The sequence below is a fragment of the Nocardioides aromaticivorans genome (assembly GCF_013408525.1).
Lineage (GTDB): Bacteria > Actinomycetota > Actinomycetes > Propionibacteriales > Nocardioidaceae > Nocardioides > Nocardioides aromaticivorans.
The window spans coordinates 1,869,665-2,095,067 of the sequence record NZ_JACBZM010000001.1; the positions used below are offsets into that span (position 1 = coordinate 1,869,665).

The following is a 225,403-nucleotide window of genomic DNA, read 5'->3' on the forward strand; positions in this document are numbered from 1 at the left end:
CGCGGTCGGCGACAAGGTGGCGGCCGGCGACACGGTCGCGACGATCGAGGCGATGAAGATGGAGGCCTCCATCACCGCACCGGTCGGCGGCGTGGTGAAGCGGCTCGCGATCAGCGGCACGCAGCCCGTCGAGGGTGGCGACCTGGTGCTCGAGCTCGGCTGAGCTCTCGCACGCGGGGCTCTTGGTGAGCCACGCAACTACCGGAATCGTCGCCACAACGGCCGTTTCCCGACAATTCTGGTAGGTGCGTGGCAGATCCGACCGGCCCGTGCCGGGATTGGGCGCGGCCGGACACGGATAGGCTCACCGCCATGGGCGAGGTCTTCGCAGGGCGCTACGAGCTGCTCGACCCCATTGCCGCGGGCGGCATGGGGACGGTGTGGCGGGTGCTCGACCGGACCGCCGGCGACGTCAAGGCGGCCAAGATGCTGCGCCAGACGGATGCCGCGATGCTGCTGCGGTTCGTGCGCGAGCAGTCGGTGCGGATCGACCACACCCACGTGGTGACGCCCCAGTCGTGGGCAGGTGTCGACGACCGGGTGCTCTTCACGATGCCGCTGGTGCGCGGCGGGTCGGTGTCGGGGCTGATGAAGCGCAACGGCGGGACCCTGCCGCCGCGCTGGATCGCGGTGCTGACCGACCAGACGCTCCAGGCGCTCGAGGCCGTCCACCTCGCCGGCATCGTGCACCGCGACATCAAGCCGGGCAACCTGCTCCTCGAGCCCACCGGCGCGGGGAGGCCGCACCTGCGGCTGACCGACTTCGGCATCGCGGTGCCGAGTGACGAGCCGCGACTGACGCACGTCGCGATGGTGATCGGGACGCCCGGCTACATGCCGCCGGAGCAGTACCACGGCGCGGATCCCGACCCGAGCGCCGACATCTACGCCCTCGGCATCGTCGTGCTGGAGATGCTCACCGGGAAGCGGCCCTCCAGCGAGGGCGCGCCCGACCCGGTCGACGTCGGGCCGCTGCGCAACGGCAACCCCGAGCACGACGCGGTCCTCGACATCGTGGCCGCCGCGACGTCGTACGACCCGGGGCAGCGGCCGAGCGCGACCGCGCTGCTGGGCCACCCGGCGCTGCGCTCGCTGGTCGCGCGCTGGGCCGACCCGGCGCTGGCCGACGACCTCGTCGTGCCGGACGAGTACCCCGCGACGCCGGACATCTCGGCCACCAACCTGCCGACCGCGCCGCATCCGCCGCCGCCCCCGAGCCACGCGTCGTCCGCGCCGCGTCCGCCGACGTCGACGCTGCCCCCGCCGCCGCCCACCGCCCCCCTCGTCACGCCCACGCGCCCCGACGTGCCGGCGCCGCACCGGAGCGGGGCGCGAACGCCCGTCGACGCGTTCGTGCTGCTCGGCGTCGGGATCGTCGGGCTGCTGGTCGCGCTGTTCCTGCTGTTCGGCTGACGGTCGACCGTGCGGGTCAGCGGCGGGCGCGCAGGCGGACCAGCCCCGCGCCCAGGCACAGCACGCTGACCGCGGCCAGGCCCAGGCCTGCCCAGCGGCGGGTGCTGAACCAGCCGTCGCCGGAGACCGGGTTGCCCGACGCGACGGCCGAGAAGGTGTCCTCGGCGACGAGGAAGGGCTCGTCCGGCGAGTAGCCCTCGATCTGCGCGCCCTCGTCGGGAGACGTGACGACGCCCGGGTACGACGGCTTCCCGGACGGCTCCCCCGTCACGGCGACGGTCAGCTCGACCGGTACGTCGAGCGGGTCGAGGTCGGCGGTGGGGTCGACCGGGCCGACCGACACGGCGATCCAGTAGTCGCCAGGTACGACGGGCAGCTCGTCGTCGTAGCGGTTGCGGTACTGCAGGGGGTTGCTCCCGGCGACGATGTCGACCGGCTCGTCGACCTGGTAGGACCCGTCGGCGCTCTGGTCGCTCGCGGCCTCGTCGGTCAGGGCGTAGACCTCGCGGCGGGGGTCGACCAGGCGCACCCGGACCGGCACCCCGGAGTAGCGGCCCTCGAAGTCGGCCTCGTCGGCCTGGTCGGCGGTGACCCGGGCGACGACCTGCTGGCCCCAGTCGACCCCGACCCGCCACAGCTGCTCGGAGCCCTGCGGGAGGGTCGTGGACACGGTGACGCCGTCGGCGGAGGAGTCCAGCTCCGGCGCCTCGTCGAACGACGTCGCGCCCGCGAGGTCCTCGGCGTCGCCCGCGTCCGGGACGTCGAAGCTGACCGCCTCCGGCGTCTCGGGCAGCGAGAGCGGGTCGCTGACCCCGGCCTCCTCGACGACCTTGATCGCGACCGGCATCTCCTGCGTGACACTGCTCGAGCCGCGGCTGACCTCGATCTCGAGGGTCGCGGCCGTCAGGCACGGCGGGCGGTCGGTGGAGTCGGCGGCCGTCTGGCCGATGCTCACGGCGGTGCCGAGCACCGACTGCGGGATGCCGTAGGTGATCGAGTCGTCGTCGCTCGCGCAGGAGGTGAGGTTGCCGTCCTCGTCGACGTAGCCGACGTCGACCTTCAGCGCGTCGGAGTCGGCGCTCGGCGGCGAGCCGATGACGCCGATGTGGACCGTGCTGTCGCGGATCCGGCGGTCGTAGGTGAAGTGGTGGACGTTCTGGGCCTCGGAGCCGCCGAGCGTGTCGGACCACAGCCCCGGCCCCAGCGTCGTGGGCTCGGCCGGGTTGGTGCTGCCCGTGCCGCCCTCCAGCGCCTCACCCCCGACGTCGACCCGGTCGGGAGCGGCGCCCGCCGCGGCGGCGTACCCGGTCGTGACGGTGAGCCAGGCCAGGCAGCAGGCGCCGGCCAGGAGATGGCGGGCGGCGGGGACGGGTCGGCGCACGAGCCGAGCCTATCCGCGCGACGCCCTCCCGAATCCACGCAACCCGGCCTCCGACGACCGCGTCAGGGGTAGAGCGCGGTCGCCCCGCCCCACAGCGCGCCCGGGTTCAGCCGGGTGGGGAAGCGGTCGAGCATGGCGTTGAAGAAGCCGAGGGCGGTCGTCTCCTCGGCCAGGAGCGTCCTCGCCGCCAGGAGGTACTCCCTCGTCTCGCGCACCGTCCGCTCCGCGTCGTCGTCGAGGCCCTTGTCCTTGTGGCCGGCCACGACGAGCCGCGGGCGCAACGACTCGACGGTGTCGATCGCGTCCAGCCACGCGCCGATGCCGTCGCCCTGCGCCTCCCGGAGGAACTGGTGCACGCCGTTGTAGATCACGTCGCCGGCGACGACCAGGTCCAGGTCCGGGACGTGGAGCACGCTGGTGTCGTCGGTGTCGGTGTGTCCGACGTCGACCACGGTGAGCAGGTGACCCTCGAGCCCGATCGTGCCGCCGGCCACCTCCGTCGCCACGACGTCGGTCGCCGGGATCTGGCCGGGGAAGAGCGCATCCCAGAAGAACTCGCGGATCGCGAGGTTGCGGTGCATCTGCTCGATCGTCCCGGCGGTCGCCACCACCTCGGCGCCGAACCGCTCGGCGAGCTCGGCGGAGCCGAACCAGTGGTCCCCGTGGCCGTGGGTCACGAAGATGTGGGTCAGGTTCTTCCCGGTGGACTCGACCCAGTCGCCGACGGCCGCGGTCTGGGCGATCGTCATCGGCGGGTCGACGAGGACGGCGTCCCGGTCGCCCGAGACCAGGGTGATCGAGAGTGGCGAGAACATGCGTTTGTCGCCGTTCGGCACGAGGTCGGTGACGTCCTGGGGCACGGGGTCGGCGATGAAGACGTCGTAGGACAGCTTGTCGAACATGGGTTGCTCCGTCGGTCGAGGGGCGGGTGGGTCAGCGGAGGAGGAGGCAGGTCGTGGATGCGTGGGCGACGACCCGCCCGTCGCCGTCGAGGACCCTCGCCTCGGCGGTGGCGGTACGACGCCCGATCGTGACGACCTCCGCCCGGCAGCGGAGCAGGCCGCTGTCGAGGTTGGCGGCCCGGGTGAACCTGATGTTCAGGTCGAGGGAGGTGTAGCCGACCCCGGCCGGGAGCTTCGTGTGGACGGCGCAGCCGAGGGCCGAGTCGGCGAGGCCGGCGATCATCCCGCCGTGGACGGAGCCGATCGGGTTGTAGTGCCACTCCTCGGGCTGCATCTCGAACTCCGCCCAGCCGTCGCCGACGGCGACGGGGAGGACGTTGGTCGTGGCACCGGCCGGGACGACGGGCAGCTCGCCACTGCCGATCAGGTTGAGGAAGTCCAGTCCGGCCAGGCCGGCCGCGGCATCGGCGAAGACCTTGGGGTCCTCCCAGGCGTAGGTGCGCTCCCGGCTCATGCGTCGCTCCGCGCGAGCTGGGGGTAGAGCACCTCGACCGGGGCGGCCAGGCCCGCCTTCACCTGGCGGCTGAGCTCGTCGGCGAGGATCTCGTGGCTGCCGGCCTCGAGGCCGTCGTACGCCGAGCGGACCACGTCGGCCGGATCGAGCTTGGGAGCGTCCACACCACGGGTCATGGGGGTGTCGGCGTACCCCAGGTGGAGGCCGGCGACGTGCACGCCGTCGGCGGCGAGCTTGATGCGCTGGGTGTTGGTGGCCTGCCAGAGCGCGGCCTTCGTGGCCGAGTAGGCGTCGCCGATGCCGAGCCAGCTCAGGACGGACAGCACGTTGAGCAGCGTTCCGCCGGACGACCTCAGGGCCGGGGTGAAGGCGTTGGTGACCTCGAGCGCTCCCCAGAAGTTCACCTCGAACAGCTCGCGCGCAGCGGACAGGTCGCCGAGGACGCTGGACCCGTTGGACGCCCCGGCGTTGTTGATCACGACCGTCACGTCACGGGCGATGTCGGCCGCGACCGCGACGGACTCCGGCGAGGTGACGTCGAGGACCAGCGGCGTGATGCGGTCGTCGCCCCACTCGCGTGGGTTGCGGGCCGCGGCGTACACCTTGGCGGCACCGCGCTCGAGCGCCTGGTGGACGAAGTGGGTGCCGAGGCCGCCGTTGGCTCCGGTGACGAGCACGACGGCTCCGTTGAGGGTGGGCATGTCAGTTCCTTTCGGGGACGAGGGGTGTGGCGGGGGCAGTGGGCTGCTGGTGGCGGACGAAGAGCGCCGCCAGCACGGCGATGGCGAGCAGGACGAAGCCGCCGACCAGGAGCCCTCCGTGGAGTGCCGTGGTGAAGGCGTCGGGCACGGCGCCCGGGAGCAGGGCCAGGGCGTTCGCGTCGGCGTGCGGCGCCTGGCCGTGGCTGATGCTCGTGGCGACCGCGTCGGCGGTGGCGTGCGGGACGCCCCTGTCGTCGAGGCTCTCGGCGAGGATGGACGGGAAGCGGCTGGTGGCGATCGTCCCGAGGACGGCGGGACCGAGCATGGAGCCGAGCTGGCGGAAGAGGTTCACGGTCGCCGATGCCATGCCGGCCTGCAGCGGGCCCACGCTGTTGACGGCCGCCGCGGTCGACGGGGCGATGAGCAGCGCACTTCCGACGCCGGCCAGCAGCAGTCCGGGCCACATGTGCGCATATCCGGTGTCCGCACCGTTCCACAGCAGGGACAGCGCGCCGGCACCCATGAGCAGCAGGCCGGCCGTCAGCGTCACCGTGAACCCGATGGTCCGGACGATCCGGGCACCGAAGGCGCTGAGCACGACGTAGCTGAGCATCATCGGCATCAGCCGGACGCCGGCGCCGAGCGGGTCGTACCCGGCGACCCGCTGGAGGTGCAGCACGCTGAGCAGCGCGATCCCGACGAAGCCGAACATCGCCGCTGCGCCCACCAGCATCACGGTGGTGAAGGACGCGCTCCGGAACAGGCCCAGGTCGAGCATCGGGTCGTGGTGGGTGGACTCCACGCGCAGGAACAGGACGCCGGCCACCGCGGTCACGACATAGGCCACGACGATGCGGGGCTCTCCGTAGCCGCTCGCTCCGCCCTCGATGACCGCGTACGTCGCCGCCGCCACCGTGACCGTGCCCAGGACGACACCGAGCGGGTCCAGCTGGCGCGAGGGGTGCTTGCTCTCGCCGAGCACCAGGAGCGCGAGGCCTCCGGCGACGACGCCGAGGAGCACGTTGGTCAGGTAGACGCTGTGCCAGGAGAACTCACGGAGCAGCGCGCCGGCGACCAGCGGTCCGATGGCCAGCCCGAGGCCGGCGCAGCTGGCCCAGATGCTGATCGCGCCGGTGCGCTCGTGGGGGTCGTGGAAGCTGGTGCTGACGATCGCCAGGCCCGAGGGCAGGATCGCTGCCGCGCCGACGCCCATGACCGCCTGCGCGGTGATCAGGACGCCGGAGCTGTCGGCCAGGAACGCCAGCAGGCTCCCGCCGGTGAAGATCGCGACGCCCGAGACGTAGGTGAGACGACGCCCGTAGAGCTCGGCGAAGGTCCCGGCCGACATCACCAGGCTCACGAGCGCGAGCGCGAAGGCGCTGGTGACCCACACCAGCGAGCTGCCCGGGACGTGGAGGTCGTCCTGGATCGACGCGAGCGCTCCGATCGTGGAGGAGGCGTTGACGAAGGTCATCATCACGCCGATGCAGACGACGAACAGGCTGGGCCACCTGTTCCGGACGAGCGGCGTCGCCGCCGTACCACGATCCTGACTAATGGAAACCATAGCCAGACCATACATGCTGACTTGCAAGAGGCAAAGCCAGAAGTAGAATCGAGTCATGGATCACGACGGCAGCGCGGCTGGACCGACCGACGTCCTCGAGCGCCTGGGCGCGTTCTCCGAGCGCGACGAGTGGCCCGCGAAGGGCTGGTGCCGGATCGAGCGCTCCCTCGAGGTCATCGGCACCCGCTCGGCGATGCTGGTGATCCGCGAGCTGTTCTACGGCGGGACCAGGTTCGAGGAGCTCGTCCGCCGGACCGGGCTCAGCGAGGCGGTCGTCGCGGGACGGCTCAAGCAGCTGTTCGCCGACGGGATCGTCGACCGCAGGCCCTACCGCGAGGCCGGCAAGCGCACCCGCGACGAGTACGTCCTCACCGAGCGCGGGCGCGGGATCTTCCCGATCATCGTCGCCATGGTGCAGTGGGGCGAGGGGCTGCGCGACGACCACCGGACCGGGGTCGAGCTGGTCCACCGCGACTGCGGTACGCCGCTGTCCGTCACGGTGACGTGCGAGAAGGGCCACGAGGTCCCGGTGGACCGGGCGGCCGTCCGGCTCAAGGACGAGGAGTACGCGCTCGCCGGCCGACGCCGGCTCGAGGGCTGACCACCGGAGCGCAGCGGCGCAGATTCACGCCGACCCACCCCAACCGGACCCGGCTCCCGGGCGTCCTCCCTGCGCAGGCCGCAGTCAGCGGTCGACGAGAGAGGATCGACCCATGCCCGTCATCGCGTCTCGGGGGCCGACGGAGGAGGAGTTCGTCGAGCTCGTCCATGCCGCCTGGCCGGCGCTCTACCGGACCGCGGTCCTGCTCGTGCGCGAGCACGCCCTGGCCGAGGACCTCGTCCAGACGGCACTGGCGAGGACCTACAGCAACTGGCACCGGATCCGCGACGTGGGCGCGGCGCACGGCTACGCCCGGCGGGCACTCGTCACCCAGACCACCAGCTGGTACCGGCGCCGCTCCACCCGCAACGAGCGACCCACCGCGACCCTGCCCGAGCGGCCGGCGCAGGGCGACACCGTCAGCACCGTCGGCGAGCGCGTCGACGTCGCCGCGGCACTCGCCCAGCTCTCGCCGCGGCAGCGTGCGGTCGTCGTCCTCCGCTTCTACGACGACCTGTCGGTCCAGGAGACCGCCGACGCGCTCGGCGTGGCCCCCGGCACCGTGAAGAGCCAGACCTCGGTCGCGCTCACCAGGCTGCGCACCCTGCTCGGCGACATCGAGCTCGCCGCCACCGCTCCGGGAGGACCCCATGCCTGAGCTCTCCGACCTGTTGCACCGCTCCGTCGACGACGTCGACGTGCCGCACCCCCACGTCGCCGGCATCGCCGCCCGGGGCCGCGCCCTGCGCACCCGTCGCCGCGTCGCGACGGTCGCCGCCGCGACGGTCGTGCTCGGCGTGATCGGGGGCGGGGTCGCCCTCGTCGACCCCTTCGCCGGGAAGCCGCGCAGCAACCACTCCGTCACGAACGAGGGCAAGGACGACGCGGACGAGCTCCCGACGGCGTACGAGTCGTGGGCGACCTGGTCCGCGACGGACCACGAGGTCACCGTGGGTGGCATCCCCGTCACCGTGCCCGGCCAGGTCGTCCGGCTCTCCCAGACCACGGCCGGCGTGGTCGTCAAGAGCATCGTCGGCGAGGCCGGGCGCTTCACCCTCGTCCGTCCGGACGGCAGCACGCGACGGTTGTCCATCCCGGACGGGACGCCGACCGTCGACGGAGACATCGCAGCGCCGCGCGTCGCCTGGGTCTCCAGCCGGGCGGACGAGCTCGTCCTGCACGTCTGGGACGTCGTGACCGACAGCGAGGTGGGCCAGGTCGCCCTGCCGTCGCCCGGGTCGACCCTGGCGTCGGGCGGCGAGATCCTCGAACCGGCGCTGCTGGACGGCGACGCGGCGTACTTCTCGACGGCCGACCACGTCGCCCACCGCGTCGAGTGGCGCTCCGGGAAGGTCACCGACCTCCCCCGGCTGCCGATGTCGGTGCGCTCCGGCGTGGGCATCGCCAGGAACGACGACGGGCAGTGGGTCGTCGTCGACGCTGTCACCGGGGAGGTCCGCCGGTCCGTCGAGGGCGACTTCAGCGTGGTCACGGTCTCGCCCGACGGCCGGTGGCTGTTCCTCGGGGGCACCGACGGGCAGTACGTCGAGCCGACCGCCGGCGGCGACCGCGTCCCCCTCGACCGGCTGTCCATCTCCGCGGGCTGGTCCCAGGACGGCGCGCTCATCGGCCAGGACGGCAGCTCGCCGTGGGTGCGCCGCTGCCTCACCTCGGGGATCTGCGCCACGCAGCGCGCCCGCCGGGGCGACGACTCCGTGGACACCGTGCTGGCACCGGACTTCCTCAACGCCGGCTGAGGCGAGCGCCGGGCGGCAGGGCGGCAGCACGCGAAGGGCCCCGGCCCGGGGATCACCCGGGCCGGGGCCCTCGTGTCACGCCGTACCGGGTCGGGTCAGGCGTCGTCCTCGTCCTCGGCCGGCTGCGCCTGGTCGGCGTCCGGACCGTCGGCGAGGATGCCGTAGAGGCTGCGGCGCGCCTCGACGAGCACGTCGACCGCCGCGCGCCGCTGGCCCTCGGAGCCTGCGGTCACGATCTGCCACACGGCGCCCATCACCTGGCCGATCTCGGCCTTGATGTCGGCGCTGCCCGGCTGGCCGCCGTCGCCGGTGGCCTCGGCCTCCTTGCGGCGGTCGAAGGGCACCCACACGGCGGCGAGCTCGTCGGCGTGCTCCTCGCACCAGGCCGCGCCCTTGGTCGTCAGCCGCATGCCGCGGCGGCCGGCCTCGTCGTTCTCGACGAGCTCCTCGTCGAGCAGCTGCTGCACGGTCGGGTAGACCGAGCCGGGGCTCGGCTTCCACACGCCGCCGCTGCGCTCGGTGATCTGCTGGATCACCTGGTAGCCGTTCGGCGACTCCTCGCGCTCGTTGGCCGCGCGGAGCACGTCGAGGATGGCCGAGCGGACGTCGCCGCGGCGTACCCGCGGACCACGGCCCGGCTCGGGGCGACCCTGGCCGAAGAGGCCGACCAGCCACGGCGGCGGACCGCCGTGCCCGGCGTGACCGCCGAAGCCGTGGCGTCCGCCGCGGCCGGGCTCGCCCCAGCCGCCGCCCCAGGCACCCCAGGGCCCGGGGCCGAAGTCGCCGCGGTTGCGGCGCTGGAATCCGCGCAGCTCCGGGTTGCCCCAGGGGCCGCAGTCGTCAGGTCCGAAATTCTTGTGGCGTCCCATGATGGGACCTCCTTCGTCTGTCGGGGCCTCGTGGGCCCGCTTGCGAGTTCGGGATATCGCGCAAACAGTTCGTGTTGGTATCGCGATATATCGCAAGCGTACGCGTAAGCGTTGGCCGACACAAGGGGGTGGCCGACGACTTCTAGCGCGCCAGCCAGGCGGCGTACGCGTCGAACGCGAACGGCCGGCCGAGGAAGTCGGCGACGAGGTCGGCGGCGTCGCCCTCCCCGCCACGGGCGAGCACGGCGTCGCGGTAGCGGTGGGCCACCTCCGGCGCGAACAGGTCCGACTCGTCGAAGGCGCTGAACATGTCCTTCGCGATCACCAGCGACCACATGTAGGTGTAGTAGGCCGAGCTGTAGCCGCCGAGGTGGCCGAAGCTGGCGAACATGTGGGTGCCGGGGAGGTACGGGAGGGCGGCGTACCGGGCCTGGAGCTCGACCATCCGCTCGGTCAGGTCGGGCACCTCCGCGCCGGCCCGGTCGGCGTGGAACCAGTACGACATGGCGGCGTAGAACATCTGGGTGCGCGCGTAGATGCCCTTGCCGTAGTCGTCGGCGGCGCGCATCGCGGCGACCAGCTCGGCGGAGATCGGCTCGCCCGACGCGTCGCTGGCGAAGGTGCGCAGCACGTCGGCGTGCCACGCCCACTCCTCGAGCATCTGGCTGGGCGCCTCGACGAAGTCCCACTCGGTCGCGACACCGGCGAAGCGGAACCAGTCGCCGTGGCCGGCGAGCACGTGGTGGAGCAGGTGGCCGAACTCGTGGAAGAGCGTCACGACGTGGTCGTGCTCCATCAGGCCGCGGGAGAAGTTGCAGACCAGCACGCCCTCGGGCAGCTGCTCGCCGGCGACGCCGTCGGTCAGCGTGAACTGCGCGGCGTGCTTGTACTTGCCCTCGCGCGGGTGGAGGTCGAGGTAGATCCGGCCGATCACGCGGCCGGCCTGCTCGACCTCGTAGGCGGTGACCTCCTCGTGCCAGACGGGGACGTCGACGGGTCGGTAGGCAAGGTCGAAGAGCCGGCCGGTCACCTCGAGCAGGCCCTGGCGGACCTTGCCGAAGTCGAAGTAGGTGCGCACGCGCTGGGCGTCGACGTCGTACTCCTCGGAGCGGACCAGCTCGGCGTAGTACTGGAAGTCGAAGCCGGGGACCTCGGTCGCGTCGGGGAAGTCGCGGCGGTAGCGCGCCAGCAGCTGGGCGAGGTCGCGCCGCATCGGCTCCTCGGCGGCCGTGGCGATCCGGTCGATGAACTCCGGGATGGCCGGGCCCGTGCCGATCATCTTCACGTCGGCGTCGTACGACGGCCAGTCGGCGTAGCCGACCGTGGTGGCCAGCTCGTGGCGCAGCGCGAAGAGCTCGGTCAGCAGTGCCTCGGTCGTGGGCCAGCCCCGCTCGAGGAAGGCGATCGTGAGGTCGCGGCGGACGCCCTGGTCGTGCGCGAACATCCGCACCGGCACCGAGTCGGGGTAGTCGGTGCTGACGGTGACCAGGCCCTCGTCGTCGGCGGGGTGCGCCTCGAGCCAGTCGGCGGGCATGCCGGCGAGCTGCTCGGGGCGCACGCGGACCGTGCGCACGTCGTCGCGGGTGACCCGGCTGAACTCCTGGTCGAGCTCGGTGATCCGCTCGCGGATCGCGGAGATCCGCTCCCGCGTCGCCTCGTCCTTGTCCACGCCGGAGCGGCGGAAGTCGGCCCGCACCTTGGCGAGGAGCCGCACGGCGAGCGGGTCGTGGGCGACCGACGAGTCGTCGATGGCCGCGAAGACGTCGTACAGCTCGCGGTCGAGGCTCCACTGCGTGCCCAGCTTCGACGCCTCCTGCTCGGCGGCGTCGGCCAGGTCGCGCGCCGACTCGAGCGGGTGCACGTTGCCCAGCAGCGAGCCGAAGGCCGCGACATTGCCGAGGTGGCCGGCGGCCCGGTCCCACTGCCGGAGTACGGCGACCGGGTCGGCCGGCGGCGCGGTCCGGAGCCCGTCGACGAGCTCGGTCGCGCGGGCGAGCTCGGACGCCGAGCGCTCCCGGATCCAGTCGGGCCAGAGGTCGGGCGCGGTCGGGAGCGCGAGGGGAGCCGGCGTCATGGCGAGATCCTACGAGCGCCGCCCCCGCGTCGGCGCGGGTCCGGCGTGGAGTTCCCGTGGAGCGATGTGGAAAACCGTGGAGGAGCGGAGGACTTCGTGGAGGAATCGCGTCGATCTCCTGTGGCCCTCGCCTTGGAAGAGTTCTGGCCATCGGGAAACACCCCGCCACAGACCAGGCAACACACCCAGGAGAAGTCAGTCATGCAGATGTCCAAGAAGGTCCTCCTCCCGCTCGCCACGATGGCCGCCGCCGGCGCCATCGCCGTGGGATCGGGTGCGACGTTCACCTCGCAGTCCAACAACACCGTCAGCGCGGTCACCTCCGGCACGCTGTCGCAGAGCAACTCCAAGGACGGCGGCGCTGTCTTCAACCTGACGAACATGAAGCCGGGCGACACGCTCAACGGCTCGCTCACGCTCACCAACACCGGCAGCCTGCCGGCCACCTTCAGCCTCACCGAGACGGCGTCGACCAACGGCTTCACGGGCGACAACCTCAGCCTGGTGATCACCAACACGACCACCGGCACCCCCGTCTACAACGGCACCTTCGGCGGTCTCGTCGACGGCACGAAGAACGACCTCGGCGTCGTCCAGCCCGGCGTGGCGACCACCTACAAGTTCACCGTGAAGCTCGCCACCACCACGCCGAACGCCGACCAGGGCAAGACCGCCTCGGCGTCGTACCAGTGGGACTCGATCCAGCTCAACGGCGAGACCACCAACCAGTGACCCCGCGCTGAGCAACGTCCTGCCACGAGAACCGGCCCGAGACCACGGAGATGAGCACCATGACCGCACAACGCCACCCCCGGCTCAGTCGCGCGACCGGCCTGCTCGGCAATCTCCTTCTCGTGGTCGTGACGTTGCTCGGCGCGGCCTACGTCCTGCCGTCACTGCTGGGTCACGAGCGCTACGTGATCACCGGCGGGTCGATGTCCGGGACGTACGAGAAGGGCTCGATCGTCTTCGAGAAGCCCGTCGCGGCGGCGGACCTGGAGGTGGGGGACGTGATCACCTACCAGCCGCCGGCGTCGTCCGGGGTGACCACGCTGGTCACCCACCGGATCATCGCGATCGGCCGCTCGCCCGAGGGTGAGCAGGTCCTGCGCACGAAGGGCGACGCCAACCCGGACCCCGACCCGTGGCTGTTCTCGCTCACCTCCGACACGCAGCCCGTGGTGAGCTTCGGCGTCCCGCACGCGGGCTGGATCCTCATCGCGCTGGCCGATCCTCAGGTCCGACTCCTCGTCATCGGACTCCCGGCAGGGCTCGTCGCCCTGCTCAGCCTCGGCCAGCTGGTCGCCGCCGTACGCACTCGTCCCGATCCCGCACTGGGGGGTGGACCGGGCGGGGTGCGCACGGCCTGACGAGCTGCGGCTGTCTCCTGGCGTGGGGCCGGGAGGCAGCCGCTGTCGTCTTCCCGCACCTCCCACAAGTGCGTTCCTATTTGTGGAGCGCCCGTGGAGATCGCGTCGACCCGTCGTGGTCCGCCTCTCCCTACCGTTGAAGCATCCCCGAACACCTCCGTCAGCACCCACGCCAGGAAGGACCGACCATGCGCCGCACGCCCGCGATCCTGATCCTCGGGATCCTCGTCGTGGCGCTGGCCTCCCGCTTCTCCAGCGGGTTCTCGGACGCGACCTTCACCAGCTCCAGCGCCTCCTCCGGCACCGTCGAGGCCGCGCAGGACTGGACCGCCCCGGCGGTCACCCTGGCCAACCCCGGTACGCCGCTGCAGGGCACGGTGACCCTGTCGGCGACGGCGACCGACGCCGAGTCCGGCATCGCGTCGGTGACCCTGCAGTACCTCGCCCCCGGGGCGTCCACCTGGACCACGGTCTGCACCGACACTACGGCGCCGTACTCCTGCGCGTGGGCGACCGGCTCGCTCGCGGACGGCAGCTACGACCTGCGGGCCCGCGCCGTGAACGGCGCGGGCTACACCAGCCTCTCCGACAGCGTGCGGACCACGGTCGCGAACAACGTCGTCGTTGTCCTCGCCGACCCCGGCGACGTCGTCCGCGGCAATGTCGCGATGGGCGCGACCGTCTACAACGGCGGCGCGCTGCCGTGGCTCGTCACCATCCAGTACGCCACGGCGGGGAGCACGAGCTGGAAGACGCTCTGCTCCGGCCTGTCCGCCCCGTTCGGCTGCACCTGGAGCACGACGTCCTTCGCCAACGACTCCTTCGACCTCCGCGCCGTCGCCACGTCCGGCACCACCACGGTCACCTCGGCCGTCGTCAGCGACGTGCTCGTCGACAACCTGGCCCCGACGGTCACGATGACCGACCCCGGCAGCCCGCTCAGCGGCTCGGTCACCTTCGCCGCGAGCGCCACCGACGCGGGCTCCGGCGTCCAGCAGGTCGTGCTGCAGCACCTCCGCAACGGCACCAGCACCTGGCAGACGCTCTGCACGATCACCGCCGAGCCGTTCAGCTGCCGCGTCGCGACGACCACGCTCACCGACGGCACCTACTCGTTCCGGGCCGTCGCGACCGACGTCGCCGGCAACACCGCGACCTCGGCCGGCGTGACCGGCCGCGTCGTCGACAACACCGTCTCGTCGATCTCCGTGGACGACCCGGGCGCGTACCTCTCCGGCACGGTCACGGTGACCGCGCAGGCCAACTCCACCGCGGGTGTCGCCTCGGTGCGCATCCAGCGCGCCGCGACCGGCACGAGCACGTGGACCGACCTCTGCACGAGCACCACGGCGCCGTACTCCTGCGCGTGGGACACGCGCACGGTCGCCAACGGCAGCTACGACCTGCGGGCGATCGTCGTCGACGGCCGCGGCGCCGCCTCCACCTCGGCGGTCGTCAGCGCCCGCAAGGTCGACAACAGCACCCTGCGTGCCGTCGACGTCCAGGCCTCCAACGGCGACGGCACCCTCGGGCGACTCGACGCCGGCGACACGATCACCCTGACCTACAGCGAGTCCGTCGCCCCGGCGAGCATCACCGCCGGCTGGACCGGCGCCGCCCTGCCGGTCAGCCTGCGCCTGCGCGACGGCAACCTGGTCGGCGGCGGCAACCGGACCGACGTGCTCGACGTGCTGCGCAACGGCAACGCCGTCCAGCTCGGTTCGATCGGCCTGCGCGACGACTACGTCAAGGCCCGCAAGACGGCGACCTTCAACGCGACCATGACCGCATCCACCGTCACCGTCGACGGGGTCGGCCGCACGGTGGTCACGATCGTCGTCGGGACGCTCGCGTCGGGCGGCGGCCTGCGCACGTCGTCGGTGGCGCCGACGATGGTGTGGACCCCGTCCACCGCCGCGACCTCGCTCGGTGGGGGCGCCTGCGCCGCGACGCCGGTGACGGAGTCCGGACCAGCGGACAGGGACCTCTGATGAACCACACCCGCGGCTGGCGGACGGCGACCATCCTCATGACCCTGCTCGGCCTGTGCCAGGTGTGGTGGGCCGGCGGGATCGGTGACCGTACGTCGGTCAGTGCCGCGATCCTCGCGCCGCTGAGCCTGCTGTCGGCGCTGGCGCTGTCCCGCGTGAACGCGCTGGAGACCAGGCTCCCGGTCGTGGTCGTCACCGGCGCGCAGCTGTGCCTGACCGTGCTGGCCCTGACGATCGGGCTCCCGGGCCAGGTCCGGCACGACATCGACGCGAGGGCCGGGATCGTCCTGGCGGTGGCGATGGGCATCCTCGTCGCCATCGAGGTCGACCGGCGCGAGCGTGCCCGGTCCGCCTGGGCCGGTCCGGCCCCCTATGCTCGGTGAGGTGCCCGTGCGCCTGCTGATCGTCGAGGACGACGACGCCATCGCCGCGCCCCTGCTCCGCGCCGTGCAGCGCGAGGGCTACGACGTCGAGCGGGTCGCCGCGGGGCATGCCGCGATCGACGCGGTGGCCGCGGGCGGTGTCGACCTGGTGCTCCTCGACCTCGGCCTGCCCGACATGGACGGACTCGACGTGTGCCGACAGCTCCGGTCCCAGGGCTACGAGGGCGGCATCGTCATCCTCACGGCCCGGGCCGGCGAGCTGGACCGGGTGGTCGGCCTCGACGTCGGGGCCGACGACTACCTCGCCAAGCCCTTCAGCCTGTCCGAGCTGCTCGCGAGGGTGCGTGCCCTGCTGCGCCGCTCGCACCGGCCGGCCGTCGTCGAGGCGGCGCCCGAGGTCGCACCGGCGGCAGCGCCGTCGGCGGCCGGGCCCGCCGCGCCGGCTGTCCCGGACTTCCGGCTGGACCGTGCAGCGCGCCGCGTGTGGGCCGGCGACGAGGAGCTGGCGCTGACCGCCAAGGAGTTCGACGTCCTCGCGCTGCTCGAGCAGCACCGCGGGGCGGTCGTCAGCCGGGAGACCCTGATGGCCGAGGTCTGGGACGAGAACTGGTTCGGCTCCACCAAGACCCTCGACGCGACCATCGGCCGGCTGCGCCAGAAGCTGCAGGACAGCGACGCCCCCATCGCCCTGGGCACCGTCCGGGGCGTCGGCTTCCGGCTCGAGGACACCCCGCGCGATGCGTGAGCGGCTGGTCATCGCCTTCGTCGGACTGACCCTCGCCGTCATCGGGCTCTACGGCGTGCCCCGTGCCTACTTCCTCGCCGACCTGGTCCGCGACCAGGAGCGGGCCACCCTCGACGGCACCTCGACCGCTCTCGCCGGCCTGGTCGAGGAGCGACGTGATGCCGGCGGCGAGGTCGACGCGGCGCTGCTCGAGCACGGCCTCGCCGGCGCCGACCGGGTCGAGTACCGCCCCGCCGACGGTGCCGAGGTCGCCGTCGGCGACTCCGTCGACGGCGAGGGCGGGATCATCGTCACCAAGCCCCTCCCGGACGGAGGCTCGCTGCGGCTGAGCGTGTCCGGCGAGACCATCAGCTCGAGCGTCCGCGACGCGATCACCCCGCTCGTGCTGCTGGGCCTGGTCCTCGCCGTCGGGTCGGCGGTGCTGGGCTTCGCGATCGCGCGCCGGATGTCGCGCCCCTTCCAGGAGCTCGCGGGCCTGTCGCGGGAGCTGGGCCGCGGGCACTTCGACCTCGACGTGCCGTCGTACGCGGTCCCGGAGGCCGAGGAGATCGGGGCCTCCCTCCGTGGCGCGGCGGCCCAGCTCGACGACCTGGTACGCCGCGAGCGCGAGTTCGCGGCCAACGCCTCGCACCAGCTGCGCACGCCCGTCACGGCGCTGCGACTCGGGCTCGAGGACCTGACGCTGTGGCCCGAGACGGCGCCCGAGGTCCGGGAGGAGCTGGAGCGCGGGATCGCCGAGCTGGACCGCCTCAACGCCGCCGTCGACGAGCTGCTCGACCTGGCCCGTGGGCGCCGCATCGACGCGCACGAAGTCATCGACCTGGTCGCGCTGGCCACCGCCGGCGTCGAGCGGTGGGAGCGACGGCTGGCCTCCACGGGACGGACGATCACCTTCCAGCAGGAGGGGCGGCGGTCCCGGACGCGCGTGCCCAGGGGGCCGGTGGAGCAGGTGCTCGACGTCCTCCTCGACAACGCCCGCAAGCACGGTGCCGGCACCATCGGCGTCGAGGTCCGCGACGCCGGAACGCACCTGGAGCTGGTGGTCGGCGACGAGGGCACCCGGGCGCTGGGGACCGACGTGTTCCACCGCGGAGTGAGCACCGGGTCCGCGGGGTCCGAGGGGATCGGGCTCGCCGTCGCGTCCGAGCTCGCCGACGTCTGCGGCGGCCACCTGTCGATCGACACCGCCTCGGCCACCACGCGGTTCGTGCTGTGGCTGCCGCCCCGCGACCGGGTCACGGCGCCAGCTGGTCCCGCTTCCGGGTGAGGTACGCGCGCTCGGCGGTGTTGTCGCACACGGCCAGCGCGGCGTCGTACGCCTCGCGGCTCTCGGCCGAGCGACCGAGCCGGCGCAGCAGCTCGGCCCGGGTCGCGTGCCAGGCGTGGTAGGTCTCCAGGGGCAGCCGGTCGACGATCGCCAGCGCCACCTCGGGCCCGTCGAGCTCCGCGATCGCGACGGCCCGGTTGAGCGCGACGATCGGCGACGGGTCGATCCGCGAGAGCTGGTCGTAGAGGGCCGCGATCTGGGCCCAGTCGGTCGCCGCGCCCGTCGGGGCGTCGGTGTGGACGGCGTTGATGGCCGCGAGGATCTGGTAGCGACCGGGCCGGTTGGCGGCGAGGCAGGCGCGGACCAGGTCCTGGCCCTCGGCGATCAGCGCGCGGTCCCAGCCGCCTCGGTCCTGCTCCTCCAGGGTGACCAGCTCGTCGCCGCGCACCCGCGCCGCACGGCGCGACTCGGTCAGCAGCAGCAGTGCCAGCAGGCCGGTGGCCTCGAGCTCGTCGGGCATCAGGTCGTGCAGCGTGCGGGCGAGCCGGATCGCCTCACCGGTCAGGTCCGCCCGGATCGGGTCGCCGTCGCCGGTGGAGAGGTAGCCCTCGTTGAAGATCAGCAGCAGGACGGCGAGCACCGCGCCCACCCGGGCGGGCAGGTCCTCGGCCTCGGGGACCTTGTAGGGGATGTTGGCGCCCTTGATCTTGGCCTTGGCGCGGGTGATCCGCTGGGCCATCGTCGTCTCCTGGACGAGGAAGGCGGCCGCGATCTCGGCGACCGTGAGCCCGCCGAGCAGGCGCAGGGTCATCGCGATCCGGGCCTCCGGCGCGAGTGCAGGGTGGCAACAGGTGAAGATGAGCCGCAGCCGGTCGTCGGTGATCGCGCCGGTCGGCTCGTGCGGGGTGTCGTCGTACAGCATGGCAGCGGCCTCGTGCTTGGTCTCGCGCACCTTCTCGCGACGGAGCTTGTCGATGGCCCGGTTGCCGGCGGTGGTGGTGAGCCAGCCGCCGGGGTTGGGCGGGACGCCCGCCTCGGGCCACTTCTCGAGCGCGGCGACCAGGGCCTCCCCCGCCGCCTCCTCGGCGATGTCGATGTCACCGAAGCGGCGGACGAGGGAGGCGATCAGCCGGCCGTACTCCTCGCGGAAGATCCGCTCGACCGCGGTCCGGGCGGACGTCGCGTCAGGGTCTCGTGACGGTCGCTGCGCGACCTCCTCGACCACCGGGCGGTCCGTCACGCGTCGGCCGGGGGCTCGGGCGCGAACGGCCGCACCTCGACCTTGCCCTGGCAGGCCCGCGAGCCCTCGGTGGCGTACTGCAGCGCCGTCGCGTCGTCGGGGACGTCGATGATCCAGAAGCCGCCGATGTGCTCCTTGGTCTCGAGGTAGGGGCCGTCGGTGATGACCGGCGCGTCGCCGGACGCATCGACGACGCTCGCGCTGCCGACGCCCTCGAGGCCGCCGGCGAAGACCCAGACGTTGTCGGCCTGGAGCTTCTGGTTGAACTGGTCGACGGCCGCGAACATCTCCTGGGCCTGCTCGGGGGTGATCGCGGCGTAGTCGGCCTCGTTGCCGTGCACGGCCAGCAGGTACTGCGTCATGGCTCTTCTCCTCGGTCGGTTCGGGTGTCCGGGGCGGCCCCGATGACCGCCTCACATCTCCACCACGAAGGGACTTGCACCGATACGACAGCCTGCCACGGGATTTCCCGTCGCGGCTTCCGGATTCCCCCTAGGAGAGCCGCTCCGTCAGGTGCACCTCGACGGTGTCGCCCTCCTGCTTGCCGCTCTCGACGCGCAGCGCGGTCGTCACGGGCAGCTTGTGGTTGCCGTCGCCGAGCGCCATGAACGAGGTCTCGAACGGCGTCCCGTCGATCGTGCCGCGGACCTTGACCCGGCCGCGCGTCCCGAAGCGCTCGGCCGACTCGGGCCAGACCACATAGGTCCAGCCGCCCTTGGCGTCGCTCCTGCGGAGCGTCTCGGTGAAGGTGATGTCGAGCGGTCCGACCGCGCTCGTCCCGGCGTCCTGGTGTCCAGTGCTCATGACCGTGTCGACCGTCCGATCCGCGCTGATTCATCGACCCGGATTCATCGAGACGTCCGACCACTCCGTAGCCTGACCCGGTGAGCCTCCGCGGGATCCTGGCCGACACCCGGCCGCTGAAGAACCCGCACTTCCGGCGGCTGTGGACGGCCAACATCATCACGGTCGTCGGCGCGCAGCTGACGGTCGTCGCCGTGCCGGCCCAGATCTACGCCGACACCGGCTCGTCGGCGTATGTCGGCCTGACCGGCATCTTCGGCCTCGTGCCACTCGTCGTCTTCGGCCTGTGGGGCGGTGCGCTGGCCGACCACTTCGACCGCCGCACGATCATGATGGTCACCACGACCGGGCTGATCGGGACCGCGGCCCTGTTCTGGCTGCAGGCCGCCCTCGACGTCGGCAACGTGTGGCTGCTGCTCAGCCTGTTCGCCGTGCAGCAGGGCTTCTTCGCGGTCAACCAGCCGACCCGGTCGGCGATCCTGCCGCGGCTCCTCGACGCCGAGGTGCTCCCGGCCGCGAACTCGCTCAACATGACCGTGATGCAGGCCGGCGCCATCGGCGGCCCGCTCATCGCCGGCATCCTCATCCCGTTCACCGGCTTCTCGTGGCTCTACCTCGCGGACGCCGTCTGCCTGCTCGCGACGCTGTGGGCCGTCGTACGACTGCCGCGCCTGCCCGTCGAGGGCGTGGTCAGCGGGACGCCCGGGCTGCGCTCGGTCGTCGAGGGGATCACCTACCTGCGGACCCAGCCGGTGCTGATGATGTCCTTCGTCGTCGACATCATCGCGATGGTCTTCGGCATGCCGCGCGCGCTCTTCCCCGAGATCGCCCACGAGAGCTTCCTCGGTCCCGAGGAGGGCGGCCTCGCGTTCGCGCTGCTCTTCGCCGGCATCCCCGCCGGCGCCGTGCTCGGCGGTGTCTTCTCCGGCTGGGTCTCGCGGATCTCCGCCCAGGGCAGGGCCGTCGTGTGGTGCATCGTGGTCTGGGGCCTGGCGATGGTCGGCTTCGGCCTGGCCGTCCTCTGCGCTGACTCGATGCCCGGCTCCACGCGGCTGTGGCTCGTGGTGGCCGTCCTGATGCTCGTGGTCGGCGGCGCCGCGGACATGGCCTCGGCGGCGTTCCGCACCTCGATGCTCCAGAGCGCGGCGGCCGACGAGGTCCGCGGCCGCCTGCAGGGCATCTTCATCGTCGTCGTCGCCGGGGGTCCGCGGATCGCCGACGTGGCGCACGGCGCCTCCGCCGCCATGGTGGGTACGGCGACCGCGGCAGCCGGTGGCGGGGTGCTGGTCGTCGTCCTGGTGGTCGTGGCGGCGCTGGCGGTGCCGTCGTTCGTCCGCTACCGGGTGACGGCGATGCCTGCCGCGCGAATTGATTGACATCAATCAATTTCCCGCGGCCGCCACACTGGAGCGGTGAGCCTGCTCGACACGGACCTCCCGATCATCGCGGCGCCGATGGCCGGTGGGCCCACCACCGTCGCCCTGGCCACGGCGGTCACCGACGCCGGCGGCTTCTCCTTCCTGCCGGCCGGCTACCTGACCGCGGCGGCGTTCGAGTCGCTGCTCGGTGAGGCGCGGGCCGCCGGCCGCCCGTTCGGGGTGAACCTCTTCGTCCCCCAGCCCGGTGCCATCGACCCGGCCGCGTACGCCGCCTACCGCACCGCGCTCGCCGACGAGGCGGCCGCGCTCGGCGTCGACCTGCCCAGCGAGCCCCGGCACGACGACGACGCGTGGGGCGAGAAGGTCGACCTGCTCGTGGCCGACCCGGTCCCGCTGGTGTCGCTGACCTTCGGCCTCCCGGCGGCGGCCGACATCCGCCGCCTGCAGGCCGCGGGCTCACGGGTCCTGGCGACGGTCACGACCCCCGACGAGGCGCGGGCCGCCGAGGAGGCGGGGGTCGACGGCCTCGTCGTCCAGGGACCTGCCGCCGGCGGGCACAGCGGCACCTTCGACCCGCGGCGCCCGATCCGCGACGAGGCGACGGGCGACGTCGTGCGCTCCGTCCGCGCGACGAGTCCGCTGCCGGTCCTCGCGGGCGGCGGCGTCGACGGACCGGCTGCGGTCCACGCGCTGCTGGCGGCCGGCGCCGAGGCGGTCGCCGTCGGCACGCTGCTGCTCCGGGCCGAAGAGGCCGGGACGTCGGCCACGCACCGCGCCACCCTCGCCGACCCGGCGTTCGCCACGACGGTGGTGACCCACGCGTTCACGGGCCGGCCGGCACGGGCGCTGCGCAACGGCTTCGTCGATCGGCACGGCACCACGGCGCCGTACGGCTATCCGGAGCTGCACCACCTGACCCGCGACCTGCGGCGGGCGGCCGCCGCGGCCGGCGACCCGCACCGACTGCACCTGTGGGCCGGCACCGGCCACCGGTCGGCGGTCGCGGCCCCGGCCGCGGAGATCGTCCGGGGCCTGGTGTGAGCCGGGCTCAGCCCAGGAGTCCCCGTACGTAGGCCGCCTGGCCGACGTGCTGCGTGCAGTCGTTGACGACGCTGACCAGCCGCACGCCGAGCGTGACCGGCGGGTCCCAGCGCTCGTCGACGACACGGTCCAGGTCGTCGGCACCGAGCGACGCGAAGTAGGCGAGCGAGCGCTCGTGCGTCGCGCGGTGGTAGTCGGCCAGCAGGTCGGCCGACGCCCGGACCTGCGCGACCTGCGCGGAGGTCTGCCCGTAGCCGATGTCGCCGGTCTCGAACGGCAGGCCGAACCGGGCGTCGTACCCCTGGGCGGTCCAGACCTGCTCGCTGCCGGCGACGCCGGCGACGTGGTCGTCCTGGACACGGGTGAGGTGCCACACCAGCCAGGCGATGGTGTTGGCGTCGGGGCCGGGGCGCTCGGCGAGCAGGTCGTCGGAGGCGCCGTCGAGGACGGCCTCGACGCTCTCCAGCACGCGGCCGAGGGAGTCGATGAGGAGATCGGCAGGGCTCATGCCCCGACGGTACGACGCCGCGCCGACTGTCGGCGACCACCGCTAGCGTGCACTGGCATGACCGATGCCGAGGCCGTACGACGGGTGGTGCTGCCGCTCCCCCGCGCGGTCGAGCGCCAGACCGGCGGGTTGTGGAAGCACTACATCGGCCAGATCGTCTTCCTGGCGTTCTCGAAGGACGAGCAGGCGATGGGCTTCGGCTTCCCGAAGGAGCAGCGCGACGACCTCGTGGCCTCGGCCCCCGACACCTTCTTCCTGCCGCGGCCGCAGGACCTGCGGTTCAACTGGGTGTGCGCGCGGCTGGGCCCGCTCGACGGCGACGAGATGCGCGAGCTGGTCACCGACGCGTGGCGGATGTGCGTCCCGAGGATGCTGCACGACCTGCCCGACCTGCCCGAGCCCACCGCCAGGGCGTGGAGCCTGATCGACGCGCGCGACTTCTCCGGCGCCCATCCGCTCCTCCATCCCTATCTGCACTGGCACGACAAGGAGCTCGTGCTGCGCGGGCGGACCAAGGTGCTCGCCCACCTGCGCCAGCACCCGCGACCACGCCCGCCCGACCGCGTCGAGGTCCGCGACGGGCAGGTCTACCGCTGGGTGCGCGACTGACCCACGGCGACCACGGGCGCGACGAAGCGCTCCACGAGCCGCCGCTCCTCCGCCTCGTCACCCCCCGGCACGGTGAGCAGCGAGACGATCACCCGCACCAGCCACCGCGCGGCGTCGGGGTCGGCCGCCATGGTGAGCCCGAGCGCCTCGACCACCTCCGAGCCCTGCGCGAGGTCGGCGGTGTGGGCGGCGTCCGGGTCGCCGAACCATGCGAGCAGCGCGGGATTCGCGCGCACGTGTCGCAGCGCGGCGAGCACCCCCTCGGTCAACGGGTCCGCTCCGCGGCGCGCGCCGGCGAGGTCGGTGGCGACGAGGGCGCCGACCCGCACCGCCTCGCGCTGCACGAAGGCGAGCTGGAGCGAGGGCCGGTCGGGGAAGTAGCGGTAGAGCGTCGCCCGCGAACAGCCCGCAGCTGCGGCGATCTGGGCCATCGACACCGCGTCCACGCCCCGGCCGGCGAACAGCCGGCCCGCCGCGTCGAGGATCCGCTCGACCGCGGGGGTGCGCCGGTCGACCCAGCTCACGGGAGCACCGTCATCGGCAGGGCCAGCGGGCGTCGTACATAGGGACCGGGGGCCCACGTGATCGCGTCCTCGTCGACCGCGAAGTCGGGGATCCGCCGGACCAGCTCCTCCAGCGTCACCTGGATCTGCAGTCGCGCCGCGGCCGCGCCGAGGCAGTGGTGGTGGCCCTGGCCGAAGCTGAGGATCTGGCTGGGCGCGCGGCGGACGTCGAGCTCGTCGGCGTCGGGACCGTAGCGGCGGGGGTCGCGGTTGCCGGCGCCGTAGAGGAGGAGCACCTTGCGCCCCGCGGGTACGACGACCCCGTGCAGCTCGACGTTACGGGTCGTGGTGCGGGCCAGGCCCTGCACGGGCGAGGTGAGCCGCAGGAACTCCTCGACCGCGTCCGCCACCAGGCCCGGGTCGCCCGCCAGCAGCGCCCGCTGGTCGGGCCGCTGCGCGAGCAGCTGGACGGCGCCGCCGAGCGCGCCGGTCGAGGTGTCGTTGCCGCCGGCCACCATCGTGAACACGAACGCGAGGATCTCCAGCAGGTCGACGTCGGCCCGGACCAGCTGGGAGACCGTGTCCTCCCCCGGCTCGACCCGACGTCGCTCGACCAGCTCGGAGAAGTAGCCCATCAGCTCCATCGTCGCGTCCGCCGCGGAGGCGGCCGCGGCCACGCCCTCGGCGGCGACGTTGGCGGCGACGATCGCGCTGCTCCAGTCGTCGAAGCGCGGCTGGTCCTCGACGGGGACGCCCAGGTAGTGGCCGACCACCAGGCTCGGCAACGGCTTGAACAGCTCGGCGACCACGTCGCCACCGCCCTCGTCGCGCAGTCGCTCGAACCGCTCGACGGCGAACGCCCGGACGACCGGCTCGAGCTCGCGCACCTGCCGGGGCGTGAACCCCCGGGCGACCAGCTTGCGGAAGGTGGTGTGGACCGGCGGGTCGGTCATCACGAACGGCGGGTTGTCGGCCAGGCCGATCCGCTCGAGCTCGTCGTACTCGACGGTCAGGCCGTGGTTGCTGGAGAAGGTCGCGACGTCGACGGCCGCGGCGAGCACGTCGGCGTGCCGCGAGAGCACGTAGTGGTCGTGCTGCGGCCGGCCCTCGGGGACGACGTGGTGGACCGGGTCGTGCTCACGCAGGGCGGCGTACGACGGCCACGGCTCGCGCCACGCCGCACCGCCTCCGGGGCGGTAGGCGACAGGTGCAGACAGATCGGCTGACATGTCACTAGAATGAGACAGGTCAGCCAATCTGTCCAGTGCCTCAGGCGAGGAGCGCCTCCGGCACCGAGGCCTCGGGGACCCGGCGCTCGGCATCGGTCAGCCAGGCGAGCTGCTCGAGCCGCTCGAGGATGGTGTGCAACAGGTCGGCGGTCGTCGGGTCGGCCGCGTCGACCGCGTCGTGCACCTCGCGCACGGTGCCGGTCACGGCGTAGATCGAGGCGACGATCGCGTCGATGACAGCACCGGTCACCACCTCGCCACGCGGGAACGCCGGCAGGCTGGACTGGGCGGCGGTCCGGGCCGAGGTGCCGTCCGGGACGACGTACAGGGCGCGCATCCGCTCGGCGACGGCGTCGGTGAACTCCCGGGCGGCGTCGACGATCTCGTCGAGCTGCAGGTGGAGGTCGCGGAAGTTCGGGCCGACCGCGTTCCAGTGCGCCTGCTTGCCCTGCAGGGCGAGGTCGTTGAGGTCGACGAGGACCTGCTGGAGGTGCCCGGCGAGCTGCTCGTCGGCACGGAAGGCGGGGTGCGAGACGTGGCGCTCGGTGCGGTGCTGGGTCGCGGTGGTCGTCATGGGTGGTGCTCCCTTTCGCTCGTTCGCTCGTTGCGGTTCCTCCACCCTGCCACGCTTTCTTGAATGATTCCAGAAAAGCAAGCCTTGCCTTCGCCGCGATGAATCCGGTTGTCGGCGGTGGTCCCTAGGGTCGAGAGCACCTGGGGACGGCACGACGAGGAGACACGCAGAGCGATGGGCGAACCGATGATCAGCGCGACCGGACTGGTCAAGCGCTACAAGGACGTCGAGGCCCTGGCCGGTCTCGACCTGGCGGTGCCGGAGGGCAAGGTGCTGGCGCTCCTGGGGCCCAACGGCGCCGGGAAGACGACGGCGGTGCGCTGCCTGACCACCCTGCTGAAGCCCGAGGCCGGCAGCGCCCGGGTGGCCGGCATCGACGTGATCGCCGACCCGGCGGCCGCGAAGGCGAAGATCGGCCTCTCCGGTCAGTACGCCGCCGTCGACGAGCACCTGACGGCGTCGGAGAACCTCGTCATGATCGGCCGGCTCTACCACCTCGGCCGCCAGGTCGCCCGGACCCGGGCCCAGGAGCTGCTCGAGCGCTTCGACCTGACCGAGTTCGCCAACCGGCCGACCAAGACCTACTCGGGCGGCCAGCGCCGGCGCCTGGACCTCGCCTGCGCGCTGGTCGCCGCGCCGCCGGTCATCGTGCTCGACGAGCCGACGACCGGCCTCGACGTCCGCAGCCGCCAGCTGATGTGGGACGTCATCCGCGAGCTGGTCAGCGACGGCGCCACCCTGCTGCTCACGACGCAGTACCTCGAGGAGGCGGACGTGCTCGCCGACGACATCGTGGTCATCGACCACGGGCGCGAGATCGCCCACGGCACCGCCGACGAGCTCAAGGCCCAGACCGGCGGCCAGCGGATCGAGGTCGTCCTCGCGAGCAGCGCCGACACCGAGGCGGCGGTCCGGGTGCTCAACGAGGTCGCCGTCGGCGAGGTGCAGGTCTCCGACGGTGGCCGCGAGCTGAAGGCCGCGGCCGGCGAGGAGGCCGCCAGCGACCTGCGGCGCGTGCTCGAGGCCTTCGAGCGAGAAGCAGTCAAGGTGCTCGACGTCGGCCTGCGCCGGCCGACCCTCGACGACGTCTTCCTGTCCCTGACCGGCCACGAGAGCACGGAGGAAGACCAGTGAGCAGCGCAGTGCAGGCCCTCGGCGACGGCTGGGTCGTCGCCCAGCGCAACCTGATCAAGATCGTGCGGGTGCCGGAGATCCTGGTCTTCGTCCTGCTCAGCCCGATCATGTTCGTGCTGCTGTTCGCCTACGTCTTCGGCGGCGCGATCGACACTCCCGGCGTCAACTACCGCGAGTGGCTGATCGCCGGCATCTTCGGCCAGACCATCGTGTTCGGCGCGACGTTCACCGGCGCCGGCCTCGCCGAGGACATGCAGAAGGGCATCATCGACCGGTTCCGGTCGCTGCCCATGTCGCCCTCGGCGGTGCTGGTGGGCCGGACGTCCTCAGACGTGGTCTACAACGTGCTGTCGCTCATCATCATGGCGCTGACCGGGCTCCTCGTCGGCTGGCGGATCCGCGAGGGCGCCCTCGACGCGCTCGCCGGCTTCGCGCTGCTGCTGGTGTTCGGCTACGCGATCAGCTGGGTGATGGCCTGGGTCGGCCTCATGGTCCCGAGCGTGGAGGTCATCAACAACGCCTCCTTCATGGTGATCATGCCGCTGACCTTCATCTCGAACGCGTTCGTGCCGACGTCCTCGTTCAACAGCGTGCTGAAGCCGGTGGTGGAGTGGAACCCGGTCTCCGCGGTCACCCAGGCCAGCCGCGACCTGTTCGGCAACACCGGCGTCGGCCCGGGCTCCGACGCCTGGTCGCTGCAGCACCCGGTCGCCTACACGCTGATCTGGGTGGTCGGCATCATCGTGGTGTTCGCGCCGCTGTCCGTGCGGCAGTACCGATTGACCACCAGCAAGTAGGCGGCGACGCCCGGTCGCCGACTAGGGGTGGGCGACCCGGGCGGCGTGGAGGCGCGCGTGCGCGATCGCGTCGGGCGTGCGCGCGAAGAGGTGGCGCTCGTGAGCGAGCCGCTCGTGGACGCCGGTCCAGGTGGTCCGGGTCTCGCGATGCCCTCGCCACGAAGCGGTCCCACGGGCGCGATGACGGTCGTGCTCGTTGACCTGAAAACATCTTCAAGTCGTCAACTGGTACGACGACCCGGTGGCGCCCGCCGACCCGTCGTACCGGACTCAATGGCTGCGAACGGCGCGCATCCACAGCCACTGGGTCCGGTACGACGGGCGGCGGAGCCGCTCAGGCGTGACACCGAGGGCGTGGCTGCGCGCCCGTCCGGGATGAGCAACGATTACTCAGATCGAGACGGACTCGCGGTCGCCGTCGAGCAGCACCGGGAGGGCCTCGACGCCGTACACGGCGGAGAGCTTGCGGAAGTCGAGGTCCTTGATGTCGGCGGCCATGGCGAGGTTCGGGAACCGCTCGGCCAGCATCCGCAGCGCGGTGCGCAGCTCCATCCGCGCGAGCTCGGCGCCGACGCAGCGGTGCATGCCCCAGCCGAACGCGAGGTGGCGGGTGGGCTCGCGGGAGGGGTCGAAGGTGCCGAGGTCGTCGCCGAGGGAGGGGTCGCGGTTGGCGGCGAGGAGCGAGACGCCGACGGCGTCGCCCTCCTTGATCAGCATGCCGCCGACCTCGACGTCCTGCTTGGCGAAGCGGAGGAAGGCGAGCTGGACGACGCACAAGTGGCGCAGCAGCTCCTCGATGACCTGGTTGACCTGCTCGCCGTCGCCGGAGCGCAGCATCTCGCCGGCCTTCGGGGTGGTCGCGATCAGGTAGGCGCCGAGCGCCAGCATCGACGCGGAGGTCTCGTAGCCGCCGAGGAAGACGCCGTCGGCGATGCCGCCGAGGGTCACGTCGTCGAGCTCGTCGCCGTGCTCCTTCAGCAGCGCGCCGATCAGGCCGTCGCCGGGGTTCTCGCGCTGCTCGCGCACCGCGTTGATGAGGAACTCGCGGGTGTGCGCGGCCGCGCCGAAGGCGCCGGCACCGCCCCCGGAGAGGTCGAAGCGCGCGACACCGAGCTCGAGGAAGCGGGCGCGGTCGTCGACCGGGAGGCCCAGCAGGTCGCAGATGACGTCGAAGGGTACGGCGAAGGCGAACTCCTCGACCATGTCAACGGCCCTGCCGTCGCGACCCGCCGCCTCCATCGCGTCGAGGCGCTGCTCCACGATGGCGTCGATCCCCGGCTGCAGGCGGGCGAGCCGGCGCATCGTGAACTCGGGCGTGAGGTAGCGGCGCAGGGCGGTGTGCAGCGGCGGGTCGGTCATGCCGAGGCCGCCGATCTGCTCCTCGTCGGAGCGGCCCTCCTGCGACACGAACTGCCCGAGGTCATTGGACCACACCTCGGCGCCGCCGGCGAGCACCTCGCGGGACTCCTCGTAGCCGCTGACCAGCCAGACGGACTTCCCGAACAGCTCGGCCAGCTTCTTCACCGGCGCCTCGCCCTGCACCTTCATCATCTCCGGCAGCGGGTCGAGGCCGTCCCGCTTCAGCGGGAGCGTGACCGACTCCGGCAGGAAGCGGAGCTTGCGCAGGTCGATGCCGTTGCGCATGGTCCGGTTGAGCAGCCAGATGCCCACCCGCTGCTTCACCGGGCCGAGCACGGGGTCGAGCACGGGGCCGACCGCGCTGATGAGAGGGAACCGCATGGCGCCATTCCACCAGACGAGAGCCCTTGGCATATCCATGACGACCCTGATCCCCACCCTGAGATGTGTCACACCCGGTTAACCGAACCGCCTCCCCGGCCCCGCTAGCCTGAGGCGGTGCCTGACACAGCAGTGGACTGGGACCTGTACGACGCCGTGCTCTTCGACCTGGACGGGGTGGTGACCCCGACGGCCGACGTGCACAAGCACGCCTGGGAGGCGATGTTCACGGCCTTCCTGACGGCACGGTCGGCCGCGGACGGGGTCGCCTACGCGCCGTACACGGAGCAGGACTACTTCGACTTCGTCGACGGCAAGCCCCGCTACGACGGCGTGCGCGACTTCCTCGCCTCGCGCGGGATCACGCTGCCGGAGGGCGAGCCGGACGACCCGCCGACCGCGCAGACCGTGTGCGGGCTGGGCAACCGCAAGAACGACGCGTTCAACCAGATCCTCGCCTCCGAGGGCGTCACGGCCTACCCGGGCTCGGTGGCGCTGCTCCAGCAGCTGCACCAGCGGGGCAAGCCGATGGCGGTGGTCTCGTCGTCGCGCAACGCACCGGCGGTGCTGGCCGCGGCCGGCCTCACCGACTACTTCGGGCTGATCATGCACGGCGGCCTGGCCGAGGAGCTGGGCCTGCCGGGCAAGCCGGCCCCGGACACGTTCACCCACGCGGCGAAGGAGCTGGGCGCGACCAACGCGCGGTCCGTCGTACTCGAGGACGCGATCAACGGCGTCGCCGCGGGGCACGCCGGGGCCTTCGGCCTGGTGATCGGCGTCGACCGCGGCGCCGGCGTGGAGGCGCTGACGGCCGCGGGCGCGGACGTCGTCGTGCAGGACCTCGACGAGCTGGTCGCCGACGAGCCGGCGACCGATGAAGGAGCAGGCGCATGAACGCACCCGAGGGCCCCTCGCACAAGGCGCCGCCGGCCGACGACCCGCTCGACCGCACCCGCTTCCCCGTCGACGAGTGGCGCCTCGTCGAGACCCGCTTCGACGCCTCCGACCTCGGCACGACCGAGTCGCTGTTCACCGTCGGCAACGGCTACCTCGGCCTGCGCGGCAACTACTCCGAGAGCCGCGACGCGCACCTGGACGGCACGTTCATCAACGGCTTCCACGAGACCTGGCCGATCTCGCACGCCGAGGAGGCCTACGGCTTCGCCCGGATCGGGCAGACGATCGTCAACGTGCCGGACCCCAAGGTGATCCGGCTGTACGTCGACGACGAGCCCCTGCAGGTGTCGGTGGCCGACCTCATCGAGTACGAGCGCGCGCTCGACTTCCGCACGGGCGTCCTCACCCGCGAGCTCGTGTGGCGCACGCCGGGCGGCAAGCGGGTCCGGATCCGCAGCACCCGGATGGTGCCGCTGGAGCAGCGCCACCTCGCGGTGCTCACCTTCGAGGTCACCCTGCTCGACCAGCGTGCGTCGCTCTCGATCTCCTCGCAGCTGATCAACCGGCAGGACCAGGAGCAGGAGGCCGCGGGCGGAGCCGGTGGCGAGGGGGCCGGGGCGGGCGCCGACCCCCGCAAGGCGGAGATGTTCGAGCGGCGGGTGCTGGTGCCGCGGATCCACGGCGCGGACGCCGAGACCGGCCGGATCAAGCTCGGCTACCGGACGGCCGAGAGCGGCATGACGCTCGGCGTGGTCGCGGACCACCGGCTGGAGACCGAGGCGTCGTACTCGATGGAGGTGCACTCCGAGGACGACATGGCCAAGGTGATCTACCGCATCGCGGCCGAGCCCGGCGTCCCGGTGCGGCTCACCAAGCTGGTCTCCTTCCACACCGCGCAGAAGGTCCCGCCGCGCGAGCTGATCGACCGCTGCGAGCGGACCCTGGACCGCACCCACGAGGAGGGCGTCGAGCACCAGTACGACGCCCAGGCGGCCTGGCTGGCCGACTTCTGGGCCCGCGCCGACGTCGAGGTGCCGGGCCAGCCGGCGCTGCAGCAGGCGATCCGGTGGAACCTCTTCTCGATCCTGCAGGCGTCGGCCCGCGCGGAGGGCCAGGGCATCGCGGCGAAGGGGGTGAGCGGCTCGGGCTACGGCGGCCACTACTTCTGGGACACCGAGATCTACGTGATGCCGTTCCTGACCTACACGATGCCGTGGGCCGCGCGGAACGCGCTGCGCTTCCGCTACACGCTGCTGGGCAACGCGCGGCACCGGGCCCGTGAGCTGTCGCAGAAGGGCGCGCTCTTCCCCTGGCGCACCATCAACGGCCACGAGGCGTCGGCCTACTACGCCGCGGGCACCGCCCAGTACCACATCGACGCGGACATCGCGTACGCCCTGAGCCAGTACGTCGGGGCCACCGGCGACGAGGAGTTCCTCGCCCGCGAGGCCGTCGACATCTTCGTGGAGACCGCGCGGCTGTGGGCCGACATCGGCTTCTGGCGCGACGAGAGCAGGCGCACCTTCCACATCCACGGCGTCACCGGGCCCGACGAGTACACGACGGTCGTCAACGACAACCTGTACACGAACGTGCTCGCGCGCTTCAACCTCCGCCGGGCCGCCCGGGCCGTGTGGGAGCTGCAGCGCGACGACCCGGCGGCCTACGAGGCGCTGGTCCGTCGTACGGGGCTGACGGAGGACGAGCCGGAGGAGTGGGCCGAGTGCGCCCAGGGGATGTCCATCCCGTACGACGAGTTCCTCGGCATCCACCCGCAGGACGCGCACTTCCTCGAACGCGAGATGTGGGACCTGGAGAACACCCCGCTCGACAAGCGGCCGCTGCTGCTCAACTACCACCCGCTGGTGATCTACCGCTTCCAGGTGCTCAAGCAGGCCGACGTGGTGCTCGCGCTCTTCCTGCAGGGCGAGGAGTTCACGCCCGAGCAGAAGAAGGCCGACTTCGACTACTACGACCCGATCACCACCGGCGACTCCACGCTCTCGGCGGTCGTGCAGTCGATCATGGCCGCCGAGGTGGGCTACCAGGACCTCGCGCTGCGCTACTTCGTCTCGGCGCTCTTCGTCGACCTCGCCGACCGCCACAACAACACCGCCGACGGCGTCCACGTCGCCTCGACCGGCGGTGTGTGGAGCGCGCTGGTGGCCGGCTTCGGCGGCTTCCGCGACATCGGCTCCGGGGCCGGCGACCAGCAGTGGCAGGTCGACCCGCGCCTTCCCGAGGGCTGGTCCTCGCTGACCTACCGGGTCACCCTGCACGGCACCCGGGTGCGGATCACCGTCCGCCCCGAGGAGCTCGAGCTGTACGTCGAGCAGGGCTCCGGTCCGGTCACGCTGTCCGTGCGCGGCGAGCTGGTCAAGGTCGGGGCCGGTGCGCCGGTGACCGTCCCGCTCGCGCACCAGGGCCCGCGCCTGGCCGGCGAGCCGCCGTACCCGGCGGGGATCCAGCGGGCCGACGGCACGGTGATCTCGGCGATCGTGCCGAGCGGGGAGTGATAGTCCACATCTCGGAATAGTTCGTCTCATTTTGTGGACACCTGTGGTTGACTGGTGCGGTGACGACGACCGACGCCCCGCCGACCCGGACGGTCACCCCCGCCCGCCGCTGGGCCATGCTCGCGGTCGGTACGACGGCCCAGGCGTCGTCCGCGGCGATGGTGGTCGCGCCGTCCTTCCTCATCCCGGAGCTGCACCGCCCGGTGGCCGAGGGCGGGCACGGGATGTCGCTCGCCGAGGCCGGCCTGGTCGCGTCGGCCGCGATGGCCGGCATGATGGCGACGCTCGTGCTCTGGGGCCTGGTGGTGGACCGGCGCGGCGAGCGGTTCGCGCTGCTGACCGGCCTGGTCATCGCCGCCCTCGGCGGCGGGATCGCCACGACGACCGGTGACCCGTGGCCGATGGCGGCCGCCCTCTGCGTGGCGGGCGTCGGCGCCGCCGCGACCAACTCGGCATCGGGGCGGGTCGTCGTCGGCTGGTTCCCGCCGGAGCGACGCGGACTGGCGATGGGCATCCGGCAGACCGGCCAGCCGCTGGGCGTCGGGCTCGCCGCGGCGACCGTCGCCGTCATCGCCCACCACCACGGGATCGGACCGGCGCTGTGGGTGCCGACGGCCGCGACCGCCGTCAGCGCCGTGCTGGTGGCACTCGTGGTCCTCGACCCGCCACGACCGCCTCGCGCGGAGGCCGGGACGGTCGCCAACCCCTACCGGCGCGACGGCTTCCTCGCCCGGGTGCACGGTGCGTCCGTGCTGCTCGTCGTACCGCAGTTCCTCGTGTGGACCTTCGGCCTGACCTGGCTGGTCGAGGACCTCGACTGGTCCCCCGGTGTCGCCGGGCTCGTCGTCGCCGGGACGCAGGTCGCCGGCGCCGCGGCGCGGATCGGCGCGGGCTGGGCCTCCGACCGGGTCGGCAGCCGGATGCGCCCGATGCGCGCGGTCGCGGTGGTCGCCGCCGCGACGATGGCCCTGCTCGGCCTCGCCGCCGCGGCCGCCGACGGCTCGGGCGCGGTGACGGCCGTGGCTGTCGTGCTGCTCGTGGTCGCCTCCGCGGTCACGGTCGCCGACAACGGCCTGGCCTTCACCGCGGTCGCCGAGCGGGCCGGACCGTTCTGGTCCGGCCGCGCCCTCGGTCTGCAGAACACCGCCCAGCACGTCGCCGCCGTCGCGGTCCCGCCACTGGCCGGGCTCGCGATCACGGCCTGGAGCTACGGCGCGACCTTCGCGCTGGCGGCGGCCTTCCCCCTGCTGGCCGTCGCGGTGGTGCCGGTGCAGGGCGAGCGCGGGGTCAGCTGACCTCTGGTCATTCGATAATGGTGCTAGTACGATTAGCACCATGTTCTGGGCCATCGACCACACCTCCCCCCAGCGCCTGCAGGACCAGGTGGCGGCGTCGGTCGTGCGCGGCCTGCGCACCGGGGAGCTGTCGGTCGGCGAGCAGCTGCCGCCGGCGGCCGAGCTGGCCGGCGCGCTGTCGGTGGACCGCAACACCGTGCTGGCGGCGTACCGACAGCTCCGCGACGCCGGCATCCTCGAGTTCCGGCGTGGGCGCGGCGCCCGCATCGCCACCGACGCCGAGGCCGGGCCCGGCGACCTCACCCCGGTCCGCGACGCCGTCCGGGCGACCGTCGACCTCGCCCGGCGCTACGGGCTGGACCCGTCCGACGTCATCACCCTCGTGAAGGAGCTGTCATGACCACGACCGCCTACACCGGGCGCGCGACCAACTGGACCATGGTCGCCGTCAGCGGACTCCTGCTGGTGCCGCTCATCGGCCTCGCCTCCTCCGACGTCGACCGCGCCTTCGTCCTCGTCGTCGGCCTCGCCCTGCTCGGCGTCCTGGCCGAGGTCGTGACCGCGTCCGACGTCCGCGTCGCCTGCGGGACGCAGGGCGTGAGCGTCCATTGGGGCGCCCTCGGCTGGCCGCGGGCGAGCTACCCGCTCGACCAGATCGAGGACGTGTCGGTCGTGCACGTGCCGTGGTGGGCGGTCAGCTTCGGCTTCTGGTGGACGCCGTGGCGGACCGTCTGCACCGTCCGCAGCGGCCCGGCACTGCGCCTGCGGCTCCGCAACGGCCGGCGGGTCACCATCACCGTCCCCGACCCCGCCGCGGCGGCAACGGCCCTGCGCTCCGTCAGCTGAGCTCGTAGTCGACGACCACCGGCGCGTGGTCGCTGATCCGCTGGCCGAGGTGGTGGCGGTCGACCTCGTAGGCCCGCGCCGCCCGTGCGAGCCCCGGCGTGGCCAGGTGGTAGTCGATGCGCCAGCCCCGGTCCTCGTCGTACGCACGGCCCAGCCAGCTCCACCACGAGTAGGGGCCGGGCGCGTCGCCGTGCAGCCGGCGGACCACGTCGACCAGGGTCCGCGGGGTGAGCTGCTGGCCGAGCCACTCCCGCTCCTCGGGCAGGAAGCCCTCGACCTGGTTGCTGCGCTTGTACGCCGCGACGTCGTGGCGCTGGTGGGCCACGTTGAGGTCGCCGGTCAGCAGGAACTCCCGCCCCTGCGCCGCCGCGGCCTTGCGCGAGGCCGCGAGGTGGCGCGCGAAGCCCGCCATGAACGCCATCTTCCGCGCGTACTTCGCGCCCCCGTCGGGCGCCTCGCGCATCCGCTTCGAGTCCTGCAGGTGGGCCGGCAGCCCGCCCTTGGGGAGGTAGAGGCTCGCCACCGTCAGCGGCACGTCGGCGAGGTCGACCTCGATGTAGCGCCCCTCGGTCGCGTGCTTGCGCAGCGCTCGTGGCAGCGGCGAGGCCGGGTCGGGCACCGACCAGGTCCGTACGGCGGCGGCGGGCTCGCGGGTGAGCACGGCGACCCCGTTGCGGCCGGCGAGCTCACCGGCGTCGTAGGCGGCGTGGTAGTCGCCGAACGCGCCCTCGGGCAGGGCGTCGACCGGGCAGCGCACCTCCTGCAGGGTGACCACGTCGCAGCCCCGGGTCGCCAGCCAGTCGTCGAAGCCGCGGCGGTGGGCGGCGCGGATGCCGTTGATGTTGGCGGTGGCGATGCGGAACGGGCGAGGCACCGGAGGATGTTAGGTGGTGCGGGCCCTCCACCGGGCCAGCAGGTCGGCCTCGCGCTCGCGGGTGATGCCGCCGATCCGGGCCGCCGGGTCGGACTCCAGCCAGGCGCGGGTGTCCCGGGCCGTCTCGGCGACGGACCGGACGACGAGCCCGGCGTCGAGGGCCGGGCGGGCGTCGTGGGCCAGCATGCCGTCGTACTCGGGTCGGGGGAGCCAGACCGGGATGCTGCCGGGCCCGGTCCACGGCTCGACGCCCTCGGCCTCGAGGAAGGCGTCGGGCAGCCAGGTCACGGTCGCCTCCGGGGCGACCTCGCCCACCAGGTCGGCGAAGGGCATCGCCGGACCGACCGCGTCGAGGGTGCCGGTGGTGCGGCGCTCGGCGAGGGTGACGATCCACGCGGCCAGGTCGCGCACGTCGATCACCTGCACCAGCGACGCCGGGTCGCCGGGGCCGACGAGCTCACCGGTGTCGCCGGCGCGGCGGCCCCAGTAAGCGAAGCGTCCGCTCGGGTCGCCCGGACCGACGATCAGCCCCGGCCGTACGACGACCGCGGAGACCGCCGCGTCCAGGACCAGCTGCTCGCAGGCGACCTTCAGCCCGCCGTAGGCGTCGGGCTCGTCGGCCAGGTCGACGTCGTCGGGGACCGGGTCCTCCAACCGCCCGGCGCCGGGGCCGGCCGGGTCGGCGTCGTCGGCGTAGACGGAGATGGTCGAGACGAAGACCCAGTGCGGATCGGAGGGGGGCGAGGCGGCGAGCGCCGCCAGGGCCCGCCGCACGTGGGACGGCTGGCGGGCGACGTCGACCACGGCGTCGTACGGGCCGCCTTCGGTGAGTGCGGCGGGGGCGTCCTGGTCCCGGTCCCACCGCACGAGCGTGGCTCCGGGTGGGACCGTGCCCGACTGGCCGCGGCTGGCGCAGACCACCTCGTGCCCGCGCCGCACGGCGTCGGCCGCGACCGCGCGCGAGAGGAACTGGGTGCCGCCGAGGACGAGGAGCCGCATGCTCAGAGGTACTGCGTCGGGTCGAACTCGTCGATCGGGATGATCCGGACCCGCGGCAGGCGCTCGTTGAACGCGTGCACGTCGTACTCGATGTCGAAGAACTCCATGCCCCGCGCGGTGAGCTCGGCGAAGCCCGCGTTGCGGAACTCCGCGAAGCCCATCAGGCCCAGGCGGCGCCCGTCGAGCAGGTCCTCCATGTGGTCGACGAAGTCGCCGTCGTTGCTGACCAGGACGACATCGCCCTCGCGCTTCTTCAGCTCCGCGAGGGTCTTCTGGATGGCGATGTCGACGACCTTCTGGCCGGGACCGCCGGAGAGCGGGATCGGCCGGAAGCCGATCGCCAGCAGCGCCTGCACGAAGGACATCGGCAGCTCGGAGTTGGCCGCCAGGAAGAACAGGCCGTTGGTGTCCTGGCCCCAGCGCCGCTCGACGAACTGCAGCAGCCGCTCCCAGCGCGGACGCTCCTCGGGCCGCGGGCGACGGCCGAGGATCGAGGTCCCCAGCGTCGCGTCGATGTTCTCCCCGTCGATGAGGACGTGGGTCATGCGCGCGGTCTCGGCCATGCCCTGACCCTAGCCGTCGGCGCGCCGAAGGACAGCGTGGAAGGCTGGGCGCATGGGCACCCGTCTGGTCGCATTCGCCGCGTGCGCGTTGCTGGCGAGCGGGTGCGGCGACGGCACGCCGAAGACCGGTACGCCGACGACGACCCCGACGACGGCCGCCACCCCCACCACCCCGACGCACGAGCCCGCGCCCCGGCGCGGCATCGATGCCTCCCACCACCAGGGCCCGATCGACTGGCCCCGCGTGGCGGAGGCCGGCATCTCCTTCGCCTACCTGAAGGCCACCGAGGGCACGACGTTCACCGACCCGCGCTTCGCCGAGCACCGGCGCGCGGCGACCCGGGCCGGGGTCGACGTGGCCGGCTACCACTACTTCCAGCTGTGCTCGGACGGCGCCGCGCAGGCGGAGCACTTCCTCGACGTACTCGGGACGCCGGGCGACCTGCCAGCCGCCCTCGACCTCGAGCTCGCCGGCAGTTGCGCCGACCCGCCACCGGCCGCGACCCTGCTCGCCGAGGTCCGCGCCTTCCTCGCCGTCGTCGACCGCCGCACGGGCACGCGGACGCTGGTCTACCTCTACCCCGACTTCGAGGAGCGCTTCGGCTTCGCCGACGACCTCGCCGGCCACCCGCAGTGGGTGCGCCGCCTCGGCGAGAAGGAGCCGCGGCGGCCCTGGGCCGTGTGGCAGTACGACGACGCCGGCGCGGTGCCGGGCGTCGCCGGCCGGGTCGACCTGGACCTGGCCGGGGAATCTCTCACCACGAAGGGACGTTGAGGGGACATGTCCACCATCGACCTCACCGCAGGCAACTTCCAGGAGACGGTCCTCGACAACGAGATCGTGTTCGTCGACTTCTGGGCGTCGTGGTGCGGCCCGTGTCGCAACTTCGCGCCGATCTACGAGGCCGCCGCCGAGAAGCACGGCGACCTGGTCTTCGGCTCGGTCAACACCGAGGAGGAGCAGCAGCTCGCCTCGGCCGCGCGCGTGACCTCGATCCCGACGCTGATGGCCTTCAAGAAGGGCCAGCTCGTGTTCTCCCAGGCCGGCGCCCTCCCCGCGAACGCCCTCGAGCAGGTCGTCGCCGCGGTGCGCGACTTCGACGTCGAGGCGGCCGCGCAGCAGTCCGATGGCTGACCAGGCTGACCAGGCTGACCGGGCGGGCCAGGCGCTGCAGCTCGGCCTCGACACCTTCGGCGACGTCACCCTCGACGCGACCACGGGCGAGCGGGTCCCGCACCCGCAGGTGATCCGCAACCTCGTCGAGGAGGCGGTGCTGGCCGACCAGGTCGGGGTCGACGCCTTCGGCATCGGCGAGCACCACCGCGACGACTTCTCGGTGTCCGCCCCCGAGATGGTGCTGGCCGCGATCGCGCCGCGCACCGAGCGGATCCTGCTCGGGACCGCGGTCACCGTGCTCAGCTCGGACGACCCGGTGCGCGTCTACGAGCGCTTCGCGACCCTGGACGCCGTCTCCGGCGGCCGCGCCGAGATCACCCTCGGCCGCGGGTCGTTCACCGAGTCCTTCCCGCTCTTCGGCTACGACCTCGCCGACTACGACCGCCTCTTCGCCGAGAAGCTCGACCTCTGGGCGGCGCTCCAGGGCGAGGGCACCGTCACCTGGGACGCAGGCGAGCTGAGGGCGCCGCTGCGCAACGCCCGCGTCTTCCCGACGACCGCCCGCGGCGCGATCCCCACGTGGATCGGCGTGGGCGGCTCTCCCGAGTCCGTCGTGCGCACCGCGCGCTACGGCTTCCCTCTGATGCTCGCGATCATCGGCGGCGACCCGGCCCGCTTCGCCCCGTACACGGACCTCTTCCGGCGCGCGCTGAGCGAGCTCGGGCAGCCGGACCTCCCGATCGGCGTGCACTCCCCCGGCTTCGTCGCCGACACCGACGACGAGGCGCGCGAGCTGCTCTACCCGCACTTCAAGGCCGGCCGCGACCGGATCGGCGCCGAGCGTGGGTGGGGTCCGGTGACCCGCGAGCAGTACGACGCCGAGGTCGACAACGGCTCGCTCTACGTCGGCTCGCCGGAGACCGTGGCCCGCAAGATCGCCGCGACGACGCGGGCGCTGGGCATCCAGCGCTTCGACCTGAAGTACAGCAACGGGTCGATGCCGCACCCCCTGCTGCTGCGCAGCGTCGAGCTCTACGGCACGCAGGTGATCCCGCGGGTGCGCGAGCTGCTCGCGCAGGAGCCCGTCACGGCCTGACGGGGCGCGCCAGCCCCTGCACGATCGCGAGGAACTGCGCGACCAGCACGTCGACCAGCCGGTCGCGGTCGGCGGCGATGTCGCCGCGCAGCACCGCGCCGATCGCCTGCGCGACCCCGCCGATGAGGAACTGCGCGGTCAGCCGCAGCTCGACCGGCAGGTCGTCGGCCGCGGCGCCGGGGTCGCCGCTGGACGCGGTCGCGGCGACCATCCCGGCGAACCGGCTGCTCTCCTCGAGCACCCGGGGCCCGAGCACCGGTGAGGTGACCGAGTCGATGAGCACGACCCGCCCTTTGCGCGGGTCGTCGAGGAACAGGTCGACCATCTCGCCGAGGACCGCCCGCACGCGGGCGGCGGGATCGTCGGCGGCGGCCGCCAGCGCGGCGATCGCCCGTTCGGCCGCCTCGGCGGCGACGGCGTCGAAGACCGCGACCTGCAGGGCCTCGATGCCCTCGAAGCTCTCGTAGAAGTAGCGCGCGGCCAGGCCCGACGCCTCCGCGACGCCCCGCACCGTGGTCGCCGCGATGCCGCGCTCCCCCATCAGGTCGAGCCCGGCGGCGACCAGCCGCGCGCGACGCTCCGCGGTCCGCTCGGAGGCGTCCTGGCCGCCGTACCTCCTCGCCTGCTCGGTCATGGGCACCATCTTGACACAGCCGTTGACAGATGGGTCTGATGGTATCTGTCAACGCACGTTGACCGATTCCGAGGAGCCGTCATGACCGTCGCCCCCTGGCACCCGTCCCAGCCACACCACGCGCTGGCCGCCGACGTCCGCTGGTGGATGGGGACGCCGGCCGCCTTCGCGCTCTACGGGCGGCTGGCCCTCGACCAGGTCGCCTACCGCGAGGTCGCCGCCGCCGTCGACGCGAGCGGCCGGTTCGCCGAGAACTTCACCGACCGCGGGATCCGCAGCGGGCTGTGGGGACCGTTGCTGCTCTTCGGCGACGACGCGGACCGCCGGGCCACGGCCGACCGGCTCAAGGACCTGCACGGCCAGGTGCGGGGGCGTGGCAGGGGCGCGTTCGAGGGCGAGCGCTACAGCGCGCTCAATCCCGACCTGTGGCGATGGGTCGGCACGACCAGCATGCTCATCTTCCACACCGGCTACGTCACGACGTACGGCGCCCGGTTGAGCGAGGAGGAGAAGGACGTCGTCTACGCGACGGTCCTGCACCTCACCGACTTCGACCTGCCGAGCGAGCGGGCCCAGGTCCCGGCCACCCGCGCCGAGGCCGAGGCCTACTACGACGAGGTCGCGGACACCGTGCTCGCCGACAACGAGTTCCTCCGGTGGGCGAACCGCGCCTTCGACGACCTGCCCGTGCCGACGCTGGTCGGCCCGCGCTGGCTGCACCGGCTGGCCACGCCGGCGTGGCGGGTGCTCACGCCGGTGCTCGGCCGGCCCGCGAAGGTGTGTGCGGAGAAGGCGGCACACCCGCGGATGCGCGAGCTGCTCGGCGTGCGGTGGACGTGGCGCCGCGAGCGCGAGTTCCGCCTGTACGCGGGCCTGCTCCGGACCGCACGCCGCGTCCTGCCGAAGTGGCTGCTGCTCGACCCGCTCGCCTACAACCGCCTCAACTACGAGCGGATCAGGGCGTTCTACACGGCGACCCAGCTGACGTCGTTCGCCCCGCCGCAGTAGCGCTTGCCTGCGGCGGGGCGAACACCCGGCGGTCGGCCATCCCTGGCACCGGCCGGGCCGTCAGGCGCCCCTCGTGCTCCCGTCGGACAGACACGGCGAGGGGCACCCGACCATGGTCAGGCGGAGTGGGGACGCCTCACCATGACCAATCCGGCGCCCAGGAGGACCAGGAGCGCCCCGAGCGGCGGCAGGAGTCCCGAAGGGCCACCGGTGTTGGGGAGGGGCTCGTCCTCGCGGATGCCGCCCTCCTCGCAGTCGTCGGCGGTCGTCGGGGTCGCCTCCGTGTCGTCGCATTCCTCGACGGGGGTGCACAGCTCACCGTTCTCGTCCACGGCGTCCGGGTTGGTCGCAGCGTCGTCGCAGGGCTCCTCGATGATGCCACCGGCACACTCCACGTCGACGCTGAAGTCGTCAGCGGTCTGGCCGGGCTCGGCCACCGCGAACACGGTGTACTCCTTGCCGTCCAGGATGAAGGTGAAGGGCAGCGTGCCGAGGAAGCCGTTGGCGTTCGCGAGAAGCTCGTCGATGATCTCGATGACGACGCCGTCGGCCTTCGCCTCCAGACGGGCGTTCTCGATGGGCAGCTCCGGGTCGATGGTCGTGACACAGGCGGCCAGCGCGCCCACCTCCGGGCACTCCTCGCCGGAGTCGGCCGGCAGCTCGAAGGTCAGCGTCGACTCACCACCCGGGAACTCGTAGCCCGGCTTGGCGGTCAGCACGACGTCGCCGTCGACGACCTCGACCGAGTACTCGTCGGTCCCGGGAACCTCCGGGAAGGCGATGTTGTCCGGGCCGCACGGGTCGACCGGCTCGACCGACGGAGGAGTGATCTCGGCCAGCGGGCAGTTGACGAGCTCCTCGTCGCCCGGCTGCTCGTTGCCGACGGCATAGCGGATCGCGACCGAGTCCTGCGCGTCCGGGAAGACCCACGGGAAGGTCACCCCGTCCCAGCCCTTGTTGAACAGGGTCGCGTCGCTGACCACGATGATGTGGTCCGGCACGCCCGGCGGGGTCCCGACGTACTTGCAGACCACGACCTTCTTCCCGTCGACCGGGCACTCCTCGCCCGAGTCGACCGGCGCCGCCAGCTCGTACGTCGCCGACGGCCCCTCGAAGGCCCAACCGTCCTTGGCGGTCAGCGTGACGCTGCCGTCCTCGTTGACCGTCACCGTGTACTCGTCGGTCTCCGCAATGGCCGGGTACGCCGCGTTGTCCGGACCACACGGGTCGTCCGGCTCCACGTCCGGCGGGGTGGCGATGCAGGGCTCACCCGAGTCGGCCGGCAGCTCGAGGGTGAGGGTGGACTCTCCGCCCGGGAACTCGTAGCCCGGCTTGGCGGTCAGCACGACGTCACCGTCGACGACCTCGACCGTGTACTCGTCGGTCTCGGGAACCTCCGGGAACGCGATGTTGTCCGGGCCGCACGGATCGACCGGCTCGATCGTCGGAGGAGTGATCTGGGCGAGCGGGCAGTTGACGAGCTCCTCGTCGCCCGGCTGCTCGTTGCCGACGGCGTAGCGGATCGCGACGGAGTCCTGGGCGTCGGCGAACGTCCACGGGAAGGTCACCCCGTCCCAGTCCTTGATGGCGTTCTTGCTGACCACGATGATGTGGTCCGGCACGCCCGGCGGGGTGCCGACGTACTTGCAGACCACGACCTTCTTCTCGTCGTCGTCCTTGGCGGCCGCGATCCGGCGCGACCGGATCTGCTGGGCACCGTCCTCGGCGCCGTCACCCGCGGGAACCGCGTCGGCCGGGACGTCCTGCGGAGCGGGAGCGTCGGCGGGCTGGTCGTCCTGCGCGGGCGCCGGGTCGGGAGCGGGCTCGGGCTCGGGGGCGGGCTCCGGCTCCGGCGCGGGCTCCGGCGCGGGCTCGGGCTCGGGAGCCGGCTTCGGCTCCGGCGCGGGCTTCGGCTCAGGTGCCGGCTCGGGCGCGGGCGCCGGGGTGTCCTCCTGGACGGCGGACGGCGCGTCCGCCCCGTCCGCGTCGTCGGCGAAACCGGGAGAGGTGAAGGCGGAGACCGCCAGCAGTGCGGCAGCCGGGATCGTCAGTGCGGCGCGGCCTGCGAGGCCGGTGCGTCGGGCCTGGGCCCGGCGGAAGAGGCGGCGCGAATGCCGCGAAGAGGTGTTCATCTCGTTGTCCCCATGTAGGTCTTCGGCCGCGCCCCCCGCACGACCGTCAGCAGTTTCCGGACCACGGGACCGGCCGAGAACCGGCGAGGGAGTGCTGGACGGAGGCTCACGATCAAGACCGCGAGTCCCCGTCCGGCACCCCCCACTGCTGGCTTCGTCCCCACCCGCCGCCAGACCCGTTTCGAGGCTAGGCACACCGGGCAGCCACCGGAATGGGAATCGATGGAATCCATCGCTTCCGATAGCCGTCGCGCGACGTCGCGAAAACGTGGTTCGCCCCGCCGCAGTAGCTTGCTGCGACGGGGCGAACACCCGACCGTGTGGCCGTCCGTGGCCCGACCGGGCTGATGGTCAGGCGGAGTGGGGACGCCTGACCATGACCAGACCTGCACCCACGAGCACCAGGAGGGCGCCGAGCGGGAGGAGGATCCCCGCGGGACCGCCGGTGTTCGGCAGGGCGTCGGGGTCGTCCGTGTCGACGATGCCGCCGGTCTCGCCGCCGTCGGGGTTGCACGGCTCACCGTTGGCGTCGACCGCGTCCGGGTTGGTCGCGGCGTCGAGGCAGTCCTCGTCGACGACCTCGCCGCCGGCGCACTGCGTCTCCACGCTGAAGTCGTCAGCGGTCTGACCGGGCTCGGCCACCGCGAACACGGTGTACTCCTTGCCGTCCAGGATGAACGTGAAGGGCAGCGTGCCGAGGAAGCCGTTCGCCTCCGCCAGCAGCTCGTCGACGATCTCGATGACGACGCCGTCGGCCTTCGCCGCCAGACGGGCGTTCTCGATGGGCAGCTCCGGGTCGATGGTCGTGACACAGGCGGCCAGCGCGCCCACCTCCGGGCACTCCTCGCCGGAGTCGGCCGGCAGCTCGAAGGTCAGCGTCGACTCACCACCCGGGAACTCGTAGCCCGGCTTGGCCGTCAGCACGACGTCGCCGTCGACGACCTCGACCGAGTACTCGTCGGTCCCGGGAACCTCCGGGAAGGCGATGTTGTCCGGGCCGCACGGGTCGACCGGCTCGACCGACGGAGGAGTGATCTCGGCCAGCGGGCAGTTGACGAGCTCCTCGTCGCCCGGCTGCTCGTTGCCGACGGCATAGCGGATCGCGACCGAGTCCTGCGCGTCCGGGAAGACCCACGGGAAGGTCACCCCGTCCCAGCCCTTGTTGAACAGGGTCGCGTCGCTGACCACGATGATGTGGTCCGGCACGCCCGGCGGGGTCCCGACGTACTTGCAGACCACGACCTTCTTCCCGTCGACCGGGCACTCCTCGCCCGAGTCGACCGGCGCCGCCAGCTCGTACGTCGCCGACGGCCCCTCGAAGGCCCAACCGTCCTTGGCGGTGAGCGTGACGCTGCCGTCGTCGTTGACCGTCACCGTGTACTCGTCGGTCTCCACGATGGCCGGGTACGCCGCGTTGTCCGGACCACACGGGTCGTCCGGCTCCACGTCCGGCGGGGTGGCGATGCAGGGCTCACCCGAGTCGGCGGGCAGCTCGAGGGTCAGGGTGGACTCTCCGCCCGGGAACTCGTAGCCCGGCTTGGCGGTCAGCACGACGTCACCGTCGACGACCTCGACCGTGTACTCGTCGGTCTCGGGAACCTCCGGGAACGCGATGTTGTCCGGGCCGCACGGATCGACCGGCTCGATCGTCGGAGGAGTGATCTGGGCGAGCGGGCAGTTGACGAGCTCCTCGTCGCCCGGCTGCTCGTTGCCGACGGCGTAGCGGATCGCGACGGAGTCCTGGGCGTCGGCGAACGTCCACGGGAAGGTCACCCCGTCCCAGTCCTTGATGGCGTTCTTGCTGACCACGATGATGTGGTGCGGCACGCCCGGCGGGGTGCCGACGTACTTGCAGACCACGACCTTCTTCTCGTCGTCGTCCTTGGCGGCCGCGATCCGGCGCGACCGGATCTGCTGGGCGCCGTCCTCGGCGCCGTCACCCGCGGGAACCGCGTCGGCCGGGACGTCCTGCGGAGCAGGAGCGTCGGCGGGCTGGTCGTCCTGCGCGGGCGCCGGGTCGGGAGCGGGCTCGGCCTCGGGCTCGGGGGCGGGCTCCGGCTCCGGCGCGGGCTTCGGCTCGGGAGCCGGCTTCGGCTCCGGGGCCGGCTCGGGCTCCGGCGCGGGAGCGGGCGACTCGACCTCGGCGGAGGGAGTGCCGTTGCCGCCGTCCGCGTCGTCGGCGTAGCCCGGCGCCGCGAAGGCCGACACGGCGACGAGCGCGGCGACCGGGACGGTCAGGGCAGCGCGTTGCCAGAGGGTGCGGCGGGCAGGCCGCAGTGACTGCTTCATTTCGTTGTCCCCATGTGTGTGTTCGGTCGCACCCACTGCACGACCGAGGGAGCTTCGGAGCGGGCATGGCCGAAAACCACGAAGGGAGCGCGGCGCCGGGCCCGCGTCCTGCGACGCCCTGCGTTGCACTCCCCTACCGACCGCGCCCCACGCGCAACCGGTCCCGCACACCAACCTAGGGATCTTTACCCAGCGGATCCGCTGAACTGCGGAGATTTTACTCAGGCCGATGCCCGCGGCCGGGCGATGTTGCGCCCGTCACACTTTTCGTGCAGGACGACAAAGAGCCGCCCCGACTCTGTTCGACGGCACGAGCGGGCACCCCTGCGCCGTGACGAGACTTCCCGTGTCGAACCAACCAGCACCCCGACCTGGGACGGAGCCACCAGCGATGAGCGACCTGATGCAGCTTGTGCCGATCTTCACCTTCATGCTGATCCCGGTGTGGATCCCGCTCGTCGCGGCTGCGTTCGGGATGGTGTCGGACGCGATCAAGGCGCCGGCGAAGGCCGTCACGCACCACGGCGCGGCGCGTCCCGCCCCTCGCCACGCGGGCGTCAGCCCCGTCGGTCCTCGGGTCCTCGCGGAAGGAACTGCTCGGTGAGCATCGGCCACGCGTGGTCGATGAGCTCCTCCATGTCGAGGTAGGTCGCCCGCTTCACGTAGGGCTTGGCCAACTCGGTGTCGATCACCTTGAGCACGAAGCGGCGCAGCTCGGCGTCCAAGCCGGTCATCTTCCGCAGGATCGCCCCGCGCCGGGTGTCGGTCTTCAGCTCGAGCCCGATCTGGTTCTCACTCGGCGTGAGCAGCTCGAGGCGGAGCTTCAACGGGTCCTCGGTGTGCACCACCAGGACCAGCGGGATCACGACCTCGGCGTTGAAGTTCAGCTTGTCCAGCGGCAGGTCGAGCTGGAAGACCACGCTGATCGGCAGGTCGATCGCGTAGGTCAGCAGCTCGGCCGGCACCTCCTCGCCCGACGTCGGGCCGAAGGTGCCGGTGAAGCTCACGCTGGCGAAGGCCCGGCCCGGGCCCGCACCGATCGGCCCGAGCGAGATCTGGTCGCCCAGGACCGCGTCGATCGTGCGCAGGATCCGCTCCTTGTGGAGCACGCGGCGTACCCAGTGCACACCGAAGCGCTCGTACGACGCCGGTCCGGTCGCCTCCGGCTCCAGCTCCTGCAGCTCCGGGTCCGGCAGCTCCGCCACCGCATCCACCCCCGCCAGTGCGTCGACCACGGCTCCCCCTTGCTCGTTGTCACACCGCCCGGAGCCGGAAAGCCCCGTCAGCACTGACGATTCTCCTACATCCTGCCGCAGCGCGGGCGGCTGCCCATGGTTCCGGGCGCCCGGACCTGCCGGTGGGGGCGCAGGCCGGCCGCGTGTCGCCCGGGTCACACCGGCTTGGCGCGCCGCGTCGGCTGTGCGTACATTCCGACCCGAGCCAGTCACACCCCCGAGGTGAGGGAATCCGGTGAGAATCCGGAACTGTCGCGCAGCGGTGAGGGCGACGGACGAGGCACGCAGCCACTGGACCGAAGGGTCTGGGAAGGCGTCTCGTCCGATTGACCCCGAGTCCGAAGACCTGCTGGCTCGCCGTGGTCCCACCGAGCTTCGCGATTGAGCTCCCGACACTGAGCAGGTCCCACCCGTGCACCACCTCGATGCCGTCGAGCGACGCTCCGACGCGCGCCGCCTGCCCGTGCCCGTGCTGCTCGTCGTGCTGGTGCCCTCGGCCGGGGCGACCTTGCTCCTGTCGACCGCCCACGGAGCCGAGCCGCTGCCCCTCCACGTCGTCGTGGACGCGCTCCGCGTCCGGTTCGCCGGGGCGCCCGTGGACCCGGCGTACGACGCGATCGTCTGGGACATCCGGCTGCCCCGGACCATCCTCGCGTTCGTGGTCGGCGCCGGGCTCGCCCTCGCAGGCGCGGGGATCCAGACCCTCGTGCGCAACCCGCTCGCCGACCCCTACCTGCTCGGTGTGTCGTCGGGAGCGAGCGTCGGTGCGACGGCCGTGCTGACGATGGGCGTCCTCGCCGGCGCCGGACTGTGGGCCCTGTCCCTCGGCGCGCTGCTCGGCGCGCTCGCCGCCTCGGTGCTGGTGTTCGCCGTCGCGATGCTCCAGGGGGGCCTGACGCCGCTGCGGCTCGTGCTCACCGGGACGGTGCTGTCGGCGGCGTTCTCCTCACTCGCGAGCTTCATGGTCTTCCGCAGCGCCGAGCCGCAGACGGCGCAGTCCGTGCTGTTCTGGCTCCTGGGCTCGGTGTCCGGCGCCACCTGGGGCCAGCTGTGGCTGCCCGTGGCCGCGGTCGTCGCGGCCTTCGTCGTGCTGATGGCCGCCAGCGGATGGCTGGACGCCCTCGCCGTCGGACCCGACACCGCAGCGGCGCTCGGCGTGCCCGTGCGGGAGCTGCGCGTCGGCCTGTTCGTGCTGCTGTCGGTGCTGGTCGGCGTGCTCGTCGCGGTGGCCGGCGGGATCGGCTTCGTGGGCCTGGTCGTCCCCCACCTCGCCCGCCTGCTCGTCGGCCCGCGGCACCGCGCCGCGCTCCCGGTCGCGGTGCTGCTCGGCGGGGTGTTCCTGATGTGGGTGGACGTCGTCTCCCGCGTGGCCGTCCGCCCGACCGAGATCCCGCTCAGCGTCGTCACCGGACTGATCGGCGCGCCGGTGTTCCTCATCCTGCTGGGGCGCCGCAGCTACCGCTTCGGAGGAGAGTCGTGACCACGACCGGGCCGGCCCTGGCCACCCGGGACCTGGCCTGCGGCATCGGCCGCCGAACCGTGCTGACCGGCATCGACCTGGAGGTACGACGCGGTGAGGTCCTCGGCCTGATCGGGGCCAACGGGACGGGCAAGTCCACCTTGTTGCGGGTTCTCGCCGGGGTGCGGGCGCCGACGGCCGGCGAGGTCCGGCTCGGCGATGAGCCGCTGGCGTCGTACTCGGCGAGGGACCGGGCGCGGCGGATCGCCTTCGTCGCCCAGGAGGAGGCAGCCCCCTCCGACCTGCTCGTGGGGGAGCTCGTCGCCTTGGGCCGGCTGCCGCACGCGCGGTCCTGGGGCGGCGTCGACGACACGTCGCGCACCGCCGTCGACGAGGCGCTGCGGCTGGTCGGCCTGGAGCGTGCCGCCCGGGTGCCGCTCGACCAGCTCTCCGGGGGCGAGCGACGCCGGGCCGTCTTGGCGCGTGGCCTCGCCCAGCAGGCTCCGCTGCTGCTCCTCGACGAACCCACCAACCACCTCGACATCCGCCACCAGCTCGCCGTGATGAGGCTGGTCCGGCGGCTGAGCCGCGAGCACGGGCGGGCGGTCGTCCTCGCCCTCCACGACCTGGACCTCGCCGCCACCTTCTGCGACCGGATCGCAGTGCTCCACGACGGCACGCTCCTCGCGTGCGGCACCCCCGACGACGTCCTCACCCCGGACGTGCTCCACGACGCCTTCGGCGTCCTGGCCACCCGCGTGACCCACCCGCTGACCGGCCGGACGCACCTGCTGTTCAGCCACGACGAGAGAGAGACCCACCCGTGATGCCCCAGCCCCCGCGCGGCCGGTACCGCCGCTGCGTCGTCCTCGCCACCACCGCCGCCCTGGCCCTGACCGCCTGCTCGGCCGGCGCCGACGGCGGCGCCGCGGACGGCGACCGGGCCACGGTCGAGAACTGCGCCCGGCAGGTCGACTTCCCCACGCCGGCGCAGCGGATGTTCGTCAACGACTCCAACCTGATCTCGATGGTCCTGGCGCTCGGCGCGCAGGACCAGGTCGCCGCCGTGTCCAGCATCGGCCGCGACGAGGCGGTCCTCACCGAGCACTACGGCGACGTCGTCGCCGATCTCCACCAGGTCTCCGACGACTACCCGAGCCTGGAGACGGTCGTGGCGGCGCGGCCCGACGTGATGGTCGCCGGCTGGAACTACGGGTACGACGAGACGAAGCAGCTCACGCCCGACTCCCTCGCCCAGCGCGACATCGCGGCCTACGTCCTCACGGAGTCCTGCCGCCAGGCCGACGGCGCCGCCCGCGGCATCGTCGACCCCTGGACCGCGCTCCGCGCCGACCTGACCAACCTCGGCACGATCACGGGCCACGAAGACCGGGCCGCCGCGGTGGTCGCCGACCTGGACGAGCGGCTCGATGCCCTCGCCGCCGCGCCGGCACCCGCGAGCGAGCCCGTCCTCTTCGTCTTCGACAGTGGGGAGAAGGCCGTCTTCACCTCCGGCGCGTTCGGCGCCCCGCAGGCGATCATCGAGGCGGCCGGCGGCGCGAACGCCACCGCCGACGTCCGGGACACCTGGGTCGAGGTCTCGTGGGAGAAGCTCGCGTCCTCGCGACCGGACGCGTTCGTCTTCGTCGACTACCCCGGCCAGACCTTCGAGCAGAAGGTCGCGGTGCTGAGGGCGAACCCGGCCACCCGTGACCTGCCGGCCGTCAGGGAGGGACGCTTCCTCAACCTCCCGTACGCGATGTGGACCAGCGGTCCGCTGAACGTCGATGCGGCCGAGGACGTGCGGACGGCCCTGGAGAAGTGGGGGCTCACACCCGCGCGCTGAGCGGGCGGCCACCAGCGGCAGGGGTGACCCATCCGACACCGCGGCGGAGGAGGTCGGCGCGCGAGCGCATGTGAGGATGGGGGCTTCCCGACGACAGGAGCCCCCCGGATGACCGAGGCCGTGGCCGTGCGGTACCCGACGCCCACCCTCGTCCGGACCGCCGACGGCACCGCCAAGGGACTCCTCGTCCTCCTGCTGGTGCTCGCGGTCGTCGACCCCGACGGGAGCCACCTGCGCGACAAGGCGGCCGAGGCGCGCGCGATCGGCTACCCGCTGGTGTCCTTCACCGTGCCGGCGATCTGGCTGCTCTTCTGGAAGGACCGTGCGTCCTTCCCGTGGCTGGCCGACCTGCTGGTGACGCTCACCTGCTTCACGGACATCCTCGGCAACCGGATGGACCTCTACGACACCGTCGTCTGGTTCGACGACCTCATGCACTTCGCCAACACCGGCCTGATCGCGGCGGCCGTCATCCTGCTGACGCTGCACCGCAGCGCACCGCTGTACCGGGTCGTCGAGCGGGCGCTGGCGGTCGGAGCCACCGCGGCGATCGCCTGGGAGATCGCCGAGTTCTTCGCCTTCATCAGCGGCGGCGCCGAGCACGCGTTCGCGTACGAGGACACCCTGGGCGACCTCGGACTCGGCGTCCTCGGCTCGGTCACCGCGGCGCTCGTCATCCACCGGCTCTGGCAGCGCGGCCAGCTCCGGGAGGCGGCGCCGCAGCTCGACGACCGCCACCTCGTCTGACGGCGGACCGTCAGGAGTCGGCCACGACCGGCACGCCCAGCTCCTGCGCGACCGCGGTGATCGCCTGGGCGAGCGCGACGTCGGCGTCGGTCACGGTGCCGGTGTCGTGGGTGCCGAGCCGGATCCCGACCTCGGGATAGCTCAAGGTCAGGTCCGGGTGGTGGTTCGCCTCCTCGGCGAGCCGGCCGATCTCGTTGACCAGCGCGAGGCCGGTCACGAAGTCACCGGTCCGGAACCGGACGACCGCCTGGTCGCCCTCGACCCGCCACTCCCCGAGCCCCGCGGCTGCGGTGAACTCATCGGCGGTCACGGTCTGGTAGCTGCGTGCCATGGTCCGACAGTACGCCGCAGCGACCCTCACCCCGCGTGCACGTGCGGCCGCTTGCGCGGATCGGGCTCGGCCCGCCGGATCACCTCGCGGGTGAGCGGGGCGACCTCGCCGGTGCCGAAGAGCAGGAAGCGCGCCATCTGCGCGACCGGGCTGCCCTCGGTCCACTCGAAGTACATGTGCGGCCGGACGCCGGTGCGCCCGCGCAGGTCGAGCAGCAGGGCGGCGAGGGCGTTGGGGATGGTCGCGGCGTGCACCGTGAGCACCCGGAACTCCTTGTGCGCGACCGAGCCCTGCACCACGATCCGGCTCTCGAAGTCGGAGTAGTCCTCGACCACGACCTCCACGAAGACCAGGTCGCCGCCGTGGTCGAGCTCGTGCGCCTCCACGATCTGGCGGACCTTCGCGCGGTAGGCGCCGGCGTCGTGGTGCTGCGGGTCGTGCGCGACCAGCCGGAGGGTACGACGGGCGCAGTCGCGGACGAAGGCGTCCGCCTTGGCGTCGTACTCGATCTCGGTGGTGCGCAGCTCCAGCGACCGGGTCATCCGGGAGAGCAGCGACACGAGGACGATCGCGGCGATGAAGCAGGCGCCGATCTTCACGCCGTCGGGGCGCTCCTTGACGTTGTCGAGGGTCGTGTAGGTGAACACGACGGCGATGAGGGTGAACGCGATCGTCCAGCCGCGCTGGCGGGCCTTGCGGGCCGCGAGGGCCACGGCGACGCTCGCCGAGGTCATCAGGACCAGGACGCCGGTGGCGTAGGCGCCGCCCTGCGCGTCGACGTCGGCGTCGAAGATCCAGGTGATCACGAAGGCGGTCACGGTGAGGATGCAGACCAGTGGGCGCACCGCGCCGGCCCACTCCGGCGACATGCCGTAGCGCGGCAGGTAGCGCGGGATCAGGTTGAGCATGCCGGCCATCGCCGAGGCGCCGGCGAACCACAGGATGAGGATCGTGGAGACGTCGTACGCGGTGCCGAAGGTGTCGCCGAGGTAGAGGTGGGCGAGATAGGCCAGCGCGCGGCCGTTGGCCTCGCCGCCGTCCTCGAACGCCTCGGCCGGGATCAGCAGGGTGGTCACCAGGCTCGAGCAGATCAGGAAGACGCTCATGACGACGGCCGCGGTGGTCAGCAGGCGCTTGGTGTCGCGGATCCGTACGGCGGGGCGAACCGGGTCGTCGTCCGGCGCTCCGCGCACATGCCCCATCACCGCCACACCCGTCTCGAAGCCGGACATGCCGAGGGCGAGCTTCGGGAACAGGGTCAGCGAGACCGCGATCATCAGGGCGATGTTGCCGTGCTCGGCGGTGAGCGCCGAGGTCCAGTCGGTGACGACGTGGCCGTGCTCGAGCACGTGCACCGCGCTGACCGCGATCACCACGACGTTGAGGGCCAGGTAGGCGCCGACGAGGGCGACGGCGAGGCCGATCGCCTCCTTGAAGCCCTTGAGGAAGACCGCGCCGAGCAGGGCGATCAGGCCCATCGTGATCCAGAGCTCCTGGCCGTGCAGGGCGGCCGGGACGTGCGGGTTCTCGACGACGTGGGCGCTCGCGTCGGCGGCCGACAGCGTGATCGTGATGATGAAGTCGGTCAGCGCGAAGCCGAGCAGCGCCAGCACGAACAGCTTGCCGCGCCACAGCGGCAGCAGCCGCTCCAGCATCGCGATCGAGCCCTGCCCGTGGGGGCTCTCCTGCGCCACCCGCCGGTAGACCGGCAGCGCCCCGAAGAGGGTCAGCAGCACCAGCACGATCGTCGCCAGCGGGCTGAGCAGCCCGGCCGCGAGGAAGGCGATGCCCGGCTGGTAGCCGAGGGTGGAGAAGTAGTCGACGCCGGTCAGGCACATCACCTGCCACCACGGGCGGGTCTGCTCGTGGTCGTGGGCGGTATCGCTGTCGGCGGGTTGGTCCGCTGCCGGTACCGGGTCGGCGGCAGGGGTCGTGGACGTGGTCACGGCACCATGCAACGCCCGGATCAGCGCGCACGGCCCCGCCCTAACGGGATCCTGACAGGTGCGTGGATCGCGTCAGGATCCCGTCAGGACCGGCCGGTGCCATGAGGAGGCGGGCTTCACTGGACGGGTGAGCACGCACGCCCGGCCCGACGTCCACCCCACCGTGCTGGACCAGCCGGGCGCACGCTGCGGGATCGCCGGCGGCACGCTGTTCGTCGCCTCGGCGATCTGCACCGCCGTACCCCTGCAGGGGTGGTCGGGCGTGGCCGCACTCCTGGTCCTCACGGCCGCGTGGTGCCGCTTCCTGCCGCTGTCCCACGGCCTGTTCCTGGCCGTGGCGGGCTGGGCCTTCGCGACCGGCTTCGTCGTCAATGCCGGCGGCCAGCTCACCTTCGCGCCGGCCGACCTCGCCCGGCTCGCCGTGTACGCCGCCACCGCGTTCCTCGTCGCAGGAGCACAATGAGCGACATGAGCAGGCAGCGCCGGGTCGGCGGACTCGTCGTCGCCGTGCTGGCGCCGCTGCTCCTGGTGCCGGTGCTGGTGCCGCTGCGCGATCAGGTCAACCTCGCCAGCGACGTCGCCCTCTTCCTCGTCGTCGTGGTGGCCTCGGCCCTGGTCGGCGGTCCCGGGCCGGCCGTCGTCGCCGCGGTGCTCGGCGCGACCCTGCTGAACTTCTGGTTCACGCCGCCCTTCCACACCTTCGCCATCGACGACGCCAACAACGTGGTGGCCCTGATCGCCTTCGTGGTCGTGGCCGTGATGGTCGGCTGGGTCGTCGACCTCGCCGCCCGCAGGGCCGAGGCCGCCGCGGCGGCCGCCGGCATCGAGGCCGCCGACCGGGTCCGGGCCGCGCTGCTCACCGCCGTCGGCCACGACCTGCGCACCCCGCTGGCGGCCGCGAAGGCGTCGGTGTCCGGGCTGCGCAGCACCGACGTGTCGGTGTCGCCGCAGGACCACGACGACCTCCTCGCCACGGCCGACGACGCGCTGGACCGGCTCGCCGCACTGGTGGGCAACCTGCTCGACATGAGCCGCCTGCAGGCCGGGGCGATGCCGGTCCGGCTGCGGCCGGTGGCCCTGGGCGACGTGCTGGCGAGCGCCCTCGACGACCTGGGCGTCGCGCCCCGGGGCGTCGTGGTCGACGTACCCGACGACCTGCCGGCCGTCGTCACCGACCCGGGCCTGCTCGAGCGGGTGCTCGTCAACCTGGTGGCGAACGCCCAGCGGTTCAGCCCGGCCGGTCGCCCACCCCTGGTGCGGGCGGCCGTCGCCGGGGACGGGTCGACCGTGGTGGTGGAGGTCGTCGACCGCGGGCCCGGCATCGCGGCGGAGGACGCCGAACGGGTCTTCCAGCCCTTCCAGCGGCTCGGCGACACCGACAACTCCACCGGCATCGGCCTCGGCCTCGCGGTCGCCCGCGGCCTCACCGACGCCGTCGACGGTGACCTGGTCCCCGGCCGGACCGCAGGCGGCGGGCTCACGATGACCCTGTCCCTCCCGGCCGAGCCGCGCACCGGGGAGTCCTCGTGACCCGGGTGCTCGTGGTCGACGACGAGCCCCAGATCGTGCGCGCCCTGGGCATCAACCTGCGGGCGCGCGGCTGGGACGTGGTGACCGCCGGCGACGGGGTCGAGGCCCTCGACGTCGCGGAGCACGCCGACCCCGACGTCGTCGTCCTCGACCTCGGCCTGCCCGACCTCGACGGGGTCGACGTGATCACCCGGCTGCGCCGGCGCTCCAGCGTCCCGGTCCTGGTGCTGTCCGGGCGCAGCGACAGCATCGACAAGGTCGACGCCCTCGACGCCGGCGCCGACGACTACGTCACCAAGCCGTTCGGCATGGACGAGCTGATGGCCCGGCTGCGGGCGCTGGTACGCCGCGGCCAGGCCGAGGAGACCACGCCGGAGCAGGACCGGGTCGCCTTCGGCCGCGTCGTCGTCGACCTCGCCGCCACCCGGGTCACCGTCGACGGCGAGGAGGTCCGGCTCACCCCCACCGAGTGGCACCTGCTGGACGTCTTCGTCCGCAACCCCGGCCGCCTGATCAGCCAGCGCCAGCTGCTCAGCGAGGTCTGGGGACCGGGCTACGAGAACGCCCACGGCAACCTCCGCCTCTACATGGCCCAGCTGCGCCGCAAGCTCGAGCCCGAGCCGTCGCGGCCCGTGCACTTCCGCAACGAGCCGGGGATGGGGTACCGGTTCGAGCCCTGAGGGGTGCTGCCCGGTGGGTGGTCGTGTGCCTGAGGCAGCGGAAACCCGCTGCGTGGGGCACACGACCCGGCACGGCCGGCCGCGGCTGTGGACAACCGGATCGGGAGGTTCGGGCCCGCAGGAGCGGCGGGCAGGTCGCCTTGCATGCGTCCCGATGTCCACGAGCTCGCCGCCCGGCAGTGCGGCCTGCTCGCCCGCCGACAGCTGACCTCCCTCGGCATGTCCTGGAACGCGGTCGACCGCCAGGTCCGCGCCGGACGGTGGGCGGAGTGCTCCCCCCGCGTGGTGTGTACGACGACGGGTGCCCTCACGGTCGACCAGCAACGCTGGCTCGGGGTGCTGCACGCCGGTCCCCGCAGCGTCCTCGGCGGCCTGACCGCGGGTGCCCGTTGCGGCCTTCGTGGCTGGGAGCGTGCCGAGGTCACGGTCCTCGTCGACGACGAGCTGGCCTTCGAGCCCGTGTCGGGCATCGCGTTCTTCCGGTCGCGGCGACCCTTCGACCTGCTCACCGATCCGCGCCCCGGCATCCCCTGCGCCCGACTCGAGCCGGCGATCCTCCTGTGGGCGGGCTACGACGCGCCCCTGCGGGCCGCGCACGGCGTACTCGCAGCTACTGTCCAGCAGCGCCTGACGACCGCGGCCCGGCTGAGCGCGTGGGTCGAGCAGCTCCGTCCACTGCGGCGTGCCGCGGGCTTCCGGTCGATGCTGCGCGACGTCGAGGGCGGCGTCCACTCGGGGGCGGAGCGGGACGTGGCGCGCCTGTGCCGGCGCTTCGACCTGCCCTTCCCCGACCGACAGACGATCCGGGTCGACACCTCCGGGCGGCGCCGGTGGACCGACTGCGAGTGGCGGCTGCCCGGCGGTCGGATCCTCGTCCTGGAGGTCGACGGCGCTTTCCACATGGAGGTCACCCAGTGGACCGCCGACCTCCGCCGGGACCGTCGACTGACCGCACCGGACCGGATGGTGGTGCGGGCGTCGGCGTACGAGCTCCGGCACGAGCCGGCCGAGGTGGCCGCGGACCTCGTCGCCCTCGGTGTCCGCCCGCTCCGCGGGGAGTCGTGTGCCTGAGGCAGCGGAATCCCGCTGCGTGGGGCACACGACTCCCGGCCGGCACCCGGCTGCGAGGATGCGCGCGTGGGCGAGGTCTTCGAGTGCGAGATCCAGGCGCGGCTGCGCGACGTCAACCTCGGCGGGCACGTCGACAACGTCGAGGCGCTGCGGGTGCTGGACGAGGCGCGGCTGCTGTTCTTCCGGCACGCGCCCCTGGCCGGCGGGTCCGCGGGCGACCGGCCGGGGCTGTTCCGCGAGGTGCCGTCGGGGATCGTCGAGCTGGTCGGGTCGCAGCGCATCGACTACCACGCCGAGATGAGGTTCGTGGCCTTCCAGCCGTTCGTGGTGCGGATGTGGGTGGGCCACGTCGGCCGCTCGTCGATGTCGGTGTCCTACGAGCTGCGCGTCGCGCCCGACCAGCCGCCGGCGATCGTCGCCGAGAGCTCGGTGGTCTTCTGGGACCCTGCCGCCGGGTCGTCGTGGGCGATCTCGGACGAGGTGCGGGCCACCCTGGCGTCGTACACGGGGGCGCCGGTGGCGCTCAGGGAGCGACCCGGCCGCTGACCTCGTCGTCGGGGGTGGGGGCGAGCAGCCAGGCCAGGGTGACGCCGGCCAGCGCCAGCCCCAGGGACACGATCCCGACGACCGCTGCGTCGAAGGCGGCGCTCTCGAACGGGCGGTCCAGCCCGGCGAGGAAGGTGCCGACGGAGAGCAGCGCCGCGGCGCCGACCGCCGCGGGGAGCGTGACGGCCGGGAGCCGGCGGGGGCGCGGGGCATCGGCGAGCACCGGACGTCGTACGACGGCGAGGAGGGCCAGTCCCACGACCGTGATCCCGACGACGCCGCTGACGTGCTGCGCCCACTGCTCGCCCCGGAGCGGGCCGTGGAAGGTGTGCAGCCACTCGATGTTGCGCACGCCCCAGCGCCCGCGGTGGGTGAAGGCGTCCCACACGACGTGGGTCACCGAGCCGAGGACCGCGGCGAGCGGCGCGAGCAGCCAGGCCTTCGCACCGATGCGCGCGCGGCCCGGCAGCCGGTCGCGGACCCGGGCCGGGGCGGTGTCGACGATCGCGTCACGGCCCCAACGGTCCCAGCCGAGCAGCAGCACGAGGGTCAGCGCCAGGTCGACGGTGAGGATCCCGGCGAGGCTGTGGGTGTAGCCGTAGAGGCCCCACGACTGCGAGAAGACCGGCAGGTCGGGCGCCATCGAGCCGATGACCATCGCCGAGAGCGGTAGCCCGAGGCCGCGCAGCGGCAGGACCGCGGCCGGGTGGGCGATGGTGACGGGCACCCGGACAGGCTAGGCATTGCGGCCTCAGCCGCGGCACTAGGGTGACGGGCATGAGGCTCGGGATCGTGGTGCTGTCGGCCGTGCTGCTGCTGAGCGGCTGCTCCGACGACGGAGGCAGTGACGGCGACGAGGGGCGGGGCGGAGGTTCGCCCGCCGGCGCGGTCGACACCCGCGCGATCGAACTGCCGGCCGAGCTCGCCGGCCTGCGCGACCGCAGCGACGTCATCGAGGACCAGGCCGGCGCGGAGCGCGCCGAGACGGACCGGGAGAACGCCGAGAAGTCCGTGGCGCTGACGAAGGAGTGGTACGACCGGGCCTACGACGGCGCCGGCTTCGGCATGCGGACCTACGCCGACGACGAGCTCGAGCTCCTGCCGACCGTCATCGCGGTGCGGGCACCGGCCCCCGGCCTGACCAGCGGTCCGGTCGCCGACCCCGAGGTGCTGGGGATCGAGGCGGGCCCGAGCGTGCCCCGGCACGTCGAGTCCGACGGGGTCGAGTGCGTGGAGTTCTCGACCGTCACCGTCCCGGCCGGCCAGGAGGTCGACCCGGACAGTGTCGTCACCGGGCTCTGCTCGGCCACCGACGGCACGAACACCGTCTTCGTCCACGGCATCACCGGCGGTCGCGAGGGCCAGGAGCGGGCGATGGAGCTCGCCCGGGCAGCACTCGCCGCGATCGACTGACCCGGTCGCGCCGCCCCCTCACCGGCCCGCGATCCGCAGCGACGCGGTGAGCTCCTGCCCGGGCTCGATGCCCTCGAGTCCGGCCTGGCGTCGTACGGCCACCTTGAGCGGCACCAGGTAGCGACCGTCCTTGGGGAAGAGCGCGGTGGTGAAGTCGGTGTCGCCGATCCGCATCTCGACCGCGACCTGGCCCCAGTACTCCAGCCCGCGCGCGGCCTCCTTGATGTCGTCGCTGTCGTCCTCGGGCACGGCCAGGAACCAGTACGGCGCCGGGCCGCGCCACTCGACGACGGTGCCGGTGAAGGTCAGGTCCACGGCACGAGGGAAGCACCCCCCGGCGACAACCGGTCGGCACACCGGTCAGCGCACCGGCGAGCGCACCGGTCAGCGCAGCAGGGCGGCGATGTCGTCGTACCCGCGCCGCTCTGCGTGCTGCAGCGGCGTGACCCCGTCCTGGTCCCCGATGGTGCGGTCGGCCCCGGCGGCGAGCAGGATCCGGACGATCTCGACGTAGTCGTCGCTGCCGTCGCCGAGGATGATCGCCTCCAGCATCGCGGTCCAGCCGAGGTCGTTGACGTGGTCGATGTCGACGTCGGTCCGGACGACGCGGCGGATGTAGTCGACGTGGCCGCGCTCGCCGGCGGGGATGGGCGACAGGCCGCCGTAGCGGTTCCTGATCGTCAGGTCGGGGTGGGCCGGGAGCAGCGCCTCGAGCATCGCGACGCTGCCGGTCACACCGGTCACCAGCCACGGGGTGTCGTGGCGGTCGTCGAGGGCGTCCGGGTCCGCGCCCATCGCGACGAGCAGCTCCGCGACGGCGACGCGGTCGAAGGTGCTGGCCAGCAGCAGCGCCGTACGACGACGGGCGTCGCGGGCCTCGATGTCGGCTCCGGCGCGCAGGGCGACCGCCACGGCATCGGCGTCGCCGCGCTCGGCGGCCCGCAGCAGCGCGCCGTCGGGGTCGGCGGGGGCGTCGGCGGTGGTCACGGTCCTCAGGATCCTCTCCAGTCCGTCGTACCCGCGCTCGCGGGCCATCTGCAGCGGGGTCAGGCCGGCCGACGGCGAGACCTTGTCGAGCTGGACGCCGCCGGCGGCGAGGACGCGCAGCGTGGTGGCGTAGGCCGGCGTGTCCTCGCCGAGCCAGACCGCCTCGTGGATGGCCTGGTAGCCGATCCGGTTGACGTGGTCGCGCTGGATGCCAGCGCGCAGCAGCTCGCCGACCACCAGGCCGTGGCCGCGCTCGGCGGCGCGGATCAGGCCGGTGCCGTTCCAGCTGTCCTTGTCGTCCACCTTCGCCCCGTGGCGCAGCGCGAGCCGCAGCAGCTCGAGGTGGCCCTCGCTGGTCGCGACCAGGTAGGCGGACTGCTCGGTGCTGTCCTTGGCGTTGACGTCGGCGCCCTGCCGGACCAGCCGGCGGGCGGTCCCCACGTCGTTCGCCCACGCGGCGTCACGCAGCTGCTGGTCGAGCGCGGCCTGCTGCTCCGTCGTGAGCCCGGGGGTCGTGCCGGCCGCCTCCGCCCGGGCCGTGCCGGGGTCTCGTGACGGTTGCTGCGCAACCTCCTCGACCACCGGCCGCTCGCCGCCACCCCCGCAGGCGCCCAGGAGGAGCGCGAGCGGGAGGGCGGCCAGGACGGCGCGGTTCATCGCGTCGGGTCCGTGACGACCTCGTACGGGCCCGACGCGACGGCCTCGTCGAACTTGCTGTCGACGTACAGGATCCGGCCGCGCAGCGTCTTCGCCGTGGTCAGCACGCGGTCGGCCGACGAGGGCTCCTGGCCGAGGGTGACCAGGCGGCTGCCGTCGGCGGAGACCCGCAGCGTGGCGACCATCCGGCTGAAGTTGCGTACGACGGTGAGCCGGTTGCCCCGGCGGACCAGGCCGTCGGCGTTGACCAGGTCGGTGTCGGTCGCGATCTCGCTGGCCTCGCCGGTGCGGGAGTCGAAGCGCCACATCCGGCCGACATTGCCCTGCGCGACGACGAACGCGCTGCGGTCGGCGGAGAGCACGATGCCGCCCAGGTTGAAGCCGGCCGAGCGGGTGATGGTGCCGGTGGCGTCGGCCCACAGGGTCGCCTCCCAGCCGTCCTCGCCCTCGGCGACGCGGAAGACCTGCGGGTCGTTGGAGTTGGTGAAGTACGCCGCCCCGTCGCGGCCGATCGCCACGTCGTTGAGGAAGGCGTCGGCGGTGCCGGGCACGCGGAGCGCGGCGAGCAGGGCGCCCTCCTTGTCGTAGACCCAGAGGTCGGGGCGACCGGTGCCGATGCCGTTGGGGCCGCCGGCGACGTACACATTGCCCTCGTGGTCCACGGTGATGCCGCGGGCGGTGAAGCGGCCGTCGGTGCCGTCGCCCTCCAACCACTCCTCGGTCTGCGCGGACTGCACCGAGCCGCGGTGGATCTCGCCGCCGGTGACCTCGCTGACGTAGAACAGGCCGCGACGCTCGTCGGCGCCGATGCCCTCGAACTTCGAGCCGACCGGGCTGGCGGCGTCGCCCTGCAGGAGGTACGACGCCGGGCGGCCGCCCTCGTCGGCGGACGCGGGGGTGGCGGTCGCGGCGAGGCCGAGCGTGGTGGCGGCGGTGGCGAGGAGCAGGGAGCTGGGGATGAGGTGGTTGCGCTTCATGTCTCCACCTTGCGCCGGTCGGGCCGTCCGGCACGTCGGGCAGGTGGGTAGCCCTCGATAGCCAATTGGATGATGCCGCCGGCCACCCCGCATCCCTAGTGTCGTGCGTCGGAAGTTGTTGGTCGGTTGGCGTGCTCAGCGTGCGTGCATCGCAAGGCGCCGGCGCGAAGCCATACCGGGTCGTCTCGCGAGCGTCGGCAACGCCGCGAGGTGCGTGCGATGGGTGCGCGAAGCGCTCAAGAACTTCCGAGGCGCGACACTAGGGTGAGGAGGTCATGTCTGTCCTCAGCTCCGTCGCGCGCCGTCCGGGTGAGCACGGCATCCTCGCCCCGGCCGCGCGGCTGGACCGCTGGCTGCTCGCCGTGCTCGTGGTGCTGCTCGTGACCTGCGCCGTCCGGTACGCCGAGCGCCACGGCCTCGACGCCCGGGGCTTCGCCGTGCTGGCCGGGGCCCTCGTGCTCGGCCTGGCCTACGCGACCCGCGGGCTGGTGCGGGGCACCAGCTGGTGGCCGACCGCGTGGGTGACCGGCATGGTCGTGCTGTGGGGCGCGCTGACCGCGGTCGCGCCGTCCTTCGCGTGGTGCGCGGTGCCGGTCGCGTTCGCCGTGCTGCAGGTGCTGCCGTTCGCGTGGGCGGTGGGCTGCGTGGTCGCGATGACCGTGCTGCTGACCGCCGCCTGGCAACGCATCACCGACGGCTTCGACCCGGTGCAGGTCGCCGGCCCGATCGGCGTCGCCCTCGTCACCGTCCTCGCCTACCGCGCCCTCGACCTGGAGACCCGTGCCCGGCAGGCCCTCGTCGACCAGCTCGTCGAGGCGCAGGCCGAGCTCGCCGAGGAGCAGCACCGCACCGGTGCCCTCGCCGAGCGGACCCGCCTCTCGCGCGAGATCCACGACTCCGTCGGGCAGGGCCTCTCCAGCATCAACCTGCTCCTGCAGGCCGCCGAGCAGGCGTGGGCCGCGCAGCCGGAGACCGCGCGCGGGCACGTCCGCACCGCCGCCGCCACCGCCCGCGACGGCCTCGACGAGGTACGCCGCGTGGTGCGCGACCTGGCCCCCGCGGAGCTCACCGACGACGCCGACACCGCTGCCCTGGCCGCGGCACTCGAGCGCGCCGCCGCCGAGTCGACGCTCGCGACGGCCGGCCTCGACGTCGCCGTCCGCGTGCACGGCATCCCCGTCCCGGTGCCACCCGACGTCGCCGCCGCCCTCGTGCGCACCGCCCGCGGCGCCCTCGCCAACGTCCGCGAGCACGCCGCCGCCGACCGGGTCGCGCTCACGCTGACCTACCAGCTGGACGAGGTGGTCCTCGACGTCCGCGACGACGGACGCGGCTTCGACCCGGCGCTGGTGCGCCCGTCCGACACCCGTGGCCGCGGGCTCGCCGGCATCCGTGAGCGCGCCGCGGGGCTCGGCGGGCGCACCGAGGTGGAGAGTGCTCCCGGGGAGGGCACGACCGTCTCGGTCAGCTTCCCGCTGCGAGCCCAGCCAGAGGAGGGACCGTGATCCGGATCGTGCTGGTCGACGACCACCCCGTGGTCCGGGCCGGGCTGCGGGCGCTCGTCGACGGCCAGGAGGACCTCTCCGTGGTCGGTGAGGCCGACGGGCTCGACGCGGCCCTCGCCGTGGTCGCGGCGGACCGGCCGGACGTCGTACTCATGGACCTGAGCCTGGGCGCAGGTGAGGCCGGGGGCGCGCAGGTGACCGCGGCGGTCCGCGCGCTGCCGGAGCCACCCGAGGTGCTGGTGCTGACGACCTACGACACCGAGTCCGACATCCTGCGGGCGCTGGAGGCCGGCGCGCGGGGCTACCTCCTCAAGGACGCCCCGCCGGACGAGCTCTTCGCCGGGATCCGCGCCACCGCGCGCGGCGAGACCGTGCTGGCCCCGTCGGTCGCGGCCACGCTGGTGCGGCGTACGACGCCGGGCGCGACCACGATCACCGAGCGCGAGGTCGAGGTGCTCGAGCTGCTGTCGCGCGGCCTGGGCAACAAGGAGATGGCGCGCGAGCTGTTCGTCTCCGAGGCGACGGTGAAGTCCCACCTGTCGCACATCTACACCAAGCTCGGGGTCGACACCCGGGCCGGCGCGGTCGCGGCCGCGATCGAGCAACGCATCATCCGACCCGTGGGAGGTTGAGGACATGCCCATCAACGACGACGACCGACGACACCTGGCGCGCTGCGTGGAGCTCGCGTCCCACGCCGTCGACATCGGCGACGAGCCGTTCGGCTCCGTGCTGGTCGACAGGGACGGCCTCGTGCTCTTCGAGGACCACAACCGCGTCAGCGGCGGCGACGGGACCCGCCACCCCGAGCTCGCGATCGCCCTGTGGGCGGCGGCCAACGTGCCCGTCGCGGACCGGCCGGCCCTGACCGTCTACACCTCCGGCGAGCACTGCGCGATGTGCTCGGCCGCGCACGCGTGGGCCGGCCTGGGCCGGATCGTCTTCGCGACCTCGACCCCGCAGCTGCTCGGCTGGCTGGAGGAGCTCGGCGTGCCGGGCGGCCCGGTCACCCCGCTGCGGATCACCGAGGTGGCCCCGGGCATCCCCGTCGACGGCCCCGTCGAGGAGTTCGCCGGCGCGGTGCGTGCGCTGCACGAGCGCTACCACCGCCGCTGATCCGTCGTACCGGACCCAGTGGTCGTGATCTCGGGCAGAAGCCAGCCACTGAGTCCGGTACGACGGGCAGCAGGATCGGACGTGGCCGCCATACTCGCGCCATGGCCGATCGACGGGGCGGGACGCCCACGCCACCCACCGACTCCGAGGTCGTCAACGAGCGCTGGGACGGCGAGGACCTGTCCGGTCGCACCTTCACCCGGGTCGCCTTCGTCGACGTCGACCTGACCGAGGCGACCGCGGCCGGCGCGACCTTCGACGAGTGCACCTTCCGCGACTGCGACCTCAACGCGACCCGGTTCACCGACTCCGGCTTCCTCAACTGCACCTTCACGAAGTCGTCCTTCTTCGGGGCGCGCTTCGAGGGCTGCAAGCTGGTGGGCTCGATGTTCGACCGGTGCCGGTTCGGGTCGTTCGAGGTCGTGGGCGGCAGCTGGCACCTGGTCGGACTGCCGGGCGCCGACCTCCGTCGTACCGTCTTCCGCCGGGTCGACCTGCGCGAGGCGGACCTCACCGGCGCGCGGCTCAACGACGCCACGCTCCACCACGTCGACCTCGCCGGAGCCTGGCTGCACCAGGCCGACCTCTCCGGCGCGGACCTGCGCGGGTCCGACCTGAGCGCCGTCGACCCGGTCGCCCACCAGCTCCGCAAGGCGGTCGTCGACCTGGACCAGGCCGTCGCGCTGGTGCGGGCGCTGGGCCTGAAGGTCGAGGAGGACGCGCCGCTCGACCCGTGACGGGCGGTCAGGTCCAGTCGAAGGTCAGCAGCGCGAGCTGCTCCACCGGCTCGTGGAAGAGCAGGATCCCGTCCGCGCCGGCCGTCCGGTAGTGCCAGCCCGGCACCTCGGCGACCAGCTGGAACCGGCGACCCGCGGGACTCAGCGGGAAGGCACCCTCCTCGTCGTCGGTGAACTCCACGGGGAACTCGTCGAAGGCCCAGTTCCCCGCGCCCGCGATGCCCCCGACCTGCTCGAGCACGGGCACCGGGTCGGTGTTGCCCCAGGCGGGCGCGCCGGACTCGTCGAGGCGGACGAGGGTCCCGTGCTCGTCGTACCACGCACGGGTCGCGGCCCAGGACCGCTGCTGCTCGTCACGGTGGGCGACGAGCCGGTCGAAGTCGTGCGGCTCCATCGGGGCGCTGTCGGCGTCGTACGACAGGGCGAAGTACCGCTCGTCGCCGAGGAAGCGCATCCGGTCGCCCTCCATCCTGAAGGGCAGCCAGTTCTCCCGGAGCATGCCGGTCGGGTCGGCCCGCGCGGCGACGGCGGCCGTGCGCCAGCCGATGACCACCTCGTCCGGCTCGATCGGGCTCACCAGGTGGGTCCAGCCCGACAGGGCAGGGTCGACGAGGGACAGGTCGACGGAGACGAGCGGGTGCAGGTGGTCGGCCAGCCACAGCTGGTCCTCGACGAAGACGTCGGCAGGTGGCGGGAACATCCGGAGTCCAGGGGAGTCCGGGCCCAGGTTCGTCAGTGGCTGGGGGGCGCTCATGGTGCCAGCGTGTCAGCCCTTCTCGACCGCTGCGAGGACCTTGTCCAACTTCGCCTTCAGGTCCGGCACCTCGTCGAGCAGCACCAGCTTGTCGTTGAGGTCGCCGAGCAGGGTCTGCACCTGGCCGAGCACGTCACGCGTCTCGGCGAGCGTGGCGTCGACGGTCGTGAGCTTGCCGTCCACATTGGTCAGGGTGCCCTCGACGGTGCTCAGCGTCCCGCCGACCGTGCCGAGCGTGGTGTCGACATTGGTCAGCGCGACCTCGGCGTTCTTCAGCACCTTGTCGGCGCGCTTGAGGACGTCGGCGACGGGGTTCAGGCCCACGGTTTTCTCCTTCGGTACGACGACGGTGTCGATCGGTGTCGGAGGCACACCTTGTCAGGCCGCACCCCCGAGGCGGTGGAACTTCACGCCAGTCGGCCCAGGACGCTCTCGGATTCGATCAGGCCGGCATCGCTCGGCGCCTCGCCCTTCCCGAAGACCTTGTCGTGCTGCTTGGCCCGCCAGGCCAGGTGCGCCTCGGCCGGCCTGTCGTAGCCGTAGCGCTCGCGTGCCTGCTCCGGCGTGAGGACCTCGCGGTTGGTGGGCGGGACCCCGAGGAAGACCGGCGCGACGACCGGGACCGTGCTGGGCGAGAGCAGCCCGAGGATCCGCAGCTGCAGCCGCTTGCTGAAGGTCAGCAGCGCGAAGGTGACCTTGAGGACCGGCAGCACGGCGAGGTCGACGGCGCGCGACTGGTGCAGGTCGCCCATCTCCCGCATCCAGCGCGGCAGGGTCGCGATCACGCCGGCCCGGAAGAACCTCCCCACCACCCACTGGCCGGGCCGCAGGAGCCACGGCACGCGAACGAGCTGGTCGACGTCCATCAGGTGCTTCATCGCCCGCTGCGCGATCGGTGAGCCGGACATCACCGGCCGCATCCGCTCGTAGTAGGCGTGCAGCTCGGCACGGTTGCGCGGGACGTCGGCGGGGTCGCAGGTCTGCAGCTCGGCGGCCACCGCGCACTCGGCCCAGTACTGCGCCTCCTCGGCGGCGGTGAGCCGGCCGGGGCCGTACATCTCGTAGGCCTTGAGCACCGAGTGCCAGCCGGTGACCAGGATCCACAGCTGCGAGTCGGGGTCGTTGGCGTCGTACTGCCCGCCGCCGTAGGGCTCGGTGCCGATCGCCTTGCTGTGCACCTTCACGAGCACGTCGGCGGCCCGCGAGGTGGTGCGGCTGTCGCCGAAGGCGACGAGCGCGAAGTAGCGGATCGTCCGGTCGTAGCGGGTCTTGGGGCGCCGGTAGATGTCCTGGGTCCGGTCCACCGACGCGACCAGGTTGGGGTCGAGCTCCTCGACGACGACGGCGCGGCTGAAGCCGATCGTCAGCGAGGTCGGGTAGCCCCAGACCCGCCACGCGACGGAGTCGGGTCCGAAGAAGCCGTAGTCCTCGGCAGGGGTGATCTCGGAGCGCTTGGTCATCGCCATGGCGGCCATATTGCTACAGTTGTGTAGTAATTGGAAGACCCCAGGACGACCTAGGGTGGGGACGTGACCCAGCAGACCCGGAAGCGGCGCCCGTACGCCGCCCGCATGCCGATCGAGGAGCGTCGTACCCAGCTCCTCGACGCGGCGCTGCGCGTCATCGACCGCGACGGGTACGACGGCGTCTCGATCGACGCGATCGCCAAGGAGGCCGGGGTCACCCGGCCGGTCGTCTACGGCGCCTTCGACGGCCTCGGCCCGCTCCTCACCGCGCTCCTGGACCGCCAGCAGCAGCGCGCGATCACCCAGCTCTTCGCCGCGCTCCCGACCGAGACCGCCACCGACGCGGTCGCCGTCGTCGACCTCTCCGGGCCGCGGCTGCACCAGATGCTCCTCGATGACCCGGTGACCTGGCGGGCGATCCTGCAGTCGCCGGCCAACGTCCCCGAGGTCGTCCGTGCCCGCATCGAGGCCGACCGCCAACAGGTCCGCACCATCATCGAGGGCCTGGTCACCGGCGTCCTGGGCCCGAAGGTCGACGCACCGGTGATGGCGCACGGGATCATCGCCCTGCTGGAGCACTTCGGCCGCCTCGTCCTCGACGACCCCGAGGAGTACGACGCCGCCCGGCTCACCGCGGCCGCCAGGGCGCTCGCGGCATCATGGACGCCGTGACCGGTCGCACCGTCCGCCTGGCCGCCCCCGCCGACGCCGGCGTGGTGGGCCGGCTGCTGTTCGACTTCAACTCCGAGTTCGAGGCGCCGTCGCCGTCGGCCGACGAGCTCGCCCGCCGCTTCACCGCCCTGCTGGCCCGTGAGGACGTGCTCGTCGTGCTGGCCGAGGACGGCGAGGCCGCCACCGGCTTCGGCTACCTCACCCTCCGGCCGACCCCGTACGGCGACGGGCCGCTCGCCCAGCTGGAGGAGCTGTACGTCGTACCCGACCTCCGCGACGAGGGCATCGGCACGGCGATCCTCACCCGGGCGGTCGACGAGGTGCTCGCCAGGGACGCGATCGAGGTGCACATCAACGTCGACGAGGTCGACGTGGACACCCGGCGCTTCTACGAGCGCCACGGCTTCGTCAACATCGAGCCCGGCACGGACTATCGGATGCTCTGCTACCTGCGCGAGCTGTGACGGCGCCCCCGATGGAGATCCGCACCGCGTCGGCCGGCGAGGCAGCCGCGCTGTCGGCGCTGGCCCTGCGGTCGAAGGCCCACTGGGGCTACGACGCCGCCTTCCTCGACGCCTGCCGCGCCGAGCTCACGCTCCGCGAGGACGAGCTGGCGGAGCGTCGTACCCTCGTCGCCGAGCTCGACGGCGCGCTGGCCGGGTTCGGGACCCTCGAGGGCGACCCGCCCTCCGGCGAGCTCGGGATGCTCTTCGTCGAGCCGGCCGCGATCGGGCGCGGTGTGGGCGGCGCGCTGCTCGCGGACCTGATCGGCCGGGCCCGCGGCCTGGGCTTCACCCGGTTGGCGATCGACGCCGACCCGAACGCGGAGGCCTTCTACCTCGCGCACGGCGCGGTCCGGGTCGGCGAGGTGGCGTCGGGCTCGTGGCCCGGCCGGGTGCTGCCCCAGCTGGAGCTGGCGGTCACTCCAGGTTGACGTCGGCGAAGATCAGGACCGGCCAGGCGATCACCTCTCCGACGTACGACGCGGTCGCGTCGAGGCCGTGCAGCTTGCTGAGGTGCTGGCGGTGGGCGTCGGCCCAGAAGACGCCGACGACGAGATAAGGCAGGGCGAGCCAGACCCCGAGGATGATCAGGTCGCGGACCCACGACCGCTGCTCGAGCGCGTTCTCCGTTGCCGTCATGACGTCACGGTAGGCGAGTCCGAGCGCAATTACTACACTTGTGCATTAATTGCGTGGCGTCGATGTCGGCGGTCCCGGGCAGGGTGGCCCCATGACCACCTCCCCCGTCACCGAGCTCCTGTCCGTCTGCATCGACACCTCCGACGCGGCCCGGCTCGCGCAGTTCTACGCCGACCTCACCGGCGGCGAGGTCACCGGCGTCTACCCCGAGTACGGCTACGCCTCGGCCTCCGTCCTCGGCTCGACGCTCAACTTCCAGACCGTCGAGGGCTACTCCGCGCCCCAGTGGCCCGGCCAGGAGCGCCCGCAGCAGTTCCACCTCGACTTCCGGGTGCCCGACCTCGACACGGCGCTCGCCCACGCGACCTCCCTCGGCGCGACGGTCGCCGACAGCCAGCCGGAGGGGGTGACCTGGCGGGTCATGCTCGACCCCGACGGCCACCCGTTCTGCCTGTGCCCGCCGCAGGAGCAGTGAGGGCTCAGCCTCGGCGGTAGGTCAGGTGCGTGACGTGCGGCGTGTGCCGCACGGACACCGGCACCAGCCCGGTCCGGGGCACGCCGTCGAAGAGCCGCGAGCCGTCGTGGCCGTCCGCGGCGGACAGGCCCGACACGTGCGGCACGACGTGCCAGCGCAGCTCGTCGAGCTGGCCGGTCGCCATCACGGCGTTGATCGTGGAGGCGCCGCCGGCGATCGCCACGTTGCGGTCGCCGGCGGCCTCGCGTGCGCGGTCCAGCGCGACGTCGAGGCCCTCGGTGACGAAGTGGAAGGTCGTGCCGCCCTCCATCGGGAGCGGGTCGCGCTCGTGGTGGGTCAGCACGAAGACTGGTGCGTGGTACGGCGGGTCCTCGCCCCACCAGCCGTGCCAGGCCAAATCCCAGGTACCCCGGCCGGGGCTGAACATGTTGCGCCCCATCACGAAGGCGCCCGCGTCGACGATCGCGTCCACCTCGGCCTGGTTGTCGTCGCCGTGGTCGAACATCCACCCGTGCAGCGGCCCCTCGTCGAAGTCGCCGAAGGGGCGCTCCAGGCGCTGCCCCGGGCCGGCCCCGAAGCCGTCGGTCGTGGTGGAGATGTCAGCGGTCACGATGCCCATGCCGGACTGACCGCCGGTGCCCCGAAAACTCATCGTGGCCGTCCGCGGGACCGTGGGAGGATCGGGCCGTGCTGGGCATCACCGACCTGTCGACGTACCTCGTCGGCCTGATCCTGATCATCCTGCTGCCGGGCCCGAACTCCCTCTACGTCCTCTCCGTCGCCGCACGGCGCGGGGTCCGCGACGGCTACCGCGCGGCAGCCGGTGTGTGGACCGGCGATGCCGTGCTGATGACCCTCTCCGCCGCGGGCGTGGCCTCGCTGCTGCAGGCCAACGACCTGGCGTTCTCGATCGTGAAGTGGGTCGGCGCCGGCTATCTCGGCTACCTCGCCTTCACCATGCTGCGCGGCGCCCTGCTGATGTGGCGGGCCCGCGCGCGGGCGGTGCAGGCGGTCAAGGACGGGGCGCCGCCGCCGGTGCCGAACGAGCGTCCCTACCGGCGCGCGCTGGTCATCAGCCTGCTCAACCCGAAGGCGATCCTCTTCTTCGTCGCCTTCTTCGTGCAGTTCGTCGACCCCGCCTACGACAAGCCGGCGCTGTCGTTCCTCGCCCTCGGGACGCTCGCGCAGGTCGCGAGCGTCGCCTACCTGTCGGCGCTGATCTTCGGCGGCACCCGTCTCGCGGACGCCTTCCGGCGCCGCCGGGCGCTCTCCGCAGCCGGCACCTCCGCGGTCGGCGCCATCTTCCTGGGCTTCGCGGTCAAGCTCTCGCTCGCACACGCCTGAGCAGGCGCCGGGTCACCACGAGACCTCGTCGCAGGCCGTCGAGCGGTGGCCCTCCACCTGCAGCGTGGCGTGCTCGATCTGGTGCTGCTCGCGCAGCACGGCCTGCCCGGCGCGCAGCGCGACCGTCGCGTCGGCTCCCTCGCTCAGCACGAGGTGGGCCGTGGCGACGTTCATCCCGGAGGTGAGCGTCCAGACGTGGAGGTCGTGGACGTCGCACACCCCGTCCACCGACGCCAGGGACGCGGTCACGGCCTCGATCTCCATGCCGGCCGGCACGTGCTGGCCGAGCACGGCGAGCACCTCGCGCCCGAGCACCACGGCCCGGACCGCGACGAAGCCGCCGATCAGGAACGCGACGACCGTGTCCCACACGCCGTTGCCGGTCGCGAGGATCAGGCCGCCCGCGGCGAGGACGCCGACGCTCCCGGCGGTGTCGGCGACGACCTCGAGATAGGCACCCTTGACGTTGAGCGAGTCCTTCGCGCCCGCGCGCAGGAGCAGCAGCGCGGCGACGTTGACGAGCAGGCCGAGCAGGCCGACGACGAGCATCGGGCCGGTCTCGACGTCGACGTCCTCGCCCATCCGGCCGATCGCCTCGACCACGACGTAGACGGCGACGCCGAGCATCATCAGGGCCGCCAGGCCGGAGGCGAAGACCTCGGCCCGGTAGGACCCATAGGTACGACGCCCGGTGCTGTCCTCCCGGGTCGCGATCTTGGTGGCGACGAGCGCCGCCCCCAGCGCGACGACGTCGGCCGCCATGTGGCCCGCGTCGGAGATCAGCGCGAGTGAGCCGCTGACGATGCCGACGACGAGCTCGACGACGAAGAAGGCCGCGATGATCGCGAACGAGATGGCGAGCCGCCAGCGGTGGCGCCCGCCGGCGTGCCCGGTCGTCGTACCGCCGGCGTGGCCGTGCCCGTGACCGACGCCCATCACCACTCCTCGTCGCCGTGCAGGGCGGCGGGACCGAAGTTCGCCGACAGGACGACGGCCTCGCCCGTGGCCTCCAGCAGCCGCTCGGCCGCGCGCAGGACGTCCGCGGTGGCCGCGGGGTGGGCGAGGGAGAACATCGACGCCCGTCCGCTGGGCCGGGAGACGACGAGGCCGCAGTCGCGCAGGCAGGCGAGGTGCTTGGACACCGTGGACTGCGCCAGCCCGAGGTGGTCGGTCAGGTCGACGACGCGGTGCTCGCCCAGCGCGAGGTGCTGCAGGATCGCGAGCCGGTTGGGATCGCTGAGGCCGTGCAGCAGGCAGGCCGCCGCGACCAGCGCCTCCACCTCCGACGAGGCCTCCACCTGATTCATCGCCATACGGCGATGTAATCACCGTTCGGCGACGCCGGTCAAGGCGACGCCCGGCCGCCGGGAACGTAAAGTTCTCCGACTTCCCGCGTCCGGTCGGCGGATCCTCGTCTACGGTCGACGCAGGGAGGAGCCCACCTCGGGCACAGTGCGGGGCCCCGTGGAGAGGGAGAGCGGACGCGACCGGTGGTCGCCTCCGCTGACGAGGCGGGACAAGTGGTGGTGCGGGTCGACGGCGGTGGCACGCCGCCCGGTGGCATGCCCTCGGGTGCGTCCGAGCAGGAGGCGCAGCGACTGCGCCTGATCCTCGAGGCCACGCCGAGCGCGATGCTCATGGTGGACCGGACGGGCCATGTCGTGCTGGTCAACGCCCAGGCGGAGAACCTGTTCGGCATCGGTCGGGCTCGGCTGCTGGAGATGGAGGTCGAGGACCTCATCCCGCGGCGCTCCCGGGCGGCCCACCACACCTACCGGACGCGCTATCTCGCGAACCCTGCCGCTCGTCCCATGGGTGCCGGACGCGACCTCTACGGGCTGCGGGGGGACGGGACGGAGGTCCCGATCGAGATCGGCCTCAACCCGATCCGGATCGGCAACGAGTCGTTCGTGCTCGCCTCCGTGATCGACATCAGCGAGCGCCTTGCGACCCAGGCGGCGCTGGAGACCATCGGCCGGGACTCGCTGCGCCGCACCATCCTCGCCAGCATGCCCTGCAGCGTGGTGGCCACCGACCTGGCGGGCCGCATCCTCGCCGCGAACCCCGCAACCGAGGTGCTGCTGGGATATCCGGAGGCGGAGCTCGTGGGGGCGCCGCTGAGTCGCCTCTACGCCGGGGACGGCCAGCGGGAACCCGGCGACCGCGTGCTCGACCTGCCCGCCGTGGCCACCGGCGAGGAACGGGAGCTCACCTATCGCCGCCGCGACGGCTCCGAGGTCCCCGTGGGCGAGGTCATCAGCCCGGTCACCGACGACGACGGCGTCCTCACCGGCTACCTCGCCGTCGGCTTCGACATCACCAAGCGGGTCGAGGACAGGGCGCGCGTCGCGTACCTCGCGAGCCACGACTCCCTGACCGGACTGCCCAACCGGGCCACGCTGACCCGCCACCTCGAGGACGCGATCCGGGAGGCCGAGCGCAAGCAGGAGCGCGTCGCCCTGCTCCTCCTCGACGTCGACCACTTCAAACGGGTCAACGACTCCCTCGGCCACCACGTCGGCGACCGCCTGCTGCTGGGGCTGGCCGACCGCCTGCGGCGTACGGTCCAGGACCGCGACCTCGTCGCCCGGCTCGGAGGCGACGAGTTCGTCGTGGTGATCTGCGGGCTGACCCGCATCGAGGAGGTCAGCGCCCGGGTCGAGCGGCTGGCCGCCGCCCTCCCGGGGTCGGTGAGCGTCGACAACCGCGAGGTCCTGGCGACCGCCAGCATCGGCTGCGCGGTCTTCCCCGACCACGGCCGCACCCCGGCCCACATGCTCAAGCACGCCGACATCGCGATGTACCGCGCCAAGGCGGCCGGGCGCAACAACCTGCGTTGGTACGACGCCTCGATGGGCGCCGACGGCAGCGACAAGCTGGTCCTGTCCACCGCCCTGCAGCAGGCGCTCGACCGGGACGGCGAGCTGTCGGTGGCCTACCAGCCGCAGGTGGACCTCGCGACGGGGGCGCTGCTCGGCTTCGAGGCGCTCGCCCGCTGGACCTCGCCCGCACTGGGCGTCGTACCCCCCGACCGGTTCATCCCGGTGGCAGAGGACTCTGGCCTCATCGCGCACCTCGGGGCGCAGGTGCTGCGGCAGGCGTGCCGCGACGCGGTGACCTTGCGCGAGGAGCTCGGGCTGCCGCTGCGGATGGCCGTGAACGTCTCGCCCCGGCAGTTCGCGCGCAGCACCTGGCTCGACGAGGTGGACGCGGCGCTGTCGGAGTCCGGCCTCGACCCCGCGGCCCTCGAGCTCGAGATCACCGAGGGAACCCTGATGGACGACGACAACGACGTCCGGCTGGTCCTCCACGAGCTCAAGAGCATCGGCACGCGGATCGTCGTCGACGACTTCGGCCAGGGCTACTCGAGCCTTGCCTACCTGACCCGCTTCCCGCTCGACAAGCTCAAGATCGACCGCGAGTTCGTCCGTCGCATCGCTGCGACCCACGCGGACGCCGCCGTCATCGACGCCATCCTCGCCATGTCCCACGCGCTGGGGATGCGGGTGTCCGCCGAGGGCGTCGAGACCCTCGAGCAGGTGGAGTACCTCCGGGCCCGCGGCTGCGACGAGGCCCAGGGCTTCTACTACGGCGAGGGCGCTCCCCTCGTCGACGTCGCGAACCGGACCAGCCGCCTAGTCCCGAGTGCTCACCCATCGACCGCCGGAGCCGAAGGAAGAACGTGACCGAAGCTGTCCTGTACGACGCCGAGACCGGCCTGCCGGGGAGGCCCCTGCTCATCGACCGGCTCCGCATGGCGCTGCGGGGTGCCGAGCGCACCGGCCACGAGGTGGGCCTGGTGCTCGTCGACATCGAGGCGGTGGAGGACCCCGAGGGTCCGGTCGACGCCGCCGACCTGGCCGGAGTGCTCAAGGAGGTCGGGGAGCGGCTCAGCTCGTGCGTGCGCGGTGTCGACTCGGTCGGCCGCCTCGGACCGACCACGTTCGCCCTCGTCCTGCAGGGCGAGGTGGGGGAGGAAGGCCTGAGGGTGCTGGCCCACCGCGTCCTCTTCGAGCTCAGCCCTCCGGTCGTCATCCGCCTCCGGCAGTTCTTCGTGCTGGCCAGGCTGGGCGGCACCATCGCGCGTCCCCGGGTCGACGACCCCGGCACCATGCTGCAGCGGACACGCCAGGCGCTCGCCACGGCCCAGGAGCCCGACGGGGAGCTCTTCGTGCTCCACCTCCCGTAGGGCTAGTCTCGGGCCTCGTGCTGATGCGACCGGCGGAGCTCGAGGCGATCCGCAAGGGCGAGGTCGACCTCGCGTTCCGCCGTTGGGACCGGCCGCGGGTGAAGGTCGGCACCCGGCTGCGCACGGCCGTGGGCCTGGTCGAGGTGGTCAGCGTCGAGCAGACCTCCCTGTCGGCGCTGCGGGCCGAGGACGCACGTCGTGCGGGCGCCGCCTCGCTCGGCGCCCTCAAGGACGCGCTCGCCCAGCGCGCCGAGCGCCCGGTCTTCCGCGTCGGCCTGCGCTACGCCGGCACCGACCCGCGCGAGACCCTGCGCGACGCGCTCCCCGACGCCGACGAGGTCCGCACCATCCTGGCCGGCCTCGACCGCCTCGACGCGGCGTCGCCGATCGGACCGTGGACGCGGACGACGCTGCGGATCATCGACCGCAACCCGGAGGTCCGTGCGCCCGAGCTGGCCGCCGAGCTGGACCGCCCGACCGCGGAGTTCAAGCGCGACGTCCGCAAGCTCAAGGAGCGCGGGCTGACCGAGTCGCTCGCGATCGGCTACCGGCTCTCGCCCCGGGGCGAGGTCGTGCTGGACCACGAGGACGGGCCGCGCGAGCGGGCGCCGCGGCGCGAGGGCCACCCGCTGCCGCGGACCATCGGCGCGCCGGCGACGCGGGCGCTGCGGGCCGTCGACGTACACACCCTCGAGGCGGTCAGCGGCTGGACCCGCCGCGACCTCGCCGCCCTGCACGGTGTCGGCCCGATCGCGCTCGACCGGCTCGAGGCGGCGCTGGCACAGCTGGGCCTGTCGTTCGCCTGAGGAGCCTGAGCAGCGGCGGCGGCGGGACCGCGTGACGTCCGGGACGTCATACGAAGCGGTCGCCCGGACGGCCCCTTCGCATGACGTCCGGCGACCCACCTCCGTGGCGGCCGGCGGACGTCATGCGAAGCGCGCGTGATGGCGCTCGATTCGTATGACGTCCCGGCGACACCACGGGCAGGGGCGCCGGCCGCTGGTCACCCCCGCGACGGTCCGGCCTCGACACAGGCGCCGACCGGCGCGGCCGGACCGGCCGGGTGGTCGTCGAGCGCGCCCGTCGCCCGGGACCGGCCGAGGTTCCACTCCAGCCAGTTGTCGCCGCCGGTCTCCCGTCCGCCGAGCGCGCAACGGCGCTCGTCGCCGGTGAGCTCGGTGAGCACCGGGACCGCGTCGTCGGAGAGCCCGGCGAGGTAGGTCCAGTCCACACGACCGGTCTCGGCGTACCGGTCGAGGTTGTGGCGGGCGATCCACGCGTCGGGGTTGGCGAGGGCCAGGCCGAGGAGGGCGACGGCCCCGCTGACCAGGGCGAAGCGCGGCAGCCAGCCGGAGCGCAGCGCCACACCGCTCACCAGCACCGCGAGCACGAGCAGCCCGAGCCAGCCCTCGAAGACGTCGACGAGCAGTCGCAGCCGGGTGAAGCCGTAGGCCTCCTGGTAGACCTGCATCCGGTGCAGCGCCGACGCCACGACCACCAGCGTCTCGACGCACAGCACGCCGAGGGCGAGCCGCAGCCAGAGCCGGTCGGACGCGGTCTCGCGCGACGCCTTGCGCCCGGCCGCCCAGATGACGAGCAGGGTCAGCGCGGTCGCGATGGTCAGCTGGGCGAAGCCCTCGTGGACGTACTCCGCATAGGTGAGTCCCGTCGTACGACGGAGGTAGTCGTGCCCGCCGAAGGCCACGGTCGCCTGCGCCGCGAAGAAGACCGCGAACACCCCGACGACGAAGCCGACCGGGACGAGCCACTCGTAGCGGCGCGCCACCGCACTGGTGCGGGAGCCCTCGCCGTCGACGCGCGGCGGGTTGAGCGCGAGGTACGCCGCCGCGAGGACCGTGCCCGCGACCGCGACGGAGACGAACGCCCGCAGCGCGAAGGTCTCGCGGGCCAGGTCGGGGACGACCGCGTCGAACCACTCCGCCACGAGCGCGTCGGCCGAGGCGAAGAGCGCACCGAAGACGACCAGGCCGCCGAGCGACCAGAGCGCCGTGCGCACCATCGCCATGCCGTGGCCCAGGCCGGGGAGCGCGGTCAGGGTGCGGCCCAGCCAGGGCAGGCCGCGCAGGCCGGCGAGCGGCCACATCAGCCCGGCGACGAGGAAGCCGCCGAGGCTGCGGCCGCGCGTCACGCCGCACACGCACAGCGCCGCACCGGCCAGCAGGCAGGGCACCACGATCCACTCCGCGTCGCGCAGCAGCGTCGTACCGGCGAGCAGGACGCAGAGGCCCGCGCACGCCAGCGTGAACGGGTCGCGCCGGTCCCGGCTCGCGGCCAGTACGACGCCGCCGGCGGCGAGGAGGACGAGGAAGGTGCCCAGGCCGAGGGCGCGGTCGGGCAGCAGCATCCCGCCCAGCACCCCGACGCCGAGGGCCCCGGCCAGGAGGCCGACCCGGGCGGGCACGTCGTCGGGCCAGAAGCCGACGAGCAGGTCGTCGGCGACCGGCGGGGCCGCCGCCGGGGCGGGGACGGGTGCGGGGACGACGGGCGGGGGTGCGGGCACGGCCTGCTCCTGGCTGCGTTCGGAGGTGGGGGGACGGGACGAAGGACGGGGCGAGGGCTCGAGGGGCAGGTCGACGACGACCCGTGCTCCCCCGGCTCCCGGGCCGGGATCGGCGAAGCCGATGGCACCGCCGTGCAGGTCGCTCACCCAGCGGGCGATGGCCAGGCCGAGGCCGGTCCCACCCCCGCCGGACGTGTCGCCGAGGGTGCCGAAGGGCTCGAAGACCCGCTCGCGGTCGGCCGGGTCGACGCCCGGCCCCGCGTCGCGGACCTCCACCCGGTAGCGGTCACCGCGGCGGGTCACGTCGATGGCGACCGTGCCGCCGGCCGGGCTGTGCCGGGAGGCGTTGTCGAGGAGGTTGGCGACCAGCTGGTGCAGCCGGGCGGGGTCGGCGGTGACCACCAGCGCCGGGGGCTCGACGCGGACGTCGTACCGGACGTCGCGCCCCGACGTGCGGGCCTCCGCGACCGCGGCGTCGATCAGCCCGGCCACGGCCACCGGCCGCGGAGCGAGCGGCGCCTTCCCGGCGTCGACCCGCGCCAGGTCGAGCAGGTCGTCGACGAGTCCGCTCATCCGCTCGGCCTGGGCGAGCGCCGTCCCGAGGGCCGCGGGGTCCTGCGGCGCGACCCCGTCGACGACGTTCTCCAGCACGGCTCGCAGGCCGGCGAGCGGGGTGCGCAGCTCGTGGCTGACGTTGGCGACCAGCTCACGGCGCTGCCGGTCCACCCCGGCCAGGTCGCGCGCCATCGTGTTGAAGGCGCGGGCGAGCTGGCCGACCTCGTCGCGCGACGTCTCGGCGATCCGGACGTCGTAGTCACCCCGCGCCATCTGCCGGGCGGCGCGCGTCATCTGGCGCAGCGGCGAGGTCATCCCCACCGCGAGCAGCTGGGTCAGCGCGAGCGCGAGGCCGATGGTGACCGGGATCCCCAGCCAGACCGGCACTCCTCCCGCGTTGCCCAGCGAGGCGACGACCGCCGCGACCGTCGAGCTGATGGCCACCAGCAGGCCGAGCTTGACCTTCAGCGAGGCGACCCGCGCCAGGGGCTCACTGCTCACGGTGCGGTCCCCGGCGCGTCCGTCTCGAGCGCGTAGCCCACGCCGTGGGCCGTGCGTACGACGCCCGGGCCGACCTTCGCGCGCAGCCCCTTCACGTGGCTGTCGACCGTGCGGGTGCCGGTCGCGCCGTCCCAGCCCCACACCTCGGCGAGCAGCTTCTCGCGGGTCACCACGGCACCGGGGGCGGCGGCGAGGCAGACCAGCAGGTCGAGCTCGGTCGGCGTCAGGTGCACCTCGGTCTCACCCCGCCAGACCCGCCGGGCCGGGACGTCGACCCGCAGGTCGCCGACCTGCAGCACTTCGCCGCGCGCGAGCGCCGCGGCCCGGTCGACACGGCGCAGCAGCGCGGAGACCCGGGCGACCAGCTCGCGCATCCGGAACGGCTTGATCAGGTAGTCGTCCGCGCCGACGCCGAGCCCGACGAGCAGGTCGGACTCCTCGGCGCGCGCCGTCAGCATCAGCACGGGCACCGGCCGGTCGACCTGGATCCGCCGGCAGACCTCGTGTCCGTCGAAGCCGGGCAGCATCACGTCGAGGACGACCGCGTCGGGGCGGTGCTCCGCGCACGCCGCGACCGCGCCCGGTCCGTCCCAGGCGCGCGCGACGTCGTACCCCTCGGCGACGAAGCGGTCGGACACGGCCTGGTTGATGACCGGGTCGTCCTCGACCACGAGGAGGCGGCGGCGTGCGCCGGCGAGGGGCCCGTTGCTCATGGTTCGAGGCTACGAGCGCCGGCCGCCGGGTTGTGGGGACGACGTGTGGAGGTTCTGTGCGGATCGCCCGGGGGCGCGCCGGACTCAGCCGGCGAGCAGCACCGGCATCAGCTCGACCACCTGGGCGCGCAGCTCGTCGAGCACGCCCTCGCGCCCGCAGAGGTAGGCCAGCAGCGCCTGCTGGAAGAGGCCGTCCAGCAGCCCGTAGGCCACCGACGGCAGCATCGCGGGCTCACGCCCGGCGAGCTCGGCGTAGGTGCTCACGACCCGCCAGATCATGTCCTCGAGGGTCTTGTCGATCTGCAGCACGGCCTCGCGCAGGGACTCCTCGAACATGCTCTGCGAGCGCAGGTCGTACCAGAGCCGGTGCATCGGCGCTTCCTCGACGATCGTCTCGACGAGCTTGTCGGCGAAGCCGGTGACCAGCTCGTCGGCGGTGGTCGCGTCGGCCACCACGCCGTCGTACCGGTGCACGCAGGTGGCCTTGTACTGCCGCACGCAGTAGACGATCAGCTCGAGCTTGTCGTGGAAGTAGTAGTGGACGACGCCGTGGGAGAACTCCGAGTTGTTCGCGATCTCGCGCAGGCTGGCGCGGGCGTAGCCGAGCTCGCCGAGGGTCCGCAGGGCGGAGTCGGCCAGTGCGCGGCGGCGCTCGTCGTGCTTGTCAGCAGGCGTACGACGAGCCGTGGCAGTCGTCATGGGGCCCGAGGCTACCGGCTCGGCGGCCCTTTGTGACCGGGTGACAAACAAAAATCTTGACGTTTGTCCAGAAAAGTCTTGACGACTGTCAAGGAGGAGGAGTTGTGTGGCCCACGTCACCCCCTGACACCCACGGGACACCCACCGACGAAGGAGTCGCACCCCATGACTGACCTCGAACTCGCCGGCCGCAAGGCGCTCGTCACCGGCGGCGCCCAGGGCCTGGGCAAGAAGTTCGCCGAGTACCTCACCGCCGCGGGCGCGACCGTCGTGGTCGCCGACCTGCAGGACGAGAAGGGCAAGGAGGTGGCCGAGTCCATCGGCGGCACCTTCGTCCACCTCGACGTCACCGACGACGCGTCGTGGGAGGCCGCGGTCGCCCAGGCGGTCAGCGAGGTCGGCGGGCTCGACATCCTCGTCAACAACGCCGGCATCGAGATCGCCAGCCTCTTCATCAACCTGGACCCCGACGTCGCGCGCCGGATCTTCGACGTCAACGTCGTCGGCACCTCCCTCGGCATCAAGCACGCCTTCCGGACCATGGGCCCCGGCGGCGCCGCGGGCAACGGCGGCTCGGTCATCAACGTCGCCTCGGTCGCCGCCCACATCGCCTTCCCGGCCCTGTCGCAGTACTCCGCCTCCAAGTCGGCCGTCGACCGGATCACCCGGATCGCCGCGATGGAGGCCGGCAAGCTCGGCCTCGGCGTCCGGGTCAACTGCGTCGCCCCCGGCCTGATCCCCAACGAGATGGGCGCGGGCCTGGCCAACGAGCTCACCGCCATGGGCCTCTTCGAGTCGGCCGAGGCCGCCGTCGGCCAGGTCGTCGAGCTCACGCCGTCGGGCGGGCTGGCCACCGAGGGGGACATCGCCGAGGCCGTCGTCTTCCTCGCCTCCGACCGCTCGAAGTTCATCAACGGCGTCGACCTGTCGGTCGACGGCGGCATGGGAATGTGAAGGAGACCCACCCATGAGCACCAAGCCCGTCATCGTCTACGGCGCCTCCGGCTACACCGGCCGCCTCATCTGCGAGTACCTCCGCGAGTTCGGCGTCCCCTTCGTGGCCGCCGGCCGCGACGAGGGCAAGCTCAAGGCCTCGATGGAGGCCCACGTCCCCGGCATCGAGACCGCGGACTACGAGATCGTCCAGGTCGACCACACCGTCGAGGCGCTCACCGAGCTCTTCCGCGGCGCGTCGGTCGTGTGCAACACGGTCGGCCCGTTCAGCAAGTACGGACCCGAGGTGGTCGAGGCCTGCCTCGCCGCCGGCACCCACTACCTCGACACCACCGGTGAGCAGGACTGGCTGGTCACCTGCGACGAGAAGTACGGCGCCGACTTCGCCGCCGCCGGCCTCCTCCTCTCCCCCGGCATCGCGCAGATGTACACGACCGGCGAGATCGCCGCGGAGCTGTGCCTGGAGAAGCCGGGCCTGGACACCCTCGACATCGCGGTGTTCTGGGGGGGATCCCCCACGATCGCCTCCACGCAGACCATCCTGGTCAACGCCGCGACGTCGAGGGCCCACTACCTGCAGCAGAACCAGTACGTCGAGTTCGACCCCACGCAGGGGCTCGTCTCGCTCGTCGTACCGGGGCAGCACGAGCTGGCGCTGTCGCTGCCGTGGGGCGGCACGTCCCACCCGGTCTGGTACCGCAAGGACCCGCGGGTCGCGAACTGCAAGGCACAGGGCGGCGTCTTCAACGCGGCGCTGATGAACGGCGTCCCGCAGATCGTGGCCGGCGCGCTCGAGGCGACCAAGGACATGAACGAGGAGGAGCGCGACCAGGCGCTCACCGCCACCGCGGCGCAGGTGATGAACCAGATGCCGCCGCGCGAGAACCCGCGGCTCAACAAGTCGCTCGACTCCGTGCACGCCTCGGGCCCGCTCGGCCGCGCGCACTGCGTCATCCACGGCAACCAGAACTACAAGCAGACCGGGCTCCTGCAGGCCTACGCGGCGTACTCGCTCCTGCAGCAGCCGCCGCTGCGGGTCGGGTTCGCCTCGGGCTGCAAGGCGTTCGGCCACCGCGAGCTGCTGGGCCAGCTGCGGGCGTTCGGCCTGGTCTCCGAGCCGGTCCTCACCGTGGAGGGCTGAGCCCGACATGACCAGACTGGTCGACTACCTGGACAAGGGGGCGTCGCTGGGGGGCGACGCGCCTTGCCTGGTCTGCGACGGGCGGACGTGGACGTACGACGAGGTGCGGGACCTCGCCGGACAGGTCGCGTCCGCCCTCGCAGGGCGGGGCGTCCGGCCCGGCGACAAGGTCGCCATCCTGTCCTCGAACGACCCGGTGGCCTTCACCTGCGTCTTCGGGATCAGCCGGGCCGGCGCCGTCTGGTGCCCGATCAACCCGCGCAACGAGGCCGACGAGAACCGCGAGCTGCTCGACCTCTTCGACTGCTCGGTGCTGATCTTCAAGGCCGCGTACGCCGACCTGGTGGACCGGATCCGCGGCGACCTGCCGAAGGTCACCACGCTGGTCTGCCTCGACGCCGACGTGGACTGGGCGCTGGGCTGGGAGGAGTTCCTGGCCACCCCGGTGGTCGAGGAGGTTGCGCAGCAACCGTCACGAGACCCCCGGGCCGAGGACGACCTCGCCCTCATCGTCGGCACCGGCGGCACCACCGGCCGGCCCAAGGGCGTGATGCTCACCGGCGCCAACATCGAGACGATGACGGCGCTGACCCTCATCGGCTACCCGTGGCCCGACCGGCCGGCGCGGCCGACGTACCTCGCCCTGGCGCCGCTCACCCACGCGGCGGGCGTGCTCTGCTTCCCCGTGCTGACCCAGGGCGGCTCGATCGTCGTCATGCGGCAGCCGGACGTGGCGGGCTTCCTGGCCAACGTGGCGGAGCACCGGGTGACGCACACCTTCCTGCCGCCGACGCTGATCTACATGGTGCTCGACCACCCGGACCTGGAGAGAACGGACCTGAGCAGCCTCCAGTGCTTCTGGTACGGCGCCGCGCCCATGTCGGCGAAGCGGCTGGAGGAGGCGCTCACCCGCATCGGTCCGGTGATGGCGCAGCTCTTCGGCCAGACCGAGGCACCGATGATGATCTCCACGATGGCGCCGGCGGACCACTTCCGCGCCGACGGGAGCATCGCCCACGAACGGCTGTCATCGGCGGGGCGTCCTGCACCGCTGGTGACGGTCTCCATCATGGACGGCGACGGCCGCGCCCTGCCCCAGGGCGAGCGCGGCGAGATCGTCGTGCGCAGCTCGCTGGTGATGCGCGGCTACTACAGGAACCCGGAGGCGACGGCCGAGGCGTCGGCGCACGGCTGGCACCACACCGGCGACATCGGGTTCCTCGACGAGGAGGGCTTCCTCCACATCGTCGACCGCGCGAAGGACATGGTGATCACCGGCGGGTTCAACGTCTACTCCACCGAGGTCGAGCAGGCCCTGATGGCGCACCCCGCCGTCGCGGACTGCGCGGTCGTCGGCCTGCCCGACGAGAAGTGGGGCGAGCGCCTCACCGCCGTGCTGCAGCTGCGGCCCGGCCAGTCCGTCGAGGTCGGCGAGGTGCAGGCGTTCGTCAAGGAGCGGATCGGGAGCGTGAAGACACCGAAGCAGGTCGAGGTCTGGCCGGACCTGCCGCGGTCGAAGGTCGGCAAGGTGCTGAAGACGGAGGTGAAGGCACAGCTGGCCGGCGCGGGGGCCTAGGAGAGGACCCCACCTAGACTCGGGAGCGATGTCGTCCCCCTCGCTCCCGAGTCGCCTCCCCGGCCTCGGCGCCCGCCTCCTGGTGACGGTCGCCGCGCTGGCCGGGCTGTTCGCGATGCACGGGCTGGCCGACCACCAGATGCCGTCGGCGCCCATCGCGGCCGCCGCCACGGCGGCGACGGACCACGGCGGGCACCACGAGCCCGAGCCGGGCATCCCGGCCTCGCACGGCGCCGCCGAGCTCTGCCTAGCCCTGCTGGGCCTGGCCTTCGTGCTGGTCGTGGCGCTCACGCGCGGGGGCGTGCTCCTCCGCCCGTCCCGCGGTACGACGACCCGCTGGAGCGCGCTCGCCCCGCGCGCCCGCTTCCGCGACCCACCCGACCTGTTCGGTCTCTCCGTCCAGCGCTGCTGAGCGACGGGTGCCACCCGGGCGACGTCCGTCGTCCGGCGGCCCACGCCTGCCCACCAGCACGAGAGCACCCGGAAGAGAGACCGATGAACGACAGCACCCTTCGACGTACCGCCGCCGCGATCACCGCGACGGCCCTCGCCCTGGCCCTCACGGCCTGCGGCTCCGATGACGGCGGCCACGACGGCCACGGCTCCGACGCGAGCGCCGTCCAGACCGCCCGCAACGGCGACGAGTTCAACCAGGCCGACGTGGACTTCGCGACCGCGATGATCCCGCACCACGCGCAGGCCGTGCAGATGGCGAACCTCGCCGCCGACCGGCCGCTGCCGGACGAGCTGCGCACCCTGGTCGACGGCGTCCACACCACGCAGGTCGCGGAGGTGGAGACGATGGTGACCTGGCTGACCGACTGGGGCGAGGAGATCCCCGAGACCTCGATGGACCACGTCAACGGCGGCCACGGCGACGACATGGACGACATGAGCGACATGGACCACGGCGACGAGATGCCCGGGATGATGTCGGCCGAGGAGATGACCGAGCTCGCGCAGGCCTCCGACGCGGACTTCCCCGAGCTCTGGATGAGGATGATGGTCGAGCACCACGAGGGCGCGATCGAGATGGCCGAGACCGAGCAGGACGACGGCCACTTCCCGGACGCCGTCGACCTCGCCGGCGCGATCATCGAGGCCCAGCGCGCGGAGATCGCGACGATGCAGGACCTGCTCGCGGACTGATCAGCCCGTCGTACCGGACCCATTGGCTGCGATCTCGGCCAGTTCCGAGCCATTGGGTCCGGTACGACCTGCAGGGGGTGGGCCTTCCGCACGGCGTCGGCAGAGCACCGGGTCAGTGTCGGCGGACCTGCCCGGCGCTGACCCCGAAGCGCCGGCGGAACGACTGCGAGAAGTACGACGCCGAGGTGAACCCGCAGCGCGCCGCGACGTCGACGGTCCGCTCGCCGCGGCCCGTGGCGAGCAGGGCGTGGGCCAGGTCGAGCCGTCGCGCGAGGATCTGCCGCGGGACGCTCGTCCCGGCGTCGGCGAAGACGCGCGAGAGGTGGCGCTCGCTGATGCCGACGCCCGCGGCGACGTCCGCCGCGCACAGCTGCGGGTCGGTCAGGTGGTCGTCGATGAAGGAGCGCGCGGCGACGCGGTGGGCGAGCGTGGGCGATGACCGGTCACCGGTCGCCAGCACCGACACCAGCTCGAGGACCGCGCTCTCGTCGGCGGCCACCGGCACCTCCGCGGCGACGGCGCGGCCGACCAGCCGGACCAGCGCCCGGGCGTAGGGATCCGCGTCCTGGCCACCGGCGTCGACCACGACCGGGCCGGCCAGCGACGTGAACCCCGTCGTCTCGGCGAAGGCGGCCCGCGGCACCTTCACCGCGAGCTCCTCGAGGCCGTGGCCGAAGCCGCGGACCAGCGGGCGGTCGACGTCGCAGAGCAGCAGCTGTCCCGGCCGTACGACGAACCGCCGGCCGTCGTGCTCGACGAGGGCCTCGCCGCGCAGGGCGGCGTACGCGACGATCGCGTCGGCCGGCCGCTCGGCCACCATCGCGGCGTCGCGGGAGACGGCGTGCGGGGTGCCCGTGACCAGGGCGAGGTGCACCCGGTCCACCTGCAGGTTGACCTCGCGGGCGTGGAACGGGCCGTCCGGCAGGGAGCAGGCCAGCTCGACGAGGAGGTCGGCGTTGTGCTGCTCCCAGTCCGCGACGCGGGTGCGCCCCTCGTCGTCGTCGACGACGAAGGTGCGGAGCTCGGACACCGCCCTCATGCATGAATGATGACACGTCAACCACTTGCGCGGAAGAGGTGCGCATTTCCGCCATCGACCGCCGCGACTGTGGCGGCCGCCACACCCCGCGGTTCATCGTCGGGCCATGGCTGAATTCAACGACGGGATCGACGAGACCGCGCTGCCGGCCGTCGAGGACGTGGTCGAGACCGACGTGCTCGTCGTCGGCTCCGGACCGGGCGGGGCCTCCGCGGCCCTGTTCCTGAGCTCGCTGGGTGTCGCGAACATCATGATCACCAAGTACCGCTGGACCGCGAACACCCCGCGCGCCCACATCACCAACCAGCGGGCGATGGAGATCTTCCGCGACCTCGGCATCGAGGACCAGGTGCTCGCGGACGCCACGCCCCACGAGCTGTGCGGCGACACCGTGTTCTGCACCAGCATCGCCGGCGAGGAGATCGGCCGGATCCGCACGTGGGGCACGCGGCCCGACCGCGAGGCCGACTACCAGCTCGCGTCGCCGTGCCTGACCGTCGACATCCCGCAGACCTATCTCGAGCCGATCCTGGTCAGGAACGCCACCGAGCGCGGCACCCAGGCCCGCTTCTCCACCGAGTACCTCTCCCACGTGCAGGACGGCGACAAGGTCGACGTCCGCGTGCGCGACCGGCTCACCGGGCACGAGTACACGATCCGCTGCCGTTACCTGATCGGCGCCGACGGCGCCCGGTCGCGGGTCGCGGCCGACATCGACCTGCCCTACGAGGGCGCCATGGACATCGCGGGGTCCATGAACATCACCTTCAAGGCCGACATCAGCGCGTACGTCGACCACCGGCCCTCCGTCCTCTACTGGGTGATCCAGCCGGGCTCCAACGTCGGCGGGATCGGCACCGGGCTGGTCCGGATGGTCCGGCCCTGGGACGAGTGGCTGATCGTCTGGGGCTACGACATCAACGACGAGCCGCCGCACCTCGACGACGCCGAGGCCGCCCGGATCGTGCGGGACCTGCTCGGCATGCCCGACCTCGAGCCGGAGATCACCGGCCACTCGCTGTGGGGCGTCAACGAGATGTACGCGACCCACCTCCAGGCGGGCCGGGTCTTCTGCGTCGGCGACGCCGTGCACCGCCACCCGCCGAGCAACGGCCTCGGCTCCAACACCTCGGTCCAGGACTCCTACAACCTCGCCTGGAAGATCGCGGCGGTGCTGGACGGGCACGCGGACCCCTCGCTCCTGGAGAGCTACTCCGAGGAGCGCGCCCCGGTCGCGAAGCGGATCGTCCTGCGGGCGAACCAGAGCGCCCGGGAGTTCTCGGAGATCTTCGACGCGCTCGGCATCACCGGCATGACGGACCCGGTCGCGATGGCGGCCGCGATCGAGCAGCGCAAGGACGCCACCCCCGAGGGCGCGGCCCGGCGGGCCGCCCTCGTCACGGCGATGGACCGCAAGAACTACGAGTTCAACGCCCACGGCGTCGAGCTCGGGCAGTTCTACGAGTCCCGCGCGATCGTGTCCGACGGCACCCGGCCGGCGCCCAGCCCCGACGCCGACCTCTACCACGTGATGTCGACGTCGCCGGGGGCCCACCTGCCGCACGCCTGGGTCGGCGACAACCGGACCAAGCTGGCGATGATGGACCTGGCGCCGTACGACCGGTGGACGCTCATCACCGGCATCGCCGGCGCGGCCTGGGCCACGGCCGCCGACAAGGTCGCGGCCGAGCTCGGGGTGCCCCTGGCCACGGTGGTGATCGGCCCCGGCCAGCAGGTCACCGACCTCTACTACGACTGGTCGAAGCTGCGCGAGGTCGAGGAGGGCGGCGCCCTGCTGGTGCGCCCGGACAAGCACGTCGCGTGGCGCTCGCTCGACCTCGTCGAGGATCCCACCGACGCCCTGCGGACCGCGCTGCGCCACGTGCTGGGCAGGCAGTCGTGAGCTGGACCCACGACACCCTCGGCCAACGGGTGCGGATGGCGACCGGCACCGCCGCGGAGGCGCTGGCCGAGGAGGTCGACCGGCTCGGCGCCCGACGCGTCATGGTGGTCGCCGGCCCGGCCGAGGCCTCCCTCGCCGCGACCGTCACCGCGGGACTGCCGGTCGCGCTGCGCCACGACGAGGTCGTCATGCACGTCCCCGTCGAGGTTGCCGAGCGGGCCCGGGAGGCCGCCACGGCGGCCGCGGTGGACGCGGTCGTCACCGTCGGCGGCGGCTCCACGACCGGGCTGGGCAAGGCGGTGGCGCTCACCAGCGGCCTGCCGCTGCTCGCCGTCCCCACCACCTACGCCGGGTCGGAGGCGACCGACGTCTGGGGGCTCACCGAGGGGGCGGTCAAGACGACCGGCTCCGACCTGCGCGTCCTCCCCCGCACCGTCGTGTACGACGCCACGCTGCTGACCGGGCTGCCCCGGCACCTGTCGGTGGCGAGCGGCCTGAACGCCCTGGCGCACTGCGTGGACTCGCTGTGGGCGCCCCGGGCCGACCCGGTCAATGCTGCCCTGGCCGGCGAGGGCGCCCGCGCGCTGGCCGCCGGCCTCCCGGCGGTCGCCGCGGACCCGGACGACCTGAGGGCCCGCGAGCTGACCATCCAGGGCGCCTACCTCGCCGCGGTGTCCTTCGCCTCCGCCGGCTCCGGCCTGCACCACAAGATCTGCCACGTGCTCGGCGGGCGCTACGACCTGCCGCACGCGGAGACCCACGCCACCGTGCTGCCCCACGTGCTGGCGCTCAACGCACCGCAGGCCCCGGCCGCCGACGAGCGGCTCGCGGCGGCCTTCGGCTCACCCACCGGGCTGGCCGGGCTGCAACGGCTGCGCGCCGAGCTCGATGCACCGCGTGCGCTGCGCGACCACGGCTTCCGCGAGGAGGACATCCCGGACGCGGTGGCGGCGGTGCTGCCCGTCGTACCACCCTCGAACCCGACGCCCGTCACCACCGAGAACCTCACCGCCCTGCTCCGCGCGGTGTGGGAAGGAGCGGATCCCTCATGAGCACGCCCCAGGCCACCGAGCAGCAGGCCCGCGAGCAGGACCTCGTCAACCGCGTCGTCCGCTCCTTCGACGACACCCCCGACCCTCGGCTCAAGGACGTCATGCAGGCGCTCACCCGGCACCTGCACGCCTTCCTGCGCGAGGTCCGCCCGACCGAGGCGGAGTGGCAGGCGGGGATCGACTTCCTCACCGCCGCGGGGCACATCACCGACGACCGGCGCCAGGAGTTCATCCTGCTCTCCGACGTGCTCGGCGCGTCCATGCAGACGATCGCGATCAACAACGAGGCGTACGGCGACGCGACCGAGGCCACCGTGTTCGGGCCGTTCTTCGTCGACGGCTCGCCGCGGGTCGAGGCCGGGGGCGACATCGCGCAGGGCGCGGCCGGCGAGCCCTGCTGGGTGGAGGGGACGGTCACCGACACCGACGGCCGGCCGGTCGTGGGCGCGCGGATCGAGGTCTGGGAGGCCGACGACGACGGCTTCTACGACGTCCAGTACGACGACGACCGCACCGCCGCCCGCGCGCACCTGCTGAGCGGCCCGGACGGGAGCTACTCGTTCTGGGCGATCACGCCGACGCCGTACCCGATCCCGCACGACGGTCCGGTGGGCCGCATGCTCGCGGCCACCGGCCGGTCGCCGATGCGCGCGTCCCACCTGCACTTCATGGTGACCGCGCCCGGGCTCCGGACGCTGGTCACGCACATCTTCGTGGAGGGCGACGAGCTGCTCGACCGGGACTCCGTGTTCGGCGTGAAGGACTCGCTGGTCAAGCGCTTCGACCGGCAGCCGGCCGGCACAGCAGCACCCGGCGGCCGCGAGGTCGACGGGACGTGGTCACGGGTCCGCTTCGACATCGTGCTCGCCCCGGCCTGAGAAAAACCGCGCCGGCCGTGTCACACCCGTGGCACGGCCGGTGTCTCCATGGCATGACCACCTCAGGAACCAGCCAGGGAGACACGATGACCACCACCCGCATCCCCGCCGTCCCGATCACCGGCCTCTATGGAGCGCTCGTCAAGAAGTTCGCCGACAAGATGTTCGGCCGCGTACCCGAGTCGCTCGGCGTCATGTGGCACCACCTGCCGGCCCTCAAGGCGAGCATGGCCTACGGCCAGAAGCTGCAGAAGTGGGACGAGTGCGACGAGACGCTCAAGACCTACGCCCACATGACGGTCGCCTCGCTCATCGGCTGCTCGTGGTGCCTCGACTTCAACTACTTCATGTCCCGCGACAAGGGCCTCGACGAGGAGAAGGCGCGCCAGGTCCCGAACTGGCGCGCCGCCACGGTCTTCTCGCCGCTCGAGCGCCAGGTGATGGAGTACGCCGAGGCGGCGAGCATGACCCCGCCCGAGGTCACCGACGAGATGGTCGCGCCGCTGCTGGCCGCGCTGGGCCCGGCGGGCCTGCTCGAGCTGACCAGCGTGATCGGGTTCGCCAACCTGACGACGCGCTCCAACGTCGCGCTCGGCATCGAGTCCGAGGGCTTCGCATCGGCCTGCGGCATGAAGCCGCTCGCCGAGCGCCCCGCCGACCGCGCCGCCGTAGGCTCGCCGGCATGACCTCTCGGGACGCCGATCCCTTCGTCACCCACCGCAACCTGCTCTTCACCGTCGCCTACGAGATGCTCGGCTCCGCCGCCGACGCCGAGGACGTGGTGCAGGAGACCTGGTTGCGGTGGGCGGCGGTGGACCACGCGGAGATCCAGGAGCCCCGCGCCTACTTGGTCCGCATCGTCACCCGCCAGGCCCTCAACCGGCTCCGGACGCTGTCCCGCCGGCGCGAGGACTATGTCGGCGAGTGGCTCCCCGAGCCGCTGCTGACGGCGCCCGACGTCGCCGAGGACGTCGAGCTCGCGGAGAGCGTGTCGATGGCGATGCTGACGGTGCTCGAGACCCTCGGCCCGACCGAGCGCGCCGTGTTCGTGCTGCGCGAGGTCTTCGACATGCCGTACGACGAGATCGCCACCGCCGTCGGCAAGACGTCGGCCGCGGTGCGCCAGATCGCGCTCCGGGCGCGCAACCACGTCGCCTCCCGCAGGCCCCGGCACGACGTCGACCGCGTCGAGCAGCAGGCGGTCGTGGAGCGGTTCCTGGCCGCCGTACAGACCGGCGACCTGCAGGCGCTGATGGACGCGATGGCGCCCGACATCCTGCTGCGTGCCGACGGCGGCGGCATCGCGCAGGCGATCCGCAAGCCGCTCTCCGGCTCGGAGCCCGTGGCCCGCCTGCTCGCGAACTTCACCGTCTTCGCGCCCGACGGCGTGCTCGACCTGGTCTGGCTCAACGGCGCGCCCGCCGCGCTGATCCGGGCGAAGGGCGAGCTGACCGCGGTCAGCTTCGGCTTCGAGAACGGCCTGATCAGCAACCTGTACGTCGTCCGCAACCCGCACAAGCTGACCGCGCTCGACAGCGAGGCCCGGCTGAGCCGGGAGTCCTGAGCCGGGAGGCCTGAGCCGGGCGTTGGGGTTTGCGTCATACGTTCCGGTCGCCCCAGCGACCACTTCGTATGACGTCCCCGACCCTGACCGGCGGAACCACCGCTGTCGGGGTTTGCGTCATACGTTCCGGTCGCCCCAGCGACCACTTCGCATGACGTCCCCGACCGCACCCGGCGGACCCAGCCGCCGTTGGGGTTTGCGTCATACGTTCCGGTCGCCCGGGCGACCACTTCGCATGACGTCCCCGACCGCACCCGGTCAGATCACCCTTGCGCCCGCGCGCCATGCTGGACCCATGCGCGCCGTGATGCACCACGAGTTCGGAGACCCGGCTGAGGTCCTCACCGTCGAGGACGTGGAGGTCCCCCAGCCGGGACCGGGCGAGGTGCGGGTCCGGACCCTGCTCGCCGCGATCCACAACCACGACCTGTGGACCATCCGCGGTTCCTACGGCTTCAAGCCCGAGCTGCCGGCCCGCGCCGGTACCGAGGCGGTCGGCGTCGTCGAGGCGCTCGGCGAGGGCGTCGAGCACCTGGCGGTGGGCCAGCGGGTCGCCAGCGGTGGCACCTTCGGCGCGTGGGCGGAGGAGTTCGTCGCCCGCGCCGGCGGCCTGATCCCCGTCCCGGACGGGGTCCCCGACGAGGTCGCGGCCCAGCTGGTGTCCATGCCGTTCAGCGCGATCAGCCTGCTCGAGTCGCTCGACCTGCAGCCCGGCGACTGGATCGTGCAGAACGCCGCCAACGGCGCGGTCGGCCGGATGGTCGCCCAGCTGGGCAAGGCCCGCGGCGTCAACGTGATCGGCCTCGTGCGTCGTACCGCCGGCGTCGCGGAGCTCGCCGCCCACGACATCGACCGCATCGTCGCGACCGACACCGACGACTGGGCCGACCAGGTCCGCGCGATCGCCGGCGACGCCCCGATCAAGGTCGGCGTCGACTCCGTCGGCGGCAAGGCCAGCGGTGAGGTGATGTCGCTGCTGGCCGAGAACGGCGTGCTCGTCGTCTTCGGCGCGATGCAGTCGCCCACGATGGAGATCAGCTCCGGCGACGTGATCTTCAAGCAGGCCACGGTACGGGGGTTCTGGGGCTCGACGGTCAGCCGGACCATGCCGGCCGAGCAGCGCCGCGCCCTCTTCGGCGAGCTGATCCAGCGGATCTCCGAGGGCTCGCTCACCCTGCCGGTCGACACCGTCTACTCGTTCGACGAGGTGCGCACCGCGGCCGCGGCGAACTTCGAGCCGGGGCGGTCGGGGAAGATCCTGCTGCGGCCGTAGGCGCCCCTCCTCCCCCGGCGCGCGTCGGGACGTCATACGAACCGGTCGCCCGAGCGCTCGACTCGTATGACACAAACCCCACGACGCCCCCGGCGGCCCTCGGACGTCATACGAACCGGTCGCCCCAGCGCTCGACTCGTATGACGCAAACCCCACCCAACCCCAGCGGCCCCCGGACGTCATACGAACCGGTCGCCCCAGCGCTCGACTCGTATGACGCAAACCCCACCCGACCCCGACGGCCCCCGGACGACCAAGCCGTCAGGAATCGAGAAGCACCCCACCCCCGGCCGCACCTAGCGTCGGGGACATGAACATCGAGTCCCTCACCATCGAGGCCGCCGACCCGGCCGCCGCCCGTGACTTCCACGCCGCCGCCTTCGGCCCCGACCTGCCGCTGCGGTTCCGCACCTCCGACGCCCCGACCGAGGGCTTCCGGGGGTTCCACATCTCCCTGACCATGGCCCAGCCGGCCGACGTCGACGCGATCGCCGCCACCGCGATCGCGGCCGGGGCCGAGGTGGTCAAGCCGGTCACGAAGTCCTTGTGGGGTTACGGCGGCGTGCTGCGCGCGCCCGACGGCACGATCTGGAAGGTCGTCAGCGCCTCGAAGAAGGACAAGGGCCCGGCCAGCCGGGCGATCGAGGGCATCGTGCTGCTCATCGGTGCCGACGACGTCCTGGCGGGCAAGGCCCACTACGTCGAGCGTGGGTTCCGCGTGGCCAAGAGCTTCGGCCGGAAGTACGTCGAGTTCGAGCCCGCCGGCGGTCGGGTGACCCTCGGACTGCTCGGCCGGAAGGCGCTCGCCAAGGACGCCGGCGTGCCCATGGCGGGCAGCGGATCGCACCGGATTGTGCTCAACGGTGGGGGTTCTGCCGTCACCGACCCCGACGGATTCGCCTGGGAGCCGGCGTCCGTCACCGCCTGACGACCCTCGGGGTGGCGGCTCTCAGGGTCGCCACCCCGGTCCGTTCAGGACCCTCACAGGAACACCCGGCAGCATTGCGTGAAGTTTCAACGACCTGTTCCCCACGCCTGCTCGGAGGCCCACGTGAAGACCCTGACCACCCCCGCCACCCCCGCTCCCCTGCGCGACGTCGCCCTGCTCGTCGCCCGCCTCGGCCTCGGCGTCGTCCTGCTCACCCACGGCCTCGACAAGCTCGACCAGGGCTTCGGTACGACGGCCGACGGGTTCGCCGCGATGGGCATCCCCGCCCCGGAGGCAGCAGCGGCGTACGCGCTCGTCGCCGAGATCGGCGGCGGCGCGCTCCTCATCGCCGGCCTGCTCACCCCGGTGGCCGGCCTCCTCGTCGTCGGCCAGATGGCGGGCGCCTTCTGGTTCGTCCACCGCGGCACCGAGGTGATGGCGGCCGCCGGCGGCTGGGAGCTGGTGGGCGTGATCGGCTTCCTCGCACTCGTGCTGGCGGCGACCGGCGCCGGCCGGATCTCGCTCGACGCGCTGATCGAGCGGCGTACCCCGGCGACCGCCTGAGGGCGCCGGGGCCCGGCGGCTCAGAGCTGCGCGAGCAGCTCCTCCATCCGGTCCACCTCGGCGCCCTGGCCGACCACCATCTCCTCGGCCATCTCGGTGACCCGGACGTCGCTGCCGCGCTTCGCGACGGCGTCGGCCATCTCGATGGCGCCCTGGTGGTGCTGGATCATCCCCTCGAGGAAGAGCCGGTCGAACTCCGCGCCGGAGGCGTCCTCGAGCGCGTGCAGCTGCTTCTCGGTGAGCATGCCGTGCATGGAGGCGTGCCCGTGCTCGCCGTGGTCGAAGGCGGCCGGGTCGTCGTTGGCCGACGGGACCGCCACGCCCTGCTCGGTCAGCCAGGCCGCCATCGTCAGGATCTCGGGGCGCTGGGCGGCGAGGATGCGCCGGGCCAGGGCCTTGACCTGGCGGGACTGCGCGCGGGTCGGGGCCAGCTCGGCCATCGTCAGCGCCTGCCCGTGGTGCGGGATCATCATCTGCACGAACGCGATGTCGTCGTGGGCGACGTCGCCGTGGTCCACCTCCGCGTCGGGCGCCAGCGTCGACGCGTCCTCGCCCGGACCGCCCGGCTGGATGACCGCGGGCCCGGAGCCGGACTCCGCGCGGGCGTCGTCCTCGTGCTCGAGGCAGCCGCTCAAGGACGGCGCGGCCAGCGCGAGCGCCACGGCGAGGACGGCAGGGGACAGCGACCGAGAGCGAGACACCGAGAAGCTCCTCAAAGGGGTTGTGGGGAGTGCTCACCATAAGCCAGAGTCAGGAGCTCGGAGCCGTACCAACCTTCTCGGGAGTGAACATGGCGATCCCTGTCCCCCTGCGCCTGCGCAGGCTCGGCGTCTCCGCGCTGGGCGTGCTGGCCCTCGGCCTCACGGCAGTGACCCTGCCGGCCGACGCACACGACGACGGCCCGGACGCGGCCGCCTGCCCGCCCGGCCAGCAACGTGCCGCCGAGCGTGCCGGAGACAACTTCAAGCTGGCCTGCCTGCCCGGCCAGGACCTGGCCAGGCTCGACGACAGTGCCGCGGTCCTGCGCCCCGGCGAGGTCGACAAGAGCGCCAACATCCAGCTGCTCGCGAACCTGCCCAAGTCCGGGCCGTTCGCCGGCGAGTCGTCCTTCGAGACCGACCTCGCCTTCCAGGGCGACTACGCCTTCCAGGGCAACTACGACGGCCTGTCGGTCTACGACATCCGCAAGCCGCACAAGCCGGTGCTCGTCACCCAGGTCGTGTGCCCCGGCTCGCAGAACGACATCTCCGTGTACGACGACCTGCTGGTCCTCAGCGTCGACTCGAGCCGCAGCAACGACACCTGCGACAACGTGCCGCAGTCCGCGACGATCAAGGAGTCGTGGGAGGGCATCCGGGTCTTCGACATCAGCGACCCGACCACTCCGCAGTACGTCGCGTCCGTCGAGACCGCCTGTGGCTCGCACACCCACACGCTCGCCCCGTCCCAGGACGGCAAGGACGTCTACGTCTACGTGTCGTCGTACTCGCCGAACGCGAGCTTCCCGGACTGCCAGCCGCCGCACGACCAGGTCAGCGTCGTGAAGGTCCCGGTCGCTGCTCCGCAGGACGCCGCGGTCGTCGCCGAGCCGGTGCTCTTCCCCGAGGGCGGCAACCCGCCGGGCGGCTACTCGCGCGAGACGTCGGGCTGCCACGACCTCACGGCGTACCCGAGCAAGGACCTCATGGCCGGTGCCTGCATGGGTGACGGCGTCCTCGTCGACATCTCCGACCGCGAGAACCCGGTCGTGACCGAGCAGGTCCGCGACACCGAGAACTTCGCGTTCTGGCACTCGGCGACCTTCAACAACGCCGGCACGAAGGTGGTCTTCACCGACGAGCTCGGTGGAGGCGGTGGCCCGACCTGCAACCCGACCGTCGGCGACGTGAAGGGGGCCGACGGGATCTACGACATCGTCGACGGCAAGCTCGTGCTGCGCTCCTACTTCAAGATCCCGCGGACCCAGGCCAACACCGAGAACTGCGTCGCCCACAACGGCTCGCTGATCCCGGTCAAGGGCCGCGACATCATGGTGCAGGCGTGGTACCAGGGCGGCATCTCGGTCTGGGACTTCACCGACTCGGCGAAGCCGAAGGAGATCGCGTACTACGACCGCGGGCCGCTGTCGGAGGAGCGCCTGATCCTCGGCGGGTCGTGGTCGGCGTACTGGTACAACGGCCACATCTACTCCAGCGACATCCAGCAGGGCTTCGACGTGTTCCGGGTCAACGACCCCCGCGTCGCGCCGGCCCGGGGTGTTCGCACCGACGAGCTGAACGTGCAGTCGCAGACCTCGTACTGACCGAACGGGACGGAGCCCCCGCCAGCGACGGCGGGGGCTCCGTGCCGTCTCAGGCCCGTAGCGAGGTCGCCCGGACCCGGCCGCCGCGGGCCGGGATCAGCGTGACGTTGCGGCTGACCGGCCGCTCCGGGGCGGGGTCGTCGACGACGAGGTCCGCCCGCCGGGCGATCTCGGGCACGACGATCCGCAGCTCCTCCATCGCCAGCGCGGCGCCGAGGCAGCGCCGGGTGCCTCCGCCGAAGGGCACCCACTCGTGCGCGCCCGGCCGGCGGCCGAGGAAGCGCTCGGGCGCGAAGCGGAACGGGTCCGGGTAGAGGTCGGCGCGGTGGTGGAGCAGCAGGATGCCGATGAGCACCCGGCTGTCCGCCGGCGCCACGACGTCGCCGAGCTGCCACGGGACCCGCACCCGCCGCCCGATCAGCGGCACCACCGGCCGGGCCCGCATCGACTCGGTGATCGTCGCCTCGACGTAGCCGTCCGGGTCCTCGCCCGAGCGCACGACGTCGCGGAGCCGGTCGTGGGCCGCGGGCGTGCGCAGCAGCCGCTCGAAGGTCCACGCGATCGTGTTGGCGGTGGTCTCGTGGCCGGCCAGCACGAGGGTCAGCAGCTCGTTGCGCAGCTCTCGGTCGGTCAGCGGGGCGCCGTCCTCGTCGCGGACGTCGAGCAGCAGCGACAGGATGTCGTGGCGGGCACCGGGCTCGTGCGTGGCCCGGCGCCGCGCGATGACGTCGTACATCGCCAGGTCGAGGCGCGCGACGACCCACTTCTGCGGCCCCACCGACTCCTCGCGGTCCAGGTTGAGCAGCTCGCCGAAGCGCGCCACCGGCGAGGTCGACAGCTCGAGCGTGCGGCGTACGACGTGGCGCAGCCGGGCCTCGGCCGGGTCCGCGCGGTGGTCGATGCCGAAGACGCCGGACATGATCACGTCGAGGGTGATCGCCTGCGTCGTCGCCGCGAGCGGGAAGGCCCGGCCGGTCGTCCAGCGGTCGAGGTGGCGGGCCGTGGCGTCGCGGATCTCCTCGCGGTAGCGCGCGATCGCCTCGCCGTGGAAGGACGGCATCATCAGCTTGCGGCGCCGCCGGTGCTGCTGACCGACCGCGGTCAGCACGGACAGGCCGACGACCGGTCGCACCGGCGACTCCCCCGCCAGCGACGGCGCCACCTCCGGGTCCGCCGTGAAGAGCGACCGGACGTGGTCGGGGTGCTGCGTCATCACGACCAGCCTCGGGTCGAGCAGGCTGGCGAAGGAGAAGGTGTCGCCCAGCTCGGCGCCGGCGAAGACCTCGCGGCCGAGGTCGCCCGCGATCCGCAGGCTCTGCCGCACCCGGTTCGGGTGGCCGTGCTGCGGTGCCGCCGCACCGGTGGTGCCGGGCAGGAGCGGTCCCGCCTCCGACGGCGGGGGTACGACGGGATCGAGCCCACCGCCCGTCGCGGGCCGCACGTACCAGGGCACCGGCCCGGTGCGGGTGGGCAGTCGGGTCAGCACGCCGGCCATGCCCGCCATCGTCGCCGAGGGGGCCGGGCCGGACAACCTCCCACGGGGAGGAAGCCGCCCCGCTCAGGTGACGAGGGTCGAGGCCAGGCCGAGGACCGCGCACACGCCCAGGGTGCGCAGGGTCGACCACTTCGCGCCGAAGACCAGCGCGACCGCCACCGCGGTCAGCGCGAACGCGACCGGGTCCCACGACGACAGTACGGGTACGTCGAGGTCGACCGGCCCCCAGGCGAGCGTGCGCGAGCGCTCGAACAGATTGTGCAGGGCGAAGAAGACCGCGAGGTTCGCGATCACCCCGACCACGGCGGCGGTGATCCCGGTCAGGGCGGCCGTGAGGTGGAGGTTGTTGCGCAGCCGCTCGACGTAGGGGGCGCCGAGGAAGATGAAGAGGAAGCAGGGCACGAAGGTCACCCAGGTGACCAGCAGGGAGGCGATGACCGCCGCGACCCACGGGTCGAGCGAGCCCGGGCTGCGGTAGGCGCCGACGAAGGCCACGAACTGCACCACCATGATCAGCGGCCCCGGCGTCGTCTCCGCGAGCGCGAGCCCGCGCACCATCTCCCCCGCCTTCAACCAGCCGAAGACGTTGACGGCCTGGTGGGCGACGTACGACAGCACGGCGTAGGCGCCGCCGAAGGTGACGACCGCGGCGCCGGAGAAGAACAGGCCCTGGTCGACGAAGACGCTGTCCCTGCTGAACACCGCGGCGGCCACGGCCACCGGCGTGAACCACAGGACCAGGCCGAGGGCCAGGACCTTCAGCCCGCGGACCGTCGACGGGGCGTCGTGGTGCAGCGCGTCGTCGCTGATGAGTGGCTCCGGACCGTCGGCCGCGCCGCCGTGGCCCCTGCTCTGCACGAACGCGGGGATCCGCTGCCCGACCAGCCAGCCGATCACGCCCGCCGCGAGGACGACCAGCGGGAAGGGCACCTTGAACACCGTGAGCGCGACGAAGGAGGCGACAGCCATCGCCACCAGCACCGGGTGGTGGAGGGCGCGCTTGCCGACGCGCTGCACGGCCTGGACGACGATCGCGATGACCGCGGGGGCCAGCCCCGCGAACAGGCCCGTGACGAAGGCCGTGGAGCCGGCGCCGACGTACAGGGCCGAGAGCGCGAGCAGCGCGACGACACCCGGCAGCACGAAGAGCACGCCGGCGACCAGCCCGCCCAGGGTGCCGTTGAGCAGCCAGCCGACGTAGATCGCCAGCTGCTGGGCCTCGGGGCCGGGCAGCAGCATGCAGTAGTTCAGGGCGTGCAGGAAGCGCTGCTGGCCGATCCAGCGCTTCTCGTCGACCAGCTTGTGCTGCATGACGGCGATCTGGCCCGCCGGGCCGCCGAAGGTCTGCAGCGAGATCGCGAACCAGGCACGGGTCGCCTCACGGAGCGGGATGACGTCGCCGGCCCGGGTCTTGTCGGAGGTCATGGCACCGCCATCCTCCACCCTCCGGCTCAGAGCCAGCCGGCCCCGTCCACGATGAGCAGGATCCCGAAGAGCGCGAAGAGCGCGGCGGCGCCGTACGCGATGACCTTCTCGGGCAGGCGGCGGCCGAGGATCGCGCCGACGCCGATGGCGAGCGCGTCGGCGGCGACCATGCCGAGCGTCGAGCCGAGCCAGGTGCCGAACCAGCCCTCCTGGGTGGCCAGGGTGATCGTCGCGAGCATCGTCTTGTCGCCGAGCTCGGCGAGGAAGAAGGCGACGCCGACGGCCAGGATCGCGGCGCCGGTCGCGTTGCGGGCCTTGTCGGCCTCCTCGTAGGTGAGCTCGTCGCCGCGCAGGGTCCACAGCGCGAAGAGCAGGAACGCGACGCCGGCGACGACGGCGATCGTGCCCTGGTAGTCCGCGAAGGCGTCGCCGATGACGGCGCCGATCCCGACGGAGGCGAGGTGGACGAGGGCGGTGGCGGCGGTGATGCCGATGATCACGTCGCGGGCGCGGTAGCGCGCGGCGAAGGTCATCGCCATCAGCTGGCTCTTGTCACCGAGCTCGGCGACGAAGATGACGGCGGTGGAGAGCAGGAAGGCGTACATCGGTGGTTCCTCTCGGCACCTGGCGAGAGACCCCCTGGATGGACGCGCGCTCTCGACCAGGCGCCCTTGCGGGTCGGCAATCTGGTCGAAAGTCTCGTCCGCCACCCGATCGCTCGAGGTGGCCTGCCGCACCGGACCCGGAGGTCAGTGTGTCGACGCGGCTGTTGGGGACTACTCCCTTTCGCCGCCGAGCCTATCGCGGGGACGACGCCGGTCCCACATCGCGGGGCCGAGCGCTCAGTGCCGCCCGGCGACCCGGTCGGCGACGCGCGCCAGCGGCGAGGTGCTCGCGCGACCGCGGGACTCGGCCCGGTCGGCGGCCCGGTAGGCGGCGTACAGGGCCTGGACCGCGACCCACCGCAGCGGCTCGACCTCCCAGCGGCGGGCGCGGTGGCCGACCCACGGCAGCCGGGTGCGTTCGGTGTCGTGGCCGAGCACCAGGTCGGCGAGGGTGCGTCCGGCGAGGTTGGTCGCGGTGACGCCGGTGCCGACGTACCCGCCGGCCCAGCCGAGGCCGGTCGCCGGGTCGAGGCCGACGCTCGCCGACCAGTCCCGCGGGACGCCGAGCACGCCGGCCCACGCGTGCTCGATCGGCACGTCCGCCGCGGCCGGGAAGAACCGGCGGAGCAGCCCGGTCAGTCCGGCGATGGTGCGCGCCTGGGTGGCGCCGTCGGTGTCGACCCGCGAGCCGAAGCGGTAGGGCACGCCGCGGCCGCCGAAGGCGATCCGGTCGTCGGCGGTGCGCTGGGCGTACATGTAGACGTGGGCGAGGTCGCCGAGCGTCTCGCGGCCGTCCCAGCCGATCTCGTCCCAGACCGCCGGGGGCAGGGGCGCGGTCACGACGAGGGAGGAGTTCATCGGCAGCCAGGTGCGGTGCTCGCCGCGCAGGTTGGCGGTGAAGCCCTCCGTCGCCCGGATGACGTACGACGCCCGCACGGTCCCGTGCGCGGTCCGGGCCGCGCCCGCGGTGATCTCCTCGACGTGGGTGTCCTCGTGGATCACCGCGCCGCTGCGCTCGACCGCCCGGGCCAGCCCGTGGACGAGGCGTGCGGGCTGCAGGCGGGCACAGTGCGGGTGCCACATCCCGCCCACCGCGTCCGCCACCCGGATCCGCTCTCGCACGGCGGCGGCGTCGAGCAGCGCCACGTCCGTGTCCGGCCACTCCTGCTCGGCGGCGACCGCGGCCCGCAGCCGCGCCAGCTGGGCCGGGGTGCGGGCCACGTTCAGCTCGCCGCCGAGGTGGATGCCGGCGTCGATGCCCTCGCGAGCGGCCACGTCGACCACCTCCCGCACGGCGTCGTTCATCCCACGCTGCTGGGCGACCGCCGCGGCGCGGCCGTGGCTGGCGGCGTACTGCTCACGACCGCCGGTCACGCTGTTGGTCAGCCAGCCGCCGTTGCGCCCGGACGCGCCGAAGCCGGCGAAGCGCGACTCCAGCACGACGACGCGCAGGTCCGGTTGCAGCTGCTTCAGGTAGTACGCCGTCCACAGGCCGGTGTAGCCGGCGCCGACGATGCACACGTCGGCGTCGGCGTCGCCGGGCAGCGCCGGTCGCGGGTCGGGCAGGCCGACCTGCTGCCACCAGAAGGAGACGTCGCCGTTGCGGACTCCGATCACCCGGTCATCGTGGCACCGGGTGGGTCAGCGGATGGGCAGGCCCTGGATCCGTTGCGCCGTGTCGCCGGGCAGGCTGCCGCGGTCCCACTCGGCGAAGGTGGCCCGCGCCTCCAGGTCGACCTGCGGGTTCGCGCGGATGTAATCGGCGACGACGCGCTCCGGGTCGATCCGCTCCCGGTTGACGATGAGCCTCCGGTACGCGACCAGCTGGCGCACGGGGTAGGCCCGCGAGGCGTGCAGGTGTCGAGATTCCCGAGTCATGGCGACCACGCTAACGCGCGGACCCACGACGCGCCCAGTGGGGATGGGAGGCTTGCACCATGCGGGACGAGTACGACGCGGGCAGCACCGGGCCCCGACTGGCCGCCTGGCTCGAGGAGCTCGGCCTCGCCGACCAGCTCGCCGCGGCCGGACTGCCGACGTTCGAGCGCGACCTCGGTGGCGCGGTGGTGTGGCGCGACCCCGGGACGGGTGCGGCGCTGACGCCGGACCAGGTCGCCGACCTCGACCGGGTGCTCCACCAGGACGGGGACGAGCCCGCCCACGCCGTACCCCTCGCCCTGGTGCAGCTGCGCCGCCAGGCCCGGGTGCGGGCGGCCCTGCTCGCCAGCCCCTGGCACACCTACGCCTCGCTCGCCGACGTGCGCGGCGGGTCGGAGAACGCCGCCCGCTTCGCGGTGCACAAGGCGGCCGAGCGCCACGCCCTGCTCGTCGTCGCCCATGACGGCGGCACGCTGGTCCCGGCCTTCCAGCTGACCGATGCCGGCGAGCTGCGCGACGAGCTGGCGCCGGTCCTCGAGCCGCTGCTGGCCGCCCGGATGGACCCGTGGAAGGTGTGGGCCTGGCTCACCCAGCCGGCCGGGCTGCTCGGCGGGCTGGTGCCGCACGAGGCGGCCCGGGATCCCGAGGAGGCCGCGATCGTGCGGCACGCCGCGGTCCGGCTGGCAGAGGTGGCGAGGGCCTAGGTGCCCTCGACCGTCCGCCAGCGCAGCACCTCCAGCGCGACGCCGATCCGCACCGGGTCGCTCGCGAGCGGGCGCGGCAGCAGCTCGTCGGCCCGCACCAACCGGCGCAGCACGGTGTTGCGGTGCGTGAAGAGGCGTGCCGCCGCCGCGGAGGCGTTGCCGAGCTCGGCGAGATAGGCCCGGACGGTCTCCTGCAGCTCGGCGGGCGCGTCGGCGAGGTCGCCGAGGACCTGCGCGACGAACTCCTCGGCCCGCGCCTGGTCCCGGGTGACCAGCGCGGCGAGCTGCACGTCGGCGAACGCCACGAGCTGGTCGGCCGTCCCCATCCGGGCCACGAGGCGTCGTACCTCCGCGGCGTCGTGGTGGCTGCGCCGGAAGCCCTCGACCCCGCGGGCCGGGTTGCCGATCGCCACCCGCACCTCCGGTGTACGACGGAGGGCGGCCCCGAGCGCAGCGCGGTCCGGCGCCGTGGCCACCGGCAGCCACACCCACAGCGTGCTGGCCGCCGCGACGACCGTCAGTCGCTGCCGGGCGCCGAAGGCCCGCATCAGCTCCTCGGCGACGCGCTCGAGCCGGCCGAGGTCGGAGTCGCGGTCGGTCGTCCACACCACCGCGGCGACGTGGTCGCCGTCGAGCGGGTGGGCCAGCACCGCCTCGGCGCGCAGCCGCGGCACCGGCGCGCCCTCGAGGATGAGGGCGACCATGTCGCGCCGCTCGGCCTGGGAGCCGCGGGTCAGCTCGTCGCGCTCGGCGGCCATCCGCTCGGCGACGGCACCGATGGTGCCGTCGACGAAGTCGGCGATCGACGTCGCGGAGACGAGCAGCAGGTCCTCCAGCTCGTCGGCGTCGCGGGTGAGCTCGAAACAGATCTGCATCCAGGCGCGCCACGCGACGTTCTGCCCGGTCCGGTAGGCGTCGAGGCTGACGTCGTCGAGCCCCCGACGGACGAGGTCGCGGGCCACGTCGAGCTGGACGGCGCTGGTGTTCGGCGGCACCCGGTCACCGGGTGCACGCACGTTGGCGGTGGCCCACGCGAGGAGGTTGTCGAAATTGGCTCGCCGCAGCGCGTCCGCGAGCGCCGGGTCGGCGGCGATCGCCGCGGTCGTCGGCGCGGACAGGGTGGCCTCGTGGACCGGGGTGACCCACTCGTCGGGGTTCTGCAGGGCCCGCTCGGCGGCCTGCCGGATCAGCTCGCGCGTGCGTGGCGCGGGATCCACCCAGGTCATGGAGCGAGCATAGGGGGGCCCTCGGACGGACGCTTGACCTCAACCAAAGTTGAGGTTGGAGGGTTGCTCCCATGACCGCGCTCGCCGCCGCTCCGGCCCCTGCCCGCACGGGCACCACCATCGCGCTGACCGTCATCGCCGGCACCGTGATGATCCCGCTCGACGTCACCGTCGTCGCCGTCGCGCTCGCCCGGCTGGCCGAGGAGACCGGCGCCTCGCTGCCGGTCATCCAGTGGGTCAGCACCGGCTACACGCTCGCCCTCGCGACCGTCATCCCTGCGGCGGCCTGGGCCATCGCACGGTACGGCGCCCGGTCGGTCTTCCTCACCGCGATCGCCGTCTTCACGATCGGCTCGGCGCTGGTGGCGACGGCGTGGGACGCGCCCAGCCTGATCGGGTTCCGGATCCTGCAGGGCCTCGGCGGCGGGTTCGTGATGCCGGCGGCGATGACGCTCGCGCTGCGCTCGGCGCCGCCGGCGGAGCGGGGCCGGGTGATGTCGCTGCTGGGCCTGCCGATCCTCGTCGGGCCGGTGCTCGGCCCGCCGCTGGGTGGCTGGCTGCTCGACAGCTTGTCCTGGCGCTGGATCTTCCTCGTGAACCTGCCGATCGGGCTGGTCGCCCTGTGGCTCGGCCGCCGCAACCTGCCCGTCCTGCCCGGCGACCGGGCCGCGCGCCTGGACCGCACCGGCCTGCTCCTGCTGGCCCCCGCGATGGCGCTGCTCGTGCTCGGGACGTCGCTGGCCGAGGGCTCACTGGTCGAGGCCCGCGTCCTGCTCCCGATCGGCGTGGGCCTCGTGCTCCTCGCCGCCTTCGCCCGCCACGCACTGCGCCACACCGCCCCGCTGCTGAAGGTGCGCCTGCTCGGGCTGCGCGCGACCGGTGGCGGGGCCCTGCTGATGGTGCTCTTCGCGGGCGCCTACTTCTCGACGCTGGTCCTGGTCCCGCTGTACTTCCAGGTCGCGCGCGGGGAGTCGGCCACCACCACCGGCCTGCTGATGGTGCCGCAGGCGGTCCTCGCCGGCATCTCGATCCAGGTCGCCGGCCGGCTCATCGACCGGGTGCCGCCGGTCCGGGTCATCGCCACCGGCATCACGCTGGCGGTCGTCGGCTACGGCGGGTTCGCGCTGCAGCTGGCCGGCGAGGCGCCGTACACGACGCTGGTGCCCTTCCTCGCCCTCGGTACGACGGGCGCCGGCGCGACGATGCTGCCGACGATCACCCAGGCGACCCGCGACCTCGACGACGTCGACATCCCGTCGGGCAGCACGATCATCAACGTGCTCAACCAGCTCGCCACCTCGGTGACGACAGCGGCGGTCACCGTGGTGCTGGCCTCGACCGGGTCGATGCGGGACGCGTTCTGGCTGCCGCTCGCGATGATGACCGCCGCTCTCGTGGTGGCGCTCACCGTGCTCGGGCCGCGCGGCGTCAGGGCGCCCGGAACACCACGCTGACGAAGACCGTCCCGTCGCCGTCGCGCCAGGCGCCGACCCCCGCCGACCGGAACCGCGGCAGGAGGAGCACGTCGTGGTGGCTGGGCGAGCGCATCCAGGCGCGGACCACGATCGACGCCTGGGCGAAGCTGCGGCCGCGGGCGATCACCTCGCCGACCGTCGACCCGCCGCAGCTGCCGAACACGCGGCGCAGGCCGGGGTAGTGCACCATCTCGTCGTTGACCGCCATCCGTCGCGAGCGCGACTCGGCGAAGCGGTCCACGCACGACGACATGCGCAACGCCCGCAGGCCGCGGGCGGTCCGCCGGGCGTTGATCTGGCGCAGCACGGCGGCCTCGTAGGTCCTGGACATCGCGGTGGCGCTCTGGGCCGCGGTGGCGCTCTGGGCCTGGGCGGCGGGCAGCGGGGTGGCCGGAGCCGCCGTGAGGGCGGCCGAGGCCATCAGCCCGGCGAGCGCCGAGCGGAGGAGTGTGCTCATGGGGGGTCGTTCCTTCCCGAGATCAGTCCCCACCTGGCTCGTCCCCGGGCGAACCCTCCGGCGGTACCCGCCGCCCCGCCAGCCACCCCGTTCTCGCCCGAAAGGTGCACTCCGCACCACTCGCACCCCGCAATGGTGTGCTCCGCCCTGCCATCGGGTGGTCTCCCGACCGCACCATGGAGACATGACCACGCACCCCGAACACCTCGACGTCCTCGTCATCGGCGCCGGCATCTCCGGCATCGGCGCGGCCCGCTACCTGCTGGCCGAGCGGCCGGGCACGACCTTCGCGGTGCTCGAGGCGCGTGCGGCGTCCGGCGGCACGTGGGACCTGTTCCGCTACCCCGGCATCCGCTCGGACTCCGACCTCCACACCTTCGGCTACGAGTTCAAGCCGTGGACCGACCCGAAGTCGATCGCGAGCGCGGACCGGATCCTCGCCTACCTGCGCGAGACCTCCGAGGAGTACGGCGTCGAGCCGCACATCCGCTACCAGCACCGGGTCCTCGAGGCGGCCTGGTCGACCGCCGACGCCCGCTGGACCGTGCAGGTCGAGCGCGGTGACACCGGCGAGCGGTTCACCCTGACGGCCGGCTGGGTCTTCGGCGCGACCGGCTACTACGACTACGAGGCCGGCTTCACGCCGACCTTCGAGGGTCGCGACCGCTTCCGCGGCGAGATCGTGCACCCCCAGCACTGGCCCGAGGACCTCGACTACGCGGGCAAGAGGGTCGTCGTGATCGGCTCCGGCGCCACGGCCGTCACCCTGCTGCCGGCGATGGTCGAGGGCGGCGCGGGCCACGTCACGATGCTGCAGCGGACGCCGACGTACATCATGCCGGTGCCGTCGGAGGACAAGCTCGCCAACGGCCTGCGCAAGGTCCTCGGCGAGACCCGCGGCTACGCCGTCGCCCGGCAGAAGAACATCCTCAAGCAGCGGCTGGTGTGGCAGTTCTGCCAGACCTTCCCGAAGACGGCCCGCACGCTGATCCGCTCGGTCAACGCGAAAGCGCTGCCCGAGGGCTTCGACGTCGACACGCACTTCAACCCGCCCTACGACCCGTGGGACCAGCGGCTGTGCGCCGTGCCCGACGGCGACCTGTTCCGCACGATCCGCGACGGGAGGGCGAGCGTCGTCACCGACCGGATCAGCACCTTCACCGAGACCGGCATCCTGCTGGAGTCCGGTGAGGAACTCGAGGCGGACGTGATCGTCACCGCCACCGGGCTGAACATGCAGCTCTTCGGCGGCATCGCGATCACCGTGGACGGCACCGCGCTGCACGCCCCCGACCACGTCGCCTACAAGGGCATGATGCTCAGCGGCATCCCCAACCTGGCCTTCGCGATCGGCTACACGAACTCGTCGTGGACCCTCAAGGTCGGCCTGCTGTGCGAGCACTTCTGCCGCCTGCTGGAGCACATGGAGGCCGAGGGGTACGACGTCTGCGTGCCCGTCGCGCCCGAGGGCATGGCGACCCGTCCGCTCCTGGACTTCGAGGCCGGCTACGTGCAGCGGGCGATCGCCGACCTGCCGCGCCAGGGCGACCGCTACCCGTGGACGATGTCGATGAGCTACGCCGACGACGTGAAGCTGGTCCGCGGCGGTCCGGTGGTCGACGAGGCGCTGCGCTTCTCGACGGCGTCCCCCGCCTGGGCCACGACCGCGAGCAACGAGGCCGTCCCGGCATGAGGCCGGTCGGCGGGCGCGTCCGGTAGTAACACGCCGTCCACCCGACCACCCGCCGGTTGACGGCAGGATCCGGCCCCGAGACCGGCGTGTCGCTGCCGTCGAGAGGCGCCCAGTCGGGTGGACAGCGTGTCACTGCACGCCCCGCCCGGCCGACGCCGAGACGCGCGCCGGCCACCAGAACCGCTCCCCCAGCAGCATCGCCAGGGCCGGGACCAGCACGGTCCGGACGACCAGCGTGTCGAGCAGGACCCCGAGGCAGACGACGACACCCAGCTGGGCCAGCACCACGAGCGGCAGCACGCCGAGCACCGCGAAGACCGCGCCCAGCAGGATCCCCGCGCTCGTGATCACGCCGCCGGTCGCCGCGAGCGCGCGCAGCATGCCGTCGCGGGTCCCGTGCTCGCGCGCCTCCTCGCGGGCGCGGGTGACGAGGAAGATGTTGTAGTCGACGCCGAGCGCGACGAGGAACAGGAACGCGAAGAGCGGCACCTGCACGTCGAGGGCCTCGAAGCCGAGCGGGCCGGTGAACAGCCACCAGGAGGCGCCCATGCTGGCGGCGTACGTCGCCAGCACCGTCGCGACGAGCAGCAGCGGCGCGACGGCCGAGCGCAGCAGCAGGACGAGGGCGAGCAGGACGACGCCCAGGATCAGGGGCAGCACCACCCACCGGTCGCGGCCCGCGCCCTCACGCTCGTCGAGCGCCACCGCCTCCTCCCCGCCGACGTGGGTGTCGTCGAAGCCGCTGAGGGCGTCGCGGAGGCTGCCGACCGCGGAGCGGGCTGCGGCCGTGCCGGGCTCGGCGTCGAGCACCACGTCGATCCGGGTCACGCCGCCGCCCGCACCGGCGACGCGGGCGGAGACGACGGCGGCCGAGTCCTCGACCGCACGCAGGACGTCGTCCGCGTCGGCGCGGGTGAGGACCTCCGTCGGGCTCGAGGTGCCCGCCGGGAAGGACTCCGCCAGGCGCTCCCCCGCCGCGATCGCCTCCGGCTCCTCGAGGAACTGGTCCGCGCGGCCGAGCCCGGTCTCGACCCGGAGCAGACCGATCGCGAGCAGCGCGAGGACCGCGGTCGTCGTACCGACGAGCACGGCGGGGCGCCGCTGGACGACGCCGCCGACGCGCCGCCAGAGCGAGGTGCGCTCGGCGAGCGGCGTGGCGCCCTCGCGCGGCACCCGCGGCCAGAAGACCCACCGGCCGAAGAGCACGAGCAGGGCCGGCAGCACGACCAGGACGAACGACGCGGCCACGATGATGCCGATCGCGCAGGCCAGCCCGAGGCCGCGCGTGCTCGGCGTCAGCGAGAGCAGCAGCGTGAGCAGCCCGAGGACCACCGTGGTGGCGCTCGCGAGGACCGGCTCGACCGTACGCCGCAGGGCGAGGGACATCGCCTCGTGGCGCGAGGCGTGGCTGCCGAGCTCGTCGCGGTAGCGGGAGATCAGCAGCAGCGCGTAGTTGGTCCCGGCGCCGAAGACGAGGACCGAGAGGATGCCGACGGTGGACTCGTTCCACGCGACGTCGAGCGCGGCCATCGCCTGCGTCGCGAGCACCGCCGCGAGCCGGTCGGCGATGCCGACGACCAGCAGGGGGACGAGCCAGAGCACGGGGCTGCGGTAGGTCAGCACGAGCAGGATCGTCACCACCGACGCCGTGGCGAGGAGCAGGCGGGTGTTGGCGCCGTCGAACACCTTGGCCAGGTCGGCCTGCACGCCCGCGGGCCCGGTCACCTGTGCCGTCACCCCCTCGGGCACCTGCTCGGCCAGGACGGCGCGCAGCTCGTCGACCCGGTCGACGGTGTCGGTGGCCGAGGCCGCCGTGACGGGTACGACGACGAACGCGGCGCTCCCGTCCTCGGCGACGGTCAGGCTCCGGGGGACCGCACCCACCGCCCGGACCGCGCCGTCCAGGACCGACCTCCCGGCGCCGGCCAGCTCGTCGCCGTCGGAGGTGAACAGCACGATCGCGACGTCCTGCCCGTCGTCGCCCACCTGCGCGTCGAGCTCCGCCGCCAGCGTGCTGTCGAGACCGCGCGGCAGCGAGTCGGTGGGGCGCTGCTCGCGCTCCCCCTCGCCGAGCAACCCGAGGGCGAGGAGCGCCAACAGCAGCGGGGCCAGGGCGACCAACCAGGCGGCCCGCGGCGCCACCGTGGGCAGCACGCGGGACGGGCGTCGGGTGGAGGGGGACATGGGAGACTCCATCGTCGTCGGGCCGGTGGTCGCGCGGTCACGCAGTCGTTAACATACTTGATAGTTAAGAAAGTGAGACATCTATGGCGCGCACGCAGCCCGGGCCCGGTGACCGGCCGTGGCACGCGACCGCGACCCTGGAGACCCTCCGCAGCCTGCTCGAGGCCGGTGCCCGCATCCGGCACGAGGTGTCCCGGCGGGCGCAGCTCAGCGACGTCGAGCTCGCGACGCTGGAGCGGCTCAGCCACGGGCCGATCGGGCCGGCCGAGCTCGCCCGCCACCTCGACGTGACGAGTGCCGCCGCGACCGGCATCGTCGACCGGCTCAGCCGCCGCGGCCACCTCGAGCGGGTCCCCCACGAGGACGACCGCCGTCGTACCCAGCTCCACATCACGGACAGCGCCACCGCCGAGGTGTCACGCCACCTGCGGCCCATGTTCGAGGGTCTCGCACGGTTGGACGGGGAGTTCAGCGACGAGGAGCGCGCCGTCGTCGAGCGCTACCTGCGCGGCGCGCTCGCGGCGGTCGAGGCGGCCATCGCGGAGCCAGGGGACTGCCCGTCCGACTGAGCGGTCACCCCCGCTCCAGCTTCGTCCACCCCGTCCAGCCCCGCTCCTCGAGCTCGCGCAGCAACCGGCGCGCCATCGGCACGGAGTCGACGAAGACCGCGTCGAGCAGGTCGGCGAGGTCGTCGGGCAGGTCGAGGTCCGGCGCCTCCCAGCCCTCGGGCGGGGCCGCGACGTCCGCCTCGATCAGGGCGACCAGCTGGTCGGCGAGCGCCGGGATCCGCGGGTCGTCGGCCTCCCAGTCGATCGCCGCGGCGAGGTCGCGGTAGAAGCCGCTCTGCTCCGGGTCGTCGAGCTGGACCTCCTTGAGCGCCATGTACGCCGCCATGTGCTGGGGCATCTGCGCGGCGACGAGGATCCACGCGTCGCGCTCGCCCTCGATCAGCCGCTCCGGCAGCCCGATCTCCCGCAGCCGGGCGAGGTACGCCGCAGCCTCCGGCGGCAGCGCGAGGTTGTCGCCGGCGGCCAGCTGGGCGATCCGCTGCCGGTGCTGCTGGCGCTCGCGGATCTCCGCGCGCAGCCGTCGGTCGATGTCGGCGACCGCCGCGGCGAATTCCTCCGCGCCTGCGTCGAGGAGCTCCTCGACGCGGGCGAGGGGGACGCCGGCCTCGGCCAGGGTGCGGATCCGGATCAGCTCGGACACCGCGCGGGCGTCGTAGCGCCGGTAGCCCGAGTGGTCCCGCTCGGGCTCCGGCAGCAGGCCCTTGGTGTGGTAGTGCCGCACCGTGCGGATCGTCACCCCGGCGTACGACGCCAGCTCCCCGATCGTCAGCATGAGCCCATCCTCCCGGTCGTCCCCGACACGACTACCTCAGGCGATCCGGCCGTGGTAGGTGCGCATCGCGAACACGTAGGCAAGGACGAGCAGCCCGGCGCACCACCCGAGCGCGACCCAGATGTCGTCGCCGACCGGCTGCTCGGCGTACAGGTGGCGGATCGTGTCGACGATCGCGGTCACCGGCTGGTGCTCGGCGAACCACCGCACCGGACCGGGCATCCCGGCCGTCGGCACGAACGCCGAGCTGATGAACGGCAGGAAGATCAGCGGGTAGGAGAAGCCGCCGACGGCGTCCGCGGACCGCGCGGTGAGGCCCGGGATCACGGCCAGCCAGGTGAGCGTCAGCGTGAACAGGACGAGGATCCCGGCCACCCCCAGCCAGGCCAGCGCGCCGGCACCCGAGCGGAAGCCCATCAGCAGGGCGACGAGCACGACCAGCACCAGGGCGGCCGCGTTGGCGACGACCGAGGTGATCACGTGGCCCCACAACGCCGCGGACCGCGCGATCGGCATCGACTGGAAGCGCTCGAAGATGCCCCCGGAGACGTCGGTGTGGAGGCGGTACGCCGTGTAGGCGATGCCCGACGCGACGGTGATCAGCAGGATGCCGGGCAGCAGGTAGTCGACGTAGTCGCCGGTGCCGGTGCCGGTGCCGGTGTCGATCGCGCCGCCGAAGACGTAGACGAACAGCAGCAGCATCGCGATCGGCGTGACGGCGGTGGTGATGATCGTGTCCGGGCTGCGCAGGACGTGGCGCAGCGACCGGCCGAGCAGGGTGGTGGTGTCGCGGACGAAGTGGCTGCTCATCGCAGGCTCCCCTCGGTGCTCTCGGTGCTCTCGGTGCTCTCGGTGCTGGTGATGGCGAGGAAGACCTCCTCGAGCGAGGGCTGCTTCTCGACGTACCGCACCTCGGCCGGTGGCATCAGCGCCTTCAGCTCGGCGAGGGTCCCCTCGACGATGACCCGGCCCCCGTGCAGGATCCCGATCCGGTCGGCGAGCTGCTCGGCCTCCTCGAGGTACTGCGTCGTGAGCAGCACCGTGGTGCCGCCGTGGGCGAGCTCCCTCACCGTGCGCCACACCTCGAGCCGCGCCTGCGGGTCGAGGCCGGTGGTCGGCTCGTCGAGGAAGATGACGGGCGGATCGCCGATCAGGCTCATCGCTATGTCGAGCCGGCGGCGCATGCCGCCGGAGTACGTCGCGACGCGCTTGCCGCCGGCGTCGGCGAGGGCGAACCTCGCGAGCAGCTCGTCGGCGGTCCGGCCCGGCTCGGCCAGGTGGCGCAGCCGGGCGACGAGGACGAGGTTCTCGCGCCCGGTGAGGATCTCGTCGACCGCGGCGAACTGGCCGGTCAGGCTGATCGACTCCCGCACCCGGTCGGGCGCGGTCGCGACGTCGTGGCCCGCGACGACGGCGGTGCCGCCGTCGGCGCGGAGCAGGGTGGCGAGGATGCGGATCGTGGTGGTCTTGCCGGCGCCGTTGGAGCCGAGCAGGGCGTAGACCGATCCGGCCGGGACGGAGAGGTCGACGCCGTCGAGGACGACCTGGCCGTCGTACGACCTGCGGAGGTCGGTGACCGCGATGACGGGCTCGACGCGGGGTGTGTTCTGGTCCATGCCGAGAAGCGTCGAGGGTTGACGCTGCGTCAAGGTCAAGGCGCGGGTGGGACGGGCTCCGTCGGGTACCTCCCGACCAGGACCCGACCATGAGCCCGACCATGAGGAGGTCGTGATGAGGAGCACCGGGATCGGCGGGGTCGTGGTGGTTGTGTGGCTGCTGTTCGGCGTGCTGGCGGCGTTCCAGCGCGGCTACTTCAGCGACGACCGCGACGTGAACTGCAAGACCTTCGGCGACACGGCACTGACGATCGTCGCCGGGCCGCTGAACTACTTCGGGGTCAACCCGAAGATCGAGTGCGACACCCGGCCGTCGCGCTGACGGCCGGGTCGTCCACGGCCGTCCTCAGGCGCTGTGGAACCAGGGGTGGTGCAGGTCGTGGAAGGTCGCGCCCTGCATCGCGTACTCCAGCTCGGCGCGTACGTCGGCGGGCGGCTCGACCTGCTCGCCGGCCCGGGCCGCCTCCTCGGTCGTGAACGCGACGGTCTCCACGAAGCTGCCGTCGTCCTCGATCGCCAGCGTGGCGCCGAGGATGTCGGGCCGCATCTCGTGGAGGGTCTCGCTGTCGGCCATCATCGCCTTCAGCCGAGACGGGTCGTCCACGCGGCCGCGGATGATCTGCACGAAGCCGGCCTCGTCGGAGCCGCCGCCCATCAGCAGGGTCACGTCGTCGCAGTCGTGGAACTCCATCGGGCCGTCCATGACCGCCGCGAAGCGCTCCGCCCAGGCGCCCTGCTCCGGCCGCTCGGAGTTGGCCATCGCCTCCTCGCGCGACGCGAACCGCACCACGGCCATCAGCTGGCCGTCGTCGGTGAAGCCGTAGGTCCCGCCCAGCCAGCCCGTCGCGCCCGGCGACAGGTCGCGGCGCCACTCGTCGATCAGCTCGTGCGCGTCGTCCTGGCGGGTGCAGGGTGCCTGGATCATCTGGATGAACATCAAGGGCCTCCTCGGTCGATCTCGCTGTCTCGGTGGGTGTGCGGGGACACCGGTCGAGGCCGAACGGGAGTGGGCTCCGTGGGCCCCGGCCGGGCCCACTTTGCAAGGTACGACGATCGGCCGGGCCGCGCCATGATCAGAATGGGTAGCCTCGGAGCATGGACATCCAGCTCCTGGCGGACGCCCTCTCCCCCGTGCTCCGCGACCCGGCGGCGGAGGACTCGTTCGTCTACGGCCTGGCCCACCTGCCGGCCGCCGGGACCGACGTGATGGTCAACGTCGACCCGGAGGTCGAGGACCGCGACGACGTGGCGGTCGACGAGCTGGTCGAGCGGGTCGCGGCCTTCCTCGCCATCACGCCGGAGCAGTGGTCGCAGGTGCTCACCGACGTCGTGGCGGAGGTCGAGGACGCCGTCGGCGACCAGCCGGTCGCCCAGCCGACGGCCCTGCGCGACGACCTGGCGCTGACGTCCACGGTGGTCTTCGTCGACGCCGTGCTGCTGTCCTTCGTCGCGCCGCTGCAGTTCCCCGACGGCGTGATCCGGGTCCAGCTCGACGCCGCCCTCGCGTTCGAGGACATGGACGTCGAGATCGAGGGTGTCGAGCCGGTCGCCTTCGACGGTCTCGACGACCTGCTCGACCACCTCGGCCAGGAGCCCTGAGCCCGACCGCTGCTCAGGCCAGCAGCGCCGCGGCCACCCGGTCCGGCGCCTCCAGCGGCGGCCAGTGCGCGACATCCTCCAGCGCGAGGAGTGGCGCGTCGGGCAGCCGTTCCCTGATCCGCTCGGCCATGTGCGCGCCGGAGATCGGGTCGAGCATCCCCCACACGAAGCGCAGCGGTACGTCGGTGCGCTCGAGCACCGAGGTCCAGCGCTCCGCGTGCTGCTGGCGGTCGCTGATGTAGCGGATCAACAGGTGCGCGTTGCGGTGGCCGTCGTACCTCTCGAGCGAGCGCCAGATGTCCCCGGCGTGGGCGGCGAGGTCGGCCTCGGTGGCGAAGGTCGGGGCGAGAGCGCCGGTGATCAGCTCCTCGTCGATGATCGCGCTGATCTGGGGGCCCTGGACCGGGTCGAGCAGCGCGGTCTGCACGGGCTCGGGCCGGTGGATGTCGGGGTAGAGGCCGCCGTTGAGGAAGTCGACCCTGACCAGGTCGACCCCGAGCGCGCCGTCGGCGCGGCGGGCGAGCAGCTCCTGCGCCACGGAGACGCCGTAGTCGTGCGCGACCAGCCGGGTGCGGGTGATTCCCTCCGCGGCCCACAGCGCCTCGACGAGGTCGGCCTGCTCGTGGATCGAGTACGTGTGGTCGGCCGGCTTGTCGGAGGCACCGAAGCCGAGGAGGTCCGGGAGCAGCAGGGCGTGCCCCTCCGCCAGCGCGGGTACGACGAGCGCCCAGTCGTGCGACGAGCTCGGGAACCCGTGCACCAGCGTCATCGGATCGCCGCCGCCGAGGCGCTGGACGAAGACGGAGCGCTCCGCGCCGCCGAAGGACAGGGCGACCCGCTCGCCGGACTCCCACCACTCGTCGATCGTCATGCCGCCTCCTCGTCGCGTACGACGGAGTCAACCGCTGCGGTCCGCTCGCCTGTCAAGGGCGGGCGTCGAGCGGCCGCTCAGCCGATCCGGCCGTAGACGACCCTGAGCACCACCGACGTCAGGTCGGCGAGCGCCCGCTCGAACGCGGCCCCGCGGAGCTTCGCGATCTCGGGGAAGCGTGCGTCGCGCAGGGCCGAGACGGCCTCGGCCAGGACGACGGGATCCACGCCGGCCGGCGCGATCCCGGCCGCCTGGTCGCGGGCGATCTTGCCCGCCAGGGCGTCGATCAGGCGCTGGTGCGCGCGGTCGACCCAGGCCACCAGCGGCTCGAAGTCGACGGAGTTCCCCCCGGTCGTGCAGGTCAGGATCGCGGCGTGCTCACGCCAGACCGCGGCAACGAGACGGTGGTGCTCCAGCAGCGCGTCGCGGTCGATCCCGTCGGTGTCCATCCAGCCGTGCGTGCTGCCGAACTGGTCCCACAGCCCGTCGAGGAGCGCGGCCACCACGGCCTGCTTGGTCGGGAAGTAGAAGTAGAAGGCCGTGCGCGAGACGCCCGCTGCCTCGGCGATGGCGTTGATCGTCAGCTCGTCGATCGTGCGCTCGGCCAGCAGGGTGCGCGTCGCCTCGAGGATCTGCGCCTCACGCTGGTCGCCCTTGGTGGGCCCCCCGCGCCGGCGTACCTCGGTGGTCGTGGACTGCGCTGCCATGGTGCGAGCGTACCGGGCGCTGACGCCGGGTCGAAGGTGATTGACGACACGTCATTCATTCTCGACACTGTGTCAATTCTCTGTCACTCTCGATCCCATGACTTCCACGCTCGACCCCGCGACGTCCGTCGAGGCGCCCTCGGCCTCCGGCCCCGCGACGTACTCCCGGCTCGTCCTGCCCGCCATGGCGGCCAACGTCTTCCTTCTCTCCCTCATCCAGACGGTCGTCGTGCCCGCGCTGCCGCTCATCGGCCAGCAGCTGAGCGTCTCGGCGACCACGGTCGGCTGGGTCGCCACGGCGACGATGCTCACGGCGTCCGCCGTCACTCCGCTGTTCGGCCGCCTCGGCGACGTCTTCGGCAACCGTCGCGTCATCCTCGTGGTGCTGGCGCTGACGCTGGTCGGGTCGGTGCTCGCCGCGGTCGGCGACTCGATCGCCGTCCTGCTCGCCGGGCGCGTGCTGCAGGGGGCGTCCTTCGGCCTGTTCCCGCTCGCCATCTCGGTGCTGCGCCAGGAGCTGCCGCTCGCGCGCCTGCACCATGGCATGTCGATCGCGGCGACCGCCCTCGGCTTCGGCTCCGGGTTCGCGCTGGTCGCCACCGGCGTGCTCACCAACAACGGCGGCGACTACCACCGCATCTTCTGGCTGACCGTCGCCGCGTCGGCGCTGATGCTCGTGCTGTCCGCGATCGCCCTGCCCCGGCGGGCGGGCCGCGGCGGCCGCGTCGACTACCTCGGCGCGCTCGTGCTCGGCGCCGGCCTGGTCGCCCTTCTCCTGCCGGTCTCCCAGGGCCACGAGTGGGGCTGGACCGCTCCGACCACCCTCGCGCTGTTCGGCCTCGCGGTCGTCGTACTCCTCGCCTTCGGTGTCCTGCAGTCGCGCACCGAGCAGCCGCTGATCGCGCTCTCCCTGCTCAGCCACCGTCCGGTGCTGGCGACCAACCTGGCCTCGCTGTTCGTCGGCTACGGCATGTTCTCGGTGTTCCTCGGCGCGACGTACTTCGTCCAGGCGCCCGCGGCCCTCGCCGGCTACGGCTTCGACGCGAGCGTGCTGCGCACCAGCATCGAGTTCATGCTCCCCGGCACCCTGCTCGCCATCCCGCTCGGCCCGATCTCCGGCCACCTCGTCGGCAGGTACGGCGCCCGCCCGGTCCTGCTCTCGGCCACCGTCCTCGGCGTGGCCAGCATGGCCTCGCTCGCGCTCTTCCACGACCACAGCGCCGAGTTCATCGGCGCGCTCGTCGCCGGCAACGCCGCGATCGCCGTCGCCTATGCCGCCATGCCCGCCCTGCTGGTCCGGTACGTCGCCCCGCACGACACGGGCATCGCCAACTCGGTCAACAGCATCATGCGCACCGTCGGCGGCGCGATCGGCAGCGCCATCGTGATCACGATCCTCGCCGCATCCGCCGAGACCGTCGCGACCCCGATCGGCCCGGTGTCGCTGCCCACCGAGGGCGCCTACACCGCGGCCTTCGCGCTCGGGGCCGGAGCGTTCGCGCTCGCCGCGCTGCTCGCCGCCCTCGGCTTCCGCAACGCGGAGCCCCACGAGGTCGCTGCTGCCTGACCCTGACCCTCCCGGTCTCCCGTCATGGGCCCGCGGGCAGCACCACCGTCACCCGCAGCCCGCCGCCCTCGCGCGGCTCCAGCAGCAGCTGGCCGTCATGGGCGCGGGCGATGCTCTTCACGATCGCGAGGCCGAGACCCACGCCGTCGTGGTCGTTGCGGATCCGCTCGGTGCCGCGCTGGAAGGGCTCGGCCAGGGTCGCGACCAGTTGCGGGTTGAGGGACGGCCCGGTGTTCTCGACGACGAGGACGGCGCGCCCCTGCCGGTGGCCCGTCGTGACCCGGACGGTCCCCTGCGCGGGGAGGTTGTGGACGATCGCGTTGTGCACGAGGTTGGTGACGAGCTGCACGAGCAGTGCCGGTGAGCCGAGGGCGGGGGCGAGGTCCCCGGCGGTCTCGAGGGTGACGTCGTACTTCTCGGCGAGGGGGAGCAGGGTCTCGGCGACCTCCTCGGCGGCCAGGGACAGGTCGACCTCGCGCCGCACGAAGGAGCGCTGGTCGGCGCGGCTGAGCAGCAGCAGCGCCTCGGTCAGGTCGATGGCGCGCGCATTGACGCTGTGCAACCGGTCGACAAGCACCTCGTGGTCCCCCGACCGGTCGTTGCGGGCGACCTCCAGCAGGGTCTGCGTGATCGCGAGCGGGGTGCGCAGCTCGTGGGAGGCGTTGGCGGCGAAGCGCTTCTGCTCCTCGACCTGGGCCTCGATCCGGGCGAGCATCGCGTCGAAGGTGTCGGCGAGCTCGCTGAACTCGTCGCGGCGCCCGCGCAGCCGGATCCGGTGGGACAGCGAGCCGTCGGCGGCGAGCCGGGCGGCATCCGTGATCCGGGTCAGCGGGGCGAGCATCCAGCCGGCGAGCATCCATCCGCCGACGAGCCCGAAGACCAGCAGCGCGCCCATCGCCATCGCGGCCTTGGGCAGGAACGCCCGCTGCAGGTCGGTGCGGCTCGGCGAGAAGGTCGGCTCGATGAACGGCCCGTCCGGGACGTAGCGCAGCAGATACACCCACACCACCGCGAGCAGCAGGACACCGGCCACCATCAGGAAGCCGGCGTAGCTCAGGGTCAGCCGCAGCCGGACGCTGAGGCCCCGGCCGCGGGCGATCCGCTCGTCCCTCACGGGGACTCCTCCTCAGCGGCGGCACCGGACCCGATCCGGTAGCCGACACCCGGCACCGTCGCGATCAGCCACGGCTCCCCGAGCCGCTTGCGCAGCGCCGACACGGTGATCCGTACGGCGTTGGTGAACGGGTCGGCGTTCTCGTCCCACGCCCGCTCGAGAAGCTCCTCGGCGCTCACGACCCCGCCCTGGGCGGCGACCAGCACCTCGAGCACGGCGAACTGCTTGCGGGTGAGCGCGACATAGCGCCCGTCGCGGTAGACCTCGCGCCGGAACGGGTCCAGTCGCAACCCCGCCACCTCCCACACCGGCGGCCGGTGGTGGGCCCGGCGGCGGTCGAGGGCCCGGAGCCGGAGCACCAGCTCGCGCAGCTCGAAGGGCTTGGTCAGGTAGTCGTCGGCGCCGAGCTCGAAGCCGGACGCCTTGTCGTCAAGCCGGTCCGCGGCGGTCAGCATCAGGATCGGCATGCCGCTGCAGGACGCGACGATCCGCTGCGCCACCTCGTCGCCGGACGGCCCGGGGATGTCCCGGTCGAGGACCGCGATGTCGTACTCGTTGACGTCGATCAGCTCCAGCGCGGTGTCCCCGTCGCCGGCGATGTCGGCGGCGATCGCCTCCAGGCGCAGGCCGTCGCGGATGGCCTCGGCCATGAGCACCTCGTCCTCGACGATCAGCACGCGCACAGCCCGACCCTAGGCGAACCGGGCATATCGCCGGCATATCGAAATTCCCATACGGGCCGGCAACGCGCGCGTGCATTGACTGCGGTGCATGATCCGACTCCGCTTCCTCGTCCTCGCCGTCCTGGGCTTCGCCGCCGTGGTGTGGGGCCCGGCGCTGGCCACCTCGAGCGCCGGCTCCTCGGCCCTGGCCCTGCTCCCCGGCGGGCTCGGCGCCTCCGGCAGCGCCGACGGCCGGCTGCCCGAGGGGACCACCGTCTTCGACGACGACCAGCCCGGCGTCGTCCGCCTCGAGCACGAGCTGCTGGCCGCGCTGCGGGACGCGGCCCGCGACGCCGCGGAGGACGGCATCACGATCGTCGTCAACAGCGGGTGGCGCTCTGCGTCGTACCAGCAGGACCTGCTGGACGACGCCGTCGCGGAGTACGGCTCGGAGGAGGCCGCGGCCCGGTGGGTCGCCACGCCGCAGACCTCCCCCCACGTCTCCGGCAACGCGGTCGACGTCGGACCGCACGCGGCCACCGACTGGCTCGCGGAGCACGGGGCGTCGTACGGGCTGTGCCGGACCTACGCCAACGAGCCGTGGCACTTCGAGCTGCGCCGCGAGGCGGTCGGCGGCCGGTGCCCCGCGCCGTACGACGACCCGACCCAGGACCCGCGGCTGGCGCAGTAGTCCGCGCTACCTGCTCATGTTGCGGAGCCGGGGCCGGGCCCGGTCGACCGCCGGACCACCAGCTCGGGCTTGAACATGTACTCCTTCGGCGGGATGGGCTCGCCGGCAATGGCGTCGGCGACGGCGGCCACCGCGGCCGCGCACATCGGCTGCACCGGCTGGCGCACCGTCGTGAGCGGCGGGTCCAGGAAGCCGATCAGGATCGAGTCGTCGAAGCCCACCACGGACACGTCGTCGGGCACCGCCAGGCCGAGGTCGCGGACGCCGCGGACCGCGCCCATGGCCATCAGGTCCGAGGCACACACGATGCCGGTGGCTCCACGTTCGACGAGACTGCGTGCCGCGGCCGCTCCGCCCTCGACCGTGAACAGCCCCTCCTCGACCCAGGACACGGCCTCGTCGTCGGAGAGATCCAGCAGGCGCTGCAGCGCGCGAGCGAAGCCGGCGCGCTTTCGGCGGGAGGGCACGAAGCGCGCGGGCCCGGTGGCCAGGCCGATCCGGCGGTGCCCCAGCTGCACGAGATGGGCGACGGCCAGCTCCATCGCGGCGGCGTCGTCGGTCGACAGGAAGGGTGCGTCGACGTCCTCGGCGTAGCCGTTGATGAACGCCACGGGCATGCCGCGCTCGACGAGGGACCGGTAGCGCTCGTGGTCGGCCGAGGTGTCGGCATGCCTGCCCGACACGAAGATGATCCCGGCGACGCCGTGGTCCAGCAGCGACTCGACGTACTCGTCCTCGGAGATGCCGCCAGGCGACTGGGTGCACAGCACCGGCGTGTAGCGGCGCCGGGCGAGCGCGTCCTCGATGACCTGCGCGAAGGCCGGGAAGATCGGGTTGTCCAACTCCGGCACGACGAGGCCGACGAGCCCGCCGCTGCGCCGACGCAGCTTCGCGGGCCGCTCGAAGCCGAGGACGTCGAGGGCGACCAGGACCGCCTGGCGGGCGCCCTCGCTGACCCCGGGCTTGTCGTTGAGGACCCTACTGACCGTCGCCTCGCTGACGCCGGCCTCGCCAGCGATGTCCGTCAGTGTCCCCATGGCGTCATCCAACACCCCTTGCAACAACTCCGCAAGGTCTTCCAGATCCTGCAAATCGTTGCTACCGTCCGTGACTGCCGTCACACGACGGCGCTCACTTCCGATCCGTGCTCACCCAAGGAGCCACCATGCGTCGCACGCTGCCCGTTGCCGGCATCGCTGCCCTCGCCCTCGTCCTGTCCGCCTGCGGCGGCGGAGACAGCGAGAGTGACGACAAGAAGTCCCCGAACGAGGTCGACCCGGCCTCGCTGTCGGCCGAGCTCACCTGGTGGGACACCTCGGACCCCACGAACGAGGCGCCTGCGTTCAAGGAGCTGATCAAGAAGTTCAACGCGGAGTACCCGAAGGTCAAGATCAACTACCAGTCGGTGCCCTTCGGCGAGGCGCAGAACAAGTTCAAGACCGCCGCCGAGGCCGGCCAGGGCGCACCCGACATCCTGCGCGCGGAGGTCGCCTGGGTGCCGGAGTTCGCGGCCGCCGGTCACCTCTACGCGCTCGACGGCACGCCGCTGCTGGAGGATGGCGACTTCCTCGAGACCCCGCTCTCGTCCAACGTGTACGACGGCAAGACCTACGGCGTCCCGCAGGTCACCGACACCCTCGGCCTGATGTACAACAAGGAGCTCTTCGCCAAGGCCGGCATCGAGAAGGCCCCCACCACCTGGGAGGAGGTGAAGGAGGACGCCGCGCTGTTGAAGGACAAGGCAGGCGTCGACGGCATCTACGTCAACAGCGCCGGTTACTTCCTGCTGCCGTTCATGTACGGCGAGGGCGGTGACCTCGTCGACACCGAGTCGAAGACCATCGAGGTCGCCTCGGACGAGAACAAGGCCGGCATCAAGGTAGCCCAGGACCTGGTGACGTCGGGCGCCGCGCCGAAGCCGGACGCCAACGACTCCTACGGGACGATGATGACCCTCTTCAAGGAGGGCAAGGTCGGCATGATCATCAACGGGCCGTGGGAGGTCGCCAACATCTCCAACGACCCGAAGTTCGGCGGCTTCGACAACCTGGGCATCGCCCCGGTCCCCGGCGGCTCCGCGGGTGCGGGCGCCCCGGTCGGCGGCCACAACTACGTCGTCTACTCCGGCATGGACGAGGCGAAGGCCGACGCGGCCACCGCGTTCATCCAGTTCATGACCTCGGCGGAGTCGGAGGCCTACCTGGCCGACGAGCTCGGTCTCCTGCCGACCAACGAGGGCGCCTACGACCTCGTGAAGGACAACGAGCGCGTCAGCGCCTGGAAGGCCGCCCTCGACGTCTCCGTCGCGCGGCCGTGGATCCCGGAGGGTGGCCTGTTCTTCGCGCCGCTCGACGAGATGGCCACGCGGGTCCTGGTGAAGGACGAGGACGTCTCGAAGGTGCTGGACCAGACGGCCGACAAGTTCAAGTCCGACGTCGTCCCGGACTACGACCTGCCGTGACCACGGCGATCTCCGCGGGGCCCGGCCACGAGCCGGGCCCCGCCCCCGCCGCCCGGGGCCGGGTCCGGCGGCTCCTCGACCGGCACTGGTACGCGTGGGCCATGGTGCTGCCGACCGTCCTCGTGCTCGGGGTGCTCGTCCTCTATCCCCTGTTCCAAGGCATCTTCCAGTCGTTCACCGACCTCAACGAGACGAACAACCGCGACGTCATCTGCACCAAGACCCTCGGCGGCGGCGAGGACTGCGTCGACAACCCTGACCGCGCCCAGTTCGTCGGCCTCGACAACTACGTCGACCTGATCACCGGCGAGCGCGGCAAGTTCTGGCTGCTCTTCACCAACACGATCGTCTGGACGACGGCCTGCGTGTTCTTCCACTACACGATCGGCCTGGGGCTGGCCGTGCTGCTCAACCGAAGATTCCGGGGGCGAAGTCTCTACCGCGTGCTCCTCATCGTGCCCTGGGCCGTCCCGGCGTTCGTGAGCGCGTTCGCATGGAAGTTCCTGTTCAACCCGCGGTTCGGCCTGATCAACTCCGTGCTGGTCGACCTCGGCATGGACCCGGTGGACTGGTTCAACCACCGGTGGACCGCGATGTTCGCCGCGATCGTCACCAACGTGTGGCTCGGCGTCCCGTTCATGATGGTCGCCATCCTCGGCGGCCTGCAGGCGATCCCCTCCGACCTCTACGAGGCCGCTGAGATGGACGGCGCCTCGCCGTGGCAGCGGTTCCGCAATGTCACCCTTCCGGGCCTGCGGCCGGTGAGTTCGACGGTGATCCTGCTCGGCACCATCTGGACCTTCAACATGTTCCCGATCATCTACTTCGTCACCGGCGGCGAACCCGCAGGGGAAACCGAGATCCTCGTGACCGGCGCCTTCCGCGCGGCCTTCGAAGGCCTGCGCAACTACTCGCTCGCGGCGACGTACGGCGTGCTCATCCTGTCCTTGCTCGTCGTGTACGCCGCCATGTACCGCCGAGTCCTCCGGAGCAGAGGAGAAGTCTGGTGACCCGTCGTCCCCGTGGCCGCGAGGAGCGCAGCGTCGGCGCGTCGATCGCGCTGCACGGCACCCTGCTCATGGCCGTCACGATCGCCCTCTTCCCGGTGGTATGGGTCCTCCTGGCCTCGCTCAAGCCGAAGAGCGCCATCCAGTCGAGCGAGGTGGCGCTGTTCGACCACCCGACGCTCGACAACTACCACCGGGTGCTCTTCGACACGAACTTCCCCACCTGGTTCCTCAACTCGGTCATCGTCGCGGCGTTCACGATGCTCGTCGGGATGGCGATGTCGGCGACCGCCGGCTATGCGCTGAGCCGGTTCAACTTCCCCGGCAAGCGGAGCCTGATGTGGGTCTTCCTGATCACCCAGATGTTCCCGGTCGCCATCCTGATCGTGCCGATCTACACGATCATGGCGTCGCTGAACCTGATCGACACCAAGGCCTCGCTGGTCATCGCCTACTGCACCGTCGCGGTCCCCTTCTGCACATGGATGCTGCGGGGCTACTTCGACACGATCCCGCGCGACCTGGACGAGGCGGCCGCGATCGACGGGCTCGGCCCTTTCAAGACGTTCTGGTTCGTGATCCTGCCACTGGCCAGGCCCGGTCTGGCGGTGACGGCCTTCTACACGTTCCTGACGGCGTGGGGCGAGGTCGCCTACGCGATCGCGTTCATCCTCAGTGACAAGAAGCTGACCCTGGGCGCCGGGCTCCAGCAGTTCGTGCCGCAGTTCAACCCGCAGTGGGACCTGCTCACCGCGGGCGCGGTGCTGATCATGCTGCCGGCGTCCCTCGTCTTCTACTTCGCTCAGAAACACCTCGTCGCCGGTCTCACCGCCGGTGGCACCAAGGGTTAGGAGCCCCTGATGTCCACCCCCGTCGTCTTCGACTCCGCCACCCGGGTCTACCCCGGCGCGGAAACGCCCGCCGTCGACAGCCTGGACCTCGAGGTCCGGCCCGGCGAGTTCCTCGTGCTGGTCGGCCCCTCGGGCTGCGGCAAGTCCACGAGCCTGCGCATGCTCGCCGGTCTGGAGGACGTGACCTCCGGATCGATCCGGATCGGCGACCGCGATGTCACCCACCTGCGGCCCAAGGACCGCGACATCGCCATGGTCTTCCAGAGCTACGCCCTCTACCCCCACCTCACCGTCGGCGAGAACATGGGCTTCGCCCTCAAGATCGCCGGCGTCGCGAAGTCCGAGATCGCCAGCCGTGTCGCCGACGCCGCAAGGGTCCTCGACCTCGAGCCCTATCTCGACCGCAAGCCCAAGGCCCTCTCCGGCGGCCAGCGCCAGCGGGTCGCGATGGGACGCGCGATCGTCCGGGAGCCGCAGGTCTTCCTCATGGACGAGCCGCTGTCCAACCTCGACGCGAAACTGCGCGTCTCCACGCGGACCCAGATCGCGGCACTCCAGCGCCGCCTCGGCATCACGACCGTCTACGTCACGCACGACCAGGTCGAGGCGATGACGATGGGCGACCGGGTCGCGGTGCTGAAGGACGGCGTCCTGCAGCAGGTTGCCGCGCCGCTGGACCTGTACGACCGGCCGGCCAACGCCTTCGTCGCCGGCTTCATCGGCTCGCCGGCCATGAACCTGGGGACCTTCCGGGTGGAGGGCGAGAGCGCCGTGGTCGGTGAGGCACGGGTGCCGCTGTCCCGCGAGACGCGGTCCGCGCTCACCTCCGACGAGGTCGTCCTCGGCTTCCGGCCGGAGGCGCTCGAGCTCACCTCGTCCGACGCTGCCGACGCCTTCGCGGTCGAGGTCCTGGTCGCCGAGGAGCTCGGCTCCGAGGCCTTTCTCTACGGGACGCTGGAGGGCGCCACCCTGCGCGACCCCCAGCTGGTCGCGAAGGTCGCCCCACGCAGCGTCCCCGAGAAGGGCAGCCGGGTGCACTTCCGGATCCTCCCCGACCGGCTGCACGCCTTCTCGCCGGAGACGGGCGAGGCGCTCGCCCGGGCCTGAGGTGACCGATCGCGTCCTCGTCGTGGGGCCCGCCTCGTGGAACCGGATCGTGCTGCTCGACCGGCTCCCCGAGCCGGTGGCGCACACGGTCGTCGCGACCGATGCGTGGCACACCGTCGGAGGTACGTCGGCGGGCAAGTCCCTCTCGCTCGCCGGCGCCGGTCGCGAGGTGCTGCTGTCCACGCAGCTCGCGGCCGGCGCCGAGGGCGAGTTGGTGCGGTCGGTCCTGACCCTCGCTGGCGTACAGGTGCGCGCGGACCGGGCGGCCGTCACCGAGCAGCACCTCAACCTGATGACGCCGGCGGGCGAGCGGCTGTCCATCTACCTGGCCCGCCCGCCGGCCGGGCCGGACGACGCGGAGCGGGACCGTGAGGTCCAGGAGCTGATGGCCGGGTCCGCGGTCGTCGTACTCGACCTGGGGGCGGAGCCGCGACGCCTGGTGCCGACCGCGCTCGCCGCCCGACGCCCGATCTGGACCGATCTCCACGACTACGACGGCCGGGCGGCCTTCCACCAGCCCTTCCTGGAGGCGGCCGACGCGGTCTTCATGAACGACGACGCGACGCCAGACCCTCTCGACCTCCTGGCTCGCTGCCTGAGGCACGGCGCCGCCTTCGCGGTATGCACCCTCGGCGCCGAGGGCGCGGTCGCGCTCGACCGGTCGGGACGCGTCCATCGGGTCGACGCGGTCCCCGCCCCAGTCGTGGACACGAACGGGGCCGGTGACGCCTTCTTCGCGGGAACCCTCGACGCCCACCTCGCGGGGGCGGAGCTGCCCGAGGCGCTGGCCGCTGGCGCCCGATCGGCTGCCCAGGTGCTCGGCAGCCGGCACCTGCACCCGGCACTGGACGGCCTGCTCAGCGCGGGCTAGGACGACCGGTCGAGCCCCGGAGCACCAGCTCGGGCTGGACCAAGAACTCGGTGCGGTGCGCCGTGTTGCCCCGGATCTCGTCGACGAGCGCGTCGACCGCGGCCGTGCTCATCGCCTCGACCGGCTTGCGGATCGTCGTCAGCGGCGGGTCGGTGAAGGCGGTCATCGGGCTGTCGTCGAACCCGACGACGGAGACGTCGCGCGGCACATCGAGGCCACGCGCCCGCACGGCGCGGATGGCGCCGAGGGCCATGATGTCGCTGCCACAGACGATCGCCGTACAACCATCGTCGAGGAGGGCGTCCGCTGCTGCCCGCCCGCCCTCGAGCGTGAAGAGGGAGTGCTGCACGCGGTCGGCCCCGCCCAGGCCGCGAGCCTCCATCACCTCGGTGAAACCGGCGACCTTGCGGACGACGGGGACGAAACGGTGTGGCCCGAGGGCGAGCCCGATCCGCTCGTGGCCGAGCTCGACGAGGTGCTCGACCGACATCCGCATCGCCGCGCCGTCGTCCACCGACACGAACGGGGCGGAGATCCGCTCGCTGTAGCCGTCGATCAGCACGAACGGCACGCCGCTCGCCGTCAGGCGCGCGTAGCGCGTGTGGTCGGCCGACATGTCGGCGTGCACACCGGAGACGAAGACGATCCCGGTGACGTCGCGCTCGACGAGGACGTCGACGAGCTCGTCCTCGGTCGCGCCACCGGGTGTCTGGGTGCAGAGAACGGGGATGTAGGCGTGCCGGGCCAGGACCTGCTCGATGACCTGCGCCATCGCGGGGAAGATCGGGTTGCTCAGCTCCGGGATGATCAGACCGACCAGCCCGGCGCGGGAGCGCTGGGGCCGGCCGGAGCGCTCGTAGCCGAGCTCGTCGAGCGCGGCGAGCACGGTCTCCCGCGTCGCCGCGGACACCCCCGCCTTGCCGTTCAGCACCCTCGACACCGTGGCCTCGCTGACCCCGGCGTGGTGGGCGATGTCGAGCAGTCGCGGCTGGTCCATTCCCCTCGGTCCCCCGTCGTCCCTCAGACAGCCCACCAAGCCGTGGTGTCCGGCGCCAGCACGGCCTCGCCGTCGGCGACCTCGAGCGGGGAGGACGAGAGGAGGAGCGCACCGGGGACGGCCATGCGCACATGCTCCCCTGTCGTGTTGGCCGTGACCACCACAGGGGTGGCCGCACCGGCGGTCCGGCGGAAGGCGAGGACGCCGGCCGGGGCGTCCAGCCACGCCAGGTCACCGCCCTGCAGCGACGTGTGGGCCCGTCGGGCGGCGAGGGCCGCGCGGTACAGCTCGAGGGTCGAGCCCTCGACCCCGGTCTGGGTCTCCACGCTGAGCTCGGCCCACGCGTCCGGCTGGGGCAGCCAGCTCGGGCCGCCGTCCCGGGGCCCGAAGCCGTACGGCGCGGCCGAGCCCGACCACGGGATCGGCACCCGACAGCCGTCCCGGAAGCCGTCCTGGCCGTCGGCGCGGTGGAAGGAGGGATCGGCCCGCACCTCGTCCGGCAGGTCGGTGACGTCGGGGAGGCCGAGCTCCTCGCCCTGGTAGACGTAGGCCGAACCGGGCAGGCCCAGCATCAGCAGGGTGGCCGCCCGTGCCCGCCGCAGGCCCAGCTCGCGGTCGCCGGGCGTCACCATCTGGATGCCGAGGCCGGGCGGGTTGGCGAACCGGGTGGCGTGGCGGGTCACGTCGTGGTTGGACAGCACCCACGTCGCCGGCGCGCCGACCTCGCCCATGGCCGCCAGGGTCAGGTCGACGATCTCGCGGAGGGCGTCGACCTGCCAGTCCGTGCACAGGTAGGAGAAGTTGAACGCCTGGTGCAGCTCGTCGCTCCGGACGTACTGCGCCGCACGCTGCAGGGTCGGGGTCCATGCCTCGGCGACGAAGATCCGCTCGCCGTCGTACTCATCAAGGACCCGGCGCCAGTCGCGGTAGATCTCATGGACCCCGTCCTGGTCGAAGTACGGCGTCGCCAGGTTGCCGAGCAGCTTGAGCTGGTCCGCCCCGCCCACGTCGGGGAGTCCGGGTGCCTTGACCAGGCCGTGGGCGACGTCGATGCGGAACCCGTCGACCCCGAGGTCGAGCCAGAAGCGCAGGATGGAGCGGAACTCGTCGTGCACGGCGGGGTGGTCCCAGTTGAGGTCCGGCTGCTCCGGGGCGAACAGGTGGAGGTACCACTCGCCGTCCGGCACCCGGGTCCACGCAGGTCCGCCGAACACCGACTCCCAGTCGTTGGGCGGCAGCTCGCCCGCGACGCCCCTCCCGGTCTGGAAGTGGAACCTCTTGCGTGCGGTCGACCCGGGCCCAGCCAGCAGGGCGCGCTGGAACCACTCGTGCTGGTCGGAGCAGTGGTTCGGGACCAGGTCGACGATCACCCGGAGTCCCAGCGCGTGGGCGTCCTCGATCAGCCCCGCCGCATCCGCAAGCTCGCCGAACATCGGGTCGACGCGCCGGTAGTCCGACACGTCGTAGCCGGCGTCCGCCTGCGGGGAGGCGTAGAACGGCGAGAGCCAGACGGCGTCGACGCCGAGGTCGCGCAGGTACGGCAGGCGGGAGCGGACACCGGCGAGGTCGCCGATGCCGTCGCCGTCGCTGTCGGCGAAGCTGCGCGGGTACACCTGGTAGATGACGGCGTGGCGCCACCAGTCGGACGCGGCAGCGGGCTCGTCCTCCGGCGCTGCCGGGGTCACGGGGAGGGACATGCCAACGACGATAGCTCTTGCGCAAGCAGCGCCGCAAGAAATCTGCAACTTTCAGCAAGCCTCTTGCGGTCTTCGGTGGCGCTTCATACCCTCGGCGTCATGGCTGAGCTTCCCGACTGCGCCGTGGGCGTTGACGTCGGTGGTACGACGATCAAGGCCGCCCTCGTCGCGCCCGCGACCGGTGCGCTCCTCGCCCCCCGGGCCATGACGAGCACGCCCCGGCCGGCGGACCCGTCGCGCGTGCTCGCCGAGGTGGTCGGCCTCGCCCGCGCCCTCGCCCCGGTCCCCGGCACCCCGATCGGCGTCACCCTTCCCGGCGTCGTTCGCAACGGGGTGGTGCGCACGGCGGCCAACATCGACCCGGTGTGGGTCGGCTTCGACGCCCGGTCAGCCCTGGCCGACCTGGTGCCCGGCTCCGTGCACGTCGTCAACGACGCCGACGCCGCGGGGGTCGCGGAGACGGCCTTCGGCGCGGCGCGCGACCAGGCCGGCGTCGTCCTGGTCACCACCCTCGGGACGGGCATCGGGAGCGCCCTCCTCCTCGGCGGCACCCTCCTTCCGAACACCGAGCTCGGGCACCTCGAGATCGACGGGCGACCCGCCGAGCACCGGGCGGCGACGTCGGCCCTGCACCGCGAGGAGCTGGGCTACCGGGCCTGGGCGGAGCGGCTCACGACGTACTACCGCCGCCTGGAGGCGCTCCTCTCGCCCGACCTGATCGTCGTCGGGGGCGCCGTGAGCGCCAGCGCTGGGAAGTTCCTCCCCCACGTGGACATCCGTACGCCGATCACCGCCGCCGCCTTGGGCAACGACGCGGGTGCCATCGGGGCGGCGCTCCTCGCCGCCGGCCGGGACCGGACGGCTCAGCCGGCGTACTGGGGATCGGTCGGCGCGACCCACTGCACGAGCTGGTAGACCACCCCGTTGGGGTCGGCCATCTGGAAGTACCGCTCGCCCCACGGCTCGGTCTCGATCGGGGTCACGACCTCGACGCCGTCGTCCTGCAGGCGGGCGTAGTCGCGGTCGATGTCGTCGACCGTGAAGACGACGAGGACCCCGTCGGCTGGTCCGGCGACCGATGCGGGCTTGAAGCTCGCCAGGCCGGTGCGCAGGTAGATCAGGTTGACGCCCGCCTCGGGGTGCTCGAGCGAGCAGAAGCCGTCGGCGGCCATCGCCACGGTGAAGCCGAGGTGGCGCTGCGCCCAGGCGGCGGACGCGTCCACGTCGGCGACATTGAGCGAGAGGGCGGTGGAGGTGATGGTCAAGCGGGATCTTTTCCCTATACGGTGTACATCGTACGCTGTACACCGTACATCGTAAGACGCTGGCGTGCAAGGATGGTCGCCATGAGCGGCACCAGCACCGGCGCAGGCGAGCCGAGCCGCACCCTCGCGCTGCTGTGGGGCGATGCGTCGGCAGGACCACGGCGCAAGGGGCCCGGACGGTCGGTCACCGTCGACCAGCTCGTCACCAGCGCCCTCGCCCTTGCCGACGAGCAGGGCCTCTCGGCCGTGACGATGCGTGCGATCGCCGAACGGGTGGGGGTGTCCGCGATGTCGGTCTACACCTACGTCCCCGGCAAGGCGGAGCTGCTCGACCTGATGGTCGACGCCCTCTACCTCGCCATGCCGCGGCCCGCGTGGCGCAGCCGCTCGTGGCGCACCCGGCTCACGAAGGTCGCCGAGGCCAACCGCGACCTGCTGCTCGCCCACCCCTGGCTGACCGAGGTTGCCGCGCTCAGCCGGCCGCCGCTCGGGCCCGGACTGATGGCGAAGTACGAGCACGAGCTCGCCGCGTACGACGGCACCGGGCTCGACGACGTCACCACCGACGCCGCCCTGACCTACCTCCTCGGCTTCGTGCAGGCGCACTGCCGGGCGGCCCACGACGCGGCCCGGGCCACCACCGACAGCGCGATGAGCGACGCGGACTGGTGGGCCGCCAACGAACCGGTGCTCGCGCGCGCCCTCGACCCGCAGGCCTACCCGCGGGCCGTGCGGGTCGGCGCCGCCGCCGGCGAGGCGCAAGGCAGCGCGTGGGAGGCCGACCGGGCCTGGCGATTCGGCCTGGCCCGCACGCTGGACGGACTGGCCTCCCTCATCGAGAAGGACTGACACCGCTACTCATCGGCGGCCGATCGGGCCATCATGACGAGGTGAGCCTCGAGGCAGCAAGGCAGGCGTACGACGCCCGGGCGTGGCCGGACGCCCGGCGCGCGTACGCCGCCGCCGACCCGGCCGGGGCCCGCGACCTCGAGCAGTGGGGCCTGGCCGCCTTCCTCACCGGCGAGCTGGCCGAGGCGGCCGCGGTCCGCGAGCGCGCCCACCGCGCGCACCTCGCCGAGGGCGACCTGCACGGCGCGTCCCGGGTGGCCTTCTGGCTCGGCCTCACCGCGAACTTCCGGGGCGACCAGGGCCAGGCGCGCGGCTGGTGGGGGCTGATGCGCAGCGTGCAGGGCGACCGCTTCGAGGCATCGGTCTGGCGCGGCTACGAGCAGCTGACCGCCACCATGGCCCACCTCCACTCCGGCCACGCCGCGGAGGCGCTCGAGCTCGCAACCGGGCTGGCCGGGATCGCCGAGGAGCACGACGACACGGACCTGCGGGTCTTCAGCGGGCTCGCCCACGGCCAGGCCCTGCTCGCGAGCGGCGAGCTCGCCCGCGGCCTGGCGGAGCTGGACGCGACGATGGTGCGCGCGACCGCCACCGGGGTCACCCCGCAGGCCGTCGGCATCGTCTACTGCGCGATCGTGGCCAACTGCAAGGCCTGCCTCGACGTCGAGCGCAGCGTCGAGTGGACCCGGGTGCTCGACGAGTGGTGCGCGGCGCAGCCCGGCCTGGTGCCCTTCCAGGGGGCGTGCATCGTCCACCGCTCCGAGGTCCACCAGCTGCGGGGCGACTGGGCCCGCGCGATCGCCGAGGTTGACGGCCTGATCGCGCACCCCGGACCCAACCAGAACACCATCGGCGAGGCCCACTACGTCCGGGCTGAGCTGCACCGCCTCCGGGGTGAGTACGACGCCGCCGAGTCCGCCTACCGCGCGGCGCTCGCGCACGGGAAGGACCCCCAGCCGGGCCTCGCGCTGATGCGGCTCGCGCAGGGCCGGACCGACTCGGCCCTGCTGTCCCTCCGGCGCGCGCTCGAGGAGCCCGGTGCCCCCCAGCTGCGCACCCGGCTGTGGCCGGCCCTGCTGGAGGTCGCCCTGGCTGCCGGCGACCTGACGTGCGCGAGCGAGGCTTCGGCGCGGCTCGACGAGGCGGCCGCATCGGCCCCCGACGCCGCCTTCCTCCGCGCGGCCGCTTCCGCGGCCCGGGGCCGGCTCGCGCTGCACCGCGGTGCTCCGCAGGAGGCGCTCGGCGCCCTGCGCGCCGCCCTCGAGGGCTTCCGGGCGACCGGGTCGCCCTGGGACGCTGCGCGCTGCCGGGTCGCGATCGCCGACGCCTGCGACGCCCTGGGCGACCACGAGACCGCCCGCCTGGAGCGGGATGCCGCACGCGCCACCTTCACCTCGCTCGGGGCGCAGCCCGAGCTCGACCGGCTCGACAAGGTCACCCGGACCGAGCGCCACGGGCTCACCGGCCGTGAGGCCGAGGTGCTGCGCCTGGTCGCGTCCGGCGCCACCAACCGGGGCATCGCCGACCAGCTGGTGCTGTCGGAGAAGACCGTCGCCCGCCACCTGGCCAACATCTTCGCCAAGATCGACGTCACCAACCGGGCCGCCGCCACGGCCTGGGCCCACCAGCACGGGCTCGCCTGACGCCCCTGCTCGATCTGCACACCGACCTGCACAATTCTGCCGACGCGACGACCCCCGCTGCGCTCCTACGGTCCGGGAAACGGACCCAGGAGGACACCATGAAGGCTCTCGTCATCGGGGCAGGCCCCGTCGGCACGTTCACCGCGATCGGGCTGGCCCGCCGCGGCCACGACGTCACGGTCGTCGACCGGGACCCCGGTCCCGCGGCCGACGGCACCTGGCGTCGTAGCGGCGTCATGCAGGGGGACTCCCCGCACGCCTGGCGCGGGCAGATGGTGCGCGCGATGCTCGAGGAGATGCCCGACGTCGTCGAGCGCCTCACGACCGAGGGCGCCCGGATCGGCGAGGTGCCCGGCATGCCGGGGATGGTCACGGCGCTCTTCGCCCGCCGGCCGCTCGTCGAGCGGGTGCTGCGCGAGACCGCACAGGCCGAGCCGAGGCTGCGGTGGCGCACCGGTCACGCCGAGTCGCTGCTCGTCGAGGACGGCGTCGTGCGGGGAGCCGTCGTGGACGACGACCCGGTGTGGGCGGACGTCGTCGTGGTCGCGACCGGGCGCGCGAGCCACCTCGGCGAGGAGCTGCGCGGGCCCGTCGAGGGCGGGACCACCGGGACGTCGTACGTCTTCCGGACCTTCCGGACCCGTCCCGGCGCCGCGTCGTACGACGCCCCGTTCCCGTCCTTCGTGAACGGGCCCGACCACGGCTCGCTGGTGATGCCGGCCGACAACCGCACCCACCACGTGCTGCTCGTCTGCCCATCCGAGGCCGGGGAGATCGCGGCGCTCCGCGACGACGAGGCGTTCCTGCGCGCCGTACGGGCGATCCCGCACACGGCACCCTGGGCCGACGCCGAGGCCCACGAGCCGATCACGCCGGTCCACGTCGGGGGCAACCTGACCAACACCTACCGCCTGCAGGGCCCGGCGCTCGGGCTCCCGCCTGCGCGCGGCCTGGCCTTCCTCGGCGACAGCGTGTGCACCCTGAACCCGGCCAACGGTCGCAGCCTGGCGCTCCACATCCCCCACGCGAAGGTCTTCCTCGACCACGTCGACGACGACGCGACGGACCTGTCGTTGCTGCTCGACCAGTGGGCCGAGGAGCACATCCGGCCGTGGTGGGCCGACCACGTGCTGACCGACGGCTCCCTGCTGCGCCGCTTCCACGGCGAGCCCCTCTCCGCCGACGAGCCGCTGCCCAGCGACGTCATCTTCGCCGCCGGCGAGGTCCACCCCGAGTGGATGCCGATCATCGGCCCCTGCGCCGGCATGCACGCCGGCCCGGCGGTCATCGACCAGCTGCGGGAGCCGGTGGCACAGCTGCTGCGCGAGGGCTGGCTGCCGCCGGTGCAGGGTCCGCGGCTGGCCGAGCTCGTCGGAGCCCCCGCCGCCCGCTGACTTGCCACTTTGCACCGCCGACTTGCCACTTCGCACCGCCGACTTGCCGGTCCGGACCGTCGACGTGCCGGTTCGGCCCGTCAGGCTCAGCCGAGCGGGACGAAGACGGACCACACCCCGAGCACGAACAGCAGGGCGAAGACGGCCAGCATGACGACGTACCGCCGGCCGAGCTCGACGACCCGGCTGCGGTCGGGGTCCTGGGGGTCGTACATCACCTCGAGCACGTCGCCGAGCCGTGGTTCGCCGGCGGGGTTGACCGCGGTGCCGGTCCGGTCGCGCTCGGTCTTGTCCGCGAAGGTGAAGGTGACCGTCGTCGTGGTGGAGGTCGACCCGTCGCCCTGCCGCGAGATCTCGGACCGACGCTTGGTCACGGTGGCCTCGGCGCGGGCCCATGTGCGGGCGCGCCAGTGATGGCGTACGACGACGAAGAGCGCGACCAGGAAGGGCGTCACCAGCATCGCGCTGATCAACAGCGCCACCCAGCGCGGAAGATCGGTCTCCATGGCTCCGATCCTCTCCGCCGGCTCCGGACCGAAACCGGACCGGAGTCCGGGACCTCCTCCAACCGGTCAGGAACGAAGAAGCAACCTGACCACCAGCGCTCCTACGCTCGTCGGGACGAACCGATCCAGAAGGGAAAGAGCCATGGCGAACAGCACGTTCAGCGACGAGGAGAAGGCGGCGATGAAGGAGGCCGCGGCCGAGCGGCGGGCCGCCGCGAGCCGCGGGACCGGCAGCAAGAAGGTCCAGGCCGACCTGCAGGACTGCCTCGACAAGATCGCCGCGATGGACGACGCCGACCGGGCGATCGGCGAGGCGCTCCACGCCATCGTCACCACCCACGCGCCCGACCTGGCCCCGAAGACCTGGTACGGGATGCCGGCGTACGCCAATGGCGACGGGAAGGTCGTGGTGTTCCTCAAGTGCGCGGGGAAGTTCAAGATGCGCTACGCCGAGGTCGGCTTCCAGGAGTGGGCCAACCTCGACGACGGCGACCTGTGGCCCACGGTCTTCGCCGTGGCGACGATGAACGCCGCGGTGGAGAAGAAGCTGACGGCGCTGGTAGAGAAGGCCGTTCGTCCGGCGTGAGCCGCTTGTCGCCTCAGCGGGGGCGGTAGGTCCACATCCGGATCGCACCGCCTGACTCGCTGAGGATCAGACCGCCGGAGAACTGCGCGCCGTACGCGACGGGCAGCTCGCGCGACCGGGCTGCGCCCGTGCGGTCGACGGCGACGAGCCCTTCCCCGCTGGTGTCCAGCGAGCGCCAGATGTAGTCGCCGTCGGCCCACTCGACGGACTGGCCGACGGCCTGCTCGCTGCGTCGCCACACCCCGTCGGAGCCGACGGTCGCCACGGTGTCGACGCAGCACTGGTCCTCGTCGAGTGCCGGCCCGTCCGTCGCGGCGTACGTCCCGTCGGAACCGCTCCCCAGCCGGGCGAACCTGTTCGACCGCGTGATCTCGTGGCCGTCCGCGAGGCTGAACACCGTGGTCCCGACGTAGCCCATGCCGCCGTTGGCGGTCCCCGCCGCGTCGGGCAGGTCACCCGGCAGCCCGGGGTTCGTCCAGCGCACCTTGCCGGTCAGCGCGTCCCGGCCCTGCAACGCACCGACGGTCTCGGTGTCGTCGGGGTCGTCGACCACCCCGGTCAGGACCACGTCGTCGGCCGCCGCGACGAGCCAGGCGCCGGACCTCTCCCACAGCCGCCGGCCCGTGGCGGCGTCGTGGCCCTGGACCAGCGCCGCCTGGCCCCGGTCGTCGACGAGGCTCACCACCACCACCGAACCGGCGGTCTCGATCCGGTCGATGCCGAAGGGCAGGCGCCCCAGGTTGGACCCGGGCGCGGAGGGCAGCAGCGGCACGCTCCACCGCACCTCACCCGTGCGCACGTCGACCGCGTGGAGCGCCTCCCCCTTCTCCTCGAGGCGCTCGTCGATGCCGCAGGCCCGGAGGTTGCGCGCGCAACCGTCCAGGTAGGAGGTGGTCACCAGCACGCCGGAGCCGGGTACGACGTCCCACGGACCATCGAGGCGCACGTCGCCGAGGGGTGAGCCGACCACGTCCGTCAGCCGGCGCTGCCACAGCACCCGCCCCGAGGCGAGGTCCACGGCCTTCATCAGGTCGTCGAGGTCGTCACGGCCCCAGATCACGGCGACGCCGCCGATCCGCTCCACCCGGTCCACGTCGTCGATGTCCCGACCGACTCCGGCGGCGAGTGGCACCTCCCGCACCACGAGGTCGGGCGCCGCCGGACCGTCGTACACCTCCCAGCCGGCGGTCTCCGGGGTCGGGCTCGGCGCCGGGTCAGGCTCCTCGGAGCCGGCGGAGCTGCACGCCGCGAGCAGGCTCACCAGTGCCGCACCGGCGGCGACCCTGGTCACTGTCGACATAGGCATGGGAGCGTTCGTTCCCCCGGGTGGGGGCGCGAAACGACGACGGGCTCGGATCCGCGCGGGCGGTCAGTGCGCCATGTCGACGAACCGGCTGTAGTGACCCTGGAAGGCCACGACGATGTCGCGGGTCGCGCCGTTGCGGTGCTTGGCGACGATCAGGTCGGCCTCGCCGGGGCGGGTCGACTCCTTCTCGTAGACGTCGTCGCGGTGGAGCAGGACGACCATGTCGGCGTCCTGCTCGATCGAGCCGGACTCACGCAGGTCGCTGACCGCGGGGCGTTTGTCGGCGCGCTGCTCGGGACCACGGTTGAGCTGCGACAGCGCGATGACCGGGATCTCGAGCTCCTTGGCGAGGAGCTTGATCTGGCGGGAGAACTCCGAGACCTCGAGCTGGCGGGACTCGACCTTCTTGCCGGAGCTCATCAGCTGGAGGTAGTCGATGACCATCAGGCGCAGGTCGTGCTTCTGCTTGAGGCGGCGGGCCTTGGCCCGGATCTCGGTCATCGTCATGTTGGGCGAGTCGTCGATGAACATCGGCGACGCCGAGACCTTCGCGACGTGGCGCGCGAGCCGGTCCCACTCCTCCGTGCTCATCTTGCCGTTGCGGATGTGGTTGAGCGGGATCCGCGCCTCGGCCGAGAGCAGTCGCATGACGATCTCGGCGCGCGTCATCTCGAGGCTGAAGAAGGCGGCGGTCAGGTTGTTGTGGATCGCCGCGGCCCGGCAGAAGTCGAGGGCCAGCGTCGACTTGCCCATCGCGGGACGGGCGGCGACGACGATCATCTGGCCGGAGTGGAAGCCGTTGGTGAGGTCGTCGAAGTCGGCGAACCCGGTCGGCACGCCGTAGATGCCGGCCTCACGGTTCTCGATGGCCTCGATCTCGTCGAGGACCGAGTCCATGATGTCGCTCAGCGGGGCGTAGTCCTCCGACTTGTTGCGGTCGGTGACCTTGTAGATCTCGGACTGGGCCTCGTTGACGATGCCCTCGACCTCGCCCTCGCCCGCGTAGCTGATCTGGACGATCTTGGTGCCGGCGTCGACCAGGCGGCGCAGGATGGCCTTCTCGTAGACGATCTCGGCGTAGAAGCCGGCGTTGGCCGCGATCGGCACGTTGGCGGCCAGGGTGTGGAGGTACGCCGCCCCGCCGATCTTCTGCAGCTGGCCACGCCGCTGCAGCTCACCGGCGACGGTGACCATGTCGGCGGGCTCGCCGCGCCCGAAGAGGTCGAGGATCGCCTCGTGGATCTCCTCGTGGGCGGGCCGGTAGTAGTCGACGCCGCGGATGACCTCGACGACGTCGGCGATCGCGTCCTTCGAGATGAGCATCGCGCCGAGCACGGACTGCTCGGCCGCCAGGTCCTGCGGTGGCATCCGCCCGCCGGCCGGCGCCTCGCCGGGTGCGTAGGCGGCCGGACCGTCACCCCACTGCTCCGGGGGCTCGGCGGTCCACGACGGCTGGTCGTCGGTGAGGCTCACGGGTCTCCGGCTCCTGGCTCGATCGCGGGTGGCGGCACCGCGCCGCCTGGAGGACGTCGTACGGTGGCGGAGGCTGCCGAGAGGGTCCGACACAATCCCCTGCGCGAGTCGAACCTAGACGCCGAGGAGCCGTGCGTGAAGCCGACGCGGCGTAGTTATCCACAGGCCTTGGGGATAACCGGCGGGGGTAGGTGGACGACACGCGGAAACGGTGTGCACGGTCTGGGGACAACACTGTGGAACAGGGAGGGGGAGGGCTGTGGAAACCGGCTCTGACCTGCGGAAACACTCCTCCCCACCTGTGGACTCAAAATTCCTACCCGCCAGTCTCGTTCACCTGGCGGCCAACCGGGGGCCACGTGGTGGCCGCCGCACAACGGGCCGCACCCACGTTTTTGCGGGCGCATTTCCACAAGTTGCCCCCAAGGCGCCACTGATGTGTTATCCGATCCGGTGACAGCGTCCCCCACTCCCGCCGGCGGGCGCTCGCTCGACCGCGAGATCGCCCGGCTCGCGGTCCCCGCCTTCCTCGCCCTCGTCGCCGAGCCGCTGTTCCTGCTCGGCGACGCGGCCGTCGTCGGGCACCTCGGCACCCGCGAGCTCGCCGGGCTCGGCCTCGCCGGGACGGTGCTGTCGACCGTGGTCGGCCTGTGCATCTTCCTCGCCTACGGCACCACCGCCGGCGTCGCCCGCCAGCTCGGTGCCGGCCACCGCCGCGAAGCCCTCGCCCAGGGCGTCGACGGCCTCTGGCTCGCGGTCGCGATCGGCATCCCCGTCACCCTCGTCACCAGCCTGCTCGCCCACCCGCTGGTCACCCTGTTCGGCGCGTCCTCGGACGTCGAGGCCGCCGCGACGACGTACCTCCGCATCGCCGCCGCCGGCACCACTCCCCTGCTCCTCGTGCTCGCCACCACCGGCGTGCTGCGTGGGCTGCAGGACACCCGGACCCCGCTCGTCGTCGCCGTCGCCGGCAATGTCGCCAACCTCGGCCTCAACGTCCTCCTCGTGTACGGCGCCGGGCCGGCCCCGCGACTCGAGCTGGCCGGGTCGGCGGTGGGCTCGGTGCTCGCGCAGACCGGTATGGCGGTGGCGCTCGTGGCCGTGGTCGTGCGCGCCGCCCGCCGCGAGGGGGCCAGCCTGCGCCCGCACCCGGCCGGGATCCGCGCGGCCGGACGGGCCGGCGTACCGCTCCTCGTGCGCACCCTCACCCTGCGTGCCTCGCTGCTGGTCACCACATGGGCCGTGGTCCTCGCCGCCGGCGAGGTCGCCGGCGGCAGCGGGTCCGACGCCGTCCCCATCGCCACCCACCAGCTCGCGCTGACGATCTGGGGCTTCCTCGCCTACGTCCTCGACGCGATCGCCATCGCCGCGCAGGCCATCACCGGCCGGCACCTGGGCGCCGGCGACGTCGCGGCGACCCGGGCGGTCACCACGCGGATGGTGCGCTGGGGCGTGTGGAGCGGGGTCGTCACCGGGCTGCTCCTGGCGGCGACGAGCCCGTGGCTGGGCGCGCTGTTCACGCCGGACCACGCCGTCCGCGACGCACTCGTCCCGGTGCTCCTGGTCGCCGCGCTCGTCCAGCCCGTCGCCGGGGTCGTGTTCGTCCTCGACGGCGTCCTGATCGGCGCCGGCGACGGCCGCTACCTGGCCTGGGCCGGACTGGTGGTGCTGGGCGGCTACGCTCCGCTCGTGCTGCTGACGAGTGCGCTGGGTGCCGGGCTGACCGGAGTGTGGGTCGTGTTCGGCCTGCTCTTCATGGGCGGCCGGCTGGTGACCCTCGTCCGCCGCGAGCGCGGTGACGCCTGGCTGGTCACCGGGGCGCGCGCGTGAAGCCGCTGCAGGCCGTCGGGCTGGGCCTGGTGCTGCTCGCCCTGGGCCCTGCCGACGCCGAGCCCGGCACCTTCGACCCGCTGCCCGACCCGCTCGGCTGGCTGCTCGTCCTGGTCGGGCTCCACGGCCTCGCGCCCGTGCTCGACGAGCGCCGGCTGCCGGTGCTGCGCTTCCTCGGCGTGCTTGCGCTCGGGTTCTCGATCGCGCTGGTCGTCCCGGCGGTCGCCCGCTGGCTGGAGACGGACCCGTCGCTGGGCTGGTCGGCCGACGTACCCCGCTTCGCGTTCTTCGCCGTGCTCTGCCACCAGCTCAGCCAGGCCGCGCTCAAGGCCCGCTCGACCGGCGGCGCGAGCAGCTTCAGCATCGCCGGGATGACCCTGCTGTTCGTGCTCGCGGCCCCGCCGCTGGCGTTCGGCGCCGGCTGGGACGGCGTGGGTACGGCGGGCGAGGTCGCCGCGCAGGCCGTCCAGATCGCGCTCGTGGTGCTCTGCTTCGTCTTCGCCGGCCGCCGGTGGGCGGGTGCCCCGGAGCCCGAGGCCCCCGCCGAGGCGTGAGGCTCAGCCCTGGAGGCCGCTGAGCACCAGGCCGGCCAGCTGGGGGGCCTGCTGCGACGGGTCACCGGGGTAGTCGGTGCCGTCCTCGTAGGTCATCGTCACGTCGACGTTGGCCTCGGCCGAGCAGGCCCGCAGCGTCGCCACCAGCGGCGGGGTGGCGCTGGTCTTCCACCACGCCTTCGAGGCGCCGGCGGCGTCGGACGGCTCGACGTTGCCGTCGGCGTCGCTGGGCTGGATGCAGCCGAACTTCCCGGCGGTCACGTCGGCCGGGCCGCTGACCTCGATCCGGATGCTGACGAGGTCCTTGGCGGTGAAGGTGCACTCGTCGGTCGTCCACGACGTGCCATTCTCCGTCACCGAGCCGTGGCCGGGCACGCCCTCGCTGAACTCGACCCCGATCGCCTTGGCCACGTCGCCGGACGTCAGCAGGGCGCACGCCTGCGGGCGGTCGGCGACAGGCGGCGCGCTGGTGGTCTCCGTCGGTGCCTCGGTGGCCGACGACTCCTCGGTGGGCGTCTGCGAGGGGGCATCCGTCGTCGGCGCGGCCGACGTGGTCTGCTCGTCGGCGGCGTCGGGCTCGTCGTCACCGCAGGCCGCGAGGACCGGGGCGAGGGCGAGCAGGGCAGCGGGCCAGAGGCGACGCAGGCGCATCAGGGAACTCCTGGGGTTGGGGGAAGTGCCCCAAAAATGCCACGTGGCCGGCCCCCGGGGGGACCGGCCACGCCGACGTACGTCTGACGTGATGTCAGGCCGGGATGACGTTGAGCGTCACCGCGACGGAGACCTCGTCGTGCAGCTTGACCGAGACCGCGTGGTTGCCCAGCGACTTGATCGGGTTGCCGAGGACGATGGTCCGCTTGTCGATCGCCTCGCCGGCGGCCTCGCCGAGCGCGGCGGCGATGTCGGCCGTGGTGACCGCACCGAACAGGCGACCGCCCTGGCCGGCCTTGACCTTGACGTCGACGGAACCGCCCTCGAGCTTGGCCTTGATCTCGGCGGCGTGCGCCTCGTCGCGGACCGCGCGCGCGGAGCGGGCGGCCTTGATCGAGTCGGCCTGGGCCTGCGCACCGCGGGTCCAGCGGATCGCGAAGCCGCGCGGGATGAGGTAGTTGCGGCCGTAGCCGTCCTTGACCTCGACCACGTCGCCAGCAGCGCCGAGGTTCTCGACCTCCTGGGTCAGGATGATCTTCATGAGTTCAGCTCTCCTTCTCTACCGAGCTCAGCGGCCGCTGGAGGTGTAGGGCAGCAGCGCGACCTCGCGGGCGTTCTTCACCGCGATGGCGATGTCACGCTGGTGCTGGACGCAGTTGCCGGTCACCCGACGGGCGCGGATCTTGCCGCGGTCGGAGATGAACTTCTTCAGAAGGGCGGTGTCCTTGTAGTCGACACCGGTGGCCTTCTCCTTGCAGAACTGGCAAACCTTCTTCTTCGGCTTGCGGACGACTGCCTTCGCCATTGTGGTGCTCCTCCTCAGAGCCCGGCCGCGTCAGTCAACGTCGGCCGGAATGGTTGATGTGTTGATGGCCCGGGTTCGTGACGCTCGCTGCGCGACCTCCTCGACCACCGGGCCCGTTGCTCAGAACGGGGGCTCGTCGCCACCGGAGACACCGGGCGCGGCCCAGGGGTCACCGGCCGGCGCACCGCCACCGTTGTTGGATCCACCGGACGGCTGGCTGCCCCACGGGTCTCCGCCCGCGGGACGTCCGCCACCCTGGTTGCCACCGCCGCCGTAGCCGCCCTGGCCACCGCCCTGGTTGCCGCCGCCGTAGCCACCGCCGCCGCCACCGCCGGAGCGGTTGGCGCGGGTGACCTTGGCCGTGGCCCAGGTCAGCGACGGGCCGACCTCGTCGACCTGCAGCTCGTTGACCGTGCGCTTCTGGCCCTCACGGTCCTCGTAGGACCGCGACACCAGACGGCCCTGCGCGATGACGCGCATGCCCTTCTGGAGGGACTCCGCGACGTTCTCCGCGGCCTGCCGCCAGATCGAGCAGCGGAGGAACAGGGTCTCCCCGTCCTTCCACTCGTTGGTCTGCCGGTCGAAGGTGCGCGGGGTCGACGCCACCGTGAAGTTGGCAACCGCAGCGCCCGACGGGGTGAAGCGAAGCTCCGGGTCGTCGGTCAGGTTGCCGATAACGGTGATGACGGTGTCGCCAGCCATGGTGGTCTCCTGTGAGTGGATTCGAGTGGCCCGCCCGGGTCAGTCCCGGGCAACGGCCCCCATCGTGTCCCGTGGCTCCGACAATGAACAGTCGTGTTCCACAGGCACGTGCCCGTCTCAGACGGTGGGGCGCAGGACCTTCGTCCGCAGCACGGACTCGTTGAGGGTCAGCTGGCGGTCGAGCTCGTCGATCGTCGCCGGCGCAGCGGTCACCTTGATGATCGCGTAGATGCCCTCGGCGTTCTTCTTGATCTCGTACGCCAGGCGGCGCTTGCCCCACACGTCGACGTTGTCGACGGTGCCGCCGTCGTTGCGGACGACGTTCAGGTACTTGTCGAGCGACGGCTGAACCGTCCGCTCGTCGAGGCTCGGGTCGAGGATGACCACGACTTCGTAGTTGCGCAAAGCGGTCTCCACCTCCTCTGGACTGACGGCCACGGACTCTCCGCGGCAGGAGGGCTCTGCATGTCCGCACCGGTTCGGCCCGGGCAGACGTGTGTACGGCGCCAGACGGCACCGGACAGGAGAGGTTAACCCGTCACGGCGGAGGCAGCCGAATTGCGGCGGTGCCAGACCATCGGGACGACGACCGCGCGGCCGATGGCGGTCGAGGCGGCGATCGCCGGGACCAGGACCACGAAGCCCACGTTGACCAGCGTAACGAAGCCACCCGCCATCGCTCCCGCGGCACCCGCGACCAGCACGTGCAGCCACTGCCGGCGCTCCTCGCGGCACACGTGGTGGACGAGCAGCACGCCGGCGACGGCGAACGGGCTCGAGGCCGGCACCAGGAAGACGAGGATCCAGACGATCGCCTGGGGCGGGACGGGGTCCGGCTCTAGCATCAGCAGCAGGAGGACGGCGAGGACGACGACGCTCGTCGCCCAGGCCACCACGTAGCCGCGGAGACCGGGGGTGTTGGGGCCTTCGAGCTCCATCCGGCGTCCTCCTCCCAGGGTTGAGCGTTCGCTCAAACGATCGCACGGATTGAGCGAACGCTCAAGACCGGGCAGGATCGCCCCATGACGACCACCCGCGAGAAGCTGCTGGACGCGACCCTGCGCGTCGTCGTCGGCCAGGGGATCGCCAAGGCGTCGGCGCGGACGATCGCGACGGAGGCGGGGGTCAACCAGGCGCTGGTCTTCTACCACTTCGGCTCGGTCGACGAGCTGCTCGCGGCGGCCTGCGAACACGGTGCCCGCCAGCGCATCGAGGCGCACCGCGCCGCGCTGGCCGCCGTCACCGACGTCGCGGGACTCGTCGCCCTGGCCAGGACGGTCCACGCGCAGGAGCAGGCCGCCGGCAACGTCACCCTGCTCGGGCAGCTCCTCGCCGGGTCCCCCTCCCACCCGGCGCTCGGCCCGGCCACCGCCGCCGGCCTGCGGCTGTGGGCGAGCGAGGTCGAGCAGGTCCTCTCGCGGCTGCTCGACGCCGGTCCGCTGGCCGGCCTCGTCGACGTACCCGGGCTCGCGCGGGCGATCAGCGCGTCCTTCGTCGGCATCGAGCTGTACGACGCCGTGGACCCAGCCGGCGCGAGCGACGCCTTCGCGGCCCTCGAGCAGCTGGCCGGACTCGTCGGCGTCCTCGACCGGCTCGGCCCCGTCGAGCGGGCCGCCCTGCGCCGCCGCGTGCGCCGCGCCACCGCCTGAGCCGCTGTCCCCGCCCGTCCCTACAGTGGGGCCCATGAGCGAGCTGCGCATCGGAGCCCACGTCGACCAGACCGACCCGATCGCGGAGGCCGCGGCGCGCGACGCCCCGCTGGTGCAGTTCTTCCTCGGCAACCCGCAGTCCTACAAGGGTCCCGTGCTCTCCTACGAGGGCGGCGCCGCGGCGCTGAGGGCGGCGGCCGAGGACGCGGGCGTGGACCTCTACGTGCACGCGCCGTACCTCATCAACGTCGCGACCACGAACAACCGCCAGCGGATCCCGAGCCGCAAGCTCCTGCAGCAGCACATGGACGCCGCGGCCGAGCTCGGCGCCAAGGGGCTGATCGTCCACGGCGGCCACGTCACCGACGAGGACGACCCGGCGAAGGGCTTCGACAACTGGCGCAAGGCGGTCGAGGCGACCGACATCAAGGTCCCCCTCCTGATCGAGAACACCGCCGGCGGCACCAACGCGATGACCCGCTACCTCGACCGGATCAAGGGCACCTGGGACGCGATCGCCAGCGCCGAGGGCGCCGACATGGTCGGCTTCTGCCTCGACACCTGCCACGCGCACGCCGGCGGCAACGCGCTCGAGACGATCGTCGACGACGTCCTGGCCATCACCGGCCGGATCGACCTCGTGCACGCCAACGACAGCCGCGACGCCTTCGACTCGGGCGCCGACCGGCACGCCAACTTCGGCGCCGGCCAGATCGACCCCGACCTGCTCGCGCAGGTCGTCCGCGACGCCGGCGCCCCGGTGGTGTGCGAGACGCCGGGCGGCGCCGCCGAGCACGTCACCGACTTCGAGTGGCTCGTCGAGCGGATCGAGCGTCTCTGACACCCTTGCGCTCGCGCAGAAGAGGCGTAATCTCGATTACATGATTACAACGGAGCAGCACGAGCAGATCCGCGGCTGGTTCGCGGGCCGGCTGCCGGAGGATCTCTTCGAGTCGCTGGTGGAGGTCACCGTCGACCGCGAGGAGATCACCGTCGTCGGCCGCATCGCACCCCCCGCGCTGGCCGAGGACGCCTCGCCGACCGAGCGCAGGGCCGCGGCGCAGGGCCGCATCCAGGAGTTCCGCGAGCGCACCCGCGACGCCCGGATCGCCATCGCCCGCGAGGCGGAGCGGCAGTACGACCAGAAGGTCGCCTGGGGCGTGGAGTGCGACGGCACCCGCGTCCTGTTCACCCACCTGGCCGTGCCGACGATGACCCGGCTGCGCCAGCCGGAGCGGGCCGTCCTCGACACGCTGGTCGCCGGAGGCGTCGCGCGCAGCCGCAGCGAGGCCCTGGCCTGGTGCGTCCGGCTGGTCCAGCAGCACGCCGACGACTGGCTGGTCGAGCTGCGCGACTCCCTCGAGCAGGTCCACCGGGTCCGCGCCCAGGGCCCCGACGCCCCGGCCGGGAACGCCGCGGAGAGCGCGTGACCGGGTCGCCCGACCCGACGACGCCGAGCATCCTCGCGTGGGCCGGCGGCCTGCCCGCGCTGCGCCGGCTGACCACCGTGTTCTACGCCCGGGTGCCGCACGATCCCGTGCTGGCGCCGGTGTTCGCGGGCATGGACGCCGACCACCCCGAGCACGTCGCCCTCTGGCTCGCCGAGGTCTTCGGCGGCCCTGCGGACTACACCGCGCACCGCGGCGGCCACCCGCACATGGCCCGACAGCACCTCGGCCGCGGGATCACCGAGCAGCAGCGGCGGCGGTGGGTCGACCTGCTGCTCGACGCCGCCGACGAGGTGGGGCTGCCGACGGACCCCGAGTTCCGCGCGGTGTTCGTCTACTACCTGGAATGGGGCACCCGGATGGCGCTGGTCTACTCCGGCGACGACCCGCCGCCGATCGACGCCGCCGACGTCCCGATCTGGCAGTGGGGACAGACGCCGCCGTGGCAGCCGGACCGGCGCGACGAGTCCGACTGACCGACGGCCCGGACCAGCCCCCCGTTTCCGGAGGACTCCGGCCGGAGAGGGTGACGCCATGCGCGTCGTACTGCCTGCTGCCCTGGCGGCCACCCTGCTCCTCTCCGCCTGCTCCACGGCCCACGAGGACGACGGGCCGGAGGTTGCCGCGCCAGAGGTCGAGGACCTCGAGACGGCCTGGCAGGTCGACGTCGAGGGCCTGTACCGCGACGCCGACACCGGTCGCGGCGACGGCATCTGGGTCGGCACCGACCGGGTCGCCCTGATCACGACCGACAGCGTCACCGTCCTCGACACAGCCGACGGTACGACGACCGGCACGATCGACCTCCCCGGACAGGTCTGCGCCGTCGCACCCGACGTCAACGCCGACGGCATCGGCGTCGTGGTCGTCGGCCGCCGGGCCCGGGGCGGCGGGGCGCCCTGCAACGCGGCCCGCGCAGTCGCCGTCGACCTCGCCGACGCCACGACGCTGTGGACCAGGCCGGTGCGGGAGCGGGTCTACCTCGGTTCCATCGGCGTGGGCGAGAAGACCGTGGCCGTCGCCGATGCCGGCGCCGGCGCCCAACGGCTGCGGCTCAGCGACGGCAAGCGGCTGCCGGACGTCGCAGGCACCAAGTCGTCAGCCAACGGCGCGACCATCGTCGCGGCAGGCGACGACTACACCTCCCTCGCGGTCCACGACCAGGACTCCGGCCGGCTGCTCACCACGGTCACCGTGCCAGACGTGTACGACGTCGCGGAGATCCTTCCCGGCGCCGAGCCCCCCGTCGTCGCCGTCAACGGTCCGGACGGCTTCGCCCTCGTGGACCTCGCAGGACGCGAGCCCCGTCCGGTCGGCCGCGCCATCGACAGCAGCTATCCACGCTTCGAGCGGGTGACGAGCCTCGACGGCACCGCCGTCCTCCAGTACGGCAAGTCCTCCGTCGTCGGTCGGTGGAACCCCGACACCCGCACCCTCGACACGATCCCGGCCCTCGACGAGGGCGAGAGCCTCGTCGGTGCGTACGACGGCCGGCTGGTCACCACCATCTCCTCCGGCAACCCGCTCGCACCGGGCGCCGTGGTCCGGCTGGTCGACCCGGCGGATCCCGCGGACCCGCTCGTCCTCGGCACCGTCCCGGAGTCGATCAGCAGCTTCTTCGGAACCGCGACCTCAGCGGTCGCCGGCGACCTGCTGATCGGCGAGGTCGAGGGAGGCGTGGCCGCCTTCCGCCTGCCCGGCGACGGCACCCCGACCAGCCGGTTCGTCGCGGCCGCTCCGGAGGGTGAGGTCACCGCACGCGAGACGGCCGACCTGTGCACGGGCATCGCGCCGGACTCGCTGGGGATCCTCGGCTACCGGGAGACGGAAGGAGTTCCGGCCACCTGCACCTTCTCGCACCAGACCGCCGACAGCCGCGGCGACTTCATCCTCCAGGTCAACGCCTACGCGCTCCAGGCCGGGGACGGGAAGACGGCCGACGAGATCGCGCACGCGACCTTCGCCAACACCGCCGAAGGCGACACCGCGCGGGACGTCGAGCCGTTCGATCCGGTCCCCGGCCTCGGTGACGAGGCGGCGATCGGGGCCGGCATGCGCATCCTCGTGGTCCGCGTCGACAACGCCGTGGTACACCTCCACCTGAACGACCTGAGCGGCGGCCCGCGCAAGCCGGGAGTGCGTCGCGCGGCCCTGGAGGCGATCGCCCGCGACCTGCTCGCCGAGCTCGAGCGCCGCCGGGGCTGAGCCGCGCGGCGGGGCCGGGTCAGCCGACGAGCACGCCCAGCGGCAGGTCGCCGCACGGGATGAGCGCGCCGCGCTGCTCCGGCGCGATCAGCCGCCCGGTCGGCACCCGCGGGTCGGCGGACAGCACGACCCGGAAGGACTGGTTGACGACGGCAGCGCCCGCCTCGCGGACCGCTCCCAGCAGGAGCGACTCGAAGGTGTCGAGGAGGGTGTCCGCACCGACGACGCCGACGATGCGCCCGTCGACCTCGACCGGGACGGTCGTGGTGAGCATGTACTCGTCGCTGCAGACGTAGTCGACGAACGGGCCGGTGACGTGGGCGCGACCCGTCTCGACGGGCGTGCGGTACCACTCCACCCGGCTGTAGTCGACGGGGTCGCCCGAGCCGGAGACGGTCGACTGGGCGAGCAGCTGCTGCTCCTCGCCCTGCCACCAGGCGAGGTAGAGGTGGTGGTCGGCGAGGAAGCCGGGCGCCGCGACGAAGCCGCCACCGAAGAGGGGGAGGCCGGCCAGCAGGTCACGGGTGAGTGGGTGCGCCGCGGCGACGAGGTCGGCCGCGAGCAGCGGCGTACGACGGCAGACGTCCTCGAGCCCGCTGCGGACGACGTCGAGCGCCTCGATCACGCCCTGGAAGTAGGCCTCGACCTCGCGCGCGCAGGCGAGCGCCGCCGGCGACGCGGACCCGCTCGCCCCCTCGATCACCATCGACCCCATGGACACATCCCTTCCGGGGTCCAGCACGGCTGCACCCCCACGGCTACGGAACGGCACGGGCTGCGCGCCTGTCAAGGAGCCCGTCGCGCCGGTGGACCTCCTCATCGGTAGCTCGCGTGCAGCACGGCGAGCTCGTCGACCGCGCGGTCCAGCTGGCGTCGTACGGCCTTGCGGGCGGCGTCGCCGTCGTGGGCGCGCAACGCGGTGAAGAGCTCCTCGTGGCAGGTGCGGGTGAAGGCCTGGAACTCCGGATCACCCAGCGGCTGCCGGAGCAGGGCGCCGAAGTCGGCCTCCAGGCCGACGACCTGACGGGTCATCCGGGCGGACTGGCTCAGCGCGGCGAGGGTCAGGTGGAGCTCCGCGTCGGCATGGCGCCAGTGACCGGGGTCCGCGTCGCCGGCCTCCGGGAGCAGGGACGCGAGCAGGTCGACGTCGGCGGCGTCGGCGTACTCGGCGGCGAGCTCGGCGCAGCCGGCGAGGACCACCAGGTGCAGGGTGCCGCGGTCGTGCAGCTCCACGCGGGACATCGCGGCCAGCCGGGCCGCCTGGGCGTCGGGGTCGTGGAGCTTGGCGCGCGTGACATAGCTGCCGCCGTTGCGCCCGCGCACGGTGCTGATCAGGCCCTGGGCGCGCAGCGAGACGAGCGCCTCGCGGGCGGTCACGGTCGCGACGCCGAGCATCGCGGCCAGCTCCGACTCGCTCGGCAGTCGCTCGCCGTCGCGGAGCACGCCGGAGCGGATCGCGTCCGCCAGCCGCTGCTCGACGCGCACCGCGCGGCCGACGTCCTCGAGGGGCGCGAAGATCGCGCCGCGCGTGCGGGTGCCGTGGCGCGGGCTGGACGTCGAGGTCATCCGTCCCCTCCCTGGCACTGGTCCGACGGCTGTCCGGACGCTGCTCGGCCGGACACGGAAACGTTACAGAGCAGACTCTAGACATATAACCTATGGGATCATATGTTTTCGGTGTGACCCAAGCCACCACACCTCCGGCCGACCTCCCGGCAGAGGCCACCGCAGGAGCCGAGGACGCGGTCCCGGCCATCCGGCTGCGCGGCCTCGTCAAGCACTTCGGTGACGTCGCCGCGGTCGACGGCGTCGACCTCGACATCGCCGACGGCGAGTTCTTCTCGATGCTCGGCCCGTCGGGCTCCGGCAAGACGACGGTCCTGCGCCTGATCGCCGGGTTCGAGTCGGCCACCGCCGGCACCGTGGAGCTCGGCGGCACCGACGTCACGAAGGCCGCTCCCTTCGAGCGCGACGTGCACACGGTCTTCCAGGACTACGCGCTCTTCCCGCACATGAGCGTCCTCGACAACGTCGCCTACGGCCTCCGGGTCCGGGGGATGGGTCGCAGCCAGCGCCGCGAGCGGGCCCAGCAGGCGCTCGAGACCGTGCGCCTGGGCCACCTCGGCTCCCGCCGGCCCAGCCAGCTCTCCGGCGGCCAGCGCCAGCGCGTCGCGCTCGCCCGGGCGATCGTCCTCCAGCCGCGCGTCCTCCTGCTCGACGAGCCGCTCGGCGCGCTCGACCTCAAGCTGCGCGAGCAGATGCAGGTCGAGCTCAAGCAGCTCCAGCGCGAGCTCGGCATCACCTTCGTGTTCGTCACCCACGACCAGGAGGAGGCGCTGACCCTCAGCGACCGGATCGCCGTCTTCGACGCGGGCCGGATCCAGCAGCTGGGCACGCCGCAGGAGATCTACGAGCAGCCGGCCTCGGCGTACGTCGCCGGCTTCGTCGGTACGACGAACCTCCTCGACGCGGCCACGTCCCAGCGGCTCCTCGGCGTCGACGCCGAGCACGCCGTGCGTCCCGAGCGCCTCCGGCTCTCGCCCGCCGCCGAGATGGAGAAGGCCGGGCCCGGCGAGGTCCGCCTCTCCGCGGTCGTCACGGAGACCATCTACCTCGGCGTCGGCAACCGGGTGCACCTGCGCACGGACGACGGCCTGGAGCTGGTCGCCCTCGAGCAGTCCACCGGCTCCCTCGACGACAGCGACCACCGCGGCGACCACGTCACGGTCCGCTTCGCACGGGCCGACGCCGTCGCCCTCGCCGCGGCCCCCTGATCCCCCATCAGCAGAACCCGCACCACCATCCCTCGAAAGAAAGCGGAGCTCTCTCATGAAATCCACCTTCCGGCGCGGCCGCGTGGCCATCGCCTGCCTGACCCTGGTGTCGGTCTCGGCACTGTCCGCGTGTGGCAGCAGCGACGACGACAAGAAGACCGACGCGGTCGAGAAGCTCGGCGACTTCGAGGGCAAGGTCTCGATCCTCGCCTGGCCCGGCTACGTCGAGGACGGCACCAACGACCCGAACGTCGACTGGGTGTCCGCCTTCGAGAAGAAGACCGGCTGCGAGGTCACCAGCAAGGCCTACGGCACCTCCGACGAGGCGCTGAACCTCGCCAAGACCGGTGACTACGACGTGATCGCCGCCTCCGGCGACCTGTCGCTGCGCCTGATCGCCTCCGACGAGGCGCAGGCCATCAACACCGACCTCGTGCCCAACTACGAGAACGTCTACGACTTCCTCAAGGACACCGAGTGGAACTCGGTGGACGGCAAGAACTACGGCGTCCCGCACGGCTACGGCGCCAACCTGCTGATGTTCAACAAGAAGAACGTCTCGGACACCAGCTCGTGGGGCGCGGTCTTCGAGAAGGACCAGCTCGAGAAGAACAAGGGCAAGGTGACGGCGTACGACTCGCCGATCTACATCGCCGACGCCGCCCTCTACCTGATGAAGACCCAGCCCGACCTGGGCATCACCAACCCGTACGCCCTCGACGAGGACCAGCTCGCCGCGGCCGTCGACCTGCTCAAGGTCCAGCGCCAGTACGTCGGCGAGTACTGGTCGGACTACCTCAAGGAGATCCAGGCCTTCGAGACCGGCGACTCGGTGGTCGGCACCACCTGGCAGGTCATCAAGAACAACATCAAGAACAAGGACGTCGACGTCACGCTGCCGAAGGAGGGCGCGACCGCGTGGAACGACACCTGGATGCTGTCCTCCCAGGCGAAGAGCCCCAACTGCGCCTACGCGTGGATGGACTACATCCTCAGCCCGGAGGCCAACGCGCAGGCGACGGAGTACTTCGGCGAGGCGCCGAACAGCCCCGAGGCGTGCGAGAAGACCACCGACCCGAAGCACTGCGAGACCTTCCACGCCGGTGACCAGGAGTACGCCAAGCAGCTGTGGTTCTGGCGCACCCCGGTCAAGGAGTGCCTCGACGGACGCACCGACGTCCAGTGCACCGACTACGCCCAGTGGACGCAGGCCTGGACGGAGATCAAGGGCTAACGATGTCGACCTCGTCGATCACGCCCGACCAGGCGCCGGCCCCCGCCCTGCGGGGGCCGGCCGCCCGGCCGGTCTCCCGGTTCCTGCACCGCTGGGTGTGGGTGCGCCTGTCCCTCCTGCTGTCCGCGCCGCTCGCGTGGATGCTGCTCGTGTACGTCGTGGCGCTGGCCGCGCTGCTGATCACGTCGCTGTGGTCGGTGGACAGCCTGAGCAGCGAGATCGACAAGACCTGGACGCTCGACAACTTCCGCACCCTGTGGGAGAACGAGGTCTACCGGAAGGTCACGCTCCGCACCGTCGGCGTGGCCGCCGCGGTCACCGTGGTCGACGTGGCGATCGCCCTGCCGATCGCCTTCTACATGGCGAAGGTCGCCACCCCGCGAGCCCGGCGGATGCTCGTCGTCGCGGTGCTCACCCCCCTGTGGGCGAGCTATCTCGTGAAGGTGTTCGCCTGGCGGGTCGTCCTGTCCGAGGGCGGCCTGGCCGAGTGGACCGGCCTCGGAACCCCCGGCTACGGGCTGACCGCCGTCGTCATCACCCAGTCCTACATCTGGCTGCCGTACGTGATCCTGCCGATCTTCGCGGCGCTCGAGCGGGTCCCCGACTCGCTGCTCGAGGCGGCGGGCGACCTCGGCGCGCCGTCCGGCATGGTGATGCGCTCGGTCGTGCTGCCGCTGCTGGTGCCCGGCATCGTCGCCGGCGCGATCTTCAGCTTCTCGCTGACGATGGGCGACTACATCACCGTCAACATCGTGGGCGGTGCCAGCCAGATGCTCGGCAACCTCGTCTTCGTCAACGCCGGTGCGGCCAACAACCTGCCGCTCGCCGCGGCCATCGCGATGATCCCGATCGTGGTGATGCTCGTGCTGCTGACGGCCATCCGTCGTACCGGAGCACTGGAGAACCTATGATGGAGAGCGTCCGATGACCCTCAGCCCCCTGGCCCGCCGCCTGCTGGCGGCCCTCACGTTCGGCGTCCTCGCGCTGATCTACGTGCCGCTGCTGGTGGTCGTGGCCAACTCGCTCAACCCGAGCCAGTCGATGACCTGGCCGCTGGACGGCGTCACCCTCGAGTGGTGGCGCCGGGCGGCCCGGAGCGACGGCGCCCGTGAGGCGCTGCTGACCAGCCTGCAGGTCGGCGCCGTCGCGACGCTGATCGCCCTCGTCCTCGGCACGCTGCTGGCGCTGGCCCTGCAGCGGTACTCCTTCTTCGGCAAGAACTCCGTCAACCTGCTGGTGATCCTGCCGATCGCGCTGCCCGGCGTGGTCACGGGCATCGCGCTCAACAACGGCTTCCGGACCATCCTCGGGGTGGACCTGTCGCTGTGGACGATCGTGATCGCACACGCGACCTTCTGCATCGTCACCGTCTTCAACAACGTCCAGGCCCGCCTGCGGCGGATGGGCACCAGCCTCGAGGAGGCGTCGTCCGACCTCGGCGCGGGGGTCTTCATGACCTTCTGGCTGGTCACCCTGCCGCAGCTCCGCTCGGCCCTTCTCGCGGGTGGCATGCTGGCATTCGCGCTCAGCTTCGACGAGATCATCGTGACCACCTTCACGGCCGGCCAGGGTGCCAACACCCTGCCGATCTGGATCCTCAACAACATGTTCCGGCCCAACCAGGCGCCGGTGGTCAACGTGGTCGCGGTCGTGCTGATCGTGTTCTCGATCGTCCCGGTGTGGCTGGCCCAGCGCCTGTCCTCCGACGTCGAGGCCGCCCGCTGACCTGCCCCGCACCGACCACCGACGACCGCACCACCACCCCCAGGAGAACCCCGCATGACCGAGATCGAGTACGCCGTCCGCAACCCCGCCACGGGCGAGCTGGTCGAGACCTTCCCCACCGCCACCGACGCCGAGGTGCGTGCGGCGGTCGACGCCGCGGCGGCGGCGTACACGAGCTGGGGCCGGACGTCCACGGTCGCCGACCGGGCCGCGCTGATCCGCCGGGTCGCCGAGCTGCACCGCGAGCGCAGCGCCGAGCTGGCCGCGGCGATGGTCGAGGAGATGGGCAAGCCGCTCAGCGACGCCGAGGGCGAGGTCGACTTCTCGGCCTCGATCTACGAGTTCTACGCCGACAACGCCGAGCGCTTCCTCGCCGACGAGGAGATCCCGCTCGGCGAGGGCGAGGGCACCGCGGTCATCCGCCGGATGCCGGTCGGCGTGCTGCTCGGGATCATGCCGTGGAACTTCCCCGTCTACCAGATCGCCCGCTTCGCCGGCCCCAACCTCGCGACCGGCAACACGATCGTCCTCAAGCACGCGCCGCAGTGCCCGCGCTCCGCCGCCCTGCAGGAGCAGATCTTCAAGGACGCCGGCTTCCCCGAGGGCGCCTACGTCAACATCTACGCCACCAACGAGCAGATTGCGGACGTGATCGCCGACCCGCGCGTCCAGGGCGTCTCGCTGACCGGCTCCGAGCGCGCCGGCGCGGCCGTCGCCGAGATCGCCGGGCGCAACCTCAAGAAGGTCGTGCTCGAGCTCGGCGGCTCGGACCCGTTCATCGTGCTCTCGACCGACGACCTCGACGCCACCGTCGACGCCGCGGTGTTCGCGCGGATGGACAACGCCGGCCAGGTCTGCAACGGCGGCAAGCGCTTCATCGTCGCCGACGGCCTGTACGACGACTTCGTCGGCCGCTTCACCGAGAAGCTCCTCGCCGCCTCCGAGGGCTCCCCGCTGTCGTCGGTCACCGCGGCCGACAACCTCGACGCCCAGGTGGCGACGGCGGTCGCCGGCGGCGCCGAGCTGACCACCGCGGGCGAGCGCAAGGGTGCGTTCTACCCCAGCGGCGTGCTGTCGGGGATCACGACCGACAACCCGGCGTACCACCAGGAGCTGTTCGGCCCGGTCGCCATGGTGTTCCGCGCCGCCGACGAGGACGACGCCGTCCGGATCGCCAACGACACGCCCTACGGCCTGGGCTCCTACGTGTTCTCGAGCGACCCGGCCCAGGCCCAGCGGGTCGCCGAGCAGATCGAGGCCGGCATGGTCTTCGTCAACGGCGTCGGCCTGGACGCGGCCGAGCTGCCCTTCGGCGGCGTGAAGCGCTCCGGCTTCGGCCGCGAGCTGGGCCGCTTCGGCATGGAGGAGTTCGTCAACAAGAAGCTCATCCGCACCGTCTGACCCTCTCCGGGGCTCCTGATCTGCCACGCAACTACCGAATTCGTCGTCGATCCGCCCGGATCGCAGCGAATTCGGTAGTTGCGTCGCCGACTCCGGAACCCCGCAGCTCGCCCGATAGCCTGATCCCCATGCCCAGCGTGCGCCCGATCAGCCCGACCGAGCACCGCGACTACCTCGCCACGCTGCCATCGGCGAGCTTCCTGCAGACCCCCGGCTGGGGGAAGGTGAAGTCCGAGTGGCGCAGCGAGTCGCTCGGGTGGTTCGACGACGAGGGGAAGCAGGTCGGCGTCGCCCTGGTGCTCTACCGCCAGCTGCCGAGGCTCAAGCGCTTCCTCGCCTACCTGCCCGAGGGGCCGGTGATCGACTGGGCGGACGACGACCTCGCCGCGTGGCTCGACCCGATGGTGGCGCACCTGAGGAAGCAGGGTGCGTTCGCCGTACGGATCGGCCCGCCGGTGGTGACCCGCCGCTGGACCACCGCGCAGGTCAAGGAGGGCATCGCCGACGCCGACGTGCGGCTGCTCAGCCAGATCCCGCCGGCCGAGCGCAACCCCATCGGCGCGCGCACCGTCGCCCAGCTGCACGAGCTCGGCTGGCGCCACCAGGGTGTCGAGGGCGGCTTCGCCGCGGGCCAGCCGCAGTTCGTCTTCCAGGTCCCGCTGCGCCACGCCGACGGCACGCAGCGCACCGAGGACGAGGTCCTCAAGGGCATGAACCAGCTCTGGCGCCGCAACATCAAGAAGGCCGCCAAGGAGGGCGTCGAGGTCGCCACCGGCAGCCGCGAGGACCTCAAGGCCTTCCACGAGCTCTACGTGCACACCGCCGAGCGCGACCACTTCACGCCGCGTCCGCTGCGCTACTTCGAGACCATGTACGACGCCCTCCGCGCCGACGGCGAGGAGCGGTTCACGCTCTGGATGGGCCGGCACGAGGGCGACCTGGTCGCCTCGACGATCGCGATCCGGGTCGGCGAGCACGCGTGGTACTCCTACGGCGCCTCCTCCACCGAGAAGCGCGAGGTCCGCGGCTCCAACGCGGTGCAGTGGGCGATGATCCGCGACGCGATCGCCGCCGGCGCGGCGGTCTACGACCTGCGCGGCATCACCGAGACCCTCGACGCCGACGACCCGCACGTCGGGCTGATCCAGTTCAAGGTCGGCACCGGCGGCGAGGCGGTCGAGCACGCCGGCGAGTGGGACCTGCCGGTCAACCGGGCCCTCTACAAGGCCTTCCAGGTCTACCTGGCGCGGAGGGGCTGACATGAGCCTGTCGCTCACCGTCGACGGCCCGCGCTGGCGGGCCCACCTCGAGTCGGTCGCCGACGCGCACCCCGGCATCGTCCCGGTCGCCAAGGGCAACGGCTACGGCTTCACCCTGGGCCGCCTGGCCCGCAAGGCGCAGTGGCTCGCCGAGCGCGGCCACGACGTGCGTACCCTCGCCGTCGGCACCTACGACGAGCTCCCCGAGGTCGCGCAGCGCTGGCACGGCGACCTCCTCGTGCTCACCCCGTGGCGCCCGTGGGTGCCGCTCCCCGAGCCCGCGCTGTCCCGACGGCTCGTTCACACCGTCAGCCGCGTCGGCGACCTGCGCGACCTGCTGCACGCCGACCCGTCCGCCCGGATCGTGCTGGAGCGGATGACCTCGATGCGCCGCCACGGGATGGCCGCGCGTGAGCTGTGGGAGGCCGGCGAGCTGCTCCGCAAGCACCCCGGCGCCCGGATCGAGGGCCTCGCCCTCCACCTGCCGCTCGGCCAGGGCACCCACCTCGGCGAGGTCACCCGGCTGATGAACGACTTCGTCGCCGCCGAGGTCCCCGCCCACGGCGCCCCCGACGTGTGGGTCAGCCACCTCACCGACGCCGAGCTGGCCACCCTGCGCAGCCAGTACGGCGACTTCGGCTTCCGCCCCCGCATCGGCACCGGGCTCTGGCTCGGCGACCGGGGTGCCCTGCGGGTGACGGCGACGGTGCTCGACGTGCACCCCGTCGAGCGCGGCGACGCGTTCGGCTACCGCGGCCGCACCGCCCCGAAGTCCGGGCACGTGCTGGTCGTCAGCGGCGGCACCGCGCACGGCATCGGCCTCGAGGCGCCCACCGGCGACCAGTCGATGAAGGCGCGCGCCGCGACCATCGCCCGCGGGGGCATGGACGCGGTCGGGTTCGTCCGCTCGCCGTACTCCATCGACGGCAAGCAGCGGCTCTTCGCCGAGCCGCCGCACATGCAGGCCTCGATGCTCTTCGTCCCGCACGGGGCGCGGGTGCCCGAGGTCGGCGAGGACGTCGACGTGCGGGTCCGCTACACCGCCACGACGTTCGACCGCATCACCGTCACGACGTGAGGGCAGGCTGAGGGCCGACCTCGTCGAAGCCCTCCTGTCGCACCGGGTCGCGGTCCGGGCGGTACATGTCGCGCACGATCACCGCGGCCAGGTAGAGCTCGCCGAGCACGCGCACCGCGATGCCGACCCAGTAGAACCCGGCGTCGCCGCCGCCCGCGGGCGAGAGGTAGCCGCCGAGGTACCACCAGATCGTGCAGAAGTAGAGCACCTCGCTGGCCTGCCAGATGATCTGGTCGCGCCAGCGCGGGCGGGCGAGCACGGCCAACGGCAGCAGCCACAGGACGTACTGCGGGGAGTAGACCTTGTTGACCAGCAGGAAGCCGACCACGATCAGGTAGCCGAGCTGGGCCAGCCGTGGGACCACGGCCTCGGGGCGGATGGTGCGCCCGGCGGTCATGCCGATCACGAACACCGCGGCGCACCAGGCGCCGAAGAGGATCCACGACCAGAGGTTGATCGTGTGCGCCGAGAACCCGACGTCGCCGGCCTGGTCGATGAGCATCCACACCGACCCGAGGTCGGCCGTGCGCTCGGCGTTGAAGCTCCAGAAGACCTTCCACTGCTCCTTGCCCAGCAGGTACGCCGGCGCGTTGGCCAGCAGCCACGCCACCGCGGCGCCGACGACCGCCAGGGCCAGGTCGCCGGGTCGGCGACGGCGCAGGCAGATGACGAGCAGGCCGCCGAGTAGGAAGAGCGGGTAGAGCTTCGCGGCGGTGCCGAGGCCGATCAGGATGCCGGTCAGCAGCGGCCGGTCGCGCGACCACGCCCACAGGGCGCCGGCCACCAGCGCGACGGGGATCAGGTCCCAGTTGATCAGGCCCGTCAGCAGCAGGGTCGGTGACAGCGCGAACGCCGCCGCGTCCCACGGTCGCACGGGGTGGGCCCGGGAGAGCAGCCACGTGGCGACGAGCGCCAGCGCAGCGAAGCCGAGGCCGTTGACCAGGAGGAAGATGGTCTGCTCCTGGTCGACCTCCGGGTCGTCGTACAGGTCGGAGACGGGGGCGCGGTAGCGCGCCTCGACGTCGGGGGAGCCGTTGAGCCAGTGCGTGATCCACGCCGTGCCCCACGCCCAGTAGGAGATCCCGACGGGGTACTCCATCACCTCGTAGCGCGCCCGGGTCTGCTCGTCGCCGGAGTAGGGCCATGCGTGCTCGGCCATGCCGCGCGGGACGTAGAGCGGCTTCAGGTCCGTGTAGCACATGTGGGAGTAGACCCAGTTCTGGTCCTTGCCCTCCGCGAGCGTGCACGGCGACTTCTGCACCAGCCCCAGCGCGAACGTGCAGGCCGTCAGGAGGAGCAGCACCCGCAGCGGCGTCCACCACCGGTGCGGCCGCGCGCGCTGGCCCATCGGACCGCCGACGACCTCGCTCAGGCCGGCGACGACCGGGTCGTCCAGGGTGGGGTGGACGTGCGGCGCGCGCTCGGTCACGGCGTCAGGCGGCGTGACGACGTCGGCGACCGCGCGGCGACTTGGTGGGCTTGCCGCCGAGGATGGGAGGCGTCGACGACGTCGGGTCGCCCGTCGGGTCGGTCGGGGTGTCGGTCGGCGGGCCGGGGTCCTTCGTGGTCGGCGTCTCCGACGGCGTCTCCGTCGGCGCGCTCGAGCTCGGGACGTCCCTCGTCTTGCTCGGCTTCGGCTTCGGCTTCTTCGTCGGCTTCGGCACGATCGGGGCGTGGCCCTCGCTCGGGGCGTCACCCTTGACGTAGGCCGGCGGGGGCAGGTCCTCGACCGGCTCGCCCTCGAGCGCCTTGAGCATCACGTTGGTCCAGGTCGCGGCCGGGTAGGAGCCGCCGAAGTACGACGGCAGCCAGTCCTTGAGCTGCTCGTTGCCCTTGCCGCGGACGTACATCACCGCGGTCGCCAACTGCGGCGTGTAGCCCGCGAACCAGGCCGAGGAGACCTCGCCCTTGCCGTTCGTGGCGGTGCCGGTCTTGCCCGCGGCGGGCCGGCCCAGGGCGAGCGCCTTCGTGCCGGAGCCCTGCTGGACGACCTGCTGGAGGGCGTAGCCCACGTCGTCGGAGACGCCCTCGGGGATCGCGCGGTGGTCGGTGACCTTGTGCGAGTAGCGCACCTCGCCGTCGCGGTCGACGACCTTCTCGATGATGTAGGCGTCGGCGGCGACCCCGCGGTTGGCGAGGGTGGCGTAGCCGTTGGCCATGTTGATCGGGCTGACCGTCTGCGAGCCCAGCGAGACACCGGTCTGCGGCTCGAGGGCCGGCGTCGAGGTCGGGAAGCCGTACGGCGGGTTGGCCGCCTTCTCCGGCGGGATGCCCATCTTGTTCGCGGTGTCGATGATCTTCTGCGGGCCGTCGTCCATCGCCAGCGTCATGTCGATGTAGGCGGTGTTGATGGAGTCCTGGGTGGCCTTGATCATGTTGACGCGGCCGTAGCTGTGGTCGCCCTGGTTCTCGACCTCGCCGCCGCCGGGCAGGTCGTAGGGCGAGTTGCCGTCGAAGGTGTCCTTGAGCTCGAACCCGTCCTGGATCCCGGCGGCGAGCGCGAACGGCTTGAACGTCGAGCCGGCCTGGCCGCCCGAGACCGCCCAGTTGAGCTGCGACTCCAGGTAGTCCTGGCCGGCGTAGATGCCGCGGACGGCGCCGGTGCCCGGCTCGACCGAGGCGACGGCGACGTGGAGGTTCTTGCCGAAGCCCTCCGGCCGCTCCTCCTTGACCCCGTCCTTCGCGGCGTTCATCGCCTTCTTGGTGAAGGTCGTGGTGATCTTGAGGCCGCCGCCGTTGATCTCCTGCTCGCTGAACCCGAGCCGGAGCAGCTCCTTGCGGACCATCGTCAGCACGTGGCCGCGCTGGCCACCGTACTGCTCGTCGCTCTTGATCTTCGGGAACTTCGGCAGCGCCTTGCGGACGCTCGCGACGTCGCTCGCCTTGGCGGTGCCCATGTCCTCCATCGAGTCCAGGACGTACTGGTAGCGGCCCAGCAGGCGCGCCTCGGCGTCCTCGCCGTTGGCCGGGTCGAGCGAGTAGGGGTTGTTCAGCACCGCGGCGAGCGTCGCGGACTGGGGCAGGGTCAGGTCCTTCGCGTCGACGTCGAAGTAGGCCTGCGCGGCCGCCTGGATGCCGTAGGCGCCCCGGCCGAAGTAGATGGTGTTGAGGTAGCCCTCGAGGATCTCCTGCTTGCTCAGCTGGTTCTTGATCTTGAGGGAGAGGATCGCTTCCTTGGCCTTGCGCTTCCAGGTGCGTTCCTGGGTCAGGTAGAGGATCTTCACGTACTGCTGCGTGATCGTCGACGCACCCTGCTGGGCGTTGCCCTGCGCGTTGCTGAACGCCGCCCGCAGGATGCCCTTCGGGTCGATGCCGTTGTCGGTCCAGAAGCTCTGGTTCTCCGCGGCGACGACGGCGTCCTTCATCGTCTGCGGCATGTCGTCGTAGGCGATCGAGTCACGCTTCTGGACGGCGAACTGGCCGATCTCGGACTTGCCGCCGTCGTAGTAGACGCGGGTCGTCTGGGTGAGGAACTCCTCGTTGGGGTTCGGGATGTCGACGTTCTTGTACGCGATCCAGAAGCCCAGCACGCCCAGCAGGCCGAGCACCACCGCCGTGACCAGGCCCCACAGGGTGAGTCGCTTCAGCCGCTGCTTCCACGTCCGCGGAGCGCGGTCGCCCTTCTTCCCCGACCGCCCGCTGCGTCCGGAGGAGGACCCGCCTGCCTTGCGCTTTCCCTCGACCACGCGTGACAGGGTACGGCGCGGAGGGGCACGGTCTCGATTTCCCACCCCGGGCCGCAGCGGTCACCGCGAGCTCACCGGACCGGCTCACTGCCGGTCGAGGACGTCCTTGAGCCTCGCGGCGAAGGCGGCCGGGTCGTTGCCCGGCGACCACTCGTTGGCGACGAAGCCGCCGTGGTCCCCGGGGAACTCGACCACCTCGACGCCGAGCAGCGCGGCCAGCGCCTCGCCGGCGCGGCGCGGCATCTCGGTGGTGCTGGCGGCCCCGACGGCCGGCACGATGCGGACGCCGGAGGCACGCAGGGCCTCGACGTCCGGCTGGTACGCCGGGATCGCCATGTTGTGGCCCAGCAGCGCGTCGTCGCGGCTGCCGTCGTCCTCGGCCGGGAGCCCGAACTGCTCGGGCGACGGCGCCGGTCGGTCGAGGTAGTCGTCCGGCAGCGGACCCTGCACCATCACGAGCTGGATGAACTTGGCCATCGCGGGTCCCTGGCCGTGCGCGCGGTAGGTCGCCACGATGTCGGCGTAGGCCCTCTCGAGCACCTCGCGGTCCTCCAGGATCGCCGACAGCGGCGGCTCGTGCAGCACGACCGTGCCGACCTGCTCCGGGTGGGCGAGCAGCCAGGGCAGCGCCGCCACCGCCCCACCGCTCGACGCGAAGACGTCGACCGGTCCGAGCCCGGTGGCCTCGACGACGCGGTGCACGTCGTCGCCGTGGATCTCGAAGGAGACCTCCCCGTCCTCGTCGAGCTTGCTGCGCTCAGCCATCCGCGGGTCGTAGGTGATGACCGTGCGGTCGTCGAGCAGCGGGACCAGCTGCTCGAATCCCGAGGCCGACATGGGGGAGCCGAACACCATGACCGGCCGGTGCGGGCCCGGCGCGTCCGGGGTGTGCACGTCGTAGGTCAGGACGGCGCCGGGGACGGGCAGCTGGTGGGTGGTCGTGGTCGGCATCGGGGCTCCTTCGCCGGGTGGGGTCGCGGGTCGGACGAGGGGGAGACCGCCGCCGCCGGCCGGACTCATCGGAGGCGGCGCGTGCCGTCGTACGGGGGCGGGACACGTGCTGCCCGGCCCCTCGGAAGACACTCCCGATCCATCGGGAGTTCACGTTCCGCGGATATATCGCTACGATAGATCGCATGGCACGGCGTGGCGACACCATCGAGCTGGCGGTCCTCGGACTGCTGCACGAGGGACCCATGCACGGCTACGAGCTGCGCAAGCGGCTCAACCTGATGCTCGGTTGGGGTCGACTGCTGTCCTACGGGTCGCTCTACCCGGCGCTGAAGAAGATGCTCCGCGGCAACCTCATCGAGGAGACCGTGCCCTCGGGTCCCCAGACCCGCCGGCAGCGGATCGTCTACAAGGTCACCGACCTGGGCACCGAGGAGTTCTCGCGCCTGATGTCGGAGGTGGGTCCTGCCGCGTGGGAGGACGACAACTTCGACATCCGGTTCCGGTTCTTCTCGTCCACCGACATGGAGATCCGCCTGCGCGTCCTCGAAGGACGTCGCTCGCGCCTCCAGGAGCGACTCGACCGCGTCCAGCGCGAGCTCGCGATGACCCAGGCCGAGGCCGACCGGTACGCCGCCGAGCTGCAGCGTCACGGTGTCGAGTCGGTCGAGCGTGAGGTCCGGTGGCTCTCGGACCTCATCAACGCCGAGCGAAGCGTGCAGGGCCAGGCAGCACCAGCGCCGGAGACGCCGACGTCCCCGACGACGTCCTGATCACCCCACCCCCCGATCAGGCACAGAACATTCACGAGATGTCATGAGTACCAAGGAAGGAAACCCCATGGGTTCGGTTCGAGTAGCGATCGCGGGCGTGGGCAACTGCGCCACGTCCCTCATCCAGGGCGTGCAGTACTACCGGGACGCCGACGCCACGAGCACCGTTCCGGGGCTCATGCACGTCCAGTTCGGCGACTACCACGTCGGTGACGTGGAGTTCGTCGCGGCGTTCGACGTCGACGACCTGAAGGTCGGCAAGGACCTCTCCGAGGCCATCAACGCCTCGCAGAACAACACCATCAAGATCACCGACGTCCCCACCCTGGGTGTCGAGGTGCAGCGCGGCCCGACGCTCGACGGCCTCGGCAAGTACTACAAGGCCACCATCGACGAGTCGTCGGCCGAGCCGGTCGACGTCGTCCAGGTCCTCAAGGACGCCCAGGTCGACGTCCTCGTGTCCTACCTCCCGGTGGGCTCCGAGGAGGCCGACAAGTTCTACGCCCAGTGCGCGATCGACGCCGGCGTGGCCTTCGTCAACGCCCTCCCCGTCTTCATCGCCTCCGACCCCGAGTGGGCCAAGAAGTTCGAGGACGCGGGCGTCCCGATCGTCGGTGACGACATCAAGTCGCAGGTCGGCGCCACCATCACCCACCGCGTGATGGCGAAGCTGTTCGAGGACCGCGGCGTGACGCTGGACCGCACCTACCAGCTCAACGTCGGCGGCAACATGGACTTCAAGAACATGCTCGAGCGCGAGCGCCTCGAGTCCAAGAAGGTCTCCAAGACCCAGGCCGTCACGTCGAACCTCACCGGCCCGCTGGCCGACAAGATCGACGACAAGAACGTCCACATCGGCCCGTCCGACTACGTCGCGTGGCTCGACGACCGCAAGTGGGCCTACGTCCGCCTCGAGGGTCGCGCCTTCGGTGACGTCCCGCTGAACCTCGAGTACAAGCTCGAGGTCTGGGACTCCCCGAACTCGGCCGGCATCATCATCGACGCCGTCCGTGCCGCGAAGATCGCCAAGGACCGTGGCGTCGGTGGCCCGATCATCCCGGCGTCGGCGTACCTCATGAAGAGCCCGCCGGTCCAGATCGAGGACACCGAGGGCCGCGCGCTCCTCGAGAAGTTCATCGCCGGCGAGTGACCTCGCGTCGCTGACCAGCAGCACCGCCCCGGTTCGTACGACGAACCGGGGCGGACTGCTTTTTCGGCGCGAGCGCGTCTGCGCCGCCGGGCGGCGAGCAAGCTCGCAGGTGGAGCGGCTCCCGCCGCGCTGCCGCGCAGCCCCGCGTCAGCCCAGGCCGACGTCGAGGCAGCCGATGGTCTCGCTCAGCTGCAGCCGCGACCACACGGCCCGGTGGTCGGAGACGCTCGAGGCGAGGACGACGGCCTGCAGCGGCTGCAGGAAGGCGTCGTGCAGGATGAAGTCGATGCGGACCCGCGGGTTCGCGGCAGGGGCGGTGTCGCCCGCGCCCGAGCCGACCGCCCAGACGTCGCCGAGGCCGGCGCCCCGCAGCGTGCTGACGGCGGTGGAGGAGACCCGGCTGTTCAGGTCGCCGGCGACGACCGTCGGGCGGGCGTCCGCGCGGACCACCTTGGCCAGCGCGGTCGCCTGCGCGATCCGGGCGCCCTGCGACATGTGGTCGAAGTGGGTCGAGTAGACGCTGACCTCGGTGCCCTCGATGTCGACGACCGCGTGCACGGCGTGCCGCGGGAACTTCCCGCCGGCCTGGGGGAGCCCGATGATGTCGTGCTCCTTGACCGGGAACCGCGACAGGATCGCGTTGCCGGTCTCGCCGCTGCCGGTCACCCAGCTCATCCCCAGGGCGTCGGCGATCTGCTGGGCCTGGATCACGTTCCCGGAGCGCCCGCGGTTGTTGTCGACCTCCTGGAGCAGGACGATGTCCGGCTTCCAGGTGCCGATCTCCTTGATCAGCGTCCCCGCCGCGAGGCCGCCGTGCTTGCGGATGGCGGAGTGGATGTTGAACGAGAGCACCGTGAACGGGTGCTCGAGGGTGAGGTCCTTCGGGCAGAGGCTCGACGGGATGTCGAGCGGGGGAGCGCCCAACGAGGAGTTCGCGGAGGGCTGGAACCCGGAGGACGGTACGTCGGGGACGGTCGTCACCGCGTCGTTCCGGTCCGGCGCCGGGGGCGCGTCGTTGCCGCCCTGCAGCGCGAAGACGATGCCGAGCACGAGCAGCACGACGACGACCACCGCGACGGTGGCCACCTGGGTGGCCGGGCTGGCGCCCGGCCGCGCCGCGGGCAGCGGCGGCGGCACGGGCTTCGCCTTCTTCGCGGCCGGCTGCTCGTCCGGCGTCTCGGCGGACTGGTCCCCGGCGGGCTCGGACTCGTCCGGGCCGGGCTCGTCGGGGAGGTCGTCGCTCACGGGGTCATTCAACCCCGGTCCCCGAACGGCCGCGGCAGGACCCGCGGACCCGGGACCCCCGGGACCCGGTCAGGCCTCGGCCTCGGCCTTGATCTTCTCCAGGGTCTGGCGGATGCCGCGGCGCAGCTCCTCGGTGAAGCCCTTCTGGCCGCCGAGGACGGCCTTGGTCAGCACGAGCGAGACGTTCGAGATGCCCTGCGGGGTCTCCCGGCGCTCGGTCAGCCGGGTGCCGCCGTCGGCGGTCGGCGCCAGCTCGAAGGACCACACCGTGCGGTTCTCGCGGATCTTGAAGGCGAAGTCCCCGGTCGCGCCGTCGGCCGGCGGGGTGAACCGGACGACCTTGCCGGCGGTCGGCCAGCGCTTGATGCCCTGCTTGTTGAGGTTCGAGAAGGTCGCGCCGAGCTTGACCTCGCCGCCCTTGACCGTCGACTTCACCACCTGCGGGCTCCACTTCGACATCCGCGGGATGTCGGTGACCAGTGCCCACACCCGGTCGGCCGGGGCGGCGATGTCGATGGAGTCCTCGAGCAGCTTCTCGTACGTCTCGGCCATGGTGGAGCCCTTCGGGTGACGGCGGTGTCGGATCCCCGGAACCTACCTGCCGGTAGCAGACCGGCGGTACGTGATGCCCGCCACAGCGGCGGCGCGGGGTTTCGGCCGGCCGTGGCGCGGGCACCCGGCAGGGATGGCGGTTCCGGCACAGCTGCACTCCCAGCTCACCTCCGGCAACCTCACCACCATCACGATGCGGGCGGACGACGTCGACAAGGCGAGGGAGCACGTCCGCACCGCGATCGACCTGATCCACCTCGCGCGGGACACCCCCAACTGGGAGAGCATCGACGCCCGCGCCTTGTTCAACATGAGCGCTTGGGCGACCCGCGCCGTGGCCGAGGTCTGCCACCTGCGCCTCAACCGGGCGAAGGTCTCGCTCGGCATGGCGGGCTCGGCGTACTCGTGGGCGAGCGGCGAGGCCGACCGGATCCACCACCTCTGGCTGGACTGGGAGAAGACCGCGGTCAAGGGCAGCCTCGCGTGGTTCATCACCTTCCTGCACACGGTGGCGGCGCTCGAGAAGGTCAAGAGCACGTACGGCAAGCAGCTGGACACCGCGCGCGACTACTTCGAGTACGAGCTGACCGACGACCAGCAGGCGTGGTTCGCCAACGGCCTGGCCCGCACCCTGCTCGACGACCTGGAGCGGGGTGTGCTGCCGGGGCCGGTCATCCCGGACACCCTCGCCGCCGGCGACGACGACAACGGCTGGACCCCGCAGGGGCTGGGCGTGGATCCCCAGACGGGCTACCTGCTCCAGACGTCGTACAACGAGAAGGGACAGGCCGTCCTCACCGTGGTCGACCCGGCGACCGGCGAGATCATCAACACCGTCCGCCTCGGCGCCGCCGGGGACGCCGGGATCGCCCCCAATCACGCGGGTGGGGTGAGCGTCGACCCCGAGACGGGCACCGTCCACGTGAACTCCTCCAAGGGCGGCGGACCGTTCGGCGAGGACCCGCTGGTCTACGAGTACGACCGCAACGACATCCTCGGCCCGGGCGCCCAGGCGCCGGGCAGCACCATCGGCGTCACCGGTCCACCACAGGAGATGCCGGAGGGCGCGTACTCCACGTTCCACGACGGCAGGCTCTACGTCGGCACCTTCGACGACGACGACAACGGCGTGCTCAACATCTATGAGAAGCAGTACGACGCGAAGAGCGGCCGGATGGAGTGGGTCCGGGTCGACGGCCCCTACGAGACGCCGGAGCGCGCGCAGGGCGTCGCGATCCGCGACGGGAGGATCTACTTCAGCACGTCGCACAAGCGGCACAACGAGGACACCGGACACCAGCCGGGCGACTACAGCAACCCGGGTCGGATCATCGCCTACGACCTGGCGAACAAGGGCGACGGCGGCGGCTTAGGTGCGCCGGTCGAGACCACGACGCTGCCCACCATGCTCGAGGGGATCGCCCCGCTCGACGACGGGATCTACGGCACCTACGAGAGCGGGTCGGAGGGCTACTCGACGCCGAAGGGCGGCTCCGCGGACTCGCTGTGGCCGAGCCTGTTCTACTCGCGCTCGTCGTACGCCGGCAGCGAGCTGCACAGCGAGTACGAGTCCATGAACAAGGCCGGCCAGCACCTCAAGGAGGCGCAGGACGCCTTCGACGTGTGCGAGACCGAGATCCACGGCCTGGGCCTGCCGGCGAGCAGCCTGGGCGACGTACCGCAGCCGCACACCTATGCCACCGGGGTCGTCACCTTCTTCGACGAGACCGCCCGCTGGCTGGACGCTGGCAAGCTGGCCTCGGGGGTGACCGCGCGGGGCGTCATCGAGAGCGCGATCGAGTACGAGCACTCCGACCAGCTCTCCGCCCTCGGGTCCGCCTTCCTGCAGGCCCGGCTGGGCGCCTTCGTCGACAAGGACTGGAAGCAGTGACCACGCACCGCACCGTGCTGCCCGCGCTCGCGCTCCTCCTCGTCCCCGCGCTCGCGGCCTGCGGCGACGACCCGGCACCGGAGGCCGGCAGCGGCTGGCCCGCTGCGGAGGGCACCGTGGAGGCGCGTGGCCTGGTCTGGGCCGCCGGCCCCACGATCCACCTCGGCGACGGCACCCCCCTCGACGCCGGCGACCCGGTGCGCGCCTTCGTCGTCGGGGAGGGCGGGGCGTATGTCGTACCGGACACGCGCTCCGACGACGAGACCTGGCCCGAGCTGGTCCGGGTGGACGGGCAGGGACGCCAGGGCCTCGGGGTGCACGCGGAGCCCGACAGCCTCTCGCTCTCGCCGGACCGACGGTACCTCGCGTTCCTCGACCACGGCGGGGAGCGCGACGCCTACGACACCCCGCTCGCCGAGGCGGTCGTCGTCGACCTGCGGACCGGGCGCGAGGTCCACCGCAGCGCCGAGGGCATGGGCGATCCCGCCACCGACGACCTGGCCGACCTCTACGAGGACGCACCTCCCGCCGTCCTCGGCGTCAGCGCCGACCACGCCTACTTCCTCACCCCCGGTGAGGTGGTCGCGGTCGAGCTCGCGTCCGGCGAGGCCGAGGTCGTCAGCGACGCGAACAGCGGCTACGACGACCAGCCCTGGTACGCCGCCCTCTCCTCCGAGCCGGAGCTGACCAGCCCCGGCGGGGCGTGGACGATCCGGCAGCCGCCGCGCGGTGCTCCCCAGCTGGTGCCCGCGGCGGGCGGCGCGCCGGTCACCACCCGGCTCACCGCGGCAGACCTCGGCGTCGACCCGCTCGAGCCGCAGCCACGCGACCTCGGCTGGAGGCTCGACTCCTGGCTCGACGACGCCACGGCCGCCGGCATCGCCACCGTCAGCGCCTCGCTCGACGGCGCGCAGACCTTCCCGTTGGTCACCTGCACGGTGCCGGACGGTGCCTGCCGCGTCGTCCCGGGGACCGAGGACGGCGCGATCCTGCCGGAGTCGCGCGCCGGCGGGGCCGTGGTGCCGACGCCGCTTCCCTGACCCGCGCCTCAGCGGCTCGCCCACCACTCCTTCAGCGCGGCGGTGGCGTCCTCCTCGGACATCGGCCCGTTGTCGAGGCGCAGCTCCAGCAGGAACTGGTAGGCCTGCCCGACCTCACGGCCCGGGGGGATCCCGAGGATCTCCATGATCTGGTTGCCGTCGAGGTCCGGCCGGATCGAGGCGAGCTCCTCCTCGGCGGAGAGCCGGTCGATGCGGGCCTCGAGGTCGTCGTACGTGCGGCGCAGGCGCTCCGCCTTCTTGCGGTTGCGCGTGGTGCAGTCGGCGCGGGTGAGCACGTGGAGGCGCTCGAGCTGGTCACCCGCGTCGCGGACGTAGCGGCGGACCGCGGAGTCGGTCCACTCGCCCGAGCCGTAGCCGTGGAAGCGGAGGTGGAGCTCCACGAGGTCGCTGACGGCGTCGATCTCGTCGTTGCTGAACTTCAGCGCCTTCATCCGCTTGCGGGTGAGCTTGGCGCCGACCACGTCGTGGTGGTGGAAGGTGACCGTGCCGTCGTCGACGAAGCGGCGGGTCCGCGGCTTGCCGACGTCGTGCATGAGCGCGGCGAAGCGGGACACGAAGTCCGGGCCGGGCGCGATGTCGCCCCGCTCGGCCAGGCGGGGCTCGAGGTCGATCGCCTGCTCGAGCACGGTCAGGGTGTGCTCGTAGACGTCCTTGTGGCGGTGGTGCTCGTCGCGCTCGAGCTTCAGCGCCGGCAGCTCCGGCAGCACCCGGTCGGCGAGGCCGGTCTCGACGAGCAGGCTCAGGCCCAGCCGGGGGTGCGGCGCGCAGATCAGCTTCACCAGCTCGTCGCGCACCCGCTCGGCGGAGATGATCTGGATCCGGTCGGCCATCTCGGTCATCGCGCGTACGACGGACGGGTCGACCGAGAAGCCGAGCTGGGCCGCGAAGCGGGCGGCCCGCATCATCCGCAGCGGGTCGTCGGAGAACGACTGCTCGGGGGTGCCCGGCGTGCGGATCACACGGTGCGCGAGGTCGATCAGGCCGCCGTACGGGTCCTCGAGCTCGCGGCCGGGCAGGCGCACCGCCATGGCGTTGACGGTGAAGTCGCGGCGGCCGAGGTCGCCGGCGAGGCTGTCGCCGTACTGCACCTCGGGCTTGCGGCTGTCGGGGTCGTAGGCCTCGGAGCGGTAGGTCGTGACCTCGACGACCCAGTCGCCCTTGCGGCAGCCGATGGTGCCGAAGTCGCGGCCCATGTCCCACCAGGCGTCACCCCAGGCACGCAGCAGCTTGTCCATCTGCTCCGGCCGTGCGGAGGTGGTGAAGTCGAGGTCGTTGGAGCGACGGCCGAGCATCGCGTCGCGGACCGGGCCACCGACAAGGGCGAGCTCGTGGCCGGCCTCGGTGAACAGCGCTCCGAGCTCGTCGATGACCGGTCCGATGCGGTCCAGCTCGGCGTCGACAGCGGCCTGCACGTCGACCAGGCGCAGGGGCGCGCCGGGCGCTGGCGAGGCGGGGCGGTCGGCGTCGGTCACGGGTGGGGAGTCTATGAGCCGGACGCTGCTGGGACCGAACGGGGACGTGGGGTCCCCGAGCCGCACAGGGCACCCCACTACCCTCGGGACGTGGTCGTCCGTCGTTCGCTCCTGCCCTGGGGTGTGCTGACGACTCTCCTGATCGGCCTCCTCGGCATGGCCGCGCCGGCCTCCGCGCGACCCGACGACGACACGTACGACGCCCCGCTCGAGATCACGATCGCGGACCTCACCCCCGGCGTGCTGCCGCGCAACGGGCCGCTCGAGATCCGCGGCACCGTGACGAACACCGACCTCGAGACCTGGAGCAAGATCCGGCTCTACCCGGTGTTCAACGTCGGCGCCGAGTGCACCACGACGTCCTGCGCCGAGGTGATGACGACCGCGGCCGACCTCGCCGCCGCCGCCGACTCCGACCCGGTCGCGCCGATCGGCGTCCGGGAGACGAACGTCCGCTTCGACCTGGGCACGCTGGAGCCGGGCCAGTCGGCGTCGTACACACTGACCGTGCCGCAGGCGGTCCTGCGCACCCTCTTCCCCGACCCGAAGACCGGCGTCTACTGGCTGGGCGTGCACGCGCTCGGCGGCAGTGCCCACACCCCGGACGACAGCATCACCGCAGACGGCCGGGCGCGGACCTTCCTGCCCTCGGTGCGCAGCCCCAACGGACCCGAGGTCGACACGGCGGTCGTGCTGCCCCTGCGCGGCCGGATCACGCACGCCGAGGACGGCACGGTGGCCGATGCCGGCGCCTGGACCGAGGCGCTCGGCGTCGACGGCCAGCTCGGCGGCCCGCTGGCCTTCGGGGCGGCGGCCGGCCTCGCGCCGGTGACCTGGCTGCTGGACCCCGCCGTGCCCGACGCGGTCCGCCAGCTGGCCGACGGCAACCCGGCGCGCAAGGTCACGCCGGTGCCGGACCCCAACGAGCCGACGCCGAGCAACGAACCGTCCGACGACGGCGACGGCGCGGCCGAGGAGGAGCCGGACACCGACACCCCGCTCGCCCGGTCGGCCCGCTCGTGGCTGGCCCAGGCGGAGAGCGAGGTCGGCGACGGCACCCTCGCCACGCTCCCGTACGGCGACCCGGACCTCGCCTCCGCGGCCGACTCGCTGCCCAGCCTCTACCGGGCCGCCCGTGAGCAGACCGGGCCCGAGCTGTCCTCGTGGGACCTCGATGCGCTGCCCGTCGCGGGATCGCCCGACGGCTACCTGCCGGCGAACGCGATCTCCGCCGTCGACGACGGCGCCGTGCTGCTGCTCGGCGACCAGATGTTCCCCCGGGAGACCTTCTCGGCGCGCCCGCCCGTCGCCGGGCTCGTCGGCGACCGGCCGGTGGTCGTCACCTCCACGGCCGCCGCGACCGGCGGACCGGGACCCGACGCCGAGCTGTCGCCGGTCGCGCTGCGCCAGCGGATCCTCGCGGAGGCGGTGGTCCGCCTGCTGCGCGCCGGCGACAAGGACCCGGACCCGCTGGTCGTCGTCCTGCCGTCCTCCGTGTCGGCGGCCGGGGCGTCGAGCTTCTGGTCCGGGCTCGACCAGCCGTGGATCAACCTGTCCGGGCTCGACGACCTCGTCGTGGAGCCGGGCACGGGCGCCGACGGCAAGGTGGCGGCCGACCGGCAGATCGACCCGGCCGACCTGAGCTACCCACCCGGCCAGGAGGACGAGGAGCTGCCGGGCACCGTGCTGGTCGAGGCCGGGCAGCTGATCCGCGCCGCCCGCGCCTACCAGGCGATCCTGGGCGACGACTACACCGTCGGGGGCGAGCTGCTCCGCGAGGCGCTCGCCGGGTCGTCGTACGCACAGCGCGGCGACGCCCAGGCGGCCTGGCGGCTGGCGACGACCCGGATGTGGGTCGAGGGCCAGCTGGACAAGATCACCATCGAGGCCCCCGACGGGGTGACCCTGTCGGGCACGTCGGGCGGCTTCAACGTGTCGGTGCGCAACGACCTCGACGAGCCGGTCACGGTCGCGATCGACGCGACCGCGGACTCCGGCGCGACGATCGAGGTCGCCAACCCGATCCGGCTCGCAGCGCACAGCCGCACCTCGGTCCCGATCGACGCCACCATGAGCCGCACCGGCGTGCACAACGTGACCCTGCGCCTGACCGACGTCGACGGCACCGCGCTCGGCGCCGACGACACCCTGCCGCTGCGCACCGGCCAGGCCGGCGTGGTGATCTGGGCGATCATCGGCTCCGGCGCCGGCATCCTCTTCGTCGCGATCGCGATCCGGCTGGTCCGCCGCTTCCGGCGGCGCAGCCGGCCCGCCGACGCGGGGGACGACACCGCGGGCGACGACACCGCGGGGGAGACCGCGTGAGCGCGGCCGACGACACCGGCTCCGACGAGCGGAGGATCCTCGCCAACACCGCGGTGATGGCGGCGGGCACGGTCGTCTCCCGGTTCAGCGGCTTCATCCGCTCGACCCTGCTGGCGGCGGCGCTCGGCGTCTCGCTGCACGCCGACCTCTTCACGGTGGCCAACACCGTGCCCAACATGATCTACATCCTCATCGCGGGGGGTGTCTTCAACGCGGTCCTGGTGCCGCAGCTCAAGCGCGCGATGCTGCGCGACGAGGACGGCGGCGCGGCGTACGTCGACCGGTTGATGACGCTCGCGATCGCCTTCCTCGGCGTGGTGACCGTGCTCCTCGTCGTCGCGGCCCCGCTGGTGATGCAGGTCGTCCTGGGCTCGAAGTTCGACGACCCCGCGCTGGCCGAGCAGCGGCAGTCGGCGATCGACTTCGCCCGCTTCTGCCTGCCGCAGGTCTTCTTCTACGGCATGTTCGTGCTGATCGGGCAGGTCCTCAACGCCCGCGGCCGGTTCGGCCCGATGATGTGGGCGCCGATCGCCAACAACGTCATCTCGGTGGCCGTCCTGGTGACCTACCTGGTCGTCTTCGGCCCGGCCACGAAGGCCGAGCAGCTGGGTCCGTTCACCCCCGGCCAGGAGGCGCTGCTCGGCATCGGCGCCACCCTGGGCATCGCGGCCCAGCTGCTCATCCTGGTGCCCTACCTGCGCGCCGCCGGGATCCGCTACCGGCCCCGCTTCGACTTCCGGGGCGTCGGCCTCGGCCAGACCTTCAAGCTCGGCGTGTGGACGGTGCTCTTCGTCATCGTCAACCAGATCGCCTACATCGTCGTCGTGCGCCTGGCCTCCAACGGCACCGCCTCGGCCGACGACGGCACCGGCATCACGATCTACTCCAGCGTGATGCTCGTGGTGATGGTGCCGCACTCGATCATCACCGTCTCGCTGGCCACCGCGATCCTGCCGCGGCTCTCCGACGCCGCCGCGCGCGGCGACCTCGGGGCGCTGGCCGCGACGCTGGGCAGCACGCTGCGCACGGCGCTCGCGGTCGTCGTACCGTTCGCGGCACTGCTGCCGTCGATCGCCCTGCCGCTGGCCCAGGTCATCTGGGGCCACGGCGCGACCGCGGACGGCTACCACCGCTTCGAGTCCTCGATGGTGCTGTTCGGGTTCGGCGTCGTGGCGTTCACCGTCCACTACCTGGTCCTGCGCGGCTTCTACGCCCTCGAGCGCAACCGGACGGTCTTCTGGGTGCAGTGCGTGATCGCCGCGACCAACATCGGGCTGGCGCTGCTGTTCGTCAGCCGGGTGGACCCGTGGGACACCTCGCCGATGCTGGTGCTGGCCTACACGGCGTCGTACACGGTCGGCTCGGTGCTCTCCAGCATCGTGCTGGTCCGGCTGATGCGCAGGGGCGGCCACCCGGCCCGCGGCGGCGCCCGCCAGTGGCGGGGCTTCGTGGTCCGGCTGCTCGCCGCCGCCGCCGTCGTGTACGCCGTCGCGCGGCTCGTGCTGATCATCGTCGACGACACCATCGGCGAGGTCTCCAGCGCGCCCGGCTGGGTGTGGGCCGGGGTGGAGCTGGCCGTGGTCTCCGCGGCCGGTGGCGCCGCGCTGCTGGCGGCCGCCAAGGTGCTCCGGATCGACGAGGTGAACTCGGTCGTGGGCACCGTGCTGGCCCGCGTGCGGCGCTGACGGCCAGGTGCCTGCGAGGGTGCCCGCTGGTGCCTAGGATGGAGTGACGAGAGAGGGACTGGACTTCCAGGTGGCGACGTCGACGCGGTCGGGGGATGTGCTCGCCGGCCGCTACCGGTTGATCGACCTGCTGAGCGAGAGCGGCGGCGGGCGGTTCTGGCGTGCCCACGACGCCGTCCTCGAGCGGTTCGTCGCCCTCCACGTCATCGACGTCGAGGACGCGCGCGCCCCCGGTCTCGTCGAGGCGGCCCGCACCTCGGCCGGCGTCCTGGACCCCCGGATCCTCCGGGTGCTCGACGCCCAGCAGGAGGACGGCCGCTGCTTCGTCGTCAACGAGTGGGGGACCGGCACCTCGCTCGACATCCTGGTCACCCACGCCGGCCCGCTCGGCCCGCGGCGCGCGGCCTGGCTGGTCGCCGACGTCGCCGACGCGATCGCCCGGGCCCACGCCGCCGGCGTCACCCACGGGCGGCTCAACCCGGAGAACGTCCTCATCGACCGCTACGGCTCGGTCCGCCTCATCGGCATGTGCGTCGACGCCGCCCTGCACGGGCTGCCCCCGGGCGACGTCCAGGGCGACCTGGAGGACCTCGGCGGCCTCCTCTACTGCGCGCTCACCGGCGTCTGGCCCGGTCCGTCGGGCTCGATCGTGCCGGCCGCCCCGCGCGAGAACGGCACCTTCCTCAGCCCGCGACAGGTCCGCGCCGGCGTCCCGAAGCAGCTCGACCTGGTGTGGCGGGAGTTCGAGTGCACCGGCGTGCACACCCGGCGCCGGATGCTCGGCAGCGACCACCCCGACGTCAGCACCGCGCAGGGCATCGCCGAGGAGCTGCTGGCGTTCGTCGGCGACCCGGCGGGCATGCCGGAGTCGCTCGCCCAGGCGATCCCGCAGGTCAACGAGCTGCGGCCGGTGTGGCTGCCCGCCGTCGACGACCCGCTGCCCCACGACTCCTCGCGCGACGACATCCCGGTGGTGCCGGCCGCCGAGCCCGAGCTCGACCTCGAGAGCGTCGACCTCTCCGACCCGCCCGTGCCGACGCCCGCCGACGTGACCGACCTGCCCACCGAGGCGGGGATGCCCGTCTTCGGCGAGGGCGAGGACGACGACGTGCAGTGGCTGCGCACCCGCAGCACCCCGCCGCCGCCCCCGCCGCCCTTCGAGGACCTGCCCGAGCGCCCCCTCTTCGCCGAAGGCGTACGACGACCGCGACCCGACCTCGGACCGGGTCCGGCCGGCAACGGCTGGCCGGCGTCGGTCGGCGACGACGGCCCCCCGGCCACGGGGTACTGGCCGTGGGACGAGGACGGCGCGCCACCGTCGGCCGACCTCGACGGCACCGGGGAGATCGTGCCCGGGCGCAACTGGCTGCGCCTCGCCATGGGCGTCGCCGTGGCCGTGCTGCTGCTGGTCGGCATCGCGATCGCCTTCAACCTCGGCCGCGGCCGCACCCCGCTCGGCGGCGACCCCGACGACGAGCCGGTGACCACGCCGTCGAGCACGGCCAGCCAGGCCTCGGTGCTGCGCGGCGTCACCGTGCGCGACTTCGACCCGCTCGGCACCGACGGCGAGGAGAACGCCGGCGACGTCGACAACCTCGTCGACGGCAAGGCCTCGACCACCTGGCGCACCAGCACCTACAAGGACCAGCTCGGCCCGCCACCCGGCCTGAAGACGGGGGTCGGCGTGCTGCTCGACCTCGGCCAGGTGCGCCAGGTCAGCGCGGTCGACGTACGCCTCGACGGGCAGACCACCCTCGCGGTCTACGGCTTCGACGCGGCCCCGACGGGAGCCCCGGCGGGCAAGCCGCTGGCGCAGGCCAGCGGCACCGGCGTGGTCGGGCTCGCGCCGGCCGACCGCCAGCCGGTCGCTGCCCGCTACCTTGTGCTCTGGCTGACCTCGCTGCCCGAGGTCGACGGCGGGGACTTCCGTGGCGAGATCGCAGAGGTGGTGGTTCGTGGCGAGTGAGCTGAGCGAGCCGACCGACGCCGATCTCCTGGCGGCCCACGTCGCCGGCGACGACTCCGCCTTCAGCACCCTCTTCGCCCGGCACCGTGACCGGCTCTGGGCGGTCGCGCTGCGGACCTGCAACGATCCCGAGACCGCAGCGGACGGCCTGCAGGAGGGCCTGATCGCGGCGTTCCGCCGCGCCGGGTCCTACCGGGGCGAGGCCGCCGTCACCACCTGGCTCCACCGCATCGTGGTCAACGCCTGCCTCGACCGCCTCCGAGCGGCCCGGGTACGACGGGCCGAGCCCCTGCCCGAGGACGTCGACGACCTGCGGCCGGTCCGCCAGACGGTGGGCGACGCGGTCGACCCAGCGGACCAGTCCGTCGCGACGGAGCGGCGCGCGCTGGTCAGGGCTGCCCTCGGGCGGCTGTCCGAGGAGCAGCGGGCTGCCGTCGTGCTCGTGGACATGGAGGGCTACTCCGTCGCGGAGACCGCGCTGATCCTCGACTGCGCCGAGGGCACCGTGAAGAGCCGGTGCTCGCGGGCGCGGGCCAAGCTGGCCGTGCTGCTGGCCGACGTGCTCGACGTGACCGAGCCCACGGGAGCCGGGCCGGCCGCGGGCGCCACCGACGGGAACCCCGCGAGCGGACCGGACGTCGGATCCCTGACGCGCCGGGGACCACCCGCCGCCGAGGCGGGCGCCGTCCCGCAGGCCCCGACCGTCGACTGACCTGCCGCACTCCCGAGGTGCGGCACCGCCCCACCAGGAACCCGAGATGACCGATCCCACCGAGCCGGACGCCCCGGCCGACGCCGCCGACGCCGGCGACGCGCCCCTCGACCCGCAGGTCGAGGCGGCGGTCCGTCGTACCCTCGCGGCCGCGGGGGGCCCCGAGCCGATGCCCGCCGAGGTGACGGCGCGCCTCGACGGCGTCATCGAGGAGCTGGTCGCGGACAGGTCGGCGTCCGGCGCGACCGTCTCCCACCCCGAGAACCCCGGCATCGTCGTACCCCTCGACGCCGCGGCCCGGCGCCGCCGGGTCCGGGTCCGGGTGCTGCTCGGCGCCGCGGCGGCCGTGGTCGCCGTCGCAGCCGGCGCCGGGATCGTCAACAACGACCGGCAGGGCGACGGCAGCGACGCCGCGACCGCCAGCTCCGACGAGGCGCCCGCCCGCGACGCCGCGGGCTCGGCGGCTGACGACGACGCGCTGGGCGAGGCCCAGGACTTCGTCAGCGGCAACGCCGAGAAGGACGCCAGCGCGACGGCCGCGCCCGAGGCGTCCAGCGCGACGCCGCGCCGGGTGGTCACCGAGGAGCAGCTGCGCCGGGTCCGTCCGGACCACCTGCGCGAGGACCTGGTCGCGCTGCAGCACTACTCCCTGCCGCACCCGGCCGCCGCCGACTACGGCCGGGCGACCCTCACCGCCCCCGCCGACTTCATGTGCGAGACCGCCGACTTCGGCAGCGGCTACCTCGTCGGCGTCCTGTACGACGGCAAGCCGGCCGTGGTCGCGTTCCGGGAGCCGGTCGGGTCCAACCAGGCGGCCGAGGTGCTGGCGTGCGGCACCGGCGACGTCCTGCACTCGATGATCCTCGCCGCCAGCTGAACCATCCGCTGAGCCAGCCGCTGAACCATCCGCTGGGCGCGGTTCGCCCCCGGGAATGCCGGAGCCTACGATCGGGTTCAGCGAGTGCAGTCCTTCCACCCTGACAGGGAGTCCCATGACCGAGTCCACCGAGCCCCGCAACGTCATCGTCATCGGCTCCGGTCCCTCCGGCTACACCGCAGCGATCTACGCCGCGCGGGCGCAGCTGAACCCGCTCGTCTTCGAGGGCTCGGTCACCGCCGGCGGTGCCCTGATGAACACCACCGAGGTCGAGAACTTCCCCGGCTTCCGCGACGGCATCCAGGGCCCGGCCCTGATGGACGAGATGCGCGCCCAGGCCGAGCGCTTCGGCGCCGAGCTCGTCGCCGACGACGTGGTCGAGGTCGACCTCACCGGTGACGTGAAGGTCGTCAAGACGGCCACCGACACCTACACCGCGCGGGCCGTGATCCTCTCCACCGGCTCCGGCTACCGCAAGCTCGACCTCCCCAACGAGGAGAAGCTGTCCGGCCGTGGCGTCTCGTACTGCGCCACCTGCGACGGCTTCTTCTTCCGCGAGCAGCACATCGCGGTCGTCGGCGGCGGCGACTCCGCCGTCGAGGAGGCCACCTTCCTGACCCGCTTCGGCTCGAAGGTCTCGCTGATCGTGCGCCGCGACGAGCTGCGCGCCTCCAAGATCATGCAGGAGCGGGCCTTCGCCGACCCGAAGCTGGAGATCGTCTGGAACTCCGTGGTCGAGTCGATCAACGGCGAGGACTCCCTCGAGTCGCTGACCCTGAAGGACACCGTCACCGGCGAGACCAGCGAGCTGCCCGCGACCGGCCTGTTCATCGCGATCGGGCACGAGCCGCGCTCCGAGCTGCTGACCGGCCAGGTCGACCTCGACGACAACGGCTACGTCCTGGTCCAGCCAGGCTCGACCGCGACCAACGTCCCCGGCGTCTTCGCCGCCGGCGACCTGGTCGACCACACCTACCGCCAGGCGATCACCGCCGCGGGCACCGGCTGCGCCGCCGCCCTCGACGCGGAGCGCTACATCGCCGCGCTCGACCACGCCGCCGCGACCGCCGGCAACGCCCTCGCCGGGAATGCCAGCGCGGGCGCGTAGGTTCCACCAACAGACTTCACGTTCACCGATACCGAAGGGGTGCCCCCAGTGGCCGACAACATCTCCGCCGTGACCGACGCCGAGTTCGACGCGCAGGTCCTCAAGTCCGACAAGCCCGTCCTCGTGGACTTCTGGGCCGAGTGGTGCGGTCCGTGCCGCCAGGTCGCCCCGATCCTCGACGAGATCGCCGGCGCCCACGGCGACAAGATCACGTTCTACAAGCTGAACGTCGACGAGAACCCGGTCACCCCGGCGTCGTACCGGGTCACCGGCATCCCGACGATCAACGTCTACCAGGGCGGCGAGGTCGTGAAGACCATCGTCGGCGCCCGCCCGAAGGCCGCGATCCTCAAGGAGCTCTCCGAGTTCATCGACGCCTGACGTCGCAGCGGAGCCCCCGGTCCCCCTAGGACCGGGGGCTTCGTGCTTCCCGGGGCACCGGTGCGGGAGCGTGCTTCGGGCGTCGTACGACGCCGATGAGCCGCTCCCACGCGGCCTCCATCTCGCCCCGCCAGGTCACCAGCGAGCGCATCTCCATCCGCATCCGCGGCGTGCGAGGGTGCGCCCGGTGCGTCTTGAAGCCGACCCGGGCCAGGAAGTCCGCCGGTACGACGCACTCCGCGTGGCTGCCCGGCGACATGCGACCGGTCCGGGCGAACGCCTCGACCGCCCGGATGTCCCCGCGTCCGACGAGATCGCGCGCCATCCCCTGCACGAGCAGGCGGCCCAGCCCGCCGCCGGCGTGGTCGGGGCGGATCCACGCGGTGGTGAGCAGCACCGCGTCGGGGGAGACCGGGGCGGTGGGGAAGGCGGCGGCACCCGGCACGAACGCGGCCGGGGCGTAGACGAGGTAGCCGACCGGCTCGCCGTCGACGACCGCGACCCGCCCGCACGAGCCCCACTCGCGCAGCACCTCGGAGACCCAGGCCTCCTTCTCGCGGGCCCGCTCGGCGGGCGAGAGCCCGTCACGGTGCACCGGGTCGCGCTCCCAGAACAGGCAGGTCCGGCACGGCGCGTCGAGGGCGTCGAGCAGGTCGAGGGTCAGCGGCACGGTGGTGCGGGCCACGTCTCCAACAGTAGGCGTCGCCGCCCTGAAATGGGGTGGCGGGGACCTGCGAGAATGGGGCTCGTGCGCAAGATCAGCCAGAGCAGGAAGCTCCGCAACGTCCGGTACGACGTCCGGGGACCCATCCTCGTCGAGGCCCAGCGCCTCGAGGCCGAGGGCCACAAGATCCTCAAGCTGAACATCGGCAACCCCGCACCGTTCGGCTTCGAGGCGCCCGAGGCGATCGTCGCCGACATGGTGCACAACCTGCCCGACGCGCAGGGCTACAGCGACTCCCGTGGCATCTACTCCGCGCGCACCGCGGTCGCGCAGTACTACCAGTCGCGCGGCCTCAAGGACACGGCCGTCGAGGACGTCTTCATCGGCAACGGCGTCTCCGAGATGATCTCCATGGTCCTCACCGCCTTCCTCGACGACGGCAACGAGATCCTGGTGCCGGCGCCCGACTACCCGCTGTGGACCGGCGCGGTGTCGCTGTCCGGCGGCACCCCCGTGCACTACCGGTGCGACGAGGACAACGGCTGGATGCCGGACCTCGAGGACATCGAGTCGAAGATCACCGAGAACACCCACGGCCTGGTGATCATCAACCCGAACAACCCCACCGGCGCGGTCTACAGCAAGGAGATGGTCGCCAAGCTGGTCGACATCGCCCGCCGCCACGACCTGGTCGTGTTCGCCGACGAGATCTACGAGAAGATCCTCTTCGACGACGCGGTCCACCACCACGCGGCGGCCGCGGCCGGCAACGACGTCCTCTGCCTGACCTTCAGCGGCCTGTCCAAGGCCTACCGGGTCTGCGGCTACCGCGCCGGCTGGGTCATGGTGTCCGGCCCCAAGGAGCTCGCCGAGGACTTCCTCGAGGGGCTCACCCTGCTCTCCAACATGCGCATGTGCGCCAACGTGCCGGCACAGCACGCGATCCAGACCGCGCTCGGCGGCTACCAGTCGATCAACGAGCTGATCGTGCCCGGCGGGCGCTTCTACGAGCAGGCGATGCTGGCCGACCGGCTGCTCAACGAGATCCCCGGCGTGACCTCGGTGCGCCCGCGCGGCGCGCTCTACTGCTTCCCGCGGCTCGACCCGGAGGTCTACCCGATCGACGACGACGAGCAGTTCGTGATCGAGCTGCTGCGGGCGAAGAAGATCCTGGTCACCCACGGCACCGGCTTCAACTGGTTCGCCCCCGACCACTTCCGGCTCGTGACGCTCCCGGACGTCGACGTACTCGAGGAGGCGATCGGGCGGATCGCGGAGTTCCTCGCCACCCGACGCTGAGGGCAGCCGACATTTTTGTTCGCTCGGAGTAGCTTTTCCGGGCACTTCTGCGCGACAGGCAGTCGCGCTTTCCCGGGTCGGGCTGTCAGACTCCACCGGTGCTCGACATCACGTACCCGCCTGTCATCGTCACCGCCAAGATGCTGTTCAAGCTCATGCGCCAGCGGGTGGTGGTCTCCGGGTCGGAGTCGATCCCACGCAAGGGCGGCGCGCTGCTCGCGATCAACCACACCGGCTACATCGACTTCATCTACGCCGGTGCCGGCGCCGAGCCGCAGAAGCGCCTGGTCCGGTTCATGATCAAGAAGGAGATGATGGACAAGCCCGGTGTGGGCCACCTCCTGCGCTCCTTCCACCACATCCGCGTCGACCGCGGCTCGGGGCTGCAGTCGATGAAGGACGCGCTGGCCTATCTCAAGGCCGGCGAGGTGGTCGGGATCTACCCCGAGGCCACCATCTCCCGCTCCTTCGAGATCAAGGAGCTCAAGTCCGGCGCCGCGCGGATCGCCGCCGACGCCGGCGTCCCGCTCATCCCGGTCATCGTCTGGGGTGCCCACCGGCTGATGACCAAGGACCACGAGAAGGACTTCTCGCGCTCGCCCAAGACCATCGTCGTCAAGGTGGGGGAGCCGCTGCACCCGACCGGCGAGGACATCGCCGCCGAGACCGCCGAGCTGCGTGCGGCGATGCAGCGGATGCTCGACGAGGTCATCGCCGAGTACCCCGACGCCGAGAAGGAGCCGGGCTCCTGGTGGACGCCCGCCCGCTTCGGCGGCTCGGCGCCGACACCGGAGAAGGCCGACGAGATGGACAAGGCCGAGCTGCGCGAGCGGGCGGCGAGGCGCGCTGCCCGGGCCGCCGAGAAGAAGGCCGGGAAGTAGGACGCCTGAGCGCGCGGCTCAGCCCTCGGTGAACCACCGCGGGCTCTGCGCGATCTCCAGCGCCCTCGCCGCGGAGAGCGGGGGCAGCTCCCGGAGCGGCCCGCCGGTCTTCTCGCCGGGCGTGTTGTAGGTGTCGACCTGGATCGCCCAGCCGTCGTCGGTGAACAGGGTGACCACCAGCTCCTTGTACGTGTCGGGCATCCCGGCTCCCTGGGACGGCCAGCCGGCCTCGTACGCGCCGCCGGCGACGGACGTGCACTCGACGGGCGGGAACACCCGGTAGGCCCCGGCACAGGCCTCCTGGGCGGTGGTGGCGACCCGCTGGCCCGGGTCCTCCTCGCTGGTCGGCCCGGGCTCGGCGACGCCGACCGCGGAGTACCCGTCCCAGCGCTGGATCGTGATCGAGGTGCCCATGCCGTCCAGCAGGAGGTCGATCCGCCGGCCCTCGCGGGTCGTGTCGGCCAGGTGCCCCGTCACCCCGGTCGAGACGTGCTCCACCTCGGCGCCGGTGACCGTGCCGCTGCTCGCGAGCAGCTCCTGCACGGCCGCCACCAGCCGGGCGTCGCCGACGATGCCGCGGTCGGTCGGGATCTCGGGTCCACCGGGCACCTCGGTCTCCGAGCCGGGGTCGTAGCTGGTCGGGCCGTCCGCGGGCGCGCTGGTGGGGGAGCCCGGCTGGGTGGCGAGCGGGTCCTCGCCGCGCACCGTGTCGCCACCGCCCGCGATCAGGACGACGAGCCCGGCGACGGCGGCCGCGGCCACCCCGGCGGTCGTGGTGACGGCGAGGTGACGGCGGCGACGCCTGCGGGCGCCCCCGTGGATGCTGTCGGCGATGATCCGGTCCGCGCTCGACGGGTCGAACGGCTCCGTCGCGCGCTGGAGCAGGTCGGTGAGTCCGTGGTCGGTCATGGCGTGGTCCCTTCGGTGACGAGGTCGGGGAAGGGCAGGTCGAGCACCGCTCGCAGCTTTCGCAGGGCCCGCATCAGGCGCGCCCGTACGGCGACGTCGGTCATCCCCAAGCGCAGCGCGACCTCGGCGGTCGGCACGTCGTCGACGTGCCGCAGCACGACGATCACCCGGTCCAGCGGCTCGAGTCCGGCGAGGGCGTCGAGCAGCGTGAGCCGGAGGGCGTCGTCCGGAGCCGGGACCGGGTGCTCCGGCAGCCGGTCCATCGGACGCTCGTGGGTGCTGCGTCGCCGCTGCTGGCTGATCCAGGTGCGGGTCAACGTGGTCTGGGCATACGCAGCTGGGTTGTCGATCGTCGTACTCCACCGGGCGTAGACGCGGGCCAGGGTCTCCTGGACCAGGTCCTCGGCACGGTGGCGGTCGGCGCACAGCAGGGACGCGGTGCGGTAGAGGTCGGGCATGGCGGTGCGTGCGAAGTCGCTGAACTCCGCCGCCCGCTCTCGTCCGCGCCGTCCCATGGTGCTTCCTCCTGTCCTCATCCTCCTCGACGCACGGGGGACTGTCGCCGTGACAGGTGGCCGCCATGTCGTCCTCTCGACATGTCGCTTTGTCGTCTTGTCGACAAGTCGATGTCGGCGAGGCCCACCACGTCTCCGTCGCCGACATAGGCTCAGGGCATGCGCACGCAGCTCGGGGCGGTCGCCGCCCTCACCCTCGCCGGACTCGTGCTCGTGCCCGCTCCGTCGGACGCCGCCTCCACGTGCGCGGGGAAGCGGGTGACCATCCATGGCACTGCCGGAGGCGACGTCATCCGGGGAACCTCCCGGGCCGACGTCATCGACGGTGGTGGCGGCAACGACGTGATCAACGGGCTCGGTGGCAACGACACCATCTGCGGCGGCGAGGGGGCTGACGACCTCCGCGGCAATGCGGGCAACGACCGGTTGTACGGCGGCATCGACGAGGTCTACGTGGACGGGTCCGACCAGACCTGGCACGTCGGCGACAAGCTGCGCGGCGGGGCCGGCGACGACACCCTCGTGCCCGGTGTCGACCCGCGGGACGAGCTGCACAACGCGGACAAGGTGCTCTACGACACCGCGCCGCGGGGCGTCTCGGTGAACCTCGCGACCGGGACGGCCGCCGGCGACGGCTCGGACCGTCTGGTGTTCAACACGCGCCCAGGACTCGTCGGGAGCGCGTACGCCGACCGGCTGGTCGGAACGGACGACCGCGACTCCATCGCCGGTGGCCCGGGAGCCGACCGCATCTGGGGCGGTGGCGGCCGCGACCTGCTGTCCCCGGGGTCGGGCAACGACCAGGTGTGGGCCGGCGCGGACGACGACTGGGTGGAGGACTCCGGTGGCGACGACCGCCTCGTCGGCGGGACGGGCAACGACACCCTCACGGCAGAGGGCTACGGCCGGGACACGCTCGAGGGAGGCGACGGCGACGACCGCCTCACCGACACCGAGCCCTGCTGGGTCAGCAGCCAACCCGAGTACGACCGGCTCTACGGCCAGGCGGGCAACGACACCCTCGTCGACACCTACCTCCTGGGCAAGGCCTGCGGCGGCACCGGCTTGCTGGACGGCGGGTCGGGAGCCGACCAGACCGACGTCACGGCGCTGCCTCCGACAGGCTCCACGCAGAAGGTGGTCGTCTCCCTCACCGGCGCAGGCAGCGGGGTCGTCGAGAACGAGAGCGGCCGCGACCTGGCGACACTGGCATCGGTCGAGGTGATCGGACCGCGTGGCCTCGGCGCGACGGTGCACGGCTCGCCCGCCGCGGACTCGGTCGTGGCCGGCCTGCCGTTCTTCGATCCCGCGACCGACGACTTCATGCTGACGCCGCTCACCTTCGTCGCGGGTGCCGGCGACGACAACGTCCTGGTCCACCTCGACGGCACCGTCGTCGACGTCGACGGGCAGATCGGCACCGACTGCCTGAAGGGCACACCCGCTGCGTCCTCCACGCTCACGTCGGTCGAGCTGCAGCCCGCCGGTCCGGACACCTGCCCGGGGTGGCCCTTGCCCGCCTCCTGACGCACGACGTTTCCCGTGAAACATGCGCAACGCGAGGGAGACATGTTGCCAAAGTGACATGTCTCCATGTCGACAAAGCCGACGGCCCGGCTACCGTGTGGGGAGCCGGGCCGTCGTACGTCCGGGGCGGGACCGCTCAGATGATCCTGTCGTTGCGGTTGCGCGGGTCGATGAGGTCGACGATGCGCTGCAGGTCGCCGGTGTTGGCGAACTCGATGCTGATCCTCCCCTTGGCCTTGCCGAGGTCGATCTTCACCCGCGTCTCCAGCCGGTCACCCAGGCGCTCCGACAGCTCGGCCAGGCCGGGGGCCTTCGGCTTCGGACGCGTGGTGCGCTTCGGCGTACCAGTGTCGTCGCCCACCGCGACGATCTCCTCCAGGCCCCGCACCGAGATGCCCTCGGCCACCACCCGCTGGGCGAGGCGGTCCTGCTGGTCGGCGTCGGGCACGCCGAGGAGCGCTCGCGCGTGGCCGGCGGACAGCACGCCCGCGGCCACCCGGCGCTGCACGGCGGGGGTGAGCTTCAGCAGGCGAAGGGTGTTGCTGATCTGGGGGCGCGAGCGGCCGATCCGCTGGGCCAGCTCGTCGTGCGTGCAGGAGAAGTCCTCGAGCAGCTGCTGGTACGCCGCCGCCTCCTCGAGCGGGTTGAGGTTGCTGCGGTGCAGGTTCTCCAGGAGCGCGTCCCGGAGCATGTCGGTGTCCTCGGTCTCGCGCACGATCGCGGGGATCGTGGTGAGGCCGGCGGCCTGGGTGGCGCGCCAGCGGCGCTCGCCCATGACCAGCTCGTAGGCATCCGGGGCCGTCTTGCGGACGACGACGGGCTGGAGGAGGCCGATCTCCTTGATCGAGTGGACCAGTTCGGCCATCGCCTCCTCGTCGAAGACGGTCCGCGGGTTCACCGCGTTGGGCCGGATCTGCTCGACGGGCAGCTCGGCGAAGAAGGCGCCCTCGACGGGCGCCAGAGCCGAATCCGCCGTCTGCGGGCCGCTCGTGGTGTCCGTGGACCTGAGGTCCACCGACGCGCTGGAAGGCGCTCCTGCGGCAAGGTCCGAATTCTGGGCGTCCGGGTTGACAACCACGTCCGTCGCCGGGGCATTTCCGGGCGCCGGGGGAGCGGCGGGCGGGGCCGTCGGGATCAGCGATCCGAGGCCCCGGCCGAGGCCCCGACGGGGCGCGTTCGCGTTCACAGGGCGGCTCCTCGGGTGACGATCTCGCGGGCTGCCTCGAGGTAGCTGAGGGCGCCCGGCGAGCCCGGGTCGTAGGTCATCACGGTCTGCCCGTACGACGGCGCCTCGGACACGCGCACCGAGCGCGGGATGGCCGTCTTGAGGACCTGGTCGCCGAAGTGCTCGCGCACCTCCTGGGCCACGCCCGCAGCCAGGCGCGTCCGGGCGTCGTACATGGTGAGCACGATGGTGGAGACGGCCAGCTCCGGGTTGAGGTGCGCGCGCACCATGTCGACCGTGGCGAGCAGCTGACCGAGCCCCTCGAGGGCGTAGTACTCGGCCTGGATCGGGATCAGCATCTCCGCGCCCGCGACGAGCGCGTTCAGGGTCAGCAGGCCGAGCGAGGGCGGGCAGTCGATGAAGACGTAGTCGAAGCGCTCCTCGCCGATGTCGGCGGCGGTGCCGACCCGGGGGTGCGCGTCGATGGCCTTCTTCAGCCGCTGCTCGCGGGCGACGACGCTGACCAGCTCGATCTCCGCACCGGCCAGGTCGATGGTCGCGGGGACCACCCAGAGACCGGCGGCGTCGGGGCAGGGCTGCGCGATGTCGACGATCGCGAGGCCGTCGACGAGGAGCTCGTACGTCGACGGGGTGCCCTGCCGGTGCTCGATGTTGAGCGCCGTGGAGGCGTTGCCCTGCGGGTCGAGGTCGATGACCAGGACGCGCTGCCCGAGCTGGGTGAGGGCCGCGGCGAGGTTGACCGTCGACGTGGTCTTGCCGACGCCACCCTTCTGGTTGGCGACGACGAAGACGCGGGTCTCCGAGGGTCGGCCCAGCTGCTCCTGGGGGATGCCGGCGCGCACCATCACCGTGGCCTGCGCGGCCCGGGCGAGGGGGGTCTGGTCATCCTCGAAGCCGGCGTTGCGCTCGGCGAGCTGCGCGGCGGTCAGGACGCCCGTACTGGTCACCGTGCCCGTTTCACGTGAAACGGGCGACTCCTCCGAGGAGCCGGTTTCACGTGAAACGTCGTCATCCCCACGCAGCGCGCGCTGCAGGCTTGCCTGTGGATAACCGGGCTCAGTCTGTGGATGCTCACGCTCAGCACCCCCACCCCCATCGGTGGAAAACCCGCCAGGGGCCTCGGCGTCGGTCACGACTTCCTCCTCTTGTTCCTGCCGCGGGAAGGACGTGATGCCCGAACATCACGCTGCGGCCGGGACGGCAACGATACGCGGGCCGGGTCGGCCCACGTCACCCGCACGACGCGGATCGGACTCACGTCGGGGACAGCATCGGCCCCGCCGCCCCACGTCTCGATGACCGGAGCGGCACATCCCAGTCGGGCGAGGACGGGAGCCGCCGCCTCGACCTCCTCGGGTGCCGAGCTCCCCTTCATCGCGACGAGGGCGCCGTGCGGGGCGACGAGGGGCATCGACCACTCCAGCAGGCGGTCGAGCGGGGCGACGGCTCGGGAAGTGACGACGTCGAAGTCGGAGGTGCCGTGGAGCGCGTCGGCACGGCCGCGGACGACCACCACGTTGGTGAGGCCGAGGGAGGCGACAGCCTCCTCCAGGAAGGTCGTACGACGCAGCAGCGGCTCGACCAGGGTGATCGTGATGTCCGGTCGGGCGATGGCCAGCACGAGGCCGGGCAGGCCGGCGCCGGAGCCGATGTCGGCCACCCGGGCGTCCAAAGGCAGGGCGGGCGCCATCAGGGCGCAGTTGAGGACGTGGCGCTCCCACAGGCGGGGCGCTTCACGAGGGCCGATGAGGCCACGGACGACCCCGTCGGTGGCCAGGAGCTCGGCGTACGCCACGGCTGCGTCGACCCGGGAGGCGGGGAACAGCGCGGTGACGGCCGGCGGGGGAGGGGGGAGCTCGACAGTCATCTGGTGCTTCCCCCTGGTGGTCGTGCGGTGATGGACGGAGAACTGACGCGCCCCCGGTGTTTCACGTGAAACACCGAGGGCGCGGTCGTGGAACGGATCAGGCGTCGGCCGGCAGTACGACGACGTAGCGCCGCGGCTCCACGCCCGCCGACTCCGAGCGCAGGCCAGCGGCCGCGACGGCGTCGTGGACGATCTTGCGCTCGAAGGGCGACATCGGCTCGAGCGAGACCGGCTCGCCCGACTCGGCGACCCGGGCGGCCGTGTCGGCGCCCAGCTGCGAGAGGCGGGTGCGCTTGTCCGCACGGAAGCCGGACACATCCAGCATCAGTCGCGAGCGCTCGCCGGTCTCGCGGTAGACCGCGAGGCGGGTCAGCTCCTGCAGGGCCTCGAGGACCTTGCCGTCCTGCCCGACCAGCTGGCTGAGGTCGGCACCCACGATCGACACGGCGGCGCGGTCGGCCTCCACGTCGATGTCCAGGTCGCCGTCCAGGTCGGCGATGTCGAGGAGCTCCTCCAGGTAGTCCGCGGCGATGTCGCCCTCCTGCTCGAGGCGGGCCACCTTGTCGTTGTCGGCGGCCGGGGCCGCGGCCTCGTCCTCCTCGGTCGACTCCACGGCACCCGCGTCGGCGGCGGTCTCGTCGGTCACGACCTCGGTCTCGATCTCGGCGCTCACTTGCTGTCTCCCTCGTTCGTCTCAGGCTCCGTGCCGTCCTGGGCCTCGTACTTCTCCCAGTCGGCGGACTTGTTCTTGGCGCCCGGGGCGCCGGGCTTGGGGGCGGTCTTGCGCTGCGAGCGCGTCTGCCGCTTCGGCTGCTGGCGGGTGGCCGGGCGCCGGTCGGTCGTGGTCGTCGTACCCTCGGCGACGGTCTCGGCCTCCGGCGCGTGGCCGTGGCGCAGGGCCTTCGCCCGGTCGCGGTCCTGCTTGGCCTTGAAGGCCGGCGTGCCGGGCGCGGGGTTGTTGCGGATCACGTAGAACTGCTGGCCCATGGTCCACAGGTTCGAGGTCGTCCAGTAGAGGAGGACACCGATCGGGAACGCGACACCACCGAGGCCGAAGGCCACCGGGAGGATGTAGAGCAGCATCTTCTGCTGCTGGGCGTACGGGCCGCTCATCGCCTCGGCCGGCATGTTCTTGGCCATCAGCTGGCGCTGGGTGGTGAAGGTGGTCGCCGTCATCGCGAGCACCAGGAACGCCGCCACGAGCATGACGCCGGTGTGCGGGTCCTCGCCCCAGGTGCGCGACTGCCAGAACGAGCCGTTGATCGGGAGCACGCCGAAGATCTCGGACTCACCGAACTGGTGCGCCTTCTCCTTGGTCAGGAAGCCGTGCGCCTTGTCGCTCTTGGCCGCCTGCGAGAGCAGCCGGAAGAGGGCGAAGAAGATCGGCATCTGCAGCAGGATCGGCAGGCAGGACGCGAACGGGTTGGTGCCCGCCTCGCGGTAGAGCTTCATGGTCTCTTCGGCCAGCTTGTTGCGGTCGTGGCCGTACTTCTTCTGCAGCTCCTTCACCTTGGGCTGCAGCAGCTGCATGTTGCGGCTGGACTTGATCTGCTTGACGAACAGCGGGATCAGGGCAGCGCGGATGACCAGCGTGAGCCCGATGATCGAGAGGGCCCAGGACAGGCCGCCGTCAGCGTCGAGGCCGAGCACCGTGAACAGCTTGTGCCACCCGAGCAGCACCGCCGAGATGATGTAGTACAGCGGCACCATGATGAAGTGGCCGATGTCGCCGATGAAACCCACGAGTCAGGCTCCTAGTTGGGAGTCGGAACCGCCGGCGGTCGCCGGCAGGAGTGCGGAGTCGCTCCGGGCCGGGGCCTCGGTGCGGGCGGGGGAGTGGTCGTGCCGGGGCGGCACGTGGTCGACCCCGCCGGGCGACCAGGGGTGGCAGCGCAGCAGACGCCGTGCGGCGAGCCAGCTGCCCTTGATCGCACCGTGCACCCGCAGCGCCTCGACGGCGTACGCGGAGCAGGAGGGGTAGTACCGGCAGGTCGGGCCCAGGTACGGGCTGATCACCAGCTGGTAGCCGCGCACCAGCCCGATCAGCAGCCACTTCATCGGGCCTCCCCGGGCTGGACGACGCGCTCGGTCACGCGTTGCAGACAACGCTCGAGGTCCGCCACCAGTTCCGTGTACGACGCCAGGGCGGCCGCCGGCTGGGCGCGGACCACGAGCAGCGAGCCCGGAGGCAGCACCGCGAGTCGTTCGCGCACCGCGTGCCGCAGCCGCCGCTTGGTGCGGTTGCGCACGACGGCGTTGCCGACGGCCTTGCTCACGACGAAGCCGACCCGCGCTGCGGGCAGCGCCGGGCCTGCTGGGGAAGGGGTTCCGGACATGCCGACGACCTGTTGCTCCTGGGGGAGCAACAGGTGCGTGACGACGGTGCGGGCACCGGCTCGATGGCCCCGTCGGCTGGCGGCCCGGAATCCTTCTGGGTCCGTCAGCCGGTTGCCGGCGGCGAGCATCGGTCAGCCCCGCGGGTTCCGCTGAGCGGACACCCCCGGACCTGCCCGGCCTCAGACAGCGAGGCTCGAGCGGCCCTTCCGGCGGCGGTTCGCCAGGATCGCGCGGCCCGCGCGGGTGCGCATCCGCAGTCGGAAGCCGTGCGTCTTGTGACGACGACGGTTGTTCGGCTGGTACGTCCGCTTGCTCACGAATCGGCCTCTCAGGTGCAGGATCGGGAAGGGTCGCGCGGCAGCCTGCGAGCGACTCCGATCAGGAGCCGTGAGGCACGTCGGCCGGCACCGCGCAGCCACGAGGTCCGATCCCAGCAGCTGCTGCGCACCTGCGAGGAGGGATGATTCGTGGACATGCGGCACCGGTCGACCCCGGTTGACCAATCAACGGTACGCGGAGGCCGGATCGGGGGTCAAACCGGCGCGCCTCCCCGTCGTACCGGCCCGCGGGCCAGATGATCCGCGCCCGCGAGTGCCGACCACGGTGCATCGATTTCCGCAGGTGCCTGCGAAACCTGTGGATAGCGGGTTGATCCACAGGCCGGTCGCCCGTTAGGTTCGACTACTCCGGGTTTCCCCGCCGGTCCCGAAAGTCCCCGACGACCTCACTCGTCAGCCGTGCCACTGTCACCGTCTCGGTGCCTCTGACCTGCGCAAACGAGGTCTGATGGATGGTTCGGGCGGCCTCGGTCGAGCATCGTCACGTCGATGATGCAATTGTTCACAACCTGTGGACAAAGTTGTGGAGCCAGACCGGGCCCCGACCACAGACAGACAACAGCGAGAGGTGTGAGGCGTGACCGGCAACCCCGATCAGCCCCCGAACCCGACCACCGACGGCAGCGCCCCCGAGGCGCCCATCGCCCGCCTCGAGCGGGAGTGGGCCGCCGTCGTCGGCGACCTGCAGGCCCACCAGCGGGCCTGGCTCCAGGCCAGCAAGCCGGTGACCCTGCACGGCACCACCGCGATCGTGGCCGTGCCCGACGACTTCACCCGCAAGCGTCTGGAGGGCCGGCTGCGCGGCCAGCTCGAGGACACCCTCACCGAGCGCTTCGGCCACGAGGTCCAGCTCGCGGTCACCGTCGACAGCTCGCTGCAGCACGAGCCGGTCACCGAGCCGGGCTTCCCCGCGGAGCGCTACGACGACGGTCCCTCCTACGAGCAGCCCTCCTTCGAGCAGCCGGCACCGGTCGACCTCGCGAATGTCGACATGCCGACAAGTCCCCAGATCGATTCGTCGACGTACGACGCCCCGCGCACCGCACCCGCCTTCGACGACGGCTACGCGAGCGCCGACCACCCGGCCGTGCTGCCCGCGCCCGGTGCCAGCCCGCCGGCGAGCGGTGAGTCGCGGCTCAACCCGAAGTACACCTTCGAGACCTTCGTCATCGGCTCCTCCAACCGCTTCCCCCACGCCGCCGCCGTCGCGGTGAGCGAGGCGCCCGGCCGCAGCTACAACCCGCTGCTGGTCTACGGCGAGTCCGGCCTGGGCAAGACGCACCTCCTGCACGCGATCGGCCACTACGTGCGCACGATCTACGCCGGCTCCAAGGTGCGCTACGTCTCCAGCGAGGAGTTCACCAACGAGTTCATCAACGCGATCCGCGACGACCGGCAGGACCGGTTCAAGCGGAAGTACCGCGAGGTGGACGTGCTCCTCATCGACGACATCCAGTTCCTGGCGGGCAAGACCCAGACCCAGGAGGAGTTCTTCCACACGTTCAACACCCTCCACAACGCCAACAAGCAGATCGTGCTGACGTCCGACCGTCCGCCCAAGCTGCTCGAGGCGCTGGAGGACCGGCTGCGCAACCGGTTCGAGTGGGGCCTGATCACCGACGTGCAGGCGCCGGACCTCGAGACCCGGATCGCGATCCTGCGCAAGAAGGCCGCGATGGACCGCCTCACGGCGCCGTCCGACGTGCTCGAGTTCATCGCCAGCAAGATCCAGACCAACATCCGCGAGCTGGAGGGCGCCCTGATCAGGGTGACCGCCTTCGCCAACCTCAACCGCCAGGACGTCGACATGACCCTGGCCGAGATCGTGCTGAAGGACCTGATCCCCGAGGGCGGCGAGCCGGAGATCACCGCGCCGCTGATCATCGCGCAGACGGCGGCGTACTTCGGGCTCTCGATCGAGGAGCTCACCGGCCCGAGCCGCGGTCGCCACCTGGTGATGGCCCGGCAGATCGCGATGTACCTGTGCCGCGAGCTCACCGGGCTCTCGCTGCCGAAGATCGGCGCGCAGTTCGGCAACCGCGACCACACGACGGTCATGTACGCCGAGCGGAAGATCAACCAGCTGCTCGGTGAGCGCCGCGCCGTCTTCAACCAGGTCAGCGAGCTCACCAACCGCGTGAAGATGCAGGCCCGGCAGGCCTGAGGGCCACGGATTCCTGTCGTTCGAGCCTGTGGACAACCACGTCCGAATTGTGCGAACTACACGGGGAGGATTCCGTGGAGTCCACAGGCCGGTGCTCCACACGACGCCGGTCATCCCCACGAGCGTGTAGTTCGTCCCGGGCTCTCCCCACAGGTCATCCACCGGCCCCACGGCCGCTGACCTGCGCAAACGGTGGTTCTCCACAGTTTCCACCGAACCTATGACCACTCCCTACCGACGTACGGATCGATCTTCCGCGGAACTCCTCACGACCCCCGACCTGTGGATCGACCACCCTCGGCGCGTTCCTGTCACCACCCCGGCGAACCACACGAACCGACAGGCAGTGCCGCGCTCAGGAGCGACGTGGCAGGATGCAACCCCACCCGCGTGCACGCTCCGCTGACCACACGGTCGCCGAGCGCCGCCCACCCCGACCCAGATGAGGTACGACGAACGTGAAGTTCCGTGTCGACCGCGATGTCCTTGCCGACGCCGTGGCGTGGGCCGCGCGCAGCCTGCCGGTCCGTCCGAGTGCCCCCGTCCTCGCCGGCCTGCTGATCGAGGCCAGTGACGAGGGCCTGATCCTCTCGACGTTCGACTACGAGACCTCCGCCCGCGCCACGCTCAGCGCCGAGGTCCACGACGAGGGCAAGGCCCTGGTCAGCGGCCGGCTCCTCGCCGACATCTGCCGCAGCCTGCCGAACAAGCCCGTCGAGCTCACCCTCGACGGTGCCCGCGTCTCGCTGACCTGCGGCTCCTCGCGCTTCTCGCTGCAGACGATGCCGGTCGAGGACTACCCGACGATCCCCGAGATGCCGGCCGCGACCGGCACCGTGCCGAGCGACGTCTTCGCGCACGCGGTCGCCCAGGCGGTCACCGCCGCCGGCCGCGACGACATGCTCCCGGTGCTGACCGGTGTCCGGATCGAGATCGAGGGCGACACCATCGCCCTGCTCGCCACCGACCGCTTCCGCCTCTCGCAGCGTGAGCTCACCTGGAACCCCGGCACCCCCGACGCGACCCTCGCCGCGCTCGTCCCCGCGAAGGTCCTCGGCGACACCGCGAAGTCGCTGACCGCCGGCCCGGAGGTCACCATCGCGCTGTCCGCGTCGGGCTCCGGCGACGGCATCATCGGCTTCGAGGGCACCGGCCCCGGCGGCGTGCGTCGTACGACGACCCGGCTCCTCGACGGCGAGTTCCCCAAGGTCCGCAGCCTCTTCCCGAGCGAGAAGCTCACCGTCGCGAAGATCGACCGCGCCGAGCTCATCGAGTCGGTCAAGCGCGTCTCGCTCGTCGCGGACCGCAACACCGCGGTCCAGCTGAGCTTCCGCGACGGCGCCCTCGTCCTCGACGCCGGCTCCGGCGACGACGCCCAGGCCTCGGAGTCGGTCGCCGCCCAGATCGAGGGCGACGACCTGGTGACCGGCTTCAACCCGACCTTCCTCCTCGACGGGCTTGGTGCCATCGACGAGGCTGTGGTGGAGCTGGCGTTCACGCAGGCGTCGAAGCCGGTCGTCATCAGCGGCACTCCCGACGAGTCCGCCCAGGACGACGGTGGCTCGTTCCGCTACCTGCTGATGCCGCGCCGCCTGCTCAGCTGACACATCCCACCCGCAGCGACCTGAAGGGACTCCCTCGGATGCACATCGGACTGGTCGGACTCGGCAAGATGGGTGGCAACATGCGCACCCGCCTGCGTAACGGCGGCCACACGGTCGTCGGCTACGACCGCAACCCGGACCTGGCCGACGTCGACAGCCTCGCGGCGATGGTCGAGGCGCTCCCGGCGCCGAAGGTCGTCTGGGTGATGGTGCCCGCGGGCGAGCCCACCCGTTCGACGATCACCGACCTCAAGGAGCTCCTCGGCGAGGGCGACCTGGTCGTCGACGGCGGCAACTCGAAGTACACCGACGACGCGATCAACGCGGCCTCGCTCGCCGAGAAGGGCATCGGCTTCGTCGACTGCGGCGTCTCCGGCGGCGTCTGGGGCCTGCAGAACGGCTACGCGCTCATGTACGGCGGCGCGGCCGAGGACATCGCGAAGGTGCAGCCCGCGTTCGACACCCTCAAGCCCGAGGAGGGCGGTGCCGTCCACGCCGGTCCGACGCCCGGCGCCGGCCACTTCGCCAAGATGGTCCACAACGGCATCGAGTACGCCATGATGCAGTCCTACGCCGAGGGCTGGGAGCTGCTCGAGAAGGTCGACATCGTCGAGAACGTCCCCGCGATCTTCGAGTCGTGGCGCCACGGCACGGTCATCCGCTCCTGGCTGCTGGACCTGCTCACCGAGGCGATCGAGGACGACGAGCACCTCGATGCGCTGCGCGGCTACGCCGACGACTCGGGCGAGGGCCGGTGGACCGTGCAGGCCGCAATCGACAACGCCGTGCCGATGCACGTCATCGCCGCCTCGCTCTTCGCCCGCTTCACCTCGCGCCAGGACGACAGCCCGGCGATGAAGGCGATCGCCGCGATGCGCAACCAGTTCGGCGGCCACGCCGTGCACACGGACCCGCCTCCCGGCGGCGAGGCCAACCCCGACGCCTGAGGCGTACCGGTCGTCGAGCAGGTTGCGCGGCAACCGTCACGAGACGCCCGAGCGAAGAGAGGGACAATGGTGTCGTGCACGTCGCCCACCTGACCCTCCACGACTTCCGGTCGTACGCCGACGTGGACGTCGCGCTCGAACCGGGCGTGACGGCCTTCGTGGGCAGCAACGGCCAGGGGAAGACCAACCTGGTCGAGGCGATCGACTACCTCTCGCGGCTCTCGTCGCACCGCGTCGCCACGGACGCCCCGCTCATCCGGGCCGGCGCCGAGCAGGCGATCGTGCGGGCGGCGGTCGTCCGCGACGGCCGGACCGCGGTCCTCGAGGTCGAGCTCAACCCCGGCCGCGCCAACCGGGCACGGGTCAACCGCTCGCCGCTGCCGCGGGTGCGCGAGCTCGCGGGCCTGGTCCGCACGGTCGTGTTCAGCCCCGAGGACCTCGCCCTGGTCAAGGGCGACCCGTCGCAGCGGCGCCGCTTCCTCGACGACCTGCTCGTGCTCCGCACCCCACGCTACGCCGGCGTCATCGCCGACCACGAGCGGGTGCTGCGCCAGCGCAACACCCTCCTCAAGACCCTGTACGCCGCCCGCGGCTCCTCCCGCGAGGCCGCGCTCGCGACGTTGTCGGTGTGGGACGACCACCTGGTCACCACCGGGACCGAGCTGCTGCTGGCCCGCCAGCGGCTGGTGACCGACCTGGCGCCGTACCTGGGGAAGGCGTACGAGGCGGTCGCGCGGGGCGCCAGCCGCGACGATGCCCGGATCGAGTACTCCGCGACCGTTCCCGCCCCGGTGGTCGAGGAGGTTGCGCAGCAACCGTCACGAGACCCCCGCAACCCCCTCGCCGAAGCCTTCCGCGAGGAGCTCGCCCGCCGCCAGTCGGAGGAGATCCAGCGTGGCGTGACCCTCGTCGGCCCCCACCGCGACGACCTCCTGCTGACCCTGGGCCCGGGCGACGAGCACCGCCTGCCGGTGAAGGGGTACGCCAGCCACGGCGAGTCGTGGTCCTTCGCGCTGGCGCTGCGGCTGGCGTCGTACGACCTGCTGCGGGCCGACGGCGACGACCCGATCCTGATCCTCGACGACGTCTTCGCCGAGCTCGACGCCGACCGGCGCGAGCAGCTCGCGGCGCTCGTCGCCGGTGCCGAGCAGGTCCTGGTGACCGCGGCCGTCGCCGCCGATGTCCCCGACGCGTTGCGGGGTGCGACCTTCCACGTGGCGGCCGGCGAGGTGACCCGTGCCTGACCCGGACGACGAGACGACGGAGGACGCCACCCCCGTGGAGCCCGAGGCGGCCGAGGAGGAGCACCGCGCCGATGGGCTCGACCTCGCCCGCTCGCTCACCCTCGGCACCGCCGCCGCGGGTACGACGCCCGCCCGCCGCCGTCTGCCGCGCAGCTCCGACGGCCGCCCTGCCGGGACCGGCTTCCGCAGCCGCGGCCGGTCGGGTGAGGCGCAGTTCTCGGGGGCCCGGCCCGACGGCCGCGACCCGCAGGGCCTCGGGGCCGAGGTGGACAAGCTCGTCGGCGCCCGCGGCTGGGCGCTCGACCTCCAGGTCCGCGGCGTGTTCGGGCGGTGGACCGAGATCGTCGGCGACGAGATCGGCGCCCACTCGACGCCCGAGACGCTGACCGACGGGACCCTCGTCGTCCGCACCGACTCGACGGCCTGGGCCACCCAGCTGAAGCTGTTCGCGGCGACCCTCGTGCAGCGGCTCAACGCGGAGCTCGGTGACGGGACGGTGACCCTCGTCGAGGTCCTCGGACCGCACGCGCCGTCGTGGAAGCACGGCCGGCGTGGGCTCCGCGACGGGCGCGGGCCGCGGGACACCTACGGCTGAGCCAGGACTGAGCGCGGAGCGTCCTCTCTTTTGACCCTTCCCGGGGTGCCGATCTCGCTACGATGACGGACTGTTCGATGACCCGTTCGTCCGACGTGGCCCCCATGACCACGCGCCCGGCAAGGAGACCGACATGAGCAACTACCAGCCTCCGGCACCGCCCCCGCCCCCCGGTGGCGGTGGCTACGGTGCCCCGCCTCCCGCCGGTCCTCCGGGAGGCGGCTACGGCGGTCCGCCCGCCGGTGGCGGCTTCGGTGGCCCGCCGGCCGGTGCGCAGCCGTGGGACGTCGGCTCGGCCGTCGGCTACGGCTGGGCGAAGTTCCAGCAGAACATGGGCCAGATGATCCTGGCGTCGCTGGCGATCTTCGCGGCGTTCGCGGTCTTCACGCTCCTGTACCTCTTCGCGATCATCCCGGCGAGCTCGTCGGGCTGCGAGGTCGACGACTTCGGCAACCTCGACTGCAGCGACGGCTGGCCGTTCTTCCTGACCTTCGGCATCGTCGCGTTCCTCGGCGTGCTGTTCTTCGTCTTCGCGCAGGTCATCGGCGCCGGCCTGATCCGTGAGGCGCTGGGTGTCACCGAGGGCCGCCCGTTCACCACCGCCGGGGTCTTCAAGTTCCAGAACATCGGCAACGTGATCGTCACCGCCCTGCTGGTCGGCGCCGGGACGTTCATCGGCTACCTGCTGTGCTTCATCCCCGGCATCATCTTCGCGTTCCTGTCGATGTACTCGCTGTTCTTCGTCGTCGACAAGAACCTCTCCCCGGTCGACGCGATCAAGGCCAGCATCGACCTGACGAAGAACAACGTCGGCTCGGCGATCATCTGGTACCTCGTCGCCGTGGTGATCATCTTCGTCGGCGAGCTCGCCTGCTTCGTCGGCCTGCTGGCGGCCATCCCGGTCGTCCTGGTCGGCTCGGCCTTCACCTACAAGAAGCTGTCGGGCCAGCCGGTCGCTCCCTGACCGCAGCCACCGACTGCAACAACGACGCCCCTGACCCCACCCGGGGTCAGGGGCGTCGTGCTTTTCCGGATGCCTACGCGCGGCAGGTCTTGGTGACGTACCGGTCGACGTGGTCGAGGGCGTCGCCGACCTGGTCGGAGGCACCCTTCAGGGCGGCGTAGTCGCTCTTCGCCGCCGCCACGAGGTAGGCGCCGACGACCTCCAGGTCGTCCTTGAGCTTCGGGGGTGCGGCGGCGGTGACCCGCACCCAGTCCTTCACCAGGCTCGCGGCGTCCTTCTGGTCGGAGATGTCGGTGAGGTAGACGGCCGTGAGGCTGTCGCACAGCTTCGAGACGTGCGGGGTCGACGGCGTGGGCTGGGCGGGCTTCTGGTCGACCGCCCCGCCACCGGAGGCCGAGCTGGAGCCGGAGCCGCCCGACTCGGTGACCTCGGTCGTGCTGCCGGAGGAGAAGGTGCACCCGGAGAGGAGCGCGCCGGCGAGGGCCGGGGCGATCCACGCCAGGGATCGGCGGGGCGTCACAGGAGACCTCCGAGTCCGAGGGCCTTGAGGTCGAGGGCGGTCGGGCTCGGGACGCCCGGTGCCCCGCTCCTGCTGGCCGCGAGGAGCGCGCTCTGCAGCTCGACGATGCATCCGCCGAGCTCGTTGTGGGCGAGCGCCTTCGAGTACGGCGCCAGCGCGGCCGCGAGCTTGGTCTCGGCCTCGAGGAACTGGGTCCGGTAGGGGCCGTAGAGCGGCCCGACGACGTCCAGCCCCTTGGCGAAGAGCGTGCCCAGGCTGGTGATCAGCGGGTTCAGGATCGGCGCGACGACCGGCTCGATGGTCGGGTACTCGGCGAGGATCGGCCCGAGCAGCTGCAGCTCGGGCTGGTACGCCGAGGCCAGGGCGAAGGCCTCCGCGGAGAACGGGCCGAAGAGCGGTGCGAAGGGCACCAGCGACTGCAGGCCTCCCCTCGGGGGGTCCTCGCTGAGCTTGACCGGGCAGGGCGGGAGGGCCCGTCCCGCGGGGTCCTCGCCGCCGGGCGACCCGGTGGGCGGTGCCGGGGTCGGTCCCTTGCCACCGGGCGACGCGGGTCCGCCCGTGCCGCCGGTCCCGCCCGTGCCGGTGGGTACGCCGGGACCGGGCGCTGCGCCGGGCAGGGGGATCCCGCCGTCGCCGAGCGGGATGGAGCCGGTGGCGTCCACGGGCACGGCCGGGATCACGTTGGGGTCGAGGGCGCCGGCGGGGACCCCGGCGGGAGCGGGTGCGCCCGTCGCGTCGGCGGTGGTGGTGCTGGCGACCACGTCGTCGACCTGGACCGCGGCGGCGCCGATCACGACGACGTCGACGAACAGGAAGCCGATCGCGAGCTTGCGGATGAGCGGGAGGTTCATGCCGCGGCCGCCTTCCGTGCGCGACGCTCCAGGATCCGGGTGCCGACGATCAGGCCGACCGCCAGGACGGCGAGGCCGATGGCGGTCGCCGTCAGCGGGCCGGAGACCTGCCACTCCTTGTGGCGTTGGGTGACCGTGCGAGTGCCCGGGGCGCCGGCCGACACCGAGCCGGCGTCGGTCGCGGCCAGGGGTGCGCCCGGGGTGATCGGCGCACCGGGCGTGCCCGCGAGCGGGTCGCCGGCCGCCGGTGCCTGGCCGGGAGCCGGAGCCTCACCGGGCTCGACCGCACCGGGCTGGGCGCCGCTGCCGGAGCCCTGCGACGTCGTACCGGGCTGGCCGGTGGAGCCGGTGCCGGAGCCGCCCGAGCCGCCCGAGCCGCTCGAGCCGGCCGGGACGAAGACGCCCTCGAGGTGCCACTTGCCGGTGAACTTGTCGAACGGGCCGCCCTGCACCTGGCTCGCCCAGTCGAGGGTGAAGCGACCGGTGGCGCGGTCGTAGGTGCCGGTCGCGAGCGTGGTGTTGCCGGGGGTCGAGCCGTCGGGCTTGGGCGCGCCCTGGTTGAAGTACTGCTTGTTCCAGCTCACCGTGAACGCCCGCAGGTCGGCGGTGAGGCGGTTGCCGCGCAGCGTGACGCTGGGGACCGGCACGGACCGGCCGGTCTGCGGCTCCTTGCCGGCGGTCGCGGTGGCGAACGCGGTGCCGTAGTACTGCGCCCGTGCGGTGATCCGGCCCGCGCGCGCGTTGCCGGACGAGTCGAAGGCCGGCTTCGGGGCGGGCTGGTAGCCGACGGTGCTGAGGCCGCCGTCCGTGCCCGCGCCGAGCGGCGTGAAGGACTGGTCGCTGCAGGGCGAGTCCGCGTTGGACATGTAGGGACCGTTGGTCGTGCCGCTCGGCAGGATCATCCGCAGGTAGGTGCCCGAGATCCGGCCGCCGGTGCAGGTGCCCGGCGCGAGCCGGAAGACACCGGAGAGGCGGGTCGCGCTGTCGGCCTGCGAGGTCGGCGCGACCGCGGTCGAGAGCGGCACGAGGCTGCCGAGGAGGAGTGCCGCCAGCAGGGCCGGCGACCAGCGGCGGGAGCGCGCGCTGCGCAGTGTGTACATCGTCATGGCGTCGTTTCTGTCGGGGCGGGAGCAGCCCGAGGAGGGAACACCATAAAGTGTAGTGAACTAGTCGATAATAAGGAACAGAAGGGCGGCGATGTCATGGGGACGCGCAGGTCGTCGGCGCGGATGGTCGCGCTCGCAGTGCTCGGGCTGGGGCTGGTCCTGGCCCCCGCCGTCTTCGGCATGTTCCAGCGAGCGCCCCTCGGCGCCGAGATGATCCGGGACTTCAAGCCCTTCATGACCGAGGAGCGGCTCGCCGGCTTCCAGGGCCACCTGGCCGGGATCGACGCGGCGGTGCAGGAGATCGACCCCCTCGTCGAGGCCCGCCCCGGGATCGACAGCCCGGCCTACGCGACGTTCAGCAGCGACTGGCCCGAGATCCACACCACCATGACCTCGCTCATGGACGACGTCGCCGCGAACCGTGAGGGCTACGAGGCGGTCGCGTCCTTGCCGGACTTCCGCCTGTTCCCCTGGTTCTTCGTGGTGCCGGGCGTGGTCATCCTCCTGCTCGCCGGGTACGGCGCCGTGCGCGGCCTGGACGCGCGCTGGATCCGGTGGCCGATCGCCGCGCTCGGCATCGCCCTCGTCGTGCTGCCGTTCGCGGTCGGGATGTTCGACAAGGCCCCGCGCGGTGCGGCGATGATGGGCGCCTTCGAGACGATCGAGACCACCCAGAACGTGGCCCGCATCCAGGGCTACTTCGCCACGATGGCGGCGGGCCAGGGCGCGATCCGGCTGGACATCGCTCCCGAGCTGGCCCGCGCCGGCGTACCCCATCCGGCGACCCAGGAGCTCGACGCCGAGTGGATCCGCATCCTCAACGACATGACGCCGATGATCGGCGCGATGAGCGACAGCGTCGACAACTACCAGGCCGTCGCCTCGCTGCCCAGCTTCCGGCTCTTCCCGTGGTTCTTCCTCGCCCCGGGTGCCCTCCTCGTCCTGATCGCCCTTGCTCCCCGAAGGAAACCCCGAAAGGCACAGCCATGAAGCTCTCCCTCCGATCGATGCGGCTCCTCGCCGTCACGCCGCTCCTCGCCGCCGCCCTCGCCGGGTGCGGCTCGTCCGACGACGAGAAGGAGGCCGCGGGCGAGCCGCTGGTCGGCACCTTCAAGCTCGATCCCGGGCACTGCGACGCGAAGGGCGCGACCGGTTCGTACTTCCGCATGATCCAGCCGGGCGGGACCGTCGAGAAGGGCGGCTACTTCCTCAACCCCGACTCCAAGTGCCCCGACCAGTCCTTCTCCGTCGCGGTGGCGGGCTCGGACGGCGGCCTGAGGACCGGCGAGTTCCAGCCGGGCCCCGACCCGGCGTTCAACAAGCGCGGCGACGCGCTGGCGGCGCAGATCACCAAGCCCGGCACCTTCACCGCGATCAAGTTCGCGATCTCGACCCCGTCGGTCGACCCGGGCACGGGGGAGAAGCTCCCGAAGCCCGAGATCCGCAACGACGACGGTGAGCTGTCCGGCCAGCTGACGGCGTGGACGGCCGGGTGGAACAACCTCTACTTCAACCAGGGCTCGCCGAAGCCCGACGGCTCGACGAAGGGCCTGACGACGCCGGTGTCCGGGACCTACGACGAGGAGTCGGGCCACTTCGAGCTGACCTGGTCGAGCACCATCGCCGGCGGCCCGTTCGACCGCTTCAGCGGCTACTGGCACCTCGAGGGCACCTTCGTCCCGGCGACCTAGGCGCGGGTGCGTGGCGGGATCACGCGTCAGTGCCACGAAAGCCCAATCACCTTAAAGTCGCCTAAATTAATATGGTTAGATCTAGCCATCGTCTGTAAGGGCATCGCGGTCCACGTGGCCGTCGATGGGGAGGCAGTCGAGAACTGCTGGACATGTGTGGCGTGAATCGACGTCGGACCGACCTTGGGAGAGCGGTCCGGCCCTGCTCGGGTGCAAAGCAGGGGTCGGTGCCCCACGACGCCGTACGTGTCCACCCCTCGACGTGAGCCGTACGGGTCACGTCAACGCACCTACAGAGGAAGGCACACACAGCCATGCACAGGAAGAACCGCGTCGTCCGCGGGGTCGCCGCCGGCCTGCTGAGTCTCGGTCTGCTGACCGCGACCACCGGCCCCGTCGCCGCCGACGACACGAACGGAACGGGTGGCCTGCCGCTACCGGACCTCCCACTGGGTGGTGGCGGCCTGCAGCTCCCGGGCCTCGACGAGCTCGCCGGCGAGGGCCTCTCGCTGCCGAGCCTCGACCTGCTGGACGGCGGTCTCGGCGGGGGCCTCGGTGGGGGTGACGGCGACGGTGGTGCCCTCGGCCAGCTCGGCGACCTGCCGATCAGTGCCGAGTGGCTCGTCAACACCCTGAGCAACGCGACCAGCATCGGGAAGGTCAAGAACAACACGGTGCCCGGCGCGATCGAGCGCCGCGACAAGGCGACGGCCGCGTGGAAGGCCGCTGTCGCGAAGTACAAGTCGGGCAAGGGCCCGCAGCCCGACCCGCTGGCGAAGCCGGAGTACACCGTGGTGTGGTCGGCCAAGCAGAACGCCGCCGACATCAACGCGGACGTCATCAGCAAGTTCGTCCAGAACGCGACCATCAACCCGCAGGGTCTGCTCGACCTGCTGAACCCGCAGTTCCTCCCCGGCCTCGACGGCTTCCAGGTCATCGACAGCCGTGCCAAGAACCTCGACGGCACGGACAACCCGGACTACGCCCGGGTGGTCAACTTCGTGCAGCTGCCGCTGCCGTGGGGCCTGGAGAACGAGTCGCACCACATGCAGTACGAGTGGAACGACGGCGACCCGATCCTCGCCGGCGGCCTGTTCACGGGTACGACGCACGTCCTCGACGCGAAGGACATCCCGAACCTGAAGCTGCTCAACGAGATCCCGGTGACCTCGACGCCGGGCGGCTCGATCGCCGACGCGTACGAGAACGGTCCCGGCGGCCGCTTCTACCTGACGCTGATGGGTGGCCCGCTGGCCAACTTCGGTGGCTCCCCGGGTGAGATCGTGACCTTCAAGCCGGACCCGGTCCGGGGTGTCGTGGTCGAGTCCGAGTCGCCGGCCGGTGGTCCGCTCGGGGCCAACCCGAACGGCATCAAGGAGCCCTGCAACCTGCGCGAGGCCCGCCCGCTCGGCACCTGCGCCAACCCGCACGGCATCCAGTTCCGCAACGACCTCGGCGTCGGCATCACCTCGGACTACGCCGAGCCGCGCGAGATCGTGCTCGACCCGGTCAAGACGATCGACAAGTACGCCTTCCGGCCGACCGTCCGCACCTGGGACAACACGGGTGCCAACGCCGGCAAGCCGAAGCTGGTCGGTGTCGCCCACGTCCCGAACGGCCCGACCGAGCCCGCCCAGCGTGCCCACGAGCAGTACGGGATCATGGAGGCCGCCAAGACCTGGCCCAACGCCGACCGGTACAAGAAGGGCCTGAGCTCCAAGGGCGCCTTCTTCGGCTCGATGTGCGGTGGCGGCGTCTTCTTCGTCCCCGACCTGACCAAGGCCAAGGGCGACTTCTCCGACCAGATCGTGCAGGTCTGGAACGACGGCCTCTCGATCGTGCGGACCGCCGACGGACGCAAGTACGACGAGCCCGGCGGCTGCGCCGGTGGTGCCTGGCACCAGGTCTCGCCGAACAACCGCCTGCTCTTCCGCGCCGTCCAGGGCCGCAACCCCGGCTCGGACAACTACTTCGACGAGGGTGCGGCGAAGATCGTCTACGACATCGACATCTCGCCCGTCATCGAGAGCGCCGCGGACGGCAAGGTCGACTGCGACCTGTCGCGAGGCATCCACAACGGGACCCTGGACATCTCCGGGATCCGGCTGTGGAACAAGCTGGCCCAGGGCGAGACGGTCGCGGACTGCCCGCGCTTCGTCTCCGCCCTGCCCGTGGCCGACGTGACGACGGGTGGCCCGCACTGGGGCGCCCTCGACAACCACACCGTCGACCAGTGGGGCACGCCGTGGCGCCTGCAGTTCTCGGACTACTTCGTCTCCCGCACGGGCGTCGACGGTGACCACCGGCTCTACAACGTGAACATCTCGCCGTCGGGCAAGCTCAGCTACGACGACTCGTTCCGTGACGAGAAGACCGGCGGTCTCGGCGTCAACTTCAACCGGCGCAACTGGCCGGGCAACCCGGATGCGGGCTTCTACAAGCCGCACTCGGAGCTGTGGGTGACGCCGCCGGGGATCTCCAGCCCCAACGCGTCCGGCAAGGATCTGGCCTACCGGGACTACCGTTGATCCAACGGCTGTTCGTCGTCGTCGCGGTCGTCGCGCTGTCTGCCCTCCTGGGCAGCGGCGCGGCGCCCGCGGCGGCGCACCCCAACGCAATCCAGTCCACCCCCGAGGCCGGTTCCGTCGCCCCGGAGTCGCCGAAGGCGATCTCCATCGCGCTCAGCGAGCCGGCGGTCGCCCGCGGCTCGACCTTCGAGGTCACGGGCCCCGGCGGCAAGGCGGTGGCCACCGGCCCCGTCACCGAGAAGGCGAACGGGCAGATCCTGTCCGTCGTCCCCCGCAAGCCGCTGCCCAGCGCGGTCTACACCGTGCGCTGGTCGGCGCTCGGCGACGACGGGCACGTCGTCTCCGGGTCCTTCCGCTTCGGCGTCGCCGATGAGAAGGGCGACGACCCGCCCGGTGCCGCCGACCTGACCGGCGGCGGCCAACGACCCGACAGCAGCGCGGCCGGCGACAGCGTCATCCGCTGGACCGGCCGCTGGGCCGGTATCCTGGTCGCCTCCGTCCTGTTCGCGGGCCTCCTGCTCCTGCACCGCCTGCGCCGCGCGGACGAGATCACGCCCGCCGCGGAGTCGAGGATCCTGCGCTTCGCGCCGACGGCCTGGCTGGTCACCGGCCTCGCCGCCGTCGCCGGAGCACTCACCTCGGCGACGGCCGGCGCCGCGGGCTCGTTCGACCTCGGCCTGCTGACCGACTCGGCCACCGGCCGGGCGGATCTCGCGCGGCTCGCGATCGTCGGCGTGGCCTCGGTCGCGCTGCTCGTCGTACGACGCCGGCGCCGGGTGCGTCCGTGGGTCGCCCTGGTCGCCGCGGGCGGAGTCCTCGCCAGCTATGCGTTCTCCGGCCACGTGCTCACCGAGCCGTCGGTGCCCTACCTGCTGGCCGTCGTCGTCCACGTGCTCGCCGCCGGGCTGTGGCTCGGCGGGCTGGGCGCGGTGGCGCTCGCCGCGCGCGTCGGCGGCGTACCTGTTCGTACGGCGCTGCGGCGGTACGCCGCGATCGCGATCGGCGCGCTCGTGGTGGTCGTCCTCACCGGCGTCGTGGCCGCGGTCCGCGAGGTCGCGCACTGGTACTTCCTGACCTGGTCGGGCTACGGGCGCGTCGTGATCGCGAAGGCCGCCCTGGTCGCGGTGATCGCGGGGATCGGCCTGGTCGCGTGGCGCCGCTCGCGCGGCGATCGTGAGCCGGGTCCCGGCCGTGCGGTCGGGTTCGAGCTCGTCGTGGGCGTCGTCGTACTCGCGCTCGCCGTCACGCTGGGCGCCCTGGTCCAGGGCCGCGACCGACCGCTGCCGGCCCAGGCCGGGCGGCTCTTCGCCGGACCCGCGGCCGCCACCGCCGTCCTCGAGAGCGGTACGGCGGCCATCGGGCTGGCGCCGGCGCGGGTCGGCGACAACGTCCTCACCGTCTCCCTGCCGCCGGAGAACGCGGCGGCGAAGAAGGTGTCCGTCGAGCTGACCAGCCCCGGTGGCGGCGATCGCGCCCGCACCCTCGAGCTGGCGCAGCACGGGGGACGCACCTGGTCGGCCCCGGTCGACGTCTCGGCGGACGGCCAGTGGCGCGCCGAGGTGACGGTCGACGGGGCATCCGCGCAGGCGGTCGCCCTCGAGGTCGGCGTACCGAAGGCACCCGGCTCGACGCCGGTCGAGGTGGTCGCCGTGGCCGACCTCAGCGGACCGGCGGCCGAGCGCTGCAGGGCGCACGTCATCGGCGTCCAGATGGCGCTGGCCAGGGTCAACGCCGACGGCGGCATCGACGGCGGGCGCAAGGTGGCCCTGCTGACGCTCGACAGCGGTGGCACCGAGGAGGGCGCGAAGAAGGCGGTCGCCCGGGCCCTGCGGGCCGGTGGCGTCGCCTCCGCGGGCACTTGCGGGGGCGGTGGCTCGGCCGCGGTCGAGGCGCTGGCCGAGGCCGGTCTCCCCGTGGTCGTCGGCGATCCCGCCGTCGACCCCACCGAGACGAAGGGCGTCTACCGGCTGGCGGCCGACCCGTACGCCCAGGGCATCGCCCTCGGCCAGCTGATCCGTGGCCGGGTGCAGCCCGCGGGCGTCGCGCCCAAGCCCGTCGTCCGCGCGCTCGTCGAGGACGACCTGCAGGGCAAGCGGCTCCTCGCCGGCCTGCAGGTCGGGCTCTCCCCGGAGGCGACGCCGAAGGACTTCGCCGCCTCCTCGTCGCTGCCGACCCCGGAGGTCCGGCTCCTCGAGCCGGGCTCGCTCGCCGAACTCGACGACGACGAGCTGACGGGCGTCATCGACGCCCGCCGGACCACGGCGCTGGTCGTGGACCTGCCGCACGCCGGTGGCGACGACGTCGCCGTCATCGAGCGGCTGGGGCGGGCGAAGGGCGACAAGGTGCTGACCTCGCCGATCCTGCTGTCCGAGCGGGTCCTGTCCGAGACGGTGGTCCGCGCGTCGGGCGCCCTGGGCCACCTCGGCGCGGTGCAGGGCGTCAGCGAGGTCTCGACCTCGTCGACCGACGCCGTGCTCTACCGGATGGCGGTCCCGCAGCTGTTCCGCGGCGAGCTCGCCTCGCTCGACGGGCTGCGCGGGTACGCCGCCGGCCGCGCCTTGGCCGAGGCCCTCGGCGGCGGCACCTCGGCGGAGGACATCCGCGCCTACCTGGACGCGCCCGGCGTGTTCAGCTCGGCGCTGCTCGCGCCGTGGAGCCGGCGACTGCCGGGGGTCGGCTCGGCGGCCGTCGTACCGCTGCAGCCGCAGTTCCTGGCACCGACGCTCGTCCCGGGCTCCACCGGCGGTGAGCGACAGGACGACTCCTACTTCCCCGAGGGGAACTGGACCGTCACCTCCACCGCACCGCTCGGGCTCGTCCCGGGCATCGGCCAGGGCGCACCGCCCACCGGGTAGCCACCACCACCCGCCGGGTGGGGCGAGCCCTCGCTCGCCCCGCCCGGCCCCGAAAGGAGAGGTCGAGACATGACCGCCACCGCACCGGAGTCGCTGCTCCGTCGTACCTTCAGCTTCCCGAACCCCGTCAACGAGAAGGCGGCGCGCGTGGTCGCGGGCGGCGTGGTCGCCATCGCCACGTCCGCCCTGCTGCTGGGCCGCCTGGTCAGCACGGACTGGCTGTGGCTGAGCCTGCCGCTGGCGCTGGGCTTCGTGGCCCGGGTGCTCACCGGACCCACGCTGAGCCCCCTCGGTCGCCTCGCCACCGGGGTGGTCGCGCCGCGGCTGGGGGAGCCGAAGCTCGTCCCCGGACCGCCCAAGCGCTTCGCCCAGGCGATCGGCGTCGTGGTCACCGGGGCGGCCACCGTCGCCGTCGCCCTGGGCCAGACCGGCCTCGCCGAGGTCCTGCTGGCGCTGATCATCGTGGCCGCGGGGCTCGAGGCCTTCCTCGCCTTCTGCCTGGGCTGCACGATCTTCGGCTGGCTGATGCGCGCCGGGCTGATCCCGGAGGAGACCTGCGAGGCCTGCAACAACCTGGCGCTGCGCGCCTGACCCACGGGCTCGGGAGGGCGTCCGAAGGGCGCCTCCCGCGTACCGGGGCCCACCCGAACCCCTGTTCGGCGCTCCCATTGCCGTTTCCGTGGCGCTGAGGGCCTGTTTTCCACACCGGTCCTCCCCCGCGGCGGGGCGCGCACGTGTCCTGAGGCCCGTAGCGGGCTAGAATGGGTTATCGGCCGGGAATGCGTCTCCGGGACGCCATGCTCGGCCTTCGCCATGCCATCGGTGATGGCGGACACACCCCGAGCAGAACAGAGGTCACCGCGTGTCGACTGACGACCAGGCCCCCCAGCAGGAGACCCCGCAGGCGACCCCCCACGAGGGGGAGTACGACGCCTCCGCGATCCAGGTCCTCGAGGGTCTCGAGGCCGTCCGCAAGCGCCCCGGCATGTACATCGGCTCCACCGGTGAGCGCGGCCTGCACCACCTGATCTGGGAGATCGTGGACAACGCGGTCGACGAGGCGCTCGCCGGCTACTGCGACACCATCAAGGTCTCGCTCAACGCCGACGGCTCGGTCACCGTCGTCGACAACGGCCGCGGCATCCCCACCGACACCGCGCCCGGCCAGGAGCTGCCGGCCGCGACGCTGGCGCTCACCGTGCTGCACGCCGGCGGCAAGTTCGGCGGCGGCGGCTACAAGGTCTCCGGCGGTCTGCACGGCGTCGGCTCGTCCGTCGTCAACGCGCTCTCCGACCGGCTCCACCTGCAGGTGAAGAACCGCGGCTTCCTGTGGGAGCAGGAGTTCTCCCTGGGCGTCCCGGACTACCCGCTGCGCCAGGTCCGCCCGCTGGAGGACGGCGAGCGCTCCGGCACGACCGTCACCTGGTGGGCCTCGCCGGACATCTTCGAGACGACCGACTACACCCTCGAGACGATCTCGACCCGCTTCCGCGAGATGGCCTTCCTCAACAAGGGCCTGCGCATCGAGCTGGTCGACGCGCGCCCCAAGGCCGAGGAGATCGCCGAGGCGGTCGAGGGCGGCACGGGCGAGGTCGACGGCGTCGCCGACTCCGCGACCGAGATCCACGCCGCCGACGTCGACGGCCACAAGGCGCTCGAGCAGGTCTTCCAGTACGAGCGCGGCCTCGCCGACTACGTCGACTTCCTCAACAAGCGCAAGACGCCGATCAGCCCGGTCATCTCCTACGAGGCCGAGACCGGCGACGACGCGCCCAACCCGATGAGCCTCGAGCTCGCGATGCAGTGGCAGGCGTCGTCGTACAACGAGTCGGTGCACACCTTCGCCAACACCATCAACACGCCCGAGGGCGGCACGCACGAGGAGGGCTTCCGTGCGGCGCTGACCTCGCTGGTCAACCGGTGGGGCGAGGAGTGGGGCCTGATCAAGAAGAAGGAGGACCGGCTGACCGGTGACGACATCCGCGAGGGTCTCACCGCGATCATCAGCCTGAAGATCTCCAACCCGCAGTTCGAGGGCCAGACCAAGGCCAAGCTCGGCAACACCGAGGCCAAGGGCTTCGTGCAGTCGGTCGTCAACGACCAGCTCGGCGCCTGGCTGGAGCAGAACCCCGGCGAGGGCAAGGAGATCATCCGCAAGGCGCAGGCCGCCGCGACCGCGCGGATCGCCGCGCGCAAGGCGCGCGACCTGGCCCGCAACCGCAAGGGCCTGCTCGGCGGGGGAGGCCTGCCGGGCAAGCTGCGCGACTGCAGCTCGCGCAACCCGGAGGAGTGCGAGGTCTTCATCGTCGAGGGTGACTCGGCCGGTGGCTCCGCGGTCATGGGCCGCGACAACAACATCCAGGCGATCCTCCCGATCCGCGGCAAGATCCTCAACGTCGAGAAGGCGCGCATCGACAAGGTGCTGGCCAACCAGGAGGTCCAGGCGATCATCTCGGCGCTCGGCACGGGCGTGCACGAGGAGTTCGACCTGGCCAAGCTGCGCTACCACAAGATCGTGCTGATGGCCGACGCCGACGTCGACGGCCACCACATCAACACGCTGCTGCTGACGCTGCTCTTCCGCTTCATGCGCCCGCTGATCGAGGCCGGCCACGTCTACCTCGCACAGCCGCCGCTCTACCGGATCAAGTGGAACAAGCCGGCCGAGCACGAGTACGTCTACTCCGACGCCGAGCGCGACGCGGTCATGCGCGACGGGCTCGAGCAGGGCAAGAAGCTGCCCAAGGAGGCCCCGATCCAGCGCTACAAGGGTCTCGGCGAGATGAACGCCGACGAGCTGTGGGAGACCACCCTCGACCCCGACCAGCGCGTGCTGCTCCAGGTCACCCTGGAGGACGCCGCCCAGGCCGACGAGATCTTCTCGATCCTGATGGGGGAGGACGTCGAGCAGCGACGCTCCTTCATCCAGCGCAACGCCAAGGACGTCCGGTTCCTCGACATCTGACCGGTGGTCGAGGAGGTCGCGCAGCGACCGTCTCGAGACCTCTGGCCTTGTATCCCCATCTCTACTGATCTTCCTAGACACACGTAGAACAACTCAGAAAGAGCAATCGTGACTGAGACGCAGAGCAACCTCGGCGACGGAACGGGCGGCGGCCGGGTCCAGCCCGTCGACCTGCAGGAGTCGATGAAGCGCTCCTACATCGACTACGCGATGGCGGTCATCGTCGGCCGCGCGCTGCCCGACGTACGCGACGGCCTCAAGCCGGTCCACCGCCGCGTCCTCTACGCCATGTACGACGGCGGCTACCGCCCCGACCGCGGCTTCAACAAGTGCGCCCGCGTCGTCGGCGACGTCATGGGTAACTACCACCCCCACGGCGACTCCGCGATCTACGACACCCTCGTCCGGCTCGCCCAGCCGTGGGTGATGCGCAACCCTCTGGTCGCCGGCCAGGGCAACTTCGGCTCGCCGGGCAACGACCCCGCCGCGGCCATGCGGTACACCGAGTGCCGGATGGCGCCGCTGGCCATGGAGATGGTCCGGGACATCCACGAAGAGACCGTGGACATGGTCCCGAACTACGACGGCAAGACCGAGGAGCCGACGATCCTGCCGGCCCGGTTCCCCAACCTGCTGGTCAACGGATCGGCCGGCATCGCGGTCGGCATGGCCACCAACATCCCGCCGCACAACCTGCGCGAGGTCGCCGAGGGCGCGGTCTGGGCGCTCGAGCACCCCGACGCCACCCGCGAGGAGCTGCAGGACGCGCTCATCGAGCGGATCAAGGGCCCCGACTTCCCCAACGGCGCGCTGATCGTCGGCCGCGAGGGCATCGAGCAGGCCTACCGCACCGGCCGCGGCTCGATCACCCAGCGCGCGATCATCGAGGTCGACGAGGACAAGAACGGCCGGACCGTCCTGGCCATCACCGACCTGCCCTACATGGTCAACCCCGACAACCTGCTGGTGAAGATCGCCGAGCTGGCCGACGCCGGCAAGGTGCAGGGCATCAGCGACGTCCGCAACGAGACGTCCTCGCGGGTGGGCCAGCGGATCATCATCGTGCTCAAGCGCGACGCCGTGGCCCGGGTCGTGCTCAACAACCTGCTCAAGCACACCGAGCTGCAGACCAACTTCTCGGCCAACATGCTGGCCCTGGTCGACGGCGTGCCGCGCACGCTCAGCATCGACCAGTTCATCAGCAACTGGGTCGAGCACCAGATCGAGGTCATCCGGCGCCGGACCGAGTTCCGCCTGCGAAAGGCCGAGGAGCGGGCCCACATCCTGCGTGGCCTCGTCAAGGCGCTCGACATGCTCGACGAGGTCATCGCCCTGATCCGGCGCTCGCCCGACGTCGCCGAGGCGCGGGTGGGCCTGATGGAGCTGCTCGACATCGACGAGCTCCAGGCCACCGCGATCCTCGACATGCAGCTGCGCCAGCTCGCGGCCCTGCAGCGCCAGAAGATCATCGACGACCTGGCCGAGCTCGAGATCGTGATCGCCGACCTCAAGGACATCCTCGCCAACGTCACCCGCCAGCGGCAGATCGTGATCGACGAGCTGGGGGAGATCGTCGAGAAGTACGGCGACGACCGTCGTACCCAGATCATCGCGGCCTCCGGCGACATGTCGATGGAGGACCTGATCCCCGACGAGGACCAGGTCGTCTCCATCACCCGCGGCGGCTACGCCAAGCGGACCCGCGCCGACCAGTACCGCACGCAGAAGCGCGGCGGGAAGGGCGTGCGCGGCGCGACGCTGCGCGGCGACGACGTGGTCGACCACTTCATCTCGACCACCTCGCACCACTGGCTGCTGTTCTTCACCACGGCCGGGCGGGTCTACCGCACCAAGGTCTACAACCTGCCCGAGGCCTCGCGCGACGCGAAGGGCGGCCACGTCGCCGGCCTGCTGTCGTTCCAGCCGGACGAGTCGATCGCCCAGGTGCTGGCGATCCGCGACTACGACCAGGCGCCGTACCTCGTCCTCGCGACGAAGAAGGGCCTGGTCAAGAAGACCCGCCTCGGCGACTACAACAGCCCCCGCCAGGCCGGCGTCATCGCGATCAACTTCAAGCACGACGACGACGAGCTGATCGGCGCCGAGCTGGTCAACAGCGAGGACGACATCCTGCTGGTGTCGGAGAAGGCGCAGTCGATCCGCTTCCGCGCGAGCGACGAGCAGCTGCGCCCGATGGGTCGTGCCACGGCCGGCGTGACCGGCATGAAGTTCAAGTACGACGACGACGCGGTCCTGTCGATGGCCGTCATCCGCGCCGCCGACGCCGCCCGTGAGGACAGCACCGAGAACGTCCAGTACGTCTTCAGCATCACCGACACCGGCTGGGCGAAGCGGACCCCGATCAAGGAGTACCGCGTCCAGGGCCGCACCGGCACCGGCATCAAGGCGATGCAGCTGGTCGACGAGAAGAAGGGCCGCCTCGTCGGTGCCTTCATCGTCGTCGACGGCGACGAGATCCTCTCGATCACGGCCAGCGGCCAGGTCGTCCGCTCGCCCATCGACGACAACTTCACCCCCAAGGGCCGGATCACCCAGGGCGTGCGCTTCGTGAGCCTGCGCGGCAACGACACGGTCGCCGTGGTGGCCCGCTCCGTGGAGGCCCGGGACGCCGACGAGGAGGCGACGGAATCGCCCGATGAGGCCCCGGATGCCACAATCGGAGGAACGGACGACGGGACGGCCGCCGTGGAGGCACCGCCCGGGGAGAGTGAGAGCTGATGACTGAGCGCGTCGAGGAGACGGCGGTCCGACCGCCGACGGAGGGGCCCATCGGGGCCCCCGTGACCCCGGCGCGCCCGATCCAGGCCGGCCCGTCCACCGACCCGGCGGCGACCGCGGTCCGCCCGCGCGCCCCCCGCCGGGCCCGGCTGCGGCTGACCCGGATCGACCCCTGGTCGGTCATGAAGACGTCGTTCCTGCTGTCCATCGCGTTCGCGGTCGTCACCGTGGTCTCGGTCGCGATGGTCTGGCAGGTCCTCGGCGCCGCGGGCGTCTGGGACTCGATCAACTCCACCGTCCAGGAGAGCATCGGCGGCGAGGACGTGGCCGGCTTCAAGATCGAGGACTACCTCGGCACCAGCCGCGTGCTCGGCTTCACGATGCTCGTGGCCGCCATCGACGTCGTACTCATCACGGCGGCGGCGACCCTCGTGGCCTTCCTCTACAACATGTCGGCCGCCCTCCTCGGCGGCGTGGAGATCACCCTCGCCGAGGACAACTGACCCCTCCTCCGCCACCCCGGTGGTCGAGGAGGTTGCGCAGCAACCGTCACGAGACCCCCGGCCCCACCCACCCACCCCGTTTTGTCCCTCGCGCAGGCGCTCCGGTAGTGTTCCCTCTCGGCTTGCTGCCGCGGGGCTTCCACCCAGAGCGGCTCGCCACCCGGGCCTATAGCTCAGACGGTTAGAGCACCACACTGATAATGTGGGGGTCAGAGGTTCAAGTCCTCTTAGGCCCACCGGAAAGCCCCGGCCGCGTCACGCGGACCGGGGCTTCTTTGGAAGAACGGGAGTGTGCAGTGAAGAAGATCCTCCTCGCGGTCCTCGCCGCGGCGGGCGTCGTCGTCGCCGGCAAGAAGCTCCAGGAGAGCAAGGCGGAGCAGGCCCTCTGGGCCGAGGCCACCGACAAGCTCCCCAAGAACTGAATCTCCCTCGCCCGGTCGTCGAGGAGGTCGCGCAGCGACCGTCACGAGACGCCCGGCCGCAAGGGGCCTTGGCGCAATTGGTAGCGCACCTGCTTTGCAAGCAGGGGGTTAGGGGTTCGAGTCCCCTAGGCTCCACCGTCTGAAGCCGCAGGTCAGCCTGCGGCTTCCTTCATTTCGAGTGTGGTTTGGTTCGGGAACGGGAGCCGCGGGGACTGCAGAGGGAAGCGACGCCCATTCCGGTAACCGCCCCATGGGCTTGCGGTGAGTTCGGCAAGATGGTCCCAGCTTCTGTCTGATTCCATGAAGGACGTTCGTGAGTACTCTCGGCAGTTTCATCTGGTCGATTGCCGACCAGCTCCGCGGGCCCTACCGCCCCAACCAGTACGGCAATGTCATCCTGCCGCTGACCATCCTTCGCCGACTCGACTGCATACTCGAGCCCGACCGCGATGTGGTTCGCGAGTTGGCAGCGAAGTACGACAACCAGAACCGGCTCAAGGTCGAAGTCGCCAAGGCAACCGGTCGCCCGTTCTACAACACATCGAACTACTCGTTCGCCAACCTGCTGGCCGACGCCGATGGGCTCGTCGACAACCTCAACGACTACATCGACAGGTTCTCACCGGACGTCGACGTCTTCGAGTACTTCGACTTCAAAAAGGAGATCCTGGCCCTCGAGAAGGCCGAGCTCCTGCGCGAGATCGTCAAGGCCTTCGGAGCGGTCGACCTCCATCCGAACGTCGTGTCCAACTCCGACATGGGCGACGCCTTCGAGTTCATCATCCGCAAATTCAACGAGGCCGCCAACGAGACCTCTGGCGACCACTACACGCCACGCGATGCCATCCGCCTCTTGGTGGACCTGTTGTTCGCGGAAGAGGACGCCGGCCTGAGCGAGGAAGGGATCGTCCGCTCGCTCTACGACCCCACGGCCGGCACCGGCGGCATGCTCTCCCTGGCCGAAGAGCACCTGCTGGCCCAGAACCCGGACGCCCGGCTGAGTCTGTACGGCCAGGAGTACAACCCGCAGTCCTACGCCATCTGCAAGTCCGACATGATCGCCAAGGGCAACGATGCGACCCACATTGCGTTCGGCAACACCCTGACGGACGACGCGTTCAAGGGACGCCAGTTCGACTTCTGCATGTCCAACCCGCCCTACGGCGTGGACTGGAAGCAGTACGCCAAGCAGGTCACGAAAGAGCGCGATGAGGCGGGTCCCTACGGCCGCTTCGCGCCCGGACTGCCCGCAACTTCCGACGGGCAGATGCTCTTCCTGCTCCACCTGGCACACAAGATGCGAGCCCCAGAGGACGGCGGTGGGCGTGTCGGAATCGTCATGAATGGTTCGCCGCTGTTCAACGGCGCCGCTGAGTCCGGGCCTTCGAACATCCGCAAGTACCTGCTGGAGAACGACCTGGTCGAGGCGATCGTCGCACTGCCGACCAACATGTTCTTCAACACTGGCATCGCGACCTACATCTGGATCCTCGACAACACCAAGCACCCCAGCCGCAAGGGGCTGGTGCAGCTCATCGACGGAACTTCGTTCTGGACGAAGATGCGTAAGAACCTCGGCGCCAAGGGCCGCGAGATCTCCGATGAGGACCGGGCGAACGTCGTGAAGCTTTACGCCGACTTCAGGGAGGCCGACCCTGACTTCTCCAAGGTGCTCCGCAACGACGAGTTCGGGTACTGGACCATCACCGTCGAGCGACCGCTGCTGGACGAGAACGGGAACCCGGTGACCGACCGCAAGGGCAAACCAAAGCCGGACTCGAAGAAGCGCGACGCCGAGAACGTGCCCTTCACCTACGGCGGATCGGCCGTCGGCGCGGGCGGGAAGCTCGCGGTGATCCAGTCCTACTTCGACGCCGAGGTGAAGCCCTACGTCTCCGATGCTTGGATCGACTGGTCCAAGGTCAAGACCGGGTACGAGATCCCCTTCACTCGCCACTTCTACAAGTACGTCCCGCCTCGGCCAGTCGCCGAGATTGACGATGACCTCGAGAAGCAGGTCGGCAAGATCCTCGAACTGCTGCGTGAGGTGGAGGGATGATGATCCCGCTCGGTCGTCTGGTCGATCTCGTGACAGCGAAGGCAACTGACCAATCGTTCAAGATCGGCCTGGAGGCCATCGAGCCCGGCACGGGCCGCATGACCGCGGATCCCTTGACGGATTACGACGGCGACGGCATCGGATTCGAGCCGGGTGATGTGCTCTTCGGAAAGCTTCGGCCGTATTTGGCGAAGGCTTGGCTCGCGGACCGGCGAGGTGCGGCGGTCGGAGAGTTCCACGTCTATCGGCCCTGCGCGGATCGCGTCGATCCCGGATACCTTCGTTGGGCGCTACTTGGCCGCAGCTTCCTGGACCCAGTCGAGTCTTCAGTCGTAGGCGCCAAGATGCCTCGTGCGGAGTGGACGTTCGTTCGCTCGATTGAACTTCATGCTCCGCATATCGCCGAGCAGCGAGCCGTAGCTGGCTACCTCGACCGCGAGACCGCCCGCATCGACAGCCTCATCGAGGAGCAGGAGCGCCTGATCGAGATGCTCCGCGAGCGCCGCGCTGCTGCGGTTTCCGAGGCAGCGTCCGAGATCGAGACCAGGGGACCCCGGCTGAAGCACATCATCCGATCGGTCAGGCAGGGGTGGAGCCCCCAGTGCTATGCGTGGCCAGCCGACGGCGTTGAGACGTGGGCAGTGCTCAAGGCCGGGGCCGCAAACGGGGGCACGTTCCGGCCCATGCAGAACAAGGAGTTGCCAGAGACCGAGTCACCCCGCCCCGAGATCGTTGTGCGAAGAGGCGACCTCATTGTCTCCAGAGCCAACACACGCGAATTGGTTGGAAGTGCAGCTGTCGTGGATGGCGAGTTCCCCCGTCTGATGCTTTGCGACAAGCTCTACGCATTCAGTCTCGACGAAACGCGGGCTCTGCCGCGCTATGTGGCTGCCGTGCTCGGAAGCCGTCGATGGAGGGACATGATCGAGATGGAGGCGACGGGTGCGAGCCATTCGATGTTGAACGTCAGCCAATCTGACATCGTCAACCTCCCGATGCCGCTACCCCGGATAAGTGACCAGCGCCGCATTCTCGCGCGGCTCGACGAGCAGACCGCGAAGATCGATACGACAACTGCCGAGACCGAGCGGTTCATCGAGCTCTCAAAGGAACGCCGCTCGGCGCTGATCACCGCAGCCGTGACGGGTCAGATCGACGTCCGGGAGGTGGTCTGATGGCTGACCACAACGAGATCGTCTTCGAGTCCGAGACCTGTGCGTATCTCGAGGCGCACGGCTGGCTCTACTCGCCGAACGACGCGGGCTATGACCGGGAGCGTGCTCTCTTTCCGGAGGATCTCTTCGCGTGGCTCGAGGAGACGCAGAAGCCGGCGTACGAGAAGGCGTTGAAGGCGGCCGGGTCGTCGGCGAAGTTTCTCGATGTCCTCACGGATGCGCTCGACAAGCCGCTCGAGCACGGTGGCGGGACGCTCAACATCCTGCGTAGCGGGGTGCAGTACATCGGAGGCGGCCGCCTCAAGATGGCCCAGTTCCGTCCGGACACGACGCTCAACGCCACCACGAACATCCAATACGACGCCATGCGCGTCCGGGTGATGCGGCAGGTCCACTTCTCCACCGCTGACCAGCGCAGCATCGATCTGGTGCTGTTCGTCAACGGCATCCCCGTGGCGACCGCCGAGTTGAAGACTCACTTCACGCAGTCTTTGGACGAGGCGATCAACCAGTACAAGAAGGCCCGCAACCCCATCACCAACGGTCGGGCCGAGCCGCTCCTGTCCTTTGGGCATCGGGCGCTCGTGCACTTCGCTGTCTCCAATGACCTGGCAGCGATGACTACCAAGCTCGAGGGCGAGAAGACCCACTTCCTGCCGTTCAACGTCGGCCATGACGGAGGCGCCGGAAACCCACCAGGCGCCGAAGGCCGGTCGGCAACGGCGTACCTGTGGGAGCGGGTCTGGGAGAAGCACGCCTGGCTCAACATCATCGGCCGCTTGATGATCGTCGAGACCAAGGAGGAGTGGGACGTCGCAACCGGCACCTCGGTGCGGCGCACTAGCATGCTCTTCCCGCGGTTCCACCAGTGGGAGGCCGTCACCGAGATCGTTGCCGCCGTCGCCGAGGAGGGCGTCGGACAGCGCTATCTGATCGAGCACTCGGCCGGTTCCGGCAAGACGAACACCATTGCCTGGACCGCGCACCGTCTCGCCCGACTCCACGTCGATGACAAGAAGGTCTTCGACTCGGTGATCGTCGTCGTGGACCGAACCGTTCTCGACGGCCAACTCCAGGACGCCATCCGCCAGATCGACGGCTCAGGCAAGATCGTCGCGACCATCAGCCCCGAGGACGTACGCAAGGCTGGCGCGAAGTCGAAGTCCAGCCTACTGGCGACGGCCCTCAAGAACGGCGAGCTCATCATCGCCGTTACAGTGCAGACGTTCCCGTTCGCACTCGACGAGATCCGAGCCGATTCCGCGCTCACGGGCAAGCGCTTCGCCGTCATCGCAGATGAGGCGCACTCCTCGCAGTCCGGCCAGATCTCCTCCAAACTCAAGGCGGTCCTCACGGCCGAAGAGTTGAAGGAGCTCGAGGAAGGCGGCGAGGTCGATGTCGAGTCCGTGCTCGCCTCGGAGATGGCCGAGCGTGCCGAGTCGGAGAACATCTCCTATCTCGCCTTCACCGCGACGCCGAAGAACAAGACCCTGGAGCTGTTCGGTCGCAAGGGCGCCGACGGTAAGCCACGCGAGTTCCACCTCTACTCGATGAAACAGGCGATCGACGAGGGCTACATCCTCGATGTGCTCAAGGGCTACCAGTCCTACGACACCTCGCTGAAGATCGCCGGCAACGCCAGCACTGAAGGCGAGGTCGAAGAAGGTGCTGCGCGCAAGGGGCTGATGCGCTGGGTGCAGCTGCACCCCACGAACATCAGCCAGAAGGTTCAGATCATCGTCGAGCACTTCCACGCCAACGTCGCGCACCTGCTCGAGGGCAAGGCGAAGGCCATGGTCGTGACGGACTCACGCAAGGCCGCGGTGAAGTACAAGAAGGCCATCGACGCGTATATCGCGAAGCGCGCGGCCCAGGACCCGACGTACAACTATCGCACCCTCGTGGCCTTCTCTGCCGGCGTGAAGTTTGCGGAGGACGAGGAGTGGGGCTCCGATTGGGGGCCGTCGCCGACCAAGGACGACGAGTTCACCGAGGGGAACCTGAATCCCGGGGCAGGCGCTGACCTGGCGGCCGCGTTCAAGGGCGAGACCTACAAGATCATGCTGGTCGCTAACAAGTTCCAGACCGGCTTCGACCAACCTCTGCTGTCCGCGATGTACGTCGACAAGCGCCTGTCCGGAGTGACCGCGGTCCAGACGCTGTCGCGGCTCAACCGAACCCACCGAACGGCTGGTGGCGAGCAGAAGCGCAAGACGTTCGTCATCGACTTCCACAACAAGCCCGAGGACATTCGCGCCTCGTTCGAGCCGTACTTTAAGAACGCCGCCTTGGAGACCGAGACTGACCCGTACGTCGTTGTGCACCTGGCGACCAAGTTGGCGCACGCCGGCATCTACAGCGAAGACGACGTCCGGAAGGTCGCCGAATTATGGGTGACCCGCAAGGGCAACAACGCCCTGTCAGCGGCGATCAGCCCTGCCCAACACGACTTCAAGCGCCGGTATGCACGCGCGATCGAGGAAGACGACAGGGTCACCCTCAATACCCTCGACCTCTTCCGCAAGGACGTCTCCACCTACGTCCGGCTCTACGACTTCATGAGCCAGATCGTCGATTACGGCGACCCCTACATGGAGATGCTTTCGATCTTCCTCCGGCTCTTGGAGAAGGTCATTGCCGAGTCGGCATGGGCGGCCGAGGTCGATCTCTCCGACGTGGTACTGGTCGGGGTGAAACACAAGAAGCTCGCAGTCGTCGACATCTCGCTGACCGGCGACGGCGAGCTCAAGGGGATCAAAGCCGCCGGCACCGGCAGCAAGAAGGACCCGAACTACGTCGCGCTCCAGGTCGTCATCGACCGGATGAACGACCTCTTCGGCGCCGAGTCATTCGCAGAGTCCCAGGTCCGGGAGTTCGTCCAGGGATTGGTGCAGCGTCTGCTGCTCTATCCCGACCTCGTCAAGCAGACCAAGGTCAACTCGAAGAAGCAGTTCATGGAGTCACAGGACTTCCAGGCGGCGGTAACGGAGGCCGTCGTGGACAACCAGGACGCCCACAACACGATGGCCGACTACTTCTTCAGCGATGGGCCGGGGATCAACGGGGTGATAGTGGCGCTCGCGGACGCCTTCTACGAAGCCGCGACCGACGACGAGACCGGCCAGTGACCGAAGCAACGGCTTAGCAGCTCGAACTGACAGCTGCCGTCGGGGGCGAGCTACTGCTCAGCTCGTCGCCTGATCCAAGGAGCCGCAGGCTCACTCATTTCGAATTTCTTCGTTCTCAATAGCTCGTGGTCGCAGATCGACGCGCAGGGCGGAAAGTCTCGCTGCTCCGTCGAGGCCACGGTTTCGCAGCAGCTCCAGCATGTCCTCTTGGCGCGGCTGGCCAAAGGTCAGGCGGTACAGCGCCACATCTGACTTGACCCTGTCGTACCGCGCCTCGTCGGAGCTGAGGACAAACGGGGTGATGTGGCGCTCGATCTTCGCGGGGCCGGGGTAGACCCAGCCCGGGGTGAAGTCGCCATACTCGTGGCGATGGTCCGTCGCGAGCTCGTAGAGGCGATCCCATGGGTTGCCGCCGACTTGGGCAAGCGCAGCGGGTCCGTGCCTGCTAGCGACGTTCTTGCGGACCGCGTGCCCGCGGTAGCGGTCGACACGGCCCTCCCGCTGCTCGAAGTCGACCGGGTTCGGCGGAGTGTTCCAGTGGAAGATGGCGTGGCACCACCAATGGAAATCGATACCCTCCTGGCCCACAGAGGTCGAGGCCAAGACCATCGGCCAGAAGGGGCTGTTGAACGAGCGTCGCACCTCCGGTTGGCGAGCGTCTTCCGCCTTCTGGTCGCGGGCGCCGTACCGCAGGGCGAAGCGGCCAACGAAGCTCAGCGGGACCGAGGCCGCTGCCGGGTCCTTAGCCCGGTAGGTGCTCGGCTTCAGCCCGATAGCGGCTGCCGCTTCTGAGGCGAGTCGGCCGATTTTGGCGTCGTCGAAGTCGCCGACGACGAGATCCGCTTGGAGATGGTGGAGGTACTCGTCGAGGACGGCTTCCAGGTTCCCGTTGGCGCAGTAGGTCAGCACCTTGCGCCAGTACGGCGTTCGCTCGGCACCGAGCCGCTCGACGATCTTGGTGACATCCGGGCGGTTGAAGAGGGAGCGGAGACCGTTGGCGAGGGTGGCTGCGGCTTCGAACAGACCTCGTTCGGTCACATTGTCGAAGTCATGGCACAGGCGGTGGAGCACGCGTACGGCGATCGAGCCTGGCGCGAAGAGCGCGATCTCGGCGAGCAGGTCTGCCGTCTCGTGGTCGAGAGGACGCTCGGGTGCTGCCAGTTCCTCGCGCACGTGCTGGAGGTGCTGCAGCACGCCGGCATGACGCACAGTTGCGCCAGCGGACTCGTCATCGTCGTCGGACTCGGCGGCACCGGACAACGCGAGGGCGACCTCATCGTCACGCATCGTCGCCGGCCAGTTCCCCGCCATCGAGAACGCTGCACGCCACTGGGCGACGCGCAGACCGGATTCGTCACCGTCCGGGTCCGCCTGAGACAGCCCAGGCTCGATGTCGAGCATCGCGAGGAGGCGCGTCCTGACGTCAGAGCGAGCATCTGCGGCCGACACTTGCCTGCCACCGCGCTCGGCGACGATCTGCAGTGGGTCGATCGCGTTGGCCAGGGCCAGGAAAGGCCAATGCAGCATCAACGTCGGCATGCCGCGGAGCCGGCCAGTTTGCTGGGTGACCGAGTAGTTGAAGTGCTTGACGATTCGCTTCCTGGCCTCGGGTGTGTACTCGTCGTAATTGCTGCCAGCCGCCGCGTGACGCTCGGCCTCGAAGCTGAGGATCCCGGCAACGGCAGCAGGCGTCGCGGCCCACGACGAGAAGACGAGGCGCTTCGTCATCGACGAGGCGGCAGGGTCGGCGTATGCCCCGCCGGGTAAGAAGTAGGGGAGCGACGGCGGCACCCAGAGGAGCTGCCACCAACCCTGCCCGACAGTGTCGTGCGTGAGCGCGCGCATCCGCGCGTTCCCGGGATCCAACGGCTTGAACTGTTCGATTGCAGCTGCGTGGATGCGCTGAGTCGCTGCGACGGCCCTCCGCAGGTCGGAGCTGGGAGAGGCCTCGTCGAGCCGTCGGCCGAACTGGTACCCGTCGGCGAAATTGATGAAGTACGGTGCCGACTTCCAGAACTCTGCGGTCACCAGTCCGCGGTCCTTCTCCCGAGCGACCAATCGACCGACCTCCTGGAGGCGCGCGAAACCGACGAGGTCCGCGGCCCGTACATCGTCAGCCGGTCGACGGTGCTCCACCGTCATCGATCCGTCCGGGAGTGCCGGACGCTCAGCACGACTCATCAGCTTGAGGAGGTCGTGGCGAAGGGCGTCCACCACCGATGCATCGCCCACGCCGGAGGACACGAGGTCGCGGTACTCCTTGAGCCGGACGCGGATCGTGTCGACGCTGACGTCGCCTCGGCCCTGGGCAAGGAAGGTCAGCGTGTTGAAGAGGTCCTTTGCGTGGTCCTCCTCCTTCTCCTCCGCATAGGTGAACGGCTTGTACGGCGTTGCCGAAAGCAGGAGCACCTTCGCGGCGTCGTACTCGAAGAGGTGGTGGGCGAGTTCACCGGCCGCGGTGGACGGGTCGAGCAGGTGCCGAAACCGTTGAAACTCGTCGAGGATCACGAGGTCCGGCTCAAGCGTGTGCACACTCGCTGCAGCAAGAGCTCCGCGGAGCTCACCTACGAGGCGGCGGTGGTCATCGTGGAGGTGGGAGGGCACCGAGTCGCGTCGACCGATCGCCGCGATCATCTGGACGAAGCGTGTCTTGAGGCTCTCGGGTTCGTCGGCACTGATGAGGCGCTCGAACTGCTCGAGGATCGCAGGATCGAGGCCCCCCGGCCCGATCTGGCGCCGGAGGTCGTCGACCTTCCAGTCGAACCGCTCAATCTTGCGAACGTTGCCCTGGAGCAAGCGTCGACTGGCTCGCTGGCCCCAGCCGTCCATCTGGACCAGCTCTCGAATGGCCAGCAGGATCATCGCCCTCTCGCGAGACTTTCCAAGCTGGTGACCCGGGTCGAACGAGGTGCCCGGGGTGAACGACACGAGGTTGATCGGCTTGCCGACGTGACCAGCTTGGCGGAGGCGGCGGCTGTGCTCGGCGAGCAAGGTCAGGCGGCTCGAGAACGGGATTTCGGCTTGGCCTGTCACGTTGAGCCTGCGGAGGTTCTGCTTGGCGAGGTCCTCGTTTGAGCAGACGTAGACAACATCGATCCGCTCGACCGAAGGCTCGTCCTGGAGCGTCTCGATCGCGCGGGCGATGACGCCCTGTGCCACACGGGTCTTTCCCAGACCTGTCTCGTCGGCGACGAGAAAGCGCTTCCCGCCGACTGGTCCGTAGAACTGCTCGATCACGTGATCGACGCTGGCAAGCTGGAAGTCGGTGAGGCCGCGAAGGTGCGGCTCTGCGTCGTACCGCTTCATGCCCAGGTCTCTCCCAACATGTCCTGTGCCTCGCGAACGGTTGCCCAGAACGCATCGAACCCGTCGGGAAGCACCTCGCGGCCCTTTTCGGTGGACTGAAGCCGATGAACGAGCCGATCGAGGTCGCCGAGAGCAGCTGGTCGCTCGGAGAGCGCCCGCAACACGAGCTCGAGAATCCCGGGACCGCCCGACTGGCCGATGCCGAAGCCCTGGCCGTCCCCCTCTGCTGAGCCGGCCAGCTGGGCAAGCAGGTGCGGGTTGCCGAGGCTGAGCAGCAGGTAGAGGAAGCGAAGGAACTTGTCAGGGGTGTCGATTTGACGAGCGAGGATCTGGTCGAGTCGATCAGCGGGCGGGTCGATGAGCTCAGCGACGATGACGCACGCGACGTCGAGGCCCGAATCGGTGGTGATCTGGACGACCAGGAACGGGGTGAGGTCCGCGGTGGCGATGCCGCTGAAGGTTCCGGCGAGTGCCTCGCCTTCTGCGGCGACGATGCTGTTGCCGGCCTTAGTCATCAGGCGCACGCTCGCTCGCCAGCCGGTACAGAGCGGGTAGGGCTTGCGGGCAGAGACGCGCACGTCGTGCCCCTCGGTTTCCGACGCCTCGCGATCGCCATCAACGACGGCGACGTGGTGCTCGATCTCGGCGATCTCGCGAAGCGCGTTCTCGACCTTGCGTCGCTCGTCCTCGTCGGGGTCGAGTGCGGCGCCACCCGTGGCGCGGTATGGCTCCAGCAGCACGCGGAACGGCGCGGTTTCACCCAGGAAAGAGTCGATTCCGAGGTGATCGCGATGGCCATGGAGCTCGACGATGAATTCGACATTCCGCTGCAAGGCAGCGTCGGTTGCATTCGCCGAGCCGATGAACACGTGGGCGCTCGCCCATTTGGCCGTCGGCTCGACGACGAACATCTTGGCGTGGAGGTCACCGCCGAGGTTAGTTTCGTCGGTTTCTGTGACGACAGCCATCGAGTCGATGACGTAGGCGTCGAGACGCTCGGCGACCCCAGGTGAAAGCCTCTCGAGCTCAGCGGCACGCGAGAGAACCGTGGTCGCGCCGTTCGGGTCCAGGAGAGCGAGTCCGGCGTCGTTGATGAAGGGGGAGACCACGAGGCGTCGACCTGGCGGCAGGTCTGGCATCGGACGGTTTCCGCCGAGGAAGTGGAAGCCAAGGTGTCGGACGGTGTCGGGCCACTGCCACTCGATACGGCGCGCCTCGCCCGCTAGTTGGCTGATTCTTTCGGCCCGCTCTGGCGCGAGCTCGCGAATCGTCCAAGTAGGCAGCGAGGCCAGGAGGTCGGCAAGCGGCGCGTTGGCGTCCTGCTCCCTATCGCCGAGGGAGGCGGAGTCAAGGCGAACAGCAAGGTCCCAGGAGCGGTCGTTGGTGAGGTTGCGGGTCAGCACCAACAATCGGTACGACGCTTGGCCCGCGTCGTCGACGTACCTGACGAACCAGATCTTCGGGTGAAAGAGGCCGCCACGCGGGCGCTTCACCTCGTGGACCAGCGGCTCCAGAAAGGCGAGCAGGTCGGGCACGTGGCTGGGCGCAGCGATGTTGCCGCCCTGACAGAAGACATCGAGCCGGTCACCGGTCGCTCGGAGCGCTTCGAGCAGAGCGATCGGATCGGCGGAGGATCCTGAGTAGGAGTACGAAGTGAAGGCGAGCGCCGGGATCAATGTCGCGGTCAGGTCGAGCGTGAAGGTCGTCGCGATGGCTGCATCGAACCGCGAGCCCGGAGGCGGCGCGAGTTGCTCCAAGAGCACGACGCGACTGTCAGGAGCCAGCATGGAGCCCCCTCAAGATGTCATTGACGACGGCCCGCACATTGCCCCATCGGTACGCGAGTCGACCTACGCCGGCACTTCCCGACCACGAAGCGAGTAGCTTCTCATTGACCAGTCGCGACTGAGATCCCTTGCGCTTCTCGCGAATCCGGACCAGCTCGCGGAGTCCCTGGTTGTCAGCAGGTGATGCACCCTCGCGAAGCCCAGCAATCCAACTGTCGACGAACGATCGAGTACTTGGTCCGATGTTGGGGTTCTGCCCGATGGCCAGCTCCCACATGCGATCGACGTCCCAAGCCGTGAGGCTTATGCCGTACCGCTCGGAAAAGTCCGCATGCCATTGGGTCAACGCGGTGCGGTAGGTCTCCACCGGCTGGGGGACGTGGTCGAATCCCTTCAGCTCGTACTGCTCCCCGATCAGCAGGTTGTACAGAAGCGGCGCGCCCTCGATCACCGCGCTGAACCACTCGGCGTGGTGAAGTGGTTCGAACTCTGAGGGCGGCGCGGCGTGCCATGGGTAGCGGACGTCGTCGCCGATCACCTCGTGCCGGTTCAAGAGGTGCGCAAGCACGGTGTCAGGTGCCGCGGTGACCATCCGGCCGTAAAGCCACTCAGCCTCGGCCGGGGTCATCGCGAAGCCGCCGGGGACCTCATTGGGGAATCCCTGAGGGGCCGGGGGAATCCCAGGATCCCACTCGCCAACGACCCTTTCGCTGAGCTCGGTCGCGCTGTCGCCGCCGGACCGACGTGCAGCTGAGCCG

At 71.9% G+C, this 225,403-nt stretch carries 220 protein-coding genes, 2 tRNA genes and 1 riboswitch (2 of these 223 cut by a window edge); of the genes, 128 read left to right on the forward strand and 94 right to left on the reverse strand.

Annotated features, from left to right (window positions below):
* On the forward strand, positions 1-163 hold the 3' end of the coding sequence (locus tag BJ993_RS08720; protein ID WP_179648453.1) for a pyruvate carboxylase. 3,236 nt of this gene lie to the left of the window's left edge; 163 of the gene's 3,399 nt are visible here — the last part of the coding sequence; its start codon lies off the left edge, out of view; the stop codon is at positions 161-163.
* Between the two features lie 149 nt (positions 164-312).
* Positions 313-1,413, forward strand: a complete 1,101-nt coding sequence (locus BJ993_RS25355) for a serine/threonine-protein kinase (RefSeq protein ID WP_218864650.1) — start codon at positions 313-315, stop codon at positions 1,411-1,413.
* Positions 1,414-1,429: 16 nt separating this feature from the next.
* Here the strand turns inward: BJ993_RS25355 and BJ993_RS08730 are convergent, their stop codons facing one another.
* From BJ993_RS08730 to BJ993_RS08750, 5 genes are all read right to left on the reverse strand, one after another.
* Positions 1,430-2,794, reverse strand: coding sequence for a hypothetical protein (locus BJ993_RS08730; RefSeq protein ID WP_179648454.1), 1,365 nt, complete (start codon positions 2,792-2,794; stop codon positions 1,430-1,432).
* A 62-nt stretch (positions 2,795-2,856) separates the two neighbouring features.
* The gene (locus tag BJ993_RS08735) at positions 2,857-3,696 is read right to left on the reverse strand and encodes an MBL fold metallo-hydrolase (RefSeq protein WP_179648455.1); all 840 of its coding nucleotides are present in this window, start codon (positions 3,694-3,696) and stop codon (positions 2,857-2,859) included.
* A gap of 31 nt (positions 3,697-3,727) precedes the next feature.
* Positions 3,728-4,210 (reverse strand): PaaI family thioesterase, encoded by a 483-nt coding sequence (locus tag BJ993_RS08740; RefSeq protein WP_179648456.1) that lies wholly within the window; start codon positions 4,208-4,210, stop codon positions 3,728-3,730.
* Complete coding sequence (locus BJ993_RS08745) at positions 4,207-4,911, reverse strand: SDR family oxidoreductase (RefSeq protein ID WP_179648457.1); 705 nt, start codon at positions 4,909-4,911, stop codon at positions 4,207-4,209. Before BJ993_RS08745 ends, BJ993_RS08740 begins: the two co-directional genes overlap by 4 nt.
* A 1-nt stretch (position 4,912) precedes the next feature.
* Positions 4,913-6,478: an MFS transporter gene (locus tag BJ993_RS08750; RefSeq protein WP_179648458.1), complete on the reverse strand. Its 1,566-nt coding sequence runs from the start codon at positions 6,476-6,478 to the stop codon at positions 4,913-4,915.
* A 55-nt stretch (positions 6,479-6,533) separates the two neighbouring features.
* Here BJ993_RS08750 and BJ993_RS08755 point away from each other — a divergent pair, with 55 nt between their 5' ends.
* The 3 genes from BJ993_RS08755 (at position 6,534) to BJ993_RS08765 (ending at position 8,836) form a co-directional block, all read left to right on the forward strand.
* Positions 6,534-7,079, forward strand: a complete 546-nt coding sequence (locus tag BJ993_RS08755; protein WP_179648459.1) for a winged helix-turn-helix transcriptional regulator — start codon at positions 6,534-6,536, stop codon at positions 7,077-7,079.
* A gap of 112 nt (positions 7,080-7,191) precedes the next feature.
* A complete protein-coding gene (locus BJ993_RS08760; RefSeq protein WP_036549441.1) occupies positions 7,192-7,737 on the forward strand; it encodes a SigE family RNA polymerase sigma factor in 546 nt (181 codons plus the stop codon).
* Positions 7,730-8,836: a TolB-like translocation protein gene (locus tag BJ993_RS08765; RefSeq protein WP_179648460.1), complete on the forward strand. Its 1,107-nt coding sequence runs from the start codon at positions 7,730-7,732 to the stop codon at positions 8,834-8,836. Before BJ993_RS08760 ends, BJ993_RS08765 begins: the two co-directional genes overlap by 8 nt.
* Before the next feature lie 95 nt (positions 8,837-8,931).
* Here the strand turns inward: BJ993_RS08765 and BJ993_RS08770 are convergent, their stop codons facing one another.
* Together BJ993_RS08770 and BJ993_RS08775 are read right to left on the reverse strand one after the other, a co-directional pair.
* The gene (locus BJ993_RS08770) at positions 8,932-9,705 is read right to left on the reverse strand and encodes a PadR family transcriptional regulator (RefSeq protein ID WP_179648461.1); all 774 of its coding nucleotides are present in this window, start codon (positions 9,703-9,705) and stop codon (positions 8,932-8,934) included.
* Positions 9,706-9,847: 142 nt separating this feature from the next.
* The gene (locus BJ993_RS08775) at positions 9,848-11,779 is read right to left on the reverse strand and encodes a M3 family metallopeptidase (protein WP_179648462.1); all 1,932 of its coding nucleotides are present in this window, start codon (positions 11,777-11,779) and stop codon (positions 9,848-9,850) included.
* Positions 11,780-11,980: 201 nt separating this feature from the next.
* Between BJ993_RS08775 and BJ993_RS08780 the strand changes: the two genes are divergently transcribed.
* The 6 genes from BJ993_RS08780 (at position 11,981) to BJ993_RS08805 (ending at position 17,535) form a co-directional block, all read left to right on the forward strand.
* Entirely contained in the window at positions 11,981-12,511 is a 531-nt protein-coding gene (locus BJ993_RS08780) for a TasA family protein (RefSeq protein WP_179648463.1), read from the forward strand.
* Between the two features lie 59 nt (positions 12,512-12,570).
* Positions 12,571-13,149, forward strand: a complete 579-nt coding sequence (locus BJ993_RS08785; RefSeq protein WP_179648464.1) for a signal peptidase I — start codon at positions 12,571-12,573, stop codon at positions 13,147-13,149.
* Positions 13,150-13,337: 188 nt separating this feature from the next.
* Positions 13,338-15,140, forward strand: coding sequence for an Ig-like domain-containing protein (locus BJ993_RS08790; protein WP_179648465.1), 1,803 nt, complete (start codon positions 13,338-13,340; stop codon positions 15,138-15,140).
* Positions 15,140-15,523 (forward strand): hypothetical protein, encoded by a 384-nt coding sequence (locus BJ993_RS08795; RefSeq protein ID WP_179648466.1) that lies wholly within the window; start codon positions 15,140-15,142, stop codon positions 15,521-15,523. The genes BJ993_RS08790 and BJ993_RS08795 overlap by 1 nt, the downstream gene beginning before the upstream one ends.
* A gap of 1 nt (position 15,524) precedes the next feature.
* Positions 15,525-16,268 (forward strand): response regulator transcription factor, encoded by a 744-nt coding sequence (locus BJ993_RS08800; RefSeq protein WP_242530403.1) that lies wholly within the window; start codon positions 15,525-15,527, stop codon positions 16,266-16,268.
* Positions 16,261-17,535 (forward strand): sensor histidine kinase, encoded by a 1,275-nt coding sequence (locus BJ993_RS08805; protein ID WP_179648468.1) that lies wholly within the window; start codon positions 16,261-16,263, stop codon positions 17,533-17,535. Before BJ993_RS08800 ends, BJ993_RS08805 begins: the two co-directional genes overlap by 8 nt.
* Here BJ993_RS08805 and BJ993_RS08810 read toward each other — a convergent pair.
* The 3 genes from BJ993_RS08810 to BJ993_RS08820 all read right to left on the reverse strand — a co-directional run bounded on the left by BJ993_RS08810 (position 17,504) and on the right by BJ993_RS08820 (position 19,579).
* Entirely contained in the window at positions 17,504-18,688 is a 1,185-nt protein-coding gene (locus tag BJ993_RS08810) for an RNA polymerase sigma factor (RefSeq protein WP_308645704.1), read from the reverse strand. The two genes, BJ993_RS08805 and BJ993_RS08810, sit on opposite strands and share 32 nt — an antisense overlap.
* A gap of 83 nt (positions 18,689-18,771) precedes the next feature.
* The gene (locus tag BJ993_RS08815; RefSeq protein ID WP_179648469.1) at positions 18,772-19,137 is read right to left on the reverse strand and encodes a YciI family protein; all 366 of its coding nucleotides are present in this window, start codon (positions 19,135-19,137) and stop codon (positions 18,772-18,774) included.
* A gap of 130 nt (positions 19,138-19,267) precedes the next feature.
* Positions 19,268-19,579, reverse strand: coding sequence for a DUF1905 domain-containing protein (locus tag BJ993_RS08820; RefSeq protein ID WP_179648470.1), 312 nt, complete (start codon positions 19,577-19,579; stop codon positions 19,268-19,270).
* Positions 19,580-19,659: 80 nt separating this feature from the next.
* On the opposite strand from BJ993_RS08820, the gene BJ993_RS08825 reads away from it, so the two are divergent.
* Positions 19,660-20,955 (forward strand): MFS transporter, encoded by a 1,296-nt coding sequence (locus BJ993_RS08825; protein WP_179648471.1) that lies wholly within the window; start codon positions 19,660-19,662, stop codon positions 20,953-20,955.
* Positions 20,956-20,991: 36 nt separating this feature from the next.
* On the forward strand, positions 20,992-21,999 hold the full coding sequence (locus tag BJ993_RS08830) for a nitronate monooxygenase (RefSeq protein WP_308645522.1): 1,008 nt from the start codon (positions 20,992-20,994) through the stop codon (positions 21,997-21,999).
* Between the two features lie 7 nt (positions 22,000-22,006).
* Here BJ993_RS08830 and BJ993_RS08835 read toward each other — a convergent pair whose 3' ends face one another.
* Positions 22,007-22,507, reverse strand: a complete 501-nt coding sequence (locus BJ993_RS08835; RefSeq protein ID WP_179648472.1) for a mycothiol transferase — start codon at positions 22,505-22,507, stop codon at positions 22,007-22,009.
* Between the two features lie 57 nt (positions 22,508-22,564).
* On the opposite strand from BJ993_RS08835, the gene BJ993_RS25360 reads away from it, so the two are divergent.
* Complete coding sequence (locus BJ993_RS25360) at positions 22,565-23,116, forward strand: MmcQ/YjbR family DNA-binding protein (RefSeq protein ID WP_218864651.1); 552 nt, start codon at positions 22,565-22,567, stop codon at positions 23,114-23,116.
* On the opposite strand, the gene BJ993_RS08845 is transcribed toward BJ993_RS25360, so the two are convergent.
* The 3 genes from BJ993_RS08845 to BJ993_RS08855 are packed head-to-tail and all read right to left on the reverse strand — an operon-like array spanning position 23,095 to position 25,422.
* On the reverse strand, positions 23,095-23,640 hold the full coding sequence (locus BJ993_RS08845; RefSeq protein ID WP_179648473.1) for a TetR/AcrR family transcriptional regulator: 546 nt from the start codon (positions 23,638-23,640) through the stop codon (positions 23,095-23,097). The two genes, BJ993_RS25360 and BJ993_RS08845, sit on opposite strands and share 22 nt — an antisense overlap.
* Entirely contained in the window at positions 23,637-24,848 is a 1,212-nt protein-coding gene (locus BJ993_RS08850) for a cytochrome P450 (RefSeq protein ID WP_179648474.1), read from the reverse strand. The genes BJ993_RS08845 and BJ993_RS08850 overlap by 4 nt, the downstream gene beginning before the upstream one ends.
* 40 nt (positions 24,849-24,888) lie before the next feature.
* Positions 24,889-25,422 carry a Dps family protein gene (locus tag BJ993_RS08855; RefSeq protein WP_051932697.1) on the reverse strand — a complete coding sequence of 178 codons (534 nt, stop codon included), beginning with the start codon at positions 25,420-25,422 and terminating at the stop codon, positions 24,889-24,891.
* A 174-nt stretch (positions 25,423-25,596) separates the two neighbouring features.
* Here BJ993_RS08855 and BJ993_RS08860 point away from each other — a divergent pair, with 174 nt between their 5' ends.
* Positions 25,597-26,556, forward strand: coding sequence for an ATP-binding cassette domain-containing protein (locus tag BJ993_RS08860; protein WP_218864652.1), 960 nt, complete (start codon positions 25,597-25,599; stop codon positions 26,554-26,556).
* Positions 26,553-27,353, forward strand: a complete 801-nt coding sequence (locus tag BJ993_RS08865) for an ABC transporter permease (RefSeq protein ID WP_036549482.1) — start codon at positions 26,553-26,555, stop codon at positions 27,351-27,353. Before BJ993_RS08860 ends, BJ993_RS08865 begins: the two co-directional genes overlap by 4 nt.
* Before the next feature lie 390 nt (positions 27,354-27,743).
* Here BJ993_RS08865 and BJ993_RS08870 read toward each other — a convergent pair whose 3' ends face one another.
* Positions 27,744-29,093 carry a cytochrome P450 gene (locus BJ993_RS08870; RefSeq protein ID WP_218864653.1) on the reverse strand — a complete coding sequence of 450 codons (1,350 nt, stop codon included), beginning with the start codon at positions 29,091-29,093 and terminating at the stop codon, positions 27,744-27,746.
* A gap of 117 nt (positions 29,094-29,210) precedes the next feature.
* Here BJ993_RS08870 and BJ993_RS08875 point away from each other — a divergent pair, with 117 nt between their 5' ends.
* Genes BJ993_RS08875 through BJ993_RS08895 form a run of 5 tightly spaced genes read left to right on the forward strand, consistent with a single transcriptional unit; the run spans position 29,211 to position 34,647 of the window.
* Positions 29,211-29,987, forward strand: coding sequence for an HAD family hydrolase (locus BJ993_RS08875; RefSeq protein WP_308645523.1), 777 nt, complete (start codon positions 29,211-29,213; stop codon positions 29,985-29,987).
* Entirely contained in the window at positions 29,984-32,506 is a 2,523-nt protein-coding gene (locus tag BJ993_RS08880) for a glycoside hydrolase family 65 protein (RefSeq protein ID WP_179648475.1), read from the forward strand. The genes BJ993_RS08875 and BJ993_RS08880 overlap by 4 nt, the downstream gene beginning before the upstream one ends.
* A 59-nt stretch (positions 32,507-32,565) precedes the next feature.
* Positions 32,566-33,801 carry an MFS transporter gene (locus tag BJ993_RS08885; RefSeq protein ID WP_308645524.1) on the forward strand — a complete coding sequence of 412 codons (1,236 nt, stop codon included), beginning with the start codon at positions 32,566-32,568 and terminating at the stop codon, positions 33,799-33,801.
* Positions 33,802-33,841: 40 nt separating this feature from the next.
* Positions 33,842-34,201 (forward strand): GntR family transcriptional regulator, encoded by a 360-nt coding sequence (locus BJ993_RS08890; RefSeq protein ID WP_179648476.1) that lies wholly within the window; start codon positions 33,842-33,844, stop codon positions 34,199-34,201.
* A complete protein-coding gene (locus tag BJ993_RS08895) occupies positions 34,198-34,647 on the forward strand; it encodes a hypothetical protein (protein WP_179648477.1) in 450 nt (149 codons plus the stop codon). The genes BJ993_RS08890 and BJ993_RS08895 overlap by 4 nt, the downstream gene beginning before the upstream one ends.
* On the opposite strand, the gene BJ993_RS08900 is transcribed toward BJ993_RS08895, so the two are convergent.
* Genes BJ993_RS08900 through BJ993_RS08910 form a run of 3 tightly spaced genes read right to left on the reverse strand, consistent with a single transcriptional unit; the run spans position 34,640 to position 37,083 of the window.
* Positions 34,640-35,521: an exodeoxyribonuclease III gene (locus BJ993_RS08900; protein ID WP_179648478.1), complete on the reverse strand. Its 882-nt coding sequence runs from the start codon at positions 35,519-35,521 to the stop codon at positions 34,640-34,642. The two genes, BJ993_RS08895 and BJ993_RS08900, sit on opposite strands and share 8 nt — an antisense overlap.
* A 9-nt stretch (positions 35,522-35,530) precedes the next feature.
* On the reverse strand, positions 35,531-36,520 hold the full coding sequence (locus tag BJ993_RS08905; protein WP_179648479.1) for an NAD-dependent epimerase/dehydratase family protein: 990 nt from the start codon (positions 36,518-36,520) through the stop codon (positions 35,531-35,533).
* 2 nt (positions 36,521-36,522) lie between these two features.
* Complete coding sequence (locus BJ993_RS08910; RefSeq protein WP_179648480.1) at positions 36,523-37,083, reverse strand: NYN domain-containing protein; 561 nt, start codon at positions 37,081-37,083, stop codon at positions 36,523-36,525.
* Positions 37,084-37,135: 52 nt separating this feature from the next.
* On the opposite strand from BJ993_RS08910, the gene BJ993_RS08915 reads away from it, so the two are divergent.
* The 3 genes from BJ993_RS08915 to BJ993_RS08925 are packed head-to-tail and all read left to right on the forward strand — an operon-like array spanning position 37,136 to position 39,296.
* Entirely contained in the window at positions 37,136-37,858 is a 723-nt protein-coding gene (locus tag BJ993_RS08915; RefSeq protein WP_179648481.1) for a glycoside hydrolase family 25 protein, read from the forward strand.
* Between the two features lie 6 nt (positions 37,859-37,864).
* Positions 37,865-38,218 (forward strand): thioredoxin, encoded by a 354-nt coding sequence (trxA, locus tag BJ993_RS08920; RefSeq protein WP_036549513.1) that lies wholly within the window; start codon positions 37,865-37,867, stop codon positions 38,216-38,218.
* Entirely contained in the window at positions 38,211-39,296 is a 1,086-nt protein-coding gene (locus BJ993_RS08925) for an LLM class flavin-dependent oxidoreductase (protein WP_179648482.1), read from the forward strand. The genes trxA (BJ993_RS08920) and BJ993_RS08925 overlap by 8 nt, the downstream gene beginning before the upstream one ends.
* On the opposite strand, the gene BJ993_RS08930 is transcribed toward BJ993_RS08925, so the two are convergent.
* Complete coding sequence (locus tag BJ993_RS08930) at positions 39,286-39,930, reverse strand: TetR/AcrR family transcriptional regulator (RefSeq protein ID WP_179648483.1); 645 nt, start codon at positions 39,928-39,930, stop codon at positions 39,286-39,288. The genes BJ993_RS08925 and BJ993_RS08930 overlap by 11 nt on opposite strands.
* An 81-nt stretch (positions 39,931-40,011) precedes the next feature.
* Here BJ993_RS08930 and BJ993_RS08935 point away from each other — a divergent pair, with 81 nt between their 5' ends.
* Positions 40,012-40,938, forward strand: a complete 927-nt coding sequence (locus BJ993_RS08935) for an oxygenase MpaB family protein (protein WP_218864654.1) — start codon at positions 40,012-40,014, stop codon at positions 40,936-40,938.
* 116 nt (positions 40,939-41,054) lie between these two features.
* Here BJ993_RS08935 and BJ993_RS08940 read toward each other — a convergent pair whose 3' ends face one another.
* Both BJ993_RS08940 and BJ993_RS08945 read right to left on the reverse strand, forming a co-directional pair.
* A complete protein-coding gene (locus BJ993_RS08940) occupies positions 41,055-43,070 on the reverse strand; it encodes a hypothetical protein (protein WP_179648484.1) in 2,016 nt (671 codons plus the stop codon).
* A gap of 351 nt (positions 43,071-43,421) precedes the next feature.
* Positions 43,422-45,359 carry a hypothetical protein gene (locus BJ993_RS08945; protein ID WP_179648485.1) on the reverse strand — a complete coding sequence of 646 codons (1,938 nt, stop codon included), beginning with the start codon at positions 45,357-45,359 and terminating at the stop codon, positions 43,422-43,424.
* Between the two features lie 403 nt (positions 45,360-45,762).
* Between BJ993_RS08945 and BJ993_RS08950 the strand changes: the two genes are divergently transcribed.
* Positions 45,763-45,963 (forward strand): hypothetical protein, encoded by a 201-nt coding sequence (locus BJ993_RS08950; protein ID WP_179648486.1) that lies wholly within the window; start codon positions 45,763-45,765, stop codon positions 45,961-45,963.
* On the opposite strand, the gene BJ993_RS08955 is transcribed toward BJ993_RS08950, so the two are convergent.
* Positions 45,917-46,594 carry a hypothetical protein gene (locus BJ993_RS08955; RefSeq protein WP_179648487.1) on the reverse strand — a complete coding sequence of 226 codons (678 nt, stop codon included), beginning with the start codon at positions 46,592-46,594 and terminating at the stop codon, positions 45,917-45,919. The genes BJ993_RS08950 and BJ993_RS08955 overlap by 47 nt on opposite strands.
* Before the next feature lie 189 nt (positions 46,595-46,783).
* A riboswitch (cobalamin riboswitch) is annotated at positions 46,784-46,962 on the forward strand.
* Between the two features lie 95 nt (positions 46,963-47,057).
* Between BJ993_RS08955 and BJ993_RS08960 the strand changes: the two genes are divergently transcribed.
* From BJ993_RS08960 to BJ993_RS08975, 4 genes are all read left to right on the forward strand, one after another.
* Positions 47,058-48,074 carry a FecCD family ABC transporter permease gene (locus BJ993_RS08960; RefSeq protein WP_308645705.1) on the forward strand — a complete coding sequence of 339 codons (1,017 nt, stop codon included), beginning with the start codon at positions 47,058-47,060 and terminating at the stop codon, positions 48,072-48,074.
* On the forward strand, positions 48,071-48,880 hold the full coding sequence (locus tag BJ993_RS08965; RefSeq protein ID WP_179648489.1) for an ABC transporter ATP-binding protein: 810 nt from the start codon (positions 48,071-48,073) through the stop codon (positions 48,878-48,880). The genes BJ993_RS08960 and BJ993_RS08965 overlap by 4 nt, the downstream gene beginning before the upstream one ends.
* A complete protein-coding gene (locus tag BJ993_RS08970; RefSeq protein ID WP_179648490.1) occupies positions 48,880-49,899 on the forward strand; it encodes an ABC transporter substrate-binding protein in 1,020 nt (339 codons plus the stop codon). The genes BJ993_RS08965 and BJ993_RS08970 overlap by 1 nt, the downstream gene beginning before the upstream one ends.
* A 108-nt stretch (positions 49,900-50,007) precedes the next feature.
* Entirely contained in the window at positions 50,008-50,646 is a 639-nt protein-coding gene (locus BJ993_RS08975) for a DUF2238 domain-containing protein (protein ID WP_051932112.1), read from the forward strand.
* Positions 50,647-50,656: 10 nt separating this feature from the next.
* Here BJ993_RS08975 and BJ993_RS08980 read toward each other — a convergent pair whose 3' ends face one another.
* Both BJ993_RS08980 and BJ993_RS08985 read right to left on the reverse strand, forming a co-directional pair.
* Positions 50,657-50,977 carry a 4a-hydroxytetrahydrobiopterin dehydratase gene (locus BJ993_RS08980; RefSeq protein WP_179648491.1) on the reverse strand — a complete coding sequence of 107 codons (321 nt, stop codon included), beginning with the start codon at positions 50,975-50,977 and terminating at the stop codon, positions 50,657-50,659.
* A gap of 26 nt (positions 50,978-51,003) precedes the next feature.
* A complete protein-coding gene (locus tag BJ993_RS08985; RefSeq protein ID WP_308645525.1) occupies positions 51,004-52,923 on the reverse strand; it encodes an APC family permease in 1,920 nt (639 codons plus the stop codon).
* Positions 52,924-53,050: 127 nt separating this feature from the next.
* Here BJ993_RS08985 and BJ993_RS08990 point away from each other — a divergent pair, with 127 nt between their 5' ends.
* The 5 genes from BJ993_RS08990 (at position 53,051) to BJ993_RS09010 (ending at position 56,750) form a co-directional block, all read left to right on the forward strand.
* Positions 53,051-53,386 (forward strand): hypothetical protein, encoded by a 336-nt coding sequence (locus BJ993_RS08990; RefSeq protein ID WP_179648492.1) that lies wholly within the window; start codon positions 53,051-53,053, stop codon positions 53,384-53,386.
* Positions 53,387-53,391: 5 nt separating this feature from the next.
* The gene (locus BJ993_RS08995; RefSeq protein ID WP_218864655.1) at positions 53,392-54,453 is read left to right on the forward strand and encodes a sensor histidine kinase; all 1,062 of its coding nucleotides are present in this window, start codon (positions 53,392-53,394) and stop codon (positions 54,451-54,453) included.
* Positions 54,450-55,133 carry a response regulator gene (locus tag BJ993_RS09000; RefSeq protein WP_179648494.1) on the forward strand — a complete coding sequence of 228 codons (684 nt, stop codon included), beginning with the start codon at positions 54,450-54,452 and terminating at the stop codon, positions 55,131-55,133. Before BJ993_RS08995 ends, BJ993_RS09000 begins: the two co-directional genes overlap by 4 nt.
* A gap of 144 nt (positions 55,134-55,277) precedes the next feature.
* Positions 55,278-56,204 carry a putative endonuclease domain-containing protein gene (locus BJ993_RS09005; protein ID WP_179648495.1) on the forward strand — a complete coding sequence of 309 codons (927 nt, stop codon included), beginning with the start codon at positions 55,278-55,280 and terminating at the stop codon, positions 56,202-56,204.
* A gap of 66 nt (positions 56,205-56,270) precedes the next feature.
* Complete coding sequence (locus BJ993_RS09010) at positions 56,271-56,750, forward strand: acyl-CoA thioesterase (RefSeq protein ID WP_179648496.1); 480 nt, start codon at positions 56,271-56,273, stop codon at positions 56,748-56,750.
* Here the strand turns inward: BJ993_RS09010 and BJ993_RS09015 are convergent.
* Complete coding sequence (locus BJ993_RS09015) at positions 56,728-57,477, reverse strand: DUF4184 family protein (RefSeq protein ID WP_051932108.1); 750 nt, start codon at positions 57,475-57,477, stop codon at positions 56,728-56,730. The genes BJ993_RS09010 and BJ993_RS09015 overlap by 23 nt on opposite strands.
* Before the next feature lie 50 nt (positions 57,478-57,527).
* Here BJ993_RS09015 and BJ993_RS09020 point away from each other — a divergent pair, with 50 nt between their 5' ends.
* Entirely contained in the window at positions 57,528-58,163 is a 636-nt protein-coding gene (locus BJ993_RS09020) for a hypothetical protein (protein ID WP_179648497.1), read from the forward strand.
* Between the two features lie 18 nt (positions 58,164-58,181).
* Here BJ993_RS09020 and BJ993_RS09025 read toward each other — a convergent pair whose 3' ends face one another.
* The 3 genes from BJ993_RS09025 to BJ993_RS09035 all read right to left on the reverse strand — a co-directional run bounded on the left by BJ993_RS09025 (position 58,182) and on the right by BJ993_RS09035 (position 60,784).
* Complete coding sequence (locus tag BJ993_RS09025) at positions 58,182-58,478, reverse strand: DUF1905 domain-containing protein (RefSeq protein WP_179648498.1); 297 nt, start codon at positions 58,476-58,478, stop codon at positions 58,182-58,184.
* Between the two features lie 69 nt (positions 58,479-58,547).
* Positions 58,548-59,807 (reverse strand): ankyrin repeat domain-containing protein, encoded by a 1,260-nt coding sequence (locus BJ993_RS09030; RefSeq protein ID WP_179648499.1) that lies wholly within the window; start codon positions 59,805-59,807, stop codon positions 58,548-58,550.
* Entirely contained in the window at positions 59,804-60,784 is a 981-nt protein-coding gene (locus tag BJ993_RS09035) for an SMP-30/gluconolactonase/LRE family protein (RefSeq protein WP_179648500.1), read from the reverse strand. The genes BJ993_RS09030 and BJ993_RS09035 overlap by 4 nt, the downstream gene beginning before the upstream one ends.
* A gap of 275 nt (positions 60,785-61,059) precedes the next feature.
* Between BJ993_RS09035 and BJ993_RS09040 the strand changes: the two genes are divergently transcribed.
* The 4 genes from BJ993_RS09040 to BJ993_RS09055 all read left to right on the forward strand — a co-directional run bounded on the left by BJ993_RS09040 (position 61,060) and on the right by BJ993_RS09055 (position 64,142).
* Complete coding sequence (locus tag BJ993_RS09040; protein ID WP_179648501.1) at positions 61,060-62,289, forward strand: sensor histidine kinase; 1,230 nt, start codon at positions 61,060-61,062, stop codon at positions 62,287-62,289.
* Positions 62,286-62,921: a response regulator gene (locus tag BJ993_RS09045; protein ID WP_036544087.1), complete on the forward strand. Its 636-nt coding sequence runs from the start codon at positions 62,286-62,288 to the stop codon at positions 62,919-62,921. The genes BJ993_RS09040 and BJ993_RS09045 overlap by 4 nt, the downstream gene beginning before the upstream one ends.
* A gap of 4 nt (positions 62,922-62,925) precedes the next feature.
* On the forward strand, positions 62,926-63,405 hold the full coding sequence (locus BJ993_RS09050; RefSeq protein ID WP_179648502.1) for a nucleoside deaminase: 480 nt from the start codon (positions 62,926-62,928) through the stop codon (positions 63,403-63,405).
* Between the two features lie 101 nt (positions 63,406-63,506).
* Positions 63,507-64,142, forward strand: a complete 636-nt coding sequence (locus BJ993_RS09055) for a pentapeptide repeat-containing protein (protein WP_179648503.1) — start codon at positions 63,507-63,509, stop codon at positions 64,140-64,142.
* 7 nt (positions 64,143-64,149) lie between these two features.
* On the opposite strand, the gene BJ993_RS09060 is transcribed toward BJ993_RS09055, so the two are convergent.
* The 3 genes from BJ993_RS09060 to BJ993_RS09070 form a co-directional block, all read right to left on the reverse strand.
* Positions 64,150-64,896, reverse strand: a complete 747-nt coding sequence (locus BJ993_RS09060) for a hypothetical protein (protein ID WP_179648504.1) — start codon at positions 64,894-64,896, stop codon at positions 64,150-64,152.
* Between the two features lie 12 nt (positions 64,897-64,908).
* The gene (locus tag BJ993_RS09065) at positions 64,909-65,220 is read right to left on the reverse strand and encodes a hypothetical protein (RefSeq protein WP_036544082.1); all 312 of its coding nucleotides are present in this window, start codon (positions 65,218-65,220) and stop codon (positions 64,909-64,911) included.
* A gap of 83 nt (positions 65,221-65,303) precedes the next feature.
* Positions 65,304-66,362: an oxygenase MpaB family protein gene (locus BJ993_RS09070; protein WP_257026848.1), complete on the reverse strand. Its 1,059-nt coding sequence runs from the start codon at positions 66,360-66,362 to the stop codon at positions 65,304-65,306.
* Positions 66,363-66,425: 63 nt separating this feature from the next.
* Between BJ993_RS09070 and BJ993_RS09075 the strand changes: the two genes are divergently transcribed.
* The 3 genes from BJ993_RS09075 to BJ993_RS09085 are packed head-to-tail and all read left to right on the forward strand — an operon-like array spanning position 66,426 to position 67,968.
* On the forward strand, positions 66,426-67,034 hold the full coding sequence (locus BJ993_RS09075) for a TetR/AcrR family transcriptional regulator (protein ID WP_036544078.1): 609 nt from the start codon (positions 66,426-66,428) through the stop codon (positions 67,032-67,034).
* Positions 67,031-67,498, forward strand: coding sequence for a GNAT family N-acetyltransferase (locus BJ993_RS09080; RefSeq protein ID WP_308645526.1), 468 nt, complete (start codon positions 67,031-67,033; stop codon positions 67,496-67,498). Before BJ993_RS09075 ends, BJ993_RS09080 begins: the two co-directional genes overlap by 4 nt.
* A gap of 11 nt (positions 67,499-67,509) precedes the next feature.
* Entirely contained in the window at positions 67,510-67,968 is a 459-nt protein-coding gene (locus BJ993_RS09085; RefSeq protein ID WP_179648507.1) for a GNAT family N-acetyltransferase, read from the forward strand.
* On the opposite strand, the gene BJ993_RS09090 is transcribed toward BJ993_RS09085, so the two are convergent.
* Positions 67,955-68,176 carry a hypothetical protein gene (locus BJ993_RS09090; RefSeq protein WP_179648508.1) on the reverse strand — a complete coding sequence of 74 codons (222 nt, stop codon included), beginning with the start codon at positions 68,174-68,176 and terminating at the stop codon, positions 67,955-67,957. The two genes, BJ993_RS09085 and BJ993_RS09090, sit on opposite strands and share 14 nt — an antisense overlap.
* A gap of 91 nt (positions 68,177-68,267) precedes the next feature.
* Between BJ993_RS09090 and BJ993_RS09095 the strand changes: the two genes are divergently transcribed.
* Positions 68,268-68,651: a VOC family protein gene (locus BJ993_RS09095; RefSeq protein WP_179648509.1), complete on the forward strand. Its 384-nt coding sequence runs from the start codon at positions 68,268-68,270 to the stop codon at positions 68,649-68,651.
* Between the two features lie 4 nt (positions 68,652-68,655).
* On the opposite strand, the gene BJ993_RS09100 is transcribed toward BJ993_RS09095, so the two are convergent.
* Positions 68,656-69,303 (reverse strand): dihydrofolate reductase family protein, encoded by a 648-nt coding sequence (locus BJ993_RS09100; protein WP_257026849.1) that lies wholly within the window; start codon positions 69,301-69,303, stop codon positions 68,656-68,658.
* Positions 69,304-69,338: 35 nt separating this feature from the next.
* On the opposite strand from BJ993_RS09100, the gene leuE reads away from it, so the two are divergent.
* A complete protein-coding gene (gene leuE / locus BJ993_RS09105; RefSeq protein WP_036544065.1) occupies positions 69,339-69,995 on the forward strand; it encodes a leucine efflux protein LeuE in 657 nt (218 codons plus the stop codon).
* Positions 69,996-70,007: 12 nt separating this feature from the next.
* On the opposite strand, the gene BJ993_RS09110 is transcribed toward leuE, so the two are convergent.
* Positions 70,008-70,931: a cation diffusion facilitator family transporter gene (locus BJ993_RS09110; RefSeq protein WP_036544063.1), complete on the reverse strand. Its 924-nt coding sequence runs from the start codon at positions 70,929-70,931 to the stop codon at positions 70,008-70,010.
* A complete protein-coding gene (locus tag BJ993_RS09115) occupies positions 70,931-71,308 on the reverse strand; it encodes an ArsR/SmtB family transcription factor (RefSeq protein ID WP_036544061.1) in 378 nt (125 codons plus the stop codon). Before BJ993_RS09115 ends, BJ993_RS09110 begins: the two co-directional genes overlap by 1 nt.
* A gap of 207 nt (positions 71,309-71,515) precedes the next feature.
* Here BJ993_RS09115 and BJ993_RS09120 point away from each other — a divergent pair, with 207 nt between their 5' ends.
* Genes BJ993_RS09120 through BJ993_RS09130 form a run of 3 tightly spaced genes read left to right on the forward strand, consistent with a single transcriptional unit; the run spans position 71,516 to position 74,990 of the window.
* Entirely contained in the window at positions 71,516-73,681 is a 2,166-nt protein-coding gene (locus tag BJ993_RS09120) for a putative bifunctional diguanylate cyclase/phosphodiesterase (RefSeq protein ID WP_051932100.1), read from the forward strand.
* The gene (locus BJ993_RS09125; protein ID WP_036544060.1) at positions 73,678-74,184 is read left to right on the forward strand and encodes a GGDEF domain-containing protein; all 507 of its coding nucleotides are present in this window, start codon (positions 73,678-73,680) and stop codon (positions 74,182-74,184) included. The genes BJ993_RS09120 and BJ993_RS09125 overlap by 4 nt, the downstream gene beginning before the upstream one ends.
* Before the next feature lie 17 nt (positions 74,185-74,201).
* On the forward strand, positions 74,202-74,990 hold the full coding sequence (locus BJ993_RS09130; protein ID WP_179648510.1) for a hypothetical protein: 789 nt from the start codon (positions 74,202-74,204) through the stop codon (positions 74,988-74,990).
* 197 nt (positions 74,991-75,187) lie between these two features.
* Here the strand turns inward: BJ993_RS09130 and BJ993_RS09135 are convergent, their stop codons facing one another.
* The 3 genes from BJ993_RS09135 to BJ993_RS09145 form a co-directional block, all read right to left on the reverse strand.
* Positions 75,188-77,761: a DUF4153 domain-containing protein gene (locus BJ993_RS09135; protein WP_179648511.1), complete on the reverse strand. Its 2,574-nt coding sequence runs from the start codon at positions 77,759-77,761 to the stop codon at positions 75,188-75,190.
* Positions 77,758-78,474, reverse strand: a complete 717-nt coding sequence (locus tag BJ993_RS09140) for a response regulator (protein ID WP_179648512.1) — start codon at positions 78,472-78,474, stop codon at positions 77,758-77,760. Before BJ993_RS09140 ends, BJ993_RS09135 begins: the two co-directional genes overlap by 4 nt.
* Before the next feature lie 84 nt (positions 78,475-78,558).
* Complete coding sequence (locus BJ993_RS09145) at positions 78,559-79,173, reverse strand: TetR/AcrR family transcriptional regulator (RefSeq protein ID WP_036544052.1); 615 nt, start codon at positions 79,171-79,173, stop codon at positions 78,559-78,561.
* 165 nt (positions 79,174-79,338) lie between these two features.
* Here BJ993_RS09145 and BJ993_RS09150 point away from each other — a divergent pair, with 165 nt between their 5' ends.
* From BJ993_RS09150 to BJ993_RS09170, 5 genes are all read left to right on the forward strand, one after another.
* Positions 79,339-80,127: an SDR family NAD(P)-dependent oxidoreductase gene (locus BJ993_RS09150; protein WP_179648513.1), complete on the forward strand. Its 789-nt coding sequence runs from the start codon at positions 79,339-79,341 to the stop codon at positions 80,125-80,127.
* Positions 80,128-80,140: 13 nt separating this feature from the next.
* A complete protein-coding gene (locus BJ993_RS09155) occupies positions 80,141-81,268 on the forward strand; it encodes a DUF5938 domain-containing protein (protein WP_179648514.1) in 1,128 nt (375 codons plus the stop codon).
* A 7-nt stretch (positions 81,269-81,275) separates the two neighbouring features.
* Positions 81,276-82,844 (forward strand): acyl-CoA synthetase, encoded by a 1,569-nt coding sequence (locus BJ993_RS09160; RefSeq protein WP_179648515.1) that lies wholly within the window; start codon positions 81,276-81,278, stop codon positions 82,842-82,844.
* 28 nt (positions 82,845-82,872) lie between these two features.
* Positions 82,873-83,256 carry a DUF6153 family protein gene (locus BJ993_RS09165; RefSeq protein WP_179648516.1) on the forward strand — a complete coding sequence of 128 codons (384 nt, stop codon included), beginning with the start codon at positions 82,873-82,875 and terminating at the stop codon, positions 83,254-83,256.
* Positions 83,257-83,339: 83 nt separating this feature from the next.
* Positions 83,340-83,993, forward strand: coding sequence for a DUF305 domain-containing protein (locus BJ993_RS09170; RefSeq protein ID WP_179648517.1), 654 nt, complete (start codon positions 83,340-83,342; stop codon positions 83,991-83,993).
* A 112-nt stretch (positions 83,994-84,105) separates the two neighbouring features.
* Here BJ993_RS09170 and BJ993_RS09175 read toward each other — a convergent pair whose 3' ends face one another.
* Positions 84,106-85,032 carry a helix-turn-helix domain-containing protein gene (locus tag BJ993_RS09175; RefSeq protein WP_179648518.1) on the reverse strand — a complete coding sequence of 309 codons (927 nt, stop codon included), beginning with the start codon at positions 85,030-85,032 and terminating at the stop codon, positions 84,106-84,108.
* A gap of 106 nt (positions 85,033-85,138) precedes the next feature.
* Here BJ993_RS09175 and BJ993_RS09180 point away from each other — a divergent pair, with 106 nt between their 5' ends.
* The 8 genes from BJ993_RS09180 to BJ993_RS09215 all read left to right on the forward strand — a co-directional run bounded on the left by BJ993_RS09180 (position 85,139) and on the right by BJ993_RS09215 (position 93,194).
* A complete protein-coding gene (locus BJ993_RS09180) occupies positions 85,139-86,935 on the forward strand; it encodes an FAD-dependent oxidoreductase (RefSeq protein ID WP_179648519.1) in 1,797 nt (598 codons plus the stop codon).
* Positions 86,932-87,987, forward strand: a complete 1,056-nt coding sequence (locus BJ993_RS09185; protein ID WP_179648520.1) for a maleylacetate reductase — start codon at positions 86,932-86,934, stop codon at positions 87,985-87,987. Before BJ993_RS09180 ends, BJ993_RS09185 begins: the two co-directional genes overlap by 4 nt.
* Positions 87,984-88,865, forward strand: a complete 882-nt coding sequence (locus BJ993_RS09190) for a hydroxyquinol 1,2-dioxygenase (RefSeq protein ID WP_179648521.1) — start codon at positions 87,984-87,986, stop codon at positions 88,863-88,865. Before BJ993_RS09185 ends, BJ993_RS09190 begins: the two co-directional genes overlap by 4 nt.
* Before the next feature lie 86 nt (positions 88,866-88,951).
* Positions 88,952-89,551: a carboxymuconolactone decarboxylase family protein gene (locus tag BJ993_RS09195; protein WP_179648522.1), complete on the forward strand. Its 600-nt coding sequence runs from the start codon at positions 88,952-88,954 to the stop codon at positions 89,549-89,551.
* Positions 89,548-90,429, forward strand: coding sequence for an RNA polymerase sigma-70 factor (locus BJ993_RS09200; RefSeq protein ID WP_179648523.1), 882 nt, complete (start codon positions 89,548-89,550; stop codon positions 90,427-90,429). The genes BJ993_RS09195 and BJ993_RS09200 overlap by 4 nt, the downstream gene beginning before the upstream one ends.
* Positions 90,430-90,724: 295 nt before the next feature.
* Positions 90,725-91,702, forward strand: a complete 978-nt coding sequence (locus BJ993_RS09205; protein ID WP_179648524.1) for a zinc-binding dehydrogenase — start codon at positions 90,725-90,727, stop codon at positions 91,700-91,702.
* Positions 91,703-92,012: 310 nt separating this feature from the next.
* The gene (locus BJ993_RS09210) at positions 92,013-92,630 is read left to right on the forward strand and encodes a VOC family protein (protein ID WP_179648525.1); all 618 of its coding nucleotides are present in this window, start codon (positions 92,013-92,015) and stop codon (positions 92,628-92,630) included.
* A gap of 123 nt (positions 92,631-92,753) precedes the next feature.
* Positions 92,754-93,194, forward strand: coding sequence for a DoxX family protein (locus tag BJ993_RS09215; RefSeq protein WP_308645527.1), 441 nt, complete (start codon positions 92,754-92,756; stop codon positions 93,192-93,194).
* 20 nt (positions 93,195-93,214) lie between these two features.
* On the opposite strand, the gene BJ993_RS09220 is transcribed toward BJ993_RS09215, so the two are convergent.
* On the reverse strand, positions 93,215-93,895 hold the full coding sequence (locus BJ993_RS09220) for a DUF305 domain-containing protein (RefSeq protein ID WP_179648526.1): 681 nt from the start codon (positions 93,893-93,895) through the stop codon (positions 93,215-93,217).
* A gap of 89 nt (positions 93,896-93,984) precedes the next feature.
* Here BJ993_RS09220 and BJ993_RS09225 point away from each other — a divergent pair, with 89 nt between their 5' ends.
* On the forward strand, positions 93,985-95,496 hold the full coding sequence (locus BJ993_RS09225; RefSeq protein WP_179648527.1) for an LVIVD repeat-containing protein: 1,512 nt from the start codon (positions 93,985-93,987) through the stop codon (positions 95,494-95,496).
* Between the two features lie 49 nt (positions 95,497-95,545).
* Here the strand turns inward: BJ993_RS09225 and BJ993_RS09230 are convergent, their stop codons facing one another.
* The 5 genes from BJ993_RS09230 to BJ993_RS09250 all read right to left on the reverse strand — a co-directional run bounded on the left by BJ993_RS09230 (position 95,546) and on the right by BJ993_RS09250 (position 100,899).
* The gene (locus tag BJ993_RS09230; protein ID WP_179648528.1) at positions 95,546-96,991 is read right to left on the reverse strand and encodes a cytochrome P450; all 1,446 of its coding nucleotides are present in this window, start codon (positions 96,989-96,991) and stop codon (positions 95,546-95,548) included.
* A 63-nt stretch (positions 96,992-97,054) separates the two neighbouring features.
* Entirely contained in the window at positions 97,055-98,416 is a 1,362-nt protein-coding gene (chrA, locus tag BJ993_RS09235) for a chromate efflux transporter (protein ID WP_179648529.1), read from the reverse strand.
* Positions 98,417-98,442: 26 nt separating this feature from the next.
* Complete coding sequence (locus BJ993_RS09240) at positions 98,443-99,021, reverse strand: TMEM165/GDT1 family protein (protein WP_179648530.1); 579 nt, start codon at positions 99,019-99,021, stop codon at positions 98,443-98,445.
* Between the two features lie 237 nt (positions 99,022-99,258).
* Positions 99,259-100,638 carry an NAD(P)/FAD-dependent oxidoreductase gene (locus tag BJ993_RS09245; RefSeq protein ID WP_308645528.1) on the reverse strand — a complete coding sequence of 460 codons (1,380 nt, stop codon included), beginning with the start codon at positions 100,636-100,638 and terminating at the stop codon, positions 99,259-99,261.
* Between the two features lie 24 nt (positions 100,639-100,662).
* Positions 100,663-100,899, reverse strand: a complete 237-nt coding sequence (locus tag BJ993_RS09250) for a hypothetical protein (protein ID WP_179648531.1) — start codon at positions 100,897-100,899, stop codon at positions 100,663-100,665.
* A gap of 59 nt (positions 100,900-100,958) precedes the next feature.
* On the opposite strand from BJ993_RS09250, the gene BJ993_RS09255 reads away from it, so the two are divergent.
* Positions 100,959-101,603: a hypothetical protein gene (locus BJ993_RS09255; RefSeq protein WP_179648532.1), complete on the forward strand. Its 645-nt coding sequence runs from the start codon at positions 100,959-100,961 to the stop codon at positions 101,601-101,603.
* On the opposite strand, the gene BJ993_RS09260 is transcribed toward BJ993_RS09255, so the two are convergent.
* Complete coding sequence (locus BJ993_RS09260) at positions 101,600-102,829, reverse strand: PucR family transcriptional regulator (RefSeq protein WP_179648533.1); 1,230 nt, start codon at positions 102,827-102,829, stop codon at positions 101,600-101,602. The two genes, BJ993_RS09255 and BJ993_RS09260, sit on opposite strands and share 4 nt — an antisense overlap.
* A 71-nt stretch (positions 102,830-102,900) precedes the next feature.
* Here BJ993_RS09260 and BJ993_RS09265 point away from each other — a divergent pair, with 71 nt between their 5' ends.
* On the forward strand, positions 102,901-104,283 hold the full coding sequence (locus BJ993_RS09265) for a DHA2 family efflux MFS transporter permease subunit (RefSeq protein WP_179648534.1): 1,383 nt from the start codon (positions 102,901-102,903) through the stop codon (positions 104,281-104,283).
* On the opposite strand, the gene BJ993_RS09270 is transcribed toward BJ993_RS09265, so the two are convergent.
* The gene (locus tag BJ993_RS09270) at positions 104,258-104,761 is read right to left on the reverse strand and encodes a CAP domain-containing protein (RefSeq protein WP_179648535.1); all 504 of its coding nucleotides are present in this window, start codon (positions 104,759-104,761) and stop codon (positions 104,258-104,260) included. The two genes, BJ993_RS09265 and BJ993_RS09270, sit on opposite strands and share 26 nt — an antisense overlap.
* A 184-nt stretch (positions 104,762-104,945) precedes the next feature.
* Here BJ993_RS09270 and BJ993_RS09275 point away from each other — a divergent pair, with 184 nt between their 5' ends.
* Positions 104,946-106,454 carry a flavin-containing monooxygenase gene (locus tag BJ993_RS09275; RefSeq protein WP_179648536.1) on the forward strand — a complete coding sequence of 503 codons (1,509 nt, stop codon included), beginning with the start codon at positions 104,946-104,948 and terminating at the stop codon, positions 106,452-106,454.
* Between the two features lie 129 nt (positions 106,455-106,583).
* Here BJ993_RS09275 and BJ993_RS09280 read toward each other — a convergent pair whose 3' ends face one another.
* Positions 106,584-108,638 (reverse strand): MMPL family transporter, encoded by a 2,055-nt coding sequence (locus tag BJ993_RS09280; protein WP_179648537.1) that lies wholly within the window; start codon positions 108,636-108,638, stop codon positions 106,584-106,586.
* 83 nt (positions 108,639-108,721) lie between these two features.
* Between BJ993_RS09280 and BJ993_RS09285 the strand changes: the two genes are divergently transcribed.
* Positions 108,722-109,207, forward strand: coding sequence for a MarR family winged helix-turn-helix transcriptional regulator (locus tag BJ993_RS09285; RefSeq protein WP_179648538.1), 486 nt, complete (start codon positions 108,722-108,724; stop codon positions 109,205-109,207).
* A gap of 4 nt (positions 109,208-109,211) precedes the next feature.
* Here BJ993_RS09285 and BJ993_RS09290 read toward each other — a convergent pair whose 3' ends face one another.
* Genes BJ993_RS09290 through BJ993_RS09300 form a run of 3 tightly spaced genes read right to left on the reverse strand, consistent with a single transcriptional unit; the run spans position 109,212 to position 111,595 of the window.
* A complete protein-coding gene (locus BJ993_RS09290; RefSeq protein WP_179648539.1) occupies positions 109,212-109,979 on the reverse strand; it encodes a MerR family transcriptional regulator in 768 nt (255 codons plus the stop codon).
* 36 nt (positions 109,980-110,015) lie between these two features.
* The gene (locus BJ993_RS09295) at positions 110,016-110,789 is read right to left on the reverse strand and encodes an ABC transporter permease (protein ID WP_179648540.1); all 774 of its coding nucleotides are present in this window, start codon (positions 110,787-110,789) and stop codon (positions 110,016-110,018) included.
* Positions 110,786-111,595 (reverse strand): ABC transporter ATP-binding protein, encoded by an 810-nt coding sequence (locus BJ993_RS09300; protein ID WP_179648541.1) that lies wholly within the window; start codon positions 111,593-111,595, stop codon positions 110,786-110,788. Before BJ993_RS09300 ends, BJ993_RS09295 begins: the two co-directional genes overlap by 4 nt.
* A 115-nt stretch (positions 111,596-111,710) precedes the next feature.
* Here BJ993_RS09300 and BJ993_RS09305 point away from each other — a divergent pair, with 115 nt between their 5' ends.
* The gene (locus BJ993_RS09305; protein ID WP_179648542.1) at positions 111,711-111,917 is read left to right on the forward strand and encodes a hypothetical protein; all 207 of its coding nucleotides are present in this window, start codon (positions 111,711-111,713) and stop codon (positions 111,915-111,917) included.
* Between the two features lie 24 nt (positions 111,918-111,941).
* Here BJ993_RS09305 and BJ993_RS09310 read toward each other — a convergent pair whose 3' ends face one another.
* Positions 111,942-112,532, reverse strand: coding sequence for a hypothetical protein (locus tag BJ993_RS09310; protein ID WP_036543999.1), 591 nt, complete (start codon positions 112,530-112,532; stop codon positions 111,942-111,944).
* 158 nt (positions 112,533-112,690) lie between these two features.
* Between BJ993_RS09310 and BJ993_RS09315 the strand changes: the two genes are divergently transcribed.
* Positions 112,691-113,194, forward strand: coding sequence for a cytochrome C5 (locus BJ993_RS09315; RefSeq protein ID WP_179648543.1), 504 nt, complete (start codon positions 112,691-112,693; stop codon positions 113,192-113,194).
* A 13-nt stretch (positions 113,195-113,207) separates the two neighbouring features.
* Here the strand turns inward: BJ993_RS09315 and BJ993_RS09320 are convergent, their stop codons facing one another.
* Complete coding sequence (locus BJ993_RS09320; protein ID WP_179648544.1) at positions 113,208-114,065, reverse strand: alpha/beta fold hydrolase; 858 nt, start codon at positions 114,063-114,065, stop codon at positions 113,208-113,210.
* 77 nt (positions 114,066-114,142) lie between these two features.
* Positions 114,143-114,772: a TetR/AcrR family transcriptional regulator gene (locus tag BJ993_RS09325; protein WP_179648545.1), complete on the reverse strand. Its 630-nt coding sequence runs from the start codon at positions 114,770-114,772 to the stop codon at positions 114,143-114,145.
* 97 nt (positions 114,773-114,869) lie between these two features.
* On the opposite strand from BJ993_RS09325, the gene BJ993_RS09330 reads away from it, so the two are divergent.
* Complete coding sequence (locus tag BJ993_RS09330) at positions 114,870-116,339, forward strand: MFS transporter (RefSeq protein WP_179648546.1); 1,470 nt, start codon at positions 114,870-114,872, stop codon at positions 116,337-116,339.
* 22 nt (positions 116,340-116,361) lie between these two features.
* Here the strand turns inward: BJ993_RS09330 and BJ993_RS09335 are convergent, their stop codons facing one another.
* Together BJ993_RS09335 and BJ993_RS09340 are read right to left on the reverse strand one after the other, a co-directional pair.
* Positions 116,362-117,453, reverse strand: a complete 1,092-nt coding sequence (locus BJ993_RS09335) for a sensor histidine kinase (RefSeq protein ID WP_308645529.1) — start codon at positions 117,451-117,453, stop codon at positions 116,362-116,364.
* Positions 117,450-118,136, reverse strand: a complete 687-nt coding sequence (locus tag BJ993_RS09340) for a response regulator transcription factor (RefSeq protein WP_179648547.1) — start codon at positions 118,134-118,136, stop codon at positions 117,450-117,452. The genes BJ993_RS09335 and BJ993_RS09340 overlap by 4 nt, the downstream gene beginning before the upstream one ends.
* Before the next feature lie 88 nt (positions 118,137-118,224).
* Between BJ993_RS09340 and BJ993_RS09345 the strand changes: the two genes are divergently transcribed.
* Positions 118,225-118,806, forward strand: coding sequence for a M15 family metallopeptidase (locus tag BJ993_RS09345; protein WP_179648548.1), 582 nt, complete (start codon positions 118,225-118,227; stop codon positions 118,804-118,806).
* Between the two features lie 14 nt (positions 118,807-118,820).
* On the opposite strand, the gene BJ993_RS09350 is transcribed toward BJ993_RS09345, so the two are convergent.
* Complete coding sequence (locus BJ993_RS09350) at positions 118,821-119,843, reverse strand: LacI family DNA-binding transcriptional regulator (protein WP_179648549.1); 1,023 nt, start codon at positions 119,841-119,843, stop codon at positions 118,821-118,823.
* A gap of 128 nt (positions 119,844-119,971) precedes the next feature.
* Between BJ993_RS09350 and BJ993_RS09355 the strand changes: the two genes are divergently transcribed.
* The 5 genes from BJ993_RS09355 to BJ993_RS09375 are packed head-to-tail and all read left to right on the forward strand — an operon-like array spanning position 119,972 to position 125,103.
* Positions 119,972-121,267: an extracellular solute-binding protein gene (locus BJ993_RS09355; protein ID WP_179648550.1), complete on the forward strand. Its 1,296-nt coding sequence runs from the start codon at positions 119,972-119,974 to the stop codon at positions 121,265-121,267.
* Positions 121,264-122,277, forward strand: coding sequence for a carbohydrate ABC transporter permease (locus tag BJ993_RS09360; RefSeq protein ID WP_218864656.1), 1,014 nt, complete (start codon positions 121,264-121,266; stop codon positions 122,275-122,277). Before BJ993_RS09355 ends, BJ993_RS09360 begins: the two co-directional genes overlap by 4 nt.
* Entirely contained in the window at positions 122,274-123,125 is an 852-nt protein-coding gene (locus BJ993_RS09365; protein WP_218864657.1) for a sugar ABC transporter permease, read from the forward strand. Before BJ993_RS09360 ends, BJ993_RS09365 begins: the two co-directional genes overlap by 4 nt.
* 9 nt (positions 123,126-123,134) lie before the next feature.
* Positions 123,135-124,232, forward strand: a complete 1,098-nt coding sequence (locus BJ993_RS09370) for an ABC transporter ATP-binding protein (protein ID WP_179648551.1) — start codon at positions 123,135-123,137, stop codon at positions 124,230-124,232.
* 1 nt (position 124,233) lies between these two features.
* On the forward strand, positions 124,234-125,103 hold the full coding sequence (locus BJ993_RS09375; protein ID WP_179648552.1) for a carbohydrate kinase family protein: 870 nt from the start codon (positions 124,234-124,236) through the stop codon (positions 125,101-125,103).
* Here BJ993_RS09375 and BJ993_RS09380 read toward each other — a convergent pair.
* Entirely contained in the window at positions 125,090-126,100 is a 1,011-nt protein-coding gene (locus BJ993_RS09380; protein WP_179648553.1) for a LacI family DNA-binding transcriptional regulator, read from the reverse strand. The two genes, BJ993_RS09375 and BJ993_RS09380, sit on opposite strands and share 14 nt — an antisense overlap.
* A gap of 23 nt (positions 126,101-126,123) precedes the next feature.
* Positions 126,124-127,797: a glycoside hydrolase family 13 protein gene (locus BJ993_RS09385; protein ID WP_179648554.1), complete on the reverse strand. Its 1,674-nt coding sequence runs from the start codon at positions 127,795-127,797 to the stop codon at positions 126,124-126,126.
* Positions 127,798-127,896: 99 nt separating this feature from the next.
* Here BJ993_RS09385 and ppgK point away from each other — a divergent pair, with 99 nt between their 5' ends.
* On the forward strand, positions 127,897-128,712 hold the full coding sequence (ppgK, locus tag BJ993_RS09390; protein ID WP_179648555.1) for a polyphosphate--glucose phosphotransferase: 816 nt from the start codon (positions 127,897-127,899) through the stop codon (positions 128,710-128,712).
* Here ppgK and BJ993_RS09395 read toward each other — a convergent pair.
* Positions 128,661-129,062 (reverse strand): VOC family protein, encoded by a 402-nt coding sequence (locus tag BJ993_RS09395; protein WP_179648556.1) that lies wholly within the window; start codon positions 129,060-129,062, stop codon positions 128,661-128,663. The genes ppgK and BJ993_RS09395 overlap by 52 nt on opposite strands.
* Positions 129,063-129,143: 81 nt before the next feature.
* On the opposite strand from BJ993_RS09395, the gene BJ993_RS09400 reads away from it, so the two are divergent.
* The 3 genes from BJ993_RS09400 (at position 129,144) to BJ993_RS09410 (ending at position 132,948) form a co-directional block, all read left to right on the forward strand.
* Entirely contained in the window at positions 129,144-129,911 is a 768-nt protein-coding gene (locus tag BJ993_RS09400; protein WP_179648557.1) for a TetR/AcrR family transcriptional regulator, read from the forward strand.
* Between the two features lie 41 nt (positions 129,912-129,952).
* On the forward strand, positions 129,953-131,554 hold the full coding sequence (locus tag BJ993_RS26560; protein ID WP_179648558.1) for a LuxR family transcriptional regulator: 1,602 nt from the start codon (positions 129,953-129,955) through the stop codon (positions 131,552-131,554).
* 98 nt (positions 131,555-131,652) lie between these two features.
* Entirely contained in the window at positions 131,653-132,948 is a 1,296-nt protein-coding gene (locus BJ993_RS09410) for an FAD-dependent oxidoreductase (RefSeq protein WP_179648559.1), read from the forward strand.
* 86 nt (positions 132,949-133,034) lie between these two features.
* On the opposite strand, the gene BJ993_RS09415 is transcribed toward BJ993_RS09410, so the two are convergent.
* Positions 133,035-133,454 carry a DUF3592 domain-containing protein gene (locus BJ993_RS09415; protein WP_179648560.1) on the reverse strand — a complete coding sequence of 140 codons (420 nt, stop codon included), beginning with the start codon at positions 133,452-133,454 and terminating at the stop codon, positions 133,035-133,037.
* A gap of 142 nt (positions 133,455-133,596) precedes the next feature.
* Between BJ993_RS09415 and BJ993_RS09420 the strand changes: the two genes are divergently transcribed.
* Complete coding sequence (locus tag BJ993_RS09420) at positions 133,597-134,040, forward strand: iron chaperone (RefSeq protein ID WP_179648561.1); 444 nt, start codon at positions 133,597-133,599, stop codon at positions 134,038-134,040.
* 13 nt (positions 134,041-134,053) lie between these two features.
* On the opposite strand, the gene BJ993_RS09425 is transcribed toward BJ993_RS09420, so the two are convergent.
* Entirely contained in the window at positions 134,054-135,346 is a 1,293-nt protein-coding gene (locus BJ993_RS09425) for a PQQ-binding-like beta-propeller repeat protein (RefSeq protein ID WP_179648562.1), read from the reverse strand.
* Positions 135,347-135,409: 63 nt separating this feature from the next.
* Positions 135,410-136,714: a replicative DNA helicase gene (dnaB, locus tag BJ993_RS09430; RefSeq protein WP_179652129.1), complete on the reverse strand. Its 1,305-nt coding sequence runs from the start codon at positions 136,712-136,714 to the stop codon at positions 135,410-135,412.
* A 558-nt stretch (positions 136,715-137,272) separates the two neighbouring features.
* Between dnaB and BJ993_RS09435 the strand changes: the two genes are divergently transcribed.
* Both BJ993_RS09435 and BJ993_RS09440 read left to right on the forward strand, forming a co-directional pair.
* Positions 137,273-138,649, forward strand: coding sequence for an MATE family efflux transporter (locus BJ993_RS09435; RefSeq protein WP_179648563.1), 1,377 nt, complete (start codon positions 137,273-137,275; stop codon positions 138,647-138,649).
* Positions 138,646-139,203 (forward strand): hypothetical protein, encoded by a 558-nt coding sequence (locus BJ993_RS09440; protein WP_036543926.1) that lies wholly within the window; start codon positions 138,646-138,648, stop codon positions 139,201-139,203. The genes BJ993_RS09435 and BJ993_RS09440 overlap by 4 nt, the downstream gene beginning before the upstream one ends.
* Positions 139,204-139,206: 3 nt before the next feature.
* On the opposite strand, the gene BJ993_RS09445 is transcribed toward BJ993_RS09440, so the two are convergent.
* The 6 genes from BJ993_RS09445 to BJ993_RS09470 all read right to left on the reverse strand — a co-directional run bounded on the left by BJ993_RS09445 (position 139,207) and on the right by BJ993_RS09470 (position 142,299).
* Positions 139,207-139,854 carry a hypothetical protein gene (locus BJ993_RS09445; protein WP_179648564.1) on the reverse strand — a complete coding sequence of 216 codons (648 nt, stop codon included), beginning with the start codon at positions 139,852-139,854 and terminating at the stop codon, positions 139,207-139,209.
* 94 nt (positions 139,855-139,948) lie between these two features.
* The gene (gene rplI, locus BJ993_RS09450; RefSeq protein WP_036543924.1) at positions 139,949-140,395 is read right to left on the reverse strand and encodes a 50S ribosomal protein L9; all 447 of its coding nucleotides are present in this window, start codon (positions 140,393-140,395) and stop codon (positions 139,949-139,951) included.
* A gap of 27 nt (positions 140,396-140,422) precedes the next feature.
* The gene (rpsR, locus tag BJ993_RS09455; RefSeq protein WP_036543922.1) at positions 140,423-140,659 is read right to left on the reverse strand and encodes a 30S ribosomal protein S18; all 237 of its coding nucleotides are present in this window, start codon (positions 140,657-140,659) and stop codon (positions 140,423-140,425) included.
* 120 nt (positions 140,660-140,779) lie between these two features.
* Positions 140,780-141,361, reverse strand: coding sequence for a single-stranded DNA-binding protein (locus BJ993_RS09460; RefSeq protein WP_036543917.1), 582 nt, complete (start codon positions 141,359-141,361; stop codon positions 140,780-140,782).
* A 117-nt stretch (positions 141,362-141,478) separates the two neighbouring features.
* Positions 141,479-141,766: a 30S ribosomal protein S6 gene (gene rpsF, locus BJ993_RS09465; protein WP_036543915.1), complete on the reverse strand. Its 288-nt coding sequence runs from the start codon at positions 141,764-141,766 to the stop codon at positions 141,479-141,481.
* Positions 141,767-141,891: 125 nt separating this feature from the next.
* Positions 141,892-142,299 carry a hypothetical protein gene (locus tag BJ993_RS09470; RefSeq protein WP_179648565.1) on the reverse strand — a complete coding sequence of 136 codons (408 nt, stop codon included), beginning with the start codon at positions 142,297-142,299 and terminating at the stop codon, positions 141,892-141,894.
* An 84-nt stretch (positions 142,300-142,383) separates the two neighbouring features.
* On the opposite strand from BJ993_RS09470, the gene BJ993_RS09475 reads away from it, so the two are divergent.
* The 5 genes from BJ993_RS09475 to BJ993_RS09495 are packed head-to-tail and all read left to right on the forward strand — an operon-like array spanning position 142,384 to position 146,663.
* Complete coding sequence (locus BJ993_RS09475) at positions 142,384-143,010, forward strand: TetR/AcrR family transcriptional regulator (RefSeq protein WP_179648566.1); 627 nt, start codon at positions 142,384-142,386, stop codon at positions 143,008-143,010.
* Positions 143,011-143,044: 34 nt separating this feature from the next.
* Positions 143,045-143,851 carry a deoxyribonuclease IV gene (locus BJ993_RS09480; RefSeq protein WP_179648567.1) on the forward strand — a complete coding sequence of 269 codons (807 nt, stop codon included), beginning with the start codon at positions 143,045-143,047 and terminating at the stop codon, positions 143,849-143,851.
* A gap of 40 nt (positions 143,852-143,891) precedes the next feature.
* Positions 143,892-144,440: an ATP-binding transcription factor AbmR gene (abmR, locus tag BJ993_RS09485; RefSeq protein WP_179648568.1), complete on the forward strand. Its 549-nt coding sequence runs from the start codon at positions 143,892-143,894 to the stop codon at positions 144,438-144,440.
* Positions 144,437-144,934, forward strand: a complete 498-nt coding sequence (locus tag BJ993_RS09490; RefSeq protein ID WP_179648569.1) for a group II truncated hemoglobin — start codon at positions 144,437-144,439, stop codon at positions 144,932-144,934. The genes abmR and BJ993_RS09490 overlap by 4 nt, the downstream gene beginning before the upstream one ends.
* A 58-nt stretch (positions 144,935-144,992) precedes the next feature.
* Positions 144,993-146,663, forward strand: coding sequence for a hypothetical protein (locus BJ993_RS09495; protein ID WP_179648570.1), 1,671 nt, complete (start codon positions 144,993-144,995; stop codon positions 146,661-146,663).
* A 19-nt stretch (positions 146,664-146,682) separates the two neighbouring features.
* On the opposite strand, the gene BJ993_RS09500 is transcribed toward BJ993_RS09495, so the two are convergent.
* Both BJ993_RS09500 and BJ993_RS09505 read right to left on the reverse strand, forming a co-directional pair.
* Complete coding sequence (locus BJ993_RS09500) at positions 146,683-147,378, reverse strand: cache domain-containing protein (protein ID WP_051932085.1); 696 nt, start codon at positions 147,376-147,378, stop codon at positions 146,683-146,685.
* A 101-nt stretch (positions 147,379-147,479) separates the two neighbouring features.
* Positions 147,480-148,229 (reverse strand): FadR/GntR family transcriptional regulator, encoded by a 750-nt coding sequence (locus tag BJ993_RS09505; protein ID WP_036543902.1) that lies wholly within the window; start codon positions 148,227-148,229, stop codon positions 147,480-147,482.
* 113 nt (positions 148,230-148,342) lie between these two features.
* On the opposite strand from BJ993_RS09505, the gene BJ993_RS09510 reads away from it, so the two are divergent.
* The 7 genes from BJ993_RS09510 (at position 148,343) to BJ993_RS09540 (ending at position 156,134) form a co-directional block, all read left to right on the forward strand.
* On the forward strand, positions 148,343-149,437 hold the full coding sequence (locus BJ993_RS09510; RefSeq protein WP_207007747.1) for an ABC transporter ATP-binding protein: 1,095 nt from the start codon (positions 148,343-148,345) through the stop codon (positions 149,435-149,437).
* Positions 149,438-149,492: 55 nt separating this feature from the next.
* The gene (locus BJ993_RS09515; protein ID WP_179648572.1) at positions 149,493-150,671 is read left to right on the forward strand and encodes an extracellular solute-binding protein; all 1,179 of its coding nucleotides are present in this window, start codon (positions 149,493-149,495) and stop codon (positions 150,669-150,671) included.
* A gap of 2 nt (positions 150,672-150,673) precedes the next feature.
* Positions 150,674-151,582: an ABC transporter permease gene (locus BJ993_RS09520; protein ID WP_179648573.1), complete on the forward strand. Its 909-nt coding sequence runs from the start codon at positions 150,674-150,676 to the stop codon at positions 151,580-151,582.
* 13 nt (positions 151,583-151,595) lie between these two features.
* Entirely contained in the window at positions 151,596-152,396 is an 801-nt protein-coding gene (locus BJ993_RS09525) for an ABC transporter permease (protein WP_036543900.1), read from the forward strand.
* 54 nt (positions 152,397-152,450) lie between these two features.
* Positions 152,451-153,797, forward strand: coding sequence for an NAD-dependent succinate-semialdehyde dehydrogenase (locus tag BJ993_RS09530; RefSeq protein WP_036543898.1), 1,347 nt, complete (start codon positions 152,451-152,453; stop codon positions 153,795-153,797).
* A gap of 128 nt (positions 153,798-153,925) precedes the next feature.
* Complete coding sequence (locus BJ993_RS09535) at positions 153,926-155,056, forward strand: lipid II:glycine glycyltransferase FemX (RefSeq protein ID WP_179648574.1); 1,131 nt, start codon at positions 153,926-153,928, stop codon at positions 155,054-155,056.
* A gap of 1 nt (position 155,057) precedes the next feature.
* On the forward strand, positions 155,058-156,134 hold the full coding sequence (locus tag BJ993_RS09540; RefSeq protein WP_179648575.1) for an alanine racemase: 1,077 nt from the start codon (positions 155,058-155,060) through the stop codon (positions 156,132-156,134).
* Here the strand turns inward: BJ993_RS09540 and BJ993_RS09545 are convergent.
* The 3 genes from BJ993_RS09545 to BJ993_RS09555 form a co-directional block, all read right to left on the reverse strand.
* Positions 156,124-157,563, reverse strand: coding sequence for a glycosyltransferase family 87 protein (locus BJ993_RS09545; protein WP_308645530.1), 1,440 nt, complete (start codon positions 157,561-157,563; stop codon positions 156,124-156,126). The two genes, BJ993_RS09540 and BJ993_RS09545, sit on opposite strands and share 11 nt — an antisense overlap.
* Positions 157,564-157,567: 4 nt before the next feature.
* Positions 157,568-159,820 carry a transglycosylase domain-containing protein gene (locus tag BJ993_RS09550; RefSeq protein ID WP_308645531.1) on the reverse strand — a complete coding sequence of 751 codons (2,253 nt, stop codon included), beginning with the start codon at positions 159,818-159,820 and terminating at the stop codon, positions 157,568-157,570.
* Positions 159,821-159,904: 84 nt separating this feature from the next.
* Positions 159,905-160,771, reverse strand: coding sequence for an alpha/beta fold hydrolase (locus BJ993_RS09555; protein WP_179648576.1), 867 nt, complete (start codon positions 160,769-160,771; stop codon positions 159,905-159,907).
* A 185-nt stretch (positions 160,772-160,956) separates the two neighbouring features.
* Between BJ993_RS09555 and BJ993_RS09560 the strand changes: the two genes are divergently transcribed.
* Both BJ993_RS09560 and BJ993_RS09565 read left to right on the forward strand, forming a co-directional pair.
* Entirely contained in the window at positions 160,957-161,544 is a 588-nt protein-coding gene (locus BJ993_RS09560) for a PadR family transcriptional regulator (protein ID WP_036543891.1), read from the forward strand.
* 67 nt (positions 161,545-161,611) lie between these two features.
* Positions 161,612-162,694, forward strand: a complete 1,083-nt coding sequence (locus BJ993_RS09565; protein ID WP_036543884.1) for an inositol-3-phosphate synthase — start codon at positions 161,612-161,614, stop codon at positions 162,692-162,694.
* Between the two features lie 147 nt (positions 162,695-162,841).
* Here the strand turns inward: BJ993_RS09565 and BJ993_RS09570 are convergent, their stop codons facing one another.
* Both BJ993_RS09570 and BJ993_RS09575 read right to left on the reverse strand, forming a co-directional pair.
* On the reverse strand, positions 162,842-163,939 hold the full coding sequence (locus BJ993_RS09570; RefSeq protein ID WP_179648577.1) for an endonuclease/exonuclease/phosphatase family protein: 1,098 nt from the start codon (positions 163,937-163,939) through the stop codon (positions 162,842-162,844).
* 69 nt (positions 163,940-164,008) lie between these two features.
* Positions 164,009-164,491 (reverse strand): SRPBCC family protein, encoded by a 483-nt coding sequence (locus BJ993_RS09575; protein WP_036543882.1) that lies wholly within the window; start codon positions 164,489-164,491, stop codon positions 164,009-164,011.
* A gap of 133 nt (positions 164,492-164,624) precedes the next feature.
* On the opposite strand from BJ993_RS09575, the gene BJ993_RS09580 reads away from it, so the two are divergent.
* The gene (locus BJ993_RS09580; protein ID WP_179648578.1) at positions 164,625-166,382 is read left to right on the forward strand and encodes a hypothetical protein; all 1,758 of its coding nucleotides are present in this window, start codon (positions 164,625-164,627) and stop codon (positions 166,380-166,382) included.
* A complete protein-coding gene (locus BJ993_RS09585; protein WP_179648579.1) occupies positions 166,379-167,422 on the forward strand; it encodes a hypothetical protein in 1,044 nt (347 codons plus the stop codon). Before BJ993_RS09580 ends, BJ993_RS09585 begins: the two co-directional genes overlap by 4 nt.
* Positions 167,423-167,430: 8 nt before the next feature.
* Here BJ993_RS09585 and BJ993_RS09590 read toward each other — a convergent pair whose 3' ends face one another.
* A complete protein-coding gene (locus BJ993_RS09590) occupies positions 167,431-168,915 on the reverse strand; it encodes a CCA tRNA nucleotidyltransferase (RefSeq protein WP_444547291.1) in 1,485 nt (494 codons plus the stop codon).
* Between the two features lie 90 nt (positions 168,916-169,005).
* Here BJ993_RS09590 and BJ993_RS09595 point away from each other — a divergent pair, with 90 nt between their 5' ends.
* The 7 genes from BJ993_RS09595 (at position 169,006) to trxA (BJ993_RS09625) (ending at position 177,969) form a co-directional block, all read left to right on the forward strand.
* Positions 169,006-171,240 (forward strand): DUF6049 family protein, encoded by a 2,235-nt coding sequence (locus tag BJ993_RS09595; RefSeq protein WP_179648580.1) that lies wholly within the window; start codon positions 169,006-169,008, stop codon positions 171,238-171,240.
* Complete coding sequence (gene murJ / locus BJ993_RS09600; RefSeq protein ID WP_179648581.1) at positions 171,237-172,925, forward strand: murein biosynthesis integral membrane protein MurJ; 1,689 nt, start codon at positions 171,237-171,239, stop codon at positions 172,923-172,925. Before BJ993_RS09595 ends, murJ begins: the two co-directional genes overlap by 4 nt.
* Positions 172,926-172,968: 43 nt before the next feature.
* Positions 172,969-174,891 (forward strand): protein kinase family protein, encoded by a 1,923-nt coding sequence (locus tag BJ993_RS09605; RefSeq protein ID WP_179648582.1) that lies wholly within the window; start codon positions 172,969-172,971, stop codon positions 174,889-174,891.
* Positions 174,881-175,603, forward strand: coding sequence for an RNA polymerase sigma factor SigM (gene sigM / locus BJ993_RS09610; protein ID WP_051932080.1), 723 nt, complete (start codon positions 174,881-174,883; stop codon positions 175,601-175,603). The genes BJ993_RS09605 and sigM overlap by 11 nt, the downstream gene beginning before the upstream one ends.
* A gap of 46 nt (positions 175,604-175,649) precedes the next feature.
* Complete coding sequence (locus BJ993_RS09615) at positions 175,650-176,480, forward strand: hypothetical protein (protein WP_179648583.1); 831 nt, start codon at positions 175,650-175,652, stop codon at positions 176,478-176,480.
* A 115-nt stretch (positions 176,481-176,595) separates the two neighbouring features.
* Positions 176,596-177,588, forward strand: a complete 993-nt coding sequence (gene trxB / locus BJ993_RS09620) for a thioredoxin-disulfide reductase (RefSeq protein ID WP_036543873.1) — start codon at positions 176,596-176,598, stop codon at positions 177,586-177,588.
* 48 nt (positions 177,589-177,636) lie between these two features.
* Positions 177,637-177,969, forward strand: a complete 333-nt coding sequence (gene trxA / locus BJ993_RS09625) for a thioredoxin (RefSeq protein WP_036543871.1) — start codon at positions 177,637-177,639, stop codon at positions 177,967-177,969.
* Between the two features lie 25 nt (positions 177,970-177,994).
* Here trxA (BJ993_RS09625) and BJ993_RS09630 read toward each other — a convergent pair whose 3' ends face one another.
* Positions 177,995-178,654, reverse strand: a complete 660-nt coding sequence (locus BJ993_RS09630; RefSeq protein WP_179648584.1) for a GNAT family N-acetyltransferase — start codon at positions 178,652-178,654, stop codon at positions 177,995-177,997.
* 63 nt (positions 178,655-178,717) lie between these two features.
* Here BJ993_RS09630 and BJ993_RS09635 point away from each other — a divergent pair, with 63 nt between their 5' ends.
* Complete coding sequence (locus BJ993_RS09635; protein WP_179648585.1) at positions 178,718-179,932, forward strand: pyridoxal phosphate-dependent aminotransferase; 1,215 nt, start codon at positions 178,718-178,720, stop codon at positions 179,930-179,932.
* A 98-nt stretch (positions 179,933-180,030) separates the two neighbouring features.
* Positions 180,031-180,813 (forward strand): lysophospholipid acyltransferase family protein, encoded by a 783-nt coding sequence (locus BJ993_RS09640; protein ID WP_179648586.1) that lies wholly within the window; start codon positions 180,031-180,033, stop codon positions 180,811-180,813.
* 18 nt (positions 180,814-180,831) lie between these two features.
* Here BJ993_RS09640 and BJ993_RS09645 read toward each other — a convergent pair whose 3' ends face one another.
* Together BJ993_RS09645 and BJ993_RS09650 are read right to left on the reverse strand one after the other, a co-directional pair.
* Complete coding sequence (locus BJ993_RS09645; protein WP_179648587.1) at positions 180,832-181,722, reverse strand: hypothetical protein; 891 nt, start codon at positions 181,720-181,722, stop codon at positions 180,832-180,834.
* Positions 181,719-182,237: a SigE family RNA polymerase sigma factor gene (locus tag BJ993_RS09650; protein ID WP_179648588.1), complete on the reverse strand. Its 519-nt coding sequence runs from the start codon at positions 182,235-182,237 to the stop codon at positions 181,719-181,721. The genes BJ993_RS09645 and BJ993_RS09650 overlap by 4 nt, the downstream gene beginning before the upstream one ends.
* Before the next feature lie 159 nt (positions 182,238-182,396).
* Between BJ993_RS09650 and BJ993_RS09655 the strand changes: the two genes are divergently transcribed.
* Positions 182,397-183,764 (forward strand): calcium-binding protein, encoded by a 1,368-nt coding sequence (locus tag BJ993_RS09655; RefSeq protein WP_179648589.1) that lies wholly within the window; start codon positions 182,397-182,399, stop codon positions 183,762-183,764.
* A gap of 136 nt (positions 183,765-183,900) precedes the next feature.
* On the opposite strand, the gene BJ993_RS09660 is transcribed toward BJ993_RS09655, so the two are convergent.
* The 8 genes from BJ993_RS09660 to rpmH form a co-directional block, all read right to left on the reverse strand.
* Positions 183,901-184,779, reverse strand: coding sequence for a ParB/RepB/Spo0J family partition protein (locus BJ993_RS09660; RefSeq protein WP_308645532.1), 879 nt, complete (start codon positions 184,777-184,779; stop codon positions 183,901-183,903).
* A 167-nt stretch (positions 184,780-184,946) separates the two neighbouring features.
* On the reverse strand, positions 184,947-185,897 hold the full coding sequence (locus BJ993_RS09665) for a ParA family protein (RefSeq protein ID WP_373366947.1): 951 nt from the start codon (positions 185,895-185,897) through the stop codon (positions 184,947-184,949).
* Between the two features lie 182 nt (positions 185,898-186,079).
* Positions 186,080-186,817 carry a 16S rRNA (guanine(527)-N(7))-methyltransferase RsmG gene (gene rsmG, locus BJ993_RS09670; RefSeq protein ID WP_179648591.1) on the reverse strand — a complete coding sequence of 246 codons (738 nt, stop codon included), beginning with the start codon at positions 186,815-186,817 and terminating at the stop codon, positions 186,080-186,082.
* 97 nt (positions 186,818-186,914) lie between these two features.
* Positions 186,915-187,490 carry a Jag family protein gene (locus tag BJ993_RS09675; RefSeq protein ID WP_308645533.1) on the reverse strand — a complete coding sequence of 192 codons (576 nt, stop codon included), beginning with the start codon at positions 187,488-187,490 and terminating at the stop codon, positions 186,915-186,917.
* On the reverse strand, positions 187,487-188,527 hold the full coding sequence (gene yidC, locus BJ993_RS09680; RefSeq protein WP_218865015.1) for a membrane protein insertase YidC: 1,041 nt from the start codon (positions 188,525-188,527) through the stop codon (positions 187,487-187,489). The genes BJ993_RS09675 and yidC overlap by 4 nt, the downstream gene beginning before the upstream one ends.
* A 36-nt stretch (positions 188,528-188,563) precedes the next feature.
* Complete coding sequence (yidD, locus tag BJ993_RS09685; RefSeq protein ID WP_051932076.1) at positions 188,564-188,875, reverse strand: membrane protein insertion efficiency factor YidD; 312 nt, start codon at positions 188,873-188,875, stop codon at positions 188,564-188,566.
* On the reverse strand, positions 188,872-189,282 hold the full coding sequence (gene rnpA / locus BJ993_RS09690; RefSeq protein WP_179648593.1) for a ribonuclease P protein component: 411 nt from the start codon (positions 189,280-189,282) through the stop codon (positions 188,872-188,874). The genes yidD and rnpA overlap by 4 nt, the downstream gene beginning before the upstream one ends.
* A 51-nt stretch (positions 189,283-189,333) precedes the next feature.
* Positions 189,334-189,471 (reverse strand): 50S ribosomal protein L34, encoded by a 138-nt coding sequence (rpmH, locus tag BJ993_RS09695; protein WP_036517902.1) that lies wholly within the window; start codon positions 189,469-189,471, stop codon positions 189,334-189,336.
* Between the two features lie 598 nt (positions 189,472-190,069).
* On the opposite strand from rpmH, the gene dnaA reads away from it, so the two are divergent.
* The 6 genes from dnaA (at position 190,070) to BJ993_RS09725 (ending at position 197,010) form a co-directional block, all read left to right on the forward strand.
* Entirely contained in the window at positions 190,070-191,656 is a 1,587-nt protein-coding gene (dnaA, locus tag BJ993_RS09700) for a chromosomal replication initiator protein DnaA (RefSeq protein ID WP_373366948.1), read from the forward strand.
* Positions 191,657-192,114: 458 nt separating this feature from the next.
* Positions 192,115-193,260, forward strand: a complete 1,146-nt coding sequence (dnaN, locus tag BJ993_RS09705; protein ID WP_036543857.1) for a DNA polymerase III subunit beta — start codon at positions 192,115-192,117, stop codon at positions 193,258-193,260.
* A 38-nt stretch (positions 193,261-193,298) separates the two neighbouring features.
* The gene (gene gnd / locus BJ993_RS09710) at positions 193,299-194,207 is read left to right on the forward strand and encodes a phosphogluconate dehydrogenase (NAD(+)-dependent, decarboxylating) (protein ID WP_179648594.1); all 909 of its coding nucleotides are present in this window, start codon (positions 193,299-193,301) and stop codon (positions 194,205-194,207) included.
* Between the two features lie 74 nt (positions 194,208-194,281).
* Positions 194,282-195,451: a DNA replication/repair protein RecF gene (gene recF, locus BJ993_RS09715; RefSeq protein WP_179648595.1), complete on the forward strand. Its 1,170-nt coding sequence runs from the start codon at positions 194,282-194,284 to the stop codon at positions 195,449-195,451.
* Positions 195,444-196,046, forward strand: coding sequence for a DciA family protein (locus tag BJ993_RS09720; RefSeq protein ID WP_179648596.1), 603 nt, complete (start codon positions 195,444-195,446; stop codon positions 196,044-196,046). The genes recF and BJ993_RS09720 overlap by 8 nt, the downstream gene beginning before the upstream one ends.
* Positions 196,047-196,179: 133 nt before the next feature.
* Entirely contained in the window at positions 196,180-197,010 is an 831-nt protein-coding gene (locus BJ993_RS09725; RefSeq protein ID WP_179648597.1) for a DUF2189 domain-containing protein, read from the forward strand.
* 73 nt (positions 197,011-197,083) lie between these two features.
* Here the strand turns inward: BJ993_RS09725 and BJ993_RS09730 are convergent, their stop codons facing one another.
* The 3 genes from BJ993_RS09730 to BJ993_RS09740 are packed head-to-tail and all read right to left on the reverse strand — an operon-like array spanning position 197,084 to position 199,487.
* Positions 197,084-197,530 carry a hypothetical protein gene (locus BJ993_RS09730; protein ID WP_179648598.1) on the reverse strand — a complete coding sequence of 149 codons (447 nt, stop codon included), beginning with the start codon at positions 197,528-197,530 and terminating at the stop codon, positions 197,084-197,086.
* The gene (locus BJ993_RS09735) at positions 197,527-198,381 is read right to left on the reverse strand and encodes a hypothetical protein (protein ID WP_179648599.1); all 855 of its coding nucleotides are present in this window, start codon (positions 198,379-198,381) and stop codon (positions 197,527-197,529) included. The genes BJ993_RS09730 and BJ993_RS09735 overlap by 4 nt, the downstream gene beginning before the upstream one ends.
* The gene (locus BJ993_RS09740) at positions 198,378-199,487 is read right to left on the reverse strand and encodes a hypothetical protein (RefSeq protein ID WP_179648600.1); all 1,110 of its coding nucleotides are present in this window, start codon (positions 199,485-199,487) and stop codon (positions 198,378-198,380) included. The genes BJ993_RS09735 and BJ993_RS09740 overlap by 4 nt, the downstream gene beginning before the upstream one ends.
* Before the next feature lie 96 nt (positions 199,488-199,583).
* Between BJ993_RS09740 and BJ993_RS09745 the strand changes: the two genes are divergently transcribed.
* The 14 genes from BJ993_RS09745 (at position 199,584) to BJ993_RS09805 (ending at position 219,552) form a co-directional block, all read left to right on the forward strand.
* Positions 199,584-200,477: a hypothetical protein gene (locus tag BJ993_RS09745; RefSeq protein ID WP_179648601.1), complete on the forward strand. Its 894-nt coding sequence runs from the start codon at positions 199,584-199,586 to the stop codon at positions 200,475-200,477.
* On the forward strand, positions 200,474-201,178 hold the full coding sequence (locus BJ993_RS09750) for a hypothetical protein (protein ID WP_179648602.1): 705 nt from the start codon (positions 200,474-200,476) through the stop codon (positions 201,176-201,178). Before BJ993_RS09745 ends, BJ993_RS09750 begins: the two co-directional genes overlap by 4 nt.
* A gap of 314 nt (positions 201,179-201,492) precedes the next feature.
* Positions 201,493-203,706: a hypothetical protein gene (locus BJ993_RS09755; protein WP_051932072.1), complete on the forward strand. Its 2,214-nt coding sequence runs from the start codon at positions 201,493-201,495 to the stop codon at positions 203,704-203,706.
* On the forward strand, positions 203,703-206,561 hold the full coding sequence (locus BJ993_RS09760; protein ID WP_179648603.1) for a copper resistance protein CopC: 2,859 nt from the start codon (positions 203,703-203,705) through the stop codon (positions 206,559-206,561). The genes BJ993_RS09755 and BJ993_RS09760 overlap by 4 nt, the downstream gene beginning before the upstream one ends.
* Positions 206,562-206,630: 69 nt before the next feature.
* Entirely contained in the window at positions 206,631-207,152 is a 522-nt protein-coding gene (locus tag BJ993_RS09765) for a DUF4395 domain-containing protein (protein WP_036543842.1), read from the forward strand.
* A 271-nt stretch (positions 207,153-207,423) separates the two neighbouring features.
* Positions 207,424-209,526 carry a DNA topoisomerase (ATP-hydrolyzing) subunit B gene (gyrB, locus tag BJ993_RS09770; RefSeq protein ID WP_179648604.1) on the forward strand — a complete coding sequence of 701 codons (2,103 nt, stop codon included), beginning with the start codon at positions 207,424-207,426 and terminating at the stop codon, positions 209,524-209,526.
* Between the two features lie 108 nt (positions 209,527-209,634).
* Positions 209,635-212,265, forward strand: a complete 2,631-nt coding sequence (gene gyrA / locus BJ993_RS09775) for a DNA gyrase subunit A (RefSeq protein WP_179648605.1) — start codon at positions 209,635-209,637, stop codon at positions 212,263-212,265.
* Positions 212,265-212,768 carry a DUF3566 domain-containing protein gene (locus BJ993_RS09780; protein ID WP_179648606.1) on the forward strand — a complete coding sequence of 168 codons (504 nt, stop codon included), beginning with the start codon at positions 212,265-212,267 and terminating at the stop codon, positions 212,766-212,768. Before gyrA ends, BJ993_RS09780 begins: the two co-directional genes overlap by 1 nt.
* A gap of 162 nt (positions 212,769-212,930) precedes the next feature.
* A tRNA-Ile gene (locus tag BJ993_RS09785) sits at positions 212,931-213,004 on the forward strand.
* 60 nt (positions 213,005-213,064) lie between these two features.
* Positions 213,065-213,190: a DLW-39 family protein gene (locus BJ993_RS26565; RefSeq protein WP_308645534.1), complete on the forward strand. Its 126-nt coding sequence runs from the start codon at positions 213,065-213,067 to the stop codon at positions 213,188-213,190.
* Positions 213,191-213,252: 62 nt separating this feature from the next.
* Positions 213,253-213,325, forward strand: a tRNA-Ala gene (locus BJ993_RS09790).
* A 178-nt stretch (positions 213,326-213,503) separates the two neighbouring features.
* Positions 213,504-215,249, forward strand: a complete 1,746-nt coding sequence (locus tag BJ993_RS09795) for a type I restriction-modification system subunit M (protein ID WP_179648607.1) — start codon at positions 213,504-213,506, stop codon at positions 215,247-215,249.
* A complete protein-coding gene (locus BJ993_RS09800) occupies positions 215,246-216,424 on the forward strand; it encodes a restriction endonuclease subunit S (RefSeq protein ID WP_179648608.1) in 1,179 nt (392 codons plus the stop codon). The genes BJ993_RS09795 and BJ993_RS09800 overlap by 4 nt, the downstream gene beginning before the upstream one ends.
* The gene (locus BJ993_RS09805; protein ID WP_179648609.1) at positions 216,424-219,552 is read left to right on the forward strand and encodes a type I restriction endonuclease subunit R; all 3,129 of its coding nucleotides are present in this window, start codon (positions 216,424-216,426) and stop codon (positions 219,550-219,552) included. Before BJ993_RS09800 ends, BJ993_RS09805 begins: the two co-directional genes overlap by 1 nt.
* A 90-nt stretch (positions 219,553-219,642) precedes the next feature.
* Here the strand turns inward: BJ993_RS09805 and BJ993_RS09810 are convergent, their stop codons facing one another.
* The 3 genes in view from BJ993_RS09810 to BJ993_RS09820 are tightly spaced (each overlapping or abutting the next) and all read right to left on the reverse strand, a layout consistent with a single transcriptional unit that may run on beyond the window.
* Positions 219,643-222,858, reverse strand: a complete 3,216-nt coding sequence (locus BJ993_RS09810) for a DEAD/DEAH box helicase (RefSeq protein WP_179648610.1) — start codon at positions 222,856-222,858, stop codon at positions 219,643-219,645.
* Entirely contained in the window at positions 222,855-224,645 is a 1,791-nt protein-coding gene (locus tag BJ993_RS09815; RefSeq protein ID WP_179648611.1) for a phospholipase D family protein, read from the reverse strand. The genes BJ993_RS09810 and BJ993_RS09815 overlap by 4 nt, the downstream gene beginning before the upstream one ends.
* Positions 224,632-225,403: the 3' portion of a DUF6361 family protein gene (locus tag BJ993_RS09820; protein ID WP_179648612.1), read on the reverse strand. 419 nt of this gene lie beyond the right edge of the window; only the last 772 of its 1,191 coding nucleotides appear in the window; its start codon lies off the right edge, out of view — the gene reads right to left on this strand; its stop codon occupies positions 224,632-224,634. The genes BJ993_RS09815 and BJ993_RS09820 overlap by 14 nt, the downstream gene beginning before the upstream one ends.

Bases quoted from the DNA above. Each gene is read 5' to 3' on its own strand.
- BJ993_RS09560 (WP_036543891.1), top strand. From the start codon at position 160,957: ATGGCACGGCGTGGCGACACCATCGAGCTGGCGGTCCTCGGACTGCTG.
- ppgK (WP_179648555.1), top strand. From the start codon at position 127,897: ATGGCTGAGCTTCCCGACTGCGCCGTGGGCGTTGACGTCGGTGGTACG.
- BJ993_RS08850 (WP_179648474.1), bottom strand. From the start codon at position 24,848: ATGTCAGCCGATCTGTCTGCACCTGTCGCCTACCGCCCCGGAGGCGGT.
- BJ993_RS09115 (WP_036544061.1), bottom strand. From the start codon at position 71,308: ATGGCGATGAATCAGGTGGAGGCCTCGTCGGAGGTGGAGGCGCTGGTC.
- BJ993_RS08860 (WP_218864652.1), top strand. From the start codon at position 25,597: ATGGGCGAACCGATGATCAGCGCGACCGGACTGGTCAAGCGCTACAAG.
- BJ993_RS09100 (WP_257026849.1), bottom strand. From the start codon at position 69,303: ATGAGTTTTCGGGGCACCGGCGGTCAGTCCGGCATGGGCATCGTGACC.
- yidC (WP_218865015.1), bottom strand. From the start codon at position 188,527: ATGGTGCCGCTGTACTACATCATCTCGGCGGTGCTGCTCGGGTGGCAC.
- BJ993_RS08935 (WP_218864654.1), top strand. From the start codon at position 40,012: ATGACCGTCGCCCCCTGGCACCCGTCCCAGCCACACCACGCGCTGGCC.
- BJ993_RS08910 (WP_179648480.1), bottom strand. From the start codon at position 37,083: ATGGCCGAGACCGCGCGCATGACCCACGTCCTCATCGACGGGGAGAAC.
- BJ993_RS09190 (WP_179648521.1), top strand. From the start codon at position 87,984: ATGAGCACGCCCCAGGCCACCGAGCAGCAGGCCCGCGAGCAGGACCTC.
- BJ993_RS09780 (WP_179648606.1), top strand. From the start codon at position 212,265: ATGACTGAGCGCGTCGAGGAGACGGCGGTCCGACCGCCGACGGAGGGG.
- BJ993_RS09280 (WP_179648537.1), bottom strand. From the start codon at position 108,638: ATGTCCCCCTCCACCCGACGCCCGTCCCGCGTGCTGCCCACGGTGGCG.
- BJ993_RS09750 (WP_179648602.1), top strand. From the start codon at position 200,474: ATGAAGCTCTCCCTCCGATCGATGCGGCTCCTCGCCGTCACGCCGCTC.
- BJ993_RS09110 (WP_036544063.1), bottom strand. From the start codon at position 70,931: ATGGGCGTCGGTCACGGGCACGGCCACGCCGGCGGTACGACGACCGGG.
- BJ993_RS09150 (WP_179648513.1), top strand. From the start codon at position 79,339: ATGACTGACCTCGAACTCGCCGGCCGCAAGGCGCTCGTCACCGGCGGC.
- BJ993_RS08745 (WP_179648457.1), bottom strand. From the start codon at position 4,911: ATGCCCACCCTCAACGGAGCCGTCGTGCTCGTCACCGGAGCCAACGGC.
- BJ993_RS09155 (WP_179648514.1), top strand. From the start codon at position 80,141: ATGAGCACCAAGCCCGTCATCGTCTACGGCGCCTCCGGCTACACCGGC.
- BJ993_RS09800 (WP_179648608.1), top strand. From the start codon at position 215,246: ATGATGATCCCGCTCGGTCGTCTGGTCGATCTCGTGACAGCGAAGGCA.
- BJ993_RS09655 (WP_179648589.1), top strand. From the start codon at position 182,397: ATGCGCACGCAGCTCGGGGCGGTCGCCGCCCTCACCCTCGCCGGACTC.
- BJ993_RS09260 (WP_179648533.1), bottom strand. From the start codon at position 102,829: ATGACCTGGGTGGATCCCGCGCCACGCACGCGCGAGCTGATCCGGCAG.
- BJ993_RS08890 (WP_179648476.1), top strand. From the start codon at position 33,842: ATGTTCTGGGCCATCGACCACACCTCCCCCCAGCGCCTGCAGGACCAG.
- BJ993_RS09250 (WP_179648531.1), bottom strand. From the start codon at position 100,899: ATGACTCGGGAATCTCGACACCTGCACGCCTCGCGGGCCTACCCCGTG.
- BJ993_RS09210 (WP_179648525.1), top strand. From the start codon at position 92,013: ATGAACATCGAGTCCCTCACCATCGAGGCCGCCGACCCGGCCGCCGCC.
- BJ993_RS08805 (WP_179648468.1), top strand. From the start codon at position 16,261: ATGCGTGAGCGGCTGGTCATCGCCTTCGTCGGACTGACCCTCGCCGTC.
- rnpA (WP_179648593.1), bottom strand. From the start codon at position 189,282: ATGCTCGCCGCCGGCAACCGGCTGACGGACCCAGAAGGATTCCGGGCC.
- BJ993_RS08785 (WP_179648464.1), top strand. From the start codon at position 12,571: ATGACCGCACAACGCCACCCCCGGCTCAGTCGCGCGACCGGCCTGCTC.
- BJ993_RS09240 (WP_179648530.1), bottom strand. From the start codon at position 99,021: ATGTACGCCTTCCTGCTCTCCACCGCCGTCATCTTCGTCGCCGAGCTC.
- BJ993_RS09350 (WP_179648549.1), bottom strand. From the start codon at position 119,843: ATGGGGACACTGACGGACATCGCTGGCGAGGCCGGCGTCAGCGAGGCG.
- BJ993_RS09815 (WP_179648611.1), bottom strand. From the start codon at position 224,645: ATGCTGGCTCCTGACAGTCGCGTCGTGCTCTTGGAGCAACTCGCGCCG.
- BJ993_RS09265 (WP_179648534.1), top strand. From the start codon at position 102,901: ATGACCGCGCTCGCCGCCGCTCCGGCCCCTGCCCGCACGGGCACCACC.
- BJ993_RS09070 (WP_257026848.1), bottom strand. From the start codon at position 66,362: ATGGCGATGACCAAGCGCTCCGAGATCACCCCTGCCGAGGACTACGGC.
- BJ993_RS09160 (WP_179648515.1), top strand. From the start codon at position 81,276: ATGACCAGACTGGTCGACTACCTGGACAAGGGGGCGTCGCTGGGGGGC.
- BJ993_RS08750 (WP_179648458.1), bottom strand. From the start codon at position 6,478: ATGGTTTCCATTAGTCAGGATCGTGGTACGGCGGCGACGCCGCTCGTC.
- BJ993_RS09230 (WP_179648528.1), bottom strand. From the start codon at position 96,991: ATGGCCGGCGTGCTGACCCGACTGCCCACCCGCACCGGGCCGGTGCCC.
- BJ993_RS08880 (WP_179648475.1), top strand. From the start codon at position 29,984: ATGAACGCACCCGAGGGCCCCTCGCACAAGGCGCCGCCGGCCGACGAC.
- yidD (WP_051932076.1), bottom strand. From the start codon at position 188,875: ATGAAGTGGCTGCTGATCGGGCTGGTGCGCGGCTACCAGCTGGTGATC.
- BJ993_RS09225 (WP_179648527.1), top strand. From the start codon at position 93,985: ATGGCGATCCCTGTCCCCCTGCGCCTGCGCAGGCTCGGCGTCTCCGCG.
- BJ993_RS09035 (WP_179648500.1), bottom strand. From the start codon at position 60,784: ATGAAGCGCAACCACCTCATCCCCAGCTCCCTGCTCCTCGCCACCGCC.
- BJ993_RS09095 (WP_179648509.1), top strand. From the start codon at position 68,268: ATGACCACCTCCCCCGTCACCGAGCTCCTGTCCGTCTGCATCGACACC.
- BJ993_RS09345 (WP_179648548.1), top strand. From the start codon at position 118,225: ATGATCCGACTCCGCTTCCTCGTCCTCGCCGTCCTGGGCTTCGCCGCC.
- BJ993_RS09460 (WP_036543917.1), bottom strand. From the start codon at position 141,361: ATGGCTGGCGACACCGTCATCACCGTTATCGGCAACCTGACCGACGAC.
- abmR (WP_179648568.1), top strand. From the start codon at position 143,892: ATGATTACAACGGAGCAGCACGAGCAGATCCGCGGCTGGTTCGCGGGC.
- BJ993_RS09040 (WP_179648501.1), top strand. From the start codon at position 61,060: ATGTCTGTCCTCAGCTCCGTCGCGCGCCGTCCGGGTGAGCACGGCATC.
- BJ993_RS09400 (WP_179648557.1), top strand. From the start codon at position 129,144: ATGAGCGGCACCAGCACCGGCGCAGGCGAGCCGAGCCGCACCCTCGCG.
- BJ993_RS09380 (WP_179648553.1), bottom strand. From the start codon at position 126,100: ATGGACCAGCCGCGACTGCTCGACATCGCCCACCACGCCGGGGTCAGC.
- BJ993_RS08945 (WP_179648485.1), bottom strand. From the start codon at position 45,359: ATGAAGCAGTCACTGCGGCCTGCCCGCCGCACCCTCTGGCAACGCGCT.
- BJ993_RS09810 (WP_179648610.1), bottom strand. From the start codon at position 222,858: ATGAAGCGGTACGACGCAGAGCCGCACCTTCGCGGCCTCACCGACTTC.
- BJ993_RS09175 (WP_179648518.1), bottom strand. From the start codon at position 85,032: ATGAGGGCGGTGTCCGAGCTCCGCACCTTCGTCGTCGACGACGACGAG.
- BJ993_RS08940 (WP_179648484.1), bottom strand. From the start codon at position 43,070: ATGAACACCTCTTCGCGGCATTCGCGCCGCCTCTTCCGCCGGGCCCAG.
- BJ993_RS09170 (WP_179648517.1), top strand. From the start codon at position 83,340: ATGAACGACAGCACCCTTCGACGTACCGCCGCCGCGATCACCGCGACG.
- dnaB (WP_179652129.1), bottom strand. From the start codon at position 136,714: ATGCCACCGCAGGACCTGGCGGCCGAGCAGTCCGTGCTCGGCGCGATG.
- BJ993_RS09275 (WP_179648536.1), top strand. From the start codon at position 104,946: ATGACCACGCACCCCGAACACCTCGACGTCCTCGTCATCGGCGCCGGC.
- BJ993_RS09290 (WP_179648539.1), bottom strand. From the start codon at position 109,979: ATGCTGACGATCGGGGAGCTGGCGTCGTACGCCGGGGTGACGATCCGC.
- BJ993_RS08950 (WP_179648486.1), top strand. From the start codon at position 45,763: ATGCAGCTTGTGCCGATCTTCACCTTCATGCTGATCCCGGTGTGGATC.
- BJ993_RS09195 (WP_179648522.1), top strand. From the start codon at position 88,952: ATGACCACCACCCGCATCCCCGCCGTCCCGATCACCGGCCTCTATGGA.
- BJ993_RS09020 (WP_179648497.1), top strand. From the start codon at position 57,528: ATGAGGCTCGGGATCGTGGTGCTGTCGGCCGTGCTGCTGCTGAGCGGC.
- BJ993_RS09165 (WP_179648516.1), top strand. From the start codon at position 82,873: ATGTCGTCCCCCTCGCTCCCGAGTCGCCTCCCCGGCCTCGGCGCCCGC.
- BJ993_RS08905 (WP_179648479.1), bottom strand. From the start codon at position 36,520: ATGCGGCTCCTCGTCCTCGGCGGCACCCAGTTCCTCTCGCGCGCGGTC.
- BJ993_RS09725 (WP_179648597.1), top strand. From the start codon at position 196,180: ATGAGCAACTACCAGCCTCCGGCACCGCCCCCGCCCCCCGGTGGCGGT.
- BJ993_RS09330 (WP_179648546.1), top strand. From the start codon at position 114,870: ATGACTTCCACGCTCGACCCCGCGACGTCCGTCGAGGCGCCCTCGGCC.
- BJ993_RS09520 (WP_179648573.1), top strand. From the start codon at position 150,674: ATGTCGACCTCGTCGATCACGCCCGACCAGGCGCCGGCCCCCGCCCTG.
- BJ993_RS09325 (WP_179648545.1), bottom strand. From the start codon at position 114,772: ATGGCAGCGCAGTCCACGACCACCGAGGTACGCCGGCGCGGGGGGCCC.
- trxB (WP_036543873.1), top strand. From the start codon at position 176,596: ATGACCGAGTCCACCGAGCCCCGCAACGTCATCGTCATCGGCTCCGGT.
- BJ993_RS09060 (WP_179648504.1), bottom strand. From the start codon at position 64,896: ATGAGCGCCCCCCAGCCACTGACGAACCTGGGCCCGGACTCCCCTGGA.
- BJ993_RS09370 (WP_179648551.1), top strand. From the start codon at position 123,135: ATGTCCACCCCCGTCGTCTTCGACTCCGCCACCCGGGTCTACCCCGGC.
- BJ993_RS09050 (WP_179648502.1), top strand. From the start codon at position 62,926: ATGCCCATCAACGACGACGACCGACGACACCTGGCGCGCTGCGTGGAG.
- BJ993_RS08970 (WP_179648490.1), top strand. From the start codon at position 48,880: ATGCCCCAGCCCCCGCGCGGCCGGTACCGCCGCTGCGTCGTCCTCGCC.
- BJ993_RS09385 (WP_179648554.1), bottom strand. From the start codon at position 127,797: ATGTCCCTCCCCGTGACCCCGGCAGCGCCGGAGGACGAGCCCGCTGCC.
- BJ993_RS08930 (WP_179648483.1), bottom strand. From the start codon at position 39,930: ATGACCGAGCAGGCGAGGAGGTACGGCGGCCAGGACGCCTCCGAGCGG.
- BJ993_RS09255 (WP_179648532.1), top strand. From the start codon at position 100,959: ATGCGGGACGAGTACGACGCGGGCAGCACCGGGCCCCGACTGGCCGCC.
- BJ993_RS09480 (WP_179648567.1), top strand. From the start codon at position 143,045: ATGAGCGAGCTGCGCATCGGAGCCCACGTCGACCAGACCGACCCGATC.
- BJ993_RS09030 (WP_179648499.1), bottom strand. From the start codon at position 59,807: ATGAACCGCGCCGTCCTGGCCGCCCTCCCGCTCGCGCTCCTCCTGGGC.
- BJ993_RS08755 (WP_179648459.1), top strand. From the start codon at position 6,534: ATGGATCACGACGGCAGCGCGGCTGGACCGACCGACGTCCTCGAGCGC.
- BJ993_RS09475 (WP_179648566.1), top strand. From the start codon at position 142,384: ATGACGACCACCCGCGAGAAGCTGCTGGACGCGACCCTGCGCGTCGTC.
- BJ993_RS08835 (WP_179648472.1), bottom strand. From the start codon at position 22,507: ATGAGCCCTGCCGATCTCCTCATCGACTCCCTCGGCCGCGTGCTGGAG.
- BJ993_RS09205 (WP_179648524.1), top strand. From the start codon at position 90,725: ATGCGCGCCGTGATGCACCACGAGTTCGGAGACCCGGCTGAGGTCCTC.
- BJ993_RS09755 (WP_051932072.1), top strand. From the start codon at position 201,493: ATGCACAGGAAGAACCGCGTCGTCCGCGGGGTCGCCGCCGGCCTGCTG.
- chrA (WP_179648529.1), bottom strand. From the start codon at position 98,416: ATGACCTCCGACAAGACCCGGGCCGGCGACGTCATCCCGCTCCGTGAG.
- BJ993_RS09005 (WP_179648495.1), top strand. From the start codon at position 55,278: ATGCGTCCCGATGTCCACGAGCTCGCCGCCCGGCAGTGCGGCCTGCTC.
- BJ993_RS08975 (WP_051932112.1), top strand. From the start codon at position 50,008: ATGACCGAGGCCGTGGCCGTGCGGTACCCGACGCCCACCCTCGTCCGG.
- BJ993_RS09540 (WP_179648575.1), top strand. From the start codon at position 155,058: ATGAGCCTGTCGCTCACCGTCGACGGCCCGCGCTGGCGGGCCCACCTC.
- BJ993_RS09310 (WP_036543999.1), bottom strand. From the start codon at position 112,532: ATGTTCATCCAGATGATCCAGGCACCCTGCACCCGCCAGGACGACGCG.
- BJ993_RS09145 (WP_036544052.1), bottom strand. From the start codon at position 79,173: ATGACGACTGCCACGGCTCGTCGTACGCCTGCTGACAAGCACGACGAG.
- BJ993_RS08915 (WP_179648481.1), top strand. From the start codon at position 37,136: ATGGGCACCCGTCTGGTCGCATTCGCCGCGTGCGCGTTGCTGGCGAGC.
- BJ993_RS09535 (WP_179648574.1), top strand. From the start codon at position 153,926: ATGCCCAGCGTGCGCCCGATCAGCCCGACCGAGCACCGCGACTACCTC.
- BJ993_RS09295 (WP_179648540.1), bottom strand. From the start codon at position 110,789: ATGAGCAGCCACTTCGTCCGCGACACCACCACCCTGCTCGGCCGGTCG.
- BJ993_RS09180 (WP_179648519.1), top strand. From the start codon at position 85,139: ATGGCTGAATTCAACGACGGGATCGACGAGACCGCGCTGCCGGCCGTC.
- BJ993_RS08795 (WP_179648466.1), top strand. From the start codon at position 15,140: ATGAACCACACCCGCGGCTGGCGGACGGCGACCATCCTCATGACCCTG.
- BJ993_RS08855 (WP_051932697.1), bottom strand. From the start codon at position 25,422: ATGACGACCACCGCGACCCAGCACCGCACCGAGCGCCACGTCTCGCAC.
- BJ993_RS09745 (WP_179648601.1), top strand. From the start codon at position 199,584: ATGGGGACGCGCAGGTCGTCGGCGCGGATGGTCGCGCTCGCAGTGCTC.
- BJ993_RS09085 (WP_179648507.1), top strand. From the start codon at position 67,510: ATGGAGATCCGCACCGCGTCGGCCGGCGAGGCAGCCGCGCTGTCGGCG.
- BJ993_RS09735 (WP_179648599.1), bottom strand. From the start codon at position 198,381: ATGAACCTCCCGCTCATCCGCAAGCTCGCGATCGGCTTCCTGTTCGTC.
- BJ993_RS08735 (WP_179648455.1), bottom strand. From the start codon at position 3,696: ATGTTCGACAAGCTGTCCTACGACGTCTTCATCGCCGACCCCGTGCCC.
- BJ993_RS09300 (WP_179648541.1), bottom strand. From the start codon at position 111,595: ATGGACCAGAACACACCCCGCGTCGAGCCCGTCATCGCGGTCACCGAC.
- BJ993_RS09575 (WP_036543882.1), bottom strand. From the start codon at position 164,491: ATGGCCGAGACGTACGAGAAGCTGCTCGAGGACTCCATCGACATCGCC.
- BJ993_RS08780 (WP_179648463.1), top strand. From the start codon at position 11,981: ATGCAGATGTCCAAGAAGGTCCTCCTCCCGCTCGCCACGATGGCCGCC.
- BJ993_RS09565 (WP_036543884.1), top strand. From the start codon at position 161,612: ATGGGTTCGGTTCGAGTAGCGATCGCGGGCGTGGGCAACTGCGCCACG.
- BJ993_RS09420 (WP_179648561.1), top strand. From the start codon at position 133,597: ATGGCGAACAGCACGTTCAGCGACGAGGAGAAGGCGGCGATGAAGGAG.
- BJ993_RS09305 (WP_179648542.1), top strand. From the start codon at position 111,711: ATGAGGAGCACCGGGATCGGCGGGGTCGTGGTGGTTGTGTGGCTGCTG.
- BJ993_RS09515 (WP_179648572.1), top strand. From the start codon at position 149,493: ATGAAATCCACCTTCCGGCGCGGCCGCGTGGCCATCGCCTGCCTGACC.
- BJ993_RS09090 (WP_179648508.1), bottom strand. From the start codon at position 68,176: ATGACGGCAACGGAGAACGCGCTCGAGCAGCGGTCGTGGGTCCGCGAC.
- BJ993_RS09320 (WP_179648544.1), bottom strand. From the start codon at position 114,065: ATGACGATCGACGAGTGGTGGGAGTCCGGCGAGCGGGTCGCCCTGTCC.
- BJ993_RS09495 (WP_179648570.1), top strand. From the start codon at position 144,993: ATGCGCGTCGTACTGCCTGCTGCCCTGGCGGCCACCCTGCTCCTCTCC.
- BJ993_RS09470 (WP_179648565.1), bottom strand. From the start codon at position 142,299: ATGGAGCTCGAAGGCCCCAACACCCCCGGTCTCCGCGGCTACGTGGTG.
- BJ993_RS09410 (WP_179648559.1), top strand. From the start codon at position 131,653: ATGAAGGCTCTCGTCATCGGGGCAGGCCCCGTCGGCACGTTCACCGCG.
- BJ993_RS09765 (WP_036543842.1), top strand. From the start codon at position 206,631: ATGACCGCCACCGCACCGGAGTCGCTGCTCCGTCGTACCTTCAGCTTC.
- BJ993_RS09505 (WP_036543902.1), bottom strand. From the start codon at position 148,229: ATGACCTCGACGTCCAGCCCGCGCCACGGCACCCGCACGCGCGGCGCG.
- BJ993_RS09355 (WP_179648550.1), top strand. From the start codon at position 119,972: ATGCGTCGCACGCTGCCCGTTGCCGGCATCGCTGCCCTCGCCCTCGTC.
- gnd (WP_179648594.1), top strand. From the start codon at position 193,299: ATGCACATCGGACTGGTCGGACTCGGCAAGATGGGTGGCAACATGCGC.
- trxA (WP_036549513.1), top strand. From the start codon at position 37,865: ATGTCCACCATCGACCTCACCGCAGGCAACTTCCAGGAGACGGTCCTC.
- BJ993_RS08740 (WP_179648456.1), bottom strand. From the start codon at position 4,210: ATGAGCCGGGAGCGCACCTACGCCTGGGAGGACCCCAAGGTCTTCGCC.
- BJ993_RS09445 (WP_179648564.1), bottom strand. From the start codon at position 139,854: ATGCGCCTGCGTCGCCTCTGGCCCGCTGCCCTGCTCGCCCTCGCCCCG.
- BJ993_RS09555 (WP_179648576.1), bottom strand. From the start codon at position 160,771: ATGCCGACCACGACCACCCACCAGCTGCCCGTCCCCGGCGCCGTCCTG.
- BJ993_RS09415 (WP_179648560.1), bottom strand. From the start codon at position 133,454: ATGGAGACCGATCTTCCGCGCTGGGTGGCGCTGTTGATCAGCGCGATG.
- BJ993_RS09650 (WP_179648588.1), bottom strand. From the start codon at position 182,237: ATGGGACGGCGCGGACGAGAGCGGGCGGCGGAGTTCAGCGACTTCGCA.
- BJ993_RS08895 (WP_179648477.1), top strand. From the start codon at position 34,198: ATGACCACGACCGCCTACACCGGGCGCGCGACCAACTGGACCATGGTC.
- BJ993_RS09580 (WP_179648578.1), top strand. From the start codon at position 164,625: ATGGCGGTTCCGGCACAGCTGCACTCCCAGCTCACCTCCGGCAACCTC.
- BJ993_RS08815 (WP_179648469.1), bottom strand. From the start codon at position 19,137: ATGACGCAGTACCTGCTGGCCGTGCACGGCAACGAGGCCGACTACGCC.
- BJ993_RS09425 (WP_179648562.1), bottom strand. From the start codon at position 135,346: ATGCCTATGTCGACAGTGACCAGGGTCGCCGCCGGTGCGGCACTGGTG.
- BJ993_RS25360 (WP_218864651.1), top strand. From the start codon at position 22,565: ATGACCGATGCCGAGGCCGTACGACGGGTGGTGCTGCCGCTCCCCCGC.
- BJ993_RS09645 (WP_179648587.1), bottom strand. From the start codon at position 181,722: ATGACCGACCACGGACTCACCGACCTGCTCCAGCGCGCGACGGAGCCG.
- rsmG (WP_179648591.1), bottom strand. From the start codon at position 186,817: ATGACTGTCGAGCTCCCCCCTCCCCCGCCGGCCGTCACCGCGCTGTTC.
- BJ993_RS09500 (WP_051932085.1), bottom strand. From the start codon at position 147,378: ATGGGGTCGATGGTGATCGAGGGGGCGAGCGGGTCCGCGTCGCCGGCG.
- BJ993_RS08980 (WP_179648491.1), bottom strand. From the start codon at position 50,977: ATGGCACGCAGCTACCAGACCGTGACCGCCGATGAGTTCACCGCAGCC.
- BJ993_RS09740 (WP_179648600.1), bottom strand. From the start codon at position 199,487: ATGACGATGTACACACTGCGCAGCGCGCGCTCCCGCCGCTGGTCGCCG.
- BJ993_RS08790 (WP_179648465.1), top strand. From the start codon at position 13,338: ATGCGCCGCACGCCCGCGATCCTGATCCTCGGGATCCTCGTCGTGGCG.
- BJ993_RS09615 (WP_179648583.1), top strand. From the start codon at position 175,650: ATGACCGATCCCACCGAGCCGGACGCCCCGGCCGACGCCGCCGACGCC.
- BJ993_RS09525 (WP_036543900.1), top strand. From the start codon at position 151,596: ATGACCCTCAGCCCCCTGGCCCGCCGCCTGCTGGCGGCCCTCACGTTC.
- BJ993_RS09530 (WP_036543898.1), top strand. From the start codon at position 152,451: ATGACCGAGATCGAGTACGCCGTCCGCAACCCCGCCACGGGCGAGCTG.
- BJ993_RS09055 (WP_179648503.1), top strand. From the start codon at position 63,507: ATGGCCGATCGACGGGGCGGGACGCCCACGCCACCCACCGACTCCGAG.
- BJ993_RS09805 (WP_179648609.1), top strand. From the start codon at position 216,424: ATGGCTGACCACAACGAGATCGTCTTCGAGTCCGAGACCTGTGCGTAT.
- BJ993_RS08760 (WP_036549441.1), top strand. From the start codon at position 7,192: ATGCCCGTCATCGCGTCTCGGGGGCCGACGGAGGAGGAGTTCGTCGAG.
- BJ993_RS08870 (WP_218864653.1), bottom strand. From the start codon at position 29,093: ATGCGGTTCCCTCTCATCAGCGCGGTCGGCCCCGTGCTCGACCCCGTG.
- BJ993_RS08925 (WP_179648482.1), top strand. From the start codon at position 38,211: ATGGCTGACCAGGCTGACCAGGCTGACCGGGCGGGCCAGGCGCTGCAG.
- BJ993_RS09285 (WP_179648538.1), top strand. From the start codon at position 108,722: ATGGCGCGCACGCAGCCCGGGCCCGGTGACCGGCCGTGGCACGCGACC.
- BJ993_RS08995 (WP_218864655.1), top strand. From the start codon at position 53,392: ATGAGCAGGCAGCGCCGGGTCGGCGGACTCGTCGTCGCCGTGCTGGCG.
- BJ993_RS09315 (WP_179648543.1), top strand. From the start codon at position 112,691: ATGGACATCCAGCTCCTGGCGGACGCCCTCTCCCCCGTGCTCCGCGAC.
- BJ993_RS09140 (WP_179648512.1), bottom strand. From the start codon at position 78,474: ATGAGCAACGGGCCCCTCGCCGGCGCACGCCGCCGCCTCCTCGTGGTC.
- BJ993_RS08765 (WP_179648460.1), top strand. From the start codon at position 7,730: ATGCCTGAGCTCTCCGACCTGTTGCACCGCTCCGTCGACGACGTCGAC.
- BJ993_RS25355 (WP_218864650.1), top strand. From the start codon at position 313: ATGGGCGAGGTCTTCGCAGGGCGCTACGAGCTGCTCGACCCCATTGCC.
- rpsR (WP_036543922.1), bottom strand. From the start codon at position 140,659: ATGGCGAAGGCAGTCGTCCGCAAGCCGAAGAAGAAGGTTTGCCAGTTC.
- BJ993_RS08820 (WP_179648470.1), bottom strand. From the start codon at position 19,579: ATGAGCACTGGACACCAGGACGCCGGGACGAGCGCGGTCGGACCGCTC.
- BJ993_RS08775 (WP_179648462.1), bottom strand. From the start codon at position 11,779: ATGACGCCGGCTCCCCTCGCGCTCCCGACCGCGCCCGACCTCTGGCCC.
- BJ993_RS08770 (WP_179648461.1), bottom strand. From the start codon at position 9,705: ATGGGACGCCACAAGAATTTCGGACCTGACGACTGCGGCCCCTGGGGC.
- BJ993_RS09200 (WP_179648523.1), top strand. From the start codon at position 89,548: ATGACCTCTCGGGACGCCGATCCCTTCGTCACCCACCGCAACCTGCTC.
- rplI (WP_036543924.1), bottom strand. From the start codon at position 140,395: ATGAAGATCATCCTGACCCAGGAGGTCGAGAACCTCGGCGCTGCTGGC.
- BJ993_RS09270 (WP_179648535.1), bottom strand. From the start codon at position 104,761: ATGAGCACACTCCTCCGCTCGGCGCTCGCCGGGCTGATGGCCTCGGCC.